The sequence below is a fragment of the Chitinophaga agrisoli genome, assembly GCF_008386695.1.
GTDB lineage: Bacteria > Bacteroidota > Bacteroidia > Chitinophagales > Chitinophagaceae > Chitinophaga > Chitinophaga agrisoli.
Map to the genome: position 1 here is coordinate 2,750,715 of NZ_VUOC01000004.1, position 230,686 is coordinate 2,981,400.

General features: G+C 50.1%; 178 protein-coding genes (2 of these 178 only partly in view). 79 read left to right on the forward strand and 99 right to left on the reverse strand.

Translation table 11 applies throughout. The features are described 5' to 3' along the window. The 5 genes in view from F0L74_RS29975 to F0L74_RS29995 are tightly spaced (at most 29 nt apart) and all read right to left on the reverse strand, a layout consistent with a single transcriptional unit that may run on beyond the window. Positions 1-1,074, reverse strand: partial view of a PKD-like family lipoprotein gene (locus F0L74_RS29975; protein WP_149841563.1) — the 5' portion only. It extends 351 nt beyond the left edge of the window; 1,074 of the gene's 1,425 nt are visible here — the first part of the coding sequence; it begins with the start codon at positions 1,072-1,074; its stop codon lies beyond the left edge, outside the window. 17 nt (positions 1,075-1,091) lie between these two features. Then, positions 1,092-1,919 carry a DUF4843 domain-containing protein gene (locus F0L74_RS29980; RefSeq protein ID WP_188316226.1) on the reverse strand — a complete coding sequence of 276 codons (828 nt, stop codon included), beginning with the start codon at positions 1,917-1,919 and terminating at the stop codon, positions 1,092-1,094. Between the two features lie 10 nt (positions 1,920-1,929). Further along, the gene (locus F0L74_RS29985) at positions 1,930-3,387 is read right to left on the reverse strand and encodes a RagB/SusD family nutrient uptake outer membrane protein (protein WP_149841565.1); all 1,458 of its coding nucleotides are present in this window, start codon (positions 3,385-3,387) and stop codon (positions 1,930-1,932) included. Between the two features lie 12 nt (positions 3,388-3,399). Next, positions 3,400-6,906 (reverse strand): SusC/RagA family TonB-linked outer membrane protein, encoded by a 3,507-nt coding sequence (locus tag F0L74_RS29990; protein ID WP_149841566.1) that lies wholly within the window; start codon positions 6,904-6,906, stop codon positions 3,400-3,402. 29 nt (positions 6,907-6,935) lie between these two features. Further along, on the reverse strand, positions 6,936-7,985 hold the full coding sequence (locus F0L74_RS29995) for a FecR domain-containing protein (protein ID WP_149841567.1): 1,050 nt from the start codon (positions 7,983-7,985) through the stop codon (positions 6,936-6,938). A 208-nt stretch (positions 7,986-8,193) separates the two neighbouring features. Between F0L74_RS29995 and F0L74_RS30000 the strand changes: the two genes are divergently transcribed. Next, a complete protein-coding gene (locus F0L74_RS30000; RefSeq protein ID WP_149841568.1) occupies positions 8,194-8,427 on the forward strand; it encodes a DUF433 domain-containing protein in 234 nt (77 codons plus the stop codon). A 71-nt stretch (positions 8,428-8,498) separates the two neighbouring features. Here F0L74_RS30000 and F0L74_RS30005 read toward each other — a convergent pair whose 3' ends face one another. The 5 genes from F0L74_RS30005 to F0L74_RS30025 all read right to left on the reverse strand — a co-directional run bounded on the left by F0L74_RS30005 (position 8,499) and on the right by F0L74_RS30025 (position 13,849). Beyond that, positions 8,499-9,104, reverse strand: a complete 606-nt coding sequence (locus F0L74_RS30005) for an RNA polymerase sigma factor (protein ID WP_149841569.1) — start codon at positions 9,102-9,104, stop codon at positions 8,499-8,501. A gap of 99 nt (positions 9,105-9,203) precedes the next feature. After that, positions 9,204-10,184 (reverse strand): glycoside hydrolase family 43 protein, encoded by a 981-nt coding sequence (locus tag F0L74_RS30010; RefSeq protein ID WP_149841570.1) that lies wholly within the window; start codon positions 10,182-10,184, stop codon positions 9,204-9,206. A 55-nt stretch (positions 10,185-10,239) separates the two neighbouring features. Then, positions 10,240-11,862 (reverse strand): Na+/H+ antiporter, encoded by a 1,623-nt coding sequence (locus F0L74_RS30015; RefSeq protein ID WP_149841571.1) that lies wholly within the window; start codon positions 11,860-11,862, stop codon positions 10,240-10,242. 43 nt (positions 11,863-11,905) lie between these two features. Further along, positions 11,906-12,565, reverse strand: a complete 660-nt coding sequence (locus tag F0L74_RS30020; RefSeq protein WP_149841572.1) for a class I SAM-dependent methyltransferase — start codon at positions 12,563-12,565, stop codon at positions 11,906-11,908. Between the two features lie 24 nt (positions 12,566-12,589). Next, positions 12,590-13,849, reverse strand: a complete 1,260-nt coding sequence (locus F0L74_RS30025; RefSeq protein ID WP_149841573.1) for an NAD(P)/FAD-dependent oxidoreductase — start codon at positions 13,847-13,849, stop codon at positions 12,590-12,592. Between the two features lie 125 nt (positions 13,850-13,974). Here F0L74_RS30025 and F0L74_RS30030 point away from each other — a divergent pair, with 125 nt between their 5' ends. Further along, a complete protein-coding gene (locus F0L74_RS30030; RefSeq protein ID WP_149841574.1) occupies positions 13,975-14,838 on the forward strand; it encodes a dienelactone hydrolase family protein in 864 nt (287 codons plus the stop codon). Between the two features lie 78 nt (positions 14,839-14,916). Here the strand turns inward: F0L74_RS30030 and F0L74_RS30035 are convergent, their stop codons facing one another. Continuing rightward, entirely contained in the window at positions 14,917-16,590 is a 1,674-nt protein-coding gene (locus tag F0L74_RS30035; RefSeq protein ID WP_149841575.1) for an FAD-dependent monooxygenase, read from the reverse strand. 161 nt (positions 16,591-16,751) lie between these two features. On the opposite strand from F0L74_RS30035, the gene F0L74_RS30040 reads away from it, so the two are divergent. From F0L74_RS30040 to F0L74_RS30050, 3 genes are all read left to right on the forward strand, one after another. Beyond that, positions 16,752-17,720: a helix-turn-helix transcriptional regulator gene (locus F0L74_RS30040; protein ID WP_149841576.1), complete on the forward strand. Its 969-nt coding sequence runs from the start codon at positions 16,752-16,754 to the stop codon at positions 17,718-17,720. A 441-nt stretch (positions 17,721-18,161) separates the two neighbouring features. Beyond that, positions 18,162-20,939 (forward strand): outer membrane beta-barrel family protein, encoded by a 2,778-nt coding sequence (locus F0L74_RS30045; protein ID WP_149841577.1) that lies wholly within the window; start codon positions 18,162-18,164, stop codon positions 20,937-20,939. A gap of 20 nt (positions 20,940-20,959) precedes the next feature. Then, on the forward strand, positions 20,960-21,709 hold the full coding sequence (locus F0L74_RS30050; RefSeq protein ID WP_149841578.1) for a GLPGLI family protein: 750 nt from the start codon (positions 20,960-20,962) through the stop codon (positions 21,707-21,709). 21 nt (positions 21,710-21,730) lie between these two features. Here F0L74_RS30050 and F0L74_RS30055 read toward each other — a convergent pair whose 3' ends face one another. The 3 genes from F0L74_RS30055 to F0L74_RS30065 are packed head-to-tail and all read right to left on the reverse strand — an operon-like array spanning position 21,731 to position 26,113. After that, positions 21,731-22,981 (reverse strand): glutamate-5-semialdehyde dehydrogenase, encoded by a 1,251-nt coding sequence (locus F0L74_RS30055; RefSeq protein ID WP_149841579.1) that lies wholly within the window; start codon positions 22,979-22,981, stop codon positions 21,731-21,733. 28 nt (positions 22,982-23,009) lie between these two features. Continuing rightward, positions 23,010-24,044 carry a glutamate 5-kinase gene (gene proB, locus F0L74_RS30060; RefSeq protein ID WP_149841580.1) on the reverse strand — a complete coding sequence of 345 codons (1,035 nt, stop codon included), beginning with the start codon at positions 24,042-24,044 and terminating at the stop codon, positions 23,010-23,012. Beyond that, positions 24,041-26,113: an aceric acid hydrolase gene (locus F0L74_RS30065; RefSeq protein ID WP_246197859.1), complete on the reverse strand. Its 2,073-nt coding sequence runs from the start codon at positions 26,111-26,113 to the stop codon at positions 24,041-24,043. Before F0L74_RS30065 ends, proB begins: the two co-directional genes overlap by 4 nt. A gap of 209 nt (positions 26,114-26,322) precedes the next feature. Here F0L74_RS30065 and F0L74_RS30070 point away from each other — a divergent pair, with 209 nt between their 5' ends. From F0L74_RS30070 to F0L74_RS30090, 5 genes are all read left to right on the forward strand, one after another. Next, on the forward strand, positions 26,323-28,629 hold the full coding sequence (locus F0L74_RS30070) for a GH92 family glycosyl hydrolase (RefSeq protein ID WP_149841581.1): 2,307 nt from the start codon (positions 26,323-26,325) through the stop codon (positions 28,627-28,629). 995 nt (positions 28,630-29,624) lie between these two features. After that, positions 29,625-30,083: a hypothetical protein gene (locus tag F0L74_RS30075; RefSeq protein WP_149841582.1), complete on the forward strand. Its 459-nt coding sequence runs from the start codon at positions 29,625-29,627 to the stop codon at positions 30,081-30,083. Between the two features lie 122 nt (positions 30,084-30,205). Then, complete coding sequence (locus tag F0L74_RS30080) at positions 30,206-30,883, forward strand: hypothetical protein (protein WP_149841583.1); 678 nt, start codon at positions 30,206-30,208, stop codon at positions 30,881-30,883. Continuing rightward, positions 30,850-31,683 carry a sensor histidine kinase gene (locus F0L74_RS30085; protein ID WP_149841584.1) on the forward strand — a complete coding sequence of 278 codons (834 nt, stop codon included), beginning with the start codon at positions 30,850-30,852 and terminating at the stop codon, positions 31,681-31,683. The genes F0L74_RS30080 and F0L74_RS30085 overlap by 34 nt, the downstream gene beginning before the upstream one ends. Next, on the forward strand, positions 31,655-32,329 hold the full coding sequence (locus F0L74_RS30090; protein ID WP_149841585.1) for a response regulator transcription factor: 675 nt from the start codon (positions 31,655-31,657) through the stop codon (positions 32,327-32,329). The genes F0L74_RS30085 and F0L74_RS30090 overlap by 29 nt, the downstream gene beginning before the upstream one ends. Before the next feature lie 59 nt (positions 32,330-32,388). On the opposite strand, the gene F0L74_RS30095 is transcribed toward F0L74_RS30090, so the two are convergent. From F0L74_RS30095 to kduI, 4 genes are all read right to left on the reverse strand, one after another. Continuing rightward, positions 32,389-33,585, reverse strand: a complete 1,197-nt coding sequence (locus F0L74_RS30095; RefSeq protein ID WP_149841586.1) for a glycoside hydrolase family 88 protein — start codon at positions 33,583-33,585, stop codon at positions 32,389-32,391. Positions 33,586-33,608: 23 nt separating this feature from the next. After that, complete coding sequence (locus F0L74_RS30100) at positions 33,609-34,685, reverse strand: LacI family DNA-binding transcriptional regulator (RefSeq protein WP_149841587.1); 1,077 nt, start codon at positions 34,683-34,685, stop codon at positions 33,609-33,611. Positions 34,686-34,749: 64 nt separating this feature from the next. Next, positions 34,750-35,514 carry an SDR family oxidoreductase gene (locus tag F0L74_RS30105; protein WP_188316271.1) on the reverse strand — a complete coding sequence of 255 codons (765 nt, stop codon included), beginning with the start codon at positions 35,512-35,514 and terminating at the stop codon, positions 34,750-34,752. 75 nt (positions 35,515-35,589) lie between these two features. Beyond that, on the reverse strand, positions 35,590-36,432 hold the full coding sequence (gene kduI / locus F0L74_RS30110) for a 5-dehydro-4-deoxy-D-glucuronate isomerase (RefSeq protein WP_149841589.1): 843 nt from the start codon (positions 36,430-36,432) through the stop codon (positions 35,590-35,592). Between the two features lie 174 nt (positions 36,433-36,606). Here kduI and F0L74_RS30115 point away from each other — a divergent pair, with 174 nt between their 5' ends. Further along, positions 36,607-38,253 (forward strand): UxaA family hydrolase, encoded by a 1,647-nt coding sequence (locus F0L74_RS30115; RefSeq protein ID WP_149841590.1) that lies wholly within the window; start codon positions 36,607-36,609, stop codon positions 38,251-38,253. A gap of 88 nt (positions 38,254-38,341) precedes the next feature. Here the strand turns inward: F0L74_RS30115 and F0L74_RS30120 are convergent, their stop codons facing one another. The 5 genes from F0L74_RS30120 to F0L74_RS30140 are packed head-to-tail and all read right to left on the reverse strand — an operon-like array spanning position 38,342 to position 44,355. Then, positions 38,342-39,640 carry an MFS transporter gene (locus F0L74_RS30120; protein ID WP_149841591.1) on the reverse strand — a complete coding sequence of 433 codons (1,299 nt, stop codon included), beginning with the start codon at positions 39,638-39,640 and terminating at the stop codon, positions 38,342-38,344. Between the two features lie 44 nt (positions 39,641-39,684). After that, a complete protein-coding gene (locus F0L74_RS30125) occupies positions 39,685-40,347 on the reverse strand; it encodes a beta/alpha barrel domain-containing protein (RefSeq protein ID WP_149841592.1) in 663 nt (220 codons plus the stop codon). 11 nt (positions 40,348-40,358) lie between these two features. Beyond that, complete coding sequence (locus F0L74_RS30130; RefSeq protein WP_149841593.1) at positions 40,359-41,354, reverse strand: sugar kinase; 996 nt, start codon at positions 41,352-41,354, stop codon at positions 40,359-40,361. Positions 41,355-41,407: 53 nt separating this feature from the next. Continuing rightward, the gene (gene uxaC / locus F0L74_RS30135) at positions 41,408-42,802 is read right to left on the reverse strand and encodes a glucuronate isomerase (protein ID WP_149841594.1); all 1,395 of its coding nucleotides are present in this window, start codon (positions 42,800-42,802) and stop codon (positions 41,408-41,410) included. Between the two features lie 38 nt (positions 42,803-42,840). After that, a complete protein-coding gene (locus F0L74_RS30140) occupies positions 42,841-44,355 on the reverse strand; it encodes a tagaturonate reductase (RefSeq protein ID WP_149841595.1) in 1,515 nt (504 codons plus the stop codon). A 252-nt stretch (positions 44,356-44,607) separates the two neighbouring features. Here F0L74_RS30140 and mnmA point away from each other — a divergent pair, with 252 nt between their 5' ends. From mnmA to F0L74_RS30165, 4 genes are all read left to right on the forward strand, one after another. Continuing rightward, positions 44,608-45,702, forward strand: a complete 1,095-nt coding sequence (mnmA, locus tag F0L74_RS30145) for a tRNA 2-thiouridine(34) synthase MnmA (RefSeq protein WP_149841596.1) — start codon at positions 44,608-44,610, stop codon at positions 45,700-45,702. A gap of 174 nt (positions 45,703-45,876) precedes the next feature. Then, positions 45,877-49,239: a glycosyl hydrolase family 18 protein gene (locus tag F0L74_RS33420; protein ID WP_188316227.1), complete on the forward strand. Its 3,363-nt coding sequence runs from the start codon at positions 45,877-45,879 to the stop codon at positions 49,237-49,239. A 262-nt stretch (positions 49,240-49,501) separates the two neighbouring features. Further along, positions 49,502-51,154: a glycosyl hydrolase family 18 protein gene (locus F0L74_RS30160; RefSeq protein ID WP_149841597.1), complete on the forward strand. Its 1,653-nt coding sequence runs from the start codon at positions 49,502-49,504 to the stop codon at positions 51,152-51,154. 164 nt (positions 51,155-51,318) lie between these two features. Beyond that, positions 51,319-53,016 carry a S8 family serine peptidase gene (locus tag F0L74_RS30165; RefSeq protein ID WP_149841598.1) on the forward strand — a complete coding sequence of 566 codons (1,698 nt, stop codon included), beginning with the start codon at positions 51,319-51,321 and terminating at the stop codon, positions 53,014-53,016. Positions 53,017-53,054: 38 nt separating this feature from the next. Here the strand turns inward: F0L74_RS30165 and F0L74_RS30170 are convergent, their stop codons facing one another. The 3 genes from F0L74_RS30170 to F0L74_RS30180 all read right to left on the reverse strand — a co-directional run bounded on the left by F0L74_RS30170 (position 53,055) and on the right by F0L74_RS30180 (position 58,714). After that, a complete protein-coding gene (locus F0L74_RS30170) occupies positions 53,055-54,224 on the reverse strand; it encodes an RsmB/NOP family class I SAM-dependent RNA methyltransferase (protein WP_149841599.1) in 1,170 nt (389 codons plus the stop codon). Between the two features lie 93 nt (positions 54,225-54,317). Beyond that, a complete protein-coding gene (odhB, locus tag F0L74_RS30175) occupies positions 54,318-55,880 on the reverse strand; it encodes a 2-oxoglutarate dehydrogenase complex dihydrolipoyllysine-residue succinyltransferase (RefSeq protein WP_149841600.1) in 1,563 nt (520 codons plus the stop codon). Positions 55,881-55,957: 77 nt separating this feature from the next. Continuing rightward, positions 55,958-58,714 (reverse strand): 2-oxoglutarate dehydrogenase E1 component, encoded by a 2,757-nt coding sequence (locus tag F0L74_RS30180; RefSeq protein WP_149841601.1) that lies wholly within the window; start codon positions 58,712-58,714, stop codon positions 55,958-55,960. 314 nt (positions 58,715-59,028) lie between these two features. Here F0L74_RS30180 and rpsT point away from each other — a divergent pair, with 314 nt between their 5' ends. The 3 genes from rpsT (at position 59,029) to F0L74_RS30195 (ending at position 62,587) form a co-directional block, all read left to right on the forward strand. Then, positions 59,029-59,283, forward strand: a complete 255-nt coding sequence (gene rpsT / locus F0L74_RS30185) for a 30S ribosomal protein S20 (RefSeq protein ID WP_149841602.1) — start codon at positions 59,029-59,031, stop codon at positions 59,281-59,283. A gap of 245 nt (positions 59,284-59,528) precedes the next feature. After that, positions 59,529-61,259 (forward strand): M14 family metallopeptidase, encoded by a 1,731-nt coding sequence (locus F0L74_RS30190; protein WP_149841603.1) that lies wholly within the window; start codon positions 59,529-59,531, stop codon positions 61,257-61,259. A gap of 197 nt (positions 61,260-61,456) precedes the next feature. Continuing rightward, on the forward strand, positions 61,457-62,587 hold the full coding sequence (locus F0L74_RS30195) for a PDDEXK nuclease domain-containing protein (protein WP_149841604.1): 1,131 nt from the start codon (positions 61,457-61,459) through the stop codon (positions 62,585-62,587). On the opposite strand, the gene F0L74_RS30200 is transcribed toward F0L74_RS30195, so the two are convergent. The 10 genes from F0L74_RS30200 to F0L74_RS30245 all read right to left on the reverse strand — a co-directional run bounded on the left by F0L74_RS30200 (position 62,550) and on the right by F0L74_RS30245 (position 72,295). Continuing rightward, a complete protein-coding gene (locus F0L74_RS30200; RefSeq protein WP_149841605.1) occupies positions 62,550-63,629 on the reverse strand; it encodes a beta-ketoacyl synthase chain length factor in 1,080 nt (359 codons plus the stop codon). The two genes, F0L74_RS30195 and F0L74_RS30200, sit on opposite strands and share 38 nt — an antisense overlap. Beyond that, positions 63,619-64,836, reverse strand: a complete 1,218-nt coding sequence (locus tag F0L74_RS30205; protein WP_149841606.1) for a beta-ketoacyl-[acyl-carrier-protein] synthase family protein — start codon at positions 64,834-64,836, stop codon at positions 63,619-63,621. The genes F0L74_RS30200 and F0L74_RS30205 overlap by 11 nt, the downstream gene beginning before the upstream one ends. A gap of 14 nt (positions 64,837-64,850) precedes the next feature. Further along, entirely contained in the window at positions 64,851-65,147 is a 297-nt protein-coding gene (locus F0L74_RS30210; protein WP_306462958.1) for a phosphopantetheine-binding protein, read from the reverse strand. A gap of 102 nt (positions 65,148-65,249) precedes the next feature. Further along, positions 65,250-66,536, reverse strand: coding sequence for an ABC transporter permease (locus tag F0L74_RS30215; protein WP_149841608.1), 1,287 nt, complete (start codon positions 66,534-66,536; stop codon positions 65,250-65,252). An 81-nt stretch (positions 66,537-66,617) separates the two neighbouring features. After that, the gene (locus tag F0L74_RS30220) at positions 66,618-67,367 is read right to left on the reverse strand and encodes an ABC transporter ATP-binding protein (protein ID WP_188316228.1); all 750 of its coding nucleotides are present in this window, start codon (positions 67,365-67,367) and stop codon (positions 66,618-66,620) included. Positions 67,368-67,442: 75 nt separating this feature from the next. Beyond that, positions 67,443-68,447: a BtrH-related acyltransferase DarH gene (darH, locus tag F0L74_RS30225; RefSeq protein ID WP_149841609.1), complete on the reverse strand. Its 1,005-nt coding sequence runs from the start codon at positions 68,445-68,447 to the stop codon at positions 67,443-67,445. Positions 68,448-68,522: 75 nt separating this feature from the next. Continuing rightward, positions 68,523-68,921, reverse strand: coding sequence for a flexirubin biosynthesis protein DarG (gene DarG, locus F0L74_RS30230; protein ID WP_149841610.1), 399 nt, complete (start codon positions 68,919-68,921; stop codon positions 68,523-68,525). A 52-nt stretch (positions 68,922-68,973) separates the two neighbouring features. After that, positions 68,974-70,110 carry a dialkylresorcinol biosynthesis protein DarB gene (gene darB, locus F0L74_RS30235; protein WP_149841611.1) on the reverse strand — a complete coding sequence of 379 codons (1,137 nt, stop codon included), beginning with the start codon at positions 70,108-70,110 and terminating at the stop codon, positions 68,974-68,976. A 172-nt stretch (positions 70,111-70,282) separates the two neighbouring features. Then, entirely contained in the window at positions 70,283-71,200 is a 918-nt protein-coding gene (locus tag F0L74_RS30240) for a dialkylrecorsinol condensing enzyme (protein WP_149841612.1), read from the reverse strand. Between the two features lie 369 nt (positions 71,201-71,569). Next, entirely contained in the window at positions 71,570-72,295 is a 726-nt protein-coding gene (locus F0L74_RS30245) for a head GIN domain-containing protein (RefSeq protein ID WP_149841613.1), read from the reverse strand. Between the two features lie 137 nt (positions 72,296-72,432). On the opposite strand from F0L74_RS30245, the gene guaA reads away from it, so the two are divergent. From guaA to F0L74_RS30295, 10 genes are all read left to right on the forward strand, one after another. After that, positions 72,433-73,971 (forward strand): glutamine-hydrolyzing GMP synthase, encoded by a 1,539-nt coding sequence (guaA, locus tag F0L74_RS30250; RefSeq protein ID WP_149841614.1) that lies wholly within the window; start codon positions 72,433-72,435, stop codon positions 73,969-73,971. A 133-nt stretch (positions 73,972-74,104) separates the two neighbouring features. Continuing rightward, positions 74,105-75,436, forward strand: a complete 1,332-nt coding sequence (locus tag F0L74_RS30255) for an ABC transporter substrate-binding protein (protein WP_149841615.1) — start codon at positions 74,105-74,107, stop codon at positions 75,434-75,436. 166 nt (positions 75,437-75,602) lie between these two features. After that, the gene (locus F0L74_RS30260) at positions 75,603-76,652 is read left to right on the forward strand and encodes a ligase-associated DNA damage response exonuclease (protein WP_149841616.1); all 1,050 of its coding nucleotides are present in this window, start codon (positions 75,603-75,605) and stop codon (positions 76,650-76,652) included. Between the two features lie 29 nt (positions 76,653-76,681). After that, positions 76,682-78,277 (forward strand): ATP-dependent DNA ligase, encoded by a 1,596-nt coding sequence (locus F0L74_RS30265; RefSeq protein ID WP_149841617.1) that lies wholly within the window; start codon positions 76,682-76,684, stop codon positions 78,275-78,277. A 58-nt stretch (positions 78,278-78,335) separates the two neighbouring features. After that, a complete protein-coding gene (locus tag F0L74_RS30270; RefSeq protein ID WP_149841618.1) occupies positions 78,336-78,932 on the forward strand; it encodes a hypothetical protein in 597 nt (198 codons plus the stop codon). 71 nt (positions 78,933-79,003) lie between these two features. Then, on the forward strand, positions 79,004-79,474 hold the full coding sequence (locus tag F0L74_RS30275; RefSeq protein ID WP_149841619.1) for an Lrp/AsnC family transcriptional regulator: 471 nt from the start codon (positions 79,004-79,006) through the stop codon (positions 79,472-79,474). A 64-nt stretch (positions 79,475-79,538) separates the two neighbouring features. Beyond that, the gene (locus tag F0L74_RS30280) at positions 79,539-80,357 is read left to right on the forward strand and encodes an AraC family transcriptional regulator (protein ID WP_188316229.1); all 819 of its coding nucleotides are present in this window, start codon (positions 79,539-79,541) and stop codon (positions 80,355-80,357) included. A 120-nt stretch (positions 80,358-80,477) separates the two neighbouring features. Next, positions 80,478-81,329 (forward strand): NHL repeat-containing protein, encoded by an 852-nt coding sequence (locus F0L74_RS30285; RefSeq protein ID WP_149841621.1) that lies wholly within the window; start codon positions 80,478-80,480, stop codon positions 81,327-81,329. A gap of 5 nt (positions 81,330-81,334) precedes the next feature. After that, positions 81,335-81,730 (forward strand): ester cyclase, encoded by a 396-nt coding sequence (locus F0L74_RS30290; RefSeq protein WP_149841622.1) that lies wholly within the window; start codon positions 81,335-81,337, stop codon positions 81,728-81,730. A 76-nt stretch (positions 81,731-81,806) separates the two neighbouring features. Then, positions 81,807-82,841, forward strand: coding sequence for a S66 peptidase family protein (locus F0L74_RS30295; RefSeq protein WP_149841623.1), 1,035 nt, complete (start codon positions 81,807-81,809; stop codon positions 82,839-82,841). A 6-nt stretch (positions 82,842-82,847) separates the two neighbouring features. On the opposite strand, the gene F0L74_RS30300 is transcribed toward F0L74_RS30295, so the two are convergent. Then, positions 82,848-84,173, reverse strand: a complete 1,326-nt coding sequence (locus F0L74_RS30300; RefSeq protein WP_149841624.1) for an NCS2 family permease — start codon at positions 84,171-84,173, stop codon at positions 82,848-82,850. Between the two features lie 52 nt (positions 84,174-84,225). Here F0L74_RS30300 and F0L74_RS30305 point away from each other — a divergent pair, with 52 nt between their 5' ends. The 3 genes from F0L74_RS30305 to F0L74_RS30315 all read left to right on the forward strand — a co-directional run bounded on the left by F0L74_RS30305 (position 84,226) and on the right by F0L74_RS30315 (position 88,348). Further along, entirely contained in the window at positions 84,226-86,676 is a 2,451-nt protein-coding gene (locus tag F0L74_RS30305) for a ligase-associated DNA damage response DEXH box helicase (protein WP_149841625.1), read from the forward strand. A 106-nt stretch (positions 86,677-86,782) separates the two neighbouring features. After that, positions 86,783-87,433: a ligase-associated DNA damage response endonuclease PdeM gene (gene pdeM / locus F0L74_RS30310; protein WP_149841626.1), complete on the forward strand. Its 651-nt coding sequence runs from the start codon at positions 86,783-86,785 to the stop codon at positions 87,431-87,433. Between the two features lie 15 nt (positions 87,434-87,448). Beyond that, a complete protein-coding gene (locus F0L74_RS30315; protein ID WP_149841627.1) occupies positions 87,449-88,348 on the forward strand; it encodes a histone deacetylase family protein in 900 nt (299 codons plus the stop codon). A 526-nt stretch (positions 88,349-88,874) separates the two neighbouring features. On the opposite strand, the gene F0L74_RS30320 is transcribed toward F0L74_RS30315, so the two are convergent. Further along, positions 88,875-89,627, reverse strand: a complete 753-nt coding sequence (locus F0L74_RS30320; RefSeq protein WP_149841628.1) for an XRE family transcriptional regulator — start codon at positions 89,625-89,627, stop codon at positions 88,875-88,877. 139 nt (positions 89,628-89,766) lie between these two features. Here F0L74_RS30320 and F0L74_RS30325 point away from each other — a divergent pair, with 139 nt between their 5' ends. Further along, positions 89,767-90,225: a hypothetical protein gene (locus F0L74_RS30325; protein WP_149841629.1), complete on the forward strand. Its 459-nt coding sequence runs from the start codon at positions 89,767-89,769 to the stop codon at positions 90,223-90,225. Positions 90,226-90,626: 401 nt separating this feature from the next. Here the strand turns inward: F0L74_RS30325 and F0L74_RS30330 are convergent, their stop codons facing one another. Further along, the gene (locus F0L74_RS30330) at positions 90,627-91,304 is read right to left on the reverse strand and encodes an SdpI family protein (RefSeq protein WP_149841630.1); all 678 of its coding nucleotides are present in this window, start codon (positions 91,302-91,304) and stop codon (positions 90,627-90,629) included. Between the two features lie 144 nt (positions 91,305-91,448). On the opposite strand from F0L74_RS30330, the gene dinB reads away from it, so the two are divergent. The 4 genes from dinB (at position 91,449) to F0L74_RS30350 (ending at position 96,720) form a co-directional block, all read left to right on the forward strand. Continuing rightward, positions 91,449-92,600 (forward strand): DNA polymerase IV, encoded by a 1,152-nt coding sequence (dinB, locus tag F0L74_RS30335; protein WP_149841631.1) that lies wholly within the window; start codon positions 91,449-91,451, stop codon positions 92,598-92,600. A 176-nt stretch (positions 92,601-92,776) separates the two neighbouring features. Further along, the gene (locus tag F0L74_RS30340) at positions 92,777-95,758 is read left to right on the forward strand and encodes a DNA polymerase III subunit alpha (protein WP_149841632.1); all 2,982 of its coding nucleotides are present in this window, start codon (positions 92,777-92,779) and stop codon (positions 95,756-95,758) included. A gap of 15 nt (positions 95,759-95,773) precedes the next feature. Next, positions 95,774-96,235 (forward strand): Xre family toxin-antitoxin system antitoxin, encoded by a 462-nt coding sequence (locus tag F0L74_RS30345; protein WP_188316230.1) that lies wholly within the window; start codon positions 95,774-95,776, stop codon positions 96,233-96,235. Positions 96,236-96,252: 17 nt separating this feature from the next. Continuing rightward, entirely contained in the window at positions 96,253-96,720 is a 468-nt protein-coding gene (locus F0L74_RS30350; protein ID WP_149841634.1) for an RES family NAD+ phosphorylase, read from the forward strand. Between the two features lie 139 nt (positions 96,721-96,859). Here F0L74_RS30350 and F0L74_RS30355 read toward each other — a convergent pair whose 3' ends face one another. The 9 genes from F0L74_RS30355 to trpS form a co-directional block, all read right to left on the reverse strand. Further along, entirely contained in the window at positions 96,860-98,182 is a 1,323-nt protein-coding gene (locus tag F0L74_RS30355; protein ID WP_149841635.1) for an aspartate kinase, read from the reverse strand. Between the two features lie 214 nt (positions 98,183-98,396). Further along, complete coding sequence (locus F0L74_RS30360) at positions 98,397-99,473, reverse strand: Ldh family oxidoreductase (RefSeq protein ID WP_149841636.1); 1,077 nt, start codon at positions 99,471-99,473, stop codon at positions 98,397-98,399. A gap of 22 nt (positions 99,474-99,495) precedes the next feature. Beyond that, positions 99,496-99,810 (reverse strand): DUF3467 domain-containing protein, encoded by a 315-nt coding sequence (locus F0L74_RS30365; protein ID WP_149841637.1) that lies wholly within the window; start codon positions 99,808-99,810, stop codon positions 99,496-99,498. 161 nt (positions 99,811-99,971) lie between these two features. Further along, entirely contained in the window at positions 99,972-101,423 is a 1,452-nt protein-coding gene (locus tag F0L74_RS30370; protein ID WP_149841638.1) for a SusD/RagB family nutrient-binding outer membrane lipoprotein, read from the reverse strand. A 48-nt stretch (positions 101,424-101,471) separates the two neighbouring features. Then, positions 101,472-104,801 carry a SusC/RagA family TonB-linked outer membrane protein gene (locus F0L74_RS30375; protein WP_149841639.1) on the reverse strand — a complete coding sequence of 1,110 codons (3,330 nt, stop codon included), beginning with the start codon at positions 104,799-104,801 and terminating at the stop codon, positions 101,472-101,474. Positions 104,802-104,996: 195 nt separating this feature from the next. Beyond that, complete coding sequence (locus F0L74_RS30380; protein ID WP_149841640.1) at positions 104,997-107,048, reverse strand: ComEA family DNA-binding protein; 2,052 nt, start codon at positions 107,046-107,048, stop codon at positions 104,997-104,999. Continuing rightward, entirely contained in the window at positions 107,045-107,860 is an 816-nt protein-coding gene (locus tag F0L74_RS30385) for a hypothetical protein (RefSeq protein ID WP_149841641.1), read from the reverse strand. The genes F0L74_RS30380 and F0L74_RS30385 overlap by 4 nt, the downstream gene beginning before the upstream one ends. A gap of 132 nt (positions 107,861-107,992) precedes the next feature. After that, the gene (locus tag F0L74_RS30390) at positions 107,993-108,628 is read right to left on the reverse strand and encodes a deoxynucleoside kinase (protein ID WP_149841642.1); all 636 of its coding nucleotides are present in this window, start codon (positions 108,626-108,628) and stop codon (positions 107,993-107,995) included. Positions 108,629-108,979: 351 nt separating this feature from the next. After that, positions 108,980-109,990, reverse strand: a complete 1,011-nt coding sequence (gene trpS, locus F0L74_RS30395) for a tryptophan--tRNA ligase (RefSeq protein ID WP_149841643.1) — start codon at positions 109,988-109,990, stop codon at positions 108,980-108,982. Between the two features lie 115 nt (positions 109,991-110,105). On the opposite strand from trpS, the gene gatC reads away from it, so the two are divergent. The 3 genes from gatC to F0L74_RS30410 are packed head-to-tail and all read left to right on the forward strand — an operon-like array spanning position 110,106 to position 111,732. Further along, positions 110,106-110,378, forward strand: a complete 273-nt coding sequence (gatC, locus tag F0L74_RS30400; protein ID WP_246197861.1) for an Asp-tRNA(Asn)/Glu-tRNA(Gln) amidotransferase subunit GatC — start codon at positions 110,106-110,108, stop codon at positions 110,376-110,378. 8 nt (positions 110,379-110,386) lie between these two features. Then, entirely contained in the window at positions 110,387-111,106 is a 720-nt protein-coding gene (locus tag F0L74_RS30405) for an ABC transporter ATP-binding protein (protein ID WP_149841645.1), read from the forward strand. Between the two features lie 23 nt (positions 111,107-111,129). Beyond that, positions 111,130-111,732 carry a cob(I)yrinic acid a,c-diamide adenosyltransferase gene (locus F0L74_RS30410; protein ID WP_149841646.1) on the forward strand — a complete coding sequence of 201 codons (603 nt, stop codon included), beginning with the start codon at positions 111,130-111,132 and terminating at the stop codon, positions 111,730-111,732. Between the two features lie 158 nt (positions 111,733-111,890). On the opposite strand, the gene F0L74_RS30415 is transcribed toward F0L74_RS30410, so the two are convergent. Continuing rightward, positions 111,891-112,544: an ABC transporter ATP-binding protein gene (locus tag F0L74_RS30415; RefSeq protein WP_149841647.1), complete on the reverse strand. Its 654-nt coding sequence runs from the start codon at positions 112,542-112,544 to the stop codon at positions 111,891-111,893. Between the two features lie 101 nt (positions 112,545-112,645). On the opposite strand from F0L74_RS30415, the gene F0L74_RS30420 reads away from it, so the two are divergent. Continuing rightward, positions 112,646-112,867 carry a DUF2795 domain-containing protein gene (locus F0L74_RS30420; protein WP_012794455.1) on the forward strand — a complete coding sequence of 74 codons (222 nt, stop codon included), beginning with the start codon at positions 112,646-112,648 and terminating at the stop codon, positions 112,865-112,867. Positions 112,868-112,993: 126 nt separating this feature from the next. Here the strand turns inward: F0L74_RS30420 and F0L74_RS30425 are convergent, their stop codons facing one another. From F0L74_RS30425 to F0L74_RS30445, 5 genes are all read right to left on the reverse strand, one after another. Next, the gene (locus F0L74_RS30425) at positions 112,994-113,806 is read right to left on the reverse strand and encodes an enoyl-ACP reductase FabI (protein WP_149841648.1); all 813 of its coding nucleotides are present in this window, start codon (positions 113,804-113,806) and stop codon (positions 112,994-112,996) included. Between the two features lie 134 nt (positions 113,807-113,940). After that, positions 113,941-115,593, reverse strand: coding sequence for a DNA repair protein RecN (recN, locus tag F0L74_RS30430; RefSeq protein ID WP_149841649.1), 1,653 nt, complete (start codon positions 115,591-115,593; stop codon positions 113,941-113,943). Positions 115,594-115,893: 300 nt separating this feature from the next. Next, positions 115,894-117,372, reverse strand: a complete 1,479-nt coding sequence (locus tag F0L74_RS30435) for a tetratricopeptide repeat protein (RefSeq protein WP_188316232.1) — start codon at positions 117,370-117,372, stop codon at positions 115,894-115,896. A 145-nt stretch (positions 117,373-117,517) separates the two neighbouring features. Beyond that, positions 117,518-118,270: a zinc ribbon domain-containing protein gene (locus F0L74_RS30440; RefSeq protein WP_149841651.1), complete on the reverse strand. Its 753-nt coding sequence runs from the start codon at positions 118,268-118,270 to the stop codon at positions 117,518-117,520. Between the two features lie 7 nt (positions 118,271-118,277). Beyond that, the gene (locus tag F0L74_RS30445) at positions 118,278-119,372 is read right to left on the reverse strand and encodes a Nif3-like dinuclear metal center hexameric protein (RefSeq protein WP_149841652.1); all 1,095 of its coding nucleotides are present in this window, start codon (positions 119,370-119,372) and stop codon (positions 118,278-118,280) included. 345 nt (positions 119,373-119,717) lie between these two features. Between F0L74_RS30445 and F0L74_RS30450 the strand changes: the two genes are divergently transcribed. Continuing rightward, the gene (locus tag F0L74_RS30450) at positions 119,718-121,229 is read left to right on the forward strand and encodes a carboxypeptidase M32 (protein WP_149841653.1); all 1,512 of its coding nucleotides are present in this window, start codon (positions 119,718-119,720) and stop codon (positions 121,227-121,229) included. Between the two features lie 155 nt (positions 121,230-121,384). Here the strand turns inward: F0L74_RS30450 and F0L74_RS30455 are convergent, their stop codons facing one another. Further along, complete coding sequence (locus tag F0L74_RS30455) at positions 121,385-122,074, reverse strand: rhodanese-like domain-containing protein (protein WP_149841654.1); 690 nt, start codon at positions 122,072-122,074, stop codon at positions 121,385-121,387. Positions 122,075-122,327: 253 nt separating this feature from the next. Between F0L74_RS30455 and F0L74_RS33945 the strand changes: the two genes are divergently transcribed. The 5 genes from F0L74_RS33945 to F0L74_RS30480 all read left to right on the forward strand — a co-directional run bounded on the left by F0L74_RS33945 (position 122,328) and on the right by F0L74_RS30480 (position 132,550). Beyond that, a complete protein-coding gene (locus tag F0L74_RS33945; protein ID WP_306462955.1) occupies positions 122,328-127,115 on the forward strand; it encodes a PKD domain-containing protein in 4,788 nt (1,595 codons plus the stop codon). Positions 127,116-127,433: 318 nt separating this feature from the next. After that, on the forward strand, positions 127,434-130,289 hold the full coding sequence (locus F0L74_RS30465) for a PKD domain-containing protein (protein WP_149841656.1): 2,856 nt from the start codon (positions 127,434-127,436) through the stop codon (positions 130,287-130,289). Between the two features lie 19 nt (positions 130,290-130,308). Beyond that, a complete protein-coding gene (locus F0L74_RS30470; protein ID WP_149841657.1) occupies positions 130,309-131,352 on the forward strand; it encodes a PorP/SprF family type IX secretion system membrane protein in 1,044 nt (347 codons plus the stop codon). A 226-nt stretch (positions 131,353-131,578) separates the two neighbouring features. Further along, the gene (locus F0L74_RS30475) at positions 131,579-132,049 is read left to right on the forward strand and encodes a redoxin domain-containing protein (protein WP_149841658.1); all 471 of its coding nucleotides are present in this window, start codon (positions 131,579-131,581) and stop codon (positions 132,047-132,049) included. A gap of 201 nt (positions 132,050-132,250) precedes the next feature. Next, positions 132,251-132,550, forward strand: a complete 300-nt coding sequence (locus F0L74_RS30480) for a T9SS type A sorting domain-containing protein (RefSeq protein ID WP_188316233.1) — start codon at positions 132,251-132,253, stop codon at positions 132,548-132,550. A gap of 89 nt (positions 132,551-132,639) precedes the next feature. On the opposite strand, the gene F0L74_RS30485 is transcribed toward F0L74_RS30480, so the two are convergent. Next, the gene (locus tag F0L74_RS30485) at positions 132,640-133,812 is read right to left on the reverse strand and encodes a class I SAM-dependent rRNA methyltransferase (protein WP_149841660.1); all 1,173 of its coding nucleotides are present in this window, start codon (positions 133,810-133,812) and stop codon (positions 132,640-132,642) included. A gap of 209 nt (positions 133,813-134,021) precedes the next feature. Between F0L74_RS30485 and F0L74_RS30490 the strand changes: the two genes are divergently transcribed. The 5 genes from F0L74_RS30490 to F0L74_RS30510 all read left to right on the forward strand — a co-directional run bounded on the left by F0L74_RS30490 (position 134,022) and on the right by F0L74_RS30510 (position 138,100). Next, positions 134,022-134,588 carry a nucleotide exchange factor GrpE gene (locus tag F0L74_RS30490; RefSeq protein WP_149841661.1) on the forward strand — a complete coding sequence of 189 codons (567 nt, stop codon included), beginning with the start codon at positions 134,022-134,024 and terminating at the stop codon, positions 134,586-134,588. Between the two features lie 99 nt (positions 134,589-134,687). Further along, a complete protein-coding gene (gene dnaJ, locus F0L74_RS30495; protein WP_149841662.1) occupies positions 134,688-135,845 on the forward strand; it encodes a molecular chaperone DnaJ in 1,158 nt (385 codons plus the stop codon). Positions 135,846-136,212: 367 nt separating this feature from the next. Further along, positions 136,213-137,160 (forward strand): class I SAM-dependent methyltransferase, encoded by a 948-nt coding sequence (locus tag F0L74_RS30500; RefSeq protein ID WP_149841663.1) that lies wholly within the window; start codon positions 136,213-136,215, stop codon positions 137,158-137,160. Between the two features lie 169 nt (positions 137,161-137,329). After that, on the forward strand, positions 137,330-137,521 hold the full coding sequence (locus F0L74_RS34195; RefSeq protein WP_149841664.1) for a type II toxin-antitoxin system HicA family toxin: 192 nt from the start codon (positions 137,330-137,332) through the stop codon (positions 137,519-137,521). A 189-nt stretch (positions 137,522-137,710) separates the two neighbouring features. Further along, positions 137,711-138,100: a helix-turn-helix domain-containing protein gene (locus F0L74_RS30510; protein ID WP_149841665.1), complete on the forward strand. Its 390-nt coding sequence runs from the start codon at positions 137,711-137,713 to the stop codon at positions 138,098-138,100. 117 nt (positions 138,101-138,217) lie between these two features. Here F0L74_RS30510 and F0L74_RS30515 read toward each other — a convergent pair whose 3' ends face one another. The 5 genes from F0L74_RS30515 to F0L74_RS30535 all read right to left on the reverse strand — a co-directional run bounded on the left by F0L74_RS30515 (position 138,218) and on the right by F0L74_RS30535 (position 143,716). Next, the gene (locus F0L74_RS30515; RefSeq protein ID WP_188316234.1) at positions 138,218-139,918 is read right to left on the reverse strand and encodes a YfbK domain-containing protein; all 1,701 of its coding nucleotides are present in this window, start codon (positions 139,916-139,918) and stop codon (positions 138,218-138,220) included. 130 nt (positions 139,919-140,048) lie between these two features. Beyond that, entirely contained in the window at positions 140,049-140,591 is a 543-nt protein-coding gene (gene hpt, locus F0L74_RS30520) for a hypoxanthine phosphoribosyltransferase (RefSeq protein WP_149841667.1), read from the reverse strand. Between the two features lie 27 nt (positions 140,592-140,618). Continuing rightward, positions 140,619-142,121 carry a glucosaminidase domain-containing protein gene (locus F0L74_RS30525; RefSeq protein WP_149841668.1) on the reverse strand — a complete coding sequence of 501 codons (1,503 nt, stop codon included), beginning with the start codon at positions 142,119-142,121 and terminating at the stop codon, positions 140,619-140,621. 120 nt (positions 142,122-142,241) lie between these two features. Beyond that, positions 142,242-142,886 carry an O-methyltransferase gene (locus F0L74_RS30530; RefSeq protein ID WP_149841669.1) on the reverse strand — a complete coding sequence of 215 codons (645 nt, stop codon included), beginning with the start codon at positions 142,884-142,886 and terminating at the stop codon, positions 142,242-142,244. 152 nt (positions 142,887-143,038) lie between these two features. Continuing rightward, complete coding sequence (locus F0L74_RS30535; protein WP_246197863.1) at positions 143,039-143,716, reverse strand: LOG family protein; 678 nt, start codon at positions 143,714-143,716, stop codon at positions 143,039-143,041. 180 nt (positions 143,717-143,896) lie between these two features. Between F0L74_RS30535 and F0L74_RS30540 the strand changes: the two genes are divergently transcribed. Then, complete coding sequence (locus F0L74_RS30540) at positions 143,897-145,381, forward strand: sodium:solute symporter (protein WP_149841671.1); 1,485 nt, start codon at positions 143,897-143,899, stop codon at positions 145,379-145,381. 504 nt (positions 145,382-145,885) lie between these two features. Here the strand turns inward: F0L74_RS30540 and F0L74_RS30545 are convergent. From F0L74_RS30545 to tgt, 12 genes are all read right to left on the reverse strand, one after another. Beyond that, a complete protein-coding gene (locus F0L74_RS30545) occupies positions 145,886-148,237 on the reverse strand; it encodes an alpha-L-rhamnosidase-related protein (RefSeq protein ID WP_213087110.1) in 2,352 nt (783 codons plus the stop codon). 187 nt (positions 148,238-148,424) lie between these two features. Then, the gene (locus F0L74_RS30550; RefSeq protein ID WP_149841673.1) at positions 148,425-149,552 is read right to left on the reverse strand and encodes a TIGR03364 family FAD-dependent oxidoreductase; all 1,128 of its coding nucleotides are present in this window, start codon (positions 149,550-149,552) and stop codon (positions 148,425-148,427) included. Positions 149,553-149,687: 135 nt separating this feature from the next. Beyond that, positions 149,688-150,368 (reverse strand): HAD hydrolase-like protein, encoded by a 681-nt coding sequence (locus tag F0L74_RS30555; protein ID WP_149841674.1) that lies wholly within the window; start codon positions 150,366-150,368, stop codon positions 149,688-149,690. Positions 150,369-150,584: 216 nt separating this feature from the next. Beyond that, entirely contained in the window at positions 150,585-151,169 is a 585-nt protein-coding gene (locus F0L74_RS30560) for a hypothetical protein (protein WP_149841675.1), read from the reverse strand. Positions 151,170-151,303: 134 nt separating this feature from the next. Then, entirely contained in the window at positions 151,304-152,710 is a 1,407-nt protein-coding gene (locus F0L74_RS30565; RefSeq protein WP_149841676.1) for an FAD-binding oxidoreductase, read from the reverse strand. A gap of 343 nt (positions 152,711-153,053) precedes the next feature. Next, complete coding sequence (locus F0L74_RS30570) at positions 153,054-154,076, reverse strand: PorP/SprF family type IX secretion system membrane protein (protein WP_149841677.1); 1,023 nt, start codon at positions 154,074-154,076, stop codon at positions 153,054-153,056. Between the two features lie 7 nt (positions 154,077-154,083). Then, on the reverse strand, positions 154,084-157,752 hold the full coding sequence (locus F0L74_RS30575; RefSeq protein WP_149841678.1) for a T9SS type B sorting domain-containing protein: 3,669 nt from the start codon (positions 157,750-157,752) through the stop codon (positions 154,084-154,086). A gap of 333 nt (positions 157,753-158,085) precedes the next feature. Next, positions 158,086-161,784 (reverse strand): T9SS type B sorting domain-containing protein, encoded by a 3,699-nt coding sequence (locus F0L74_RS30580; RefSeq protein ID WP_188316235.1) that lies wholly within the window; start codon positions 161,782-161,784, stop codon positions 158,086-158,088. 106 nt (positions 161,785-161,890) lie between these two features. Continuing rightward, positions 161,891-164,011: an ATP-dependent DNA helicase RecG gene (gene recG, locus F0L74_RS30585; protein ID WP_149841680.1), complete on the reverse strand. Its 2,121-nt coding sequence runs from the start codon at positions 164,009-164,011 to the stop codon at positions 161,891-161,893. A gap of 78 nt (positions 164,012-164,089) precedes the next feature. Next, positions 164,090-165,415: a citrate (Si)-synthase, eukaryotic gene (locus F0L74_RS30590; RefSeq protein ID WP_149841681.1), complete on the reverse strand. Its 1,326-nt coding sequence runs from the start codon at positions 165,413-165,415 to the stop codon at positions 164,090-164,092. Between the two features lie 277 nt (positions 165,416-165,692). After that, positions 165,693-166,772 (reverse strand): LptF/LptG family permease, encoded by a 1,080-nt coding sequence (locus F0L74_RS30595; RefSeq protein ID WP_149841682.1) that lies wholly within the window; start codon positions 166,770-166,772, stop codon positions 165,693-165,695. Between the two features lie 56 nt (positions 166,773-166,828). Next, entirely contained in the window at positions 166,829-167,953 is a 1,125-nt protein-coding gene (tgt, locus tag F0L74_RS30600) for a tRNA guanosine(34) transglycosylase Tgt (protein ID WP_149841683.1), read from the reverse strand. A 400-nt stretch (positions 167,954-168,353) separates the two neighbouring features. Here tgt and F0L74_RS30605 point away from each other — a divergent pair, with 400 nt between their 5' ends. Then, entirely contained in the window at positions 168,354-169,493 is a 1,140-nt protein-coding gene (locus F0L74_RS30605) for a glycosyltransferase (RefSeq protein ID WP_149841684.1), read from the forward strand. 124 nt (positions 169,494-169,617) lie between these two features. Then, the gene (gene rsmG / locus F0L74_RS30610) at positions 169,618-170,256 is read left to right on the forward strand and encodes a 16S rRNA (guanine(527)-N(7))-methyltransferase RsmG (RefSeq protein ID WP_149841685.1); all 639 of its coding nucleotides are present in this window, start codon (positions 169,618-169,620) and stop codon (positions 170,254-170,256) included. 6 nt (positions 170,257-170,262) lie between these two features. Here the strand turns inward: rsmG and F0L74_RS30615 are convergent, their stop codons facing one another. After that, positions 170,263-171,144 (reverse strand): cation diffusion facilitator family transporter, encoded by an 882-nt coding sequence (locus tag F0L74_RS30615; protein ID WP_149841686.1) that lies wholly within the window; start codon positions 171,142-171,144, stop codon positions 170,263-170,265. Between the two features lie 326 nt (positions 171,145-171,470). Between F0L74_RS30615 and F0L74_RS30620 the strand changes: the two genes are divergently transcribed. The 5 genes from F0L74_RS30620 to F0L74_RS30640 all read left to right on the forward strand — a co-directional run bounded on the left by F0L74_RS30620 (position 171,471) and on the right by F0L74_RS30640 (position 174,607). Then, positions 171,471-172,061 (forward strand): RNA polymerase sigma factor, encoded by a 591-nt coding sequence (locus F0L74_RS30620; RefSeq protein WP_246197865.1) that lies wholly within the window; start codon positions 171,471-171,473, stop codon positions 172,059-172,061. A gap of 13 nt (positions 172,062-172,074) precedes the next feature. After that, positions 172,075-172,428, forward strand: a complete 354-nt coding sequence (locus F0L74_RS30625; protein WP_149841688.1) for a hypothetical protein — start codon at positions 172,075-172,077, stop codon at positions 172,426-172,428. Positions 172,429-172,546: 118 nt separating this feature from the next. Further along, positions 172,547-172,795, forward strand: a complete 249-nt coding sequence (locus tag F0L74_RS30630; RefSeq protein ID WP_246197867.1) for a hypothetical protein — start codon at positions 172,547-172,549, stop codon at positions 172,793-172,795. Between the two features lie 40 nt (positions 172,796-172,835). Next, positions 172,836-173,375 (forward strand): hypothetical protein, encoded by a 540-nt coding sequence (locus F0L74_RS30635; RefSeq protein WP_149841689.1) that lies wholly within the window; start codon positions 172,836-172,838, stop codon positions 173,373-173,375. Between the two features lie 230 nt (positions 173,376-173,605). Beyond that, the gene (locus F0L74_RS30640; RefSeq protein WP_149841690.1) at positions 173,606-174,607 is read left to right on the forward strand and encodes a patatin-like phospholipase family protein; all 1,002 of its coding nucleotides are present in this window, start codon (positions 173,606-173,608) and stop codon (positions 174,605-174,607) included. Positions 174,608-174,654: 47 nt separating this feature from the next. Here F0L74_RS30640 and F0L74_RS30645 read toward each other — a convergent pair whose 3' ends face one another. From F0L74_RS30645 to F0L74_RS30655, 3 genes are all read right to left on the reverse strand, one after another. Further along, on the reverse strand, positions 174,655-175,047 hold the full coding sequence (locus tag F0L74_RS30645; protein WP_149841691.1) for a response regulator: 393 nt from the start codon (positions 175,045-175,047) through the stop codon (positions 174,655-174,657). Between the two features lies 1 nt (position 175,048). Next, positions 175,049-175,618 carry a hypothetical protein gene (locus tag F0L74_RS30650; RefSeq protein ID WP_149841692.1) on the reverse strand — a complete coding sequence of 190 codons (570 nt, stop codon included), beginning with the start codon at positions 175,616-175,618 and terminating at the stop codon, positions 175,049-175,051. A 168-nt stretch (positions 175,619-175,786) separates the two neighbouring features. Further along, positions 175,787-177,652 carry a M1 family metallopeptidase gene (locus tag F0L74_RS30655; RefSeq protein WP_149841693.1) on the reverse strand — a complete coding sequence of 622 codons (1,866 nt, stop codon included), beginning with the start codon at positions 177,650-177,652 and terminating at the stop codon, positions 175,787-175,789. A 325-nt stretch (positions 177,653-177,977) separates the two neighbouring features. Between F0L74_RS30655 and F0L74_RS30660 the strand changes: the two genes are divergently transcribed. Beyond that, on the forward strand, positions 177,978-178,214 hold the full coding sequence (locus F0L74_RS30660; RefSeq protein WP_149841694.1) for a hypothetical protein: 237 nt from the start codon (positions 177,978-177,980) through the stop codon (positions 178,212-178,214). A gap of 50 nt (positions 178,215-178,264) precedes the next feature. Continuing rightward, on the forward strand, positions 178,265-178,852 hold the full coding sequence (locus F0L74_RS33700; RefSeq protein ID WP_213087148.1) for an SEC-C metal-binding domain-containing protein: 588 nt from the start codon (positions 178,265-178,267) through the stop codon (positions 178,850-178,852). Between the two features lie 21 nt (positions 178,853-178,873). Here the strand turns inward: F0L74_RS33700 and rsmI are convergent, their stop codons facing one another. The 4 genes from rsmI to F0L74_RS30685 all read right to left on the reverse strand — a co-directional run bounded on the left by rsmI (position 178,874) and on the right by F0L74_RS30685 (position 182,146). After that, on the reverse strand, positions 178,874-179,536 hold the full coding sequence (gene rsmI / locus F0L74_RS30670) for a 16S rRNA (cytidine(1402)-2'-O)-methyltransferase (protein WP_149841695.1): 663 nt from the start codon (positions 179,534-179,536) through the stop codon (positions 178,874-178,876). Positions 179,537-179,620: 84 nt separating this feature from the next. Beyond that, positions 179,621-179,866, reverse strand: coding sequence for a phosphoribosylformylglycinamidine synthase subunit PurS (purS, locus tag F0L74_RS30675; protein ID WP_149841696.1), 246 nt, complete (start codon positions 179,864-179,866; stop codon positions 179,621-179,623). Positions 179,867-179,924: 58 nt separating this feature from the next. Then, on the reverse strand, positions 179,925-180,689 hold the full coding sequence (locus F0L74_RS30680; RefSeq protein WP_149841697.1) for a CDP-alcohol phosphatidyltransferase family protein: 765 nt from the start codon (positions 180,687-180,689) through the stop codon (positions 179,925-179,927). Positions 180,690-180,847: 158 nt separating this feature from the next. After that, positions 180,848-182,146: an aminopeptidase P N-terminal domain-containing protein gene (locus F0L74_RS30685; RefSeq protein WP_149841698.1), complete on the reverse strand. Its 1,299-nt coding sequence runs from the start codon at positions 182,144-182,146 to the stop codon at positions 180,848-180,850. 500 nt (positions 182,147-182,646) lie between these two features. Here F0L74_RS30685 and pckA point away from each other — a divergent pair, with 500 nt between their 5' ends. The 13 genes from pckA to F0L74_RS30745 all read left to right on the forward strand — a co-directional run bounded on the left by pckA (position 182,647) and on the right by F0L74_RS30745 (position 201,829). After that, the gene (gene pckA / locus F0L74_RS30690; protein ID WP_149841699.1) at positions 182,647-184,251 is read left to right on the forward strand and encodes a phosphoenolpyruvate carboxykinase (ATP); all 1,605 of its coding nucleotides are present in this window, start codon (positions 182,647-182,649) and stop codon (positions 184,249-184,251) included. A 664-nt stretch (positions 184,252-184,915) separates the two neighbouring features. Next, positions 184,916-185,803, forward strand: a complete 888-nt coding sequence (gene folD / locus F0L74_RS30695) for a bifunctional methylenetetrahydrofolate dehydrogenase/methenyltetrahydrofolate cyclohydrolase FolD (RefSeq protein WP_149841700.1) — start codon at positions 184,916-184,918, stop codon at positions 185,801-185,803. 140 nt (positions 185,804-185,943) lie between these two features. Next, entirely contained in the window at positions 185,944-186,576 is a 633-nt protein-coding gene (locus F0L74_RS30700) for a 7-carboxy-7-deazaguanine synthase QueE (protein ID WP_149841701.1), read from the forward strand. 143 nt (positions 186,577-186,719) lie between these two features. Beyond that, complete coding sequence (locus F0L74_RS30705; protein ID WP_149841702.1) at positions 186,720-188,600, forward strand: OmpA family protein; 1,881 nt, start codon at positions 186,720-186,722, stop codon at positions 188,598-188,600. Positions 188,601-188,794: 194 nt separating this feature from the next. Continuing rightward, complete coding sequence (gene dprA / locus F0L74_RS30710) at positions 188,795-189,904, forward strand: DNA-processing protein DprA (protein ID WP_149841703.1); 1,110 nt, start codon at positions 188,795-188,797, stop codon at positions 189,902-189,904. A 158-nt stretch (positions 189,905-190,062) separates the two neighbouring features. Next, positions 190,063-191,535 (forward strand): IMP dehydrogenase, encoded by a 1,473-nt coding sequence (guaB, locus tag F0L74_RS30715; protein WP_149841704.1) that lies wholly within the window; start codon positions 190,063-190,065, stop codon positions 191,533-191,535. A 182-nt stretch (positions 191,536-191,717) separates the two neighbouring features. Then, positions 191,718-193,355 (forward strand): apolipoprotein N-acyltransferase, encoded by a 1,638-nt coding sequence (gene lnt, locus F0L74_RS30720; RefSeq protein WP_149841705.1) that lies wholly within the window; start codon positions 191,718-191,720, stop codon positions 193,353-193,355. Beyond that, the gene (locus tag F0L74_RS30725; protein ID WP_149841706.1) at positions 193,339-194,136 is read left to right on the forward strand and encodes an alpha/beta fold hydrolase; all 798 of its coding nucleotides are present in this window, start codon (positions 193,339-193,341) and stop codon (positions 194,134-194,136) included. Before lnt ends, F0L74_RS30725 begins: the two co-directional genes overlap by 17 nt. Positions 194,137-194,249: 113 nt before the next feature. Next, the gene (locus F0L74_RS30730) at positions 194,250-196,817 is read left to right on the forward strand and encodes a PKD domain-containing protein (RefSeq protein WP_188316236.1); all 2,568 of its coding nucleotides are present in this window, start codon (positions 194,250-194,252) and stop codon (positions 196,815-196,817) included. Positions 196,818-196,981: 164 nt separating this feature from the next. Beyond that, the gene (locus F0L74_RS30735; RefSeq protein WP_188316237.1) at positions 196,982-198,820 is read left to right on the forward strand and encodes a PKD domain-containing protein; all 1,839 of its coding nucleotides are present in this window, start codon (positions 196,982-196,984) and stop codon (positions 198,818-198,820) included. A 70-nt stretch (positions 198,821-198,890) separates the two neighbouring features. Further along, positions 198,891-199,646: an SDR family NAD(P)-dependent oxidoreductase gene (locus tag F0L74_RS30740; RefSeq protein WP_149841709.1), complete on the forward strand. Its 756-nt coding sequence runs from the start codon at positions 198,891-198,893 to the stop codon at positions 199,644-199,646. 338 nt (positions 199,647-199,984) lie between these two features. Further along, complete coding sequence (locus F0L74_RS33460) at positions 199,985-200,146, forward strand: hypothetical protein (protein ID WP_188316238.1); 162 nt, start codon at positions 199,985-199,987, stop codon at positions 200,144-200,146. A 165-nt stretch (positions 200,147-200,311) separates the two neighbouring features. After that, positions 200,312-201,829, forward strand: coding sequence for a malate:quinone oxidoreductase (locus tag F0L74_RS30745; protein ID WP_149841710.1), 1,518 nt, complete (start codon positions 200,312-200,314; stop codon positions 201,827-201,829). A gap of 61 nt (positions 201,830-201,890) precedes the next feature. On the opposite strand, the gene sov is transcribed toward F0L74_RS30745, so the two are convergent. Beyond that, a complete protein-coding gene (gene sov / locus F0L74_RS30750; protein ID WP_149841711.1) occupies positions 201,891-209,162 on the reverse strand; it encodes a T9SS outer membrane translocon Sov/SprA in 7,272 nt (2,423 codons plus the stop codon). 36 nt (positions 209,163-209,198) lie between these two features. After that, on the reverse strand, positions 209,199-209,786 hold the full coding sequence (gene ruvA, locus F0L74_RS30755; protein ID WP_149841712.1) for a Holliday junction branch migration protein RuvA: 588 nt from the start codon (positions 209,784-209,786) through the stop codon (positions 209,199-209,201). 150 nt (positions 209,787-209,936) lie between these two features. Between ruvA and F0L74_RS30760 the strand changes: the two genes are divergently transcribed. Then, positions 209,937-210,935: a beta-ketoacyl-ACP synthase III gene (locus F0L74_RS30760; protein ID WP_149841713.1), complete on the forward strand. Its 999-nt coding sequence runs from the start codon at positions 209,937-209,939 to the stop codon at positions 210,933-210,935. Between the two features lie 85 nt (positions 210,936-211,020). Here F0L74_RS30760 and F0L74_RS30765 read toward each other — a convergent pair whose 3' ends face one another. From F0L74_RS30765 to F0L74_RS30775, 3 genes are all read right to left on the reverse strand, one after another. Beyond that, on the reverse strand, positions 211,021-212,943 hold the full coding sequence (locus tag F0L74_RS30765; protein ID WP_149841714.1) for an ATP-binding protein: 1,923 nt from the start codon (positions 212,941-212,943) through the stop codon (positions 211,021-211,023). 13 nt (positions 212,944-212,956) lie between these two features. After that, the gene (locus F0L74_RS30770; protein WP_149841715.1) at positions 212,957-214,819 is read right to left on the reverse strand and encodes an ATP-binding protein; all 1,863 of its coding nucleotides are present in this window, start codon (positions 214,817-214,819) and stop codon (positions 212,957-212,959) included. Between the two features lie 193 nt (positions 214,820-215,012). Next, on the reverse strand, positions 215,013-215,711 hold the full coding sequence (locus tag F0L74_RS30775) for an NUDIX hydrolase (RefSeq protein WP_149841716.1): 699 nt from the start codon (positions 215,709-215,711) through the stop codon (positions 215,013-215,015). Positions 215,712-215,803: 92 nt separating this feature from the next. On the opposite strand from F0L74_RS30775, the gene F0L74_RS30780 reads away from it, so the two are divergent. Both F0L74_RS30780 and F0L74_RS30785 read left to right on the forward strand, forming a co-directional pair. After that, positions 215,804-216,271, forward strand: a complete 468-nt coding sequence (locus F0L74_RS30780; RefSeq protein WP_149841717.1) for a GNAT family N-acetyltransferase — start codon at positions 215,804-215,806, stop codon at positions 216,269-216,271. 78 nt (positions 216,272-216,349) lie between these two features. After that, on the forward strand, positions 216,350-217,192 hold the full coding sequence (locus F0L74_RS30785) for a GNAT family N-acetyltransferase (protein WP_188316239.1): 843 nt from the start codon (positions 216,350-216,352) through the stop codon (positions 217,190-217,192). A gap of 184 nt (positions 217,193-217,376) precedes the next feature. On the opposite strand, the gene fabD is transcribed toward F0L74_RS30785, so the two are convergent. From fabD to F0L74_RS30800, 3 genes are all read right to left on the reverse strand, one after another. Further along, a complete protein-coding gene (gene fabD, locus F0L74_RS30790) occupies positions 217,377-218,267 on the reverse strand; it encodes an ACP S-malonyltransferase (RefSeq protein WP_149841719.1) in 891 nt (296 codons plus the stop codon). Between the two features lie 120 nt (positions 218,268-218,387). Then, the gene (folE, locus tag F0L74_RS30795) at positions 218,388-218,975 is read right to left on the reverse strand and encodes a GTP cyclohydrolase I FolE (protein WP_149841720.1); all 588 of its coding nucleotides are present in this window, start codon (positions 218,973-218,975) and stop codon (positions 218,388-218,390) included. Between the two features lie 65 nt (positions 218,976-219,040). Then, complete coding sequence (locus F0L74_RS30800; protein WP_149841721.1) at positions 219,041-219,454, reverse strand: 6-pyruvoyl trahydropterin synthase family protein; 414 nt, start codon at positions 219,452-219,454, stop codon at positions 219,041-219,043. Positions 219,455-219,516: 62 nt separating this feature from the next. Here F0L74_RS30800 and mqnB point away from each other — a divergent pair, with 62 nt between their 5' ends. Together mqnB and F0L74_RS30810 are read left to right on the forward strand one after the other, a co-directional pair. Continuing rightward, positions 219,517-220,179, forward strand: coding sequence for a futalosine hydrolase (gene mqnB, locus F0L74_RS30805; protein WP_149841722.1), 663 nt, complete (start codon positions 219,517-219,519; stop codon positions 220,177-220,179). Positions 220,180-220,224: 45 nt separating this feature from the next. After that, a complete protein-coding gene (locus F0L74_RS30810) occupies positions 220,225-221,016 on the forward strand; it encodes a 1,4-dihydroxy-6-naphtoate synthase (protein WP_149841723.1) in 792 nt (263 codons plus the stop codon). 81 nt (positions 221,017-221,097) lie between these two features. Here the strand turns inward: F0L74_RS30810 and F0L74_RS30815 are convergent, their stop codons facing one another. From F0L74_RS30815 to F0L74_RS30860, 10 genes are all read right to left on the reverse strand, one after another. Next, positions 221,098-221,946 carry an aminotransferase class IV gene (locus F0L74_RS30815; protein ID WP_149841724.1) on the reverse strand — a complete coding sequence of 283 codons (849 nt, stop codon included), beginning with the start codon at positions 221,944-221,946 and terminating at the stop codon, positions 221,098-221,100. 105 nt (positions 221,947-222,051) lie between these two features. Next, the gene (locus tag F0L74_RS30820; RefSeq protein WP_149841725.1) at positions 222,052-224,502 is read right to left on the reverse strand and encodes an FtsX-like permease family protein; all 2,451 of its coding nucleotides are present in this window, start codon (positions 224,500-224,502) and stop codon (positions 222,052-222,054) included. Between the two features lie 257 nt (positions 224,503-224,759). Continuing rightward, positions 224,760-225,269, reverse strand: a complete 510-nt coding sequence (locus F0L74_RS30825; protein ID WP_149841726.1) for a hypothetical protein — start codon at positions 225,267-225,269, stop codon at positions 224,760-224,762. 253 nt (positions 225,270-225,522) lie between these two features. Next, entirely contained in the window at positions 225,523-226,179 is a 657-nt protein-coding gene (locus F0L74_RS30830) for a 3-oxoacid CoA-transferase subunit B (RefSeq protein ID WP_149841727.1), read from the reverse strand. Between the two features lie 136 nt (positions 226,180-226,315). After that, complete coding sequence (locus F0L74_RS30835; RefSeq protein ID WP_149841728.1) at positions 226,316-227,011, reverse strand: CoA transferase subunit A; 696 nt, start codon at positions 227,009-227,011, stop codon at positions 226,316-226,318. Continuing rightward, a complete protein-coding gene (locus F0L74_RS30840; protein WP_149841729.1) occupies positions 227,004-227,600 on the reverse strand; it encodes a DUF4296 domain-containing protein in 597 nt (198 codons plus the stop codon). Before F0L74_RS30840 ends, F0L74_RS30835 begins: the two co-directional genes overlap by 8 nt. A gap of 82 nt (positions 227,601-227,682) precedes the next feature. After that, positions 227,683-228,633 (reverse strand): type IX secretion system protein PorD, encoded by a 951-nt coding sequence (gene porD, locus F0L74_RS30845; RefSeq protein ID WP_149841730.1) that lies wholly within the window; start codon positions 228,631-228,633, stop codon positions 227,683-227,685. Further along, positions 228,623-229,843, reverse strand: coding sequence for a bifunctional phosphopantothenoylcysteine decarboxylase/phosphopantothenate--cysteine ligase CoaBC (coaBC, locus tag F0L74_RS30850; protein ID WP_149841731.1), 1,221 nt, complete (start codon positions 229,841-229,843; stop codon positions 228,623-228,625). The genes porD and coaBC overlap by 11 nt, the downstream gene beginning before the upstream one ends. 181 nt (positions 229,844-230,024) lie before the next feature. Further along, positions 230,025-230,366 (reverse strand): DNA-directed RNA polymerase subunit omega, encoded by a 342-nt coding sequence (locus F0L74_RS30855; RefSeq protein ID WP_149841732.1) that lies wholly within the window; start codon positions 230,364-230,366, stop codon positions 230,025-230,027. After that, positions 230,335-230,686: the final stretch of an outer membrane protein assembly factor BamD gene (locus F0L74_RS30860; RefSeq protein WP_149841733.1), read on the reverse strand. Its footprint extends 605 nt past the window's final position; 352 of the gene's 957 nt are visible here — the last part of the coding sequence; its start codon lies beyond the right edge, outside the window; its stop codon occupies positions 230,335-230,337. Before F0L74_RS30860 ends, F0L74_RS30855 begins: the two co-directional genes overlap by 32 nt.

A 230,686-nucleotide genomic window follows, 5' to 3' on the forward strand; every position in this document is an offset into this window, starting at 1 on the left:
ACTGAAGGCCAGCCTGAACCGGAGCTCTACTTTTTTGCCAATACTATCACAGATGGCGTAGATCTCGTTATCGTTAAAGCGGGCCAGATAGGTCATATTCATCTTAATGTTGGTAGGGTCAAAAGCATTGCCCTGCACCTCATAGTCCGTACCGTAAAAGGTGTTGGAGAAAAAGCGCAGGAAGGCCTTTTTATCCGGATCAAAGCCCAGGTAATAACCACTTTTACCCCTTAACCGGGCTTCAGAAATATTGTTCAGCACCGGCGACGCCAGGTTATATACCCCCGTAACAGGCACGCCAAAATAGCCGTAATAAGGCCAGAAAGGCGCTGTTTCATCAGACCCTATAAATAACTTGCCGTTTATTACCGCATTGGTAATGCCGTTGATCATATTCATAAAATACCCGGGCTTTAAATCGCCCGGCGGCTCAAAGAAATTATCCGGCAGGTATTTGAGACGTTTAAGGGTACCGGCATCCAGCAATACGCCGCCTTTCTGATCACCTCCATGCGTGATCCAGAAGGAGCTAAGCGTATTCAGGTAGAACTGGTTCTGTATGGGCACCAGCTGCAGGGCAGGGCCAGGCAATGCTTCGTTGTTAATGGCCTGGTACAGGTCCGGTTTTACGGAACCATCCGGCTTGATCATAGACAGTACGGCATTGTTGTTATCAGTGCTCAGCACCACCAGGCCTTGTGAAAACTCCGTTTGCCCCAGGATGAAGAAGTTATAGAAATACTTCATGCCGGTATTATTATCCGTTACCGTAAGCCGGGTGGCATAACGGGAGGCGGGCAATCCAAATACTATGCGCAGCACCTGGCCATCATGGTCTTCTCCACGGCCCTCCGCGGGTATGTTAATGTTCCAGTGGCAGCTATAATCGTTCTTGCCGGTATGCAGGGTGATCTTAGGGTCAATGATCAGGCTATCGCCGGTAACGGCTTTATACAGCGTATCCAACCCTATCTCCGGGTCCGGCAGCGCCGTATAGTCATAATTGCCTTTATCACGCGTACATGCCGCCATTAAGAGCAGCAGGGCCGGTATATATAAGAGGTAATGTTTCATTTGTTACTTGTTGATGATTACACAATAAAATCCCCGTTCTCATCCCGGAAAAAGTATTTATTCACGGCAGCACTGTACTCCAGCAGGTATTTCTTATCCGGGTTGGTGATGCTGTAGAAATAGTAGTTACCGTTGGTGGTGGGGATGATGGTATACCCTGCGGAAGGGTTATCCGTTATCCATTGAATAGGATCCGCCAGGAAGGCCTTAAAACGGCGGGTATAAAACAGCACCCGGGGCGTGGTAGTAGCATCGCTGTTAGTAGGCGGCAGCTCTGTAGTACCGGATACGCGGATAAAAAGCTCATGTTTTACACGGGAGTACTGTCCCAGTTCGCCAATCCAGGCATCCCACCAGATGGGTTTTTCCAGCCGGTTAGAGAAAAGGATCTTCATCGTATCCAGCTTCTTATAAAGCGCCCCCAGTTCAGAGGTGCTTTCCAGCTGCAGTTTTATCTGTACTGTTTTACTGGTAAGGGCAGGATCTGTACCAAATAGCACCAGCGGCAGCCAGCCATAGCCGGTATTGCCCGGCAAGGTGTAGGCCGTCTCCAGCTTTTTATAGTGCAGGCCCGCTACCGCGGTGGTAGCGCTGTCTATTATACTGGCGGCAAATTTACGGTCGGCAGCCACGCGGTTGCCGGAAAGGGCTACCGGCAGCCAGATGGTATCTGTGGCCAGTTCCGGGTATAGAGCAAAGGAATAGATCACACTGTCTACCCGTTCATTTTTACTGTTGCGGTAATCAAAATATACGTTATCCGGGGAGGCGTAGGTAAGCTCTGTGGCCTTTTTACAGGCAACGCAGGCCCAGCATAATAACCCGGCTATGATCATGTTCTTCATCTGATTATTTTTAGCGGTGACCATATGCAATTTCATCATTGGGGAATGGCAGCACGAATATGGAATTGCCGGCGGCAATAGGGTTACCGGCAAGGCCGATGATCGGCTGGTTTAAGCGTTTGTACATATAGAAGATCTGTCCTTCTGCAAAGAACTCCTTCCGGGCTTCTTTCAGCAGCTCCTGTATCAGTACTGTTTTAGAAGCGTCGTTCCGCTTAGTGCCAATACCCCTGTTCTGGCGCACGGTGTTAAAATAGTCCCAGGCCTTTGCAGGGTTGCTGTCAAACGTACATTCCGCCGCTATATAATACATCTCGCTCAGGCGGATGGCAGGCGCCATTTGCGGGTGCAGGTTCGCGTCCGGATCGCGGGCGTATTTATCTATACGCAGGTAAGTACCGTTGCCGGAGGTTTGTTCTGTAACCCATTGTTTAAACCGGAAATCATCGCCGCCAACACCGCCTGTTTCGTAGATATTACGGCCGCCGGCGGTGGTCGTATACAAACCCTGATCTGCGTTGCGCAGGAGGGTCCTCAACTGGTCCGATGTGTTGGGAATGTAAAACCCGAATACCAGCTCCTTATATAGGATACGGTCTTTGGTCTGCTCGTTCGGGTTCATAAAATCCGCCTGTTTGGTAAAGGGGAATTTATTGGCATTGATCACCTCCAGCGCATTCGCTAATGCATTGGCATTATCACCCTTATACAGGTAAACCCGGGCCAGCTCGCCGCATACGGCATAATAATTCAACCGGTGACGGCGGTTCTGCATAAACAGTTCGCCATCGTTTTCTGTAGAGGAATCTGTTTGGTTATACCCCACCTTATAAGCGGGAGACCGGATGGGGTCTGCGGCCAGCAGCTCTTTAGCGGCCAGCAGGTCCTTGATCATCAGGTCCAGCGCTTCGCTGGTCTTATACATCTTAGGTACATCCTTGCTAAAGGCGGTCACGTAAGGAATACCGCTGCCATTGGGCGCCAGCAGGTAGGAAACCGCAAACATACGCAGCGCATCGAAATGGCAATAGGCGCGCATGGCCAGGGCCTCCCCTTTTATGATGGCATAGATGGCCGGCGTTAAAACGGCCTTTTGTTTATCTATATTATCCAGGATCTGGTTGCTGTTGGCAATTACATTATACAATCCCTGCCAGGCGCTGTCCTTTTTGATCAGGAAATAGTCATCCTTATAGTTAAACAAGGCGGTTTGCTGATAATGGAACACATCCAGGGTACCCAGGGCATAGTTCTGTGCCAGTACTTCCGGCAAACCTACCGTGAGCTCCACACCGTAGAGGTCTGTTTGCGCGCAGCGGCTGTACAAGCCGTTCAGCGCTTCCTTAAACCCGTCTTCTGTGCTGAACAGCGCATCCTGCGACACCTGCGATTTAGGCGTTACATCCAGCCATTTACTGCAGGAACTGAGCGCCGCTATTGTTATGATTAATATCAAATACTTTTTCATCTGCATGATCTTTTAGAACCGGGTGGATAATGAGAATGTGAAGTTGCGGGCAAAAGGATACTCAATACCCCTTTCTATCTTAACGGAAGACCAATACGCCAGGTCGTTCATCGTTAAGGCGCAACGGAGGCCTTTCATCCGCAGGCGTTTACAGAAAGCCGCCGGCGCTTCGTAAGACAGGTATACGGACTTCAGCTCCAGCCGGTTCTCTTCCTGTACAAAACGGGAAGTGGTGAGCGTTTTTCCCTGTTCAGAGATATTTTTGAAGAACACAATATCCCCCGGCTTTTGCCAACGGCCGGCCAATGCACGGCTATCCACATTATACCAGGGATTGGCATTCTCTACACGATCCACCAGCGTTTGGTTATAGATATCGCCGCCCAGGCGGGTGTAGAAGCTGAATTGCAGCATCCAGCTTTTGTAGATCAGGTTACCGCCAAAATAGCCTTCCAGCTTAGGAGTTTGATCGCCTACCGGTACCACATCCCTTACATCGTAATCGTAGGTAAGGGTACCATCCGCTTTTTCGTAGATCTCGCGCCCGTTCTCCGGGTCAATACCGTGGGATTTTACGGCGTAGATCGTGTTCAGCGACTGGCCTTCTTTATAACGCAGCAACGGCACGCCTTTAAGGCTATCATTGTTCTGCTGCTGTTTATCCACCTGTTCGTTATACCCCTTCAACGCGTCTGAGATCTTGGTGATCACGTTGGTATTATGTACCAGGCTCACATTCACATTGGCTGCCCAGTTGCGGTTATGCCATACGTTGGCGCGCAGGTAGATCTCAAAGCCTTTGTTCACCATCTCGCCCAGGTTTTCCTTGTAGCTTTTAAAGCCGGTGGAAGTAGGCACGTTAATATCTGTAAGCAGGTCTTTGGTTAGCTTGTAATAATAGCGGGGAGAGATATAGAGGCGATCGTTGAACATGCCCAGCTCTGTGCTCAGGTCATAGTTGCTGGTACGCTGCCATTTGAGGTTGGGATTGCCATAAGCGGCAAACACCGCGCCCACGCCGGTAGAATACCAGTTGCCGGTATAGTATTGATAAGTAGTATTAGACAGGTAGGCCGGAAAGGACACATCCCCCGTTAAACCGGTGGTAGCCTTGATCCGCAGCTGGCTGATCTTCGTATGCTGCAGGAAAGCCTCTTTATGCAGGTTCCATCCCAGACCGTAGGACCAGAAAGGGGCCATGCGGGAATTAGTACCAAACTTGGAAGAGCCATCCACCCGCACGGTACCATCCATCAGGAAACGGTTCTGGAAAGAGTAGTTAAAAGACAGGAAACCGCCTATCAGCCTTTGCTCTTCTATACTGCCGGTGGGAGCGCCATCTTTCAGATAGACGCGGGCAAAGGAGATATCCGTAAACCGGTCGTTGGTAAAGCCCTGGGCCTGCACCTGTTTAACGGTATTTTTAGCAGCCTGTATATTGGTACCCAGTGAAAAATTGAGGAAATGGGACTGTTGCAGCACCTTGTTATAGTTCACCGTCAAAGACCCATCCACCTGCCAGTTATCCTGGGTATTATAGGTATACTTACCGCGGTCTTTGAGCAGATCGCCCGTATAGGTAAAGAATTCATTGCTGAGCGGGGACGCAAAGATATCCTCAGAGGCTTTGCGTTTGGTCAGGGCCACATTGGCATTTACTTTCAGCGCCTGGGAAGGATTGTACTCGATAGCGAAATTGTCCACAAACTCCAGGTACTCAGATTTATCGAAGCTGCCGGTAGAGGCATCCCACAGCGGGTTTAGCACATTCTGCGAAGCAGCCTGCACCGCGCCGGTGGCCGCATTCCTGGACAGGAAATTCCATTTATCCACCTGCTGTATGAGCCTGCCGGCAGAGTCACGCATGGGATAATAGGGGTTCATGAGCACATACTTATCAAAACTGCCATAGGGCGACTCTGTTCCGTTTACCTGTGAAATGGTGAACATATTACGGAACAGCAGTTTCTGGTTTTTAGGCTGATAAGATAAAGTAGTGCTAAGACTGTAACGGTCACGGCCAGAGCCTTTCATTACCCCGTTATTGGTCTGGTAGCGGGCATCCACCCCATAACGCATAGACGAAGAACCGCCCTGCAGGGAAAGTGAATGTTTATGCCCCAGATCTGTAGACAGCGGTTGGGATAACCAGTAAGAATTAACGCCGCTGGCCACATTCCGGTATTTGGAATAATACAGCTCTTCCAGCTGGTTGGGATTGTTTACGCCATTAGCGGTATACAGCCCTGCCAGCCGCTCGTACTCCAGCTTATCTTTTGCATTTAATACGCTGTAAGGCGCCAGGTCCGGCGCATTTACATTCAACTCATAGTTATAGTACAGCTCCAGCTCCCCCTCTTTAGGCGCACGGGTCTGTATGATCACCACGCCGTTGGAAGCGCGGGAACCATAGATAGCGGTAGCCGCGGCGTCTTTAAGCAGGGTCACCATTTCCACCCGGTTAAAGTCCAGGTCAAAAATGGTTTCTATACTTACCTGGTAACCATCCAGCATAAACAGCGGCAGATTGGTTACGCTGGCCAGCTGGGTGCGGCTTAACTGCCCGGCGCTGGCGCCTGCAGGTAATGCCGTAGTACCGCGCACATTGATATTAGGCAACTGGTTAGGGTTGGAGCCCGCCAGGTTATTTTCCACCAGGCGGAAAGAGGGATCAGAAGCCTGGATACTCTGCAGGATATTCTGCGGGTTAAACCGCTTCAGCTCCTCCCCGGTGATGGTGATAGCGGAGCCGGTATAACTTTCTTTCTTTAAACGCTGGTAACCGTTCACTACAAAGTCCTTCATGGACTGTACTTCCGTTAACAGCTTTATATCGATGGAGGAACGGTTCTGCACCTTTACCTCCTGTGCTTTATAGCCTATATAACTGAATACGATGGTACCATTAGGCGGTACGTTATTGAGGCGGTAACGGCCATTCTCATCCGTTTTGGTACCGTTGGAGGTACCTTTTGCCACCACCGTTACGCCGGGCAGGGCCAGGCCGGATTCCTCCGTTACCTGTCCGCTAACGGAAAACTGCTGTTGCAGCGTATTGTCCGGCTGTACATTGGTTTGTGTGGGAATAGTGGCCATGTTGATGGCGTCCATTTTGATCACCGGTTGTGCGGCAGGCTGGTAGACCGTTTGTTTGTGCTCTTTCCGGTACAGTACGTACTGGTTATCCGTTACCTGTTCCGCCTCCAGGCCCAGGGGGGCCAGGAACTTGTTCAGGTAATCGATAAATTTCATGGAAGGATCCTTTGCCGGCGGAGCGTCTGCATAAATACCATTGACCGTATTGCCTACGTAGTTGATACGGATCTTATAACGGTGCTCCAGGTGCGCTAAATGATCTTTCAGCGGTTCGTCCTCTTTCTTGTGATTTTGTACCGTGTTGGCTGCGAATATAACACTTGACCGCTGTGACGTACCTGCGGCAGCGGGCAAGCTGCCGGTTTGTAATAGTAACGCCAAAGCAAGGCCACCACCGGTAATTCCGGCGTAAAATTTCACCATAGCATTAGATTAAGGTTGGTTATATATTGTTACCCCTGTATACTGCTGATTACATACGTGTTCTCTCCTGTCTGTTCGATATGGATATTGAACGACCGTTCAAGGGTTTTAAAGAACACCTTGATATCATCTATAGAAATATTGCCTGTAAATGTTTGCCTGCCTATGCTCTCGTCTTCCAGCTGTATGATGATACCCAGGTTATCCTGCAGGGATTTAATGACCTCCGTTACTGGCGCATCGTTAAAGATGAGCACCCGCCTGCGCCAGGAAGCATACTCATCCGGGTTTACCCGTTTATTGGTCAGGGATGCGGTAGCGGCGGAATAGGTGACCATATCACCCGGTTTCATGGTAATAGCGGCTTCGCTTTTAGACTCTTTAAGCGTAAGCTGCACCACTCCATTATTCAGCACCACCTGTGTTTGAACCCGGCGGGTATTTACATTAAACTCCGTGCCTACCACCTGGATGTTAACATCGTTGGTATGCACAATAAACCGGCGGTTATCCCGCTCATGGCGTACGGTAAAATAGGCCTCCCCGCGCAGCCATACCTCACGGGGACCTTTTTTGTTCCAGTCTTTGGCAAAATGTAACGTGGAATTTACGTTTAGCTTCACTACCGAATGATCCGGCAGCTCAATAGTTTTTTGTTCACCCATTACCGTGGCATAGCGCACGGTGCCTGCCCCGTAAAATAAAAAAATCGCATAGGCCGCAATCAATACACCGGTGAGAATGGCGGCATAGGGCATCCACCGGCGCAGGCGGCTTTTTTTACTACGGGGCAAGCCCGGCATGGGTACCAGTCTGCCGCTGACTGGCATATGTTGGTTTGCGATGGAAATACTTTCCTGTATCTTTTCCCAGGTTTGCTGCTGATCCTGCGGGGCGGGCGCATGGCCGCCTATCAGCAGGAGCAGGTCCCGGGCTTTGAACAAATCCTGTCGTTTTTCCGGATACGCCTGCATCCACTGTTCCCAGAAACGGGCAGCATCCGGATCCTGTTCCAGTACCCATTGACGGAAAACAGGATGTTGCAAAAATTCTTCTGTTGTATAGTCCCTGAATGTCATCTATAGATATTAATCAGATAAAGCGTGGAATGATTGAAATCTTAGCGTGTTTTGAAGGATTTTTTTGGAGAAAATTTAAATGAATGATAATCAATGTATCTATGTGGTTAAATAGTTCTTCATATTGTGGTTTGCGTTTATATAAGTGAAACTTCCACTTGATTATAACGTATTTTTGCAGCGTATCCAATAATATTAGTTTTAATAAATGGAAAATCTGTTATCACGCATTACAATTAACCCGGAAGTAGGGCATGGTAAACCTACCATAAAAAATACCCGCTATACTGTGGAGTCCATGCTGGAATATCTTGCTGGTGGGGACACCATTGAGGATATCTTAAGCGAGTTTAAGGACTTGCAGCGGGAGGATATACTTGCCTGTATAGCCTATGCAACCGCATCCATGAAGTTGAAAGATATTGAAATCCCCGCTGCGTGAAGTTTATCCTGGACGCACATTTGAACGCAATGCGAGTAAAATCGCATTGCTGCTTGAAGAGCACTCTTTCCTTATACTTGAACAAGACAAGATAAGGATATTGGAATAATCCCCCACCCCAGCACCAATACCAGCTTATCGCTATGCTTTTTCAGATAACTCATTGCCTTAGCCAGTAACACATACGTGGAATTTACGCTCAGCGCCATGATATCTGCCGTTTGCTGCGTATCCAGCCCTTCATAGTACCGCAGGTATAGGATCTCCTGCTGGCGGCGGGGCATGCTGCGGATCACTTTTTCCAGTTTTGCCTTACGCTCCTGGTCTGCCTGCTGCCCTATCAGCACCTCCTCATGGGACCGGGTAAAGGACAACGAATCCTCCCGGTCGTCAAAAAGACGTTGCATAATGCCCTGCTGCTGGCGGCCAATCTTCCTTTTAAGGCTGGCCAGCAGGTAAAAACGGATAGAGCTGGTCACAGACAGCCGCTCCCGGCTGTGCCAGATACCCACAAACAGGTCGTGGATACAGTCCTTTACCAGGTTATCATCCTGGTTTAACTTAAGGCCGTACCGGTAAAGTGAAGTGAAATAGGTATTGTAAATGAATGCCAGGGCGTCCTGATCGCCTTCAATTACTTTGGTCCAAAGCGCGCTATCATTCAGACTGCCGTACAAATCGTCCCTGGTTTAAGAATTTTTTATGCTATTTGGTATAGTGTTTAGCTGGTGGCGGGCTAAAGATATAAACCGGAACGATAGGATACAACACAACGATCAGCGTATTTTCACCGGAGTTACCCCCTCGTTGGTGATCTTTACGGGCACGATGAGCCCATTTTCGTCAAACCGCATCTCATCAATACAGGTTACCCGGTGATTGGCGGCCGTTTCCGTAAGCGGGCGGCGGTGGTAAACGATATAAAAGCGGTCAGTGCCCGGCACGTTGATCACGGAGTGATGGCCGGCGCCGGTAGCCACGGTGGTATCCTGTTGCAGTATTTTGCCAATACGTTTAAAGGGGCCTGCCGGGGAGTCTGCTATGGCATAAGCTACGGAGTAATTGGGCCCGGTCCAGCCGCCTTCTGACCACATGAAATAGTATTTGCCGTTATGGATAAACATAAAAGGGCCTTCCACGTAGCCGGAAGGGGTGATCTCCTTAAACTCAGTACCGTCTGCAAAAGGCTCAAAACCGGTAAAATCCGGTTTTAGCCGGGCAATATTACAATGCCGCCAGCCGCCATAGATCATATAGTACTGGCCATCCTTATCATGAAACACAAATTGGTCAATGGGTTGCGCGCCGTTATGGAACTTATCGATCAGGGGTTTGCCCAGGTAATCCTTATAGGGGCCGCCTGGTTTATTGGACACCGCTACGCCTATACCACCCTGCTCCTGGTCGTTCTGGATATCGTTAGCGGCAAAAAAGAAATAATATTTACCGCCTTTTTCTACAATAGCGGGCGCCCACATGGCTTTTTTAGCCCATTTAACGGCGGCGGTATCCAGTATATGCGGGTGTTTGGTCCAGCGGCCCAGATCCGGGGAGGAAAAGGCGTCAAAGAACACCTGCTTTTCATATTTGTCAGAAAAAGTGGGAAATATCCAATAGGTCTTGCCAAAGATGGCGGCTTCCGGATCGGCATACCAGCCATTGATTACCGGGTTGCCGGCTTTTGCGGGAGCGCTTTGCTGCGCCATAGCGGGTATACTCATAGCCACTGCGGTCAGTAGCGCCAATGTCTTTCTCATATCGTTACGCAAACTTGGGTGAGGAAAACGCCAATATACAAATTTTTAGATGGCGTTATTCATCATCACCGGTGATCATTAGCCGGATCTTTTCCTCCTCCAGGTCCAGCAGGGTAATATATTTGCGGATAAGATCCTCATCCACTTCCTGTTTTTTGTTTAGCTGTTGCAGCAGCCTGCGTTGTTCCCCTATCACAGCAGTGGCTACGCTATGATACTGCCCGTTGGCAATGATCGTTTGCTCGTGCGCATGGTCTTTTTCCGGTCCCAGCAGGCGCTCCAGCTGCCGCAGATCGCTTTCGTACCGTACCCGCAGGCTTTGCAGCTGTTCGCTGGCTGCCACCTGGTCTTTATACAGCTCGTCCAGTAAACGCAGGCCGGCATGGGACAGTTTCTTCCGCACTACTTTTTCCTGCTCTTCAATGGACATAACAGCATCCTGGTCCTCCATATTTACCCAGCGCACCACCCATGGCAGCGTAAGGCCCTGGAATACCAATGTGACCAGGATCACCATAAAGGTGATGAACAAGATCAGGTTACGTTGCGGAAAAGGCTGGCCATGCAATGTTAAGGGAATAGATAATGCCGCCGCCAGGGATACCACACCCCGCATACCGGCCCAGCCAAATATGAACGGGCCTTTCCAGCCAGGGTTACTATCCGCCGTAGTAATGAATTTACTGGCAAACACCGTGAATATGGAAGCCCCCATGGTGCTGAGCAGGCGGATCACAATAAGCGCGGCAGAGATGATCAGTCCGTAGCGGATAGCGGCGCCCAGGCTTATATCGCCCATCTGCTGTACAATATAAGGCAGCTCCAGCCCTATCAGCATAAATATGATACCATTCATGGCAAAGCCAATGGTAGCCCATACATTCTCGCCCCGGAAACGGCTGCGGTAATCCAGTATCACGTTACTGCGGGTATTAAGGAAAAGGCCGCCGCTTACAACGGCCAGCACGCCGGAAAAATGGAATTGCTCCGCTACAATATACATGATGTAGGGAGCTATGAAGGTGAGCACAATATCGATATTGGGCGTAGTGGGCAGCCAACGGTGAATGGCGTAAAACACCAGCGCCACGGCCAGCCCGATCACGATACCCATAATGATGACCAGGAAAAAACTGAGCACCGCATCCTGAAAGATAAACTTGCCGGAGTCAATAGTGGCCAGGGCAAAACGGAATACGATCAAACTGGCGGCGTCATTCAGCAGGCTCTCCCCCTCTACAATGGTGACCATCCTTTTGGGCACATTGATATGCCGGAGGATAGAGGTGGCAGAAACTGCATCCGGCGGGGAGATGATACCCCCCAACAGAAAACCCAGCGCCAGCGTAAAAGCGGGTATAAGGTTGGAAGAGATCACCGCAATAGCGGAGGAGGTAAGGATCACGATCAGGAAGGCAAAACTGGCTATTACGCGCCGCCATTTCCAGAAATCCTTCCAGGAGGTTTGCCAGGCGGCTTCAAAGAGCAGGGGCGGCAAAAAGATCACAAAGATCAGTTCCGGATCAATCTCTATCTGCGGCAGCCGTGGCACAAAGCTCAGGCAAAGGCCGCCCAGCACCAGCACTATCGGGTACGATATCTTAAGGCGCTGCGCCAGCATCACCAGGAACAGAATGATCAGTAACAGTAACAGGTAGATGCCCAAGGTAGTGTGCATAAGCTCATGCGTTTTGCCGTTGCATTAAGATAATACAAATCCCCTACATCCACTCTAACACGCAGCCTTTAAGTATCCTTTTCTTTTCAAAGGCCCCGGTTTCTTTAAAGCCTGCTTCCAGCCACAGGTCCTTAAACTGGGGATTAGCATACAGTACTTTTATGGGGCGGTTATGGCGTTGCAGGCTTTCCTGCACTTTGGTGATGAAGGGCGCCATTACCGTGCCATCAAAGGGATTAAAGAGGAAGATAACGCCCGTGCGCTCTGGTATATCATAGTAACGTGCATCTGCACAAATGATCTGGAAATTGATATCCGGGTGACGGTCCTGCACGCCTTCGCATACCTCCAGGGCACGCTCGCAAAGCTCTTCGGAAAAGTCAATACCGATCATATCTTTAAAGCCGTATACCGCGCCCATAGCCAGTACGCGGCCCCGGCCGCAGCCTACATCCAGCAGCGTGGTTTGCAGGTCTGCCGGCTGTAGCTGGTCCAGCAACCAGGTGGCGGAATAGTAGTTGACCGGCTCATAGATGCTGAAGTGTTTACGCTCCTGGTCCGGCAAATGGTCCGGCAAACTGTCCAGGCCAATGGTGCGGATGCCGTATTTCTTTTCACCCCGGATCTCCTCCCTCGTAACAAAAAAGGCCAGCTCCAGTCCCCAATGCCAGCTCAGATAAATAAAGTATAGCAGGTATCGCATGCAATAATGTTTAACCGGTGGCGGCTATTTTTCGTTGTCTGGGCGGATGATCATACGCAGCGACTGGTCTTTGCTGAAATAGGCCACCGTCCAGTTATACAAGGTCTTTAAGCGGTTGCGGTAATTGATCAGCGACATCACGTGCACAAACAACCACAGGAAAAAAGCGATCACCCCTCTGAAATGTAAGGTTGGCGGCAGGTCTGCTACCGCTTTATTACGGCCAATGATAGCCATGGATCCTTTATCATGATAATGGAACAGCGTGGGCGTTTTACCGGTTTCCATGGCCTTAAAGTTCTTTGCCATATGCTTACCCTGCTGAATAGCTACCTGCGCCACCTGCGGGTGGCCATTAGGGAATTTCTCATCTGCCGTTTGCAGGCAGGTATCGCCAATGGCATAGATATTTTCCGTGCCCTGTACTTTGTTAAACCCGTCTACGATCATGCGTTTGCCGCGGCCATAACTGGTGGCCGGTATGCCTTCAAATATTCTGGCGGTAACCCCGGCGGCCCATATCAGTGTTTTAGCTTCAATGGTATCGCCATCATCCAGTATCACTGTATCATTCACATAATCCTTTACGTGCACATTCAGCCGTATCCGCACACCCATCCGCCTGAGCGCATTGTGCGTATCTTTTTGCGATTGTTTGCTCATGGGGGACAGCAGCGCCTCGCTGCCGTCTACCAGGTAAATTTCGCCCCGTTTACCATGCAGTTCCGGGTAATCCTTTAGCACGATGGTACGGCCCATTTCTGCCAGCATGCCGGATATTTCCACACCGGTAGGCCCGCCGCCGGCTATTACAAATGTGAGCAGTTTTTTACGCTCTGCTTCATCCTGGGTGATGATAGCCTGTTCCATTTGCTGCAACATACGGTTACGCATGGCAATAGCATCGTGCAGGGTTTTCATGGGGATGGCATGCTGCTTTACGTTCAGCATGCCAAAATAATTGGTCTCTGCCCCGGTGGCAAATACCAGGTAATCATATTGCAGATCCCCATTGGAAAGTATGATCCTGTTTTCTGCCGGCACTACTTGCTTCAGCTCGCCTAAACGAAAACGCAGGTTCTTCTTTTTACGGAATAATTTCCTGAACGGATAGCTGATGCTGGAGGGTTCCAGGAAAGCGGTGGCCACCTGGTAAATAAGCGGCGGAAAGAAATTGTAATTGTTCTTGTCTACAAGCGTTACCTCAAAATTATTATTGCCTGCCAGTGCGCGCGCCAGGTTGATACCGGCAAACCCACCACCTATGATCACGATATGCTTCATGTGAACCGAAATTTGCATTACATTGAAAAACAGGAAATTAAATTGCTGACATTGTTTCCCAAAATCATTAAATTTAGTACTACTTTCTCATGATATAAAACTTTGCTTACATCAAACCCTTATTTATGGACCAACGCATCATCAACCTCTTTGACGAATATACCCATAAGCCGCTGCGGCGCGATGAATTCATCAGCCGCCTGATAAAACTTACCGGCAGTCTGGCCGCGGCCACCGCCATATTGCCCATGCTGGAAATGAACTATGCCCATGCCGCCACCGTACCGGAAAATGCGGCCGGCATAGAAGGTGAAGATATTACCTATCCCGGCGATGGTATTACCATGAAAGGGTACCTGGTAAAACCAGCCGGGCAGGATAGCGCCAAAAAAGGCACAGTGATCGTGATCCACGAAAACCGCGGCCTGAACCCGCATATCCGGGATGTAACACGGCGGGTGGCGCAAGCCGGTTTTATAGCCCTGGCGCCGGATGCGCTTTCCGGCACGGGCGGCACTCCCCAGAACGAAGACGAGGCCCGTGACCTGATAGGTAAACTGGATGCGCAAAAGAACCTGCAGAATTTCCTGAAAGCGATCGATTACCTGAGCGGCCTGCCCAACAGCAATGGCAAAACAGGCTGTGTGGGCTTTTGTTGGGGCGGCGCCATGGCCAACCAGATGGCTGTAAATGCCCCATCGCTCAAAGCGGCAGTAGCCTATTATGGCCGCCAGCCGGATGCGGCGGATGTGCCTAAGATCAAGGCGGCTGTACAGCTGCATTATGGCGGGCTGGATGAACGCGTAAACGCCGGCATTCCTGCTTATGAAGCAGCGCTCAAGGCTGCGAGCGTAAAGTATGAGCTATATATTTACGAAGGCGCGCAACATGCATTTAATAACGATACCGCCCCTACGCGGTATAACAAGGAGGCAGCAGAACAGGCATGGGGAAGAACGCTGCGGCTGTTTAATGATACATTGAAATAGGATTATCCGGATAATGAAAGTCCCTGGCTGTAAAGCAGTCAGGGACTTTTTTATAGGTAGTGGTCTGTACCGTGTGTATTATCTGAAAGTCTGTAACGCCGCTGCCAGTGCTGACGCAGGCTGTGCAGGCATGGTCTTGCAACGCCAGGCCACAAACCCATCCGGTCTTATCAGCACCGCGCCGGAGGCAGCTATACCCAATAATTCCTTTACCGGTTTTTCATCATATACCAAAGTACCCGTGGCTCCTATACTATACACCGGAATATCCATTAACGCAGCGGCCTGCAACCAGGGAGCGTTATCCACCCCAGTGAACAATACAAAGCTTTTTCCCAACACGTCCAATGTAGATACCCGTTGCTCCCGGTACTGCACCCAGGCATGCGGCGCCCTGGTACCCGGGCTGCCATCCAGCGCCGCAGCTTGTTGATAGCTGTTAGCAGACATATCCGCCGCCGCTGCGCTATACAGGTAATCCGGCAGGCCCACCAAACCGGCTATAGACCGCATATACAGGCGCTGGCTCCACCGGCTCCAGCCTAGCCACCCGGCAACCTTTGCCCGCATTACCTTCCACATAAGCCCTATGATGTTGGCAAAATCCTTTTGCAGCAAGCCATCGTTATCGGAATATCTGCCGGATTTAACAGCATTGTACAGCCCTATTGGTTGCCGCTCCGGGCTATAGGTATGCAGCAATGCAGGCGATGCCGTTCCCTTTAGTACGGCCGCCAGTTTCCAGGCAAGATTATGCGCATCCTGTATACCGGTATTGGCGCCTTTGCCGCCATAGGGCGTCATTACATGGGCCGCATCCCCGGCCAGGAAAATACGCCCATGTTGCATTTGCTCCACTACCTTTACGGTAGGCTGCCAGGGCAGCACGCTGATAATGCGGATATGGATATCCGGCAGGCCGATCACCTCCCGCAATATGGCTACCAGCTTCTCAGTAGTATAATCCTCCGGCGCGGCTACCGCAGGATCATAGTGTAAATGAAACACCCAGCGGTTACTGTTGTTGATGGCCGCCACGAAGCCTTTACATGTAGCTGTTCTGATGATCGTAAGGCTAAACTCCCTGCCCCGCACAAAAGCGGCCAGATCCGCCTCAAAATAGATATTCAGCAGGCTGGCAATAGCGCCCCGGCCGGTGGTAGCCGCCTGCAGCGTCTCGCGTACCGGGCTTTTAGCCCCATCTGCTGCGATCATATAGGCTGCCTGCACGGTTCTTATATCCCCGGTATTGCGGCAGCGCAGGCGGGCGGTGACCCCTTCATCACCCTGTGTAAAATCCACCAGTTCTGTGTAGAACTCCAGCTGTGCGCCCCTTTCCCTGGCAGCCGCCACCAGCACCGGCTCTGACAGATCCTGGGTGCAGCGGGCGCCGGTTTCCGGGCTCAGGGTGGTGATAATATCCATGCCAGGGAGCTTTGCCAGCCCTTTCTTTTTACCTGGCTTTGCTTTTTCCAGCGCCTGGGCTATAGAGGTACTGTGGTGAATACCCCAGGCCGGCGCCAGCGCCTTACCGGCCTCGCGGATGGTATCGCTGAGCTGTAAACTCCGGTACAGCTCCATAGTGCGCACATCAAATCCCCTGGCGCGCGGGTGGATAGAAGTGCCCTGGTGTCTTTCTACCAATAAAGGGGTAATGCCCTGCTGTAACAGGAACAAGGCGGCCGATAGCCCCACTACGCCGCCGCCTACGATCAATACGGGCGTTTGTATGTTTGTTGTTTGCTGATCCATTGTTTGATTGAATTGTATGCTTGCGCTTTGTTAATCCGCTACCCAGCCTGTTCTTATCAAGGCTGTTAAAACTGTGCAAAAATGCCTTATCTGCCGCCCCACGCTTAGCATAAAATGGATTATTTTGTACCTTAAACGGATAACTATTATACAGGAATACCATGCGTGAGGAACCGCCGGAAAAACAACCTGATTTCCCGGGTTTTGATCATTTAAGAGGCCTGCCGGACAGTGCAACGCCGTACAATTTCTTCGTTTCCCTGCCGGAAGTGACAGGGCATTACCGCCTGCTGAAAATGAATGGCTTAGCCGTTTCTGATGGCTATATGGAGCTGAAGAGCCAGCGCCTGAGCGTGCATATGGAGCACATCAACGACCTGCCCCTGATAGAGATGAACTTTTCACTGGAAGGTAATATCCGCCAAAAGCTGGGCTTCGTGCAGGATGATGTAATGTATACCAAAGGGTACCATAACATTATGTATAACCAGGGAGAATGGGAACGTAACCAGTTCCTGCATTGCGGTATCCATAACACCTTCACGATTAACATCCATGCAGAGCGGTTCCTGCAGCTGTTCTATGGCCACTCCTTCCCTATGGATGAGCTGGTGGAGAAAGTAGTCAAAGGCACCCCCTTCCTGGTGCAAAGGCCCGGCATCACCTTTACTCCCCAGATGGGCGCCATTATCCAGTCATTCTGGAATACCCCGCTTACCGGCGGGTTGAAAAGCCTTTTCATGGAAACAAAAATGATGGAGCTGTTATTGCTGCAGTGGGAGCTGTTCCTGCAGCCAACGCCCTGTAAAGCGCAATATGACCTGGAAAAGCTGGAACTGGCTAAAGAAATATTGCTCAAAGACATGCAGCATCCGCCTTCCCTCACACAGCTGGCCCGCTTATGCGGCCTTAATGAATTTAAGCTGAAGAAAGGCTTTAAGGAGGTATACCATAACACGGTTTTTGGGTATTTTGCCTCCGTCCGTTTAGAGCAGGCCAGGCAGCTGGTATTACATACCGGCAAAACCCTTTCTGAAATAGCCTATGAAACGGGTTTTAGCCATCCCCAGCACTTTCAGCGGGCCTTTAAGCAGCAGTTTGGGATGGCGCCCGGCCAGCTCAGGAAGTAACCTCCAGGTAACCGCTTTATCACCCAATAATCCGTAATAAGTACAACAGAATCCGTCATATAGGCATTCTTTACCAGCTTTTTAAGTTGCACCTTTGTTTTACGATTTTCTCAAACAAGAAAACATCCACATAAAGTGGTTTAGATATTAACAGTGTAACAGTTGTAGGTTTAGGTAAAGGCCGGGATATTCTTATTCCGGTTTTCTTTTTTATGGGGCCAGATGATAAATTCCACCGGTATTATTTTAACTAAACGCCACCCTTATTCCTTGTTTTATAAGCTATACATCGCCGGTTAATATAATATCATCCCACACCTGATATCTATCTAATTAACATATTTTTCACTATGGCATAAAATAAACAGTGAGAGTTTTTGTTATTCTTTGTGGAAATAAACAACAAACACATCTATAAAGTCTAACCCTTCAACCCTGCGAATGAAGACACTACCTGTTTTGATTGTCAGCCTGGCCGTCCCTTGCCTGTGCTATAGTCAACAAGCATCTGTTAAAGGCAGTATTCTCGACACGCTGAACCATCAGCAGCTTTCCAACACCGTTATAGCAGTTTTACAGGCAAAGGATTCTATGCTGTACACCTTTACCCGTACAGATGCCGCAGGCAAATTTGAACTGTCGCACCTGCAACAGGGCAAGTACCTGCTGCTGGCCACTGCCCCGGGGTATGCGGATTATGTGGAACCTGTTACGCTGGCGGATAGCGCTGCTGCCGCACATGTGAAGATCATCCTTTCCCTTAAAAGCCGGTTGCTGCAGGAGGTAGTCATCAACCAGCAGATTGCTGCCATCAAGCTAAAAGGAGACACCACAGAATACAATGCAGATAGCTTTAAGATGCAACCCAATGCTACCGTAGAAGACCTGCTGAAAAAGCTGCCCGGTATACAGGTGGATAAGAACGGACAGATCACTGCGCAGGGTGAAAAGATCCAGAAAGTACTGGTAGACGGTGAAGAATTCTTTGGCGACGACCCTACCCTGGCCACCCAGAACCTGCGGGCGGATATGGTAGACAAAGTACAGGTGTTTGATAAAAAAAGCGACCAGGCCGCCTTTACCGGTATAGATGATGGCGAAAAGACCAAAACGCTGAACCTGAAACTGAAAGACAGTAAAAAGAACGGCTACTTTGGTAAGGCTGCCGCCGGCGCAGGTAATGATGGCTTTCACGACAGCCAGCTGATGCTGAACCTCTTCAAACAAAAACTAAAACTCTCCGGTTACGGCATCGTCTCCAACACCGGAAAAACCGGGTTAAACTGGAATGAAAGACGTAATTACGGCGGATCTGGAGATGATGTAAGTTATAACGAAGGAACGGACGACTACACCTTCAACTTTGCTGGTGATGACCTGGAAAACTGGGACGGACGATACAGTGGCGAAGGCTATCCGCTGGTACAAACAGGCGGGCTGCATTTCAATAACAAATGGAACGAAGACCATCAGTCCCTGAACGGAAACTATAAGATCCTGCAGCTATACATGGATGGTGGTAGCGATACCCGCTCCCAGTACCTGCTGCCGGATACCCTGTACTATACCAACTCCAGCGAACGCTTTGCCAACAGCATATTACGCAACCGGGCAGACGCCAGCTACGAGCTGCAACTGGATTCTTCCTCTTCCATCAAGATCAATATAGATGGCGGCCTGGATCATAAGAACACGCATAGCGCTTATACTACACAATCCCTGGCGCAGGATAGCACGCTGGTAAACCAGAACGAGCGCAACATCACCAACACCGGCGATATGCGTACCCTGAACAGTAACATCCTATGGCGGAAAAAGCTGCGCAAAAAAGGCCGCACGCTCTCCTTCAATCTACAGGAAAGATACCGCGAGAACACCTCAGATGGCTATCTGGATGCGATCACTGAATTCTATAAAGATGGCGGTATAGAAAACACACAACGCATAGATCAATACAAGACCAATAATACGAAGAACACTACGTTCGATACAAAGCTTACTTATACGGAGCCGTTATCCGTCGCATCATCCCTGATATTTAACTATGGCGTCATAGTTAATAACAGCAATTCCGAAAGGAATTCCTTTAACCAGGATAACAATGGCAAATACAATAACCTGGACTCCGTATACAGCAGTGATTACGTATTCAACACCTTCACCCACCGTGGCGGGCTTAACTACAACCTGGTAAAGAAAAAACTGCGCGCCAATGTAGGCGGCTCAGTAGGCCTCACCAGTTTTGACCAGCAGGATATGCACATCGGCATAAGTCATAAACGTGATTTTGTGAACTGGTATCCCGCAGCTTTCATTAGCTATATGCTCAACACACAACGGCGCCTTGGGCTCAATTATAACGGTAACACGCGCCAGCCGGGCATTGAGCAGCTGCAACCGCTGCGCACCAATGACGACCCGCTGAACGTCAATATTGGTAACCCAGATCTGAAGCCCTCTTTTTCCAATAACCTGCGGCTTTCCTTTTCCGATTTTAAGATGCTTACAGAACGCAATATTTGGGTAAGTATAAACTACACATTTACCGATAACGCCATTACCAGCAAAAGCACGATCGATGATCAGGGTAAAAGGACCAACCAATCTGTGAACGTGGACGGCAACAAAACTGCGTTCCTGTATTTCAACTACGGTATGAAACTGAAAAAGGCAGATATGCGCCTGGGCTACTTCCTCAACGCCAATTACAGCAGATATGCCAACTATGTGAACGGCGCCTTGAACACCACCAACAGCGGCGGCTACACCAACGGTATCTACCTGTCTAAATCCAGGGAGAAGCGGTATGATATAAACCTGGAGGCATCCGCCACTTATACTACCAGCCGCTCCTCCGTACAACAGAACATCCAGACCAACTACTGGACCGCCGCCATAGGCCCCAATGTTGATCTGTTCCTGCCCTGGAAGCTGCAGCTGCATACAGACTTGAACATTAACCTGCGGCAAAAGACAGCGGTGTTTGTGAGCAATAACAATGTATTCATATGGAATGCCTGGATAGGGAAAAAGCTATTCAAGAATGACGCGCTGTTGATAAAAGCATCCGTAAATGACCTGCTGAATGAGAACATTGGATTTAACAGGCAGGTGAACAGCAACTTTATATCTGAACGTACTTACAGCACCATTGCCCGTTACGTGCTGTTTTCCGTTAACTGGAACTTCAACAAGAACGGTGGCGTTAAACAACCCTGATCAAAATTAAAATCAACAGTATGAGATCATTACTGCTTTGTATACTGCTACTGACCAGCGCGGCCAATGCCCTGGCCCAAAGTCCGGTGTACCTTACCACAGGCCGTATTGAGTTTGAAAAACGTTTAAATGTATACGCCCGGCTGGATGAGATGTTCACAGACAATAACAGCCCCTGGAAAGAGATGGAGAAGAAACGGCAGCCACGGTTTAAGATCACCTATTTTGACCTGCTATTCCGCGGCAATAATACCTTATATACACCCGGCAGGGACAACCCGGATAACATACGCCTACAGCCGGAGCCTGGCGATGAAAACGTGATCTACGATAAGTTGGATACCCATGAGACCATTGCCCAGAAAAAAGCTTTTGAACAGGTATTCCTTATAAAAGACAGCACCCGTGCTATTAAATGGAAGATCACGGATGAAAAGCGCAACATTGCCGGGTTTGACTGCCGCCGGGCCAATGCCGTGATCATGGATTCCATTTACGTAGTAGCATTCTATACAGACGCCATTGTTACACCCGGCGGGCCGGAATCCTTTACCGGGCTGCCTGGTATGATACTGGGCGTAGCGCTGCCCTATGAGCACATTACCTGGTTTGCCACCAAAGTGCTGTCGGAAGATGTGCAGGAAACGGCACTTAAAGTGCCGGTAAAAGGCAAAAAAATGGACAATAAAGGATTTAGGGAAACGATAAACGGAAGCCTGAAAGACTGGGGACCGTATGGCAAAACATACATGAAGGTGCTGCAACTATAACAGCACCTCTTATCCCTTTACTTATACCCGCACCTGCCCATTGCCATACACGTACCACTTTTCGGTGACCAGTTTTTCAAGGGCAAAAGGTCCGCGGGCATGCAGCTTCTGCGTAGAGATACCTATCTCCGCGCCTAAGCCAAACACGCCTCCATCTGTAAAACGGGTGGAGGCATTTATATATACGGCCGCTGCATCCACTTCATTCATAAAACGCTCGCTGATGGCAGCATCCGTACTCACAATAGCTTCGGAATGTTTGGAGGAATAATTGCGTATATGTGCCAGCGCTTCATCTGCACTGTCTACTATCTTAATGGAACATTTGAAATCAAGGAACTCCCGGCCAAAATCTTCCGGGGTGGCATGCTGTAGCTGCGGGTAACCCAGCTGCTCCAGTATGGGGTAGGCCGTATCATCCGCAAAGATCTCTACCTGGTAAGCCTGCAGCGCGGGCGCTAACAGTTGCAGCAGATCCCTGGCCACCGGCCCGTCTACCAGCACGGTATCCAGCGCATTACAAACAGAAGGACGGGATACCTTGGCATTGGTCACAATAGCGCTGGCCTGCAGCAGGTCTGCCGTACGCTCCACATAGGTGTGGCAAACGCCTGCGCCGGTCTCTATTACCGGCACACGGGCATTGGCCCGTACAAAATCGATCAGCTGCTGGGAGCCGCGGGGTATGATGATATCTACATATTTCACAGCGGTCAGCAGCTCCATTACCAGCTCACGATCCACCGGCAGCAACTGTACAATAGCGGCCGGCAGCTTAAACTCCTCCAGCACCTGTTGTATCAGACCTACTACGCAGGTATTGGTATAAAACGCGTCTGATCCGCCACGCAGCACACATACATTGCCGGAGCGTATACAAAGGGCCGCTACATCTACCGTTACATTGGGACGGGATTCATAGATCACGCCCACTACGCCCAGGGGTGCGGTGCGTTTCTGCACCAGCAGGCCGTTATCCAGCTTGCGCTCCATCAATAACTGGTTGGCAGGGTCCGGCAGCGCGGCTATATCCAGCAGGCTGTCTGACAATTGCTGGATCCGTTTTTCATCCAGCAGCAGCCGGTCCTTCTTAGGGTCCGTATCCGCCATGCGCGCCAGATCTTGTTGATTAGCCGCAACAATGGCTGCGCTATGTTCCTGCAGGCGCATGGCCAGCTTTTGCAACAGCTGTTGCTTTTGCTGATCCGGCAGCGTTTTTACCGCGGTGGTAGCCTGCTGTGCTTTTTCCAGTATTGATATGATAGATGTCATTAGTAGTAAGTAAAGATCAGATAATTATTTACAGCAGCACGATATCATCGGCATGGGCAATCTCCAGGTTCTGTACCTTTTCCGTGCCGGCCAATACATCAGAAGATAATTTGGCGCGCGCTACGGCAATGGCTTCCTGCGCCTCATTCACGATCTCCACCACCTCGCCGCGGTCAAACTTTTCCAGGATGGCCTGTACCCCTACTGCCAATAGGCTATGCCGCTGCTCCAGCGCCTTTTGAGCGCCGGCGTCCACCTGTATACGGCCGGTTACCAGGCTGCCACTGGCCAGCCATTTTTTACGGGCCGGCATGCTGCAGGGCTGTGGCAGGCATAACGTGCCTGTGGCGCCGGCCATTGCATTCAGGATGCCATCTGTAGTATGTATACCAAAGATCACCACGCGGATACCCATGCGGGTGGCCAAACGGGCAAAAGTAAGTTTGGATACCATGCCACCCAGTCCCAGGCTGGATTTGCTCGTATCTGCCAGCGCAAACACGCTTTCATCGATCACATCTATCTGCGGCACTACCTTATTTTCCTTATCCAGTACGCCGCCTACAGAGGTGCTGAACAACAGCCCGGAAGCGCCAAAGCCTACGGCTATCAACGTGGCCAGTTCGTCGTTATCGGAGAACTTGAGCTCCAGGTCACTCACCACATCATTCTCATTAGCCACGGGGATAATGTTACTGGCCCACAGCTCCTCGTAAGTTTTCTTTAATTGCAGGAACTGGCCGCGGTTGCTGAAATGCCGCCGCTCGCACAAGCTTTGCGCAATGGCAATGCCATAGGGCTCAAAATATTGCGAGTACTTGCTTAATAATAAAGGATTACCAATAGCCGCTGCTGCTTTACGCTCACTGATAGTGCCGTTGTATTCCCGCAGGAATTTCTTGCCGGCAGCTACCGCCCCGGAAGATACCAGCACCATATTATACTCCGCATGCAGCGCCGCTACCTGCCTGGCTATTGCCGCTATTACAGATTCATCCAGCTCCCCGTTGGCACGGGTGATGGATGCTGTTCCAAACTTGATCACTAAAATAGGCTTGCTCACTGCGATTGAATTTGGCCCCCAAAATATTGAAAATATTTTGGAACCCATACCGTCATATCCGCATTGCCGCGGTTTCCCCAGGCATAGTAAGGGATAAGGGTCACTTTTACGGGATGTGTATCGTTCAGGGCAGCTTCGCGGTATAAAGTGCGTTGCCAGCCGGTATCCTGCCGCAGTAGGGCATGGCCGGTCAGGGCCATGATATGGCTTTTGTCTATTTCCATGGGTGTAGGCTGCAGGTCCGTTTTACCTGGCATCACCACATCAAACAGGCTGGCGCCTTTAGGCAGATCCACAGACTCCATGCAATAGACAATTGGTCCGCGTTTTACGGCCACCTGGTTGCGGGTCTCTTCTACCAGCGGGTTGCTTTCCATCAGCGTTACGGGCATAGGCAGCTGCAGCGTGATCACATCCCCCGCTTTCCATTGGCGGTGAATGGCGGCATACTGGCCGGGTGTAGCCGTTACGCCAGTTGCCGGCTTACCATTTACCAGCAGCGCAGCCTGCCGGCTCCAACCGGGGATGCGCATAAAAACGGTAAAGGCGCCCGTTGGGGCGGTTTGCACGGTAAGTTTGATATTGCCATCCCAGGGGTAATTGGTAACCTGGGCTATTTTCAGCGCTGCCCCATCTTTCAGATGAGTGGACAACGTACTGCTGCCATACAGGTGCACCCACAGCCCTTTGGCAGAAACGCCGTAAGCGTAATTACCAGCTTCCGCAATGGTGCGCACCACATTGGGCGGGCAGCAGTTGGATAGCGCAATATAATTTACCCGGCCACCGGACCAGCGCAGCTTATATGGGAACTGCGCGGAAACAGCCAGGGGATTGGTATAGCAAAAACGGTCGCCATCCAGGCTGATGCCGGATAATACGCTGTTGTACAACGCCAGCTCCAGCACATCTGTATACCTGGCATTACCGGTGATCTGCAGCATGCGCCAGTTCCATAATACATTGCCAATATTGGCGCAGGTCTCATTATGGGCCGTCATGTTAGGCAGCTGGTAATCCCGGCCATAGGCCTGGTGGGTCTTTTGGATCTCTACGGGATTATAGGAAGTGCCGTTGGGCGATGTGCCATCATACAGCGCGCCACAAGCGCCGGTGATATACATTTTCCGGTAGGCCACATCTTCCCAGATGCTGTTCAGACAAGCCATCAGGGAATCATCGCCGGTTTCCGCATACACATCCGCCACCCCGGCATACAGGTAATTGGCCCGTACGGCATGGCCCATAGCCGTGGTTTGCTGGCGGAACGGTACCCGGTCCTGGTTATCATCCGTACCGCCATCCACATATCCGCGTATGTTGATCAGGTTCCTGGCCAGCTGCAGGTATTCCGGGTTTTTAGTAGTGCGGTACAGCTCTATTACCCCCATATAATGAGAAGGGCAGATGGCATTCCTGGCCAGCTCCGGTGAGGCGCGTTTATAAAAGCGGTCCAGGTAGTCCGCCGCTTTTATGGCAATATCCAGCAGGGTCCTTTTGCCGGTAGCGCGATAATGGACGCAGGCGGCCGTCATCAGGTGCCCCATATTATAGGTCTCGAAGTTCAGGCGGTCCTCAAATTCTTTGGCCCCTCCTTTACTATGGCGCTCCGCGATCCTTACCGGCGTATGGATATAGCCATCTTCCCGCTGGGAGCGGGCTATAACGGGTATTACCCTATCCATCAGGCTATCCAGCTGTTTGTCTTTTGTTACCGCATACAGGCTGGCCACGGCTTCCAGCAGCTTGTAAAAATCGCCGTCGTGGAAAGGCGGGCCCACATGGGAACCCGTGTCCAGGCCGGCGGCAATTTCAAAGTTCTTGAAAGAATGGCTGATATTGGCGTCCGTATAGGTTTTCCAGAGGTCCGGCACCATCGCATTGCGGCACACAGCAAAACGCTCTGCCCAGAATCCGCTGGTCCATACCACATCCCCCATATCCACGCTGCTTAACGGCGCAAACTGGCTGTTACCGGTAGACACCAGGCCATGGGACTGTGACCAGGAAAGCGCGGGCCAAAGGGTAAGCCATACAAGCAGGCGGAGCGTATTCATTAACCGTTTCATAAGTGGAAAGCTGTTTTACTCACGCCAATATAATAGATATAGCCCTCCCCACTATACCACACTATCCCATTGCCCCGGAATACGGCAGAATGCCAGCCACTCCTCACCTATTGCGTAAATTCCTAATACCACCCAAATAATTCCCTCCCATAGCTAAAACGGTTTATCTTTAATGGCACTTTTTATAATATAATAGCGTTTTATTGAACATGAAGAAACTGTTATTCCACGTCCTTTGCTGTACTCAGTTGCCGCTGTTTGCGCAAACCGCACCGGACGTAAATCTCACGCAATATGTAAAGCCCATCATAGGCACACAAAAAATGGGGCATACTTATCCCGGCGCCACCGTACCTTTTGGCATGGTGCAGCTAAGCCCGGAAACAGATACCATTCCCTATGAAATGAATGGCAAGTACAATCCGGATGTGTATAAATACTGCGCCGGATACCAATATGATGATAAGACCATCACCGGTTTTAGTCATACACATTTCAGCGGCACCGGCCATTCTGACCTGGGCGATTTCCTGATCATGCCCACTACCGGCGCCCTGCAGCTCAACCCCGGCACCGCCACGCAACCGGAAAGCGGCTACCGCTCTACTTTCTCCCACGCAACAGAAGTAGCAGAGCCGGATTACTATAAGGTAAAGCTGGATGAGTATAATATACAGGCGGAGCTGACGGCCAGCAACCGGGTGGGCTTTCATCAATATACTTTTCCGCAAACGGACCAGGCGCATATTATACTGGACCTGATGGCCGGTATCTATAATTATGAGAACAAGAACGTATGGACCTTTGTGCGGGTAGAGAATGATACACTGGTGACCGGTTTCCGCCAGACCAATGGTTGGGGCCGTACCCGTATCGTGTATTTTGCCATGAGCTTTTCCAAACCATTCTACCGTTACGGTCATAAGAACTATGCACATGATGTGTACCGCGGCTTTTACGGCAAATTTGACCAGGCGCATAATTTCCCGGAAATGGGCGGCCGGCAGATAAGGGCCTATTTTGATTTCAAGACCACCGCCGGGGAAAAGATCAAGATCAAGTTTGCGCTCTCGCCGGTAAGCACAGCAGGCGCGCTGAATAACCTGCGCACTGAGATACCGCATTGGGACTTTGATAAAGTAAAACAGGACGGCCAGGCCCTCTGGAACAAAGAACTGCAGAAGATTGCCATCAAAGCCACCAGCCCCGATGAGATGCTGAACTTTTACACCGCCATGTACCATGCTTTCCTGAGCCCCACTACTTATATGGATGCAGATGGCGGTTACCGCGGCCTGGACCAGAACAACCATGTAGCCAAAGGATTTACGAACTATACCACTTTTTCACTGTGGGATACCTACCGCGCATTACACCCGCTGTTCAATATCATTCAGCCAAAACGTAATGCCGATATGATCCAATCCATGCTGGCCCACTATGACCAAAGCGTGCATAAAATGCTGCCGGTGTGGTCACATTACGCCAATGAGAACTGGTGTATGACAGGTTATCACAGCGTATCTGTGATCGCAGACGCCGTAATAAAGGGCAACGCGCCTTTTGACGTGGATCACGCGCTGGAAGCCTGCGTAAATACCGCCCGCTATAAGTTATATGACGGCATTGAGTACTACATGCAGTACGGTTATGTACCGGAAGACAAGAATTCTTCCTCCGTATCCAAAACGCTGGAGTATGCCTATGACGACTGGTGTATAGCACAGATGGCAAAAAAGCTAAACAGGACAGATATCTACAATGAATTCATACAAAGGGCCGCTAATTTCAAACATGTATATGATGCCGGTACCGGCTTTATGCGGCCCAAAATGAGCGATGGCAGTTTCCGTAAACAGTTTGATGCGTTAACCACCATCAACCAGGGCTTTATTGAAGGCAATGCCTGGAACTATAGCCTGTACGTACCCCAGGCCCCGGCAGAAATGATCCAGATGATGGGCGGACAGGAAAGATTTGTACAGCACCTGGATTCCCTTTTCACCATGCACCTGCCGGATGAGTTCTTTGCAGAAACAGAGGATATAACCCGGGATGGCATCATTGGCAACTATGTGCACGGTAACGAGCCCTCGCACCATGTGGCCTACCTGTATAACTGGACCCATGCTCCCTGGAAAACCCAGGAACGGGTACGCATGATCCTGAAAAAAATGTACAAACCCGCGCCGGATGGCCTGGGCGGCAATGATGATTGTGGGCAGATGAGCGCCTGGTACATCTTTACCACCCTTGGTTTTTACCCCGTATGCCCCGGCAGCGATCAGTATGCACTGGGCAGCCCTGCTATGGAACACGCCAGCCTTCAGTTGGAAAATGGCAAAACTTTTATTATAGATACCAAAGGCCAGAGCGATACCAATGTATATGTACAAAAAGTGGTGCTGAACGGGCGCACGCTTACGCAACCGTTTATTACCCACCAGGATATCATGAATGGCGGCCAGCTTACTTTTTACATGGGCGCCAAACCAGCCAAGAAGAACTACCAATAGACCTCATATAAAAGCGGGCGGCGAACCGTTGCGTTCGCTGCCTGCTTCTCCCCCTCCTCGCCTCCCCCGCAGATACAGCCCATAAGTTGATTAGTTTTATACCAGGAACGGCTACCCGTTTCCTTTATGTGCAGGCGTGCCTTAGCGGGTAGTCCGGCATTATTTACGATCCCGTTAAAGCACTGATATTCAAATTGGGATATATTGTTACGGCAGGTAATAAAAAAAGAAAAGGCCTGCTAAACAACAGGCCAATTATGGTACTTTGGGGGGGACAATACAATTGGGTTTTCACAAGAGTACAAAAAGTTATCGGGGGTAATCTTTACAACAGATGTATGTCTCAATTGCAAGTTCAAATTATCGAAATGAATTCAATAAAAAAGTGCTGAAGGCTTAAACGCAAAGTTTACCTGCAGCAAAAGTCCTATCTTAGAGTTGACGAGGCAGGGATCCGGGGCCCAGGCTTAAAAGAGTGAAACCTTTAACCAGCCGCCATTAGCCGGAATTTGGGGTGGACAATACTAACGGTGACGAACATATATTTGCGTGCAAACTGTGGCCAAAAACCCGTTAATAAACTAACCTTAAAATGTGTTTTTATGAAGTAATGGACTGCGTGAATCACGGTACTAACATCCCCGTAATTTGACGGTCTTTACAACGTACTTTTATATGTACGGAAACCAGGAATGCAGATTTTCAGCTTTCCCTCATTGAAAATCACCCTTTGCATAAGTGCACAAAATGGGCACCGGTAAATCCCCAAGGGATCGTACCGTGATTTACGCAATTTAACATGCGTATTTATCTGCATTTTGTGCGGTAAAAACCGGTTTTTATATTAGCTATTTTTCAATATGATGTGATTATAGTTATATTATGAATCTAGCTAATTTAATATCTAATGAAAATAAATAATTTATAAATCTCTTTATATCACATTTGATACTAGCTTTAGGATATTATTTGATCACTAACTAAAACTTCCGATTATGTCCTCTACTAAACAAATCAATAAAGCGGGCAAATTCGTGGACGCTCGTCATGTAAATGAACTCCGTGAGAATTACCGTACTGAAAGATGGGTTGAGAATTCAAATCATCTTGGTAAACCGGACTCATTAAGTGTTTGGTACAGCTTGGATGAATTGAAAGAATATTTGGAAACTGCCGCTGCCGCCGGAGCAGATGGCGTACGCGTCTACTTCGGAGCCTATCCTTCCACATATCCAGAAAACATCCTGCTCGAAGGCCGTCAAACCGTTGTGTTTGTTGCTACCCAGCAGAAACAAAGCGACACGGGTAAAACCGAAAACAAGGATCTGTATGTCTCTACCCGCAAAGGGCCAGAGGTAATAGCCTTCAATTTTGGCAGTATCTGCCCGCCCAATTGCGGCAGCAACGGAGGTAAGGAAAAGAACATCTTTTTCCTTGCCAAACAATCTTCCTGACTGCGACCTATTTTCTTTACTAAAAAAGCTGCCAGACAATCGGATTGTCTGGCAGCTTTTTGTCTACATGCCTGTAATTCATTGGAGTTTCCTATTTTGATACCGTATTTTTAACCTTTATTATGAATGATGCTAATCTGACAGAACTGCTTTATACGATACCGCCCCATATAATTGTCATCATTATCTGTCTGATAATAAGCCTGGCCTCCCTATTGAAAAAAGATCCCCCCCGTTACCTGCCGTTATTTACCTGTTATATACTTGTAACACTTATTGTAGAATGTAGTGGCTGGTGGTGGAGCAGACATGGCAAAAGTAATTTTGAGCTGTACAATTTCTACCTGGTACTGCATATCACTTACGCCATTTACCTGCTGCGCTCCTTTTTACTGGAAGGAAAGGCCAGAAGGATCTTTAGCTGGATATTACTCTTGTATCCCATTACGGCCATGCTGAACATTTATTTCATACAGGGCCCCCACCATTTCGGCACTTATAGCTATATTGTAGGCGCCGTGATCGTTGTTATCTGCAGCATCTTTTATTTTTATCAGCGCATCAAGTTCCCGGGCCGGCAAAACCTGCTACGGGAGCCATCGTTCTGGATTGCCACCGGTTTATTGTTCTTTAATACGATCACCGTACCTTACCTGGGCCTTTTAAACTTTATTGGTAATCTTCCTCAGTATGCATTCAAGACTTTCGCCAACATCAACACCATTACAAGTATCATTCTTTATTTACTGTATTGTATATCGTCCTTATGCAGTCTGAATTTCCGGAAGTTGCCATCGTAATCATTACAACCACGATCCTGTTGTTGTTCCTGGTAGGTTTCATCATTATTATGCTGATCCTGAACCAGAAGAGCCGCCTTGCCCAGGTACAGGAGCTGCGTTTAATGAAAGAGAAGTATGAGCAGGAGCTCCTGCGCACCCAGCTGGAGATCCAGGAAAACATCTTTGGCAACCTTTCCCAGGAAATTCATGACAATATTGGTCAATCCCTCACCTTTGTGTCCCTTTCACTGTTAACCGTACCGGTAGAGAACGGTAGTGAGGCGCATCTTTATATAGAGGAGAGCCGTAAAATGCTGCAGAAAGCCATAACGGAGCTGCGCGACCTGTCCAAAGGGCTGCAGACAGAACGGATAATGGAAATAGGGCTCGTAAAATCCATTGAATTTGAGCTACAAAGGCTGGAAAGAACGAATTTGTACAAAACTTCCTTTATTTTTACGGATGTCCGTAACCTGATGGATCACCAGACAGAGATCATTCTCTTCAGAATCGTACAGGAGATGCTGAACAACTTCGTAAAGCATGCAAGGGCCAGTGAACTGGAAATATACCTGACCCATGAAAACGACATCATTAATCTTGAAATACGGGATAATGGTGTGGGATTTGACCCCGGGTCGCTGTTCATAAAAGAAAACCCAAAGGGCCTTGGACTGCGGAATATCCGGAAAAGAGCCACCCTTATCGGTGGTCACTGTAACATCGATAGCATAAAGAACGGAGGAACAACTATTCGCATAACCATACCCGTAAATAAACAACCTTTCCATGAGCACCACGAAGAAAGCCAAGTATAGTGTGGCGATTGCCGATGACCATGTGCTGGTACGCAAAGCGCTGGGCAGGCTTATTAATACCTTTAACGATTACTTCATGCTGTTTGAAGCCAGCAACGGTGAAGAAGTTATTAAGATCATTAACAGCCGCGAAATACAATTACCTGATATCCTGATACTGGACGTGAACATGCCAGGCATGAACGGTTACGAGACCGCTACCTGGATCAACAACCATTTCCCTCAGATCAAAGTACTGGCCCTGTCTATGCTGAACGATGAATCTGTGATCATCAAAATGCTGAAATCCGGCGCCAAAGGCTACATCATGAAAAATGTAGAACCAGACGACCTGAAAGACGCATTTGATTCCATTATCAAAAAAGATTTTTACCTGCCGGATTATATATCCGGTAAAGTGATCTCCGGCCTGCAGAAAGACGTGCTGTCCGTAAGTGAGAAAATAGACCTTACGCCAAAGGAAAAATACTTCCTGCAATTATTATGCACAGAGTTATCCTACAAAGAGATCGCACAAAAAATGTATGTAAGCCCGCGTACGATCGATGATTATAAAAGCAGCCTGTGTGAGAAACTGAAAGTGAAGACAAGGGTAGGACTGGTGATTTTTGGGATCAAATACGGCCTGATAGATATCAGTAATTAATATGTTGATATGCTAATGTGCTGATGAATGAACATTATCATCAGCACATTAGCATCATTTTATTTTCCCCACTGTTTATACCGTAGCAGCGCTTCTACAAAATAGTAATCCGCGTAACTAAGCGGCACATCCACTTCTGAATTATGCGGGAAAGAGCCCGTGCTATGCATTAGTATAAAATTGTTATTCTCACCTTCTTTTGCCAGGTAGGCTGGGCTGGTCAGGCTGGTCAGCATTTTCTCTGCCGCCGTCCAGTATCTCGCAGCATCCTTACCACCGGCATAACGGCTTAACTCCAGCAATGCGGAAGCAGCTACCGCTGCAGCAGAGGCGTCCCGCGGTACATTGGGTATGCCCGGCGCATCAAAATCCCAATAAGGGACCATATCTGCCGGCAACTGTGGATTATTCAAGATAAAATCAGCAATATGTTTCGCCTGGTTCAGGTACACCTTGTTTTTAGTCTCACGGTACATCATCGTATAACCATATAGCCCCCAGGCCTGTCCGCGTGACCAGGCAGAGCTGTCTGCCGCTCCCTGATGCGTTTTCTTCTGCAGCACCGCCCCTGTAGCCGGGTCATAGTCTATCACGTGATAGGAACTGTAGTCCTCGCGGAAATGGTTTTTGATAGTAGTATTGGCGTGCGTATTGGCTATCTTGGCAAAGGAAGGATCGCCGCTGGTACGGCTGGCCCAGGTAAGCAGCTCCAGGTTCATCATATTATCAATGATCACCGGGAAAGTGAATGCGCCATGATCCCAGGATTTAATGCAACCCACCGTAGGGTTAAAACGGGTGGACAAAGATCTGGCGCTGGTCAGCAGCACATCCTTATAGGCCGGGTCTTTTAACAGGCGGTATGCATTGCCAAAACTGCAGTACATCATAAAACCCAGATCGTGTGTGCCTTTATTGTTCTTCTCCTGCTCGATCACCTGCAGGCGTTTCAGTGCTTCCGCTTTCAGGGCATCGTCTTTTGTATATTCATACAGGTACAATAAGGTGCCGGGAAAAAAACCACTGCACCACCAGCGGGAATTAGAGGTCATTAAGCTGCCATCCTTATTTGTGGAACGTGGTAGCAGTGTATCTGGCACATGCTGCGCCATTAATTTATACTGTCTGGCTGCCAGGTCAAGCGCCTGGTTGGCATGTTGGATCAACTCTTTTTTTGCAGACTGTCCTGATGCCGGTACAATATAGGCCCATGTGGCCAGGAGTAAACCGGCCGTAAGAAATTTGAGTTTTCGCATCCGTGAGTATTTATTTGTGGAATCTATTTTTCAACTTTTGCTTTCTTCGCTTTGGCCTTAGGTTTTACGATCGTGTCACCGCCGGTAGAGGCCCTTTCTACCACCTGTATGGGAATGATCTCCTGCGAGTAGCGGTGCGTACCGGATGACGGTGTTGTTAACAGTTCTATTAATGCTGCCACTACCCGCTCTCCCATCATTTCAGGATACTGGTCTACGGAAGTGATAGCAGGCGTAACGATCTCGCTGCGCGGATCATTGGAATAGCCTATGATCTTAATATCCTCCGGCACCCGCAGGTTCAGCTCCCGGCAATATTGCAGTATGGCAATTGCGCTGGTATCATTAGCCGCAAAAATGCCATCCGGGTAAGGCTGCTGGGCAAAGATCTGTGCGCAGGCCTTCAGCGCATTCTCGCGCGTAAGCTCCTGGTAGAACATCCGCGACTTTTTGAATGGCAGCTTATATTGCTGGAAGGCAGCCTTCACCCCTGCTACCCGCTCTACATACAGACTACAGCTTAGCGGGCCGGAGATATGCACAATATCCTTACAGCCTTTCTGGATCAGGTGCTCAATAGCCGCAAAACCGCCCCGGTAATCATCTCCCTTTATCACTTTTACATTACGGTTCAGCGGCACACGGTCAAAGAACACCAGCGGAATATGCTGTTCCTTGAATATATCGAAATGCGAAAAATCCGTTGTATGCAGCGTGGTAGATACCGCTAACCCATCCACCCGGGCGGAGTACAGCGTATTTACCAGGGCTACTTCCTGTTCATAAGAGTCGTTAGACTGGCAGATGATCAGGTGGTAGCCATACTCCTGCAGCTTGTTCTGTATAATGGTACTGATAGCTGCGGGGAAAAACATTGAAATGCGCGGTATGATAAGCCCGATGGTCTTGCTCTTATTATTGCGCAAACCTGCTGCCAGTGCATTTGGACGATACCCCAGCTTGCGCGCCATCTTCTTCACCTTTTCTTTGGTCCCAACACTGATGTTAGGATGATCGTTCAGGGCGCGGGATACCGTTGAAACGGACAGGTTCAGCTCTTCCGCTATATCTACGATGGTCTTTTCTGATCTTTTGCTCATAATGGTAGTAAATTACAAATGTTGTCATATACTGCCAACTACTACCGGCAAGCTGTTATCATTCTCAGCGTCCCATCCAGCCGCCGTCCACCGTCAGGATAGTACCATGTACATAATCCGATGCGGCGGATGCCAGGAAAACCACCGGCCCTTTAAAGTCCTCCGGTTCGCCCCAGCGCTGGGCTGGTATGCGTGACAGGATAGCGCTGCTGCGCTGCTCATCCGCCCGCAGGGCTGCCGTATTATCGGTAGCAATATATCCCGGGGCAATAGCATTTACATTTACGCCGGAAGATGCCCACTCGTTGGCAAAAGCCTTTACCAGCGAGCCTACAGCCCCTTTGCTGGCGGCGTAGCCCGGTACGGTGATGCCGCCCTGGAACGTGAGCAGGGAAGCCGTAAAGATCACCTTTCCCTGCTTCCTGGCGAGCATATCCTTACCTATCTCGCGCGTCAGGATAAACTGGGCATTCAGGTTTGTGTTGATCACCGTATCCCAATATTCATCCGGGTGCTCCGCAGCCGGTTTGCGCAGGATAGTACCGGCGTTGTTTACCAGTATATCTATTACCGGGAAGTCCTGCTTTACCTTATGTATGAAATCATATAATGCATTACGGTCTGCAAAATCACACTGGTAGGCGCTAAACTTACGCCCCAGCGCCGTTACGGCCTTTTCTGCCTGGCTGCCGCTTGTTTCCAGTGAGGCGGAAACGCCGATAATGTCTGCTCCTGCCTCTGCCAGGGCTATTGCCATGGCCATACCTATACCTCTTTTGCAGCCTGTTACCAGCGCGGTCTTCCCTTTCAGGTTAAATTGTTCAAGCACCATCCTTACAAGTTTTAAGATCAGGTTTATCGACAACAGGCCTCGCCAGCTGTCATAATATCAATTAAACGGCCATTAGCGCAGTTCCGTGATAGGACAGCCATCCATATCCCCATAGTCCAGGTTCTCCCCTGCCATGCCCCAGATAAAGGTATAATTGCTGGTGCCTGCGCCGGAGTGAATGCTCCAGGACGGGGAAATAACCGCCTGATCGTTCTGCATCCATATATGACGGGTTTCCTGCGGCTGGCCCCAGAAATGGCATACAGACTGGCCCTGTGGCACTTCAAAATAGAAATACACCTCCATTCTGCGGTCATGGGTATGCGCCGGCATGGTGTTCCATACGCTGCCGGGTTTCAGTTCCGTCATACCCATCTGCAGCTGGCAGGTGGGCAGCACGCTGTTTACGATCAGCTTATTAATGGTGCGGTGGTTAGCCGTTTCCAAAGCGCCCAGCGTTACTACTTCCGCGTCCTGTTTCGTGATGCGGCGGGTAGGATACGTGGTATGCGCGGGTGTGGAATTCAGATAGAATTTGGCCGGGGTACCCGCATTTTTGCTGCTGAAGATCACCTCTTTTTTACCCCTACCTATATATAATGCTTCCTTAAAGTCAATATCGAACACTTCGCCGTCTACCGTTACCATACCGGCGCCGCCCACGTTAATAATACCCAGCTCCCGGCGCTCAAGGAAGTACTGCGCCTTCAGCTGGTCTACCGGCTCCAGTGTTACCGGCTTGTTAACGGGCATAATGCCGCCCGTAATAAAGCGGTCATAATGGCTATACACCAGCCGCACGCCATCCTGTTCAAACAATTGTTCTATCAGCAATGCTGCGCGGGTCTGTTCCGTATTCCAGCCCCTGGCTTCCTGGGGGCTGCTTGCATACCTTGTTTCTGCCTGTATACTCATGCCTTGTTATTTAAATGTAAGGGTAAGATAGCGCGAAAACATGAATCTTGCAAACGTTTGCATAGATAAGCGCAGCTGTTTGCCTGATTATTAGTTTCTTTGCCGGTCAAAATCTCATCAAGGATTAACATTTTAGTATTAAAAACAAAAACACTTATTCGCTACTTTAGTATTATGAACACGTATTTGCAAATACATCCTGATGATAACGTATTGGTAGCGCTGCAGGACCTGCCTGCAGGCACTCCCATACAATTTAACGGTACATCCCTGGAACTGACTAAAGACGTTCCCGCCAAGCATAAATTCCTGCTCACTGATCTTAAAGCAGACGAGGCGATCACTATGTATGGCGTATTGGTTGGCAAAGCGAATGAGCCGCTTCACAAAGGCGATTTGATCACCACCGGCAACATCCGCCATGATACCAGTGCCTTTCATGAAAAAGATGACAGCATACAATGGCAGGCGCCTGACGTTAGCAGCTGGAAGAACCGCACTTTTAACGGTTACCCGCGTAAGGATGGCCAGGTAGGCACCCGTAACTACTGGCTGGTAATACCCATGGTTTTCTGTGAGAACAGGAATGTGGGCGTTATTAAAACTGCCTTTGAAAAGGGACTGGGCTTTGCACCGCCGGAAATGTACAATGAGCAGGTGAATGACCTGGTAAACCTGTACAAGAACGGTAACCTGGATGCGATCAAGACCTACGAGCCGGCATCTGTAACAGCGGCCGCTAAAAAGAACAACGTATTCTCTAATATAGATGGTATTAAATTCCTGATACACGAAGGCGGTTGCGGCGGTACCAAGCAGGATGCAGAGGCCCTCTGCGCACTGCTGGCCGGCTATATCCACCACTCCAACGTAGCAGGCGCCACCATCCTGAGCCTGGGATGCCAGCATGCACAGGTATCTATCTTACAGACCGCGCTAAAGAAGCTGAACCCTTCTTTTGACAAGCCTGTACTGGTATTTGAACAGCAGAAAAGCAAGTCTGAGTTCGATATGCTCTCTACCGCTATTAAGGAAACCTTCCTGGCGCTGGTAGAGGCTAATAAGATCGAACGCCAGCCCGCTCCCTTATCCAAACTGGTGATAGGCCTGGAATGCGGCGGCTCTGACGGTTTCTCCGGCATCTCCGCCAACCCGGCTGTAGGGCATACGTCCGATCTGCTGGTAGCGCTGGGCGGCACCTCCATCCTCTCTGAGTTCCCTGAGCTCTGCGGGGTGGAACAGGAGCTGATCAACCGTTGTGTAACAGAGAACGCTTCCGACAAATTCATCCGCATCATGCGGGCGTATGAAAGCCAGGCAGAATCTGTAGGCTCCGGGTTTTACCAGAACCCCTCTCCCGGTAATATCAAGGACGGCCTCATCACTGATGCCATCAAATCCGCCGGGGCAGCCAAAAAAGGTGGTACCTCCCCTGTAGTAGATGTGCTGGATTATACAGAATATGTAACCAAACCAGGCCTGAACCTGCTGTGTACACCGGGTAACGACGTAGAGTCCACCTCTGCGGAAGTAGGTTCCGGCGCCAACGTGGTACTGTTCACCACCGGCTTAGGCACCCCTACCGGCAATCCCATCGCCCCGGTTGTAAAACTGGCTACTAATACCAAGCTGGCACAGCGTATGCCGGATATCATCGATATTAATACCGGCGGTATCATCAGCGGTGAAAAAAGCATTGCAGCAATGGGCGAAGAGATCCTGGAATATGTGATCAAAACTGCCAGCGGTGAAGCCACCACTAAGGCAGAACAGCTGCACCAGGATGATTTCATCCCCTGGAAACGCGGTGTGAGCCTGTAAGCACGCAATAAATAATTGGCTATAAAAACAAGAAGGTCCTGACGATAAGCCAGGACCTTCTTGTTTTTATAAGAGATTGTCTTAGTAATTATTTCTTGATGGTCACCTGCTCCATACGAGGGGCAAAGAAGTGCATGATCACCCAGGCCAGCAGATAAGCAAACCCGCAGATCACAAACAGGATATTGTAACCTACGTTCACATCGCCCAGCAGCTTATAATGGTCCAGCATAGAGCCCACCAGTAAGGGGAACAGCATACCGCCAATAGAGCCCGCCATACCGCCGATACCTACTACGGAGCTTACGGCATATTTAGGGAACATATCAGACACCGTAGTAAAGATATTGGCAGACCAGGCCTGATGCGCCGCTGCGGCCACACCTACCAGGCTTACCGCCACCCACATATCGTGTGTAAACTGAATGGTCATTACCGGCAGCACACAGATCGCAAATATGAGCATAGATGTTTTACGCGCTTTGAATACCGGCCAGCCTTTCTTGATCAGGAAGGAGGACAACCACCCACCGCCTACGCTGCCAACGCTCACCATGGTATAGATAATAATGATGGGTAAACCATAGCTGGCCTGCAGGTCTACACCAAATGCAGAAGACAGGTAAGAAGGCAACCAGAACAGGAAGAACCACCAAACCGGATCAGTAAGCAGTTTACCAAATACAAACGCCCATGTTTGGCGGATCCCAAATAATTTGAACCAGCCTATCTTTTCTGTTTGTTGAACAGGCACCTGCTCTTCCGCGTCGCTATGGATGTATGCGTATTCCTCTTTGGATAAGCGTTTGCTTTTAGACGGCACATCATAAAAAATGAACCAGAATATAAGCCAGATAAAGCCAATAGCGCCTGTCCAGATAAAGGCGCTTTGCCATCCCTGCGTTTTTGCGATCCAGTAAACCAGCGCCGGCGCTATTACCGGTCCCAGGTTGGCGCCTGCGTTAAAGATACCAGTGGCAAATGCCCTTTCCTTTTTAGGAAACCATTCCGCCACTGCTTTAATAGCAGCAGGGAAATTACCGGATTCTCCCAGGCCCAGCGAAGCTCGGGCAATACCAAAACCCAGGGTGGATTTAGCCAGTGCATGCGCCATGGCCGCCACACTCCAGATAATAAGAGAAAGAGAATAGCCCATTTTGGTGCCGATCTTGTCCACAAAGCGGCCAAAAGCCAGCAAACCCAATGCATAGGCGGCGGAGAAAGCGATAACGATATAACTGTAATCTGATTCTGACCAGTTGAACTGCACTTCCAGATCATGCTTCAGCAAACCGATCACCTGCCTGTCAATGTAGTTGATAGTGGTGGCAAAAAAAAGCAGCGCACAAATGGCCCAACGATAGTTTCCGGTCTTAGTGGAATTCATTATAATAATTTTGGAATTTATATTGCTAAGCTTCAGCTCTCAATTTAGTGCAATGCTTTCACAAATGCAAACGTTTGCATCACTTTGGCCTTTAGCGCGGCCCAATCCTTGCTGTCGATCAGCTGTTTAGGGATCAGATTGGAGCCCATACCCACGCAAACAACACCGGCATCGAACCAGGATTTTACGCTTTCCTGGGTAGGTTCTACCCCGCCGGTTGGCATAAATTTGAGATTGGGGAACAAGGGTTTGATAGCTTTTACAAAACCAGGGCCCAGCACATTACCAGGGAACAGCTTTACCAGCGGCGCTTCCTGCTTTTCTGCTACCGCTATTTCTGAAGGCGTCATACAACCAGGTATCCAAAGGATATTGGCTTTGCGGCAATAGGCGGCGGTGCCTTCATCTGTAATAGGGCTTACAATAAAATCCGCGCCCTGGCCGGTATAGGATTCCGCATCCGCGGCGCTTTTAATAGTGCCAATACCCAGATACATATCCGGCATATCTACCAGCTTCTTATCGCGCATGGCGGCAAAGTTCCGGCGGGCATTCTCTCCCCTGTTGGTGAATTCAAATACCCGTATGCCTGCCTCATAACAGGCTTTCATCACCTCAATACAAGTGGCTTCATCATCATGATAGAACACTGGTATAATACCGCTACGCTCAAAAGCTGCTATAATAGTTGCTGGTTGTGGTGCCATAATTATATATACTAAATAAGTTTTAAGATTGCTGCTTTATCGGTCTTGTTAAAATCTCCTTTTACAAACAGCTTTGAATAAGCGGATGCTGCTGCAAAAGCAATTACCTGCTGCGCATCATACCCTTCCAGCAGCGCGTGTATCAGACCCGCCATAAAGCTGTCGCCGCTGCCTACGCGGTCTACGACGTCGTTGGTCTCGTATTGTTTGGAAACGGTTTGTTTCCCGTTGTTATAATACGTGGCGTAATACAGGTTATGCGTAGGCGCATCAGAGAAACGGAAAGTAAATGCCACATGTTTACAACGCGCATATTTCTCCGTTATTTCCTGGGCTACCTTTATCGCCTGCTCCAGGTATATGTCTTTACTGTTCTGCTCCAGCGCTACCGTATCCAGCGCGGTATCCAGCATATTATGCGCGGCCCAGATATTGCCCATTACCACATCGCAATACTGCACCAGCTCCGGCATTACCTGGAATGGTTTGGCGTATTGCCATAGCTTACTGCGGTAATTAAGATCGGTGGAGATAGTTAAGCCTTTACGGGAGGCTGCTTCCAGCGCCTCTTTACAAACGGTGGCAGCCTGCTGGCTCAACGCCGGTGTAATGGCGCTCCAGTGGAACCAGCTGGCATTTTCCAGCAATTGGTCCCAGTCAACCGTACCTGGCTGTATTTCGCTGAAAGCGGAATATTTACGGTCATATACAACTTCGGCATGCTTCAGATCGCTGCCCTGTGCTAAATAGTAAGCGCCTATACGGTCGCCGCCCCATAACATGCGGTCTGTAACAATACCGGCCTTTTCCAGCTCCTGCATTACTTGGCGCGACAGACCGTTTTCCGGCGCCTTGCTCAGGTAAGCTACAGGCGTGCCCCAGCGCGCCAAAGAGGCGGCCATATTGGCTTCCGCGCCGCCAATATAGAGTGCGGACAGGTTTTGGTCCCACTCCGGTGAAAAACGAAACAATATCTCTCCGTATGAAATAACTTTTACCGGTTTCATCAAATACTTATGTTGATTCTTAGAACTACTACAGGTGATACCATCACACGTTATCAGAAAGTAAAATAGCCTTTGGCGTTATGATAGCAGATATTCTGCACCATTTTGCCCAGCCAGGGAATGTCTGCGGGCAATTCCCCGTTCTCTACATCATTCCCTAAAAGGTTACACAAAATACGCCTAAAATACTCATGACGGGAGTACGAAAGAAAACTTCTTGAATCTGTTAACATCCCTACAAAGCGGCTTAACAGTCCCATATTGCTGAGGGTGTTCATCTGCTTTTCCATCCCATCCTTCTGATCCAGGAACCACCAGCCGGAGCCAAACTGTATTTTGCCCGGTACGGTACCATCCTGGAAATTGCCCGCCATGGTGGCAAATACCTCGTTATAGGCGGGGTTCAGGTTATAGACAATGGTCTTAGCCAGCTTGCCTTTTTTATCCAGCCCGTCCAGGAAGGCAGACATACTTTCCGCTACCTGCCAGTCGCCAATAGAGTCCACGCCGGCGTCTGCGCCTACCTGTTGTAACAAACGGCTGTTATTGTTACGGATGGCGCCCACATGGAATTGCTGGGCCCAGCCTTTTTCAAAGTTCCATTCACAAATAAAATGCAGGGTGGCCGCTTTAAATTGCAAGGCCTCCTGCGGTGTAGCATTACCGCCGGCCTTTACTTTGGCAAACGTCTTTTCCAGCTCTGCCGCCGTAAAAGGGGCTGCATAGAAAGTGCTGATGCCGTGATCGGATAACCGGCCGCCCATCGCATGAAAATGATCGTGACGGCTACGCAGGGCCTCCAGCAGGGTTTCATAGCTGCTGATCTCCATATTGGCGGCAGCGCCCAGTTTGTTCACATACGCGTTAAAACCAGTTGTATCATCCACCGCCACGGCCTTATCCGGCCGGAATGTAGGCAATACCTTGGTGTTTAGATTACGCTGTTGTATGGCTTTATGATGCTCCAGCGTATCGCAGGGATCGTCCGTGGTACATAACGCATCCACCTTAAAATGCGCCAGCAGGGCTTGCGTGGTCCATTGCGGCAGCTGTGCATTACATTGGTCATAGATGGCCGCTGCACTGTCTGCATTCAGTAATTGCTTAACGCCAAAGGGGTTCAGCAACTCCATATGCGTCCAGTGATACAACGGGTTGCGCATCGTATAGGGCACCGTAGCGGCCCAATGTTTGAATTTGGTAAGATGGTCTGCGTTGCCGGTAATAAACTCCTCCGCGATCCCATTGGCCCGCATAGCGCGCCATTTATAATGATCGCCCTGCAGCCACATAGCGGTCAGATGCTCAAACTGCCGGTTTGCGGCAATTTCATCCGGTGGCAGGTGGTTATGATAGTCGATGATGGGCATGCCTTTCGCATACTCATGGTATAAACGTTTAGCTGTTTCTGTTTGCAACAAAAAATCATCTGATAAGAACTGCTTCATAGCTGTTTCATATAACGTGAACCAAATAGTATTAGTAATTACTGATTAGCAATTACTTTTCTGCCGGCGGCATAGGTAATTGTGCCTTCCTGCAGCATGCCCAGCAGGTGGCCGGTTACAGCGGCGGCAAAGCCTTCCAGCTGCGTAAGGTCCGTCTCCCAAAGACGGCTGTCGGCACATATTTGCTGCACCATCGCCGCTACGGCGCTGCCATCTGCAGCTGTTATGCCTTGCCAGTGTGCGGCAAAAACAGCGGCATTATCGTCTGTAATTAGATATTCTTCTGCTCCCCGGGCGCCATAATATTTACCACTTTCTTCCTTCACAGGGCGCAGGAACAGCAGCATGGCTGCAAAACCCAGGCACATGGCCGGCGGCAGGGCCTGTTGCCGCTCATAATAGCGTACCAGGGTACGCACATTGCGGGCGTTCATCTTGGAGCTTTCCTGGAAAGTGATGCTGATAAGCTTATGCGCAATATAAGGATTGGCAAAACGGTCCAGCACGTCCTGTGCAAAACTATCTGCCTGCGGACAAATATCCTGTATAGTAGGCAATATCTCCTCCATGACTACCGTATGGAAGAAACTGCGCATATAGGGGTGCTCCATACATTCATATACGGTATTTAAGCCGCCCAGGAAGGCCAGAGGCACAGAGATGGTATGGCTACCGTTGAGGATCCGGAGCTTTTGCTCGCGGTAAGGCGTAATACTGGAGGCGATGAGCATGCGTGCATCGGCCTGTTGAAAGGATAATACCTGGCGAACGTATTCGTCCCCCTCCACTGCCCAAAGCAGGAAAGGCTCTACATCTATCCACAACCCGTCCGTATACCCTGCTTTCTCCTGCAGCGCGTCCAGGTCACGAGGTTTGCCGGGGACAATACGGTCTACCAGCGAGTTACAGAAATGATTATCGGTTTTGATCCACTGTTTAAAGCTTTCCGGCAACTCGTTAAAAGCGGCCAGCTTAAGTACTATTTCCTGTAACAGCCGGCCGTTATCCACCACCAGCTCCGTAGGCACTATCACAAAACCGGTGTGAGAGCTGCCTTTAAAATACTGGTACCGCTCCCAGAGTACGGCCAGCAGTTTGGCCGGAAAAGAGGCAGGTACGCCGGCGCTGATCTTCTCTTCCACATATTGGATCCCTACTTCCGTAGTATTGGAGATAATCACCTGTAATTCAGGCTGATGGACGGTCTTTAACACGTCTGCCCATTCTGCATTCGATTGCAGAACACGGCTAATAGAAGCATTTACAAGGGATTTGTTGATCAGCTCTCCCTGAGATACGCCTTTAATATGAGTAGTGTACAGGTTGTCCTGTGCGGTAAATTCTGTGGTGGGGCCGTCTGTGGATTTCACCACTACTACCCTTCCCTTGAAGATCCCTTGTTTGTTGGCTTTATCTATAAGATAGTCAACCAGCCCTCTCAACAGCACGCCGGTACCGAATTGCAGCACTTTTTCAGGGTAGGTGAAATAATTGGCAGGAATTTCAAGATCGGGCCGTTGCAGCGCGAGATCCTTATTTAATACAGGCAACATGGAACTAATTTATAATATTTAATACTTTACCCAATAAATATAAGCCTAGCTTTTAGAATTTTTACAATAAAAATGACGGAAAGACAAAGAAAGCGCAAATAAAAGCAAGAAAGTATGCATATTCTATAGTAGTGATATGTGACAAACCTTACCTATAATCCATCTCAATACGCCCATTGGCAGTATCGATAACCTGCCGGCAGGCAATGGCAGGATTTTCACTAACTTTGCACCCTTATAAAGGACCAAACTATGAGCAGAAATGGCAAAGTGCTGGTGGCAATGAGCGGTGGTATTGACAGTACCGTTACCGCGCTGATGTTACACGAGCAAGGATATGAAGTGGTGGGCATCACCATGAAGACCTGGGATTATGCATCCGCCGGTTCCAGTAAAAAGGAGACCGGTTGCTGTAACCTGGATTCTTTTAACGACGCCCGCGCCGCTGCCGTACATCATGGTTTTCCGCATTTTGTGCTGGATATACGCGACGAGTTTGGCGATTTTGTGATCAATAACTTTGTAGAAGAATACCTGGCAGGCCGCACCCCCAACCCCTGCGTGCTTTGCAATACCCATATTAAATGGCGCGCGCTCTTGAAAAGGGCAGACGCTATGGATTGTGCCTTCATCGCTACCGGCCACTACGGTCAGATCCGCGAGCTGAATGGCCGTCACGTCATCAGCAAAGGTATTGACGACCTGAAGGACCAGAGTTATGTACTCTGGGGCCTGCAACAGGATGTACTGGCCCGTACCCTGCTGCCCCTGGGCAAATACCGCAAAACAGAGATCCGCCAGATGGCCTTTGACTTTGGCTATCCGGAACTGGCTAAAAAAGCGGAAAGCTATGAGATCTGTTTCGTACCGGACAATGACTACCGTGGTTTCCTGAAGCGCCGGGTAACAGGCCTGGAAGAGCAGGTGAACGGCGGCAACTTCGTATCAAAGGACGGCGCCGTCCTGGGTCAGCATAAAGGTTACCCATTTTATACCGTAGGGCAGCGTAAAGGCCTGGATATTGCCCTGGGCCGGCCCGTATACGTTACCGGCATTATCCCCGAAACAAATACCGTGGTGCTGGGCGAAGAAGAAGACCTGCAGCAGCACGAAATGAAGGTAGCCGGTATTAACATGATCAAATACGATCACATCCCCGAAGGGCTGGAAGCCACCACCAAGATCCGTTATAAGGATAAAGGCGCCCTTAGCAACCTGTATCACGATGAGAACGGGCAGATCCGCGTACGCTTTTACGAACAGGTAAAAGGTATCGCACCCGGACAGTCGGCCGTATTCTACGACGGAGACGACGTAATAGGCGGTGGTATCATCCAACGGATGTAATACCATATCATCATCTGGTTCCTGGGTTTTTATTTTGTCAATTTTGGCAACTCTCACATTTATTTTGCTTGACAAGATGGTACCTGTTGCACACTCATGCGACTAGTAGCGTCCCCGCAATTATGCGTGGAGTTCTATGACCATTATTGTAAACTAAAAACCTAAGAACCGTCTATGAGAAACCGTTCTACTATCCTGCACGGCAGGCGAAGCCGTGCGCCCTATCTCTACCTGTATTGTATTCCCTTTCTTTTGCTGACCTTATGCCTGGGTATTAACAGGGCCAGCGCCCAGTTGACAAGGCTGCGTGCCGAAGGGACACGCGTTGTAAATGCCAACAACCAGGAAGTGATCCTGAAAGGTGTAGGCCTTGGCGGCTGGGTGCTGCAGGAAGGCTACATGATCAACCCTGGCACTGGCGGCACGCAAGGCTCTTTTAAAAGAATGCTGTATAACCAGGGCCAGACGGAAGCCCAGGTAGAAGCATTCTACCAGGGCTGGCGCGATAATTTCGTTACGAAATCAGACATCGATTTTATTGCTTCAAAAGGCTTTAACGTGGTGCGCCTGCCCATGCACTATGAGCTGTTCCTCACCACCGCACAGCGCTCCGTACGTAACAGCGCTATCCGTAACCAAAGCAACTATACCAACTATGTGAACTCTCTCACTACCTGGTATAACAGCAACCAGCTGTTTAATGACGCCAACCTGGAAGGGTTCCGCGTTATTGACAATCTGTTAAGCTGGGCGGCTGCCAACAACATCTACGTGGTGTTGGACCTGCACGCCGCACCCGGCTCACAGGGCACGGATGCCAATATCTCCGATGCGCTGGTTGGGAACGATCTGTGGAACAAACAGATCTATAAAGACATCACTGTTCGTCTTTGGGAACGCCTGGCTGCCCGCTACAAGAACAACGACGTGGTAGCTTTTTATGACCTGATCAACGAGCCTAACAATGTGCCGGACAACCGCTGGATACATGACCTGTTTGAGCGCCTGATCAACGCCGTGCGCGCCCAGGGCGACAACCACATGCTGATGATAGAAGGCAACGGTTGGGGTAACAACTACAACTGGATGGAACCTTTCACATTCAGCAACAGGGGCAACCTGATTTACAATGCGCACCGTTACGGCAGCACTACTTCAGCTACCGCTGTCAACACAGGCGATAAAAACCAGATTGACCTCATCGGTACCATGGTGAACTTCCGTAACACCAATAACGTACCGGTATGGGTAGGTGAAACCGGCGAAAACAACAACACCTGGCTGAGCGACAACATCAGATCCATGAACTCCATGGGTATTGGCTGGTGTCATTGGACCTATAAACGTTTTGATACCCAGGAGAATGCTGCGCTGATGCACATCAATCCTCCGTACTTAACGAATGGCGCCAGTGCTATGAGCGCTATCCTGAACAACATTAAGTTTGCCAACTGTGTGCCTAACAACGGTACCATCGCCGCTGTAGCGCCTGGCATCCAGCCACCTGCATCACAGGGCCCGATCGGTAAGACCATCTGGCTTAAAGGCTTTAATGGCCAGTACGTAACTTCTGCCAATGGCGTAGGCCCCATGACCTGCGACAGGCCTGATGTTCAGGGCTGGGAACAGTTCCTGGTATCAGACGCCGGCAACGGTAAGATCACCCTGAGCAACCAGGGCAAATTTGTATCCTCTGAGAATGGCGAACAGGCTATTACCTGCAACAGGCCTGCTCCACAGGATTGGGAAAAATTTGAGTGGATCAAAAATGCAGATAACACTATCTCCCTGCGTGCAAGCAATGGCCTGTATATCTCTTCTGAGAATGGTACACAGCCTATGACCTGTACCCGTCAGAACATCCAGGGTTGGGAAGCCTTCACCTGGGGCGAAGTAGGTGGTACTACGCCTCCGGATCAACCGGGTGACGATACCACTACCACACCGCCGCCCACCGGAACCAGCGACTTTAAAGTAATTGGTTACATACCTTCCTGGGGCGATGTAGATCTGAATGCCGTACAGTACAACAAATTAACGCATATCAACTATGCCTTTATCCTGCCTAACAGCAATGGCACCCTGCAAGGTATGCCTGATCCCGGAAGGCTGCAGACCATCGTAAGCAAAGGCCATGCGGCCGGCGTTAAAGTAATGCTCTCCGTAGGTGGATGGAATAACGGCGATGACAGCGGTTTCCATGGCATGGCTTCCAACAGCGGCGCACGTACTACTTTTGTAAACGCGCTGATAAACCTGGTTGCACAATACAACCTGGACGGTGTGGATATTGACTGGGAATACCCGGATCCTAACACACAATCCGCCAACGACTACGTAACGCTGATGACCCAACTGTCTACCGCTATGCACAGCCGTGGCAAGTTGCTTACTGCTGCCATCGTAGCGCAGGGCGGTACCGGCGGTGGTATCCTCTCCAGCGTATTCCCGGTAGTGGACTTCCTGAACATCATGGCTTATGATGCAGATGGTCCCAACCACTCGACTTATAACTATGCACAAACCTCTCTGAGCTATTGGATAAACCGTGGCTTACCTAAAGAAAAAGCAGTACTGGGCGTGCCTTTCTATTCAAGGCCTAACTGGTATCCTTACTGGCAGCTGCTGCAGATGGGAGCCAGCCCCAACTCAGACTCCTTTAACGGCGAAGGTTACAACGGTATCCCTACCATTAAGAACAAAACCAACCTGGCATTTGACAATGGCGGTGGTATCATGATCTGGGAACTGTCTAACGACGTAAGCGGCGTTAACTCCCTGCTGAGCGCTATCCATGACGTAGTGTTACAGAGAGGCGGTAATGGCGGCCCCGTGGATCCTCCCACTACAGGCGCGCCTATCGGCCAGACTATCTGGCTGCAGGGCTTTAATGGTCAGTATGTAAGCTCCAAGAACGGCGTAGGCCCCATGTGGTGTAACGCTACCGTGGTAGCTGGCTGGAACCAGTTCCTGGTGGTAGACGCCGGCGACGGTAAGATCGCACTGAGCAACATGGGTAAATATGTTACCTCTGGCAACGGTACACAGGATATGACCTGTGCCGCTACCATCATCCAGGATTGGGAAAGATTTGACTGGATCGTTAACGCAGACAATACCATCTCCCTGAGAGGCAGCAATGGCCTGTACGTTTCTTCTGAAGACGCTACACTGCCTATGACCTGTAACAGACCTGCTCCGCAAGGCTGGGAAGCCTTTAACTGGGGCGTTGTAGGCGCTGCCGCCAGAACTACTTTTGCGGCTGCTGCAATAGCGCCTGAAACTAAGCTGACCACTGCATCTGTTTATCCTAACCCTATCGTAAAAGGCGGTAATGTTACCGTAAGGGTAGAAAAATATGATGCCAGCCAGCCCGTACAGGTAATGCTGATGGATGTTAACAAGAAAGTAATATCCTACCAGAAAACCACCGGCGGTGTGCTGAGTGTACCCACCAGCAATATAGCCGCTGGGTTATACATCATGACCATCACCAATGGCGCCAACACTTACACGAAGAAGATCGTGGTGCAATAAACCTATAACCTGCAAAAGCACTGCCTGGTACTAACCGGCAGTGCTTTTCCGCTGTTACCTGTTTTTCCTTATGCGACTAACGCTATCTTATGAAAAGATCTTTTCTGAGCAAGTCTGTCCTGTTGCATATGCCGCTAAGGCACGTTATCAATGGCCTATTGATCTATACTGAATACCATCATACCACAAACAATCAAAGCACTGCCGGCGACCTGCTGGCAGTGCTTTCTTGTTTTTACTCTTTAACCTTAAACATTCTATTATGAAGCACACCTTATTAAAAAGATCCCTATTGTTGCTGCTATTGCTGCTGGGCGTTTCCTGGCAGGGCTTTAGCCAGTTCAAGGTAATAGGTTACATCCCTTCCTGGGGCAATGTAGACCTGAATGCCGTACAGTACACCAAATTAACGCATATCAATTATGCGTTTATCCTGCCTAATACCAACGGTACCCTGCAGGGCTTACCTGATCCCGGAAGACTGCAGACCATCGTGAGCAGGGGACATGCAGCCGGCGTTAAAGTAATGATCTCCGTAGGCGGCTGGAACAATGGTAACGATGGAGGCTTCCATGGTCTGGCTGCTAATAGCGGCTCACGTACCACCTTTGTGAACGCGCTGGTAAACCTCGTGAACCAGTACAACCTGGATGGCGTGGATATCGACTGGGAATACCCGGATCCTAACACACAATCCGCCAACGATTATGTAACGCTGATGACCCAACTGTCTACCGCTATGCATAGCCGCAGCAAACTGCTTACGGCTGCCATCGTAGCCCAGGGCGGTACCGGCGGCGGTATCTTAAGCAGCGTATTCCCGGTAGTGGATTTCCTGAACATCATGGCATATGATGCAGATGGTCCCAACCACTCTACCTATAACTATGCACAAACTTCCCTGAGCTATTGGAGGAACCGCGGTTTATCCAAAGAAAAAGCGGTACTGGGTGTGCCTTTTTATTCAAGGCCTAACTGGTATCCTTACTGGCAGTTGCTGCAGATGGGCGCCAGTCCTAACTCAGACTCCTTTAATGGCGAAGGTTACAACGGTATCCCTACCATGAAGAACAAAACCAACCTGGCATTTGACAATGGCGGTGGTGTTATGATCTGGGAACTGTCTAACGACGTAAGCGGCGCTAACTCCCTGCTGAGCGCTATCCACGATGTTGTAGTACAACGTGGCGGTGGCGGCAATCCGCCTACACAACCCGGTAATGCGCCTATCGGCCAGACTATCTGGTTGCAGGGCTTCAACGGCCAGTACGTAACGTCTGAAAATGGAGTAGCCCCCATGATGTGCGATAGGCCAACCGTACAGGGCTGGGAACAGTTCCTGGTAGTAGACGCCGGCGGCGGCAAGATCGCGCTGAGCAACCAGGGTAAATATGTTTCTTCTGAAGATGGCCTGCAACCTATGACGTGCAACAGGCCTTCAGTACAGGGCTGGGAAGCGTTCGACTGGATCGTTAACCAGGATGGTACCATCTCCCTGCGCGGCAATAACGGCATGTACGTTTCTTCTGAGAACGGTACACAGGCCATGAATTGCAACCGGGCTACCATACAGGGCTGGGAAGCCTTCCGGTGGGGCGCAGTAGGCGCTGCCGCCAGAACTACCGTTGCAGCAGCAACCGTAGCGCCTGAAGTGGAAAATGCCAAAGCAGGTACCGCTACCGTTTACCCTAACCCCATCGTAAAAGGTGGTACGGCAACGGTTAAAATGGAGAAATATGATGCTACACAACCGGTACAGGTAACTATCCTGGACGTAAATAAAAAAGTGGTGTCCCATCAAAAAGCTAATAGTGGTGTGTTGAATATATCTACCAGCAATATTGCCAGTGGTTTATATATCATGACCATTACCAATGGCGCACACACGTTCACCAAAAAGATCATCATACAATAACAAGCACAACAAGAAAGCAACACGGGCCGGATATTATTATCCGGCCCTTTTTATTTTGAAGGGATGGTTGCCATCATGGAAATTTCACCGGGATAGACTAATTTACAGAAGCACCTTACTGCAAAGCCGGAAACCTTAAGATCTAAATCTAATAAAGCACCAGTGTGAAAATATTTGTATTGTCCTTTTACCTTATCACGACCCTACTGGCCACCGGCTTACAGGTTGCGGCACAGGCGCCGCGCTATGTGATCGCCTTTACCGATAAACACAATTCTCCTTACCAGCTGGATAACCCTGCCGGCTACTTATCGCCCAGGGCCCTGCAACGGCGCGCCCGCCAGCATATAAGCATAGACAGTACAGACCTGCCGGTGAACCCGGCCTATGTTGACAGCATACTCCAGGTTGGCAATGTACAGCTGCTGTATACTTTACGCTGGTCTAACCAGGCCGTGATCCGCACCAATGACCGGGCGGCCCTGGAAAAGATAGCCGCATTTCCGTTTGTACGGATGTTAGACCGGAGCTCGGAGCGTATGTCCCCCTACATCGCTATGCCTGGCGGCGGTATGCAGCAAGGAAACCGGGTAACTGCTCCTGCGCGCACTACCGGCGCTACCGGTATTGACTATGGCAGCGCATATGAGCAGATACACCTGCACGAAGGCGAATACCTGCATGACAAAAACCTGCGGGGCGATGGTATGCTGATAGCTGTACTGGATGGCGGTTTCCCTTCCGTAAACAGCAACCGCGCCTTTGAATGGCTGCGCAGCCACCAAAAAATAGTGGCCACCCGCAACTTTACCAATGGGGATACAGATGTATATAACTATGATGATCATGGGGCCCACTGCCTCTCTATATTGGCCGCCAACCTGCCCGGCGAAATGACCGGCGCAGCGCCGGAAGCCAGCTATGTATTGTTACGCACTGAGGAAGAAGGCACAGAACAGCCCATAGAAGAAACCAATTGGGCGGGCGGCGCGGAGCTCGCAGATAGCCTGGGGGTAGATGTGATCTCCTCTTCCCTGGGTTACAATACGTTCGATGAAGCGGAAAACGACCATACCTACGCGCAGTTAGATGGTCACACGCTGCCTGTTACCCGTGCAGCTGATATGGCGGCCCGCAAAGGGATGATCGTGGTAAACTCCGCCGGTAATGAAGGTAATCTGGGTTGGAAATACCTGCTCGCGCCCGCAGATGCAGATAGTATATTAACCGTAGGCGCCGTGAACAGCCAGCGGCAGGTAGCCGCCTTCAGCAGCTTTGGCCCTACCGCCGATGGGCGTATTAAACCAGAGGTAGCCGGACTGGGCGTAGGTACCATACTGGTAGATACAGATGGCTCTATCGGCAGCGGCAACGGTACCTCCTTTGCCTGCCCCACCATTGCAGGCCTTGTTAGCTGCCTGTGGCAGGCGTTTCCCCGCCGCAGCAATATGGAGATACTGCAGGCCGTAAAAGCCTCCTCCAGTCAATATACAAGCCCGGATAACCGCATTGGCTATGGCATACCGGATTTCAGGGCCGCCTATGATACGTTGTTGAAAAAGGAAATGCAGGACACCGCCTATATCCGCCAGCAACTGGGTTCCCGCCCCATCAAGGTATTTCCTAATCCCTTCCGCAACCAGTTTAACGTATACTATAGTTCCTCAACAAGCCAGGACCCGGTACATATGCAGCTGATAGACGCTGGCGGCAGGGTTACCAAAAACTGGTTGCTATCATCTTATGGCGCATACGGTTACTTTAGCTCACAAACGGGGCTGCAGCAGCTGCCCACGGGAATGTATTATTTACGGATGGTACAGGGAGCAAAGCGGGAGGTAGTGAAACTAATGAAGTACTGATGCGCGGATAATCGTCTTTGCTGCATTTCATCTGCACATCATTTCACCAGCCTCGCTGCAAACATAGTATCCGCGCCATTCTCATACCCGGCAATAAGCCCGCCCTCCTGCCATTGCAGGCCGGTTTGTTCGCAGATATATTTCACCACTTCTTCATTCTCCTGCTTAAAAACAGAGCAGGTAATATAGATCAGTGCGCCGCCTGGCTTCAATAGCGGTGCTACATTGGTGGCGATCCGTTGTTGTAATGATTGGAAAGTAGCAATACGTCTTTGCTCAAAGAAATACAGGTTCTCCGGCGTACGGCCCCAGGTACCGGAACCACTGCAGGGCGCATCCAGGATAATGCCGTCAAACCCGCTATGGGAAAAGGTACCTTTGGGTACCGGTTGTGTAAGATCAAGTACTTTACGCTCGTCAAATTGTACCCCCGCTGCATAAAAACGGTTGGCCAGGTTTTCCAGGATGGAAGAACGTACATCACTTACCGTAAGCCGCACAGCCGGCGCGGTATCCAGCAGCAACAACGATTTTCCGCCACTGGCGGCACAGCAGTCCCACCATTGCTGCTTAGCCGCTGGTTTAAACAGCCGGCCCGTTTCCCGGGACGAAGCATCCTGTATCTCATACCAATCCTTACGGGGAATAAGGGTCTCTATTTTGGTACCATTAGGCAATGCCAGCAGATCATCTGTACGCCATTCATAAGTAATACCGGCTTCCTGTAACAACGCTGTAACAGCCTGTTGCTGTTGTTTGCGCACGCGGATAAAAAGATAGGGCTGTACAAAATACGCATTGGCAAAAGCCGCCGCGTCTATCCCGGCAGATAGTTCATCCGCAAAAGGAAAAATGGCAGCAGGTGTAACCGTTTCGCCATTAAAGCTTACTATAGCCAGCTTTTCCGGCAGGGTCAGGCTCACCTGCTCATTCCACTCCGGGCGGAAAGCAGCCAATATCTCATTACCTTGGGTCTCGCACAGGAACAGGCCTGACAGTATCCTGTCCTGCACCGGCATAATGCCCTTCCACAGGTGCCCCATACGGTAAAATGCATAAACCAGCTGTGATATCCAGCGCCGGTCGCGCCCGCCCATCTGGGGGTTTTGCTTAAAGAATTGCTTCAGGAAATGGTGCAGGGGCAACGTGCCATCATAACCATCTATTACGCGTGTCGCGGATACGAGATAACTTTCCCATCGGGTCATAGTACAAAGGTAATTGGAATGTGATTGTACATAAAATGAAAAGAGGCTGTATCAATGATCTGACACAGCCCCTCCTATTTTAAAGTTGGCTTGTTACAGTTTCAGCAATGCCTTCAGCGGATCTTTTCCGAACAGCAGCTGCTCCGGATTCTCCAGCATTTCCTTCACCCTTACCAGGAAGCTTACAGACTCACGGCCGTCAATGATGCGGTGATCATAGCTCAGCGCTAAGTACATCATCGGGCGGATCACCACCTGGCCATTGATAGCCATGGGGCGCTCCTGGATCTTGTGCATGCCTAAGATAGCAGACTGCGGTATGTTGATGATGGGCGTGCTCATTAAGGAACCAAATACGCCGCCATTAGTGATGGTGAAGGTGCCGCCGGTCATCTCATCCATGGTGAGTTTGTTCTCACGGGCTTTGGTAGCCAGTTCCACCACTTTCTTCTCAATTTCTGCCATACCCAGGCTTTCCGCGTTGCGGATCACCGGTACTACCAGGCCTTTGGGCGCAGATACCGCAATGGATACATCACAGTAATCATGGAATACCAGCTCTTCGCCGTCAATATATGCATTTACAGAAGGGAACTCCTGCAGTGCAAAACAAACCGCTTTGGTGAAGAAGCTCATAAAGCCCAGGTTCACCTCATGCTGTTTTTTGAACAATTCTTTATACTGCGCACGCAGTTCCATGATACGGGTCATGTCTACCTCGTTAAAGGTGGTAAGCATGGCCGTAGTATTCTTGGCTTCTACCAGGCGGCGGGATACCGTCTTACGCAGGTTGCTCATCTTCTCCCTGCGCTCTGCACGGCCAAACAGTTCTTTGCCGATGGCTACGCCAGGGTTCTGAAGAGCAGCATATACATCGTCCTTCATGATCTTGCCATGGGCGCCGCTGCCTTTGATGGAAGACGCGTCCACATGTTTATCTGCGATCAGGGCGGCCGCTACCGGGGTAGTTTTGATATTATCCGGGATGGCTGTTACCGGCGCCTGTTGCACCTGCGGGGTGGCCTTAGGCGCTTCTGCCTTGGCGGCAGCAGGAGCTGCTTTGCCGGCCGGGCGGGCGGCGTTCGTATCTATCTGGCAGGCCAGATCACCTATCTTCAGTACGTCACCTTCTTTTGCTACGCGTTTTAAGATCCCGCCTTCTTCCGCATTCAGCTCAAAAGTGGCTTTTTCAGATTCCATTTCGCAAAGTACCTCATCACGCTCCACGTAGTCGCCATCCTGTTTTAACCATTTCACTAAAGTCACTTCACTGATGGACTCTCCTACGGTGGGCACTTTCATATCAATAGTTCCCTTATTGGCCGGGGGAGGACCTGCAGGCGCTGCCGTTTCAACAGGCGCTGCTGCGGGCGCCGCAGTAGCCGCTTTTGCAGCAGGTGCTGCGGATGCGGGGGCTGCTGCATCGGTATCAATAGTACAGGCTACATCACCGATCTTTAATGTAGCGCCTTCCGGGGCCGCGATCTTCAATACCCCTGCTTTCTCTGCATTCAGTTCAAAGGTGGCCTTTTCCGATTCCATTTCACATAACACCTCATCCTGCTGCACATAATCCCCGTCTTTCTTCAACCACTTCGCAATTGTTACCTCGCTTATAGATTCTCCTACCGTAGGAACTTTGATTTCGACAACCATATTTCAGTTTTCTGTTTGCAATTATATATGTAGGGCAAAAACCGGTACATGACCATTTTTGCGGCCCATCTTTTACGTTAGATATTGAATGCTGTATCAATGATCTCCTGTTGCTCACGGTTGTGCACTTTGGCATAACCGGTAGCGGTGGCGGCGCTGGGGTTACGGCTGATAACGCCATAATTCAGCTGCTTAAGGTTCATCTGCAGATAAGACGCGGCGCCCATGTTCAGCGGCTCTTCCTGTACCCAGAACCAGGTAGCGCCCTTATAACGCTGGTTAATGGCTTCCAGCTGGGCTACCGGTAACGGATACAGCTGCTCCAGGCGAACAATGGCTACATCCTTACGGCCTTCTTTTACCTGCTTTTCGCTCAGGTCAAAATAGATCTTACCGGTACAGAACAGCACTTTCTTCACCTGTGACGCGTCTTCAATAAACGGATCATCCAGCACTTCCTTAAAGCCGCCGGTAGTGAAATCCGCCATGGTAGAATAAGCGCCGGCATGACGCAAGTTTGCCTTGGGCGAGAAGTTCACCAGCGGTTTGCGGAACTGCCAGGTAAGCTGGCGGCGCAGCGCATGGAAGAAGTTAGCCGCGGTGGTGATATTCGTAACTACAATGTTATACTCTGCACAGGATTGTAAGAAGCGCTCCGGACGGGCATTGGAGTGATCCGGTCCGCCGCCTTCGTAACCGTGAGGCAGTAACAGCACCAGGCCGTTCTGCGTGGTCCATTTCTGCTCTGCGCTGGTCAGGTATTGATCTATTACCGTTTGTGCACCGTTCACAAAATCGCCATACTGTGCTTCCCACAATACCAGGGTATTGGGGTTGGCCATAGCATAACCATATTCAAAGCCCATTACGGCAAATTCGCTCAGCAGGGAATTATAGATCCGGAACTGGCCTTGCTTTTCCTGCAAGTGGCCCAGGCGGTTATAAGTAGCGTTCGTATTTTCATCAAACAGGATGGCATGCCTGTGGGAGAAAGTGCCGCGCTGTACGTCTTCACCGCTCATGCGCACGTCCTTTCCTTCCATCAGCAGGCTGGCGTAGGCCAGCAGTTCGCCTGTAGCCCAATCTACCTTACCTTCTGTCTCATACAGTTTGATCTTATCTTTCAGCAGCTTGTCCACCTTACGCAAAGGCACAAACTCCTTGGGCCATTGCATCAGGCTATTGAACAGGCGGGTAAAATCTTCTTGTTTGATAGCAGTTACCGGCGACTGGTCAAAATCCTGCGGAGTGGCTTTGCGCAGCGCGGCCCACCATTCCTCCGGTTTCTGATAGCTGTAAGGCAGCGGATGCTGTTTTACTTCATCCAGTCTTTCCTGCAGGTCTGCCCAGAATACTTTCTGCATTTCTTTTGCCAGGTCCTGCGCGTCATTCTCGCCATTCTTCAGCAGGTACTGGGTATATACTTCGCGGGGATCCGCATGTTTATCGATCAGCGCATACAGGCTGGGCTGGGTAAACTTAGGCTCGTCGCCCTCGTTATGGCCATGCCTGCGATAGCAAAGCAGGTCAATAAAAATATCACAGTTAAACTCCTGGCGGAAACGGGTGGCTATCTCAGACACTTTTACCACGGCTTCGGCGTCATCGCCGTTCACGTGAAATACCGGCGCCTGCACAATGGCTGCAACGCTGGTACAGTAGTCGGATGAGCGCGCATCATCAAAATCTGTCGTAAACCCTATCTGGTTATTGATCACAAAGTGCATGGTACCGCCGGTATAGTAACCTTTCAGGTTGCTCATCTGCACCAGCTCATATACTACGCCCTGACCTGCAACAGCGGCATCGCCATGGATCAGGATAGGCAGTATGCGGTCGTAATCGCTGTTATAGATCACATCTGCCTTACTGCGGGCAAAACCTGTCACCAGCGGGTCTACCACTTCCAGGTGCGAAGGGTTAGGCAGCAGCTGCAGGTTTACCTTTTTGCCGGCAGGGGTATCTATTATAGAGTGAAATCCAAGATGGTACTTTACGTCGCCGCTGCCCATGGTGATATCCGGGGTAGCCAGGCCTTCAAACTCATTGAAGATCTGCTCATAGGTCTTGCCCAGGATATTGGCCAGCACGTTCAGACGGCCGCGGTGAGCCATACCAATTACGGCTTCCTGTACGCCCAGCTCAGATGCGGCATTGATCATGGCGTCCAGGGCAGTAATGGTGTTTTCGCCGCCTTCCAGCGAAAAGCGTTTTTGCCCGATATATTTGGTATGCAGGAATTTTTCGAAGATAACGCCCTGGTTCAGCTTCTGGAGAATGCGTTTACGCTTTTCCAGCGGAACGGGCTGGGTCAGCGTATTTTCCATTTCGCGCTGCAGCCACTCTATCTTTTTGGCGTCGTTGATATAAGTGAATTCCAACCCAACGGGGCCGGCATATACCTGTTTTAACCGGTTTACGATGTTTTCCAGGGTGGTTTTACCCAGGCCCAGTACCTGACCAGCAAAGAATTCTGTTTTCAGGTCCGCGTCGCTAAAGCCAAAGAAAGTGATATCCAGGTTGGCCTGGCGGTTTTTCCTTTCGCGGATAGGATTGGTTTTGGAGATAAGATGGCCTTTTTTACGGTAGGCCTGTATCAGCCTGTAAACGTTCAATTCCCGGGTAAGCTGGTCGCTGGATACCGGTAAAGCACTGCTACCTGCCGCCACCGCCGAACCTGCTGCTTTTCCATTCTGATTAGATACCGCAAAATCAAATCCCTCAAAAAATTTCGCCCATTCAGGATCAACAGATTGAGGATCTTTCCGGTAATCCTGGTATAACGATTCAATGTAAGCAGGGTGCGAGTTAGTGACAAATGAGAAGTCCTTCATTTACAACGAGTTTTGCTTAGTCTTCGGTTCAAATTACGCTGTCTGGTGAAATTTGATACCCATTATAATATTGGATTGCAAATATCGCGTGTTTTTTGTTAAAGCGCTAGTAAAATCTTAGTTGTCTTTATGGGTAAAAACAGCCATATCGGTTGTGATGGAGCAGACCTGAGACACAAATACATTTGAAATATATTATATAGATGTGGTAACCCGGACGATATCTTTACCTTCCATTCGGCACACAGGATATAATTTTTGTTTTCTAAAAAACTAATCTTTACCTTTGCCCTCCTGAAACTGAAAATTGAAAAATGGCAAACCATAAAGCAACGAAAAAAGACGTACGTCAGAGCAGAAAGCGTAATGAGCGTAACCGTTACTACGGTAAAACAACCCGTAATGCCATCCGTGATTTGAAGACGCTGACTGACAAAGCCGCCGCTGAGAAAGATCTTTCAAGCGTGGTAGCTATGATCGACAAGCTGGCTAAACGTAATGTGATCCATAAAAATAAGGCTGCTAACCTGAAGAGCAAACTGGCTAAGAAGGTGAACACCCTGGCTTAATCGCCGCCTTATTATAAAGATATGCACTCCAGCTCTTCCTGTAAACCAGGAAGGGCTTTTTTGTTTCCCCTACTCTCCCCTATCTACAGACCCCGGTTTCCGTCTATCCCTAAAAGCATATCAACCATATGATATATGAACGCCTTTGAGTATTTTAACCCTCCGGACGGAGCTCACCCGCGCTTACCATACAACAAGATCTGCTGCCCCGAGCTCCCGGACTAACAAAAGATAAACTTGAACGGATGAAAAAACTATTGATCGCTACCGTATGCGGCATGCTATACCTGCAGGCGTCCGCACAGGACCTGCTTACCCGCTTTGAACGTACCCAGGGCCTGGAAACGGCCACTTACACGGAATGTATCAGCTATTACGAGCAGCTGGATAAACGCTTTCCGCAGATAAAGATGCAGGAAATGGGGCCCACAGACGCTGGCTACCCGCTGCACCTGGTCATTTATTCCCCCCAGGGCGATTTTGACTTTAACAGCCTGCACAAAAAGAACAAACGTATTATCCTCATTAACAATGGAATACACCCCGGTGAGCCGGACGGTATTGACGCCAGCATGATGCTGTTACGCGACCTGGCCCAGGGCAAAAAGCACCTGCCAGACAATGTGGTGCTGGCCGTAATACCCGTTTACAATATAGGCGGCAGTCTGAACCGCAGCCGGGACTTCCGGGTTAACCAGAACGGCCCGGAGGCCTTTGGCTCCCGCGGTAACGGACAAAACCTGGACCTTAACCGGGACTTTATTAAATGCGACTCCAAAAATGCCCGCTCCTTTCAGCAGATCTACCAGCTTACGGACCCAGACGTATTTGTGGACAACCATGTCAGCAATGGCGCAGACTACCAGCATGTAATGACCCTGCTCAGCACCCAGCACGACAAACTGGGCGGCCCCATGGGCGAATTCCTGAATAAGGAGTTCGAGCCGGGCCTGTATAAATTAATGAAGGCAAGAGGATATGACCTGATCCCCTACGTAAACCATTTTGGCGAAACGCCAGACAGCGGCTGGACGGAATATGCTGACGGTCCCCGCTATTCCAGCGGATACACCACCCTGTTCCACACCTTTGGTTTTGTACCGGAAACACATATGCTCAAGCCCTATCCGCAGCGCGTAAAGGCTACCTATGAACTGATGGAATGTTTTATCCAGTTTGTAAGCGAACATAGCGATGCTATTAAAAACCTGCGTGAACAGACCAAGCTGGCAGTAAAAACCCAGTCAACCTTTCCCCTGGAATGGAAAACAGATATGAGCCGGCACAGCACCCTTACCTTTAAAGGCTTTACCGCCGGCCATAAGACCAGCGATATTTCCGGACAGCCACGCCTCTATTATGATCGCAGCCAGCCTTACGAACGGCAGATCCCTTTCTATAACTATGCTACAGCCGGCAACTTCGTACAGAAGCCAGAGGCCTACATCATCCCGCAAGGCTGGTGGACCGTGACCGATCTCCTAAAGAACAGCCATGTAACCATGCGGCGCCTGGCAAACGATACCACCATAGAAGTAGAGGTATATCATATTGACGATTATAAAACCGCTGCGCGGCCCTTTGAAAAACATTACCTGCATAACCAGGTAAAGCTCACAGTTACACGCGAACGCATCGCATTCCGTAAAGGCGATTATTATATCCCTATGGATCAAACAGCCAACCGTTACCTTATGGAAACACTGGAACCCACCGGCGGCGATTCCTTCTTTGCCTGGAATTTCTTCGACGCTATCCTTACACAAAAGGAAGGCTACTCCAGTTACGTATTTGAAGATACCGGCGCAGAATACTTACAACACCATCCGGAAGTAAAAGCCGAACTGGAAAAACGCAGGGCAACAGATACCGCCTTTGCGAATAATGGCGCTGCTCAATTGGATTTTGTATACCGCCATTCACAGTATGCGGAGCCCGGATTTCTGCGATATCCGGTATTCAGAATTGTAAAATGATACACAGCTTATCAATGTGAAAGTGGCGGCCAATATCCGCCACTTTTTTTTGGGCTGCATACTAAAACCCCATACATTTGAAACACGGTTACTAACGAATAGGTTTGTTACACCCTTGTTGTACGCCTTCCCCAGAGCTTCTCCTTGTCATATGAATCTTGTTATGTGAATATTGTTAAACCAAAAAGCATATCCTTATGAATTTTAACCTGCTATTACAAAGCATTGAAAACACGCACCAAAATTTACATGAAGCAGCGGCTAAGGCTGTAAACCGGTTATTGACTGTCAGAAATTGGCTGATAGGGTATCACATTGTAGAATATGAGCAAAAAGGAGAAGATAGGGCAAAGTATGGCGAACAGTTGTTGTTTAAGCTTGCTGAAAAGTTAAACAAGGATAGCTTCTCACATCGCAATCTTCGCCTCTACCGTCAATTCTACTCTAGTTATCCACAAATAGGACCAATCATTCAAGCATCCGTACCTGCACCAATTTGGCAATCGCTGATCGCCAAATTACAACCATCTAATAATCAATCGTCTACAATTTGGCAATCACCGATTGCCAAATCTGATGAATTGTTTACGCCACCACAACAACTGCTTGACAAGCTCTCTTATACTCATATTGTACAGCTGCTGTCCATCTCAGATCCCCTCAAACGCGCCTTCTACGAGCTCGAAACCATCAAAGGCAACTGGAGCGTACGCGAACTAAAAAGACAGATCAACAGCCTCTACTTCGAACGCATGGGCCTTTCCACCGATAAAGAAAAACTGCACCGTATGATCCACGAAACCCATGCAGATACCCCCATGCGGCCGGCAGACCTCATCAAGAACATGTATGCCTTCGAGTTCCTGGGCCTGCCACAAAAAGCACTGGTAACAGAAAACAACCTGGAACAGGCATTAGTAGAACACTTTCAGGATTTTCTCCTCGAAATGGGCCACGGCTTTTGCCTGGAAGGAAGACAGAAACGCATCCTCATCGGCGATGAATACTTCTTCATCGACCTGGTATTCTACCACCGCGTATTAAAATGCCATGTATTGGTAGAGCTAAAAGTCGCCGCTTTCAGTCATATTAACGCCGGACAATTAAACACCTACCTTAACTTTTACAGATCAGAGATCATGCAGCCGGATGATAACCCACCCATTGGTATCTTAATGGTCACTGATAAAAATGAAACGCTGGTGCAGTACGCCACCGCCGGCATGGATCAGGCCCTGTTCGTATCCCAATATGAAGTAAAGCTACCTTCTAAAGAAACGCTGGAACACTTCATGCGCCAGGAATTACAGCATGCTCCAGCAGAATAAACACATGCTGATCGCCAAAGAAATGATTGTATAACAAGATCCGGTTGATCCGGCCGGGAAAGGAGTGTTGAAAAGGATACCATTGCTGCGGTACCTGTTGCGCCCTGATGATATGTGCCCCCAGCCACAAGGCAAAAGCCCCGGCTGTTTCATACTCGCCACAAAGATGTTTGAAAGGTAATTGCGGTACAGAGGGCCAGCTGGCGTCCATATGCGTATAGTAATGTTCAAAATTACTATCGCCGTTACGGCCGCTTAACACCAGGTCTATATCGTCTACCGTCAGCTGCTGCTCTGCTAAAAAAGCAGATAGCGCCGCTGTTAGCGTAGCCGGTGACGGTTTGTATAACATTTTCAAACCCGCAATACAGGCATAGCTGTTAACAGTAGGCGCCGCAGCCAGCACAAAAAAGCTGGCGCCTTCGCCGGAGATAGTGCCGGGAGAAAGATGGTGATACAACTCCGCATTGTTAACAGTCGCTGTTTTCCAATGCCCAATGCGGGATTTTATATAAAAATGTTCTGCGGATATTTCATCAAAAGCCCCGGTAAGTGTGTGGGACACGCCTTCTGCCAGCAGTAGCAAACTATCCTGCAAAGCGCTCTCAAAAGAAAAACCACGGTGTACAAAAGTGTTGTTATACGTGGTTACCTGTTGTTGTACCGCTATCATCCCATTCACCGCATTGTAAGTACTCTGGATAAAAGGCGTTGGGTTCAGTGCCTTTTCCTCATACTGGCGTATATCTTTTATAAAACGCTCCGTGTCCTGCAGGCTGCCTTTACCAGTACCGGTAACAATAGCGCCCGGTGTACTTAGCTGGCTATCCTGTATAGCTTTGAGTGCAGTGGTAAGGCCCATTTTCAGCAAACGGGTCATACGTCGCAGGCTGTTAGCGGGGATAAAAGCTTTATAATCCGGTTCCACAATGGATAACATATTACCCGCCCCGCTCACCAGCGGACTGGAAAGCAGGTCGCCCTCAAATGTATGCTGGGGCGTTATCGCTGCTGCGCCCTGTATGTAACACTTACCCTTCATATTTGCTGATCACCAGGGAGGCATTATTGCCGCCAAAGCCAAATGAATTTGAAATAACTGTTTGTACCGGATATTGTTCCAGCAACCGGGTTTCCGGCATAATGGACAATTCCTCCATTTTCTCAGAAAAGTTCAGGTTGGGGAAAACCACCTGGTGCTGTATCGCCAGCACAGAATAGATGGCCTCTATAGCGCCCGCCGCCGCCAGGGTATGCCCGGTAAACGGTTTAGTGGAGCTGAATGGCGGTACCTGGTCGCCAAATAAACGCTCCAGCGCTTTGCCTTCGGATAGGTCATTGCTCCAGGTAGCGGTACCATGTACATTTACGTACTGCACATCTTGCAGGGAGCGGCCGCTCATGGCTAATGCCTGGCTCATAGCCGCATAAGCCCCATCGCCTTCCGGAGAAGGCGCCGTAGGATGAAAAGCCTCATTACTATTACAATACCCGCTAAGCTCCGCCAGTACCTGGCTGCCGTTTTCCCGTACCAGCGATTCACTTTCCAGTACCAGGTAAGCTGCTCCCTCCCCCAGGTTTAAACCATTACGCTGATGGTCAAACGGGCGGCAGGGCTGTTTATCCACGTTCTTTAGAGAATTGAATCCGTTAAGGGTAAAGCGGGTAAGGGCTTCTGTGCCACCGCAGATAACGCGGCGTAAAACGCCCTGTTTAATGAGGCGCGCCCCGTACATAAGGGCGTTGGCAGAAGAGGAACAGGCCGTGCTGATGGTGGTGACCGCTTCGGTTATACCCACCTTATCAGCGATACGTTGTGTGCAGTCCGCACAGTCCAGCGTATCAATATATTTCAGGAAATCCCCGTGTTTCTCCGGGTCAATGATATCAAAGTATACTTTCTCCGTATCACACATTCCCCCTACGGTAGAGGAATTCACAAAACCAGTAGGCGTTGTATGTAACTGTTGTGTGATACCCGCCTGCTGCAGCGCCTCTTGTATGGCTATCAGCCCAAGAAGCGTGGTGCGTGTATATTCCGGTTGGTGCGGCACGCCCGCCATTTCACTCAGCGCTTCACTGCTGTGTTTTACTTCTGCTACCGGCAGCACGCCCTGATACATGGTATCCAGGTACTGGGTAAACCCAAGGCCGCTTTGCTGTTGCCGCAGGCTATTGTAGTTGGCTGTTACCGTATCACCAATGGCGGTGATCATTCCCATACCTGTTATAAACACACGTTCCGCCATGCTGCTGATGCTACTTAAGCCGGTTGTTTAGATTGTATGAACTCCGCCATGGATTGCACAGACTGCAGTATTTTGCGGCCTTCCCGCGGATCTTCCACTTTGATCTGGTAATGTCTTTCCAGCAGTACCATGAGCTCCAGGGAATCAATGCTGTCAAGCCCCAGACCTTCGCCAAACAAAGGCGCGTTGTCATCAATATCTTCAGGCTTGGTATCCTGCAGGTTCAATGCTTCGATGATCTGTACTTTCAGTTTCTTTTTTAACTCTTCCATATTCAGTGTTGTAGGTTTATGACCCGGTCCGTAGTGAATCCCCCGCGAAACCTGGGCTAAGCCCTCCCTTTTATTACAGGGACGGCGGTAAAAATACAGTTTTACAATTGATTAGAAAATATTTCCATCCGTGGCACACGCTTAACCCATCCGCTTCTTCTCCACCCTGGCGGCTATAAACAGCATAACGCCGCACAAAGCCATCAGTTTGGCGGCATTTGCCCACACCTGCTGCAGGCCGCCATTACGCAGGTAAATATCGTTGATCGCCTCCAGCCCCCAGTTAAGCGGCGTTAAATGCCCAATGAACTGCATGGTGGGCGGCATTACCTCCAGGGGCACCCATATACCGCCAATAGCAGACAGGATCACAATAGAGATAGCTCCAAAACTCAGCGCCTGGTTAGGGGTCTTAAATACGGTGCCAACAAGTATGCCATAAGCCGTGGCTGCCAGCCCTATACACAGGGCTACCACAAATGCTGGCAGATAGGTATGGCCCAGGCTAAGCCGGGGCAGATGCAGCAGCGGCAGTAAATAAATGCCCACCAGTATCATCAGGTAGAATTGTACCACACAGATGCTCATAAAGAACAGCATCTTACCGGTTAGCATAGCCAGGTAAGAACCGGGTATAAGTTTGATGCGTAACAGGCTGCCATCCTCCCGCTCCCGGATCATGTTGCCCGCAATGGGGATCACGATAAAGAACATGGCAAATATGCTCCAGGCAGGCACATTATGTTGTACGGAGTTATAGATGATATCGATCTGTTTGGTGGGACCGGTAGCCTGTTCCCGGAGCCCTACGGCTTTTAGCTGTATGGCAAAGGTGTCCGCGGCTTCCGCTTCACGGCTGCGTAGCTGTTGTTTGATACGCTCCAGCAGCAGATCCGTTTCTACCTGTGTAAGGAAATTATCCAGGGCCTGATGTATAGAGCTCTTAAAAGCCTTTTTGGCGGCGGGGTCAAAATAGATCGTTACATCCAGGGAGTCGTTCCGGCTTTTTACCGGCGCTACAGCCGGCAGCCCCATACGTTTGGAGAGATCATTTACAATGCGGTTCGCATTACTCACAATAGCAGCCGTAGCGCCCCGGGGTATCACAATACAGATCTTGTAATCGCCTTCATTCACCAGCTTTTTGGCAGCTGCTTCTGTTACTGCTTGTCCCGCTAGCGTGTCCACCAGGTTAAACTGACCGCTGTGCTCCAGGCCTTCTTTAATATAACGGGCCAAACGGCCGTGATCATTATCAACCGTCAGCACGTCAAACTTCAGCTCCTGGTAATCACGGAACGGTGCATCTTCTATCAGCGCCATCACGGTTATCAATACCAGCGGCATCAGGAACAGCAAAGCCAATCCGCCCCTATCCCTTATCAACAATAGCCATTCTTTACGTATTGTAGCCAGTAATCTTAACATAATTCCCTTTTAATCACCAATTACAGATCATACCGCTCCGATCATCATTAGTAATTCGTAATTAGTAATTTGTAATTAAACTCAGTCTCTTACCGCCAGCCCCGTGTAATGCAGAAATACATCTTCCAGGTTGCGGCATTCCGGATGTTGTTGTATCAGCTGTGATGGTTGCCCCTGCAACACCAGCCGCCCTACATCAATAACGGCCACTTCGTGGCACAGCGACTGTGCCTCTTCCAGCAGATGCGAGGTATATAGTATGCTTACGCCTTGTTGCTGGTTATAGTCCTTCAGGAATTGCAGGATCAGGTTGCGGGATTGTACATCTACGCCAGCCGTAGGCTCATCCAGTATAAGCAGCTGCGGGTCATGCAGCAGCGCTGCAATGATATTGGTACGGCGTTTCATACCGCCGGAGAATTTATATACTTCCTTATGCCCGTTCTTCTCCAGGCCAAAGCGCAGCAGGAACTCGTCTATCTTATCGCGCAGTGGTTTCCCTTTAAGACCGTACAGGTTGCCAAAATATACCAGGTTTTCTACCGCCGTCAGCTGTGGGAACAGCGCTATCTGCTGAGGCACAATACCAATCAGCCGTTTAATGGCCTCGCGGTGGGCAACATCCTGGGCCAAGTCAAACACCTGCACCTTTCCGCTATCAGCCCTTACCAGCCCGCAAAGGATGGAAATGGTAGTGGTTTTACCTGCGCCATTTGGTCCCAGCAAACCAGCAATAATACCCCTGGGGAAACTGAAAGATAACCCGCTCACAGAGGGCTCCAACGCACCCGGGTAGGTTTTATGCAGATCTTGTACGGAGATACTAAACATGTTGCTAAATTACGATGGTCAAATGCGGAGCGCCCTTGCCCCACTCCTTTCATTATCCTCAGCCACGGTGGCCGGTCATAGCTGCACCTTCGACAGCTTCTTAAAGAACACTTCTTCCGCTGCGGCACATTGTATCAGCATGTCACCCAGCTCATTGTAGGAGATATTATCCGCGGCACGGCTTTTACAAACACGGCCGGCATGAAAAGCAAAATTGCGCCAAAGATCGCCGATACCCGTAAGCTCCAGGGAAAGCTTGCTCAGTTCCGGCTGCTGTAACACGCCCGCGGCTTCCTGCAGGAAGGCCGCATACATAAACCGGAAACCTGCGCCGCCAGTACCTATCTCCTCCTGCATACGTATCACATTGCCCAGGTAAAGCGTGGCCCTGCGGTCGCCTACCTTCTCCGGGTAATGTTTTAAACGTTTTGCCAGGAAACGCATCCCTTTTACCCCAAACATAGGCACGGGTATCTTCAGCATATAATGGCACGCTTGTTCTATGCCTTGTTTAATGGGTTTCTGGAGGGAGATGTCCGCGGGCATGGTTACCGGGTAATACATCTTTCCTTTAGGCTCCGGGAAACCTTTGGCAAAACGGGCCTCAGACAGGCTGGCAGGATCAATTTCCGTAACAGTATCCATAATAGGATCGCTCACACGGTAATTTTCCCCGTTCTTACCATAGATCACCAGGTTATGCGCATTAAAATGAAAACGGTAGGATGGCGGAAAATAAGGCAGATAGTATACGCTGGATAGTACGCCCACCGGGATACCCTGCGCTATTACGCGGTCCAGCTCCTGCTGTGCCTTTTCCGGGCTGGAGAATTTCTGCGACTGCATCTTTACGCCCAGGCGCTCGCATACCCGCTGAAAAATAGCGCCGGGCCATATGCGGTAAGTAGTGCCCGGCACGCCGTTCACTTTTACAAAAGGCAGGTGGCCAAAAAAAATACCGGCCCCTATGCCAAAAGCCATAGGTTCGCTGATGGACAGTCCGTAATGCCTGAACAGGTTGGATATAACCCCGCTCTCGCAATGTGCCGTTTGTACGTGGCTGAAAGAAATCTCGCTCATAATGCCTGAATGGTCCGCGGCCCGCAAACCACCGCCAATAGCGTGGCTTGCGGACCGCAGACTATGAACAAATAACTATTTTATATGCTTTAGATCCTGAATGGTTATTTTGAAAGCGGCTGCGTACTTATGCAGCATGTTGTCGCTTAAGCGGTTAAAGACCCTGGGGTTCATATGACGCTTTACCTGCCATTGGAATTTGCCAACATAACTGGCCAGCAGGGTAAGGTCCATCAGGTTTTTCTCCATGTAATAGCCAACGGGGCTCAGTTCTCCGGCCAGTACTCGTTGACGGGCTTTCTCCACCCTGGCATGCACCTCTTCCCAGGCCTGTTCCATCGCTACGTTCTCCGGCTCCCATCCAACGCTGGATACCGGGGTGTATTTCCCGGCGTCGTCCACAGCGTAGAACAACTGTTTAAAAGTGCCATCATGCAGGTTATTACCATCCTGCGGTACTTCGTTCTGTTTCATTGGGATGTTGACATTTTTGTCTTTTTCTGGAACAACCGGCCCGCTCCCGGAATCACACCACGGTAAGGTGGGCGTATGCGTAGGAGAAACGTGCGCTCTCCGGCACCATCATCACTATCTTTTGGCCTTTCTTAAGCATACCGGTATTCATAAGCTCCTCCAGCATAAAATACGGAGAAGCGGTGCCCACATTACCCACACGGGTAAGATTGGTGAACCATTTCTCCTGGGGGATATGCACGCCCAGTTTGGAGATCTCCTCATCTATCCTGAAGCGGAAATACTCTGAAGACAGGTGCGGCAGGAAATAATCCAGCTCATCTATATTGATCTGGTAGCGTTCTACCAGCTCTTTCCACATTTTTGCGCCAGATGGTACAATGTTCTTGCCCAGCAGACGGGTATCCTGTTTAAAGGAGAATACGCTGTGCTGTGCCCACTCCTCCGGCGTCATATCTATCCAGCCAACAGTACCGCCATTGCCATCCTTGATGGCGCCGGCATACATGCAGGTTTCCAGTTCATGCGCGTAAGAGGCTATCTCTACCCAGTCTACCCGCAGGGACAGACCCGTTTCATTTGGTTTATCCTGGAACAGGGCCGCACTGGCGCCGTCTGACAGCATCCAGCGCAGGAAGTCCTTCTCAAAGGCTATGATTGGATTTTCGCTCAGGCTCTTCAGGTTCTCCGTTTCCGGTTCAAACTTCTGGGACAGCATCCAGCTGGAGAACTTTTCAGATCCGGTACTTACCCCATTGGAACTATTACCGCATTTTACGGACATCCAGGCATATTTAAATGCCTGCATGCCTGCCGCACACGCGCCGGTAGCAGATATGAGCTCTACGGGCTGACATTTCAGCAAACCATGCACCATAGCGGCGTGGTTGGGTAATAATTGATCCGGGGAAGTAGTGCCACAGGCCAGCAGCTGCAGTTTGCTGATAGGAAAGCCCTCGTCAAACAGGCTCCCCACCGCAGCCGCAGTCATCTCTGCATTGGTATGGGTACTGCGACCATTTTTATCCAAAGCATAGTAACGCGTCTTGATCTTGTTATTGCCCAATATCATGGTCCTGGCACGGGATGGCTTTCCGTCTACCATACCCAGTATACTTTCCATTTCATCATTTCCAACAGGCTCGTTGGGTAAAAACTTGGATAGCCTTGTAATATAAACGTCCTTCATCTGAAATAAATACTCTTTTAATACCCGCCCATGCGGAACTACACGGTGTTATCCCATAACCATGCCGTTTTCAGCGCGTAAATATATAATTATAAGTGGATATACCAGAATTTCCCCCCTCTTGCGGGTGCATTTACAAAACTACATGACTATATCGGGAAAATCTATTTTTCTAACGCAGCCCAATCCCCTTAAAGTATGTCACTTCCTTCATCAATTGCTGCCGTTTCAGCCACAGCGTGAGCATAGCCGATATTTTGGTGATAGGCGTTAACACAAATATCCCCAGCAACAACAATCCCCGATACATGCTTACGCGTCCCTGGCGCTCCGGCGCTCCCGGCCCGCCCTTGGCGCTGATGAATTTAGACCAGTAGCGGAATGCCCGTATACCGCGGTCTTCCAGCACCACTAGATTAGGCTTCAGGGTAACTGCCTCCAGTTCCAGTAGCTGCGGGTGCAACTGCTCCCAGCTACCCTGCTGCAAGGCGCGGGCAATAGGCGCGGCAAAACGGGGCGACGCCTGTATCTCCTTCTCCTGTACGCCAGCCGGCGGCAGGTACCGGGTGGCCTCTTTCAGGCCCTTGAACTGCCACCGCAACACTGTCATTACAGATATCAGGTTGGAAGAGGTGTCCACCAGCGCAATATTCCCTACCAGCGTAGCGCCAATATCCCGCAGATGTGTTTTCACCCGCTCCTGCGCATTCAGCCACATATTACGGGCGCCGATCAGCGTCAGCACCTTCTTGCCCTTCAGCAAACGGGCTGCGCCCTCGCTTTGCAGGAACGCTGCCGTAGGCTGGGAAGGCGACAGGAACCAGGGCTGATAAGCCAGTATGACCAGGTCAAAATGCTCATCCGGGCTCACTTTCAGTGGTTGAATAGCGCGCGGCCGGCCCAGCACCGTTTCCGGCATGGTGTCATAAAACTGCTGCTTGTCCCAGGGAAAGGTAAAGGGCTGTACAGGTACGATCTCCTCGAACACAATGTCCGCCTCCTGCTGGAGCGGGGTGGTTACCATGTCTATGATCCTTTTCAACTGCCCGGTCTGGGTGTAGTAGATGACCAGTATCTTCTTTTTCGCCATAATATTATGAACAGTGTTCAGTCGTTCAAACTGTAAACATACAAATAAACAGCCATAGTAGGAGGCGAATTTTTCATATATGTTAGGATGCTGTAATGTAGCGGATTGCCTGTAAATAGTGGGGGAATGGGGCTTGTGCCTTAGCCAGGTACTGGAGTAACACGCGATCGTTTACAACAGTACCTAAGCTAAAGGACTTTAAAAAGTTTTTTAGTTATCACAGGTTGTTCGCCTGCAGTTTAAATTCCAGACTAACAGCCTGCGACGCTAAACTAACTTCGAAATTGAATAAATCTGATAAATGAAATGTTAAATCTACTTTAACAAGATAGTAGATCAGTAGGCGCGTTTATACTAATACGTTAGGGATCAGTTCTTTACCACTGAGCCGGAGCCCATTACCTTTGAAGATATTTGAGGACTGCCTTTATAACGCACATTGCCGGAGCCCATGATACTGGCATCCAGTTTTACGCTGGCATGTACGTTGGCGTTACCGCTGCCGGCAATGCTTACATCTACATTCTCAGACATAAGGTCTGCACCCCGGAAATCACCGCTGCCGGCTATACTGATATCCAGGTTCTTGGTTTCTCCAGCCAGTTTAACGTTACCGGAACCCGCAATGCTGGCTTTAATGTCCGGCGAATTCAGCTCGCCTTCCATATCCCCGCTGCCGGTCAGGCTTATACGCATATCGCTGTTGTTGCTGATCTTGTTCTCCAGCTTTACATTGCCGGAGCCAGACAGGTTAACGCCGGCTATTTCCGGAGAGGTAAGGTATACCTTCATTTCCCGGCGGGTGTTTACATTAACGCCCCTTTTAAGACGCACCACCAGCTCATCGCCCCGGTTTTCCAGCTCAATAAGGGGGGCAATATTATCTTCTGCTTCAATAACTGCTGCTTTGGCAGGTCCCTGGGTAATGTATACATCCATGCTGCCCTTGGCAGATACGGTTTTAAAAGCGCCTACGTTACGCTCTTCTTTGGTCATATTACCACTGCCTTTTACATGGTTTTGGCCGGTAACATCACAGCTGTTGGCAAGGCATGCGATGGAAAACAGTAACAGAAATTGGGAGATAGATTTCATAATGGAGGAATATTTATGCTATGAAGATACTGATTTTGGCATTTTGGCAGTCAGAATATTCAGTTTTCACGGCCTGGATAAACATCTAATAAGTTATCAATTGTTCATTAGGATTTGGACTTTATCTTTGCACCACCATGACAGAAAAGATTCTTATTCTCGATTTCGGTTCCCAGTACACCCAGTTAATTGCGCGTAGCATCCGGGAACTGAATGTTTACTGTGAGATAAAACCTTGCTTACAGCCCATTGACTGGGATCCTTCCATTAAAGGTATCATCCTTTCCGGCAGCCCGTTCTCTGTGAACGACCAGGGCGCCCCAATAGTAGATATTGCCGCTATGGCCAATAAGGTGCCGGTACTGGGCATCTGCTATGGAGCGCAGATGATGGCTAAAGTATTTGGCGGCGAAGTGGCCAAAAGCAATATCCGCGAATACGGCCGCGCCTTTATGGAACATGAGAATAAAGAAGAATCATTGGTCTATGATATATCTGCCAAAAGTCAGGTGTGGATGAGCCACTCCGATACCATTGTGCGGATGCCGGAAGGTTTTGAGATCATTGCCCGTACTGAAAATATACCGGTAGCGGCCTTTAAAAGCCACAACCAAACTGCCCACCCCATGCTGGGCCTGCAGTTCCACCCGGAAGTGACCCACTCCCTCGAAGGTAAACTGCTCCTGCGTAACTTCCTGGTACACATCTGCGACTGTAAACAGGACTGGACGCCGGCCGCCTTTGTACAGGAGACCGTTGCTAAGATCACGGCACAGGTAGGCGATAAGAAAGTGGTAATGGCCCTGAGCGGCGGAGTGGACTCTACCGTAGCGGCAGAGCTGATACACAAAGCTATTGGCCAGAATCTCTATTGCGTATTCGTGGATAACGGCCTGCTCCGTAAAGATGAGTTCGAGACCGTACTGGACTCCTATAAGCACATGGGCCTGAATGTAAAAGGCGTAAATGCCCGTGAGCTCTTTTACCGTGAATTGACCGGCGTATCAGACCCGGAAAAGAAACGTAAGATCATCGGCCGCCTGTTCATAGAGGTATTCCAGCAGGAATCCACCCTGTTAAAAGATATTTCTTTCCTGGGCCAGGGCACTATTTACCCGGACGTAATTGAGTCCGTATCTGTAAATGGTCCCTCCGTAACTATTAAATCCCACCACAATGTGGGTGGCTTGCCGGAAAAAATGAATATGTCGCTGGTAGAGCCGCTGCGTTTCCTTTTTAAGGACGAGGTACGCCGCGTGGGCCGCGAAATAGGCATCAGTGAGCTGTTCCTGGGCAGGCATCCGTTCCCCGGACCCGGCCTCGCAATCAGGATCCTGGGAGAGATCACCCCTGATAAGGTAGCCATGCTGCAGGAAGCAGACGCTATTTATATAGAAGGCCTGCGGGAAGCCGGATTGTATGATAAAGTTTGGCAGGCCGGTACCATCTTACTGCCCGTACAGAGCGTAGGCGTTATGGGCGATGAAAGGACCTATGAATTTACCGTGGCCCTGCGGGCCGTTACCTCTACCGATGGTATGACCGCAGACTGGGCACATCTTCCCTACGAATTCCTGGCAAAAATGTCCAACGATATCATTAACAGGGTGAAAGGTATCAACCGTGTTGTGTACGATATCAGTTCCAAACCGCCTGCTACGATAGAATGGGAGTAAAACAGCGCGCTTAGCTTTTAGTGCTTAGCCTTTAGCGCCTGGCCTTTACAAACATCTGTGCCAATGCTAACAGCTAACCGCTAAAAGCTTACAGCTGCCAGTCAGGAATGATTTTTGTAATTCAAAGAACGCTATGAGCCTACCCACCATTACCAGACAACTGTTGACAGCTGCCGCGATAGCAATTTTGTTATCGGCCTGTTCGCTGTTCAAGAAAAGCACCAGTAGCCCGGAACTGCCGCCGCCGGTAACGTCCAAACCTGCCACTGAAGAGAAGAAAAAAGACGAGGAAAAGAAACCGGACGCAAAAGCGCCCTTTAATGTGCCCGCTTTTGGCCGTGAAGTGAAGAGAGCATCTTATAATATCGCATTATTTGCTCCTTTATACCTGGATTCTGTATTCTCCAGCTCTATGGATATACAAGGCCGCACCATGCCACGCTATGTGCTGCCAGGCCTCGATTTTTACGAAGGTGCGCAGCTGGCGCTGGATACCTTGCGTATGCAAGGCCTCAACCTGAACGTGATCGTATACGACAGCAAATCCCGGGCAAACAGCGTTCCTGCCCTGGTACGCAACCGTACCCTGGATGCGGTGGACCTGATCATTGGCGCTGTAAGCAACCCGGAACTGAAAGAACTGAGCGATTTTGCCAAAAGCAAGGAAGTGAACCTGGTATCTGCTACCTATCCAAACGATGGCGGCATCAATAGCAACCCTTTCCTGCTCATTACCAACAGCACGCTTAAAACACACTGCGAAGCATTGCAGAACTATGTACAGGAGGCTTTTGCCACTAAGAACGTAGTACTGCTGCGCCGCAACACGCCTGTTGAAACACGTATTGCCAATGATATAAAAGCGGCCTACGATAAGCAGAAAAGCGAGCGCAAATCCCGCATACGGGAAGTAGTGTGGAGTGATGCCACCACCGATGCAGAACTGTCTCAAAGCCTGCTTACAGACCGCCCCAACATCTGCATCGTGACCGCGCTGGACGAAGCTGGCGCAAAAGCCATCCTCACCAAGCTGAGCGTACAGGCTGCCACCTATCCCCTGCATATCTTTGGGATGCCTACATGGGATGTAATGAAGTTTAAGGAGCCGGAACTGAAAGCCCTGCAGCTCTACTACTCTTCTCCCTATTTCAACGACAAAACAGACGTTTACAGCCGGTATATCTCTGACTACTTTAAGCGTACCTATAAGGCGCGCCCCTCTGATATGGCGTTTAAAGGATTTGAGCTTACCTACTACTTCATTAAGCTGTTAAATGATAAAGGCGTGTACTTTAATACGGATGTAAACGATCCTAACAAAAAAGTGTTCACCAACTTCAACTACCAGCCGGTATACCTGAAAGATGGAGAGCAAACGCCTGACTACTTCGAGAACAAGAATATTTACATCATACAGAAAAACGATAGCAGCGACGTTAAAATGAACATGACCGCCAGCTACTAGCCGTTAGCTTTTAGCCATTAGCTGCAGTCTGCTGCTAAAAGCCATCAACTAAAGAAAATGCCGGAAGACCAACATCTTCCGGCATTTTTTTTGCCGCCTCCTATTCGTAGCTTAGCTTATGGCCTACGGCTAAAAGCTAACCGCAAAAAGCCAAAAGCTGTTTCTCATGTCTGTTCTCCAGTTTACCGATAAAGGCATTTACTGCGCCGCCGGCGATTTTTACATAGATCCCTGGCAGCCGGTGGAGCGTGCAGTGATTACCCACGCGCACTCAGACCATGCCCGTTGGGGTAACCGTCATTACCTTTGTCACCACGATAGCGTGCCTTTGTTACGCTTGCGTTTGGGCGCCGATATCAGCGTACAGGGCCTGCCTTATGGGGAAACAATAAATTACAACGGCGTTACCATCTCTCTCCACCCTGCTGGCCATATCATTGGCAGCGCGCAGGTACGGGTACAGCAAGGCAATGAGACCTGGGTAGTAAGCGGCGATTATAAAGTAGAGAATGACGGCCTTTCCGGACAGTTTGAACCGGTTCCCTGCCAGGTATTTATCACAGAAAGCACTTTTGGGCTGCCCATCTACAATTGGCAACCGCAAGCCATCATATTTAGCGAAATACGGGAATGGATAACGGAGAACCAGCGGGCCGGCAAAAACAGCGTACTGTTGGCTTACAGCTTAGGCAAGGCGCAGCGTTTACTCTACAATCTAAAAGATGCCGGTATACGTTTCCTGGCCCATGGCGCCATTGCAATACCACATGAAGTATTGCTGGCGCAGGGGTATCCGTTACCGCCTGTGCAACGTATTACACCGGATACGCCCAAAGCAGATCTGAAGGATAGCCTGATCATCGCGCCCCCCTCTGCTGCAGGCACCCCCTGGATGCGCAGGTTCAACCCATATGCCCTGGGCATTTGCAGCGGATGGATGCAGGTACGCGGCCATATGCGCCGGCGTAATGCAGACGCCGGGTTTGCATTGTCAGACCATGCAGACTGGTCAGGATTATTACAATCAGTAAAAGCTACCGGCGCAGAAAAAGTCTTCACCACACACGGTTTCAGCAGTGCATTTGCCCGGTATTTGACGGAGAATGGCATACCTGCCACAGAAGTAAAAACAGAGTTCGGGAATGAGGATGAGGAAAGCACTATCAATGAAACAGGAGATGCAGCTAATACAGAAACGCCGCAACAGGACAGTTAAGACCAGCAGTACCATCAACACTTAAAACTATGCAACGCTTCACCCAACTGGTAAAAATATTAAGCAACAGCACCAAGACCAACGAAAAGCTGGAGGCGCTGCGGCATTACTTTACCACGGCCGATACCCTGGATAAACCATGGGTACTGGCCTTGTTTAGCGGACGCAGGCCCAAACGAACCGTTAACAGCTCGCAACTGAAACAATGGTGTATAAAAACCGCCAACTTACCGGAATGGCTGTTTGAAGAATGTTATCACACCGTAGGTGATCTGGGAGAGACCATTGCCCTCCTGCTGCCGGATAGTGGACAGCAATTGTCCACGCATCCTCTCCACTACTGGCTGGAGCAGCTCATGCGGCTGGAAAAAGCGCCAGAGGCGGATAAACAACAATTCATCCTGCAAGCCTGGCAGGAACTGGATACCGGTGAGCGGTTTGTGTTCAATAAACTCATTACCGGCGGCTTCCGTATTGGCGTATCGCAACAGATGATGGTAAACGCCCTCTCCCTGGCCTACGATATACCACCCGCTACCCTCTCCCACATGATCAGCGGCAACTGGGATCCGCGCCAGACCACCCTGGAAACCCTATTACACGCAGACAATACCAATGCAGACGACTCCAAGCCTTACCCTTTTTACCTGGCCTATGCCCTGGAAGACGGTCCCACGGCACTGGGTCAACCGGAAGACTGGGTAGCAGAATGGAAATGGGATGGCATCCGCGGACAGATCATTAAACGTAACGGACAGCTGTTCGTATGGTCGCGGGGAGAGGAGCTGATCACAGAAAAGTTCCCGGAATACGCGCCCCTCCAGGATGCGCTGCCGGAAGGCACCGTGATCGACGGCGAGATCCTGACCTACGCCAACGACTTCCCCCTCCCCTTTCAAAGCCTGCAAACGCGTATAGGCCGCAAAAACGTTACCCGCAAACAATTGCAGGAAGCGCCGGTGGCTTTCCTCTCCTATGACCTGCTGGAGTGGCAGGGGCAGGATATACGGGACAAACCGCTGCAGGAGCGACGGCAGCTGCTGGAGCAGGTGGTGGAGTTTACCAACCACCCCGCCTTACGTCTCTCGCCGGTGATCACCTTTGACAGCTGGGAACGGCTCACAGAACTACGCCAGCAATCCCGCGATCAGGGCAGCGAAGGACTGATGTTAAAACGCCGTAGCGCGCCCTACCAGGTAGGCCGCAAACGCGGCGACTGGTGGAAATGGAAGATAGACCCCTTTACCATAGATGCGGTGATGATCTACGCCCAAAAAGGCCATGGCCGGCGCGCAGACTTGTATACGGATTACACCTTCGCCGTAAAGGATGGCGATAAGCTGGTGCCCTTTACAAAAGCCTATTCCGGCCTTACAGATAAAGAGATCAACGAAGTGGATAACTGGGTAAAAAGACATTCGCTGGAAAAATTCGGGCCGGTACGCACCGTACAACCGGAACTGGTATTTGAGATCGCCTTCGAAGGCATTGCCGCCAGCAACCGCCACAAATCAGGCGTAGCGCTGCGTTTTCCCCGCATACACCGCTGGCGCAAGGATAAAACCCCGGAAGAGATCAATACCCTGTTAGACCTCCAGCAGCTATTACAGCAGTATAAAGGTTAACATTGCGCCACAACGCAAACCCCTATCTTTGTGCCCATCACAACCTGTACGCCCTATTATGCGAAAATTCATTGTATTCCTTTCCCTGGCATGTCAGCTATGCTATCTCCCTGCCCTTGCACAAAAAACCTTTTTTGCCCATTCTGCCGGCGTGGCATTTTATGGCGCAACAGATTATCTTTCCGGCGGCCTTATGTACTCCCCGCGTATGAACGTAGCAGTGTTATCTGAAAGATCTACTTTTTCAATAGGTACCCATCTGGGATTAGGCGGTAGCTTTGATTATGATTACAATACCTATGATGGCGGCGCTTCTAATAGCGTATCCGTTTTTATTGATGTTCCGTTGATGGTGGAATATAATTTCGGCAACGCCGCTACCCGTGTCGCTAACACCAAATTTGGCGGCTTTGTAGGCGCCGGTTATGGATGGCACAAATTAATACAGAGCGTAGATACAGAGTTTGGCTCATTCTCTTCAAATACCACCTCACGTGGACCCGTTGTAAATGCCGGTTTCCGTTTTCCTATCGGCCACGCTTCCTTCGGCGTCAGATGTGCTTACCTGATCAATACGGATGAGATATCGGTGCTGGATGGAGTGGGCAGTGTAGCTTTTGTGTATAACATCGGCGCCTGGATCAACAGAAGATAATCCTTCCTTCCTTTATTCGCAATTTAGTATATTGTACAGGCAACAAATTATCAAACCAGTACAATATTCTAATGGACTACCCGGAAATAGTGTTAGATGAAAAGGACCTCGGTATCCTTAAACTACTGCAGGAAGATGCGAAAATGACCATCCGCGACATTGCCTCGCGTATGAACCTCAGCACCACGCCTGTATATGAGCGCATCCGCAAAATGGAACAGGCAGGCGTAATACGCCAGTACGCCGCTATTATAGATCCCCGCAAGATCAACAAAGGCCTTACAGTACTTTGTTATATTTCCCTGAAAGAGCACGGCAAAAAAGCCGGCGGCAAGTTCATCCGGGAGGTGACAGGCTTTACAGAAGTAACAGAGTGCCTGAACATCTCCGGCCAGTTTGATTTTATGCTAAAAGTGCAGGTGAAGGATATGAACGCCTACTATGAATTTAATGTCAACAAATTGGGTGAGCTCGATAACATTGGCCATATGGAAAGCGTGTTCGTAATGTCCGTAATAAAGGCCACACATAAAATTGTGTAAGAATCTGTTACTTTGCAGTATGCTTTCAAGGTACCCCATAGTAGTACGAGGTGGCGACAAAGATATGCTACAGTCAGATAGCAATGCCTTTGCCCGTTACAAGCTGGCTAACACAGCCCAGCAGCACACCAACTTTATTACAGAACATACATTGCTGTTTGTGCTGCAGGGACATAAACGCCTGCATATTGATGAAAGTACCTACACCGCGGAAGCCGGCCACCTCATGCTCATGAAACGCGGCATTTATACCATGTCGGAATTCATTGAGGAAGGCCTTAATTATGAAGCCTTGTTATTATTCTTTAACGATGAATTTGTAAAGAAATTCCTGCACCACTACCAGCTTACCACTACACAGGCTGCTCCTGCGCCCTCACATCTGGTCATCCCCTCCAATGAGCTGCTGGACAATTTTAAGTCCCAATACATGAGCTATTTTGGGAAAACCATGGATAACCTGGAAATGATCCTGAAGCTTAAACTGCAGGAAGTATTGCTGCTGCTACTGGCAGGCCCGCAAAGGAAAAACATCCTGGAGTTCCTGCAGAGCATCACCTTTGGACAGCCACTGGATATAGACTATATAGTACGCAAACACCTCTTTCAGCCACTTACCCTGGAAGAGCTGGCCAAACTCTCCGGCCGGAGCCTGGCCTCCTTTAAACGCGATTTCCAGCAACGTTACCAGTCCGCGCCTAAAAAATGGATCAATGAGCAGCGGCTGGCCCACGCCCATATGCTGCTGCAGCATTCAGATAAACAGGTGTCAGAAGTAGCCATGGGCTGTGGTTTTGAGAATATTCCCCATTTTATCCGCATCTTTAAGCAGGAGTATGGCGTTACACCCAATCACGCCAGAGCCAAAAACGCAATTGTTTGAGCTTTTAACGTTACCACCAGGCCCCCCTTTCAAAATACCTTTACATTGAACATTTACAGGAATACAGCTGCCACGCGGTAGCAGGCAGTTTGTTGCTGTATCTCAAAACAAATTATTCCCATGAAAAAAGTATGCGCATTCGTGGCTGGCATTATGCTGGCCTGCAACGCCTTTGCCCAAAACGGCCTGGCCCACCCGGAAAGCCTCAATAGTGACGGGCATTTCCTGTACGCCACCAATATCGGAAAAGAAATGAACCCGGCGGATAAAGATGGCGACGGCTTTATCAGCAAACTCTCCCTCCAGGGCAAAATGATCACCCCCAGCATCACTACAGAAAAACTCAACGCGCCCAAAGGCACCGCCATTATTAATGGCGTGTTGTATGTAACAGATGTAGACCGCATTGTAGGTATTGCGCTCAGCACCGGCAAAAAAACAAAGGAGATCAGCCTCGCTGCCTTCAACACCAGCTTTGCCAATGATCTGGCGGTAAAGGATGATCACACGCTGTTCGTCTCCCTGTCAGACATAGGCAAGGTGCTGGAAGTAGATCTCAACAGTGCACAGATCCGGGAAGTAGCCGATCTGAAAGGCGCTAACGGTATCTGTTACGACAGATCTGATCAACACCTCTACACCTGCAACTTTCTTTTTGAGAACATACAGGGCGGTGAAATAGGTATGATCACCTGGCAGCAGGGCAAACCGGTATATGAGCGCATAGGCGATGTACACGGCGGCTTTGACGGACTGGAACTGATAAACAGTCATACCCTGCTGGTCTCTGACTGGGGCGCGCTGGACCATCCGGCCGGCTTCCTGGAGAAGATCGACCTCGATAACAAAACAGCCACCAAACTGGATCTGCCGGTAATAGGCGGCCCGGCAGATATTCACCTGGATGCTAAACAACAACGCATCTACATCCCCGTGATGCTGGAATCCAAAGTACAAACAGTTAAATTATAATCACCATGCTTACATCATTAGAACAGAACAAGGCCATCGTACGCCGCTTTAACGAAGCGTTTATTGCACAGGGAAACCAGCAGGCATTTGAAGAGATCGTGGCGGCAGATTTCATTAATCACACGGCCGCCAGCATAAACCTGCCCGGCGACCGCGAAGCGGTAAGTCATTTTATTGTGAATGTATTACGCCAGGCAGTAAAGGACATTACCGTAGAGATCTATGACCAGGTGGCAGAAGGCGATACCGTAGTGACCCGCAAGGCCATCCGCGGCATTCAGACCGGCGGATTTATGGGTATCCCTGGCAACGGGCAACCTTTCACGATGCACATCATCGACATTGTAAGGCTCCGGAACGGACAGTACACAGAGCATTGGTCTTTGCGCAGCATAGCGTAAGATAAATATATGCCGCCCTGCCAGCCGGGGCGGCATGTATATATGTTATCTTGCAAATAATGCCTACATTAATCCCATGAACCGCAAGCATTTCCTGTCCTCCCTGATAAGTACCGGTATAGGTATCCCTGCATTCAGCCGTTTTGCACAAGCGGCCAGCCGCTTCTCTGATAAACCCGTGCCTTCCGTTCCCCCCTATCTTAAACCGGGCGATACCATTGGCATCACCTGCCCCGCTGGTTACATCACCGCAGAAGAGATCCAGCCTGCCGTACGCATCCTGGAAAGCTGGGGTTTTAAGATCCGTACCGGCGCCACCGTAGGCAAACGCTCCTACACCTTTGGCGGCACAGATGCGGAGCGCCTGGCAGATCTGCAGGCCATGCTGGATGACAGCACTATACAAGCCATTATGTGCGGCCGTGGTGGTTATGGCTGCGCCAGGATAGTGGACCAGCTGGACTTTACAAAATTCCAGAACAAACCCAAATGGATAATAGGCTTTAGTGATATCACCGTACTGCATTGCCATATTAACCGCCACTACGGGATAGCCACACTGCACTCCAAAATGTGCAACAGCTTTCCGGATGATCTGAGCCTGGCAGAGCCCGAAGTAAAAAATACCATCCTTTCCATCCGCCAGGCCTTAACCGGACTGGAAATGCAATATACCGCCACGCCGGATACCAACAACCGTACAGGCGCTGCCAGCGGTATATTGGTAGGCGGCAATCTTTCCATGCTGCAAAGCGTAGCCGCTACAAACTCAGAGCTGGATACCATCGGTAAGATCTTATTCCTCGAAGACGCCGGCGAATACCTTTACAGCCTGGATCGTATGCTGGGCAACCTGCAACGTTCCCACAAGCTGGATAACCTGGCAGGCCTGATCTTAGGCGGTTTTAACCGCATCAAACCCGATGATCCGGGCGAAGAATTTGGCAAAACCCTGTACGATATGGTATTGGAAAAGATCCGGGGCCTCTCTTATCCCGTATGCTTTAATTTCCCGGTAGGTCATCAGAAAAATAACTATGCGCTTAAATGCGGCGTAATGCACCGCCTCAGCGTACAAAACGATAAAGTGGAGTTAACAGAACTGAGGTAACAAACATCAACTCATTACCAGCGCAACCACAAACAACGCAGCCAGCACATACATAACCGGGCTTATAACTCTATACTGCCCTGTCAACACTTTTAACAACACATAAGACAGCATACCAAACACGATCCCTTCTGCAATGCTGTAACTGTAAGGCATCATCACAATAGCCAGGAAAGCGGGAATGGCTTCCGTTACATCATTAAAATCAATTTTCGTTACAGCGCCCATCATCAGCATACCCACTATGATCAAAGCCGGCGCCGTAGCAGCCTGCGGTATCATGGCAAATACCGGCGCAAAGAATAGCGCCAGCAGGAACATCACAGCTACCGTAAGCGATGTTAAACCGGTGCGGCCACCGGCAGCTATACCGCTGGCGCTTTCCACATAAGCGGTTACTACACTGGTCCCTAACAGACCGGCAGCCGTAGTGCCCACCGCATCTGCCAGTAGCGCCTGTTTGGCGCGGGGTAAACGGCCCTGGCTATCCAGCAGGCCGGCTTTATTACACAGCCCAACCAGGGTGCCCACCGTATCAAACAGGTTCACCATCAGCAGCGTAAACAGGATCAGCACCATATCCATCGTAAATATCTTATCAAACTGCAGCTTAAAGGCAATAGGCGCCAGGGTGGGCGGCAGGCTTACCAGGCGTCCGCCCGCAGGCAGGTGCGTAAGCCCAAAAGGAATACCCGCTATAGTGGCGGCTAATATCCCTATCAACAGCGCGGCATTAACACGGCGGTACAGTAGCACGGCGCTTACGATCAGCCCCGTTAAGGCGATCAGCGGCCCTGCGCTGGTAATATTCCCCATCTTCAGCACCACGCCTTCCAGGTGGCCATTGCCGGCATGCCGCATCCCCGTTTCAATAATGCCGGCATTGGCCATCCCTATCAATGCGATCAGCAGCCCAATGCCCACAGATATGGCGTGTTTCAGATTTTCCGGTATACTGTTGATGATAGCCTCGCGGATCCGGAATAGCGACAACGCAATAAAAATGATCCCTACCAGGAACACGGCCGTAAGCGCAAACTGCCAGCTATAGCCCATGCCCGCTACGACCGTATAGGCAAAAAACGCATTTAGGCCCATACCTGGGGCTACGCCAATAGGCAACCGCGCATACAGCGCCATGACCAGGGTGCCAATGGCAGCAGCCAGCGCCGTAGCGGTAATAAGCGCCTGAAAATCCATACCGGTACTGGAAAGTATCCCCGGGTTAACGGCCAGTATATAGGCCATAGTCGAGAAAGTGGTAAGCCCCGCCAGTATTTCTTTCTTTACGGTGGTCTGGTGTTCGTGCAAACGGAAGAATGAAGACAGCATGTACAAAAATAGCGACTATTCACTTTTCATTGAATTGTTCTAATTTCATAAAATGACCGCAGGATGGAAAGTGATAAAAGATTGGCTGGCTGCCAAAGATCTGCAGCCTTTTGCCTTCCAGGAACAAGCCTGGGAAGCCTATCAGCAGGGAAGATCAGGATTGGTGAATGCCCCTACCGGTTACGGTAAAACCTTTTCCCTGTTCCTGGGCGTAGTGATTGACTGGATAGACCGTCACCCAAAAACATTCCGCCAGCAACAAAAGAATGGCGTACAGATGCTCTGGATCACACCCTTACGGGCGCTGGCCAAGGATATTGGCCGCGCCATGGAAGAAGTGTTGCAGGAGCTGGATATCCCCTGGCAGGTAGGTATCCGCAATGGCGATACCCCTACCGCTACACGCGCGCAGCAAAAGAAACAGATGCCGGAGGTGCTTATCATCACCCCGGAAAGTATCCATGTGCTCATGGCACAGAAAGAATACGCCCGCTTATTTACCACCCTCCACACCGTAGTAGTGGATGAATGGCATGAGCTGCTGGGCAGCAAAAGGGGCGTGCTGGTAGAACTGGGATTAAGCCGCCTCAAAGGCCTGGCCCGCAAAGCAGGCCGCCCTCCGCTGAAGATCTGGGGCATATCCGCCACCATTGGCAATTTAACTGAAGCAATGGATGTGCTGCTGGGCCGGCCAGACCCCGATGCGGTGATCATACGCGCGCAGCTTAAAAAAGAAATTGCCCTGGAAAGTGTGCTGCCGGATGAGATCGAAAAATATCCCTGGGCCGGCCACCTGGGCCTCCGTATGCTGCCCAAGGCCCTGCCCATTATACTGAAAAGCCGCACCACGCTGCTCTTTACCAATACCCGTTCCCAATCCGAAATATGGTACCAGGAAATACTGCGGCAATGCCCGGATCTGGCAGGCGCCATTGCCCTGCACCACGGGTCTATTGATATGGAGCTGCGCACCTGGGTCGAAGAGTCACTGCATAGTGGCGTACTCAAAGCCGTGGTATGTACGGCCAGCCTGGATCTGGGCGTAGACTTCCGCCCGGTGGATACCGTAATACAGGTAGGCAGCCCTAAAGGCGTGGCGCGTTTCCTCCAGAGGGCCGGCCGTAGCGGTCACCAGCCGGGCGCCATCAGCCGTATCTATTTTTTGCCCACCCATGCCCTCGAGCTGGTGGAGGCGGCTGCCCTTAAAGCTGCCATACAGGAAGAACTGGTAGAAAGCCGTATGCCCGTACTATTGGCTTATGATGTGCTCCTGCAATACCTGATGACCCTGGGCGTATCTGACGGTTTTAATGCGGATGAGATCTGGGAAGAGGTAACAGGCACCTTCTGTTACAGCGAGATCACCACCGAAGACTGGCAATGGATCCTTTCCTTCCTCACCACCGGCGGTGATGCCCTGCAAAGTTATGACGAGTTCCGCAAGCTGGAGCGCGAAGGCGATCGCTATATCTGCCGCAGCCGTATGATCGCCATGCGCCACCGCCTGCACATAGGCGTGATTGTAAGCGATGCTATGCTGAAAATAAGGTTCATGACCGGCGGCTATATTGGCATGATAGAAGAATGGTTCGTGGCGCGCCTGCAACCGGGCGACACTTTCAGCACTGCCGGTTACATACTGGAATTTGTGATGATCAAGGATATGACAGTACTGGTGCGTAAATCCAAAGCTAAACGGGGTATTGTGCCCAGTTGGGGCGGTGGGCGTATGCCCCTTTCTGCCAACCTTGGCCGCATATTGCGCCGCACATTTAATGAAGCGCTTTCCGGTACATCTACAGAGCCGGAGCTGATGATCCTTCAGCCCTTGTTCGACCTGCAGGAACAACTATCTCACATTCCTTCAGACAGGGAACTGCTGATAGAAAAGATCCAGACGGAAGACGGCTATCATCTCTTTGTATACCCGTTCGAAGGCCGCCTGGTGCATGAGGTAATGGCCGCGCTGCTGGCCTACCGCCTCAGCCAGCTGATCCCCATCACATTTTCCATCGCCATGACGGACTACGGTTTTGAGCTGCTCAGCGATCAACCCATCCCCCTGGACGAAGGCAATGTACACTACCTCTTCTCACCGGATAACCTCAGCACAGACTTGCCTTCCAGCGTAAACTCCACGGAGATGGCCCGCCGCAAATTCCGCGACATCGCGGTGATTGCCGGCCTGGTATTCCAGGGGTATCCTGGCAAACACAAAGCCAGCAGGCATTTGCAATCGTCTTCCTCCTTACTGTTTAATGTATTCAAAGACTATGATGCCCATAACCTGCTGCTGCGCCAGGCATTTAATGAAGCTTTCTTTTACCAGATGGAAGAAGCCCGTTTGCGCGAGGCCATGGAGCGCATCTATAACAGCCATATCGTGATCACAGAGCCTACACGGCTCACGCCCTTCTGTTTCCCCATTAAGGTAGACAGCCTGCGGGAACAGCTCACCAGCGAAAAGCTGGAAGACCGTATCAAGAGAATGATCAAATTTTAAAGGACATGTATAGCTGGGTCGCGTACTGCTTAAGCGATTTTCATGTACGATGGCCTGCTCACTATCAATTAGTAATTCGTAATTAGTAATTTGTAATTATATTGCCGTGGTGGAGGAAGTGGTATTTAATTTTCAAGAACAAACATGGCGTTTATCTGCAGGCAAAACCCTTTTCTGGGAAGAAGAAAAAGCGCTGATCTTATCTGACCTGCACCTGGGTAAATCCGCCCATTTCAGAAAAGCCGGCATTGCCGTGCCTGCAGGCATTATACAGGAAGACCTGTTCCGCTTACAACAGCTCATCACCTGGTATCATCCCGCAAAACTGATCATAGTAGGCGATCTGTTCCACAGCAGCGTCAATAACGATGTAATGTATTTCCGCCTCTGGCGCCAGCAATTCCCGAATATTCAATTCGAGCTGGTAAAAGGCAATCATGATATATTGGCCAGCGATCTGTATGACTCTTTACAGATCACTGTACACGACACGCTCACGCTGCGTAACATACATTTCATGCACGAGCCCTGCGACGCAGAGGAAAACGGCCCCTATGTTTTCTCCGGCCACCTGCATCCCGGCGTGGCTATTGCCGGCAGCGGGCGGCAGCATGTGCGGCTCCCCTGCTTCTACTTTGGCAAAAGCTGCGGCATACTGCCGGCCTTTGGGCGCTTCACCGGCCTGGCTATGTTAAAGCCGGAAGAAGATGGCAGCGTATTCGCCATTGCCAACCAGAGTATCTTTCAAATACAATGAACCGGAAACCGCGTCATGAAGATAGCTTTTGATCCTGTATACATACATCCTTTACCCGCCGGGCACCGCTTTCCCATGGAAAAGTATGAGCTCATACCCTTACAGCTGCTCCGCGAAGGCGTGATCACACCGGCACAGCTATTCGCCCCCACACCCCTGGAAGAAGCCATCATCCTCTATACCCACGATGTGGATTACTGGCACAAACTCAAACACCAAACCCTCAGCGACCGGGAACAACGCCGCATTGGCTTTACCCAATCTCCCGCCCTTACACTGCGTGAGATCACCATTTGTCAGGGTACCATTGATTGTGCGCTGCATGCCCTGCAGCATGGCGTAGCCCTCAATGTGGCTGGCGGCACACATCACGCTTACGCAGACCGTGGAGAAGGCTTTTGCCTGTTAAACGATTTTGCCGTGGCAGCCAACTACCTGTTACGGCAGCTACTGGTAAAACAGATCCTGATCATAGACCTGGATGTACACCAGGGAAACGGCACCGCAGCCCTGTTCCAGGGCAATGACCAGGTATTCACCTTCAGTATGCACGGCGCTAACAACTACCCTTTCCACAAGGAAACCTCCGATCTGGACATTCCCCTCACAGACGGCACTGACAACAGTACTTATCTTACACTACTGGAAGATACCCTCCCCACGCTCATTAACCGCGTACAACCAGACCTCGTCTTTTACCTTTCCGGCGTAGACATATTGGAAACAGATAAATTCGGCAAACTTAAACTAACACAGGCAGGCTGCCGTCAGCGCGATGAGATGGTATTCTCCCTGCTCCACCAGCACGGCATTCCTTGTGCCGTAGCCATGGGTGGCGGATACTCCGTGAACATAAAAGATATTGTAAATGCCCATTGCAATACGTTTAAGGCGGCAGCGGAGATTTTTAATTAAGGGAGAGTTGTATCGCAAAACATTAGCGGCTAACAAATAATCTTCTCTTGCAACAGCAACATGTGCAATAAATGCACATCATCACCACCACAAGAATTGAATAAAAAATCTATACCATCAATCTATACAAGGATCTCTACATGCTCCATATAGCACCAACACATACAAACACGTCCATCCCTCATATATATCGCACATAAAAGGGATCTACGAACAACGAGCAAACACCGCCATCCCTGATATGCATCGCATATACAAGTGATTTACAAACAACGAGCAAAAACGCCCGCCCCTTATATGCATCGCATATACATACGCGTACATGCCACAGCCTACAAAACAACCTACAGCAACAAATACATATTATAACTACACACGAGAACACCAAACCCTCTTCCCCATCCCCCCAACTCCCCCCAACAAAGAATGCCGCTCCGCTAGACAACGGACGGCATCATGGATCTGGTTTTAGAATAGTGGGGCTAACAACCTTGGGAATTGGAATTATTAATCAGCATTTTTAATATTAATCTTTGATCTTCTTCTTAAGCAAACTCACCTGGTCCTGCAAATGGCTCACCATATCCGCCAGATGATTCACGCTTAAACGGCTCTGTTGCCCGGTCTTGCTGATCACCGCATCTGATTGCCACAACTCCAGCACCTCTTCCATACCTACGGAATAAGGTTCAAACTGCGGATTATCAGATACCAGCGTTAGCTTACCCTTAGAACGGTTACTCTTCAGCAAACGTTTATACACAATACCTTCCCGGTTCGTAACAACAATATAGGTTTCATTGTTACGGATCTCTTCCCAACCATCCACCTTGTGACATACGATCACAGACCCGGACGGCGTAGGCAACATAGAATCCCCCGCTATTTCAAAAGCGCGGTAGCTACCTGCGCCCAGCATTGGCAAAGTGAACGTATTGAGCTCCTCTATGAACTCATCGTCATTATAACCTGCCAGGTAGCCAGCGGCCGCTTTTACCGGCACAAACTCTACCTGCTGCCGGTTATTGCCCAGCTTTTGCTGACGGCGCTTTTCCAGGAAGTTCTCTTTCTGGGAACCTAAGTCCCTCCGTAAGAGATCGTCAATGGACACCCGGAACATATCGCTGACCAATTCCAGTACTTCCGTGCGCGGCTCCGCGCGCTCCTCTTCATACGCTCCCAACAAGGAACGTTTGATACCTAATTTGTCAGCAAACTCCTGCTGGGTCCATCCCTTTTGTTTACGCAGGAACTTTAGATTTTGACATGCTATGGACATACCCCTAAAGAATTTAGTACATTACTAACAAATTTAGCAATTAATTTTTATAATTACCAAATATATTTCCCATTATATTTCTAATGGCGGCTTATTTTTGCCCCAGACAAAAATCCAACTTAAAAAAACTGAACGCATTATGCATAACACGCTGCTGATCATTCACTCCATACTTAGATGGGCTATCCTTTTAACCGGTATCTGGGCTTTTATCCGTGCATGTAAAGGCGTTAGTGGCAAAACACCTTTCACAGCCGCTGATAACAAAGCCAGCCTCTTTTTCTCCATCAGCATGGACGTACAGTTCCTGATAGGCCTGCTGATGTATTTCATCACCAGCCCCCTGATCAAATCCGCCCTGTCTGATATGGGAGCCGCTATGAAAGACAGCACATTGCGCTTCTTTGCGGTAGAACATACCACCATGGCCCTGCTGGCGCTTATACTGGTGCACATAGGCCGCTCCAAAGTAAAAAAAGCAGCAACCGATGCTAAAAAACATAAGACCGCGCTTATCTTCTACGGTATCGCTTTGCTCCTCATCCTCCTGCTCATCCCCTGGCCGTTCCGCACAGCACTGGGCAGAGGCTGGATCTAATCGCCGCCACCTTAGGTAAAAACTCGCTCAGATAAAAAATGTGCAAATGGATATACGCGTAAATACGTTATTCATTTGCACATTTACATTTTATACCATTTTGGCCCCGTAGGCACGGCTACTTTAAAACGGAAATAGTTCGACGATACTTCGATGATACTTCGACAATAGTTCGACGATAGTTCGATAATAGTCCAGCGATAGTTCGACAATACCCCTTCCGGCCGCCTCAACTGCCTCCGCTCTTATTCCCCCTTCCTTCTCCTGCATCCGATCCCCCTTCGCCAATCCCCGGTACCCTATCAACTTCCTTACACCGTATATACCATTCCTTTACTGCAACTGCTTGTCAACGTTACTGCAACTGCATCGCAACGTTACTCCCTACCACCAAATGCCCCCTACCCCTTATCCTCATTAGACAACCTGAACGAATAAATATAAGGCAAGGCCGCCAGTATAGCCCCAATAAAGATCAACAGGAACACCCCCGTGATCAGCGGCAGGAAAAAACCCGCCACGATCGTTATGATCCCCGTCCACAACCAAAGACTACCCGCCATACTATGCGTTTTCTTCCAGTTATCCACGCTCCTCAGTGTCCAGGGCGTTCGCACCCCTACAAAATGATTGGGCTGCAGCTTCCGCAGGTAAGCGCCCAGCAAGGCTATCAGCAAGCCCACCCCGGCAAACGTCCAGCGTTCCATAAAAAATGGCAGCCCTCGGCTTATCATAAATATCACGAGGCAGGCAAAGATCGCCAGGTAAATATGGATCATAAAACGGATCCGGTAATATTCCCGGCGGTGGGCCGCCGTAGCCGGCGGTAATACCGTTTCTTCCTCCTCCGTATTAGGCAGGTACCTGAACAAAAAGTACAACGCCAAATTGGTCAGGAACAGGAAGATCATCAGTAACAGGAAATCGCTTTTATTGCCCATCCGCTGCGGCTGCCCGTTCAGGTTAAAATTAGTAGGTATTACAGATGGCAGCCAATTCCATATAATAGCCAGATAAGCTATCGGAACCAGTAGTAACAGCAGCATCAGCAGTTCTTTAGGAAGATCCGGCTTTTGCATGAGAGTGGATTTAGGTGTCTATAATACTACATACAACCACCCTATTATGTTTAGTTAATAATTTACTAACAGAATTAGTATTACTAATTTTATTAGTACATTTGGATAGGGGGAATATGGCTTTCCACCATTAAGCACAGCACTATGCTCACATTACAACAACGGTCTATTGCGCACTTCGATCTGGATTGCTTCTTCGTATCCGTAGAGTGCCTGAAGGACAGCCGGCTAAAAGGCAAGCCCCTGCTGGTGGGCGGCCACAGTGACCGCGCCGTGGTAGCGGCCTGTAGTTATGAAGCAAGACGGTATGGCATCCACTCCGCCATGCCCATGAAAACCGCCCTGCGGTTGTGCCCCCATGCCGTTGTCCGCGGCGGCGACTATGACGCCTACAGCGAAAAATCGCGCGAAGTGACAGAGATCATTGCCGACAGCGCTCCCCTGTACGAAAAGTCCTCCATCGACGAGTTCTACCTAGACCTTACCGGTATGGATAAATACTTTGGCTCCCGCCAATGGACCACCGAGCTGCGCACCCGCATCATCAAACAGTCCGGCCTCCCTATCTCCCTGGGGCTCGCCTCTAATAAATTGGTATCCAAAGTGGCCACCAACGAGGCCAAACCCAACGGGCAGATGTCCGTAGCCTTTGGCGGGGAAAAAAGCTTCCTGGCGCCCATGCCCGTCGAAAAGCTGCCCATGGTAGGCAAGGAAACCGCCGCCCAGCTCCACCGCCGCGGCGTAGAAGATGTAAAGACCCTCAGCGAGATCCCCTTGAACCTCCTCGAAGCCTGGCTGGGCAAACACGGTATCTCCCTCTGGAATAAAGCCAACGGCATTGACGAATCGCCCGTGGTCCCCTATCATGAACAAAAATCCATTTCTACAGAAAGCACCTTCCCCGCAGATACCATCGATATGCGCTTCCTCCATGCAGAACTGGTGCGCATGACAGAAAAGATAGCCTTTGAGCTCCGCCAGCAGGACAAACTCACCGGCTGCGTGACCCTCAAGATCCGCTACTCAGATTTTGAGACCGTCACCAAACAGATGAGCATTGCCTACACCTGCAGCGATCATATACTGTTGGAAAAAGTAAAGGAGCTGTTCCAGCGCCTCTACGACCGCCGGCAGCTGGTCCGCCTTATCGGCATCCGCTTCAGCCACCTGGTACAGGGCAACTACCAGATCAGCCTCTTTGACGATACACAGGAGATGATCGCCTTATACCAGGCCATTGACCACATAAAGAACCGCTTTGGATGGCAAGCCCTGATGAAAGCCACCAATGTTTGATGTGCCAATGTGCTGATGTGCTAATCTGCTAATCTATCGCCACAAAGAACCATCTGCCAGGAAAATCAACACATGAAAACATCAGTATATCAACACATTCAAGCATCAACTCATCCAAACATCAACGCATTAACTCATCAGCACATCAGCACATTAGCACATTAGCACATCAACTCATGTATCTCAACTGCAAAACATACTTCAGCCTCCGCTACGGCACCATCACCACCCGGGAACTCGTGGATACCGCCCTGGAAATGGGCATCACCAGCCTGGCGCTCACCAATATCAACATGACGGCAGACGTTTGGACCTTTATCCAGCTCTGTCATGAAAAAGGTATCAAACCGATCATCGGGCTGGAATGCCGGAACGGTCACGCATTCAAATACATCCTGCTGGCACGTAACATGGAAGGCTGGTATGCCATCAACCACTTCCTTTCTAACCACCTGCAAACCGGAGAACCGTTCCCGGACCGCGCCCCTGCTTTACCCGGCATATTTGCCATTTATGCCTGGGGCAGCTGCCCGCTGCCACAACTGGCAGCACATGAGCTGGTAGGCGTACGCCCTCGCGAAGTCAATAAATTATTTCGCATAGATACCCTCGCTTATAAGGATAAACTGGTCATCCTGCACCCAGTTACCTTCCAGGATGCAAAGTATTATGAGCTGCACCAGGTGCTCCGCGCTGTAGATCAGAATATCCTCATCAGCCAGCTGCCACCGGCTACCACCGCCTGGAAGGATGAGAGCTGGCTCAGTCCCGGCGATCTGCTGCAGCACTACGAACAATACCCGCATATTGTACAGAACACGCTGCGGATCATGGAAACCTGCGAGCTGCGTTTCGATTTTAAAGCGCAGCGCAATAAAAAATACCTGCTGGGCAGCGCCGCGGCAGACCGCGAACGCCTGCGGGAACTGGCCTACCAGGGAATGGAATACCGCTATGGCCCCGATAATGCAGAAGCCAGGTACCGCATAGAGAAAGAGCTGAAGATCATAGAAGACCAGAACTTCAATGCCTACTTCCTCATTACGCACGATATCATCCGGTTTGCGCTGGATAGAGGCTTCTTCTACGTAGGCCGGGGCAGCGGCGCCAACTCTATCATCGCATACTGCCTGCGTATTACAGATGTAGATCCCATTGCGCTGAACCTCTATTTTGAGCGCTTCTTGAATCCTTACCGCAGCTCCCCGCCTGATTTTGACATCGATTTTTCCTGGCGTGACCGTGATGAGGTGATCCGCTATGTATTCGAAAAACATGGTACAGCGTATACCGCCCTATTAGGCACCGTAGCCACTTTCCAGGAAAACGCCATCGTACGGGAGCTGGGTAAGGTATACGGCCTGCCCAAGAAAGAGATAGACCGCATACTGGAAAACCCTTTTGACCTGAACCTCGAAAAAGAAGGCATACACCAGCGTATACTGGATTTTAGCAGGTTGATGACAGCAAACAATAAAGCCTTCCCCAATCACCTGAGCATACATGCCGGCGGTATCCTCATCAGTGAAGCGCCCATCCATCAATACTGCGCTACCCACCTGCCGCCAAAAGGTTTTTACACCGCCCAGCTGGATATGCACCAGGCAGAAGCCATAGGCCTGCATAAGTTCGATATCCTCAGCCAGCGCGGCCTGGGACACATCCGCGATTCCCTGGAGATCATCAGGGCCAACAAGGGCGTAAACATCGATATACACACAGTAAAAGCCTTTACAGAAGACAAACAGGTAAAACGCCAGCTTAAGACAGTGAACACCATCGGCTGCTTTTATATAGAATCCCCCGCTATGCGGCAGCTGCTCAAAAAACTGGAGTGTGATGATTACCTTACCCTGGTTGCCGCCAGTTCCATCATACGCCCCGGCGTAGCGCAATCCGGTATGATGCGGCAGTATGTGGAGCATTTCCGGAACCCCGGTAAGGTCACCTACCTGCACCCCATCATAGAAAAAGTGCTGGGTGAAACTTTTGGCGTGATGGTATACCAGGAGGATGTGATCAAGGTGATCCACGAGTATGCCGATATGGACCTCGCAGACGCTGATATCCTGCGCCGCAGCATGGCTGGTAAATACCGCGGCCCCGGCGCTTTCCTGCAACTGCAGGAACAATTCTTTGCCAACTGCGCCCGCCTCAACCGCCCGGAAGAAGTAACAAAAGAGTTATGGCGGCAGATAGCCAGCTTTACCAGCTTCTCTTTTTCCAAGGCCCATTCCGCCACCTATGCTGTGGAAAGCTACCAGAGCCTGTACCTCAAGACCTACTTCCCCGCAGAATTTATGGTAGCGGTCATCAATAATTTTGGAGGCTTCTATAACCGGGAGCTCTATTTCCGGGAACTGCAGCGGACCGGCGCTACCGTGCACCCGCCCTGTATCAATAACAGCCGTTATCCCACCACCATCCAGGGTAAGGATGTATATACAGGCTTCATTCATATAGAAGGACTGGAAGAAGCCTGGATCTGCCGCATGTTGGAAGAACGGGCTAAATATGGTCCCTACGCCAGCCTGGAGGATTTTACAACACGCATGCAGCCACCGCCGGAACAACTGGATCTCCTCATACGGATAGGTGCCTTCAACTTTACCGGTCATACCAAAAAGCAGCTGTTATGGAAAAGCAGTCCCCTGCTCCGGGGCAAAGATGCCCAGGCAGATCATGTACTGCCCCTCTTCCGCGAGCCGGTTACAGATCACCAGCTACCACACCTGGCCTACCATGCCCACGAAGACGCCTTCGACGAAATAGACCTCCTGGGTTTCCCCATAAATTCTCCCTTTGAGGTGCTGGAGCATGACCAGCGCCCTTATACCACGGTAAAAGAGCTGGAAAATAAGATAGGAGAAACCGTGCGCTGCCTGGGATACCTGGTGTGCACCAAATTTATCCGCACCGCACAGGGCGCGCCTATGTGTTTTGGCACTTTTTTAGACCGGGAAGGAGAGTTCCTGGATACCGTGCATTTCCCGGAAAGTTTCCGCTTATACCCCCTCCAGAAGAACGGCTTCTATGCCCTGGAAGGAAAAGTATCCGCAGAATACAGCGTTATTACATTGGATGTCAGCCACTTGCGGAAAATAGGGTATTTTGAAGATAAAACTTTCACACCCAGACAAAAAGCCGTATATTTGTGACAAATGTCGCAAGGTATGAAACCGCAAAAGAACAGCGAGTACCGCGTGCAGGAACATGCCCTGATGGTCGTTCAGGAGTCCGGCGGCGCGTCTTATGTAGTAGGTAGAGGCTACTTTGAGTTCATACAGCTTTCCAGGGATGGCATTATTAAAAAAGCGCTCATGAACCTCAGTCAGCAATTATCATTTTCACTTACAGAAATAGCACGGGTATTGCACGTCTCCGAAAGAACGCTGCAACGTTACGCAGACGATGAGAAACTCTCTGCGGATACCTCCGAAAGAGCCATATTATTGTCACAGCTCTACCAGCATGGCACGCTGGTGTTTGGGGATCTCGAGAATTTTAAGGAATGGATGCGCACGCCATTGCCTGCCTTTAACTATCAACCTCCTATTTCTTTATTAGATACCACCTTCGGTTTTCAACTGATCGAAGACGAACTTGGCAAAATAGCCCACGGCATTTTTGCATAACCCACTACCCTATTTGAATGGAAGTATACCGTATCAGCAAATGCATGTACATTACTGATCTCAATGGTGTTGGCGCCCGTTTATACGGCGGTCGCTGGAACAGCAAGGGGCATCCTGTAGTGTATACAGCCGGCAGCCGGGCCCTGTCCGCCCTGGAAGTGCTGGTGCATGTACCATTGAAAAACATCGTGCAGGACTTCTGCATTGCCACCATCATCATCCCGGACAAACTCCCGGTCAAGACCCTCCAGCGCAAGGATCTGCCCTCCGGCTGGCAATCCCTCGCTCCCTTCCCGGAGCTGCAAAAAGTAGGCGACGCCTGGCTGGAAGAAGGCAAATATCCGATCCTTAAGATCCCTTCCGTAGTAATACCAGAGGAGTTCAACTATCTTATTAACCCCCTGCACCCGGAAACAGAAGGGGTCTTAGTGGCCGATCAGCAACCCTTTGTTTTTGACCAGCGCCTGAAAGAATCAAAAACCTAATGTGCTGATGTGCTAATATGCTAATGTGCTAATGAATTTAAGCGAAGATTGTGTTTACACATTAAATCGCAGTTCAGTCATTAATACATTAGCGCATCAGCATACCAGCACATTAGCATATTAGCACATCAGCACATTATTATTCCAGGTTAAACAACCCTTTATTCAGCAGCTGTAAGGTCTTCTCCTTATATTGTCCGCCCACCAGTATGGAAATGTTATGCCGGCTGCCTCCATAGGAGATCATGCGTAAAGGCACATCATTCAGGGCTTCGAACAGTTTCTTGATGATAGAAGGCGTAGCCGCTACTTCATTACCTACAATGGAAACGATCGTTTGATGATGATCCAGCTCCACGGTGCCAAACGGCTGCAGCTCTTTCAATATCAGGTCAATGTTCTGCGTATTATCAATAGTGAGCGATACGGCCACTTCAGAAGTAGTGATCATATCAATAGGCGTGCGGTACTTTTCAAATATCTCAAATATCTTCCGCAGGAACCCATACGCCAGCAGCATACGGCTGGATTTGATCTTGATGGCAATGATACCGTCCTTCGCAGCAATCGCCTTTGCGCCATCGCCATTAGGCATTTCTGTGATGATCGTGCCTTTGGCCTCCGGCTGCATGGTGTTCAGCAGCTTCACCGGTATATTAAAATGCTGCGCCGGCCATATGGAAGCAGGGTGCAGGATCTTAGCGCCAAAATAGGCCAGCTCCGCAGCCTCATCAAAAGAAAGCTGCTCAATGGGGAAGGTCTTTTTCACAACCCGTGGGTCATTATTGTGCATCCCGTCAATATCCGTCCATATTTGTACCTCGTGGGCCTTGATGGCGGCGCCTATCAGCGATGCAGAGTAATCGCTGCCACCGCGTTTCAGGTTGTCCACCTCGCCTTTGGCATTACGGCATATATATCCCTGGGTGATAAAGATGTACTGGTCCTTATGCTTTTCCAACATATTACCCAGCCTTATCTTGATCTTCGGTATTTCCGGCTCTTCAAATTCATCTATGCTCATAAACTCCAGGGCAGGTACCAGCACAGCAGGTACGCCGGCTTCCTCCAGGTGTACCGCAAACAAACGGGTACTCAGCAGCTCACCCTGCGCCAGGATATCCTTATTCAACGCTTCGTTAAAAGATATCTTGAGGATGATGTTAAGGAATTCGAAATGCTCATCTACTATAGCTTTAGCTTTGGCGCGCGTTCCCTCCTGCTTCACCAGCTCTTCGCAAAAGGTACGGTAATGGCTCTCCAGCTTGTCTATCTGCTGTTTAGCCTGTGCCTTGTTCCCATCCGCCAGAGATTGTCCTATTTCTACCAATGCATTGGTAGTACCAGACAAGGCAGATAACACCACAATCTTGGGATCGTTGTCTGCCGTTATCAGCTTAGCTACGGCATGCATACGTTCCGGTTTACCTACTGAGGTGCCGCCAAATTTTAAAACTTTCATTATTTGGTTAAGTGTTTTATATGTTAATCGAAAGCTGTTAGTGATTAGTCATCAGCTGCCAGCCCTTATTTTAGTAACTATCAAAAGCCTCCACCAGAATCCCAAAGCTCCACCAGTAAGCTAATTTCCAACCCCCAATCCCCATCAATCAGCTCATCAAAAACATCCCGGACATCAACGCATTAACTCATCTGCACATCAGCACATTAGCACATCAGCTAAGACTCAGCTTAAACTTCTCCCCTACTTCCCGCAGATCCTTTATCACCGGCTCCAGCAAAGGAATCCCCTGCTCTCTTCTCTCTTTCTCCATTTCCCGCTCCGGGTCGCCGGGTATCAATACCTGCTGGCCATCCACTGGCGTAGCCCGCCGGAAACGGTTTATCCAGTTGTCCATATGGGCCTTAAACTCATCTGCCGGCCGGAAAGCATCCACCCGCATAGCGCCAAAGAAATGCCCCAGGCCCTCTCCCACCGGATCCGGCGGTAATGGCAGGAAACTCACAAATGGCGGCGCCCAGGGGCCATAATTGGCGCCTGAAAGAACGGCCGAAAATATGTCAACAATTGCACCCAAACAATACCCCTTATGACTCCCATGCTCGCGGTCGCCGCCCAGGGGCAGCAATGCGCCGCCGCTCCGGAGCTCATGCGGGTTCGTGCTTGAAGCGCCATCCTTATCCTGTATCCATCCTTCCGGAGCTTCCTGGCTTTTACGTTGCAGTATCTCCAGCTTGCCATTGGCAGCCGTAGTGGTGGCAAAATCCGCCACAAATGCCGGCTGTTCTCTAGCGGGAATGGCTACGGCAATGGGATTCGTGCCCAGCATACGCTCTTTGGCAAAAGTAGGCGCTACCAGCGGACTGGCATTGGTCATGGCCATGCCGATCATATCCCGCTCCAATGCCATCATAGCATGGTAGCCGGCAATGCCAAAATGATTGGAATGTTTTACGCTCACCCAGCCGGTGCCTGCTACGGCAGCCTTCTGTAAGGCCACTTCCATGGCAAAAGGCGCCACTACCAGCCCCAGACCGCCATCCCCATCCACCACCGCCGTACTGGGCGTTTCATGCACAATACGTATGTCTGGCGTGGCATTTATACGCCCGGCTTCCCATAAACGCACATAACCCGTTAACCGGGCTACGCCATGGGAATCCACTCCCCGCAGATCTGCTGACAACAATACCTCGCTGGCCTTATCCGCATGCTCCAACGAGCAGCCCATACGGATAAATACCTCCCTGGTAAACTCCCTTAAATGTTGATAGGAAAAAATATGGTCCATGCTTTTGTATCAGTGCTATTGATCAGGCTTGTGCAGTAGGTCCCCCAAAATTCATGGGCAGGGATACGGGATCCTGGTCCTGTATAGCCCCGTGTACAGATTCATATTTCTTGATATTATCCACCAGCGCCTTCATAAAACGCTTGGCATGCTGCGGGGTTAAGATAATGCGGGACTTAACCTTTGCTTTGGGCAATCCAGGCATTACATTGATGAAATCCACTACAAACTCTGCGTTGGAGTGCGTGATAATAGCCAGGTTGGCGTATACCCCCTCTGCAATTTCCTCGCTCAGTTCGATGTTTAACTGGTTCTGCTCTTCATGCTGATTGTCCATGTTTCTGTAGGTTTGAGGTACAAAAGTAAAAAAGAGACACCAAAACCAAACCGATTTTTGCCGTTCGGCGCCCCTCCTCCCTAAAAAGAGACAACCCAGGCAAGTAAAAACCTGCCTGGGTTGTCGTAAATCAATCAGTATAATACAAACTAAACTGGTGCTTATTGGACACCGGCTCTTGTATCCCAATACATTTTCTTACCCCAGAAATTGTCAGTCACTTCTTTTACAAATGAGCCACTGTTACCACCGTTTAAGGTAGTTTCGTTTTGAGGATAAGGATAACGGAACGGCGCCCTGTTATGACCAGCGAAGGGGGAACCTGCCGCTGCCGGTAAATTGGGAACATCCGTTCTTCTCGTCTCTGCCCATGCCTCGTGACCATTCTTAAACAGCGAGATCCATTTTTGTGTGTATAACCGGGTAACATCGCCAGTCCAGGCTACAGGAGCGCTGGCCAGGTAAGTAGTAGCAGCTGCGCCGGTAATACCATTTTCTGCCAGAGAGGCCAGTACGCCCAGATCATAGGCGTCTTTAGCGGTAGTACCTGTTGTCCACCCATTATTGGCCGCTTCTGCTATGATGAACTCCACTTCAGAATAACGCATAAAAGGAGTAAAGCCTGCATCAGTATAACGGAAACGGTCGCCGATCCTGGAGAAGTTTGCGATGGGCACATTACCGGCAGGGCCGATAGCTACGCCACGGAAAACATTATCTGCTGTTGCGGGTATAGCATATACAGGTAGCCTGGGATCATTTAAGGTTTGCAGGGTGGTAACCATTGGTGCGCTCACAGCATGGTCATCACGGCCCTGTGCATCACTGGCCCATGGCTCTATATATGGAGTGGAGCCAGTCCATTCCAGGAAGGCATTGTCTTCATTGCCTTCGAACACAGGGTATTTAGCCGGATTACCCAAGACTTCTTCAATATTGGTTTTGGCCAGCTGTGCATTCACTTTGGAAATACGGATAGCTACACGCAACCGCAGTGAGTTACAGAACTTGCGCCATTTGCTAACATCGCCACCGTACAGCAGGTCGCCCTCACCTAGTTTGCCATCGCCTTCCTGGGCAAACATATCGCCGGCTGCTTTCAGTCTTGTCAACAGTGCAGGATAGATATCTTCCTGTTTATCATATTTCGGTGTCAGCACGCCAGAGTCGCCAGCCAATGCGTCGGAGAACGGAATATCACGCCAGGTATCTGTGGCAATCTGCCATAAGAATGTCTGGAAAGTCATGGCGGCAGCCTCCAGGTTCACATTACCCTGTGCCTGCGCAGCCTTCATTACCAACTGGGCATTCTCCAGGTTCACGTAAGTATAACGCCATGTATTCTGTACGGTGACAGGGCGGAATACATAACGGGCTTCATCAATGTATTGGATCTTGCCAAGGTGGCCGCCGTAAGTTTCCGGCTCGTTCATATCACCCCAAACATCAAACAGCGTGGATCCGCTGTTCTGGATCACGTAAGCCAGGATGTTCGTGGCATTTACGTTCCGCGGGTTGTTCGGGTCAATATTAATTTCTTCGAACTTCTTGGTACAGGACTGACCCGCGAAGATCAGGCTGCCTGCTATGATGGTATATAATAACTTTTTCATTTTTGTGCGGTGTTTTAAATCCGTTAATCAGCTTATTCCTTTACAGTATTAGAAACCCACGTTCAGCTTAAAGCCAATGCTACGGTTGGACGGGATCTGGTACTGCTCAATGCCCAAACCATCTTCCAGAGAACCCATGCTGGTTTCCGGATCGATGTGAGCGCGGTTGCTCTTATCAGTATGCAGCAGCGCTACGTTACGTGCAAAGAAGGAGATACCTGCGCTCTTCACAAAATTGATACGGTTAAGCATTTTAGCAGGTACGGTGTAACCCAGCTCTATCTGGCGCAGTTTGATGTAAGAACCATCAATGATGGAGCTCTCACGGCCGCCATACAGGCTGTGGAAATAATCCTGCGCACCTACGCGGATATCATTTTCCTTACCGTCGGCTTTTACTACCCTTTCATTCTGCAGTACATCCTTACCTACGATCAGGCCATTGGAGCGGATATTACCTTCAGCAGTGTACTCCAGCACGCCGCTGTAAGCGCCAAACCAATCCGTTACGCTAAACAGATCGCCACCTTTACGCATGTCGATCAGGAAGCTGAAACGCACGTTGCGGAAAGTGAGGGTGTTCATAACGCCACCAATCCAGTCTGGAGTGATATTACCCAGTTCCTTTATAGGACCAAAAGTGGGCAGCCCATCATCGCCTACGATGATTGCGCCGGAAGCATCCCTTGCAAAACCTACCCCCCTGATCACACCGAAAGGTTGGCCAGGTATAGCGTCTACAGTAGTAGACCATGCAGTGGAGATGTTGTAAGACTGTAACTTCTGACCAGTTCTGGGATCAGTATACAGGCTAACTACCTTGCTGTTGTTCTTAGCCCAGTTAATGGTCATATCCCAGTTCAGGCCCTTGTCAGAACGGAGGATACCCAGGTTCAGCTGCAGTTCCACACCTTTATTGGAGATCTCGCCGGCATTGATATACTGACCGCGGTAACCAGTGGCGGGAGAGATATCTACAGCCATGATCTGGTCTTTGGTAGTTTTAGTATAGTAGGTCGCATCCAGACCCAGCCTGTTGTTCAGGAACTGCAATTCAGCGCCTATTTCAGAACTGGTGGTACGCTCAGGTTTCAGATCAACCGGAGGCAGGATAGTCTGGATATGATACATGGTCACGCCGTTGAAAGGAGGCAGCGGACGTACCGGGTTCTGATTATCCTGTGTATTGTAAGTGGCATAGATCTGGTAAGGATTAGTGGCATTACCCACCTGTGCCCAGCTGGCCCTGATCTTACCATAGTTAAGTATGGAAGTGTTCATCTTCAGCGCCTCTGTGAATATCCAGCTTAAGCTGGCAGAGGGATAGAAATAAGACCAGTTGTTGGAAGGTAAGGTAGAACTCCAGTCATTACGTGCAGTCACGTCTAAATATAACCAGCTCTTATAACCAAATGATGCTTGTCCAAACACGCTGTTGGAACGCAGACCGGTAGACTGCATATCAGTAACGGCCTGGCCTTTGGTGTTGGAGATAGTGAACAGGTTAGGCACCGTCAGCTGATCAGCACCCAGCAATGTCATCTTGGTGCGGTACTCGCGGAAGTTAGCGCCTGCAGTATAAGACAGGGAGAAATCGTTGCTTAATTTACCAGCGCCGGTTAAGATCAGGTCAGCATTCAGCTCGTTCAGGTTATACTGAGTCTGCCTGAAATAACCGCCACCCCACTCTTTATCTTTGGCGCTGATAAGTGTGAAGTTGGATTTGTTCCAGTATTGTTCTTTACGCGTTTCTGAAGACCAGTCATTACCTATCCTGCCGGTTAATGTTAACCAGTCATGGAATTTGTAGCTGGCGCTGGCATAACCAAAGATCCTGTCTTTAGCACGGCCATGCAGGTTTTTATACACGTTAAAGTACGGGTTATCATGGTAGTTGCTGTTCCAGTTGTAAGGGAACCCGTTGGCAAATTCATCATTATAATGCGCTTTCAGGTCCTGTACATCAACCTGGCGGCCAAACCAGCCCCCCAGTGATTGCAGCGGATTAAAGGTGTTATAACCTTGTCCGGTCAGGTTGTCGTTATTGATACGTACGTAGTTGGCCAGCACGTCCACCTTTAAACGGTCAGTTACCTGCTGGGTAGTGCTTAATGCAACGCTGTATTTGGTCTGGTCAGTATTGGGAATGGTACCCATCTGGCGTTGGCTGCTTAAACCCAGTCGGGTAGCGCCTTTGTCAGAATTAGATGCAACAGCTACAGAGTTGTCAATGGTAAATCCTGTAACAAAGAAGCTTTTCGTATTATCAGGATGAGATACCCAGGGAGTAGCCTGGCGGTTACCGTTGGCATCTATGGGACTGTTGAACTGAGGCAGGTTTAAACCCGCATCAAGGCGGGGGCCCCAGCTTTCATCCACGCCATCTGTTACACCACCACCTAAACCGTCTTTATAGGCAAAACCGATCTGCTGTGCCCATTCCTGGTAGGACTGGGGGTTCAGCGTGGTATCAGCGCCAATATCTTTCAGCGCCAGCTGGCCTGTTTTGAACAGGTTGTAGTAGTATTCATCACCATAGCCACCCTGGCCATACTTGTTCTGGTACTTAGGCAGAATATACATCTTCTCGAAAGAAGCGCCACCAGAGTAGGTTACGCCAATGCCATTGGTTTTGCCGGTATTCTTGCCATTTTTGGTGGTGATCAGGATCACACCGTTGGCAGCGCGGTAACCGTACAACGCGGCAGCGTTAGCGCCTTTCAGTACAGAGATGGAGGCAATGTTGTTTGGATCCAGATCTCCAACACCGTTACCATAGTCCACAGAACCATTACCGGTTGCTGCTGTAGAGAAGTTGTTGATGGGCACACCGTCAATTACATACAACGGATCGTTGTTCTTGAAGGAGTTGTTACCCCTTAATACCACACGGGTAGAAGCGCCTACTGCGCCACTGGCGCCAGTCACTTGCATACCGGATACTTTACCGGAAAGTGAGTTAAGGAAGTTCTGCTCATTGGACTTAGTCAGCTGGTCGCCGCCTACTTCCTGTATGGCATAACCTAATGCCTTCTTTTCCCTCTTGATGCCCAAAGCAGTTACCACTACTTCCTGCAGGCTTTCATTGCTTACCTGCAATGTAATATTCATAACCCCGGAGGCGCCCACCGTCACATCCTGTGTGGCGTAACCTACGCTTCTAACGGTTAATACTACATTGTCTCCGGAAACATTTAATTTGAAACTGCCGTCTTGTCCAGTGGCGGAGCCTGTGTTTGTCCCTTTAATTTGTACTGTTGCAAACGGTATAGGAGCGCCATCGCTTCCTGTTACCTTACCTGTAACCTGGCGCTGTTGGGCAAAGGCCAGCGTTACAATCACCATAAGCATGGTGAAAAAGAGTAACGTCTTTTTCATTTAGTAACGATTTAGATTTTGGTTGACACGGCCCACAAGTTGAGAAAAATTTCGGTTCGACCCAAGAAAAAATTAACAATTGATTAAGAATATTTTAATTTCTAATTCATTTAGATGTTTAGAATCATTCAATTAAGCACTAAAAATTAACATTGCGTATTTTTTACATTTTAACAAACTAGACAAGTTTTTGTCTTAAAATAGATGTTGTAACTGCAATTGAACAGCAGTTTTTTGCCCGCCATCAACAGTATCCCACCCGCTTCCAACCGCCACTGCATTGGCATAAATGGCCTGGCTCCATCTCATCCCCAATACCAGCCGGCGGGTAATATTCCACCGCAGGTTTATGGCATACTGCCACCCCTCCCCGCTTAGCTGTGATACACTGTAATTACTTAACATACTGCTCTCTATCGCATACATCGTGGCGCCCGCCCCGCCTGCCCCAAACCAGGTAATACGGCCAGAGGCCCTTAGCGGCAACGACGTAAAACGGTATTGCAGCTCCTGGTAACATAACCATCCCTGTTGTTTAGCAAACGCCTTACTGTAATAAGTCCACTCCAGGCGGCTGCGCAGCTGCAATTGTGCGCTGAGCGGCAAACTCACCTGGCAGCGCCAGCTATTGGTAATTACCCGCACTGGCGCGGCTATATAACGGCTCCCGCCTGTCTCATTCTCCATACCCGCCTGGTGCCGGTAGCGGATAAACGCTTCCGTGTGTTTATCCGGTGTATAGGTAAGCGCAGCTAATAGTTCATTCCCTGCAGAAGGTGCATTGGTACGGTATTTCAGCCAGGGAAAACAGAACAGATCAGCATACCCCTCACATCTTAGCTGTGGCGTTAAACGCAGGGTAATAGCCGTATACCAGCCGCTTTCATTCACCGGCCGGTAATTATTCCCAAAAGCATTACTATATAAGGATTGATAACGTTTATCATAATAACGGTATACCAGCGCCACATCTGCCGCCGGCGCTACACTGGTCAGTAAGCCATTCACCGTAGCAATATGGCCATGCGCATCCGTAGCCAGCTCGCCAAAAAAATGTACTTGTTTCCAGTTGCCGCTGTAATCAAAACTGGTATTGAACAGCTGCTTCCCTTCCGGCGCAAACAGATTGTAGGGTGCATCATTCTTTAGTATAGGTGTTGAAAAATGATGTTGTATCACGTTAACCCCCATACGCCAGTTGCCATTATCATAAACGGCATTACCGCCTGCGGAAAGCTGTTGCACCGCACCGCGTTTGGCCGCTTCTACAGCGGTACGGTGATAACCATTAGTAACAAAAGAACTGATATAAGGCGCAGCCTCCAGCGTGTCCAATTCACCCGTATTCCCATCCAGCCGGCGCAATGATACAAAACCTGTCGCCTGCCAATGGCCCTGCTGTAGCGTAACACCCGCACCCCGGAAAAAATAATGCTCCCCGCTGGATACATACGGGCGCAACACCTCCCCTTCCCGCTTTACCTGCATCACGATCGCGCTTTTACCAAATGCCAGCGAGTGCCATTGCAACAGCCCCTGTCCCATATTCACAGTAAAATCACCTAAGGCCAGCGCTTTGATGTTTTTATAATTACGGATGAATAAATGCATGCTATAAAAATCAAAGCCCTGTTGCTGCGCCCCCTTGAAGAACTGTTCCCCGGCGTCTTTTTCCATCGTAATACCCCAACTGGCATATCGCGGAAAATTGTAACGGTAACGCACCAACAATTGATCCGGAGTGCCGGCATAATGAGGTGGTACAGTATCCGCGCGTTTATAACCACGGGCGGTTTCCAGTTGCCGGCCATATCGCAGCAATAAACTATGCTGTCCTTTACGCAGATAATCCCGGAAACTATACTGCGGCGCCAAACCATCACCGGTAGAAACATATGGCAATAACCGCCGTATCAACGCCTCATCAAAACCAGGCACAGCTTGCAGCTCATAGATGCTGACAAATGCACCCAGTAAACGGCGGTAGCTAAGCAGGTTATTTACCTGCAGCGGCGTTAACATGCCCAATGACTGTAAAGTAGCCGCATCCGCGCTGTTCAGCGATACTTTATGCCGGGCATATGCCTGCAGCTGCTGCCAACGCGTATCATCCTCCGGGTTGACGGTATTATGCTCCAGCTGTTCTTCCGCCGCTGCGGATAATATCTCTGCCGGCTGTTGCCCATAGCAGTAATTGCAGGAGCACAATATCAGCGCCCCTGCTAAAACAATACAGATGCAATTCATGGCAGTTGATTTTTAGTCTTTACCTGCCATACAATTGCCGTAGCCGGAGAAATACCCAATTGCGGATGATAGCTGCCTGAAATGAATATACGCAAGGCCTGCCAGCTAAAGGAGATGCCGCCGCCACTCTGCTGCGGGTCCGTAGCAATGCCCAGCTGAAATGATAACTGCGGCATTACCCGGTACGCGCACATCAGCCGGGTAGTAAGGCCGCGATCACTTTCCCGTATCAGGGAGGCGCTTAACAGGAAGTCCGGAGACACTTCATATCCCGCGCCTGCACTGTATACCACCGGTATCGCCTCTTGTGCGTCTTTATATAGCTGTTGCCCTGCCGGATTAAAAGCATGTATACCGGCATGCAGCTGCGGCGTAATATGCAGTAAACATCCCGCTTCAAAACTAACCGTCGCAGCACGCCCATACTGCTGCATAGACATAGCCAGGTAATCCGCCTGCACGCCTATACTTACTTTACTGCCCAGCGTTCTGCCATAAGCAAAACCCAGCTTCTGCTGTTGAAAAGCGCTGTAACCAAAATGCTGTACAGATAAACCAAACGTGCCGGATGCCGTAGGCAACGCCACAGCCGCCGTATACAGGTTCAGTGCCTGCAGCATAAAGCGCCGTTCCGTATACACGCCTGCGGTAAAATGATCAAGATGGGCCAGGCCGGCCTGGTTATGCTGTGCGGTAAGCACATGCTGAAATTGCACGCTGTACGCGCCAACGGCCTGTTGCGGGCCTGCGGGTAACCAAACGGATTGGGCATATAGCAACAACGTGCCCAAGGTGCAAACAACGGTACACATGAGGGTCCTCATTTATAAAATGGTTGGTTGGTGACACTATTTTCTGAGGGAACGTTGCAACAAAGAGTGGGGCGTATGTATTGATAAAACTAATGAGAACAATTCAGATAACTAATATACAGAGAAAACCGGTCAGAACAATCCATATAATTGCGAATCTATCCTGGAGATGATCTCACCAAGATCTTCCTCGCTATCAGGAAACTTGTTCTTATCAATATCTATTACCAGCAGGGGGCCTTCCTGGTACTTTTCAATCCAGTTGTTATAATATTCGTTTAATCGTTTCAGATAATCCAGCCGGATATTCTCTTCATACTCCCTGCCGCGTTTCTGTATCTGGGCTACCAGCGTAGGCACAGAAGCATGCAGGTAAATAAGCAGGTCCGGCGGCTTTACCATCGACTTCAGGGTCTCAAAGAAATTGAAGTAATTGTCAAAATCCCTTTTGGTCATAAGGCCCATCTCATACAGGTTAGGCGCAAAGATGTGCGCATCCTCGTAAATGGTACGGTCCTGTATAACAGTATCCTTGCCGTTCTGTATCTCCAGCAGCTGCTTTAAACGGCCGTGCAGGAAATATACCTGCAGGTTAAAGGACCAGCGGGGCATGTCTTCATAAAAATCGTTCAGGTAGGGATTATGCTCTACATCTTCAAACTGGGGCGCCCATTTGTAATGCCTGGCCAGCAATTCCGTCAGGGTGGTCTTGCCGGCGCCTATGTTGCCCGCAATTGCAATGTGCTTGATCTTGTTTGGTTTTGCCATGCGTTAATTGTGGTAAGTCTTATAAGCTGTAAACTGCCGTAAATGCAATAGAAAATATAATTTACATAAAACTGGTTGATTTGCTAACAAATCACCACATAAATAAATGCTTTTTTATGTAAAATTATTGTGCTATCTACCGTTAGTGGGCACTGTACCATTAGTAATCAGTAGTTATTCTGCTGATAGTAACCAGTAGTTATCTTGCCGATAGCAACCACTAGCTACCCTCCCAATAGTCACCAGTAGTTATCCTGTTGATAGTAACCAATAGTTACCTACCGATAACAACCAATAGTTACCTACCAATAGCAACCAATGGTTACCTACTGATAGTAGCTGACGGTAACCCTACTGGTAATAGTTGATCCCTATCAGGGCCCTTGCTGCTTGCAAAGTTTGTGCCGCACTTGCACGCGCTTTTTCTGCCCCATCCTTCAGGATACGACGGAGATATGGTACATCCTGCTGCAATGCCTGCGCCTTTTCACGGATAGGCGCTATAAAGGCCACCATATCTTCTGCCAGCTGCTTTTTCATATCACCGTAACGGATAGACTGATTTTCATACGCCAGTCTGAAATTATCCACCGCATCAGGGGCAGATACTGATTGCATTAACAGGAAAAGGTTCGAAATGGTTTCAGGCATGGGGGCGCCTGGTTCTGCCGGCCCGCTATCAGTTTTTGCCTTCATTACCTTCTTCCGGATCAGCTCATCTGTATCATTGAGATACAGGGTGGCCATTTCATTTTCACTTTTACTCATTTTGCCGGTACCATCCAGGCTGGGGATCCTTACCAGGTTATCGCCAAAATTAAAGGCTATCGGCTCAGGGAATAGTTCTTCCCCGTAACGGGTATTAAAACGCTGCGCAAAATTACGCGCCATCTCCAGGTGCTGCTCCTGATCTTTGCCCACCGGCACTTTTATAGCCCGGTGCACCAGAATATCAGCGCTCATCAGCACGGGGTAGGTAAGCAGCCCTGCGTTTACATTCTGGGGCTGTAAACGTACTTTATCTTTAAACGTAGGTACCTTCTCCAACTCGCCTTTATAGGCCAGCATGTTCAGCAACAGGTACAATTCCGCAATTTCCGGCACATCGCTCTGCGCATATAATGCCACTTTTTCAGGGTCCAGGCCGGAGGCAATATTTTCTGCCAGCAGGCGGAACACATTGCCACGCAGGTCTTTAGGATCCGGATGGGTGGTCAGCGAATGCCAGTCTGCCACAAAAAAGTAGCAGTTATAGTCCTCCTGCATCCGGATATAATTACGGATCGCGCCAAAATAATTCCCTAAATGTAAAAATCCTGTAGAGCGTATCCCGCTTACTACTATTTCTTTTCCTGTTGCCATAACGGGGTGCAAGATAATAAATCCCCATTTATCCCTAATTTTGAGGAGCTGTCATATTTATCATTAATATTTCAATATCTTTTCATTTAATTTGATCATGGAAGTAAATGATGTTTTGGTACAACAACTAGCAGACCTGGCAAGGCTGGAATTCAACGAGCAGGAAAGGGCTGGTATTCAGCATGACCTGCAGCGTATGATCACCTTTGTAGAAAAACTGAATGAGCTGGATACCACACATGTTAAACCCCTGCTTTTCTTAACGGAGAATTACAACATGTTCCGGGAAGATAAGGTAGTGCCTTCCATCACCCGCGAAGAAGGGCTGCAGAACGCCCCTGCCGCCAGTGATCAGTACTTTAAAGTACCCAAAGTCATTAAAAAATAACCTGTACTATGCGCCCGGAGTCCGTCATCCATTTGGAACATATCCGTAAAAGCTATTTTATCGGCCGTAATGAGCTGCCGGTGCTGAAAGGCATATCCCTGGATATTAATAAGAACGAATATGTAGCCCTCATGGGCCCTTCCGGCTCCGGTAAAAGCACCCTCATGAATATGCTGGGCTGCCTCGACTCTCCCACCAGCGGTAAATATATCCTCAGCGGACATGATGTAAGCAAAATGGAGGATAATGAGCTGGCCCGCGTGCGTAACCAGGAAATAGGCTTTGTATTCCAGCAGTTTAACCTCATGCCCCGCCTCTCCGCCCTGGAGAACGTAGCCGTACCCCTGATCTATGCAGGCATCAGCAAAAAAGAAAGGGAAGAGAGAGCCATGGAGGTGATCAAGAAAGTAGGCCTGGGCGACCGTTACAAACATAAGCCCAATGAGCTGTCTGGTGGCCAGTGCCAGCGTGTGGCCATAGCCCGGGCATTGGTGAACACGCCCTCCCTGATCCTGGCAGACGAACCTACCGGTAACCTGGATACCAAAACTTCCGTGGAGATCATGGAGATCTTTGGGCAGATCCACTCCTCCGGTAATACCGTAGTGCTGGTTACCCATGAAGAAGACATTGCCGATCATGCCCGCCGCATCGTACGCTTACGCGACGGCCTGATCGAAACCGATAAACTGAACGAGAAATACCTGCAGGCAGCGGCTTCCAAATAACGCTGGCCGCCAATCCTTCTAAAATGGCATCCAAGATCTACACCAAAACAGGCGATAAGGGCAAGACCTCCCTTATTGGCGGCACCAAGGTTCCTAAAAGTCACATCCGTATAGATACATATGGCACTATAGATGAGCTCAACTCCTATATAGGCCTGGTAAATGACCATATTACCGCCAACGCCGGCAATATGACAGCTGCTAATGCCGCTACTACCCCAGCCACTACCAACGCGCTTTTAAAGGAAATACAGGACCGCCTCTTCACCATAGGCGCCGCCCTGGCCTGCGATCCCGAAAAGGAAACCAAAATGAGCATACCGGACCTTAAACCGGAAGACGTGCTGCTGCTGGAAAAAAGCATGGACCAGCTAAACGAAGAGTTACCGGAAATGAAAGCTTTTGTACTGCCAGGCGGCCATATAGCTGTATCTACCTGCCATGTGGCGCGCTGTGTATGCCGCCGCGTAGAACGCCTCTGTGTAGGCATGCAGGAGCTGGAACTGTTCATCGATCCCCTGATCCTGCAATACATCAATCGTTTGAGCGATTACCTGTTTGTACTGGCCCGCTGGATAGGCCACCGGCTGCAAGTGGAAGAAGTGAAATGGCAACCCAGGGTGTAAAGGGGGCTATACCGGCAGGAAATTGCTGTACCATGCCCGCACCCCATATATACTGCAATGAAGCTGCAAATAGCTTGTAAAACGTTCTCCATTGGATATCGCAGTGTCCCAACGAAGACATAAATCCTTATCACTTATTTATAGACCGCCAATCATCCTCAATTAATGATCTTCCCGTCTTTCATCACTAATTGTCTATCGCTCAACGGCGCCAATTCCTCATTATGCGTCACAATAATAAAAGTCTGCTTGAACTGATCCCGTAACTCCAGGAAAAGCTGGTGCAATTCCCTTGCGTTCTTAGAATCCAGGTTACCCGTAGGCTCATCTGCCATCACAATGGCGGGGCTATTGATCAGGGCCCTGGCTACGGCTACCCGTTGCTGTTCGCCACCGGAAAGCTCATTAGGCTTATGATCTACACGGCTTTCCAGCCCCAGGGTGGATAACAGGAAACGGGCCCTTTCCCTTACTTCTTTTTTAGGTGTTCCCGCAATAAAACCAGGGATACAAACATTTTCCAGGGCGGAAAACTCCGGCAACAAGTGATGGAACTGGAAAATAAAGCCAATATTCTTATTACGGAAATCCGCCAGGGCATTGCCTCTGAGGGTGGTCAGGTTTACATCCTCCAGCCACACCTCCCCCGAAGAGGGGATATCCAGGGTACCCAGCAAATGCAGCAAAGTGCTTTTACCCGCCCCGGAGGAGCCAACGATGGTAACAATTTCTCCCCTACCCACTGTAACGTCTACCCCTTTCAACACCTGTAAGTTGGAATAATTTTTGGTAAGATTGCGAGCAACTAACATACTCAAAGAAAAGTAATTAACCGTTAAAATAGTAATAGTTGTTTATTTCAAATTAAATAATACTTTTGCGAAAATTTAAAGACAGTAAAAATTTTAATAACATGTACTGGACATTAGAATTAGCTTCATACCTGGAGGACGCTCCATGGCCAGCTACGAAAGACGAACTAATAGACTATGCCATCCGTTCCGGTGCACCGATAGAAGTTATTGAGAATTTGCAGGAACTGGAGGACGAGGGTGAAATTTACGAAGGGATAGAGGATATATGGTCTGATTATCCGTCCCAAGACGACTTCTTCTTTAATGAGGACGAGTATTAGATAACGGAAATTATCCAGCTGTTAACCCTCTCGCATCCGCCCTCCTTTCAAAAAAAGAATTAAGCCGCCCCGGCAATTTGAACGGGACGGCTTATTTTTTTATCCTTATTAGGAATATACTACTGCTTATTTTTCCATTTGTGCTACAATGCCAGCTGATACCCCGGTAAAGGAGAAGCCGCCATCGTGGAACAGGTTCTGCATGGTTACCATACGGGTCAGGTCAGAGAACAGCGTTACTACATAGTTGGCGCACTGGTCAGCCGTAGCATTACCCAGCGGGCTCATTTTCTCTGCATAGGACATAAAGCCGTCAAAACCCTTTACGCCGCTGCCTGCCGTAGTTTTGGTGGGCGATTGGGAAACGGTGTTGATACGTACCTTATTACGAATGCCATAATGGTAGCCAAAGCTGCGGGAAATAGACTCCAGCAGGGCTTTTGCGTCCGCCATCTCGCTATAGTCAGGGAATACGCGCTGTGCGGCAATATAAGTAAGCGCTACCACAGAAGCCCAGTCATTCAGGGCGTCCATCTGGTAAGCGGTTTGCAGCACGCGATGCAGGGACATGGCAGATATGTCAAAGGTCTTGTGATTGAAATCATAATCCAGATCGGTATAGGAACGGCCTTTACGCACGTTCATACCCATACCTACTGAGTGGAGCACAAAATCTATCTTACCGCCAAAGTGTTCCATGGATTTGGTAAAAAGATTCTTGAGATCGTCCATATTGGTAACATCGGCCGGGATAACCGGCGCGTTGCAGGTTTCAGCCAGTTTTTTGATCTCCCCCATACGCAGCGCAATGGGAGCGTTGGTAAGCACAATCTGAGCGCCCTCTTCCACACAACGTAAAGCGGTTCTCCAGGCCAGAGAATGCTCGTCCAGCGCGCCGAATATGATACCTTTCTTTCCTTGTAATAAGTTATGAGCCATTGGGTCAAAAATTAATTTGCGGCAAAAATAGTTGTTTTTAGTTATAAGTTGCTAGTGTATACCCACTCTTGGTGGTCACCGGAGCGTACCTTTAATAGCCAGTGGCTGAATGCCAGCCGCTGGTTCTCTTTCCTTCAGTTCATCACCATTTCCCGGGCATTTTCCAGCGCGGCGGCGGTTGGCTTCTCCCCGCTCAGCATCTGGGCAATAGCAGTAATACGCTCTTCCTGCGTAAGCAGGCGCACGCCCGTGGTTACTTTACCCTCCCGGTTCTCCTTGTACACAAAGTAATGGGCGTCAGCTTTACCGGCTATCTGCGGCTGGTGGGTGATACAGATCACCTGGTGGGCGTTCGCCAGATCCTTCAGGATCACGCCTACCTGGCGGGCGGCTTCACCGGAAATACCAGTGTCTATTTCGTCAAATATAAGCGTAGGCAGCGCTACGGACTGGGCCACCAGTGATTTGATACACAGCATCAGACGGCTTAATTCCCCACCGGACGCTACTTTGCGTATAGGCGCAAACTGTCCGCTCTTATTGGCGTCGAACAGGAACTCTATCTGGTCCTGTCCCCAGGGCTGTAAGGTACCGGCCGTAATACTCACTTTCAGTACCGCATTGGGCATCCCTACCTGTTTCAGCAGGGCGTTCACATGTTCCTCAAAAGGTACCACTTCCTGGGTGCGCAGGGTGGTAATATCGTCTGCCATCTCCTGCAGGGATTGTTGCAGCGTATTTTGCTCTATTTCCAGCTGAGCCAGCTGCTCATCCATATTCAGGGCGCTTTCTACCTTTACCTGCAGGCTGGCTTTTATAGCCAATAGCTCTGCGGTGGTTTGCACGCCGTGTTTCTTGAGAAGTTTATAACCGGTGGCCAGGCGTTCGTTCGCCTGTTCTATACGGTTCGCATCGTGCTGGATGCCGTCGTTGATGCGCTCCAGTTCATCGGCAATATCCTGCAGTTCCAGGTAGGAAGATTGCAGCCTTTCCGCTATCGCAGGCAGCTCCTGCTGAAAACCCGCCAGGCCTTGCAGGGCGGATTGCAGCTGTTTGATCTGCTGTACGATCGGCTGTTCGTCTTCTTTTAACTGAAAACAGGCCCTGTTAAGGGTATTTTTGATCTCTTCCGCATGCGTGAGGGTTTTCAGCTCCGCATCCAGGTCTTCGATCTCATTTTCACCAAAAGCGGCATCTGTCAGCTCATCCAGCAGGAATTTGTTATAGTCCAGCTCCTTATTGGCGCTGTCCCGTTGGTCCTGCAGCTGTTTCAGCTGACGGGTCACATGGCTGTAGCGCTGCCAGGCCAGCTGGTATTGCTGCATTTGCTCCGGTTCATTCACCAGGGCGTCCACTACCCTGCGCTGGAAATCGCTTTTTTCCAGTTCCAGCGTATCAAACTGTTGGTGCAGGTCTACCAGGTAGCCGCTTAATTCTATCAGCTGGGTAAGATTTACAGGCGTGTCGTTTACAAACGCGCGGGATTTGCCATTGGCGCTTACTTCCCGGCGGATGATCAGCGTGTCTTCCAGGTCCAGCTCATGCTGCTGGAAAAAGTCTGCCACCTGGGCGTTCTTTACCCGGAATATGCCTTCCACCACACATTTGCCTTCTTTATCAAACAGCACGCCCGGGTCGGCCCTTTCCCCTAATACTAAAGATAAAGCCCCCATCAGGATGGATTTGCCGGCGCCCGTTTCACCTGTGATAATGTTCAGGTTACCGGAAAAATCTACTTCCAGATGATCAATGATCGCGTAATTCTTAACAATTAGTCTTTGTAACATATAGGGAGTTTGTGTTACTGGTGGTACGAATTAAAATTAAAAGCCTGAATTTTTACATAGAAGTTATGCACAATCTCCGATTCACGTATGCCCCATACCGGCCGGTAGATGGCGCTGCGCAAAGTAACCGGGCGGCAACGAGATGTATTTGCGTACTGCTTCCCAGCGGAATAGCTGCCCAACCACATATCTGCACAGTCGCTTCATCTACACATCGTTACGCCTGCAAATTCGTATATCTATTTATTTCACATCCTGCATCCTGTCATTCCTACATCTGCGCATTTGCACATCCACACATCATCCCACCCGCTGCAGCCCCGCCTTTGCCTTCTGATCCAGCGAATTCTTATAATCATGCCCCTCCATATTCAGACAGTTCTGATAACATTCACGGGCTTTGGCCTTATCATTACGTTTTTCGTAGATATACCCCATCTGCAGGGCAGCCCTGGCGGCAAAATACTCCGGGCGGTTGGCGCCTACCTTTATCGTAGCCTCATACATAGGAATAGCTTTATCATCCTGGCCCATTTCATCATAGATCCGGCCCATCCGGTAGGCATATTCTACTTTTTCTTCTATAGGCTGGAAATCTGCCGCCTTTTTGGCCTGCAGCTGTTTCAGCGCTTCGGTCAGGAAACCGCCATCGCTCAGCAGGCGTACTTTCAGCAGCAGCACATTCGGCCATTTACCGCTTTTAGCCTCTTTCAGGGCCTGCTTATCGGCGTCCATCTCTGTATTACCGCGGGTTAAGATCATGTTGCGGTACTTATTGGCCGCCTCCATATTGCCATGCAGGTAATAATACCAGCTAAGGCGCTGCAGGGCTTCCTTTACATTGAATTTACCTTTAAAATTAGTAACGAACCGCTCCAGGTACACATGCGCATCATCATCCTGCCGGGCCAGTTTCAATAATCCCATTAGATAGTCCTGGAATACGAGGTTCTCATAATGCCCGGAAGTATTCCGGTCTGAAAGCACTTTAATACCCAGATCGGCCTTTTGCTTGGTTACAGCGAGATTGGCCACCATAATGGCAAACAGGTAGTTATTATGGGTATCCAGCTGTTTACGCTGGATGAACTGCCACAGCTCATCCGCATTATTTTCCGTGATCAGCTTCAGATAACAGTAATAATAATATCCCTCAGGCCTGAACAGCTGCGCCAGCGGGTCATTGCTGTCAATAAAGGCTTGCAGCGTCTGCATCCCCTGCGTAACGCTGCCCTTCATACCTAATATATTGCTCACCCATTTATAGCCTTCCGGAACAGTACCAAACACCGTCTGCATGGCGCTTATAAGCATATTATTCGGCAGGAACTGCGGAAACTTACGCTGGTTATCCTTCAGCGTCATATAGGCTTTCCGGATCTCCCAGGCAGCATCCCATCGCTCTCCGAATTTGATCCGCACCATGGCCCATTGGAACTTGATAGCAGCCTGTGTATACAGATAGTAAGGCGAGGTTTCCGGCCCCTGCGCCATCATATCCAGCCGGGCATTCCGCTGGTCTTTCTTAGCGGCATACTGCGCCGGGTCTTCATTAAAATATAAAGGGAAAAAATCCGCATAGTTATCCAGGAAATAAGGGATCAGGTTATCCGGATGCTCCCGCTTTTCCGCTTCCAGTAAAGCTTTGCCATCATCAATACGTAGCTGCATAATAGCCTCGTAGGCTTGTTGGCAACGGGCATTGAAATCATATCCCTTTTGACGGGCGGTAACGGTAAAAGATATACTAAGTAAAAGCAGTGATAGGAAAAAGCGCATGCGCAAAAGTATTTCAAATTCCATTCCAATAACGCAGTCAGCAGCACGGTCGTATATATAAAAAAGTAAAAGCCCCGTTCCCGGTATTACCGGGACGGGACTTTACTATAAATTGACAGTCTGCAAAGACTGATAAAAGCAGCAATTAAGCGGTTACGGTAGCATCCAGGTCATTATCCACGAGGATACGGCCGCAGTGCTCACATACGATGATCTTCTTACGCTGACGGATCTCTGCCTGGCGTTGCGGGGGGATGGCGTTAAAACATCCGCCGCAGGAGTCGCGTTCAACTGATACCACTGCCAGACCGTTACGGTAGTTCTTGCGGATCTTTTCGTAGGCAGACAACAGGCGGGGCTCCACTTTAGTGCGGGCTTCCTCTGTTTGCTTGCGGATCGCGCGTTCTTCCTTATCTGTTTCTGCAATGATCTTCTCCAGCTCGCCCTTTTTGTGTTTCAGGTTGCCTTCTTTATCAGTGATGGCCTTTTTTGCCACTTCCACTGCACGGGTCTTCTCCTTTATTTCGTCATTGGCGTCCTTGATATGCTTCTCAGCCAGCTTGATCTCCAGCGTCTGCATCTCAATTTCTTTGGTGATCGCTTCAAACTCGCGATTGTTCTTTACGTTGTCCTGCTGCTTCTCGTACTTCTTCACCAACGCTTCTGACTCCTTGATAGCTGCTTTTTTGTTAGCAATGAAGTCCTGGATACCTCTAAGTTCGTCTTCCACATGAGAAAGACGGGTGTTCAGCCCCTCCACCTCATCTTCCAGGTCCTTTACTTCTATCGGCAACTCCCCTTTCAATACCTGTATCTCGTCAAGCTTGGAATCTATCTTCTGCAGTTTGAGTACAGAGGATAATTTTTCTTCTACGGAGTATTCTTTTACGGTAGCCATATAATTTTTATAAATAATTTACCGGATTTGTTTGAATAGTAGATTTAAGAGGCGCGAAATTACGAAAATTCTCTGTCAAAATATTGTAAAATAAGTCAACCGTGAACTGTTCACTCTCAAAATGACCCACATCCGCTACAATTAATTGATTTTCAGCATCAAAAAATTCATGATATTTGAAATCAGCAGAGATATAGGCGTCTGCCCCGGCGCTTACAGCCCGCTTCAACAAAAAGCTGCCGGCGCCCCCACACAGGGCCACCCGCTGTACCGGTTTGCCCCGGAGGGGCGTATACCGCACACAACCGGTCTGGAACCGTTCTTTTACCAGCTGCAGGAACGCTTTTTCCTCCATGGCCTCCGGCAAAACGCCAATGAGACCGGAGCCAACCTGATCATAAGCATTGTCCAGCCGGATAATATCATAGGCCGCCTCCTCATAGGGATGGTTTTGCAACAGGGCCTGTATCACCTGCCCTTCCCGGTAAGCGGGAAATATGACCTCCAGTTTGGTTTCCGCCTCCGTATGGCGCTGATCCTGCTGCCCCACATACGGGTGAGTGCCGGCGCCGGCCTTAAAAGTGCCATTGCCATCCGCATTAAAGCTGCATTCGCTATAGTTGCCAATATGGCCCGCCCCGGCGGTAAACAGGGCCGCCCGCACCTTTTCAGCATCCGCATGGGGCACAAAAGTGTAAAGTTTCTTGAGCAGCTCCTTTTTGGGGACCAGCACCCGGCATTGCTGCAGCCCCAATCGCTGGCCCATCATATCACAAACGCCATTACGCACATTATCCAGGTTGGTATGAGCGGCGTATACAGCAATATCGTGTTTGATAGCCTTGATGGCCACCCGTTCCACATAGTTGCTGCCATTGATCTTTTTAAGCCCGCCAAATACAATGGGGTGATGGGCCACCACCAGGTTACAGTTACGGGCCAGGGCCTCATCTATCACCGCTTCCGTCGCGTCCAGCGTAAGCAGTACATTGGTAACCTCCCATTGCGGGTGGCCAAATAACAAACCCGCATTATCATAATTTTCCTGATATTGCAGAGGAGCAAATGCCTCAATAGCGTTTATGACGTCTTTGATCTTCATCCGGGGCAAATTAATGATTCGCCAGCAATTTTCAGGGCGTGAACCTAACACTTCCGCTACACAATGACTATCTTACTGTAAACTTCTTCCCGGATAAGAAATCAGCTCTTTAAGCGCTTTAATTACTCCTCGCTGTCAAGTTTTTTCCGGTACAAGAGGACATTAACTCCTGCATTAATACAATTTTACCCCACATCAACTCCATATCAAGTCCACCTTAAGTCCACCTTTTCTCCACGTAGACTTGCACGTGCTTGCACTTTGCTTGCTGTATGCTCCGTAGATAATATAACATCACCCTGCTGACTTCACTGATCCTCCCCACATTTTTATAACTTGCCGTTTATGATCGCTAATAAATCCACCCAAGAACTTTATTCCTCCTTTACGGAAAAAATGGAGCAGATCGCCGATGTACGCAATGCCATGGCCGTATTAGGATGGGATCAGGAAACCTATTTGCCGGAAAAAGGGGCCCCGCTAAGGGGACAACAGCTCACTACCCTTTCTACCATCGCCCATGAGCTGTTCACGGCCACAGAACTGGGCGATACCCTGCAGGAGCTCCGCTCCCGGGCAGACCTCACCCCTACGCAGCGCAAGAACGTGGAACTGTCGCAGGAGGATTACGAGAAAAACAAGAAATACCCGGCCAGCTTCGTGGCAGACCTGTCACAGACTACCAACCTCTGTTACCATACCTGGTTAAAGGCCCGTAGGGCAAACGACTATGCGGAATTTGAGCCCATGCTGGCCAGGATGATCCAGCTCAAGAAACAGGAAACACATATACTGGGTTTTGAAGGCCACCCCTATAACGCCCTGTTGAACGAATTTGAAAAAGGCGCCACCACCACCATGCTGGACACCGTGTTTGATGCCGTGAAAACCGCCCTTACCCCCCTGCTGCGCCAGATAGAAGAACGCCCCCAGGTAAACAAGGACTTCCTGCACCTGCACTATGAGCGCAATAAGCAATGGGAACTGGGCATAGCCCTGCTAAAGGAGATGGGTTACGATATGGAAGCCGGCCGCCAGGACGTTTCAGAACATCCCTTCACCACCAGCTTTAACCCCCAGGACGTACGCGTAACCACCCGTATCGATGAAAAGGACTTTGGAAATATGACGTGGAGCTGCATTCACGAAGGCGGCCACGCTTTATATGAGCAGGGCCTGCCCATGGGGCAATACGGTCTTCCCTGCGGAGAAGCCGCCAGCCTGGGCATTCACGAATCTCAATCACGCCTGTGGGAGAACAACGTAGGCCGCAGCCTGGACTTCTGGCAGCACCACTATCCACGCGTGCAACAGATCTTCCCGGATAACCTGCAACAGGTACCGTTGGATAGCTTCTACAAAGGCATTAACCAGGTACAGCCCTCCCTGATACGTACAGAGGCGGATGAGCTCACCTATCATTTCCATGTAATGATCCGGTATGAGATAGAAAAGGGATTACTGGAAGGCACTTACACCACCAAAGACCTGCAGCAGGTATGGAACCGCTATTACCTGGACTACCTGCACGTGCACGTACCCAATGACACGCAGGGCATCCTCCAGGATATACACTGGTCACACGGCAGCTTTGGATATTTCCCCACCTACTCCCTGGGCAGCTTCTACGCGGCACAGTTCTTTACGGCCGCACAACAGCAATTGCCCGGCCTTAGCCAACAGATAGCCGGTGGACAATACACTGCCCTGCTGGCCTGGCTGCGTGAGCAGATCCACCAGTACGGCAGGTTTTACACCTCCAATGAGTTATGTGAAAAGGTAACAGGCAATAAACTGGATTTCCAGTACTTTTTGCGGTATGCCACAGAGAAGTATAAGGGTATTTACGGATTCTAAATGTGCTGATGTGCTAATGTGCTAATGTGCTAATGTGCTAATGTAATGCAGCGGATAAACCATGCCGGTTCGCAAGGCTCAGGCATTGACTTTCACCCGCCTTTATAAATTGTGCCAGACCCGTGAGCACATCTGCACATTAGCACATCTGCACATTATTCCACCAGGCGCTCCAACTCCTTCAGCGTCGCCACGCCTTCCTTACGGCCTGTTTCTTTACCATCCTTGTACGCAATAAAAGTAGGCAACGTACCTGCTTTTTCAACCTTCATCACCTCCTGGTCACGGCCGCCATCTACCTTTACCAGCCGCACCTGCGGATGCTGCTCCAGGAACTGTTTTATCACCGGCTCCATCGTACGGCAGGGCGGGCACCATTCAGCGCCAACATCCACCAATACCAGCCCCTGGCTAATGGACTGCCGATAGTCCGCTACTTCCAGCTGTTTTACGGCTGTAATACCCGTAAGGGGCTTACCTGCCAGCTTCCACGCGTTGATACCGCCCTCCATCTCCACTACTTCCTTAAAACCGTTTTCCCGCATCCATTTGGCCGCGGCGCTGCTACGGCCGCCGCTAAGACAGTAGATATATACGGGTTTTTGCTTATCCAGGTACTGCACCCGGTGGGCAAATTCCGGCTTGTTGGTATAATCAGCCTGTAAGGCATCGGATAAATGACCGGTATTGAACTCCTGCGCCGTTCTTACATCAAACACCTGTACAGATGGCTGCTGCAATCCTTTTTCAAAGGTGTTTACATCCACCTGTTGCGCCCTGGCTAACAAACCTGCGGTCAACGCTAATACCGTGGTCAGCAATTGCTTATAAAATGGTTTCCTCATAACCTGCTTTTCTTTCACAAAATTGATGAACAAAATAGGGATTTACAAGTTTATACAATGGATTCATGTGGATGAGCGACTTACCATATCCTGGATATAATTAACAATGAATTCTACAAATTATAGTATTTTTAATTCGATTTTTGAATTCATCCAATCCCGAAGGGACCGGGTTCCTTATCCAATGAAATACCAAATACACCTATGCCGCCATTGGTTGCGCCAATGGTCTATCATGCGACTATTTACCTGCATGATGTTTTTCTATTTGTACCCAACACTTTCCACCAATGCTCAGACACACCATGTTGATTTTGACGCCAGTAAATGGAGCGGTTGCGAGCCCCTGGCTGTACAGTTCACCAACCATGCAGAATCCGGCTGGACCTCTCTTAACTGGAGCTTTGGCGTAGGAGCCGATGTGGCAGACCCAGACCCCGGCAGGATCTTTAACACACCTGGCGTATATACGGTAACGTTAACCGCTACCTACCCGGATGGCGTAGTAAAAGTAGATAAAACAGTGACCGTATACAAAAAGCCCACGCCGGTCTTTACTACATCCGCCACCAGCGGTTGCGCGCCGCTCCCCGTCACCTTTACAGACAAGAGCACCCCGGGCGATGGCGCCATTGCCAGCGTTACCTGGGACTTTGGCGATGGCATTAACGGTACCGGCAGCCCCGCTACCCATACCTATACGCTGGGAGGTAACCAGGTGGCCTCCATCATTGTCATCAACAGCTTTGGCTGTAGCGCAGGCACTACCCAGCAGATAACCGTAAATGATGCGCCCAGGGTAGGCTTCACCGCAGATAAACGCAGCAGCTGCAGCCCTCCTTTAACGGTTAATTTCTCCAATACCAGCACCATCATAAGTAACGCCGCCATGACTTACCTGTGGGATTTTGGTGATGGTACTACCAGTACCACCGCCAGTCCGCAACATGTGTATACCAAACAAGGCACTTTTAATGTTACCCTTACCGCTACTGCGCCCGGCGGCTGTAAGCAAACGCTGAGCGCCCCCACCTACATACAGGTGATGAAGATGGTGCCTGATTTTGCGCTGGATGGTAAAGCCTGTGCGAAAACAGAGGTCAACCTGGTAAATAATACCAAACCAGCGCCCGTATCGGCCCTTTGGGAATTTCCCGACGGCAGCGTACATAACGGCGTAAATACCTCCTTCACTTTTGATCAGCCGGGTGACTACACCATCCGGATGACGGCCATAGGCACAGACTGCCAGGAAACCGTCACCAAAACGATCCACATTAATCCTTTACCACCGGTAAAATTTACAGTATCGCCTAACCCGGATTGCCATGTACCATCCAAAACGCAGTTCACGGCACAGACAACAGATGCTACCACCTGGGCATGGACCTTTGGAGACGGCAGCACCTCTACCGGTAAAAACCCGCTGCATAGCTATACTACAGAAGGATATTTCCCGGTAAAACTACAGGCCACCAACTCCTTCGGATGTTCCGATACCGCCACAGGTTTAGTGCAGATCCAGGTGCCAACCGTGAACTTTACCATGAGTACCAATGGCGGTTGTATCCCTTTTACTGTGAATTTCGTTCCCTATGTAACCAGTGTGGACCCCGTAGTGAAATATAGCTGGGACTTTGGCGATGGTACTACCTCTAACCTGATGACGCCCAGCCACGAGTACACCAAAGAAGGTGACTATATTGTAACACTGGAGGTCGAAACACAGGCCGGATGTAAAGTATCCGCCACACAGCGCATAGAAGCAGGCACCAAAGTAGTAGTGGATTTTGATGTGGATCATTACAAAGGCTGCCAGACAGATATCTTCCATTTCACTAATAAATCTGTGCCAAGAGGCACCGAGTGGCTCTGGATCTTCCCGCAGGATAACAGTTCTGAATCCGCAGAAAATCCCAACCACCAGTTTAACCAGATAGGCACGCATGATGTAACGCTGACAGTGATCAACCACGGTTGTTACAATACGCTTACCAAACCGCTCCTGATCGAGATCTATCCACCGGTAGCGCGTTTTAATGTAATGCCGGACTGCGTGAATAAATATGACCGGCAGTTTAATGACGCGTCTGATTTTGGCGCCAGCACCGGCCCTAAATCCTGGTTATGGGAGTTTGGCGATGGTACTACATCAACCGAACAGAATCCCAAACATACTTACCTTAAAACGGGCATCTACTGGGTAAAGCTAACCGTAGACAACGGCAGTTGTACGTCCAATCTAACCCAGCAGGTACGCATCATTGATGAGCGCCCCGTAATAACTGCGGATACTACTAACATATGCCCCGGCGATTCCGTAAAATTCAGTCTCGCCGGCCCGCTGGATCCGGACCTGATCATCAGCTATCTATGGACGTTCGCCGATGGCAGCGTGTCTACCGATCGTGAACCAGGCTTTCATACTTTCCTGTCGCCCGGCGCCTATCCGGTCACATTGACTATCATGGATCTTAACCGCTGTGTGACAACCTCCGCTCCTTTTACTATTACAGTGAACGGTATTACGCCGGATTTCACCGTTACGGGCGATTGTAAGGATAAACCTTTCACCTTCACCGATGCTACCACTACCAAATTCCCCACCCGGTTAGTCTCCTGGACCTGGGATTTTGGCGATGGCAGCTCCCCCGACACAGTTACGCAGAAACCAAACAACTACGTACACACCTTCCCGGACATGCTTACATATGGCGTTAAATTAACCGTAAAGGATAGTCTGGGCTGTGTAGCCAGCGTCGTAAAACCGGCTATTGTAAACAAGGTGGCCGTGAACATTGTAGTGCCGGGGCAGGAAGCCTGCCAGGATAAGACCTTCAATTTCTCCAATAACTCCACTGGCAAAAGCCTTACCTATGCCTGGAGTTTCGGGGATGGTGGTACCAGCACAGACGCCACGCCACAGCATACCTATACTGCCGTTGGACAATATACCATCAAGCTCACAGTAACCGATATAGACGGCTGTACCGCCAGCCAGGATGCGCCCAACCTTATTACCGTGCGCAACCCCAAAGCAGCATTCAACTTCCCTACAGACCTGGCGCCTTGTCCGCCGGTATTGGTGCCCTTTACCAACAGCTCTTCTGATTATGATAATGTGGCCTGGCAGTTTGGCGATGGCAGTACCTCTCCGGAGCTTACCCCCGGCCACGCCTATAGCCGCCCTGGCAGCTATACTGTATCGCTGCGGGTAATGACAGATGGCGGCTGCGTGGACACCGCCACCAGATCACTCACCATACAAGGCCCGGACGGTACCCAGAAAGCCACGCCCACAGAGGGCTGCTGGCCGCTGAAAGTATCCATGACCGCCCAAAGCAGCAACGCCGTAAAATACCTGTGGGATTTTGATGATGGGCATATCGTGATCACTACCACACCTACTACAGACTATCAATATCCAAAAGAAGGCATTTACCGCCCCCGCGTGATCCTGGAAGACGCCAAAGGCTGTCAGGTACCGGCTTTGGGTGATGATAAGATCGTGGCAGACCGGGTAACCGCCCGCTTTACCATAGATCCTAAACAGGCCTGCGACGGCGGATATGTGTACTTCACCGACAAAAGCATCAGCATCACCCAGGACTCCCTGGGTCTGCCAATGACTTACAAATGGGACTTCGGTATTCCTGACAGAACGGACGACACCGCCAACGTGCCCACGCCCCGTTTCCTGTATGACCAGGTGGGCACTTACCCGGTAAAGCTATTCGTGACCAGCTCCTACGGCTGTACCAACGAGATCACTATACCAACCGTAGTACCACCCACACCGGAGGCCGCTATCACGCCCATACCGCCACTATGCGCCGGCGGTACCGTAAAGCTGCAGGGTTTTGATACCAAACAGCTGCCGGGCACCAAATGGCAGTGGAAAATAGACCCAAACCGTGTATATGAGACCGTTGAGCCGCCTATCCTGAATTTCGACACGCCGGGCCTCACCAACGTAATACTCACCATCACTAATGGCGATGGCACCTGTCCGGATACTGCCAGCACCGTTATACGGGTGGCGGAAATACCAGCCCTGGCGCCCCGGCCGGCGCAGGCTAACATCTGCCTGGGCCAGTCGCTGGAGCTGCAGGCCAACGTGGCAGCCGGTACAGAAGTGACCTGGACGGACTACGCAATCTCCGATCCCCGCAGTCCTAACCCGCGGATAACCCCCAGCCGTGATACTACCTATCACGTACTGGCGGAGAACGAGGCCGGCTGTACCCGCGAAGCGGATGTAGCGGTCACCGTTACGCAGCCGCATGTAGTAAACGCCTCAGACGTATCTATCTGCGCCGGTAAAAAAGTACAGCTCCATGCCAGCGGGGCTACCCGTTATAAATGGATCCCGGAAACCGGCCTTAACCGCGCGGACATTGCCGATCCTATGGCCAGTCCCACCGCTACCACCACTTACCAGGTGATAGGCTTTGGCGATAATACCTGCTTTACCGATACCACCGCAGTGAACGTAACGGTAAACCCATCCCCGGTCATCAATGCCGGCCCGGACCAGGTAGTCGCCACCGGCTCAGAGGTACACCTGCAGCTCGAAAGCAGCCCGGATGTGACCAGCGTACAATGGCAGCCCGCCACTTACCTGAGCTGTACGGATTGCCTCACGCCACTGGTCCTGCCAAAAGAAACCATGACCTACCATGTAACCGCTACCAATCAATATAGCTGCGTAAGCATAGACGATGTGAATATCAAGCTGGTATGTCTTTCCAGCTCCGTATTCCTGCCAAATACCTTTAGCCCCAACGGCGATGGCCAGAATGATATATTCTACATCCGGGGCCGTGGCGTGAAGAACGTGAAGGTGTTCCGCATCTTTAACCGCTGGGGCGAGCTGGTGTTTGAACGCAATGATATCAATACGGAAGATATCTCCACCGGCTGGGATGGCCGCTACAAAGGCGTGCTCCTGAACCCGGATGTGTTTATTTATTATGCGGAAATGATGTGCGATACCAATGAGACCTATACACTGAAGGGGAATGTGACCTTACTGAGGTAACCGCTTTTATACCAGATGATCAGCCTTTGGTTGTAGCAGTAATTGCTGGTAACCAAAGGCTGATTGCTTTTAAGACCGCCTTTTACACAGGCCGCGGCATTTGCCACTGATACTATTTAACCATTATTTTCACCAGCTTAGCTTCGCTTCTCCTTCGGTTGAGGTTCGCTTAAGGTTCGATTAAGGTATATCCACGCCCTGAATGTTAAAATAGTATCAGGAACCATCCCTTCCCACACCCTGCTTCCGGACATAGGATTTAAAATATATTTATTTTTGCGTTAATTTGTGCTATATTATAAGGCCATAACTATACCTATGAAAAGCCCAGTGCCTACATTTTTGCCGGCATTATTGCCATTTACACTGCTAATCGCAGGGCTACTGTACAGCATCCGCGCCAATGGTCAGCAGGCCAATTTTACCTACACCGCATCCCCTGCCAGCCTTTGCGCCCCCACCACCATTTCATTACAGAACACCAGCTCCGGCTTTGCCCTTGCCTATAACTGGGACCTGGGCGATGGCACCACCTCGCATATAGCCAATCCGCAGGTGAGCTATACCCAGCCAGGTACCTACCGCATTACCCTGTCTGTGGATTATGCCAATGGCACCAGCCAGGTCTGGAAGGAGGTGACGGTGAACGCCTCCCCCACCGGGGCAGACTTTAGCGTAAACACCGCCAACAGCTGTAAGCCGTTTACTGCCATTTTTACTGACCATACACTAAATGCCACATCCCGCACGTGGGACTTTGGCGATGGTACGCCGTCCCAGACCACCAGCAGCGGCGCCGTATCGCACGCCTATACACGCACCGGCAATTTTACAGTAACATTGGTCGCCAGCAACGCTTTTGGCTGCTCGCAAACGGTCGTAAAACCTTCGCTGGTGAATATAGCCGTACCCATTATTGATATCAGCGGGACTAACCTGAACGGTTGTGCGCCGGTAACAGCCTCCCTGATGGCTAATGTTACCACCAACAATAACGACCCGGCCGCCCAATATGTATGGGCCTTTGGCGATGGTACCACCCAAACCACTACCACCGGCAATGTAAACCACACCTATAATGGCCTGGGGAACTTTAGCGTTACTGTTACCGCTACTACCCAGCAGGGCTGCGCCGCCTCCCTTACCACCGGTCAGATGGTGCGTACCGGTACCCGGCCATCTAACGTAAGCTTTACCGCCACCCCGGGCACCGCCTGCGCCGGCGATCCTATACGCCTGCTGGCCAATGCCAGCAATGCAGATACGTACAGCTGGGATTTTGGCGATGGTACTACGCAGGAAGGCCCTCAGAACGATATTACCCATGGATTCCGGAGCAACGGCAGTATTATGGTGCAGATGAAAGCCGGGCAGAATGGCTGTTTCACCGGCAGCGCTCCGGTAACGGTACAGATTACCGGGCCAGCGGCGCACTTCACGTATAGCCGCTCCTGCGCCAACCGCAACACTTTTTCCTTTACCAATACCACCAGCGCTGCCAACCCGGTTACTTATGAGTGGGATTTTGGTGATGGCAGCCCGCTGGAATACACCCGGGACGCTACCCATACCTATAGCCGTACCGGCAACTACACCGTACGTATGACAGTGAGGGAAACTACCGGTACCTGTACCAGCAGTGATTTCCAGACAGTGGCTTATTTCCGGCCGGATTTTAGTACCGGCATCAGCACCATCTGCCGGGGCAGCAATATCAGCTATGGGGTACTGAATGTGCCCCAGCAGCTGGCAGACCATTACAGCTGGCGGTTTGGAGACAACAGTCAGCAAAACTCCACCAGCCCGGATATTACCAAAGCCTACCAGCAAAGCGGCACTTTTACAGATACACTGATCATTTTCTATAAAGACCCGGCTGTATACTGCAACGATACCGTAGTAAAGGTTAACTATCTCACTATCATGGCCCCGGTGGCGTCCTTCACTATCGGGCAAGCCTGCGTGGAGCAACCGGTTATTTTCACTGATAAGTCCCAGACCTGGCCTAACATACCCCTTACCAACTGGACCTGGAACCTGGGGGGCGGCGTGGTTATCAGCACGCAAAACCCACCGCCTACCAAATACAGAGGGCCAGGCACCTTTCCTGTAACGCTGGTGATAACAGATGCCCGTAACTGCCGCGATTCCATTACCCAGCACATTACCGTACATCCAACGCCTTTTGTTACCATTGCCGCGCCCAGCTACAAGATCTGCGAGGGCAACAGCATTACGCTCAATACACAAACAGACGGTAACGTTATCTGGAGCCCAAACACCCAGCTAAGCTGCGTGAACTGCGTAAGCCCGGTAGCGAGCCCTGTTACTAATACCCAATACGTAGCTACCGCCAGCAATGCCTTTGGCTGCAGTGTAACCGACACCGTGAATGTTACCGTAGTGCCAGTGGTACAACTGGCCACCCGCCCGGATACTACCCTCTGTGTGGGCGGTTCCGTACAACTCACCGCCAGCGGCGCTGCCAGCTATACCTGGACGCCCGCCACCTACCTCACCGCTGCCAACATCAACAACCCGGTGAGCACCCCGGTACAGGATATCACCTACACCGTTACTGGCGTTAACGACGCCAGCTGTCCCAGCGCTAACCAACAGGTAACATTACACGTAAAGCCCCTGCCTACCGTAAATGCCGGACCGGACCAGACAGTGACCGCCGGTACCCGCGTACAGCTGGAAGCCAGCGGCAGCCCGGATATCACACAGTGGGAATGGATGCCCGGCAATGGCATAGACTGTCCTCACTGCCCCTTTACCCAGGCAGATGTACGTCAGCCAGGCAGCTACACTATAAAGGTTACCAATGTGGATGGCTGTACCAACAGCGATCTGGTGGATATTCACCTGGTATGCGACCGGAACGAAGTATACATTCCAAACGCCTTCAGCCCCAATGGGGACGGCCAAAACGATATTTTTTATCCTCGCGGAAAAGGAGTTAACTTTATCAAATCCTTCCGCATATTTAACCGTTGGGGACTGGAAGTATTTAAACGGGAAAACATTAACATAGAAGATATTAGTGCCGGATGGAACGGCGCCTATAAAAACCAGCCGCAACCGGCCGAAGTTTACATCTACGTAATAGAGGCCAGATGCGACAGTAATGAGATGTTCGAGCTGAAGGGAAATGTGACTTTATTAAGATAATTTTTTAAACCCATACCCTATGAAAAGACTGTTACGCAGCCTGCTGCTAATGGTTATTACAGGAACCTGTGCCCTGACGCCGGCCCGTGTAGCCGCGCAGGATATACATTTATCCCAGTTCTATGAAACGCCCATCTTACGTAACCCGGCTCTCATCGGCATCTTCAATGGCGATGTGCGCGTACAGGCGGTATACCGCAACCAGTGGAACAGCGTTACCGTTCCTTACCAGACAGGCAGTATCAGTGGGGAAATGAAGTTCCCGGTAGGTATGAGCAATAACTTCGTTACCGCTGGCCTCCAGATGACATACGACCGCGCTGGCACCTCCCGCCTGCAGTCTGTACAGGTATTACCAGCATTCAACTTCCATAAATCGCTGAGCGAGGATAAAAGCAGCTTCCTTTCCCTGGGTGTTATGGGCGGCATTGTACAACGCCAGTTTGATCCCACCCACCTGACTTTCAACAACCAATATACCAATGGCCGTTTTGATCCCTATGCGCCTACCGGCGAAGATGGCCGGCTGGCCCTGCGGGGATATGCCTACCTGGATGCAGGCATAGGTCTTAGCTACAACGGCACCCTGGGCGAAAACACCAACTTCTTCCTGGGCGCCGCAGCATTTCACCTCAATAGGGCCAAGGTTTCCTTTTATAAAGACGACGGTATAGAGCTGGATATGAAATTCACTATCAATGCTGGTATTACCGTACCGGTATCTGAAAATGTAAAGGTGATAGCCCAGTATAACGAACTGCACCAGGGCGCCTACAGTGAGTTTATCGGCGGCGCGCTCGTGGGTTACGGCCTCCTGGACCAGGGCCTGGAGTCTGACCGGGGCATCTACGGCGGCCTTTTCCTCCGCTGGAACGATGCCGTAGTGCCCACCATCAAGCTGGATATGGGCAGCTGGGAAGTTGCCACCAGCTACGACGCTAACATCTCCGCCCTGCGCACCGCCAGCCAGAGCTTTGGCGGTTTTGAGATCTCCCTGGTATTCAAAAGCTTCCTGAACAGCCGGAACAGTACCCTGGAAAGCACCAACTGCCCGCGGTTCTGAGAAAGGCCGCAGGGGCCGGCCAAATGGGACAGCCGTGGAAAGCATGCTTAGGAAACCGCGAAGGACTTGCCAGCCTGCAGTCCGTAACAGCCCCGCCAGCTTGCCGTTCGCGAAAGACCTGCCGGCTCGTAGCCTTTAACCGGTAAGGCTAAAAAAGCTACCCGCAATAGCTTATTTTTGCACCTCAACACCGTTTTACTATTCACACCTGGAAAATTATTAAACTATGAGTCTGACAGTAGGAACCAAAGCACCGGAATTTGCTTTATTCAATACAGAAAAGCAAAAAGTATCCCTGGGCGACTATCAAGGCAAGAACCTGGTGATCCTGTTCTTCCCGATGGCATTCACCAGCACCTGCACCGCAGAGCTGTGCTCCATCCGTGACAGCATCAGCGTCTACAACGACCTGAATACGGACGTAGTAGGTATTTCTGTAGATTCCCCCTTTACCCTGGGCAAGTTCAAGGCAGAACAGCAACTGAACTTCCCCCTGTTATCAGACTTTAACAAGGAGGCCTCCCAGGCATACGGCGCTTTCTATGACACCTTTGTGCTGGAACTGAAGGGCGTATCCAAAAGGGCCGCCTTTGTGGCTGATAAAGACGGGAACCTCCGTTATGCGGAAGTGCTGGAGAAGGCTTCTGATCTGCCTGATTTTGAAGCTATTAAGCAAACCTTAGCCGGCCTGCAATAAAATGGATGGCAAACCGTTAAAATTTTTCTAAAAAACGGCGGCAGGCCATCATTTTGGCCTGCCGTTTGTTACTTTTATAGTGTAATTCTATCGGAAATTAAATCGAGTAATATTTGAAAAAATCTTTATCTTTATAATACTATGTGGAAAACCTCTACCCTACTATTTATTTGCTTACTAAGCCTTTTATCCCTGGGAGGTATGGCACAAAGCGCCAAGACGCTGCCTGCTACTGACTCAGAGGGTAACAGCAAGATCGTGAAACTATATCCCAACCCCGCTACCAGCCGCATTAATTTTCAAATTCAACAGCATAATAACGACAAGGTTTACGATATTATTGTTTACAACTTCCTTGGTAAAAAGATAGACCAGCTGAAGAACGTGATCGGGACTACCTATATGGACCTGGGCTCTTACTACAGCGGGGTATACATCTTCCAGCTCCGGGACCGCGATGGCAACCTGGTAGAATCTGGCAAGTTCAATGTAGTGAAGTAATATAGCTGCCTTACAGCAACAAAAATATCAGTAAAGCATATACGCTTTACTTTTTTTGTGCCCATACGTTTCCTCCTCCTTCCCCTCTATTACGATACTTCTACGATCAGAAATTTCAGGTACGTAGTGTTCTCAATATTCCACAAAATGGGATGGTCCTGTGCCTGCGTTTGAAAGGTTACCTGGCGCAGCTTCTTCTTGGCGTCTTTGGCAGCCATGTCAATGATCTCCAGGAACAGGGAAGGCGGTACCAGGTTGGTACAGGACGCCGTTACCAGGAACCCGCCCGGTTTCAGCAGCTTCATACCCCGGAGGTTGATCTCTTTGTACCCGGTAATGGCCTTCTGGATGTTCTCCCGGCTTTTGGTAAAGGCCGGCGGATCCAGGATCACCACATCGAATTGTTTATCTTCCTTGCTCCACTGCTTCAGCACATCAAAAGCATTCACCGCCTGGAACTTGCAGATATCCTCCAGGTTATTCAGCTGGGCGTTACGGCGGGCCGTATTCACAGCGTGTTCGGAGATGTCCAGGCCCAGTACGCTCTTAGCGCCATAGCGCCCCGCGTGGCAGGAGAAGGTGCCGGTATAACAGAAGGCTTCCAGCACATCTGCCCCGTTTACGATATGCTGTATGGCCCGGCGGTTATCCTGCTGATCCAAGAAATAGCCCGTTTTCTGGCCATTCTCAATATCTACATGGAACTGCAGGCCGTTTTCCTTGAGGATGATATTGGTATCGAAAGGCTCGCCAAGGAACCCTTTCTGTTGGGACAGGCCCTCCAGCTCGCGTACCGGCACATCATTACGCTCATAAATGCCTTTAGGCTTAAAAATGCTGTTCAGCGCATCTACGATAGCGCCTTTCCAGCGGTCCATACCCAGGGCCAGCGTCTGCAGTACAAAATAGTCGTTGAATTTATCGATGATGAGGGCCGGCATTTCATCTGCCTCGCCAAAGATGAGGCGGCAGTTTTCTACATAACCCAGCTTTTTACGGTATTCCCAGGCTTTCAGGAGGCGGCGGTGAAAGAAAGCCGCATCTATGGTCTCCTCTTTATCGCGGGTAAGCAGGCGCACCAGTATCTGGGATTGGGGGTTTATATACCCCCTGCCTACAAAAAAGCCCTGATGGGTAAAGACGTCTACGATATCCCCTGCATTTACAGGTCCTTCTATCTGTCCTACTTCATTGCCAAACACCCAGGGATGCCCCTGTAATACACGGTTCTGTATCTTTTTTTTTAAAAATACCTTGGTCATTGTCGTTTATAAAGAGGTGCAAAGGTAGGGATTAGCTGTTAGCTTTTAGCATTTAGCCTTTAGCTGTTAGCAGGCGGCCCGATAGCGGTAAACTGCTAAATGCTAAAAGCTAACCGCCAAAAGCTAATGTCAAATTGTCCGCTGGAAGCACGTTGGCAAAATAATTGTCCGTTGTAAATTTGCAGTTTAAGCAAAACCATTTTACCATCATGACAGAAAAAGAAAAAGATATTCGGACAGACAGTCAGGACGCTCAAAACGGTCAACAGGCTCAACAAGAGCAGGTAGATACAGCAAATGCGGGCGCAGACAAGCTGCCGGAAGAGGATGCGCTGGACAAGAAGCAGCGTGAACTGGATGAAATGCGGGACAAGTATCTGCGTTTGGTGGCAGAATTCGACAATTTCAAGAAACGTAACGCCAAGGAACGTATAGAACTGATGCAGACCGCCAACAAGGAAGTGATCATTTCGCTGCTGGATGTGCTGGATGATAGCGACCGTGCCTCCAAACAGCTGGAAACCTCCACAGATATCAACATTATCAAGGACGGCGTAACGCTGGTATTCAATAAATTGAAGTCTACTTTGCAAGCCAAGGGCCTGAAACCTATGGAAAGTCTGCAAACGCCATTTGACGCGGACCTGCATGAGGCCATTACCGAGATACCCGCTCCCACAGAAGCATTGAAAGGAAAAGTACTGGACGAATTACAGAAAGGCTATTACCTGAATGACAAGTTGATCCGTCATGCCAAGGTAGTAGTAGGCAAATAAGCGTGACGTAATGACATACCTATACCGTATGTTTTCCCGTCATTTGCGCATCACCACAACTGATCACGCCGGGTTATGCCCGGCTTTAAGCGATAAAGCATGTCTACCAAGCGAGATTATTACGAAATACTGGCCGTTGCCAAAACCGCTTCCCAGGATGAGATAAAAAAAGCCTACCGTAAGGTGGCAATGCAATATCACCCTGACCGGAATCCCAACAACAAGGAGGCGGAGGAGAAATTCAAGGAGGCTGCGGAAGCCTACGAGATCCTCAGCGATCCTGACAAACGCGCGCAGTATGACCGCTTTGGTCATTCCATGGGCGGCAACCGTGGCGGCTATGGCGGCGGTGGCATGAACATGGATGATATCTTCTCCAACTTCGGTGATATCTTCGGAGAGGATATCTTTGGCAGCTTCTTTGGCGGCCAGCGCAGTGGCGGCGGCGGACGCCGTGGCAGAGGTACCCGGGGCTCCAACCTGCGGGTGAAGATCCGCCTCACCTATGAGGAGATCGCCAAAGGCGCTAACAAAAAGATCAAAGTAAAGAAATATGTGCCCTGCGCCACCTGTAACGGCCTGGGCGCAAAGGATAAGAACGCTTTCCAGACCTGTAATACCTGCGGCGGCTCCGGCCAGGTACGGAAGGTAACACAAACCTTCCTGGGCCAGATGCAAACCGTAACCACCTGTCCTACCTGCGCGGGCGAAGGCCAGATCATCACCAGCAAATGCGGCCACTGTAAAGGTGAAGGCCGTGTTTATGGCGAAGAAATGGTAAGCATAGACATCCCGGCAGGCGTACAGGAAGGCATGCAGCTGAGCATGAGCGGCAAGGGTAATGCCGGCGAAAGAGGCGGCGCCCCCGGCGATCTGCTCATCCTGATAGAGGAAGAACCACATCCGGAACTGCACAGGGATGGGCTTAACATCGCCTATGACCTGCACATCTCCTTCCCGGACGCTGTGTTTGGCACCCAGGTAGAAGTACCCACCATCGATGGTAAGGCCAAGATCAAGATCCCGGCCGGTACCCAGAGCGGTAAGATCTTCCGCCTCAAAGGCAAAGGTTTCCCCTCCGTAAACTCTTACGAAAAAGGCGACCAGCTGATCCATGTAAACGTATGGACGCCGCAACACGTCACCCCGGAGGAAAAAACCATGCTGGAAAAAATGCAAACGGCGGAGAGCTTTCAACCTAACCCGGAGAAATCTGAGAAAGGTTTCTTTGATAAAGTAAGGGATATTTTTAGCTGATAATAAGCGCCAGGTAACTGGCCACAGAACATATGCAAAGGGGCTGGCCACTATTATGGTCAGCCCCTTTTTCAACTCCCTGTACCCGCCGCTTTTAATGCCCGATACCTGTCGCTTTCAATTCCCCGTATCTGCTTTTAATGCTCTATAGCTGCCGCGTACCCCCGCTTCAATCAAGTCCATACAGCCGCCGGTCACCGAACCTGTTTATTTCCCCTTGTACACGCGCCAACTGTAACCGCCGGTTGTCAAAACAACGCCATGCAGCCACCACAACGGCGCCGCGCAGCCCGCCCCACTCCCCTGTCCGCGCATTTCATGCCGCCGCATTTCTGCCTTTTACCCGGAATGTTTAATTTGCGCCCCTATGACGGATGCTTCCAAGTTCACCATGTTCGAAAACCGGCTGACAAAGGTGTTCCGCCATCTGCACAAAACGGCAAGGCGGCAAAATATTACCTGTTACCGGGTGTATGATGATGATATACCGGAATTCCCCTTCAGCATTGAAATATATGAGCAATATGTTTACCTGGCTGAGTACCAGCGCCGCCACCACATGGAGGAGGAAGCGCATGAGGCCTGGCTGGAGGAATGTATAGCCGTAGTATCCAAAGTGCTGGAAATACCTATGGAGAACATCTTCATCAAACAGCGGCAGCGCAAGGAAAACCGGCAAAGCCAGTATGAGAAGCTGTCTTTTGAAAAACACGAGATCGTAGTACAGGAAGCCGGCCTTAAATTTAAAGTGAACCTGAGCGATTACCTGGACACCGGCCTGTTCCTGGATCACCGGACTACCCGGGGGATGGTACGCAGCGAGGCAGCAGGCAAACGGGTACTGAACCTGTTCTGCTACACCGGCTCCTTTTCCGTGTATGCAGCAGCAGGCGGCGCCAGCAACGTTACCTCTGTAGATCTCTCCAAAACCTACCTGGCCTGGGCGGAAGAGAATATGCACCTGAATGGTTTTACCGGCGATGCCCATCAGTTCGTACATGCGGATGTGCTGCAGTACCTGGATACCTTAGCACCTGGCTCCTTTGACCTGGTGGTAGTAGACCCTCCTACTTTTTCCAACAGCAAGCGTATGAAGGATTTCCTGGATATACAACGGGACCATGTAAGCCTGCTGAATAAGGTGCTGGCAGCTACCAGCCCGGGCGGCCTTATCTATTTTAGCAATAACTACCGGCGTTTTGTGCTGGAGGAGGATCAGATCAAAGCCAGTTCCATTAAGGATATCACTTCACAAACATTACCTTTTGATTTTCAGCAGAAGATGATCCGCAAGTGTTACCGGATCATAAAGTAGTTGCTGTTAACCAATGATTATCACTTTTCTGCTGGATAAATTGCTAGTATCGCGCCCGTCTGTGCATTAAGTACAGGTTTGTTTAATCTTTAACCAAAAAGGTAAATTATTATTTACTTAATTTGGTTAACCTAGTAAATAAAAGTTTACCTTTGCAATAAGACGGGCGATGAAATGTTCGGAACTGCTAAGATATCTGCAAAGACAAGGCTGGATAGTACACAGGGTTGGCAAAGGAAGCCATAAAATACTGTTGCATCCTGATAAAAAAGACATTGAGATCGTTTTCCCGGATCACGGCTCACATGAAATAGCAAAAGGGCTGGCTTGTAAAATATTAAAACAGGCCGGTTTGCAGTAAATGCAATGCCGGTGTTTTAACTGCCCATGAATAGTTGATCATCCGCCAGGTGTACGGGGTTAGCTATGCAGATAATCGGCTATGCGTATGATTGGCCGTACAGATGGCTGATCGTGCAGGTAGTTAATCGCGCAGATAGCTAGTTGTACGGATCGTTAGCTCTAACACTCAATTATAATAATAATCAGCATGAAAAAGATCTCATTCATAGTAGAAAAAACAACCACCGGATTTTCTGCGTATGCCGCAGATTTTGAGAAAACGCCCGTTGGCACAACAGGAAAGGATATGCCTTCCTTAAAACGTAATATCATTGATGCGCTCAATTTGTATCGCCAGCACAAAGGGTTAAAACCAGCCACCAATAAAGATGTTACTGTTATACTGGATCTTCAGCAATTCTTTGAGTATTACCAGGAAATTAACGCCAAATCCCTTTCCCAGCGCATTGGTATGAACCAAACATTGTTATCCCAATACATCAACGGCATCAAAAAACCTTCTGCCAAACAGATAAATAAAATACTGGCTGGTGTAAGAGCGCTGGGGCAGGAGCTTATACAGTTAGAATTTGCCTAAGCATACATCTTTACATGATATCAACATGTGTTTATGCCATATCTGCACGTGCAAAAGCACTGGCGTAAACGCTTTTAGAACCAGCGTTGGCCTGAACAAGCGCCTCGTTCCGGCATTCTACTTCACATTCCCGGATTTCTTGAGCTCCTTCACCAGCTTCAGGAACTCCCTCCGGTAACCTTCCCTATCAACCCCCAGGGACTTTTTTGCGATGTTTAGCACCATGTTCGCATTGCCAGCCCCTTTGTAGCTGGACTTACGCAATAGCATACCCAGCAGGGCCACGGAACTGGCAAACCGGAAATCAGTAGGCGCATCCTCAAAGGAGGCAGCTTTATTGGGTATATCCAGGTGCAGGTTATGTTCTTCTGTATCTGACGGCTCCCGGTACCAGAGTTTTACCTGTCCCAGCAGGGTATCTGCTACTACGGTATCCTCGCGGGGGATGATCTCGTAGAGGGCTACGGCGCTGTGACCGGCCCCTATGATGCCGCCATCCAGCTTATCGCCGTTGGTATTATCTTCCTTGAGCACTTTATTCTCGTATCCTATCAGGCGGTAGGACTTCACCACAGCGGGGTTGAACCATACCTGCGCCCGGGCGTCCTTGGCTACCGTAAACAGGGTACTGCCAAATTCACGGGCAAAGATCTTGTTGGCCTCTTCCAGGTTATCGATATAGGCAAAATTACCATTGCCTTTGCTGGAGAGGGCTTCCAGCTTTGAGTCCTTATAGTCGCCCATACCAAACCCCAGGCAGGTAAGCAGCACCCCGCTCTCCTTCTTCTGCATGATCAGCTCTTCCATTTCATGATCGCTGGTTTGTCCTACGTTAAAATCGCCGTCAGTAGCCATGATCACCCGGTTATTACCGTCCGGTATAAAGTTCTCTACGGCAATCTGGTAGGCCAGTTTGATGGCTGCCTCGCCGGCGGTAGCCCCGCCTGCGCTCAGGTAGTCAATGGAGTTCAGGATCTTCTCTTTCTGGTCGCCGGAGGTAGCGGGCAGTATTACGCCAGGAGTACCGGCATAGGCCACAATGGCCACTTTATCCTTGGGGCGCAGGTTGTTTACCAGCACCCGGAAGGCAGCCTGCAGCAAGGGCAGCTTATTTTGCGTGCCCATGGAACCGGATACATCTATCAGGAATACCAGGTTACTGGCGGGCAGGCTGTTGATATCCACCTGTTTGGCCCGTACGGCTATCTGCAGCAGTTTATGCGCAGGTTCCCAGGGGCAGGCGGCGTACCGGCTATGAACGGCCAGCAGCTGGTCATCTTCCGGCAGGGGGTAATTGTAGTGGAAGTAGTTCACCATTTCCTCTATACGCACCGCATCCGGGGGCACTGGCTCTTTCAGGTGAATGAAACGGCGGATATTACTATAGGCGGCGCGGTCCACATCCAGGGCAAAATTGGAAATGGCGCTTTTCATCGTCTCTACATATTTATTCTCGTAGATGGTACCGTAGGTCTCATCAAACACCGTGCGGATGCCCATACCTACATTGCCGTAATTGGGATTGGAGCTGTGTGCAAAGCGGGCTTTGGCCTTTGCTTTGGCCATGGCAATATCGGTTTCTGCGGCGCCTTTATCCTTTGGGATCATGGCCACCAGCATACGGGTATAATTTTCTATGGCAACGGTACGGCTGAGGTATTTGGGGTGTTCAAATAAAAGATGGGTACCGTTGGGCGGTATTACGATCCGGAAGAGGCCATAGTTGTTGGTGGTTACCCTTACCGTATCATTTATAACGCTCACGGTTACCCCGGGCAGGGGATTATGGGTGATACTGTCTTCTACCGCTCCCGACACCCATTTTGTTTGCGCGCCCGCAGGTACAGTGGATAATATGCAAAAAAGCAGAACGAGGAGCACCCGCATGCTCTAAAAGTAGTAATTAAGGACGAATAACCTGTATTATTCCCCCTTAATTATATTCATGCTAGGCATTTTCTATGAGCTGGTAGATCTCCGGCAGGTTACGCCCCAGGCCATCGTAATCGAGGCCATATCCCAGGAGGAACTTATTGGGCACGGAAAAACCCAGGTAATCGATCTTAATGGGGTATACAAGGGCTTCCGGTTTGGTGAGCAGGGCCGCTATCAGCAGCTTTTTAGGCTGCTGGTGCTCCAGCTGGGGCAGGAACTGGTTCAGCGTTTTGCCGGTATCCACAATATCTTCCAGGATCACTACCGTACGGCCGTACAGGTCCTCGTCCAGGCCAATGGCCGTTACCACATTGCCCGTGGATTTGGTGCCTTTGTAAGACACCAGCTTAATGAACGATATTTCCGCGTCTATGGTCAGGTATTTGAACAGGTCTGCCGCAAAACAGAAAGACCCATTGAGGATGGCGATAAAGAGGGGTCTCTCCCCCGCCAGGTCTTTATTGATCTGCGCAGCCAGTTCCTGTATACGCAGCTGCAGCTCCGTGGCGCCAATATATGGCTGAAACTCTTTATCATGCACCTTAACAACGGACATAGCAAATGGTGGATTTATACGTTAACGTTATTTACCTACCAGCAAACGCTGGCCGATCTTAATATCTGTATTCTGCAGGTTATTCCATTCCTGCAGCTGGGTAATGCTGATGTTATAGCGTTTGGCAATACCATAAGCGGTTTCCTTGGGCTGCACCTCGTGATACTGCGGACCACGGGCAGGCGCTGGCGCGGGGCGTTGTACAACAGGGGGGGCCGTTTGTGCGGGAGGCGGCGTGGGCCGCTGCACTACGGGCGGCGCTGGCACTGGAGCAGCAGGTACGGGGCTCACAGGCGTAGTATTGGCAGGCGCCTGGGACTGTCCGCCGCCATTGCCATTCTTACCCATATTCTTCAGGTCCTCGATCATGCCGGCCGGTATGCCTCCCTGGCTCTGTGTGCCGGTAGTGGCCGGCGGAGGAGCAACAGGCGTTGGATTGCGGGTGGGCTGGGGCTGCTCTTTGGGAACACCCTGGCCTTCATCGCTTAATGAATAATTTTCCGCATCCGGATCTGCCGTAGGCGTGCTTTTAGCCAGTTTGGGCATTACATTGGCATAACCATCCAGGGCTAGTTTTTCGCCTACAGCGGGCTCCTGGCCTTCTTTCATCTTATTACGGCGGCGCAGCCATTTAAGCTGTACGCCTTCTATTTGTGATACGGCATACATGGTTTCTCCGGCTTCTACCACGTGGTAATCGTCCTTGCCTTTTTTGCCTTTCTTTTCCAGGTAGATGAACATGTCTGTAGACAGCGGGCCATCATCCTTCAGGTCATTATAGCCCAGCAGCCTGCTAAGACGTTTACCGTATTTATCTGCTATCTGGATCAGCGAGGTACCCGCCGGTACATATAATACCTTGCGGTTATTGATCTCAAAAACGCCTTTGGGATAGCTGATCGGTTTAGATGGTTTGCTGGCCGTGGTAGCTGGTTTACCGCCGGCTTGGCTGACAGGGCGGCTGCTATACGGCGGCGCCTGGTTAGCGCTGCCGGCGCCGGATTTTACCAGCCCCTCTCCTTCCAGCGTGTATTGCTGCAGGTTATTATCTTCTATGATCTTGATGAGCTGCTGCGGATAAGTGGTGCTGGTAGCGTACCCCGCCTGTTTAAGGCCATAGGCCCAGGATTTATAATCCTCCTGGTTAAACTGGAACAGGAATGCGTAGCGGGGGTTATTCTTCAGGAATTCAGAGTGATCATGATAGGACGCTGCCACGGTAGTATACTTACGGAAACACTCCTGCGCGGCGTCATCATCATAATGCACGGTTTCGCCTACCCAATTGTTCTTACACTTGATACCAAAATGGTTGTTGGAATTAAGACACAGCCAGCCATTACCGCTCTGGGTTTCCAGGATGCCCTGGGCCAGCTTAATGGAGGCGGGAATACCGGACTGGCGCATTTCATCCACAGCAATATCCTTGTACTTGGCAATATATTGCTGTGTTGTCATGGTTTGCGCTTTCAACACAGACATGCAGCCAATAAGAAAACTGACCACTACACAAAATTTCCTTACTTGCATGAATTCGAATTTAACGGACAAAATATAATGTGCTAATGTGCTGATATGCTAATGTGCTAATGATGGTGAAAATCATCGCTTCAATGCATTAGCATATTAGCACATTAGCATATCAGCACATTAGCTGATCTTTCTAATCATCAGCAGGCCATCCCTAATGGTAAGCAACAGCTGTTCTGCGCGGCCATCTGCCTGCACTTTTTCACAGAACTGTATCATGGCTTTGGCATTGGTGCTCTGCAGGGAAGCGTCTTCCATAACTTCGCCATGGTACAGCACATTATCTGCCAGGATATAACCGCCGGGGCGCAGCTTATCCCATACGAGATCATAATACTGCGCATAACCCTGTTTATCTGCATCGATAAAAACCAGGTCAAATGTTTCCTGTAATTGCGGGATAATCTCGGCGGCCTTGCCTATATGCAGCTGTATCTTGTGTGCCAGTCCTGCTTCACGGAAATAGCGTTGGCATATCTCTTCCCGTTCTTCATTAATGTCCAGTGTGTATAGCAGTCCGTCATCTGTTAAACCCTGTGCCAGGCATATAGCAGAGTAACCGGTATAAGTGCCTATCTCCAATATCCGGCGGGGCCGTATCATATGGCTGACCATGGACAGGTATTGCCCCTGCAGGTGCCCGCTTAACATATGCGGTTGTTCCACCTTCAGGTAAGTTTCACGGTTCAGACGACGCAGCACCTCCGTTTCCGGGCTGGTGTATTTTTCTGCAAATGCATTCACTGCTACAGGAATAACGTCCATATGCAAGAAAAAATTTCTGCAAACATATGAAAATTAGTCGTTAGTTGACAGCCGGCAGCCCTCCGTAATGCCTGCGGTCCATCATAAAACCGCATTATTACCAGGGGTTGCCGCTGCACTAACGACTATTGTATCCTGACAAATAAATTCTTTTAGAAATTGGGCCGGAGCTTATTGGTGGTATAGAATACACGGAAATATTCCACCACTTCATCCGCGGTATCGAACAGCTGCAGCAGGCCAAGATCTTCCGGGTTGATGTTGCTTTCTTTTTCCATCATCACCGTGCGGATCCACTCCAGCAGGCCGCTCCAGTATTCTTTGCCTACCAGTACCATGGGGGTTTCCGTCATCTTTTTGGTCTGTATGAGGGTGGCTACTTCAAAGAACTCGTCCATGGTGCCAAAGCCGCCGGGCATCATCACAAAGCCCTGCGCATATTTGGTGAACATCACCTTGCGCACAAAGAAGTAATCGAAATGGATGTTCTTGTCGTGATCAATAAAGGTGTTGGGGTATTGTTCATGCGGCAGTGTGATATTCACCCCTACTGACTTGCCTTTAGCCATCTGCGCGCCTTTATTGGCCGCTTCCATTACGCCGGGGCCACCGCCGGAAATGATTCCGAAGCCGTCTTCTGCCAGGCGGCGGGCTATCTCTACCGTAAGATCGTAATATTTATGTCCGGGTTTAGTACGTGCGGACCCGAATACTGAGATACAGGGGCCCAGTTTAGAAAGGGACTCAAAGCCTTCTACAAACTCGGCCATGATCTTAAAGATCTGCCAGCTGGAATGCGCGCGGGTTTCTGTCCAATCCCTCTCTTTCAAGTTTTTTAAAGTACCATTATGCATTGTTCAATTATATTGATTACTACCAGGCAATTTAGCCATTTCAGCGCTGGTTTTGGCCTCAAAAGGCAAAAAATATTGACAAACGCCCCTGCTTTATTGGTGTAGGCAGACTCCAAACTTTTGTTATTTTTGATACTTATCACTTAAACCATCCGCATGTCAGCCACCTTATTATTCACGTTAGTCATCGCCTATTTCTTAGTACTATTAGCTGTGGCCTGGGTTACCAGCCGCAATTCCAATAATGATTCCTTCTTCATTGGCAACCGTAACAGTAATTGGATGCTGGTAGCCTTTGGTATGATAGGCACCTCGCTGAGCGGGGTAACCTTTGTAAGCGTACCCGGTACGGTAGGCAGTGATGGCTTTAATTATCTGCAGGTGGTGATCGGTTATTTTATTGGCTATTTTATTGTGGCGTTTATACTGCTGCCGCTCTATTACCGGCTGAACCTGACTTCCATCTATCACTATCTGGCGCAGCGTTTTGGGCTGGTGGCCTATAAAACGGGGGCCTTGTTCTTTATACTCTCCCGTACGGTGGGCGCCACGGCCAGGTTGTACCTGGTGATCAACGTGCTGCAGCTGTTCATACTGGATAACCTGCACGTGCCTTTCTGGCTAACCACTTTTGTGATCCTGCTGATGATATTGCTGTATACTTTTGAAGGCGGCGTAAAGACCATTGTATTTACAGATACCCTGCAAACCACTTTTATGCTGTTAGGACTGGTGGTATGCATTCTCTATATCACGCACCAGCTGGGCTTTTCTTTCAGCCACGCGCTGGAAGTATTAAATGCGAAAGGGTATACCCATGTATTCAATACAGATGTAAATAGCAGGAACTTCTGGCTTAAACAAATATTGGGCGGGGCTTTCATTACCGTGGGTATGACGGGGCTGGACCAGGAGATGATGCAGAAGAACATCAGCGTAAAAACACTGGGCGGCTCGCAGAAGAACATGATCACTTTCTCTGTTATACTGGTGGTGGTGAACCTGCTGTTCCTGCTACTGGGCGGCTTGCTGTATGTATTTGCAGAAAACGGAGGCATTGGTATTAAAGGGGATGATCTTTTCCCCACTGTTGCGCTTACCCACCTGCCACCGGTGATCTCCTTTGTATTCATCATTGGTTTGATCTCTGCCCTGTTCCCCAGTGCGGATGGCGCTTTAACGGCGCTTACCTCCTCTTTCTGTATTGATATCCTGGGCCTCAGGAAAAGGGATGACCTGGATGAAAAAGGCAAGAAGAAAACACGGCGCGTTGTACATCTTAGTTTTACGGTGATCTTTTTCCTCTGTGTGATGATCTTTAAATGGATCGATAGTAAATCCATCATTGGTTTTATCCTGCAGATAGCCGGGTATACCTATGGCCCCCTGCTGGGTTTGTTTGCTTTTGGCATATTCACCCGCAGGCCGGTACGGCAGGGTTATGGCGTGCTGGTTGTTTGCCTGGCGGCGCCCGTGATTTGTTATATCATCAGTGAGAATGCGGCCCGCTGGTTTGGCGGTTTCAAGATAGGGATTGAGCTGCTGATCCTGAATGCCATGATCACGTATGCCGGGTTATTAATTATTTCGGAGGAAAGGCAATTTGTAAAGAAAAAGAAGAAGAGACCGTTGCAGCAGTAATAAAGAGACTGTTAATTTGACTGTTTAACGCGCCGTATTCGATAAACATACAAAGGTCAAAGTTTAAATTACAATGCTGTTCGCCAAAACATTAATAAGCTGTAAGAGAAGGCTGATCGCGCATGCATATGGTGGCGCTGCATAATAAAAATAATTGAGGTGAAGCATGAAGGGACAGGCCTTTGGTGCTTCACCTTTCTTACATAAAAAGAGCAGGTAACTTGACAGAAACCTGCTTTACATTTAACACGTTATGAACGTGCAGCCGCTTATCAGATAAGCAACTGCATTATCTTCTTTCTAAAGTCAGCAAATATTTTTAATGTTTACGGGCGGAACTGTTATAACAACCGTTTATTATACACAATGTCTTTTTACCTCTCTGTACAGAAATGCTTTGGTGCCTTCGCAGAATTAAAACGGGTTAGTGGCAAATGGTATCTGATCTGCCTGGTGCATAATAACGTGGTTTGTACAAAAATTACCAATAATGTAGCTTAAAACCTAATTTTTTATTAAAAAGTTTTGTTTCCCTCCCTTCAGCGGCATAGTAATATGGCCCCATATAAACTGCCCTGCAAGCCCCTCCGGCAAGGTTATTTCCGCTGATACGCCTTTACCGTCTGTACCCGTTCGTTTAAGACTCACTGTTATATTTCCCAGCGGGTGCGGCATGGTGCCGCTCACCTCCTGCAGCGCTCCCATTGCCGGCTGGATCTTCACGGCTGCAAAGCCCGGTTTAGCGGGCATGATACCGCAAATGGTGGCCAGGAAATCATAATTGGGGCTGGCGCTCCAGGCATGACAGTCTGAACGGGTAGGCTCCGGGTTCTCTGCAAAAGTGGTAAGGCCCATATCCAGCATATCACGCCAGGGCTTAAGCTGGGCGTAATACAGGTTAGCCATGCCTGCTTTCTTTAATGCCAGGTTCAGGTAAAAGCGATAATAGAAAGTCGCCTGGCTCAGGCTGGTATCTTCCAATACCCGTTGCAACACTACCTTTTCCTGGTTAACAGGCACCGCGCCGGACAGCACCGCCATAATACTGGCGTGCTGGCTGAATGTATTGCGTTTCGGCGTATTGGCCATTTCGTTACGCGCCTTATCAAAACACAGATCATATGTGCCTTTGTTAAGCGTAGCAGCCAGCTGCCGGTAATGCTCCGCATCCTGTTGTTTGCCGTAATGTGCAAACAGGGCGGCGGCCTGCTGCAGCGTATAGGTGTACTGTAAGGTGATCACGGAAGAGTTGCCATCTGTAGCGCCATCCGGCGTACCGCCGGGGAAAGCGTGGTTCCAGTCTGTAAAGCCCCACCAGTCCATAGGCCCCAGGATATGTTTTTGCTGGTCGATATGGCGCTCGTACCAATCCAGCACACCGCGCACCGCGGTAAAGTATTGTTGTATAAAGGCATCATCTTTACGGTGCATCCAGTAGTCGTAGATCATGGATACCCAGTACAGGGAGAAAGGCGGTATCACCTGCAGGCGGTTACTGGGATAACGGCCCTGGGTAAGTCCTTCCGGCACGCGGGAGCAGTAGAAATCGTGGATAGCCTTCCGCATCAGCCGGTCATCGCCGGTTACATACAGGGAGATGAGGGACTGTATACGGGTATCGCCTTCATACTGCAGCTGCTCATAGTAAGGACAGTCGAAATAGGTTTCGCCGGCGCAAAGACGGGCGGTACGCCAGCCTACATCCCAGATCTGCTTAAGGGAAGCATCGTTGCTGGTAAAGCTGGCTTTTTGCACAAAAGGGTAACCGGTATAACTGCCCTGCAGGTCGTTAATGACCAGGGGCTGGCTGCCGGTGGTGATATCCAGTTGCAGGTAGCGGTAGGTACGTACCCATAATGGGCGGAAGTGCCGCTGTTCCCCGCCATCCGGTTCAAAGATGTCATAGTTGCCCAGTATCTCGCGGCCTTCGATCTCGTTGCGGTTGCCTTTTTTATGATCGTGGAAAAGGGCTTCCGCATAGGTCATCTTTACGGTGCTGCCGGCGCCCTGGCTCACTACCAGCTCCGGGTAGGCTACGGTGTTAAAGGTCTGATCCAGCAGTATACTTACTGTTTTATTGGCGGGGATGGTAAGCGCGGCCTTGCCGGTCAGGAAATCATCTGCCGCCGTAATGCCGGTGGCCCGGCGTACCTTTTGCAGGCGCTGGGGCGTTTCTTCCATAAGGGGGATAGTGCGCGGCGCCAGGCTCCAGAAATTATCTGAGCCCTGGCCTACGGGCGATGGGCTGGTAACATGCACAGCCGCCGGCCAGCTGCTATCGTCATAGGCAGGCTGCTCCCAGTTCCAGGGATAGTCCGCCGCCTTTACATGATCGCCGGGGCCGGTGACCATATAGGTGTGCAGTCGCTGCCCGTTATCAATAGAGCAGGGCGTATAAGCCTTATCGCTGAACACCTTCCAGGTTTTATCAGTATTGGCGGCTTTTTCGTTCTCCGTATCGCCCTGCAATACAAACCCTGTTTGATTGGTTACCTGGGCCACCGGGGCATATACGCCCATATTCCAGACCAATGCGGCCAGCGTGTTAGCGCCTGCCTGCAGGTAAGGGGCCAGATCCACCGTTTCAAAGTTCCAGTTGTAAAGATCACCGCGGGCGGGGCCGCTGCATACCGGATGGCCGTTCACAAATAAACGGTAACGGTTGTCTGCGGATACATGCACAATGTAGCGCCCTGGTTTAGCCGCCAATGTGAGGGCCTTGCGGAAATGATATACCCCATATTCGCGCTGTGCTGCGCCAGGGGCGGAGACCCAGGAAGCTTTCCAATGATCTTTTAATAAGGAGGGGTTTACCGGCAGATCCTGGGCGGATACCTGCATAGATAAAAAAGACAAGAATAACAGAGTTATTAGTCGCTGCATACCGTGGAATTTGAACCTTGAAATAGCAATTTGTTGTTGCTAAAGTTAAGGCGTTGGATGGGTTTATTGTCCCATAGTGTCCTAGTGGTAGCTATTAGTTTTTAGCGGTTAGTGGTCAGCTTTCAGCGGTCAGTAATTAACTGTAGTAGTTAGCGCTTAGCTACAACCTGCCGGCTATTTCTTCTGTCAGGCCAAAGGCCAGCGTCATACCTGCGCCGCCAAAGCCGTTGATGATCATCACATTCTTTTCCGGCTCCAGCTGCAGATTAGTATGGCCATTGGTTAGCTTGGGATAGATGCCATGCCAGCGCTCATCGATAGAGAGATCCGGCGCCTGCAGAAAGGTATGCATATAATCCAGGATCAGCTGGTTGATGAATTCCTTATCAAAGGGCGGAAAATCCGGGCCATACTCATGAGAATCTCCCAAGGTAAGCTCTCCTTCCCCATTCTGTGATACCAGTACGTGCACGCCCCATTGCAGGTATTCCGGCATACTGGCCTGCATACGTTGTTTAAGGGCAGGTAAGGTAGAGCAGGTATTAAAAGCAGCATAGTGCAGCAAGGTAAGCCCGGCACAAAGAGCGGGCCCCAGGGCCCATTTATCGGGTTGAGGGGCGGTACGCATCATCTGCAGCTTGCACTTTATGATAGCTGTTTGTGCAAACTCCCGGGGGTAAAGGGTCTCAAAGTCTGCGCCACTACATACAAATACCTGGTCTGCTTTCCATTGCTCGCTAACAGTTTCGATATACGGCATACTGATACTGTTAACGGCAGTACTGAAACGTATGGTTACGCCATATTTTCCCTGTAGATGCGCTGCTATAGCGGCGCTGGCCTCGCGGGGATTCACGGTCATCTCCGTAGGGCTGTACATAGCACCCAGCAGGCCGGTAGTTTTAACGGCCTCACTGCGGGCCGCTACCTGGGCTGCCGTAAGAAGGGTACAATCATAACCATTGGCAGGCGCGGCTTGTGTAAACTCTTCCAGCACGGCCAGTTCATCGGGGGCATAGGCCAGGTGCAGGGAGCCTGTTTCCTGGCACTGGAGACCGGTAGCGGCAGCCATCTCTTTCCAGATACGGCGGCTGGCCATGGCACGCTGGTAATGGACGCCAGCCTGCTGACCAATGGGCCATATAAGGCCAAAATTGCGGATAGACGCGCCCAGGGCGCGGCTATTGCGCTCAAATATCACTACCTGTTTACCTTGTTTCGCCATTTGGTAAGCGATGGCCAAACCGGCTATCCCCGCGCCAATAACGGCTACGTCTGCGTGCTTCATAATAATGTGCTGATGTGCTAATGTGCTAATGTGCTAATGTACCGATGTGCAAATGTGCAGATGTTGCTATGCTGGAATTGGTGATAGACTGATACTGCATTAGCATATCAGCACATTAGCACATCAGCACATTAACTAAATTATTTCCAGTATTTCATCCAGGTGCGCTACCAGGTGGGTATGCGGGCCTTTCTCCAAAGCATCCTTTGTATAAGCGCCGGTGGTAACGCCTATTACGAACGGACAGCCTGCATTGGCGCCTTCCTCCAGGTCAGAAATAGTATCCCCTATCTTGGCCACCTGCCGGATGCTTCGGATACCCAGCTGCTCCATGGCGCGGTAGATCATGTATGGATAGGGACGGCCCCTGGGCACTTCATCACTGGTAACAACGGCATCTATGATGCCCTGCTGCGACCAGCCTACCCGGCGCAGGATAATGTTGGTAATGGCGCGGTCAAAACCGGTGTCCAGCGCTACTTTAACGCCACGCTGTTTCAATGCCTGCAACACGTTGCCTACGCCAGTCTTCTCCCGTACAGAGCTGTGCTGCTCGTAGTGAGCGCTCATCTGCTGTACAAACTGGCTGTGCACAGCGTTTACAAAGGCTGCATCCTGGTGGCGGCTGTCCTGGTATTGTTGCAGGAGGTAACGGATGGCATAGGGTTTTGCATATCCCATCACTTCGTTTACTTCCGGCAGGGTTACGGGCAGGCCGGCCTGCTCCCGGATCACTTGCTGTAATACCAGGCCCACATTGGATTCATCGTGCAGGGTGGTGCCGGCAATATCAAATACGGCTAACTGTATACTCATTGGTGCGGTCCCTTTAGGTGCATGCAAAGGTACAGCAGAACGTTCAATAATGTTTAGTATATATAAACACTTAACAATAGATTAAACAAACAAGGCGGGAGAAGCGCCTTCTGGTTATACAGAAGGATGCTCTCCCGCCTTGCTATATTTTTAATCTGGCTGAACCTTCAGCCTTGATTTGCCCGTTTGTTTAGCGCGATGTATAGCGCTTTATTCTTACAACCCTACGTTAAAGCCCACCCGGAACAGCGGCCGGTTCTGATAGGGAGACCACTGATCCTGGATCACATCATACAGGATCATGATGTAAAACGCAGAACCGCCATTCTCGCCCAGCGGCTGAGAATAACCACCGCCCAGCAGCAGGCTGGGTACTGCATGACTTTCCTTGAGAGATGTTTTAGGATCCTCGTAGAAAGTGCTTTTAACCGCCACATAGTTCAATTCCGGTTGTGCATGCACAAAGATCATATCCAGCGGGTAGAACCGGCCCCACAGCCCGCCGCCCAATACCGTGTACTGATCTTTCTGATAAGTACGGCCAGAGAAGTCTTCATACTTTTCTGAGGCATACTGTGCGTTGATGCTAACACCTGCTGCAAACATGTCTGAAAAGCGGTAACCCAGCAACGGCGATACGTTAATGTTGGTATAGTCGCCAAAGATGAGGCCTACGGAGCCTCCTATCATAAGACGGGAGGGATCTAACCCTTTGCGTGAGGTGGTATCTGTTTTGTAGTACTGTGCATGGGCCAGCTGTATACCACCCAGCAATAATACGCATAAGAGTAAACGTTTCATCTGAAATTGATTTTGTTATTGTTTGTTGCTATATATCCTTCTTTAATGTCCGTTACCTGTTGGGGTATTGGACATTTGTTGTGCCCTGAAGATTAACGCTCCACACACATTTAAAGATGTGTTATGCGTTACCGTTAGTCAAAGATCTTTCCCCTGTTCAGTATGTTGTTTGGATCAAATACCTGTTTGATCTGTTTCATCAGTTGCATATGCTGGTCATCAAAGATCACATCCATATAGGATTTCTGTACCAGGCCAATGCCATGCTCACCGGAGATGGTGCCGCCCAGTTGTTTTACCAGGAGGAAGATCTCGCGGATGCCATCCTTTAAAGTACCGTTCCACTGCTCTTCTGAGAGCTGGCCGCGGATAATGTTCACATGCAGGTTACCATCGCCGGCATGCCCATAACATACGGAATGGAAACCGTATTTACGGCCTATGTCCTTTACGCCTTTCAGCAGCAGGGGCAGTTCTGCCCGGGGTACTACGGTGTCTTCTTCCTTGTATACGGAGTTGGCTTTAACGGCTTCTGCCACCCGGCGCCTGAGTTTCCAGAGCTCTTCTTTTTGCTGATGGTCTTCTGCAAAAAGGATGTCCCCGCAATCAAAGGCGGTCACTACTTCTGCAATACCTTCCATCTCCTGCATCAGCACTTCCGGGTAATTGCCATCCACTTCTATGAGCAGGTGGGCCTGTATATCGTCTGCTATGGTGATGGTACTGCTGTCTACAAAGCGGCTTACCCATTCCAGGGCGTCGCGTTCCATGAACTCCAGGGCGGAAGGGGTATACCCTGCCCGGAAAATGGCGCTTACCGCAGCGCAGGCATTCTCCGCAGAGCGGAAGGGCACCAGCATCAGCAGGTCATGTTTAGGCAGCGGGATAAGGCGTAATACTACTTTGGTAACAATGCCTAAAGTGCCTTCGCTGCCTACCAGCAGTTGTGTTAAGTTGTAGCCGGTAGCATTCTTGAGCACATTGGCGCCTGTCCAGATAACGGCGCCGGAGGGCAGCACTACTTCCAGGTTCAGCACATAGTCCTTTACCACACCGTATTTTACCGCCTTGGGACCGCCGGAGTTCTCCGCAATATTGCCGCCTATGAGGCAGGAGCCGCGGCTGCTGGGGTCTGGCGGGTAAAACAAGCCCTTCTCTTTTACGGCGTTCTGCAATACTTCCGTAATAACGCCTGGTTCTACGGTTACCTGCAGGTTACGCTCGTCTATCTGTACAATCCTGTTAAATCTTTCCATGGAAAGCACTACGCCGCCCCATTGAGGCAGGGCGCCGCCGCTTAAGCCGGTACCGCCGCCACGGGGCGTTACGGGCAGGTGCTCCGCCTGGCAAAGCTGCATAATGCTGCTTACCTGTTGGGTGGTATCGGGCCTTAGGATCACTTCCGGTAAATAGTGGAGGTCTTCCGTTTCGTCATGGGCGTATCTGTTCAGCGATTCTTCGTCTGTTAACACATTGGCCGCTCCTACCATAACCCGGAACAAGGCCAGGTGCCGGGGCTGTAGTTGGGAGAAGTTTGTCATGAGGCAAAGATAGAATATAATGTGCTGATATGCTGATGTGCTAATGTGCTAATGGATGGACGGGTTGTCCTGAAATGGGATAATGGTATAATGGAAGATATTATCATGTTTGGCGAATTGGGTTTGTAATCAGACGATTGTCTTACAATGGGATAACAGGTTAAAAAAGAGACATTATCATGTAAGACGAAACGCATCTGTACATGGATGAATTGTTTAGAACGGGATAATAGCGATGCATGAAGATGTTATCATGTGGCGAAATCATATGGCCCCAGATACCGGTATGCTGATGAACTGGTGATTTCCATCATCAGCACATCAGCATATTGGCACATCATCATCAGAAGCTTGGGCACAAAGTAGCGCGGCGGGCGCTGTTGAAACTGCGGTTGGGATACAGGCCGGTGAACACCAGGCCCAGCTCGTAGGCGCCCTGGCGGCCGTTGGAGGCGGACAGCTGGGAGGCCGTTACATCATAGCTGAACATGAGCCTCACCTTGGCGATCTCGTAACCTACCAGGAAAATATAGGCGTCGTTAAGACGGTAGTAAATACCGCCGTACACCTGTTTGGTACCGTCGCCGGAGAGGTTATAGGCCGCATTGGCGCCGGCTACCAGCTCGCGGGAGCCTGCCTGGCGGGTATAATAGGCGGCCGGGTTCAGGATCACATTATCGCTGACCTTGAAGATACCGTTCAGGAAGCCGATATACCGACGGGCTATCTGGTTATTGCCTTCATAGAAGGTTTCCCGGGGCACGTTTACGTGCTGTACGGAAAAACCGCCATTGATGTAGATATTGTCTGTTGGGAAGTAAGCATAGTTCATACCCACCTGCATATCAAAATAGCTGGCCTTTGACTGGGTAATGGGCTCTGCGGTGGGGATCTGGGAGTCGAAGAATTTCCCGTTCCACTGGTCGCCAAAAGTAAGCTTGGCCAGGTCTACCCGTTTACTGGCCGATCCTACGTTGAAACCCAGCGACAGCAGGCTGGAATTGCCCAACAGCTGGTGATAGGCCACCGAGCCGTATACCTTGGTAGAGGTCAGGTTGCCCGCGCCCGCCACATCGCGGAGGATAACGCCGCCTACGCCTACCCAGCCATATTCCAGGCGGTCCCGGAACAGCTGGAAATCGCCAAAGGCAGACATTGTTTTGTATGGCACCGGAATGCTGGCCCACTGGTTCCGGTAGTTAAGGCCTACGCGGTAGTTGCCATCCGGTATAAACCCGGTATTAGCGGGGTTGGTGGTAAGTGGTGAGTTAAAGAACTGCGAAAAGTGCAGATCCTGTGCTGCTACCTGGAGGGTGGTAAACAACAACACTACGCCGGTTATGTAAAATTTAATTTGCTGCTTCATGGTTTCGTCATCTTAACAAAGTAATGTTTCCTGTCTTATTGGTTTTTGTCCCGTCGCTGAACTCTACGGTTACTGCATAAGCGTATGCGTCCATGGGTTGAATGGCGCCTTTGAACTTACCGTCCCACCCAATGGATGGATCGTTGGTTTCAAATACCAGCTGGCCCCAGCGGTTAAATATCTTGAAATTGAATCTTGCTATACCAAAGCCCCTTGCATACAGTACGTCATTCTGGCCATCGCCATTGGGCGAGAAGGCATTGGGAATATCGAACAGGGGTATTACAATGGCGGCTACCTGCTCGCATACGGTATCCACACAGCCGGCGGCATTGGTGGCCAGCAGGCATACATCGTAGGTACCTGTTTTATTGTACTGGTGCACGGGATTTGTCTGATCAGATACCGCGCCATCTCCAAACTCCCACAGGTAGCTAATGGCCCCTATAGAATGGTTTACGAAGCTGGTGGGCGTATTCTCCTGCGGCTTGTTGGGCGAGAACGTGAATGCAGCCGTAGGCGGACCAAACACCGTAATGCTAATGGTGGTATCGTCCTGTATGTTACAGGTGTTGTTATCTACCGCATGCAGGTGCACATGATAAGTGCCCGGGTTCTGATAAATATGGGTGGGATAGATCTCGTTGGAGAGGGGGCTGCCATCGCCAAAGTCCCAGGTAAAGGTTTCGCCACCCTCGGTGGTATTATCAAATGTGATGGTAGACGGCGCACAGGAGCTATCCGGCGCTACAAAACTGGCCACTACATTGGCGGCCACGCGCAGCGGCACGGTATCCGCATGCGGGGCATTACAGTAGTTGGTATCTACCAGGGTCAGCACGGCGTTATAGATACCCGGATCCTGGTAGGCGTGCTGCACGCTGTTGGCAGTACCTGTCTGCAACGGCACTATGGGGGCGCCATCGCCATAATCCAGGGTAAAGGAATTAGGCTGGAAGGGTTTGCCTGCCGGGGCCTGCGAGTTATTGGTGAACTGGTAGTTCAGGGATTCGCAGGGCGGAAGGCGGCTGATCACCAGGTCTACCGATGCGCTGTCTGCCCGGACACGCACCTGTGTATAGGCGGTATCGCAGCCATTACAGGTAGTGGGATCGCATTTAATAAGCCGCACGGTATAATCCCCTATGGCATTGTAGCGGTGGCTCACCGTATCCAGGTTGCCGGTTACATCCGGGGAGCCGTCGCCAAAGTTCCAGGTACGGGACTGGGCGGGCGAGTTGGTGGTATCTACAAAGGTGATATCTGCGGGTACGCAGTAGTTCCTTTTACGGTCCAGTGTTTTAACGCCGGCCTTTACCCCATCCAGGTTGAACGCGATCTTAAGGGCGCCCAGGTTACAGAAGGGCGGCGCGGCGGTGGCGTATGCGCCGGGGGTAGTGGGATACCGCGGTTTAGTTTGCGTAGTGGCAGACACATTACACCAGGCGCAGATGCCCTGGTAAATAACACCGTTACGGTCAAAGCGGCTGGTACCGCCATCCACATGCTCATACAGGCCGTTGCCGCCAAAGAAGCTGGCAAACAGCACGTCTGTAGCATCGCGCTGCAGCACAAAGAAGTAGAAGTCCTGGTCGTCTGTAGTGCGTTGCAGCGGATTCTTCACCACCAGGTTGGCGGTGCCGGAGTTGGGGTAGCGCAGGTTCTTATTGATACCGCCGCCCCAGCCGGATACATATACATTCTCGCACCTGTCCACCAGGAAGGCAGTGGGGGAGATACTGGGATCGCCACCGCTTTTACCAAAGGAGGTGGAATATACAAATGAGGAGAGGTTGGGTTGCAGTTTGGAGATGAACTGGCGGGAGTTGGTATTGTAGAAGGTAGCGGTACCGGCGGGCTGCTGGCTGGGCCAACGGCCTTCTGTGGTACCCATCACATATACAAACCCCCGGGTATCCAGCTGTATGCCGTATACCTGGTCAGCCGCTGCATTATCGGCCCCCATAAAGGTACTTTGCAGCAGGTTGGTTCCATCAACGCTGATATGGGCAATAAAGCCATCGCAGGCGCCACCACGGTAGCCGCCATAGATAACGCCTCCGGTGGTCCTGAAATTAGTACTGGCGGTACCGCCGGCCACATACAGGGAGCCGCCGTTCAGCGCCAGCACATACGCGGCATCCTCCTTGGAGCCGCCAATATAACTGGCCCATACGAGGTTATTACAATTGGGATCTAAACGCATTACTACGCCATCCTGCGCGCCGCCAAAACCGCCCTGGAAAACGCCGGCGGTAACCGGGAAGTCAGAAGAGCGGGTACAGCTGGCTACAAACACATTACCGGCGGCGTCCAGCACCACTTCGCTGCGGGCGTCATCGCCATAGTTACGCAGCAGTACGGAGGGGCCGGCCTGGCGGTTCTCCCGCATATTCACCGCATCATCGGCACTGCCGGCAATGCGCAGGGAGCCTATGATGGCGGTACCGGCGGCATTGATCTTGGTAATGGCAATATCCCAGCCGCCACGGGTGCCTACCTCGTTACGGAAGGGGTAGTTGCCGGAGGTGGTACGGCCGCTGATGACCAGGTTGCCCGCGCCATCTGCAAAAAGGCTGTGGGGCTGCTCATCGCCATTGCCGCCAATATAGGTGGCATAGATCAGGTTACGGCCGTTGGACGTGAACTTGCTGATGCCTATATCAAACTGGCCGCCCTGGAAAGCATTCCCTACCACGCCGTTGGTAACGGGATATCCCTGCGCCCATACTATACCGCCACCGTAAAAGTTGCCCTGGTCGTCATAAGTGGCGGTAAAGCCCCAGTTATCTGCCCGGGAACCGGATACGGAAGAGAATATATAGGTAGGATCAATTACCAGCGGGTATTGCGGATCATATTTACCGGATACTTTAAAGCCCAGCCGCTTGCCATTGAGGCGGTAGCTTACTTTTACGGGCACACGTTGTTGATTGATGAACTGGTAGGCGTAGGGCATGAGCTCCGTAGCGGTACCCACAGAGGTGGTGATCTCCAGCTGTTCTTTCTTTAACGCCAGCTTATCCACCCCATCGTACTGCAATTCTATCTGTGAGGGGTCTGCACCGGGATGTACAATGAGATCATATTTCAGCAGGGAAGCCTCTGAATACACCTGCATATCGATACCGGGGTACAGTCCTTTATACATAACGCTCTGGTAAGACTTAACATTGGAGCGCCATTTGGTGGAGTCGTTTCCCAGGAAATAGTTCCCATAGGATTCCGCCGCTTTATCCGGCACTATCTGCAGTTTAGGCGCAGCATTCACGAAGGTAACCTCGTAGGCATGGGCCCTGACCACCGGTTTGGGATTCTTGAAATCACCGGCTACCTCGCGGGCATTTGTATTAGGATTATCAGCGGGCGGGGCCGCATTGGGATCGTTGTGGATATAAGGGGGCTGGTTGGGCTCCGCGTGGCCATGCATGTATTCCGTTAGCTTGGAATAATCATCCTTATTAAGCAGGGAGAACCGGAAACCGGTCCTTTTGAGAAAGATGGCGCCACCGCCCAGGTCTGTTTTATATAAAAAATCTCCGTCCCACTGTCCTTTGTTCTCTATGAACTGTAAGGGGGTGAAATTACTGTTTTCCCTGGCCTGACCATGTGCTGGCAAAACTGCCAACAGCCCAAGCGCTACACTTAATAAACCGGCGAGGAAAGTAAATTTCAACGGAATAGATTTTACGTTTTGTTCCTTAAACTAATATACGATAAAAACGGCTAAAGGGGCTGAATTGTTACCGCTAAAGCGGTACTTAGTTATAAGTTGTTAGTAGTTAGTGATTGGCGTGCTTTTTATTCATTGTTTCTATCCCTAACGACCCAGCACCTTCAAGGTATTTATACGGGGAATGCGTGTAAAGAGGTTGCCTGATACATGGTAGCGTAGTTTAATATTGTCCCTGTCCTGTCTCTTCATGATCACTGCACAATAAATAAACGCTCCCGCCGTTGCAAAAATTGCGGGGCGGGAGCGTCTTATTTTCAGAAAACGGCGCCGCCCCTATTTTAGCAGGGTAACGCTTCCGTTCTTATTGGTCTTTGTTCCGTCGCTGAATTCCACATATACCGTATATGCGTAGGCATCTATGGGCTGTATGGCCCCTCTGAACTTACCGTCCCAGCCTATGGTTGGGTCGTTGGATTCGAATACCAGCTGCCCCCAGCGGTTAAAGATCTTCATGCTGAACTTAGAGATCCCAAAACCCCTTACCAGCATCACATCATTCATCCCGTCGCCATTGGGCGAGAAGGCATTGGGCACATCAAACAGGGGGATCACGATGGCGGACACGTCGTGGCAAACGGTATCCTTACAACCGGATGTATTGGTAACGGTGAGGCACACGGTATAAGTACCGGTTTTGTTATACTGATGAACCGGGTTAGTTTCTGTAGAGATAATGCCATCGCCAAAATCCCATGCATAGGTACTGCCGCCTATGGACTGGTTGGTAAAGCTAAGCGGTACATTCTCCTGCGGTTTATCCGGCGAGGAGGTAAATTCCGCGGTAGGCGGCCCCTGTACGGTAATGGTCTTCTCAAAATCGTCCTGTATGTTACAGGTATTGTTATCCACCGCATGCAGCTTTACTGTGTAGGTACCTACATTCTGGAAAACATGCGTGGGGTAGGCCTCATTGGAGGTGGGGCTGCCATCGCCAAAATCCCAGGTAAAGGTTTCTCCGCCCTCTGTGGTATTGTTAAAAGTAACGGTGGCCGGCGCACAAACCACATCCGGGGCTTCAAACTTAGCCACCACGTTGGCGGCCACACGTAAGGGCACCGTATCCGCGTGGGGCGCGTTACAGTAATTGGTATCCACCAGGGTAAGCACTGCGTTGTAAATACCGGCATCCGCGTAGGCATGCTGGAGGGTAGCAGGCGCGCCCAGTGTTACCGCCGGGGTACCATCGCCATAATCCAGGGTAAAGGAATTAGCCTGGAAAGGTTTTATCGCAGGCGCCACAGAGTTATTGCTAAACTCATAGGCCAGGGATTGGCAGGGTGGAATACGGGTCACGGCCAGGTCTACATGCGCGCTATCTGCCCGGATGCGCACATCCGTATATGCGGTATCGCAGCCGTTACAGCTGGCGGGATCGCATTTGACCAGGCGCACATGGAAATCGCCCAGGCTTTTGAAAGTATGGGTAACCGTATCGAGATTGCCGGTCACTTCCGCGGTGCCATCGCCAAAGTTCCACGTACGGGTGGTGGCCTTGGAGCCGATGGTATCCACAAAGGTTACATCAGCGGGTATACAATAGTTCTTTTTACGGTCCAGTGTTTTGATGCCTGCTCTTACCCCATCCAGGTTAAAGGCGATCTTTAAGGCCCCCAGGTTACAATCTGTAAACGGCGGGGTATTGGAATAGGCCCCCGGCGTAATGGGATAGGCGGGTTGCTGAGGGGCGTCTATCTTACACCAGGCGCAGATGCCCTGGTAAATAACGCCGTTGCGGTCAAAGCGGCTGGTACCGCCATCTACGTGCTCGAAGAGCTTAACGCCTCCAAAAAAGCTGGCAAACAGCACATCGGTAGCATCACGCTGCATTACGAAGAAATAAAAGTCCTCATCGTCTGATTTGCCCAGCAGCGGGTTCTTTACCGGCAGGCCCTGGGTGCCTGAGTTGGGATACTTATAGCTGATATTTAAACCGCCGCCCCAGCCGGAGATATATACGTTCTCGCATTTATCCACCAGGAAAGCCACCGGCGATATACTGGGCGTAGAAGCCTGCTTACCAAAGGTGGTGGAGTAAATAAACGCAGACAGGTTAGGCTGCAGTTTGGCGATGAACTGTTTGGAATTATCATTATAAAAAGTGGCAGTGCCAATGGGGCGCTTAATGGGCCAGTTACCTTCTGTGGTGCCCATTATGTATACGTTCCCCCCGGCGTCCAGCTGTATGCCGTATACCTGGTCTGCCGCAGCGTTATCCGCCCCTATATAGGTGCTTTGCACCACGGTGGTCCCATCTGCCGTAAGATGGGTAATAAACCCATCGCATGCGCCTCCCCGGTAGCCGGGATATATTACCCCGCCGGTGGTGCGGAAGTTGGTACTGGCGGTACCGCCCGCCACATACAGGTCGTTACCGTTAACAGCCAGCACATAAGCCGCATCTTCTTTAGCGCCTCCCAGGTAGCTGGCCCATACCAGGGCTGTACAGGAAGGGTTTATCCGCATCACTACCGCATCCTGGGCGCCGCCAAAACCTTGCTGAAAGGCGCCTGCCGTTTTCGGGAAATTGGTGGAGCGGGTGCTGCTGGCCACATAGATATTATCCTGCGCATCCAGCACTACTTCGCTACGGGCGTCATCGCCATAGTTGCGCAGCAGTACCAGTGGACCGTCATCCTTAGAGTCACGTATGTTTACGCCATCATCCGCACTGCCGGCCACACACAGGGCGCCCGTGATGGCGGTGCCGGTGGGATTCAGCTTTACCACCGCAATATCCCAGCCGCCGCGGGTACCGGCAACATTGGTAAACGGAAAATCGCCGGAGTTGGTACGGCCGCTGATAACCAGGCTACCCTGGGAATCCGCGAACAGGCTATGCGGCTGCTCCACGCCATTGCCGCCTATATAGGTAGCATACAGCAGGCGGCGGCCCGTAGGATCGAACTTACTGATGGCAATATCAAACTGGCCACCCTGGTAATCACTTTGCGCAGCGCCCGGCGTGATGGGGTAGCCCCCCGGATCAAACAGGATGCCGCCGCCGTAAAAATTGCCCTGGGCGTCATAAGTGGCCGTATAGCCCCAGTTATCTGCCCGGGCGCCGGTTACGGTGGAAAATATGTAGGTAGGATCAATTACCAGCGTGTATTGCGGATCGTATTTGCCGGATACTTTAAAACCCAGCTTCGTACCCTTTAACTGGTAGCTTACTTTTACGGGTATACGTTGGTTATTAATGAATTGATAGGCATATGGCTCCAACTCCGTAGCGGTACCAACAGAGGTGGTGATCTGCAGCTGTCCCTTCTGAATGGCCAGCTTATCCACCCCGGTGTACTGGAGCTGGATCACGGAAGGGTCTGCGCCGGGGTATACCACCAGGTCATACTTAAGCTGGGAAGCCTCTGAATACACCTGCATATCAATGCCTTTATACAGGCCTTTATACCGGATGGTCTGGTATGACTTCACATTGGACCGCCATTTGGAGGGATCGTTACCTTTTAAATAATTGCTGTATGATTCCAGGGCTTTATCCGGTACTATCTGCGGGTTAAGGGAAGCGTTCAGGAAGCTGACCTGGTAGGAATGGCTCCTTAACACGGCAGGCGGTTTAACGTGCTGGCCATTATCAGCCGGCGGCTGTGCTGGCAGGGCGGCAGCAGATGACCGGGCCGCCGCATTGGTTTTATTGGCGTCATAGATCACGGTAGGCGGCTGGCTGCCACCACCATTGGTATCCACATGACGGCCATGTAAAGATTCCCTGATCTGTTCCATGTCCTGCTGATTCAGGAGGTTGAACGTAAAGCCGTTCTTTGTCAGGTAGATGGCACTACCGCCCAGGTCTGTCCGGTACAGGAAATCGCCTGTCCACTGGCCTTTGTTCTCCACAAATTCCAGGGGTACAAAATTGCTGGGTGCAGGCGTTTGCGTTTGCGCAAGTACAGGCCTGGTTGCCAGCAAGCCCATTACAATACCTGAAAAAGCGGCAAGGGAAGTGATTCTCAAGGGAATAGCGGGTTTAGATGAGTGCATGTTCCTGTTTAATTGTCAATTATATCCAGTCTACTGGCCGGTACGTTTGACAATATTAATATTAAGAACGTTTAACCGCTCAGGAAATTTTACTCCATTGAGATTTTCCCCGGTGAGCGGCCAAATATTCCTGTAAGGGATGATTTTCCGGCAGAGACAGATCGGGGTCTTCCGTCAGGATCTTTTCCGCGCAGGCGCGGGCAGCGTCGAGAATGGCGCGGTCCTGGAGGATATCTGCCAGCTTAAAATCCAGCACGCCGCTCTGGCGGGTACCTTCCATATCGCCGGGACCGCGGAGCTCCATATCCTTTTCGGAGATAATGAAGCCGTTGTTGGTCTGTACCATTACGTTTATACGTTCCTTTGAGTCTACCCCCAGTTTAATGCCGGTCATAAGGATACAGAAGGACTGTTCCGCCCCCCTCCCTACCCTGCCGCGCAGCTGGTGCAGCTGCGACAGGCCAAAACGTTCGGTGCTTTCTATGACCATCACGGAGGCATTGGGCACGTTTACGCCTACTTCTATTACGGTGGTGGCTACCATGATCTGGGTCTCGCCGCGGACAAAACGCTGCATATTGGTCTCCCGCTGGTCTGCCGGCTGGCGGCCATGCACCATGCTGATGTAATACTGCGGTTCCGGGAAAAAGGCCTTTACCTCTTCATACCCTTTCATGAGGTTTTCGTAATCCATTTTCTCGGATTCTTCTATCAGGGGGTATACAATGTATGCCTGACGGCCTTTCCTTATCTCTTCGCGGATAAAGTCCATTACCTGGGGACGCTGGAACTCCGTACGGTGCACCGTGGTGATGGGTTTACGGCCGGGGGGCATTTCGTCAATGACAGAAACATCCAGATCGCCGTACACGGTCATGGCCAGGGTACGGGGAATAGGCGTGGCCGTCATGACCAGTATATGCGGGGGAATGGTATTCTTTTGCCAGAGGCGGGCACGCTGGGCCACGCCAAACCGGTGCTGCTCATCCACAATGGCCATACCCAGGTTCTTGAACTGTACTTCATCTTCCAGCAGGGCATGGGTGCCAATGAGGATGTGCATATCTCCCGCAGCAGTAGCCGCCAGCACTTCTTTACGGGCTTTGCCTTTTTTGCTGCCGGTAAGCAGGGCCACGTTTACGGGCATATGCTCCAGCAGTTCTGAGATGCCTTTGTAATGCTGCTGGGATAGGATCTCCGTGGGCGCCATCAGGCAGGCCTGGAAACCATTGTCCAGCGCCAGCAGCATGGTCAGCAGGGCTACCATGGTCTTGCCACTGCCTACATCGCCCTGGAGGAGGCGGTTCATCTGGCGGCCGTTCATGGTATCCAGCCGGATCTCTTTCAGCACCCGTTTTTGCGCGCCGGTCAGGGCAAAAGGCAGGTGGTTGTTATAGAAGTCATTAAAATGATCGCCTACCGCGCTAAAAATATAGCCATGTGATTGCTGGTGCCGCCGGATCTTGATACGGCAGATGCGGATCTGGGCCATAAACAGCTCCTCGAATTTGAGGCGGCGGCGGGCCTGCTGGGCCTCCTCTTCCGTAGCCGGCAGATGGATCTTAAAGAAAGACATGGGCCGCGGTAGGAGGCGGAATTGCTGTAACACCGGTTCCGGGATGTTTTCCGGTATTTCCAGGGGCGATAGCTGCTCCAGCAGGTTGAAAGTGAGCTTTCCGATAGCCTTGGCCGTTAGCCCGCGGGCTTTGAGCTTTTCTGTGGTGTAATAGACCGGCTCCAGGAATTGTTTGCCGGTGGCGATGTTCTCCGTCAGCAGGTCCATTTCCGGGTGGGCGATCTGCATAACGCCGTTGAATACGGATACGCGGCCAAATACCAGGTAAGCGGTTTGCTGCTGCAGGGATTTCTGCATCCATTGCCAGCCCTGGAACCATACCAGGTCTATTTCCCCGGTCTCGTCACGCAGGGTGGCCATCAGTCTTTTACCGCGTTTTTCGCCAATCACTTCCAGGGAAGTGATACGGCCGCGGATCTGCACATAATCCGCCTGGCCCATCTGGTTATGCAGCTGGCCTATCTTTTCCACTTTGGTACGGTCTACATAACGGAACGGGAAATAGTTGAGCAGGTCGCCAAAGGTGAAGATATTCAGCTCTTTGCGCAGCAGCTCTCCCCGCTGAGGACCTACGCCCTTCAGGTATTCTATGGGACTGGATAATATGGCGGTATGCGTAGCGATGTGTCTATTGACTTTACTGCAAAAATAAAAGGCAAACGGTAATACACCATTTGCCTTTTACAAAAATCAAAAATAAGATTAATCTGCTATTGCTTCTACCTTACCTTCTACGAAAAGCTTCATCCATTCTGTTGTAACGGATTTGGGGCGTTCGAGAGAAAGGCCGAGGGCACGGTCCCAGCACAGGGATGCCAGTACGCCCAGCGCGCGGGATACGCCAAACAGCACGGTGTAGAATTCATATTCTACCATGCCGTAGTGTACCAGCAGGGCGCCGGAATGTGCATCCACATTGGGCCATGGGTTCTTTACCTTGCCCAGCTCCTGTAAGATGGGGGGCACGGTTTCGTATACCATCCAAACGATGTTCACCAGCTCATCGTTTGGCAGATGTTTCTTTGCAAATTCCATTTGCGCGGTGAAACGGGGATCGGTTTTGCGCAGTACGGCATGGCCATAACCAGGTACTACCTTACCATCTGCCAGGGTCTTGCGCACATATTGCTCGATCTGGCTTTTGGTGGGTTTACCGCCACCCAGCTCCTGCTGCATATTCATGATCCATTTGATCACTTCCTGGTTAGCCAGGCCATGCAGGGGACCTGCCAGGCCGTTCATACCGGCAGCAAAGGACAGGTATGCATCGCTTAATGCGGAGCCTACCAGGTGTGTAGTATGCGCGCTTACGTTACCACCTTCGTGATCTGAGTGGATGGTCATGTACACGCGCATCAGTTCCTTAAAGCCTTCATCCTGGTAACCCAGCATATGGGCAAAGTTGCCGGCCCAATCCAGCATACCATTGGGCTGGATATGTTGTCCGTCTTTATATTTACGGCGATACACGTACGCTGCAATGCGCGGCAGGCGGGCAATGAGGTTCATGGTATCTTCGTACATGTGGCTCCAGTAGTCTTTTTTGTTGATGCCTTCAGAATAGGCCTTCGCAAAGGCAGATTCTGTTTGCAGGGCCATGATACCTACGGTGAACATGGTCATGGGATGGGTAGTGATAGGCAGCGCTTCTATCGCATCAAATACGTAGTTTGGTACGTGAGAGCGGCGGGCCCACATGCCGGAGAGATATTGTACATCTGCTTCGGTGGGTAATTCGCCTATCAGCATGAGGTAGAACAAACCTTCAGGTAAAGGCTCCGCACCGCCGGGGGCTTTTGGCAGGTGTTCCCGCAGCTCAGGGATGGAATATCCCCGGAAACGGATACCTTCATTCGCATCCAGCAATGATGTTTCTGTAACCAGGCCGGTGATGCCGCGCATACCCTGATAAACCTGGGCGATGGTTACTTCGTCTATTTTCCTGCTTCCATGGTTCTTTACCAGGTCCTTCACTTCTGTATTCAGCTCATCGGCCTTTACCTTGAATTTTTCTTTTATATACCCCATTTTAATACTAGAGTTTGATAGTTAAAACACAATCGATCAATTGTCAAAAGTAATGATTTGTTAACGAAGTTACACCTGTTTTTTTCATTAGCCGGTTGACGTTAGAGGGTGGTTGCGGATGCTTGTAACGTACTGATATATAGTTGATTAAATAAATTATGATGTAAAATAGGTATATTAAAGAAATGTGAAATTTTCGAAAAAGGGGGTTCTAATGGGTTTTTAATGGGTGAAGTTATGAATTAGAGAATGTGTTAATGGGTGGACATACTCTCCCCTACTTGGGCGCCCGCATGTATAACCAAAATGCTAATCCCCCGAAAAGAAAGTTAGGAATCCAAACTGCTAGTAAAGGGTTCAGGTTGGCTTTGGTGGAGAACACTGTGGAGAACTGCAGGAAAATGATATAGCTGGCGCTGATCACAATACCCAGGGCCAGGTGCAGGCCGCTGCCGCCCCTTACCTTACGGGAGGCGATAATGGCGCCAATGAGGCTGAGTATGATCACTGCGGCAGCAGCGGACGTACGGCGGTACCGTTCTACATAATAGGTATTGAGGCCTTCTGCGCCGCGCAGCTCTTCCCTGTTGATAAAGGCATTAAGCTGGGGCGTGGTCATGGCTTCCTGGATATTCTTTTCTTCTACCATCTCTTTAGGGTTGAGGGCCAGCTTGAGGGAGGTATCCTGTTTGCTCCACCAGGTTTCTTTTAGGCCTTTGATACGGCGCAGGGAAACATAGTTGAGGTTCCATACATTTTTTACAGAGTCCCAGGTGATCCTGTCTGCCCGTACCTTAAGAGTCATATCCATACCTTCTACCCTTTCCAGCACGAAATTGCCGCCGCTTTTATACGTGGGATCGTAGGAACCAAAGGTCACGTAGGTAAAACTATCTATACGGGTAGTTTTATCATACATGGTGTGGTTATCGCTGTGGGAATTGACGTATTTATTCTCGAATGTAGTGCGGATACGGTTTGCATTGGGTACTGTCCACCGGTTGCCCAGCCAGAGCAGGCCGCCAAACAGGAAAGCGCCTATCCAGTAGGGCCGCAGCATACGGCGGAAGCTGACGCCGGCGGCCAGGATAGCGATGATCTCTGAACGGTAGGCCATCTTGGAGGTGAAAAAGATCACCGAAATAAAGATGAACAGCGGGAACAGCAAAGCGGCAATGTGCGGGATAAAGCCGAAATAGTAATCTACGATAATGGTCCTGAGCGACAGGTTATTGCCCATGAAGTCGTCCACCTTTTCCGTTACGTCTATCACCACTGAGATCACCAGCAGGATGATGATGGAATAAATGAAAGTGCCTATGAACTTACGTAGTATATACCAATCGATCTTTGTCATGTACAACTTTTGCGGCAGCAATATAATGATTTAACCATATACCATAGGAGCGCCTCCTATAATCTTGTTTTCAGCTGTTCTACCATCCTGGTTTTCCAGGCGGTATAGGTACCGGCCAGGATCTGTTCCCGGCAGGCTTTTACCAGCTGCAGGTAGAAGGCCAGGTTGTGTATGCTGGCCAGGGTAAGGCCCAGGTACTCGCCGGCGGCAAACAGGTGGCGCAGGTAGGCCCTGCTGTAGTTATTGCTGGCAAAACAATCCGTTTCCGGATCTATGGGAGAAAAATCCGTTGCCCATTTCTTGTTCTTGATGTTGATAACGCCCTGCCAGGTGAACAGCATACCGTTCCGGCCATTGCGGGTGGGCATTACACAATCGAACATATCGATGCCTAAGGCAATGTTTTCCAGGAGGTTCCAGGGCGTGCCCACGCCCATCAGGTAGCGGGGTTTGTGCACAGGCAGTATTTCGCATACCAGGCCGCACATGTCGTACATCTCCGCTTCCGGCTCCCCTACGCTGAGGCCTCCGATGGCATTACCCGCGCAGTCGCGGGCGGCTATCTCCGTAGCGGAAATGGTACGCAATTCCTTATAGGTGCTGCCTTGTACGATGGGGAACAGTGTTTGCTCGTGCCCATAGGCAGGCTGCGTTTCCGCCAGGCGTTTAATGCAACGGTCAAGCCACCGGTGCGTGAGCTCCATGGATTTACGCGCATAATGGAATTCTGACGGGTAAGGCGGGCATTCGTCAAAAGCCATAATGATATCTGCCCCAATGGTGCGCTGGATGTCCATCACACTTTCTGGGGTGAAGAGGTGGCGGCTGCCATCGATATGCGATTGGAAAACAACGCCTTCTTCCTTTATTTTGCGGTTGGCGGCCAGGGAAAATACCTGGTAGCCGCCACTGTCTGTTAAAATGGGTTTCTCCCAGCCATTGAAGCGGTGCAGGCCGCCGGCGGCGGAAAGCACTTCGAGCCCGGGACGGAGGTAGAGGTGATAGGTATTGCCGAGGATGATCTGGGCCTTTACATCGGCCCGGAGCTGCTCCTGGGTAACGGCTTTTACGCTGCCTACTGTGCCTACAGGCATAAAGATGGGCGTTTCTATAGCGCCATGGGCGGTGGTGAGCACGCCGGCACGGGCGGAATTATCTGTTTTTAGTAACTGAAAGTCCATAATTGAAGGGGCAAAGGTAAGGGTTAATGTGCGGATGTGCAGGTGTGCGGATGTGCTGATAATGTTAATATGTGAATGGAGGAAGCGGATATGAGCCAACCGTGACCGCTGATGTAATACGGAAGGGGCAGATCCACAGGGTTAAAAGGTCTCCAGAAAGACAAGCCGGCATCCGGGCAGGAAAGCGGCGCGTTCATATAACCGGGAAGATGCGGATAAACGAAGATCCGGAGCCAGAGAAAATGCGGAATTTAGGGGTGGATTTCGTGGCTTGGAAAGGCCGGAAAATAACACGTCAATGTTAATTTTTGCGGAAGAGCTGGAACAGGCGGGAGTGGTCGTAACTTTTTTATCCCCAAAGGGGGACAGATAATCGAAAACATATATATTTGTCCTCAATATGTCGGAAAGCCTGGGTTTAATTGTCTTTTACATTTTTGCTACCGTGGCCGGTATACAAGTGCTGTATTACCTGATCTTCTTTTCCCGCGTAGCCTTCTACAAGCGTAGATTCGATAACGATGAAGCGCCTGCTGATCCCTTCTCCATCATCATCTGCGCCAAGAACGAGGAGCTGAACCTGGAGAAGAACCTGCCAAGTGTGCTGCAACAGCGTTATGGCCGGAACGACGCCCCGGAATACGAGGTGATCGTGGTGAACGATAACTCTGAGGATGATACGAAATACTACCTGCGCTCCATAGAGCCAGGTTATCCCCACTACCGCCATATAGAGCTGAAACAAGCCGCCAAATTCATTCCCGGTAAAAAATACCCGCTATCCATGGGCCTGCGGCACGCACAGCATGAGCATGTGCTGCTGACAGACGCGGATTGCCGCCCTTCCAGCGTTAGCTGGCTGTCTATCATGAGCCAGGGGTTCCGGGAAGATAAAGAGATCGTGCTGGGGTATGGCGCTTATTACAAAAAGCCGGGTTTCCTAAATAAGATCATCCGGTATGAGACTTTTTTCAGCGCCCTGCAATTCCTGTCTTTCGCCATGGCCGGTGTTCCCTATATGGGAGTGGGCCGCAACCTGGCCTATAAAAAGGACCTGTTCTTCCGTCATAAAGGATTTGTAAACCATCAACACCTGGCATCCGGGGATGATGATCTGTTTGTGAACAGCGCCGCTACCAGCAAAAACGTGGCAGTGGTGATAGACAAACAGGCGTTTACGTATTCTGAGCCCAAGGATAACTGGGGCCGCTGGTTCCGGCAGAAAACCAGGCATATGTCCACCGGTAAACATTACCGTTTTGGGCACAAGCTGTTGCTGGGACTGTTCTCCTTAACGCATTTCCTCTTCTACCCTGCTTTTATTGTAGCGCTGTTCTACTGGCCTATGATGGAGTATGTACTGGCGATCTTTGGCGCCAAGCTGCTGATACAGTCCATTATCTTCTTCTCCAGCATGCGTAAGCTGGATGAGGCAGACCTGTTCAAGCTGTCCTGGTTCATGGACATCTTTATGTGCCTGTATTACATTATCTTCACACCCGCTTTGCTCTTTAAATCCAAGACAAAGAACAGGTGGTAGGAACTAGCTGTTAGTGGTTTACCGGGGTTAACGTTTCTAAACAAACATCAATATAATAGCTGTTAACTATTAGTAATTAGCGAACGCTAAAGGCTAATAGCTAACAGCTAATAGCTTTTTATACATGGACATCATCCTTAAATATTTTGGCGACTTTACACCGCTGCAGCTGGAGCAACTGACGGCATTGGACGCCGCTTACCGGGAGTGGAACGAGCAGATAAATGTAATATCCCGCAAGGATATAGACAGCCTTTATGAGAAACATGTGCTGCATTCCCTGAGCATTGCCGCGGTAGCGGACTTTACGGAGAACAGCCAGGTGCTGGACCTGGGTACAGGCGGCGGTTTCCCCGGCATTCCGCTGGCGATCTTCTTCCCGGACGTGCAGTTTCACCTGGTAGATTCCATCGGCAAAAAGATAAAAGTGGTGCAGGCCGTAGCGGAGGCCCTGGAGCTCAAGAATGTGACCACCGCGCATATGCGGGCGGAAGAGATCAAAAACCGGCAGTTTGATGTAGTGGTATCCCGGGCGGTAGCGCCGCTGGCGGATCTTTGGAAATGGAGCCGGCCACTGCTGCGCAAGACCAATAAACTAAGCCCGGAAGGCGAGCCCGCCCCCAATGGGCTGATCTGCCTCAAAGGCGGCGATCTGACACAGGAGATCTCTGAGAGTGGCGTGCGGCCATCCCTGGTAGAGATCAAATCCCTGTTTGAAGAGGAATATTTTGCGGAGAAGTTTGTGGTGACAGTGAGGCGGTAAGAACGATTACTCCTGCATATTTGTTTCCAATGTAACATGTTGTATACCCAGGTGCTCCAGCTCATGGCGGAGGGCCTTTTTGAGCTCAAATACCTGCGGGTTGTCCAGATCCGGGTTTACCACCAACTGGGCCGTAAGGGCGTTCTCTGTGGTGCTCATCGCCCATACATGGATATGATACATGTCCTTTACGCCGGGAACCTGTAAAGCCGCCTGGCGGATCTTACCGATATCAATACCCGGCGGCACCCCATCCATAGAAAGACGCAGGCTACTGCGCAGCAGGTCCCAGGTGCTGTATACCACTACTACAATGATCAATAAACTTACGGCCGGATCTACCCAATACCAGCCGGTCCCTATAATTATAAAGCCCGCTACTACCGTGCCCAGGGATACCAGGGCGTCTGACAACAGGTGCAGGTAAGCGCCTTTTACATTCAGATCGTGCTCCTTATCTTTAAAGAAGAGGAAGGCAGACAGGGCATTGATCACAATGCCAATGCCGGCTACTATGGCCATGGTGCTGCCAGGCACCGGCGCCGGCTGTGAAAAGCGGCGGATGGCCTCATACCCGATAGCCCCTACCGCCACGAGCAGGATAAGGGCGTTCAATAATGAAATGAGGATAGTACTTTTACGGTAACCATAGGTGTACCGCTGGCTGGACTTTACCCGGGCCAGGCGGAATGCAAGGAGCGAGAGGGCGAGGCTGGCCACATCGCTGAGGTTGTGGCCGGCGTCTGATACCAGGGCCAGGGAATTGGTGAGGAAACCCACGCTGAACTCTATTACCACAAAAGCCAGGTTCATGGCAATTCCCCAGAGGAAGGCGCGGTTAAGATGACCATTGCCGGAGGGAAGCGGATGTACATGATCGTGCGACATAGCGTAAATTTAAAATAATGTGTTGATGTGCAGATGTGCAAATTTGCAGATTGGGGGATGAAGGATTATAAATTTTTAATGCAGGTTGTCCATTTGGCGGATGGATAGTTGTTAAAGAGATGGCACCGGCGACAGATGGTGACCTTAGCTGGTCCCCGGGGCGCCCACAACGGGCAGGGAAAGATAAGGCCTAAGCGGCCGGCGTAAGGAGAACAGCCCGCTAACATACTGATAACCTGACAGTTTAGGGTATTTTGGGAAGCGGGGGTATAAAAATTATTCAGGGCGTAAAATATCCGGAGCGCGGCGTCGTCTTCCTAATTAAGATGAAAGAGTTGCTCCTTACAAAAACATCTATGGCCATAGAACAGAATGAGCGTATACAGCAGACCGTTCAGAAGGAGCGCAAGCGTTTGCTTCATTTTATCCGGCAACGGGTGAATAATGTGGCGGATGCGGAGGATATCTTACAGGATGTATTTTACCAATTCACCGAATATTTACGATTAGGCAGCCAGATAGACTCGATCACAGGCTGGCTGTTTGCGGTAACGCGGAATAAGATCACGGACTGGTTCCGGAAAAAACGTGAACGGAACTTCTCTGACAATACCGTAGAATATGAGGGAGAGGAAACATTGTTCCTGTCTGAGATACTACCAGACCACTCCTCGAAGGCGGATATGCCCATGCTCCGTAAAATGCTGGCAGAAACCATTATGGAGGCAATAGAAGAGCTGCCTGCCGAACAACGCAATGTTTTCCTGCAACATGAAGTAGAGGGCAAATCATTCAAAGAAATGGCGGAAGAAACCGGGCTTTCCATTAACACTTTATTGTCCAGAAAACGCTATGCGGTGCTATACCTGCGCGAGCGGCTGGCGGAACTGTACCGGGAATTATTAAACAACGATTAAACGCATTGATATTATGAGACGTAAACCTGGATTGGGCGTACTAAAGTTCATTCTTTTAGGCATATTGTTCGTGACCGTACTGGGCTTTGTGGTAATGACATTATGGAACTGCCTGATACCCGATCTTTTCCATGGGCCGGTGATCACCTTCTGGCAGGCATTGGGATTATTACTGCTGGGCAAGCTTTTGTTTGGCTGGCATGGCCATCAGCATGGCGCCGCATGGAAAGCTAACTGGAAGGAGAAAATGCGCCGCCGCATGGAGTCTATGACGCCGGAAGAAAAAGAAAGACTGCGCGACCGTTGCCGGTTTGGCTCAGGCAAATTCTTCAGGGATGAGGAAGAACAGAAACAGACACAGGAATAATGTGCTGATGGATTGGAGCGGATAGATGGATGAATGATGACGCAGAGATATAACATTGAAGGAAAAAGAATTATTAATATTTGTTTTGATTGTAGCATAACCCTTTAAAAACCATTCTATGCTATACGCCATTGCTAATTATTATAAAATGGATACTATGATCGGTATCTTCAAAACTAACATCGCCACGCCCGAAGAACGTCAGTTGATGATACGGGCCATACATGCGCATTTTGATGTAAGCAGCGCCTACGTGGATATTGAAGACTGCGATAGGGTGCTGCGTGTTGCAGATATGAAAGTAGATGAATATACGATGATGGATTTTGTACGGCAGCAGGGATTCCTGTGCGAAGTACTGGAATAAGTATGGTGTAAAAGCGAAAATTTTTCGCTAACTTATATCCATGAACCCGTCCCCCAAAAAGAGGTTACTATTCCAACTCTATGCACTGTCATGGTGCCTGTTTCTATTCTCCAATACTGCTACCGCCCAGGAGTTTCCCAAAGGATGGGTGTTTCCGCTAAACCTGGGACAAGGCGCAGTTACCGCTTTCAATCATACGCCAGACCTTTATTTAGGCACGCTTTCATTCAGCCCGCAGTACACGCTTGTACCAGGCCGGTTGCGCGCGGGTATTACCGCCGGCGGCGCTTATACCAATAAAAGGATCTATGGCATTGGCGGGCCGCAACTGGCGCTGCTGCTAACGGATAAACCGAAGATACTTTCCAGTACAGTGTTGAATGTTCAGCTGGTAGCGGAGCAGCTCTGGGGCACAAAAGAGCAGCGGTTGGCCGGTGGCGGACTGGCGGTGGAAGTGGGTCAGCTGGCGGTATTTTCGATAAAGGCTTTGCGGGATTATCATTTGAATGCGTGGTGGATAGCAGGAAGCGTGGGCGTAAATTTGTTTGGCAAGAAACCAAAGGAGAACCCGTTTGAGTGATGAGAATGGTGAAGTAGTTAGTTGAAATACTAAGTGGCTGGAGTAGATAATGATGAGATATCAGGAAGAGTAGGACGCATTGAAGAACTAAACGGCTGGCTGAAGTATACTGGAATACTATGATGATGGAAGGTTAGCTGAGAGCGGAATCAATATCTGATTGTAAGAATAACAGGCTGGCTTAACAGGAACTATATAGTGAACATTGAACAATGTAAACGTAAAGAGTTATGGCGAAGACAGCTTTAGTAGTGAGCGGCGGCGGTTCCAAGGGCGCATTTGCCGTGGGCGTGATCAAATATCTTACGGAAAACCGGCCGGATATACAGTTTGATACACTGTGCGGCACCAGCACCGGCTCCTTAATTGTACCCCTGGTAGCGCTGGGCGAAACCAATCTCCTGGAAATCCTGTATACCACCCAAACCACCGCCGATGTAGTGCTTACCGGCAATATCCTGAACCGTTTTCTGCGTGCCAACTCCCTGTATGACGCCACTCCCCTGGCGCGGCAAATAACCAATATCATTACGGAAGAGCGCTTTGAACGGCTGGCGGCATTACGTAAAGAACTATTCCTGACCGGCGTATGCCTGCAAACCGGGCGCATCACCTATTTCAGCACAACGGGCATGCCCATGCTGAATAATAGTTATGATGTGGTAAAATTGACCACCGCGCAGGCCATGCGGGAAGCCGTGCTGGCCTCTGCATGCCAGCCGGTGTTTATGCCGCCAATAGAGGTATCTGCCGTTACGGAAAAACCCCGGCAGTTTGTAGATGGCGGCCTGCGGGAATATGCACCTATACAGCTGGCCATTGATAACGGGGCTACGGAGATCTATGCGATCCTCTTAACGCCGGAAACACCGCCTATCAGCAGTGAGCGTTTCAGCAGCGCGTTTGATATACTGGAGCAAACGATCGATTGGTTCACCACGGATGTGGCGGTAAATGATGTGCAGATACCGTTATTGTATAACCGGGCGCTGGAATACCTGGCCGCCGTGAAACAAAAGATGCAGGATGGCGGTATACCGGCAGCGGATATTGATAAGTATTTTGATATACCCGGCGCTAATCCATTCCTGGGAAAACGATCACTGACCATCCATCTTATCCGGCCGGATGCGCCATTAGGCGGTGGCCCTGGTGGGTTGGAGTTTGATCCCACGGAGATGAAAGGTATGCTGGCTAAAGGGATGGAGGTAGCGGAGCGGTTGTTTAGCTGAAGATGATGATGTGCAGCATGTTTGTGATGTAGACCTGTGCGGCTTTCTTAAAGGGAAATGTACGGCCTGCGGATCACAGCATCGATGAATTTATTTATCTCGCTTGGATCTATCGGTTTCCTGAAATAAGTAATATCCATATTTAAGTGGGCATACTCTTCTTCCTGTATGTCAGCGCCGGACTCAAGGATGATTTTATTTTTATAGCCATTTTCTTTAAGTGCGGTAATAAATGTGAGCCCATCCATGACCGGCATGCTCCAATCTGTTATGATGATATCATAACTAAGAACATCCTTTGTTAATAAAACTGTAGCCGGTTCATGGGCAATGTCAATTATACATTGGTATGGGGCATTTGTTTTGAGCCATTGTTGCAGACTCTTTTGAGAAACGAGTAAGGATTGTACATTGTCATCTACTATTAAGATCTTTTTCATTTTAAGACGCTATCCTGGTTATAATATTGTACTTGATGTCCCGTAATACCTCTTGCTGTTCTGTAAGCCGGCTTCTTTTATGGGCTAAGGTATTTTTTTGCTCGTCAGATAAGCTAACATATGTTGCGTTGTTCAAATAGCTTTTTAATAAAAAAAGAGCATCTGCCGAAAATGTTTTTATATCATGAACAGATTGTTTTGTAACTGATTTCAGCATAGAGAAATCGTCTTCGTAAAGCGTAACCAGTTTTTCGATATCAAGTTTTAACGCTGCGATGATCACTTCTGTTGATACGGTATCCGGGAGGCAGGTTATCGCGAGATAAAGCGTTTCCTTTAATCGCTGTATGCAGCTGATGGCGCGGTCAATGGCGTCGATCTCCTTTTCCGCCTGTTTAACGGCGAATAAACGTGCCTGTTTTTTTCTGTCCAGTTCATCTTTCAATCGCTCCAGTTCCAACACAGTGGCTTTATTGTGCCTGAGCGTAATTCTGGCGGAAATAAAATTGGCAATACCAATTAAGATCGCTGCAAAGGATGAGATGAGGGCTACTATGATCGTTGCATTCATTCGGAACAGGGTTGATCCATGAATGTACTAATTATTAACCAAATCCATCGCCCCTACCCTACTTCATACCAGCCACGGCGTGCTTATCAAATATATGTAAAAGCAGGGGGGAAAAGAAAGGGGAACGCTGTGCGGCGCCCCCTGGGTATGTTAAATTTCTGTGTCCTCTTAAGGTTTGTACACGTTATTCTTCCGGTCGATATCTGCCATACGCTGGCTGGGATCAATTTCCAGGCTGGAGATCTCGCTAACCGGGATATCCAGCTGTATTTCGTAGGTAGGATGCGTCCATGCCCACCATTCGTGGGTGATACGTTTCATGGAATCGTCTTCCTGCGGTTTTTCGCCAAACATGAGGGACAGCGGAATATAGTGCATCACCTGTACACCGTTGGTGGCGGTTAATACCAGGTCAATAGGCATGGGCATCTCCCCTATCCTGCGCAGGCGCACCACGGCTTTGCCGTCTTTATCGTATACGCTGTCAATACTGTAATCCACATGTTTAAGGGTGTTTACGAAGAACATCCGGTACCAGTCCAGCTGGAGGCCGCTTGCTTTCTCCATAACCCGCATAAAGTCATTTACATTGGGATGTTTGAAGCGCCAGTCCGCATAATAGTTCAGCAGTCCTTTATCCCGGGCCTTTGCGCCGATCACATATCCCAGCTGCTCCAGGAAAACGGCGCCTTTAGGATAAGCGTTAAGGCTATAGGCGTAGTTGGTGCTGAAATAGTCTGAGGGAGTGCTCATCGGCTCTTCCAGGCCGCTGCGCACCAGGGCGAAATAACCGTTGTAAGTGCCGGCATGCGCGCCTTCCCCTTTCAGGGAGTCGATGGTATTGAACGTTACATTATCTTCCGCAAAAGTGGTAAACCCTTCATCCATCCAGGGATACAGGCTTTCGTTGGTGCCCATCATACCCTGGTACCAGCTGTGCATCCATTCATGCATGGCAACGCCATACAGGCCGTTCAGCTTGCCATTGCCCATAATGAGCGTAGCCATGGGATACTCCATGCCGCCATCGCCACCCTGGATAAAGGAATACTGTTTATACGGATAAGCGCCATAGTGGGCTTTGATAAATGCATATGCCGCCGGCACCATCTTCGCAAATTGCGGCCAGGTATCCTGGGTAGCCTCGTTCTCTATATAGAAGAAGTGGGCGGTAAAACCATCCACACGCTGCGTGATATGTTTATAGTCCGGATCAGCCGCCCATACAAAATCGTGCACATTGGGCGCTACGAAATGCCATACCAGGTTACTACCAGCCGGACGGGTTACCTGCGCGCCGGGTGTTTCATAGCCATGGCCTACCTGGTTAGGATTCTGCAGGTAGCCGGTGCCGCCTATTACAAAACGTTTATCGATAGTGATGGTTACGTCATAATCGCCCCAAACGCCGTAGAACTCGCGGGCAACGTAGAAAGTGGGATGCCAGCCTTCGTAGTCATACTCGCACATTTTAGGATACCACTGGGACATGGAGTAATCCACGCCCTCCGCATTATTACGGCCGCTGCGGCGGATCTGCACCGGCACCTGCGCTTCAAAGTCCATGTCGAACACGGTGGTGGCATGCGGGAGGATGGGTTTATCCAGCGTTACTTCGAGGATGGTTTCCACTACTTTGTATTGCAGTGCGCGGCCATCACGTTTGAGGGAGAGTACTTTCTGGTAGCCGATCTCGTCTGGTTTAAGATTGGCGATACGGTCGCGTACGCGGCCATCCCAGTCTGCACGGCCGTTTGGCAGCACGGTTTTGCCCAGCTCACGGCTGCGCATATCCATCATGCTGTTGGGTTGAAAGGCATTCCAGTAGAGATGGTAGAATACTTTGTACAGCGTGTCGGGTGAGTTATTGGTGTATTCCAGGCGTTGTTTGCCGGTGAAACGATGGTTTTCGACGTTCATTTTCACGTCCATGGTGTATTTCACCCGTTGCTGCCAACGGTCTGGCTGTGCCTTTAGTGAGAGTCCTGTAAATAGGAAGGCGAGCAGGGTTGCTCCTGCGATCATTTGCTTCATCCAGCGTTTAGATTTTAGAGTGCTAATTTAGGGCTATTTGGGGTTTATGTGGCTCCTACTATCACTACAATTTCCCAGTTGACAATTTTTTGTGGGGAATGTTTTTGGGGGATTAGATAAGTTTAGCAGCTGGTTTTGGGGTCAAAAACGGGCAAATAATAAGGGGACTTAAATGATAAAAAAAGGAGTAAAAGCGTGATCCAAATCCTCTCTAATTGATTGAAAGTTAATCACCTATTTTCATTGCCGGGAAATTGGAACGGGTTAATTTTACAGCGTTGAATGAATGAAACGTTTCAATTATCAAACTTAAAAATTTTTGCACATGCTTGAGAAAGAGTTACAATATTACATCGACAACCAGGAACAGCTGGTGAATCTTTACAACGGCAAACATCTTATTATAAAGGATGAGCAGGTCCAGGGCGCTTATGATACATTCGAAAAGGCGTATGCGACTGGTTTTGGAGAGTATGAGCCGGGTACTTTTATAATTCAGCATTGTTTCCCCGGAAAGGCGTCTTACAGCGCTGCTATCTGGTCTCCCAGAGTACTTTTTTAGTTAACCACCTTAAATTTTCACTCCTTAGTTAACCTTTAAACTTTAAAACATTGAGTCAACCATTTAAGGCCTTTACAGCCAGGCCAGCAGCAGGCTTATTGCAGGAAATTGTTGTGAATGTCGGCGTTTCAGCTCCTTTCCCTGTAAACCTCGGTGATTGGATCAGCAACGATGATTCACGGGTCTTACAAATTGGAGCATTGTGGGATACCGGCGCCACCAATAGTGTGATAACCAAATCAACGGCAAGACAGTTGGGGCTTGAACCATTTGGCATGATTGAAAGTTATCATGCCGGGGGTAAAACGAAGGCGCCCAGATACGCTGTTCACATCTTCCTGCCTACCGGAGACATGTTAATGAATGTTAAGGTATCAGAATGTGCAGATGCAACAGGCAGTTTTGGTGTGGTCATAGGCATGGACATTATTACAAAAGGAGATTTTGTGATCACAAATGTGCAAAACACCACTACCTTTTCTTTTAGAATGCCCTCCATTGAAACAATTGACTATACCCGAAGTAAGTATAATCAAGGGCCGATGACGCATGTTTCCCCCTCCACACCGCGCAACATGCTTTGCCCATGTAACAGTGGAAAAAAGTATAAACATTGTCATGGGAAGGAGGAGGCTTAGCATGTAATGCTATCAGGTTTGTTATACCCCTGCCACTATCACTACAATTTCCCCTTTAACCCCTTTTTCTTTAAAGTAGTCATGTACTTCCTGCAGGCTGCCATGTTTATTTTCTTCAAACATTTTGGTTAACTCACGGCATACGCAGCATATACGATCCGGCCCAAAGTACTTGATCAGTTCTTCGAGGGTCTTTACCAGGCGTTGGGGGGATTCGTAGAAAACGATGGTGCGCTCATCCTGTGATAGTTGGGTGAACAGGGTATGACGGCCTTTTTTAAGAGGTAAAAAGCCTTCGAAACTAAAGCGGTTCATGGGGATACCACTATTAACGAGGGCGGGTACAAAGGCGGTAGCGCCGGGCAAACATTCCACCCGTATGCCTTCGCGTATACATTCCCTTACCAGCAGAAAGCCGGGATCTGATACGCCGGGCGTACCGGCATCTGTGATCAGGGCCATGGTTTTGCCAGCCTGCAGCTGTTGCGCAAGGTGCTGCAGTACCTTATGTTCATTATGCTGATGGTAAGGCGTTACCGGCTTTTGTATGTTATAGTGCTTGAGGAGCACGCCGGAAGTGCGGGTATCTTCTGCCAGTATCAGGTCTACCTCTCCCAGTACCTTTACGGCCCTGTAGGTGATATCGGCCAGATTGCCTATAGGGGAAGGAACGATGTAGAGCATGAGGCCGGCTTTTAGCGCTTAGCTGTTAGCCGTTAGCGCTATGCCTTGCGGCTAACAGCTAACGGCTATGGCTAACAGCTTATTTTATTGAATATTTACTTCGTAGAATTCCATTACCTGGTTGGCCAGTAATTTCTGGCAGGCGTTCTCTGCCAGCTGTTGAGCTTCTTCTTTGGAAGCGGCATCTATTTGCAGGGTAATGTGTTTGCCTATCCTTACATCGTTTACCTGGCCAATGCCCAGGTTCTTTAATCCGCTCATAACCGCTTTACCCTGGGGATCCAGCAATTCTTTCAGTGGCATCACATTAATGTGCGCAGTAAATGTCATTGTGCTAAAAATTTTGAAGTGCAAACCTAGCGAAAATTGTTGATAGTTAAGAGGACTATCACGCTGCTTTTCCGGGCGGCACTATCAATGACAGGACTACGTAGCAAACAAATATAAAGGGAGCAGCCGCATAATGGAGTATGGGAATAGCGGCCAGCAGCAGTACTATCAGCAACAGGCGCGGCCAGTTCTGGGCCATGTTAAAGCTCTTGAATTTAAGGCTGATCATGGGTATTTCCGCTACCATCAGGTAACACAGCAGGGCTATGATCACATACAGGACCCAGATATTCTGTAAAAAATGCGCCAGGTTGAAGTTATTGAACAACATGATCAGCGGGAAAGAAGCCACCAGCAGGCCAACGGCCGGCGTAGGCACCCCGATGAAGAATTCTGCCTGCCGGGTATCGAGGTTGAACCTGGCCAGGCGGTAAGCGGCAAAACAGGGCACCAGCAAGGCCGGGGCCAGGTTAAAATAAGATACGTCAAATACGTCCGGCTGCTGCATATACGCGCTGCGTAACAGGCGGAACAGGATCATACCGGGTACTACGCCAAAACTCACCACATCTGCCAGGGAGTCGAGCTCCTTACCCATGGGGGACTGGATACCCAGCCAGCGGGCCACCAGGCCATCGAAGAAGTCCAGCACGCCTGCGATCACTACAAGGGCGGAAGCCCAGTACACCGGCTCCGGATTGGTGATAGTATATTCTATCCCGTTAAACTCCGCTATATACTGCGGAGCGTGCAATATGAAGATGATGGCGATAGCGCCACAAAAAAGATTCCCTAAGGTTAGGACGTTAGAAAGTTGTCTCATGACGGTCGTCGGTCCACAGTACACGGCGGCCACAGTAGTGGGCGGCGGCGGTTACACATGCCTGCCCAATGTTCATCCGTTACTGCGGTGATTTTTGTACATAGATAATAAATTATTTCAAACTATTACGTAATGTTTGAAATTTATTCGTGATATGATCATCCGGCTGCTTTCATCAGGGCTTCTATCTCATCTGCCGTGATGGGTATATTCTTCATCAGATCTATGTTGCCATTGGCAGTGACCCAGATGTTGTTCTCTATACGGATACCAATCTGTTCTTCCGCTATATAGATACCTGGTTCTACGGTGAGCACGGCGCCTTCTTCCAGGGGCCGTTGGAAGGATGGGGCCAGATCGTGTACATCTACACCCAGGTGATGGGAAATACCATGGTAAAGATATTTGCGGTATGCCGGACTTTCGGGGTCCTGGTTTTTGATATCCGCTTCGGTGAGCAAACCTATCTGTACGAATTGTTTGCCGGCTTCCTGCCCTACCATCTCATGATATTTAGCGATGTTGATACCAGGTTTGAGGATGGACTTAGCGTACATATGCAGGTGCAGGCAGGCATCGTAGACCTCGCGCTGGCGGGCCGTGAATTTGCCGCTTACCGGTACGGTACGGGTTAGGTCTGCATTGTAACCGCCGTAGGCAGCGCCAAAATCCATCAGGATCAGCTCCCCTTCCTTACACTCCTGGTTATTGGCGATATAATGCAGGGTACGAGCACGGTCACCGCTGGCTATAATAGAGCTATAGGCTTCGCCGGTAGCGCGGTTGCGGAGGAACTCATGCAGGATCTCTGCATGGATCTCATGCTCCCATACCCCCGGACGGATGAATTGCAACAGGCGGCGGAAGGTTTTTTCCGTGATATCAATAGCCTGCTGGATCACCTTGATCTCCTCCGGCGTTTTTACCGCGCGCAGCGCCTTTAATATAGGAGCCGTACGGAGGTAGTTATGCAGGGGGTAGCGCATTCTGAGCTCCTGTGCATAACGGTAATCCCTAACAGGTACCAGGCTGGCCTTGCGGTTATTTTCGTTGGTGTTAAGGTAAATGTGTTGAGCCTCGTGGATCCACTGCTGGAGCAGGGCGTCCAGGGTATCCAACCATACGATGGTAGAGATGCCGGAGATTTGCTGGGCTTCTTCTTTGCGGTGGCGGCGGCCATCCCATTTCTCTTTTTGCTCATTAGGGCGCACCAGTACCAGGACTTCGCGGTATTTAGGATCGGGATTGTCCGGGTAAAGGATCACCATGGTATCTTCCTGTTCTATGCCGGTAAGCCAGTAGAGGTCTGAGTTCTGTTTGAAGGCGTAGAGGGCGTCGCCGTTGGAAGGCAGCTCATCGTTAGAGTTAAAGATGGCAATGGACTGCGGTTGCATTTTTGCCGTAAAGCGCTGACGGTTCTTAATAAAGAGCTGCTGATCCAAAGGCAGATACTTCATGGTGATTTGAGTTTAAGGGCTCAAAGCTAAGAAATATGTTGATGTGCGGATGTGTGGATGTGATCGCGGACTTAAGTGGGACGGGTTTGGCGGGCAGAAAAGGTAGATAGATGTAGGGCGAGGACGGGGGTTATGATGGATGAACGTCCGGAGGAGCCGGGCATCGGAGCTGGGATAAGCAGTAAGGCGAAAGCCGTGTGGAGGATGCAGCATGGCAGATGGGCAGTGGCGTGGATGAAAGATATGGGTGTACGAAGATCGGCAGGTTGATAAAAGTGCTGACAACGATAGCAACATCATCAGTAACAGCCGGAATTTCAGCCTTTTAGCGGACGGAGGCTTAAAATTTAACTACTTTGTAATCGAATCCATTTGAAAATCTTCAACAAGAACGCCAGAAAGGCTACACAATTTCTAAATTTACATCTAATAACACCTGTTAAATTTGATAATATCAAAAATTCGCTAGTTTTGCTATTACACCAAAACAATCTTGCTGTATGCAAATTAGCAGCGTTAGAAATCCCGTGGCCGAACTGCGGGAGATAGGAATAGCGGATACAGCCGATGTACACTACCAGTTAACTCCTGAAGTACTGGTTACACAAACTCTCAGCCGCCAACAAGGTATCCTCGCTGACAATGGCGCACTGGCTGTAAATACCGGTGAATTTACCGGCAGATCCCCCAAAGATAAATTTATTGTAAAGGACGAGCTTACTGCTACGACCGTTAACTGGAACGACTTTAACCAACCACTTGCCCCTGCGGTCTTTGACAATTTATACGCAAAGATCACGCAGTACTTTGCCGGTAAAGAGGTGTGGATGCGGGATTGTTATGCCTGCGCCCACCCTGAGTACCGGACAAACATACGGGTGATCACAGAAACGCCCTGGGCTAATCTTTTTGCCTACAACATGTTCCTTCGGCCTGCAGAGGAAGAGCTGGAATTCCAGGACCCGGAGTGGACTGTGATACAAGCTCCGGGCTGCCTGGCCGATGGTGCAGCAGACGGCGTACGCCAGCATAATTTCTCCGTGGTGAACTTTACAAAGAAAGTGATCCTGATAGGCGGTTCTGCCTATACCGGGGAGATCAAAAAAGGCATTTTCACCATCCTGAACTATCAGCTGCCACATTTTAAAAATGTGCTGAGCATGCACTGTTCCGCCAACCAGGGCAAGGACGGCGATACCGCTATCTTCTTTGGCTTAAGCGGCACAGGTAAAACCACTTTAAGCGCTGATCCGGAGCGTAAGCTGATCGGGGATGATGAGCATGGATGGAATGCGCACAGTGTATTTAACTTTGAAGGGGGCTGTTATGCTAAGACCATAGATCTGAGTGAGGCCAAAGAGCCGCAGATCTATCAGGCCATCCGCGAAGGCGCACTGCTGGAGAACATTGGCTTTGTTCCCGGTACCCGGCAGGTGAACTATGCGGACAGGGCCATTACGGAAAATACCCGTGTATCTTACCCTCTCCATTATATTGATAATGCAATGGAACCATCCATTGGCGGTATCCCCAAACATATCTTCTTCCTGACTTGCGACGCTTATGGCGTGCTGCCTCCCATCAGCAGGCTCACGCCGGAGCAGGCGATGTACCAGTTCATTTCCGGCTACACGGCCAGGGTGGCAGGTACAGAAACCGGCATCACGGAGCCCAAGTCCACCTTTAGCGCCTGTTTTGGCGCCCCCTTCCTGCCGCTGCATCCAGCAAAGTATGCGCAGATGCTGGGCGATAAGATGCGGGAGAACCAGGTGAGCGTATGGCTGGTAAATACAGGCTGGACCGGCGGCGCCTATGGCGCGGGGCAGCGTATACAGCTCAGCTATACCCGCGCTATGATCTGTGCTGCCTTAAAAGGCGAGCTGGACCGGCTGGCGTATATGGAACACGCCATCTTTGGTTTTGCAGTGCCGGAAATGTGCCCGGGGGTGCCGGCAGATATCCTGGATCCGCGCAACACCTGGGTTGATAAAGCTGCTTATGACCGGCAGGCAAAAGACCTGGCTAAGCAGTTCACAGACAACTTTAAGAAGTACGCATCACAGACGCCAGCAGAGATTTTAGCGGCAGCGCCAAAGATGTTGTAACAAGTAAAAATTATTTAAATAAAATTTAACTTTTAAGAAAATATACCTATATTGAGGTCCCTTGTGCTTTTATAATTTCCACTATTAATCAACAGCAAGTTCCAACTTATAGTGCGCGTAAGCGCCGCCAACGCAAAACAAGTTCCCCGGTTATTGTTCATGAATATGCAATCAGGGGTACTTGTTTTGCGGAACTTGCGGCGGAGCCCCAACTTCACTGAGATTTCTTTCCCTTCTTTTTTGTTTTGTTCATTGCTAACATGTGATTTTCTGATTTGTTGTGCCTTGTTGGTGCGTTTCGCGTATTCCTTCGTCTCGAATCGTTATATGATCGTGATTAATATGTGTTGGCAGCGGATATATAGTAATGCATAGGCTGATTGGTAGTCTTGTTCCTATAGACGTTTTCTGATCTTTGTTCCTATAGACGTTTCTGTTATGTGATAATGCGTTCTCTATTGGATGACGACGGTGCCTTCCAGGGCCAGCTTGAGGCGCCGCCGGGCTAAGTGTGATCAAAATACATCCAGATGTCGTCCTAATTGGAGAAATTTATGACAGCCCCTCGCCTGGATCAGCGAGCTATCAAAATTCAGAAATCACCAGCGGCCCCCTCCCCCTCTCAATTATTCCCGCTGAATTATAATTAATCTTACCTTTGCGCATGCAAATTTTAGACGGTAAACTGGTTTCCGCGGCCATCAAGGCGCAATTGGCCGAAAAAGTGACTGAGCTAAAGCTCACCAACAAAAAAACCCCTCACCTGGCAGCCATCCTGGTTGGCAATGATCCTGCGAGTGAAACATATGTGGCCTCCAAAGTGAAATCCTGCGCCGAAATAGGCTACAACAGCACCCTGCTGCGCTTTGACGCCCAGATCTCTGAAAAGCACCTGCTGGACAATATCACCCTCCTGAATGAGAATGCGGATATTGACGGCATCCTGGTACAACTGCCTTTACCTAAACATATCAACGAGGAGCTGGTGATCAACACCATTGATCCCAGCAAGGACGTGGACGGGTTTCACCCGGTGAACGTAGGAAAAATGGTGAGCGGACTGCCCACCTTTATCCCCGCCACACCCTACGGCATTATGCTCATGCTGGAGCACTATAACATTGCCACCAAGGGTAAACATGCGGTGGTAATAGGCCGTAGCCATATTGTGGGCACGCCTGTAAGCATACTGCTGAGCCGTAACGCCTATCCGGGCAACTGTACCGTTACCCTTTGTCATTCCAATACCGCTAATCTGGCTGAGATCTGCCGTCAGGCGGATATCGTGGTAGCCGCCATTGGCCGTCCGAACTTTGTAACAGGCGATATGGTAAAACCAGGCGCCGTGGTAATTGACGTAGGTATTAACCGGGTAGCAGACGCCAGCAAAAAGAGCGGTTTCCGCTTGATAGGCGACGTTAATTTTGACGAAGTAGCGCCAAAAGCCAGCTATATCACTCCCGTACCGGGTGGCGTAGGCCCTATGACCATAGCGGCCCTGCTGAAAAATACCTATCACGCTTCCATCGGGCAGAAGGTGAATATGAATTAATAAGCCATTAGCTTTTAGCAGTTAATGGCCTGCAAATATGATTAATAAGTGAGCATTTAGCGGCCTTTGAGCTGCTAAGACTGCGGTTAAATAAAATGTGCGAACTTTGTGCCTGCAAAGTTCATGAGGAAGATTGTATAATGTCATTAGTAGTTACCAATACCAACATTCAAACGACCACACTGCCAGTGATGGAGCGCTTTTACACCATCCAGGGGGAAGGCTACCATCAGGGGCGGGCTGCTTATTTTATACGCCTGGGTGGTTGCGATGTAGGTTGCCACTGGTGCGATGTGAAAGACAGCTGGGATGCAGCTAAACACCCTAAGCTGGCTATTTCCGATATTGTCCGTGAAGCAGCGCAACATCCCGGCCGTATTGCCGTGATCACAGGCGGCGAGCCCCTGATGCACAACCTGGATGCGCTTTGCGATACCCTCCATGAGCAGGGATTCCGTACCCATATTGAAACTTCCGGCTCCTCCCCGTTGAGCGGACAGTGGGACTGGATCACCCTCTCCCCTAAAAAATTCAAAGCGCCCCTGCCGGAGATCTGCCAACAGGCCCATGAGCTAAAGGTGGTGATCTTTAATAAAACAGATTTTGCCTGGGCAGAAAAGTACGCCGCCCTGGCTGGCGGGCACTGCCGCCTATACCTGCAGCCCGAATGGGAAAAAGCAGCAGAGATGACCCCGCTTATCATTGATTATATCAAGGAACACCCGGAATGGGAGTTATCATTGCAGATCCACAAGTATATTAACGTGCCGTGATAACGGGCGCTTCTTTAATCTACAATATGGCCCCCTCATCCATACATCGGGTACGCCCCGCCACATGGCCAATCATCTGCCATGATTGAAAATATTAATGTATATATTCGCGTTAATCCAATAGCATATCAGCACATTCGCACATGAGATCATTTATCACCGGTTGCTTACTTTGCTGCAGCCTGTACGTACAGGCGCAGGTAGTCACCTACGAAACCGCCAAAAAAAAGGCCCAATCCAATTTTGACAATGCGGTTGCCGCCATCCGGGAATACCGGGATGATGAGGCCATCCATTTTCTGCAGGAGGCCATCCGCATAGAACCTAATTTTTCAGACGCATATGGGCAGATGGGTATCTCCTATGTAACGCTGAAGAAATATACAGCCGCCATTGCCAGCTTTGAGAAGCTCAAACAGCTGGACAGCGCCGGTTTACGGCCTGCTATGCTCGCGTACTCCCGCGCGTTGGCAGGTAACGGCCGCTTTGCAGATGCGTTGCAAATGATCGATCAATACCTGCAGTCCGGCAAAAGCAAAAGCCCCAAAGCAGCGAAGCTAAAAGAGAACTATGAATTTGCCCTGAAAGCAGCTACCCAGGTGCCTTTTGAACCGCATAACCTGGGCGACGGCATCAATACCAAAGATCCGGAATACTTTCCCAGCCTGACCATAGACGATAAAACACTGATCTTTACCCGGCGGGTGAACGGTAAGAATGAAGACTTCTTCATCTCTCAAAAAGACAGCGTGCACTGGCAAGCCGCCAAAGATATGGGAGAACCGGTGAACACCGCCTTTAATGAAGGCGCACAACAGATCTCCCAGGATGGCGAGATGCTGGTATTTACCGGCTGCGAGTTCCCGGATGGCAAGGGCAGCTGCGATATTTACTTCTCCATGAAAACAAAGAACGGCTGGGAAGCACCCCAGAATATGGGCATGCCCATCAATACCCGGGACTGGGAATCGCAGCCCTGTTTATCCGTAGATAAACAAACGCTGTACTTTGTACGGGAAACAGCCGGCAATGGGGCAGATATCTTTATGAGCAGGCGCCTGCCCAACGGCCGCTGGGGCGTACCGGAAAGGCTAGGGCCTAACATTAACACCCCCGGCCGGGAAACCACGCCATTCATCCATGCGGATAACCAAACGCTTTTCTTTGCCTCTAACGGGCACCCCGGCTATGGCGGTATGGACCTGTTCTATTCCCGGCGGCAGCCGGATGGCAGCTGGGGGCCAGCCATCAACCTGGGCTACCCGATCAACACCATCGATGAAGACGCCAGCCTGATCGTAGCGGCAGACGGCAGAACAGCATACTTTGCCTCTGACCGTACCGATAGCCATGGCACGCTGGATATCTACAGTTTTGAACTGTATCCCGCGGCACGGCCGCTGCCTACCCTGTACGTAAAAGGGTATGTGTACGACGCCAAAACACAGCAGCGGTTAACAGCAGACCTGGAGCTCACGGACCTGGAAAGTGGTTTTACCCTTGCAAAAGTAAAATGTAATGATAGCGGCCAATACCTGGTGCCATTACCGGTTGGCAAGTCATATGCGTTTAATGTGAACAAACGCGGATACCTCTTTTACTCTGATAATTTTACGCTGCCCACAGCGCAAACAGGCACGCCGCCAGAGAAGAATATACCACTGCAGCCCATTGAAGCCAATGCGACCATTGTACTGCATAATATCTTCTTTGAAAGCAAACAGATTACGTTGCAACCTGCTTCGCAGATAGAGTTGGATAAACTGGTGCAGCTGCTGCAGGATAACCCGGGGCTGGTAACAGAGATCAGCGGGCATACGGATAATGTGGGCTCTGACCAGGATAACCTGTTATTGTCTGCCAATCGCGCGAAAGCCGTGGTGGCATATCTTACACAGAAAGGCATAGCGGCGGAACGCCTGCGTGCAAAGGGGTACGGAGAAACGCAGCCTGTTGCGGATAATAATACAGAAGATGGAAGAGCACAGAATAGAAGAACAGAGTTTAAGGTGATCAGTTTGTAAAGATGAGTAGTTAAACGCGGATATTATTTAGAAGGCGCTTGCTGTAAAGGCAGGCGCCTTTGCTTTTAATTACTTTGTTATAGTGATTGTGAGCGTGTAAAAATGAGGGTACGGGAATTTAGTTGATTGAGTTTGTGTAAAAATTTCGAAGACCGGAGGGAAAGATGTAAATTGGTGTAAATTGAAACCATCCTATGTTTGTGCCTAATGAACTATTCCACCAGATAGCCCTTACACAGATCTCACAGGTAGGGGATGTTACCGCAAAAAAATTAATCGATCATCTTGGCAGCGCCAGCGCTGTTTTCAAAGCAAAACAACAAACACTGGAGCGTATACCGGAAATAGGCACGGTGCGCGCAGCAGCCATTAAACGATTTAAAGGCTTTAAGCGCATAGAAGAAGAGCTCTGTTTTATAGAACGGTATAAGATCCAGCCTGTTTTCTATACAGATACCGCCTATCCGCGCAGGCTGCGCGATTGTTACGATAGCCCCCTGCTATTGTATTTTAAAGGAACAGCAGACCTGAATGCCACGCATTTCGTTAACATTATCGGTACCCGTAATCCCAGCCGTTACGGGCGGGAGATCTGCGAGCGGCTGGTGGCAGAGCTGGCAGCCCATAACATCACCATTGTGAGCGGGCTGGCCTATGGCATAGATATACTGGCGCACAAAGCCGCGCTGCAACAGGAGCTGCCAACCATTGGCGTATTAGCGCATGGCCTGGATCGTATCTACCCCGCGGTGCACAAACATACGGCGGCAGCCATGCTGGAAAACGGCGGGCTGCTTACGGATTTTATCAGCCAAACCAACCCAGATAAACAAAACTTTCCTAAACGTAACCGTATTGTAGCCGGCATGTGCGATGCCACTATCGTTATTGAAACCGGCTTGTATGGCGGCTCGCTGATCACCGCAGATATAGCCAACAGCTATAATCGTGATGTCTTCGCCATCCCCGGCCGGATAGGTGATGATACCTCTGCCGGTTGCCACCACCTGATCAAAACACATCGTGCCCAGCTGGTCACCAATGCAGCAGATATCCTGGAGTTAATGGGCTGGCAGCCTGTAAAAAAGCCGGCAGCCGTGCAGCAACGGGCCCTGTTTGTGTCCCTGAGCCAGGAAGAGCAATTGGTAATGGCCGCCTTTCATGAGCAGCCGGAACAGCATATTGATGATATAGCCCGCTCCTGCCGGCTGCCTGGCAGCCTCCTGAACAACGTGCTCATGCAGCTGGAAATACACTGTATGGTCAAAAGCATGCCCGGCCAAAAATACCAGTATATGGGGTAAAACTGCTATAAGGTGGCTCAAACGCATCCCCACCCACACCAAAAATACCGATTGGTATAGATTATCTCTATGTCAATATAGAAAACGCGTTTTTCTAATTCCGCAAATAAGCGTACATTTGCGTGCAATTATTTTTAAACAGCTCAAATAATTGCAACATGCCTGCGGGAAAATCCAAACCGAAATTTGTAGATGACGGCCTTACATTTGACGATGTACTCCTGGTCCCGGCCTATTCTGAAGTATTACCGAAAGAAGTAAACATCTCCACCCAACTTACCAAGCAATTAAAGCTCAACATACCTATGGTATCTGCTGCCATGGATACGGTTACAGAAGCCAACCTGGCTATTGCATTGGCAAGGGAAGGCGGCATAGGTATACTGCACAAGAATATGTCCATAGAGAAACAGGCGGAGCTGGTGCGCCGGGTGAAACGTAGTGACAACGGCCTGATACTGGATCCCATTACCCTGCAAGCCAACGCTACTATAGGCCAGGCATTGCAGCTGATGAAGGAGAACAGTATTGGTGGTATTCCCATTGTAGATGAGAACAAGAACCTGGCAGGCATCCTGACAAACCGCGATCTTCGCTTTGAAAAGAACATGAAACGCCTGGTGAGCGAAGTAATGACCAGGGACAACCTGGTTACCGCTCCGGAAGGCACTGATCTGAGGAAAGCAGAGAAGATACTCCAAAACAATAAGATCGAGAAACTGCCCGTAGTAAGCAAACAGGGCAAACTGGTGGGCCTCATCACTTACCGTGATATCCTGCAGCTGACAAGCTATCCCAACGCTATAAAAGACGAATACGGCCGCCTGCTGGTTGGCGCCGCACTGGGTATCACCCCGGACGTGCTGGACAGGGCACAGGCGCTGATAAACGTTGGCGTAGACGTAGTTTGCCTGGACAGCTCCCATGGACATTCCATAGCGGTGCTGAACAGCCTGAAGAAATTGAAGAAAGCCTTCCCGAAATTGCAGGTAATTGCTGGTAACGTAGCTACCGGCGATGGCGCCAAAGCCCTGGTAGAAGCTGGCGCAGACGCGGTGAAAGTAGGCGTAGGACCTGGTTCCATCTGTACTACCCGTGTAGTAACAGGCGCAGGTTTTCCGCAGCTGTCCGCCATCCTGAATGCCGCTGAGGCAATTAAGAAATCTGGCGTACCGGTGATCGCAGACGGTGGTATCCGCTACACGGGCGATATGGTAAAAGCCCTTGCAGCAGGCGCTTCCTGCATCATGGCTGGTTCTATATTTGCCGGCGTAGAAGAAAGCCCCGGAGAAACGATCATCTACGAAGGACGTAAATTCAAATCCTACCGCGGTATGGGCTCTGTTGAGGCCATGGTGGAAGGCAGCAAGGACCGTTACTTCCAGGATGAAGACGATATCAAGAAACTGGTACCGGAAGGTATCGTAGGCCGGGTACCTTACAAAGGCACACTCACAGAAGTGATTGCGCAGTTTGTAGGCGGTTTACGCGCTGGTATGGGACTTACAGGTTCCAAAGATATGAAGGCGTTGCAGGCAGCACAGTTCATCAAGATCTCTCCTGCTACTGTAAAAGAAAATCACCCGCATGATGTGGTGATCACCAAAGAGGCGCCAAATTATAGCCGCTAGCTTTTAACCGTTAGCACATGCAATTATTGAGATATCTATATGATATATAAAAGGGCCGGGATTATTCCCGGCCTTTTTTTATGCCCCACAGCGGCCGCGGACAATGTTCTCCCCTCCATCGATTTTTCATGTGCCGTTAACATCAATAGCTTATTTTTGGACACTATAGCATTACATATTTTATGGCTAAACGTAGTATCCATCGGCTCCTTCCTTCGCTGCTGGCCATTTCCAGCGGCTTATTGCTGTGGGCGGCATGGCCCACTTCACCGCTTACCCTGCTTGTTTTTATTGCTTTTATACCGCTGCTGTATTTAACAGATCTGGTGCAAAACCGCTGGGTCTATTTTGGTTGCGTATACCTGGCAATGGTGATATGGAACGTTGCCACCACCTGGTGGGTGGGCAATACGCCGTTACCGGCCAGCGGTATTGCGGCCAATACCATCAATGCGCTGATCATGTGTGTGCCCTGGCTGGGCTTTAAAAATAGCCGCAAACGTTTTGGCGTTACCGGCAGCTATGTAGCCCTGATCGTATACTGGTTAACGTTTGAATATATTCATCTGAACTGGGAGCTGAGCTGGCCCTGGCTAACCCTGGGTAATATCTTTGCCATGCACCCCAACTGGGTACAATGGTATGAATACACCGGCGCCAGCGGCGGCACATTGTGGATCCTGGTGGCCAATATAGCGCTGTACAGCTTTTGGCGGCAGCGGAAAACACTGCAGGCAGTGCCCCTGGGCGCCTATATATGGAAATCAGGCGGGAAACCTATAGCAGTCATCATTGTGCCGTTTTTATTCAGCCTGATGGTCGGGTTTAAAAGCAGTGCGGATACATCACGGGGAAAACCGCTTTCTATAGTGATCGTGCAGCCCAATATCGACCCTTATGATAAATTTGCCGATGGGGCGGAAAACCTGCAGCTGGAGAAATTCCTGTCGCTTACCCGGCAGCAGGTAGACAGCAATACCGCTTATATCGTATGGCCGGAGACCGCGCTGTTCCCGCATGGCGCCTGGGAACATCAGCTCAACGAGCAACCTGCCGTGCAGGCTATCCGTCAGCTGCTGCGCCAATATCCCAAAGCAAAACTGATCACGGGGGCCACTACCCTCAAACGTTATATGAGCAAGGACGAAGCCCCCTACTCTGCCCGGCCGCTGGAAGGCGGCGTTTATTTTGACGCCTTTAATACCGGCCTGCAGATAGATACTTCCAGTGCCATACAGATCTATCATAAATCCAAACTGGTGCCGGGCGTAGAGCTGGTCCCCTATTCCCGTTACCTCACCTTTATGGAGAGCTGGGCATTGGATATGGGTGGCATCACCGGCAGCTACGGACGTACACCCGGTGTGGAAGTACTGGAAAACACAAACGAACACATTAAGGCATTTCCCACTATATGTTATGAGTCCATTTACGGGGAGTTCATTGCGGAACATGTGCGCCTGGGCGCTAACCTGTTATTCATTATCACTAACGACGGCTGGTGGGGTAATACAGAAGGCCACCGCCAGCACCTGCAATACGCCCGGCTGCGGGCTATTGAAACGCGGCGCTGGATCGCGCGCAGCGCCAATACAGGCGTTTCCTGCTTTGTGGACCCCATGGGCAACATAAAGCTGGCCCAGCCGTACTGGGAAGAAGCGGTTATAAAAAGCACTGTAACACCGGGCAATACTTTTACGTTCTATGTGCAATACGGCGATCTCCTGTCAAAGGGAGCGGTGATATTTTGTATCTTGTTAATAGTTTACTCCATTATTCTACGATTTACGAACAGGAAACCATATGTGGAAGGAAATTAACAGTCAAAATGCTATCGGCGCTTACCAGGTAACAGGCGAAGGCGTGCCCCTCGTGCTGATACACGGATTCCCGGAGAACAGCACAGTATGGGCACGGCAGCAAAGCAACCTCCGGGAACATTACTGCGTAATCATTCCGGACCTGCCGGGCAGCGGCAATTCACCGCTTACCTACCCGCTGAGTATAGACAGCATGGCAGATTTCGTACACGCCATCCTGTTAGCAGAAGGGATAGATAAGGCGGTGATCGCAGGACACTCAATGGGCGGATATGTAGCCCTTGCCTTTGCGGAAAAATATCCTGACCAGGTGCTGGGCCTGGGCCTCGTACACTCCACCGCCGCAGCGGATACAGAAGAGAAAAAAGAAGCGCGCCGTAAATCCATTAAACTGATGGAGCAATACGGCAGCGAAGCATTTATAAGGCAAACAGTCCCTAACATGTTCAGCCCTGTTACTAAAACTAAGCAACCGGCGCTGATAGAGGAATTGGTACAAATGGGCATGTTATGCCGCGTGGAAGCCCTGATAGCCTATTATGAAGCCATGATACACCGGCCGGACCGTAAAGCGGTGCTGCAAAAGGCAAATACGCCGGTGCTGTTTGTAATGGGGAAAGATGATAATGCCGTACCTATGGACAGCGTGCTGCCGCAGGTAACCCTCCCTACCCGGAGCAGTATCCATATCCTGGAAAATACTGGTCATATGGGCATGTGGGAAAAGGCGGAAGTGATCACCCTGGTGCTGCGGCAGTTTGTGGAGTTTTGCCAGCTTTGAGATTAACGTTCACCAAATAAATATTAACCCGCTACGTGAAACATCTTTCGTTGCTGATGATATGCCTTGCCTGCGTGTGCATAACACGGGCGTCCCATATTATAGGGGGAGAGATGTACTATCGTTACCTCGGTTCCGGCGGTGCAGGGCAAAGCCGGTACCATATCACCCTGAAGCTTTTCCGGGTATGCGGCCAGAGCGATCCCACCGTAGCATTGATGCCACCCAGCGTTTACTTCGCCATTTTCAGCAAGGATAACGGCAGCCGCATTAACACGCCGCTGGTAGCCCGGAACAAGGCGCTGGATAAGACCGTTACCTCTGCCCTGGTAGACCCCTGTATTGTAAACCCTCCCAGCGTATGTTTTGAGATCGGCATTTTTGAAACGGATGTTACCGTGCCGGATAATGACGGGGGCTATACAGTATCCTTCCAGAGCTGCTGCCGCGATAATTTCATTGAGAATGTAGTGGATACCCGCGTGCCGGGTGATAATAACCGCCCTGGTAACGGCGCTACCTATTATGCCGAGCTGCCCGGCCGTAACAGCGGTATCATCGGCAGCTCCAGCCCGGTGTTTGCCAAAGACCAGGCGGTAGTAATATGCGCCGGTAAGAAATTCAGTTATGATTTTTCTGCCATGGACCCGGACGGCGACCGGCTGGAATATAGCTTCTGCGACGCCTATGGCGGGGGACAAACCACCAATCAAAGCGGCATACCGCCTATTGCCGCAGGCCCTCCTTACGGCAGTTTGCCTTACAAGAATCCTTATTCCGGTGGTAACCCTTTAGGCGCCAGCGCTTTCATCGACCCTAATACCGGCATTATCTCCGGCGTAGCGCCGCCGCCAGGCAAATATGTGATCACCGTATGCGTACGTGAATTCCGGAACAACCAGTTGATAGGCGTGCACCGCAAGGATTTTCACGTAACAGTGACCACCTGTACCCGCCTGGTAACAGCGGCCATGCCGGATAAATATGCGGACTGTAATGGGTATACGATCAACTTCCTTAATAACAGTACCCCGGGCAAGACCTATTTCTGGGATTTTGGCGATGGCGATACCCTCACCACTACCAGCACAGGCGCCTTACAACATACTTACCGCGCGGATGGCGTATATACCGTAAAACTGATCGTGGACCGCCATAGCAGCTGCGGCGACAGCGCCCTGGCCACAGTGTACGTGTACCCGCAGCTGCGGCCGGATTTTAGCTTTAGCGGCCTGTGTACCAATACAAATACGCGTTTCCAGAACACCTCCACCACCACCGGCCGTACAGATGTTATCAACTATTACCGCTGGGATTTTGGAGATGGCAATGCCACTAATGATACCTCCCTGCTAAGCAATCCTGCTTATCAATACCCGGCGGCCGGCAAATACAATGTGCAGCTATTTATACGCACCCGTAATGGCTGCGAGCGTACCATATTTGATACCGTCTCCATCTACGACAAACCACCGCTGTTCACCACCAGCGATACGCCTATATGCCGCAATGATGCCCTGCAATTAAGGGCCTCCAGCATTACGCCCGGCTCTTTTACATGGACGCCCAATAACTACTATATAACCGGCGCCAATACCGCCACTCCCACCGTGAGCCCGCAGCTGGATACGGCCTATACCGTTACCTTCAGCGATGGCACAGGCTGCGTGAACAGTCAGCGGGTGGCGATTGATGTAAAGGATTTCCTGCTGGTGCGCGCCATGCCTGACAGCACCGTTTGCACCGGCGATACCATCAAACTGCAATCAATGGCGGACGGGCCTTACCAGTTTACCTGGTGGGATCTGAATACCAATACCATCGTGGGCGACAAACTTATTTCGCCGGTAGTGCCGCTACCGCCCAGTTCCTCCTATGGTATACAGGTAACGCTGGGCTCCTGTACCGCATGGGATTCTCTGAACCTGAAAGTAGTAGACCCGCCAAAGGCTTTTGCCGGTAATGATACTACCATCTGTTATGGCGACCAGATCACCTTAAGGGCCACTGGCGGCAGCATTTACCAGTGGACGCCAACCAACCTGGTAAACAGTCCCACGCGGTCCATAACCACTACCCGGCCTACCGCCACTACCGATTTTATTGTAACGGTGAGGGATGTACTGGGCTGTCCCAAACCGGTGAACGATACCGTACAGATAACCGTAATACCGCCAGTGCCGGCTTTTGCGGGCAACGATACCATCCTGATAAAGGATCTGCCTTTCCGGCTGCATGCCACTGGCGGCGTACGGTATGTATGGACGCCGGTAGACGGGTTGGATAACCCTGCCATTGACTCCCCACTGACCAATATTAACCGCGATTTTGTCTATACCGTTACGGTGTATACTCCCGAAGGCTGTCATGGTACAGACGATATACGCCTCCGTTTTATCGTGGGCCCGGATATTTATATCCCCACCGGTTTCTCGCCTAACGGGGATGGCCTGAACGATGTTTTCCGTCCGCTGCCGGTAGGCATTGTGCACATGGACTTCTTCCGGGTGTTTGACCGCTGGGGTAAACTGATGTATACCAACGTGGAATATATGAAAGGTTGGGATGGTACGTTTGGCGGACAACCTGCTGCAATTGGCACTTATGTTTGGGTAGTACAAGGCCAGGATATACATGGAAACACCGTTTTGCGCAAAGGCACTGTAACCCTTGTACGGTAAGGCATTGATAACTTCCCGTTAACAAAAAAATCATTTCATGGATTGGCTGAATTTTAGTAAATTCAGAGAGGCCTGTGCCCCCATACATGAGCAAAATTTTCCTCCTCGTTCTTGGCTGCATGATCCACGTTGAAGCAGTTGCATACCATATAATTGGCGGGGAGATGTATTATCAAACCGTAGGCTATAACGCCGCTACCGGACAATACCGGTACGCCATCACCCTCAAGCTCTACCGCGATGCAGATTTTACCTGCGGCGACCGGCAAGGTTGCCTGGACCGTTTTGAGAATCCCGTTACCATCAACATCTACAATGCTGCCGGCCAGCGCGTAACATCCCCCGTACAGCTGTATATCCAATCCACCAAACCCATGTTCGATACGCTGAAGAATCCCTGCCTGTCGCCGCAAACGCAGCACCTGGAAGCAGCGTTCTACCGGGATACCATCAATCTTACGCCCACTTACGGAGGATATTATATTGCCTATCAGCGTTGCTGCCGCGGTGAGCACCTGGCTAATATCTACAGCTCTGAACAGGAAGGCAGCACCTATTACACGACCATCCCCGGTACCGAAAGCCGGCCCAATAATAACAGCGCTTATTTTAATAAGGATGAGGCGATCGTGATCTGCGGCAGCTTCTCTTTTGAATACGATTACGCCGCCTATGATGAAGATGGCGACAGCCTTACTTACAACCTTTGCGGCGCCTTAACCGGCGGCTCTTCCCGGAACGAGGCCAACGCCACCAACCCGCCGCCCTATAATGACCTCGTGAACTATATTCCACCCTATTCGGGCGCTAATCCCATGGGCGGTAATCCCCGCATCTCCATTGACAACAAGGGCATGCTCTCCGGCACGCCAGACCGGGTGGGCAAATATGTAGTATCCGTATGTGTAAATGAATATGACCGGGCTACCAGGCGGCTGATAGGCACCCATCATAAGGATATATTGCTCACGGTATTTAACTGCAGCTCCAACGTGCGGGCCAATCTGCAGCAGGTGCTGAATAACTGTATTGACTCCGCTGACCTGCGCGTGGCCATTCCCAATTTCAGCAATGCAGGTTATACCTCCAGCTTCTACTGGAATTTTGGCGATGGTACTGATACCACCACCTACACTAAAGACATCTTCTTCCACCAATACCCCGATACAGGCAGCTATAAGCTGAAACTGGTGGTAAACCGCGGCCTGCCCTGTGTAGACAGCAGTGAAGGACTCGTAAACAATTACCCGGGCTTACGTGCCGGCTACACCGTTATGGGCCAATGCGCCCGGAACCCGGTGCTTTTCCGGGATACCTCGTCGTATACTTACGGCAAAATCACCGCTTATAAATGGGATATGGGCATGCCTAATGGCGCTGCCAACGGCCGGCGCATTAACTGGACCTTCCCGGAAGGCGGCGTATATACCGTTACCCTGAACCTGGAAACGGACAAGGGTTGCAGCAAATCCTTCACGCAGAATGTCACCATGTATGAGGTAAGGCCTTTTGCCGGTAATGATACCATACTAGCCAGGGGGCAGCAATTGCCCCTGCACGGCAGCGGCGGGGAATTTTACGCCTGGCAGCCAGGTACAGGGCTTAGCGCCACCAATATCCCGGACCCGGTGGTAACCTGGGACGAAGACATACAATACCTGCTGAAAGTATCCAACCAACAGGGCTGTGTAGGGTATGACAGCATCAGCATAAAATACTTTGCAGGCCCCGATATCTATATCCCCAATGCTTTTACCCCTAATGGCGACGGGGTGAATGACCGCTTCCGGTTTATACCGGTAGGCATTATCGAATATGATTACTTCCGTATCTATAACCGCTGGGGACAGGAAATATTCAATTCCGTTGATTTCCGCAACGGCTGGGATGGGATGGTAGGCGGGCGGCCCGCCTCTTCAGATACGTATATCTGGATCCTGTCCGGCAAGGACCTGAACGGGCAGTCCGTAGAGAAAAAGGGAACCGTTACTTTAGTCCGGTAGCCCTAACCCCATACCACTTATGCACTGCAGGCAGTATCTTAGCAGCCTCATTTCAAAAATCATCTACCCAATGGCTATAATATTGATCACCGGCGCAACTGCCGGCTTTGGTAAGGCTTGTGCGGAAAAATTTGCACAGAATGGCAATGACCTCATTATTACAGGGCGCAGACAGGAGCGGCTAAACGATCTGCAGACAACACTGGAAAAGCAATACGGTATCAAGGTACTCCCCCTGGCTTTTGACGTACGGGACCAAAAAACCGTGAGCACCGTGCTGGGCGGCATACCGGAAAACTGGAAAAAGGTGAGCGTACTGGTGAATAATGCAGGCCTGGCCGCAGGGCTTAGCAGCATAGAGGAAGGCGATCTCAATGACTGGGAAGAAATGATAGACACCAATGTAAAGGGATTGCTCTACGTATCCCGTGCGGTGATACCCTGGCTCATAGATCAGCGGAAAGGCCATATCATCAACCTGGGCTCCATAGCCGGCAGCCAGGTATATGCCAAAGGCAATGTATACTGCGCCAGCAAGGCCGCGGTGGCCGCCCTTTCCAAAGGCATGCGGATAGACCTGTTGCCTTACGGCATTAAGGTAACGGATGTACAGCCGGGCGCTGCGGAAACGGAGTTTTCCCTGGTGCGTTTTAAGGGCAATGAAGACAAAGCCAAAGGCGTATACCAGGGTTTAAAGCCTTTAAGTGCTGAAGATGTGGCAGATGTGATCTATTACTGCGCCACCTTGCCGCCGCATGTGTGCATTAACGAGCTGGAAATTACGCCGCTGCAGCAGGCAAGCGCTTACTATTATCACCGTGTGTAACGGCTGATAGTAATTTGCTTTTTACAGATAGAATATTAGCGCGCTACTATACCTGTGACTGCATATTGACAGTAATTTGCTCTTACAGATGAGAAAATTAATATCTGTGTAAATGCAGGCCAATGCCGGTTTTTACCCGCTAAAGATTGATAGGAATTTGCCTTTTGCAGATGAAAAATTGATCTTTTCACGGAATTAATTTAACATTAAGGTGTGATTTTATAATTTATAATATTTGAATATATTTGAGAGAATTCATATATTTGAAACGACATTATTTTATCTGTTACAGTGTTTAAGGCTATGCTAACTATCCTATAATCTATAACCTAATCCCTATGCTTACATTCGTAACCGTTTTACTGCTACGCCTGTACTATCCCAGGTGGAAAGCAGAATGGCGCTACTACTACGAGAGATCAAGGCGGAATAACTATGGCCGCTGGGCCATGGGCAAAGACTGGGAAGATGCGAAAGGCTACTCCCTGAGCTACAGCTGAGTATGAAAATGTAGAGCAACTTTCTTAAAGGGCTGACCGGTAACTGGTCGGCCCTTTTTTATTACGGTTAGCTGACGTGTACCCCGGAAACTATCATATTTTAGGTTTTTGTTCTAGGCATTTAGTGCTAATTTTGCGGCGGAAAAATGAAAAAATTAGAAATATATGTCTTCAAAAGCTGCGCCTGATATTGTGTTAATTGGAGCAGGCATCATGAGCGCCACCCTGGGAGTACTTCTTAAGAAATTGCAACCGGAACTGACCATTGACATTTATGAACGGCTGGATGTGATTGCCGGTGAAAGCTCTGACGCCTGGAATAATGCCGGTACAGGCCACTCCGCCTTCTGTGAGCTGAATTACACGCCTGAACGCCCTGATAACAGCGTGGACATTTCCAAGGCCATTAAGATTGCGGAATCTTTTGAAATATCCAAAGAGTTCTGGGCATTCCTGCTCAACCAGGGATATCTTAAATCGCCGGAGTCCTTTATCCGCAGCGTGCCGCATATCAGCTTTGTATGGGGCGAGGATAATGTATCCTATTTACAGAAGCGGCAGCAGGGCCTGGAAGGCAGCCCCCTCTTTAAGGGCATGCAGTATTCTGAAGACCCGGCTGTGCTGGCAAAATGGATGCCGCTGGTAATGGAAGGCCGCGATCCTGCCCAGCAGGTAGCCGCCACCCGTATGGAGGCCGGTACAGATGTGAACTTTGGCGCCCTCACCCGCCAGCTGTGTAACTACCTGCGGGAGCAGAAAGGCGTTACCCTCTACACCGCCCACGAAGTAAAGGATATTGAGCAGCAGGAAGACGGGCGCTGGCATATTACCGTAAAAAATGCCACTACCAATAAGAAAAGGACCGTTAAGACCAAATTCGTATTTATAGGCGCCGGCGGCGGCTCCCTGCCCCTGCTGGAAAAATCCGGCATACCGGAAGGCAAAGGCTTTGGCGGTTTCCCCGTAAGCGGCCAGTGGCTGATCTGTAATAACCCGGAAGTGATTGACAAACATGCCGCCAAGGTATATGGTAAGGCTGCCGTAGGCGCGCCTCCCATGTCTGTACCGCACCTGGATACCCGGGTAATTGACGGTAAAAAGGCGCTGCTGTTTGGCCCTTATGCCGGTTTCTCCACCAAGTTCCTGAAACACGGTTCCTACCTGGACTTACCGCTTTCCATCAAATACTATAACATCCGCCCCATGCTGGCGGCTGGTTTTGATAATATTCCCCTGACCAAATACCTGATAGAGCAAGTACGCCAATCACCGGAAGACCGTTTGGAAGCGCTGCGGGCTTTTGTACCGGACGCCAAAATGGAAGACTGGGACCTGGAAACTGCCGGTCAGCGTGTACAGGTGATCAAAAAAGACCCCAAACACGGCGGCGTACTGGAGTTTGGTACAGAAGTGGTGAGCGCGGCAGACGGTACGATTGCCGCTTTACTGGGCGCATCTCCCGGCGCATCTACCGCCGTATCCATTATGCTGGACCTGCTGGGCCGTTGCTTTAAAAGCCAGCTGGCTACCCCGGAATGGCAGGCTAAACTGAAAGAGATGATCCCCTCCTACGGTCAGAAGCTGGCGGATAACCCGGCATTCTGCGAGGAGATCCGGAACCATACCAGCAAGGTGCTGAAGCTGAAAGGCGTGAGAGAAGAAGCGCTGGCAGAGACTTACTAAGTAAGATTAGTATATAAAAAAGAAAGGGGCNNGCCCCTTTCTTTTTTATATACTGTATATCTTATTGCGCCAGCATAAACCGTAGCGTTATCCCGCCCCTGGTATTGGTAATGGGATATGCAGTGGATATTACCGGTATCGTCTGTCGTCGGTCATAGAAGAAGCGCAGGTTCAACCGGTTATTGACCACATAGTCTATGGATGGCGCTATGCCTATCACCTTCTGACCGCTGGTGGGTATGACAAGATCGGCATCCAGCCGGTTATTGACCGTTTTATCATCCCGGTAACTCAGGTCCAGCCTAAAGTTCATATCATTTTCTAACTTCTTGCCGCCGTCCTTACCTATCTTAAACGGCAGCGGGAAACCACGCATACGGTAACCACCGCCTATCACGATCTCCGTAGAGCGCAGCTCTGTAAGCTGGTAATCGATCAGGCTTAAGCTAAGGGAGCGGCTTTTCCTGAATTCCACGCGGCAGTTAAGGCTATTGGTAAAGGTCATATCAAAGCCTATCAACGGCGCAAACTGCTCTGTCATGGTCAGGTTGGGCACCAGGAAATAAGGTATGTAGTTGCCGGACACGGTATCCACAAAACCAGGCACACCCAGTAAACGGGGATCCTCGAAAAGCAGGGCCGTATTATAGGAGTTCATGGCCAGCGTACCGGTATAGGCATGCGTAAGCACAAAGTTGGTGAATATATTACGGAACGGCTCCAGCTTGGTTAAACCGTTATAGGTAATGCGCCAGTTAGGCTTAGGTATAAAATTACTGAACGGGTTGCTGCGCACATTGGCATTGCCCTGTTTAAGCAGGCCTATCTTTTCCGGGTCTTTACCGGTATAGGCGGCCAGGAAGGCTGGTATCAGCACATCCTGCGCATAACGGCTGTAACCGTAGTAGTAGCCGGGATCCTTGGTGTTCTGGGTAGGCGTGCCCGGAACGCTGTTATACGGGTTGGCCGTAGCCAGCCTGCGGGAAATAGCCAGGCGGTAGTCTTCAAAGTTCTTGAACGTTTTTGACATGCCGCTTTCCGCATCAATCTTACCAAACAGCGTTTTAATGGCCACATAAGTGATCTCAAAACCACCTGCATCATAGGGGCTCAGGTGCTCAAACCCAAGCACATTCCCAAAGCTGTCGGTAGCGTTCTTGAACAGTTCTGTATGCGTTTTGGTAAATGATTTGGTGATATTCAGGTCAATACGCAGGTCCGGTACCGGTTCCAGCTGTGCCTGCGCATCCAGGCGCTGGGTGAACTGTTGCTGGAACTGTACGTTGAACAGGGTATCCGGCGTCACCAGCCCTTTCTTGGCAAAATTATCCAGCCAGGCTTTGTTGGGCTGTGCCCCCAGTACAAACCCGATACCAGGCGCCATGGAGGCCCAGTTCATACCCAGGACCTTAGTACTGTCTATATAACCTGGCAGGCGGGTACCGGCATTTTCTGTATAGTTGATGGCAATACGTTTCACGGACAGCAGCGGTCTGAGGGCAGCTTTCACCAGGGCAGGCAGCTCGTCATCATTATCATCTTTTTTCTGCGGTTGCTGCTGTTTATTCTGGTTGTTCTGCATATTCTGTCCCTGCTGGTTCCGGTTATTATTGTTACCGGAGGAGCCCGTGGTATTGACCTTCTTCAGGAATTTGGACTTATTATACAGTTCGGAGAACTTGAATTCTGCCGTTACTGTTTTGTTCTGCGTGTTCTCGATGGCGTTACCCAGTTCCAGGGCCAGGCGGGAGGCGCCCGTCCACCGGTATTCCGTATTATAACCCAGGGCGATATTGGTCCAGCTGAGCAGCGGGAACTTGCTGGTGGGCAGCGTATACGTTACGTTCAGGGAGTGGAAGTAGTTGGTGGTACGGCCAAACTTGAACAGGTTGCTGCGCACGCTGTCTTTCTTTTCTTTGGTATCAATACGGCCGGCCGGTTCATCGATACGGGCATTGTTCACCGCATTGAAATCGAAGGTAAGGCTGCGGCTCAGGTCCCATTTTAACCCGTAGTAACGGTCAAAAGTGAAGAACTTATTATAGGTTTCCGGCAGCTTATAAGTGCCATCACCGCCTACGTTACGGATCCGGGTAGCGCCAAACTGGCGGGTAATATCCGCGCGGAAGCTAACGATGGAAGGCACGTAGTTAAAGTTGAAGTCGCGGACCAGGTCCAGCCAGTGGCTCTTGCTCTTAAACAGCTTCTTGAACGGCGTTATGAACTTGCTTTGGCCGGCATAGTTATATCCCAGGCCACCGCGGTGTTTCGTGAGCACATCGCTTTCTATGAGCGGGTTATGGCTGTTGGTTTGCGAGTAGGAGTAACTGAGATCAATGTTCTCTATGCTCCAGGGTTTCAGCGTGCCGCCACCCTGGTTAAGCTTACGTACATTGGTAAAGTTCAGGCTCTTGATGGCGGTGAAGTCCTGCGCATCTCGTTTGATGGAATCCCGCTCCGCCGAGGTACGGGCCAGCCGCAATTTATCCTTTAGCTTAATATCCAGGTCGTAAGGGTCGTATTCCGGGTTGCTCACCGCCTGGGAGTAACCGGCGTATACCGGTACGGAGATAGACGCTTTCTTGGGCAGCAGTTTACCCAGGTCCAGGTTGGCCGCTACGTCATATTGCAGGTAGTCATCACGGAAGCGCTCATTTACCCGCTGGTCAATGGCGCCAAAACCGGCGGTGTGCATGTTGCCGGATACGCTTACCGTACCCAGGTCTGCCAGCTGCACGTCCATCCTGGCCATGGCGGCATAACCGCCTTTTTCATCAAAGTCCGTGAGACGCATTTCATTGAACCACACTTCTGTACATTTGGAAATACCGTCGTCCTTGGGATTGTACACGCCTATCATCACGCTCCTTACATCGCCCAGGTTGGGGTTACCCACCACGGTGATATAGTTGCCGCCGTCTGCCTCTGTATACGGCGTAAGCGGCGAACAGGAGTCGCACAGATTACGGCGCTGCTTCACATTGGCCAGTTTGGCCAGCTCCAGGTCCAGGTTATTAGCTTCCGGCCAGATGGAGTTCGGGTCTGTAGTATTCCATTGCGTTACCTTCAGCGGTATCTGGTATTCATAATAGTTGCTTACAAAATCACTACCCAAACGTATAATGGCCCTTATTTCGCCATCCTTCAGGGAGGCGGCGTTCTCTACCGCCTCTGCGTGAATGTACATCTGCAGCCTTTTATACTGGCGCATATCCAGACCCAGGTTCTTGTAGATGCCGCGGTTGTCATTATCCTTCAGGTTACACACCTGCATAGACAGTGCCTGCTCATTCAGCTGCAGGGTGGTATTGTTGGTGCTGATGGTATTCTGACGGGTTACGCCCGGCGGTATCACATACGGGATAGGTCTGCGGGAAGAGTTCTCTTCGATGTTCACCGCAGTGGTATTGAAACTGGTGGATGGATCGTTGGGCACCGGATCCCCGGGTTGCAGGCGGTACTGGTACTGGCGCCAGGTGTTACGCACCAGGTCCAGCTTGGCAAAACGCACCACTACAGAGTCAGAGAAGCCGGTAAGGAACATACGCATAAAACGGATGGACTTAAAGTCCGGTATGCTGCCCACACGGGAGTCATAACTGTTCACCGGTACTTTGAACTGGTACCAGATCTCCTGTTTCTTATTACCATCCGGCGGATTGTCTACATTGGCGGTGATCTTATCCACCACGTAGTTGGTACCGATATCCATATTGGGCTTCAGCTCCACACGGTACTGGAAGTATTCTTCCGTTTCGTTCATGGTATTATCCCGGTTCAGGTCTTCTGTTTCCGGTATGTTACTGGCGGCGGAAGAGTACTGCGAGTTGCCGGTAGATACGGGGGAGTTGCCTTCCGGGTTGCTGAATCTTTTATAACGCTGCAGGATGGAGAGGCGGTCACGATCATAATCATCGCCACGGTAATGATGGTAATCATCATTGGCGGGATCGGCCTCCGCCTGCTGGTAGATAGCGGAGCCACGGCCAAAGCTCGCTTCTAGCTGGGCCAGGTAGTTCTTGTAAAAATTCTTCTCATCATCCTCACCGCCGTTAGAGCGTACGCCATCATAACCTACGTCCTGGTAAGCGCGGATATTAGGATCGTTATCAAAGGCCTGGGTGAGCTGCTGCTGGTATTTAGGAATGCGGCCCCAGTGCGAAGAGTCCAGCTGGTTGGCATTGGTATTAGGATTCGGCAATCCGTTCTCAAAGAACTTGCGGGAGTCCTTCAGCACATCCTCAGAGATATTACCCAGGTTAAAATAAAGCTGGCCACCGGTGCTGTTAGGATTATTAATAAAAGGATCCTGGATCCAGAACTCGATGAACTCTACGTTAGCCGTTTCAAAGTCGCTGTTATCAATGGAGCGCATTACGCCGGCCCATTTCTGTTGCGGGCGCTGCAACTTACCGTTACGGTCAATATCAGACGGCAGGTGGGAGAAGTTATACGGGCCTCTCTCCGTTGGATAGTAGGCCAGGTCAAGGGTACTGAGCTGGCTTTGTCCAAAGTCCGTGGAGCGGTTAGGAAATACCTCTTTCTGGTATACCAGGCGCACACGGGAGTCGCTCTGCTCTGTAGGCGTAATATTATTAGGCAGCCCCGGTGATTTGGGGATCTGCAGCGTAGGCTCGATGATATACCAGGCCAGTTTAGCCCTGTTTTTACCATAGTCCAGGGAGTCGTTCAGATTAGCTTCCGGGAACATGATGTTACCATTGGCGTCTGTAGCGCCGCTCGGGGTAGAGGCCAGGATCCAGCTGGTGGCCGGGAATTTAAGGTCGTACCCGTTCTGGGAGCCCTCAAAATCATCGATGAACACCTGGCCGCTGCTGCTGCCGGCAGCATCTACCAGCTTACTATGGCCGGGGAACAGCCGCGCCACCTCACCGGTAAACAGGATGTTGGACGGCGTGGTGGTGCTATAGTTAGGCAGTTTATCCAGCAGGCGGGTCAGCCCTTTCCATTCTGAATTATAGTTTACGTCCAGGCCATACACGGTGTTACTGATGGGGTCTTCCCCGTAGTTCACTTTCTGATAGTAGGGCCGTTCGCTCATCTTCACCATGGTACCGCCCAGGCTTAACTTATCATTTACGATATAATCCAGGCGGGTGCCAAAATAGTTGCGTACCTGCTGGCCAAAAAGTGCGTTGTTCTCAAACTGCACATTGATGGGTACCCCGGCGGCCAGTACGCCACTGTTGATGATCTTCAGGCGGCCCAGGTTATAGTCAATAATATAATCCACATTCTCGCGCAGCTGTTGCCCGCCGGCGGTCACCTGTACGGAGCCGGGCGGAATGTTATACCCCAGCTGTATTTCTGAGGAGTTGGCAGATTTATAGGACCCTTTCAGCACATAGCGGTTCAGCTGCGGGAACTGTTGGGCCACTACTTTAATAGAGTCATACAGTACGTTGTAGAGGTATTGTTTTTCCAGCGTGGCATTGCCGCCAAAGGCTTTTCGCAGGCCGTCCGCAAAAGGCTCTAGTTGAGGGAACATCACCCGGCCATCCTGGGAATTGATGGTATAACCTTCCACATAATCAAATACCCCATCTGGCTGGGGATCGTTCTGGTTATTAAGGCGGTCCAGGTTCAGGATGGTGATAATGGGGGCCCCGGCAAATTCGCCCTGGGCATCCGGTATATAACGTTTATCACTGGGAGCGCGGTCCTGGGTGCCAGGGTCCTTATAGTACACATCCAGTTTAAAGTCCTGCCGGTTTAGCTGAAAGGCATCCGTAGAATAGATGTTCTTCATCATCAGGTCCCAGATAGGCAGGGCCGGACGGGCGGAGGTGGCTTTCAGCAATTTCAGGAACAGTATCTGCTGGTTGGCGCTATTGTTCTGGTCCGGCGGTACGTCCTGGGAGAACTCACCCACCTGGAATACGCGGCCGTTATAGGTGTATTGATAGGCTACGGCCAGCACTTCATCCGGCTGCAGCTGCGCTTTTAACGATATATACCCCAATTGCCGGTTCACGGTATAGTCCGTGGAATCCAGCTTACGGGCAAAGGTCTTTTCAAATTCCTGTACTGGTTTTAACCCCAGGCCCAATAAACGGCTCACGACCGTACCGGAAAAACGGGAGGCCGGGTCGTTGGCCAACTGGCTAAACAGGTTATTGGTAGCGTTGTTGGGCAGTTTGGAATTGGTCTGCACCGTCAGGGTGGTGTTATAAGGTTTGTACTCCGCCAGGTCCATCAAACCTACTACGTCGCGGGTTTGGGTGGTAGCCCCGGTTTTGTTGGTCACCCACACCTCTATACGGTTCACATAGGCCAGTGATTTGGTCACCGGCAGGTTAGACATGTTGTAGTTGAACGTATCGCGGAAGAACTGGGCCAGCAGGAAGTGCCGGTTATCCTCATACTGGTCTGCCCGGATGGTGAAATCCTGGGTTTGGGTACCGCCTTTGAGCATTACGTTCTGCTTCTGCGATTTCTGGTTAGACAGTACGCTGGTAACGGTCAGGCGGCCAAACTGCAGCTGGGTTTTAATACCAAAAAGGGACTGCACCCCGGAAATAAGCTGGCTGCGTAAGGGAAAACTTACGTTACCAGCCTCTATCTTCTTGATGATCTCATCGTCATAACCGGTATATTCCAGCTTGATCTGGTTCTCAAAATCAAAAGTAGACTGTGTATTGTAGTTGGTAATGAGTTTCAGCTTATCCCCTATCTTACCCGTCACGTTCATGTTGATGTTCATGTCGAAATCAAAGCCCCCGTTCTTACGCGCCTGTTCTACCAGCACGGGGTTCTTGATATTCTGACCCTGGTAACCAAAGGTGAGGTCCAGGCTACCTTGCGGGCGGATATCCACCTTGCTGCCGCCAAAAACACGGTCAAACAGGCTATTGCCGCTGTTCAGGAGCGGCCCGGAGCCAATCTGGTTAAGACTGCCCAGGGTAGACGCTCTTTTTTGCCAATAGCTCTGTTCGCTTTGCTGGTTCTGTAATTTATAGAACTCGTCAAAGCTCATATAGGTAGGATTACGGTAGTACTGGTCGCCTATTTTTTCCGTAACGGTATATTGCTTGGTAACCGGGTCATACACCACCTCCTTTTTGATGGCGGCGGGGTCCTTTAGATCAATGGCATTTTTTACGGGATCGGTAATAGTGGTACCGTACCGGTCTTTAAGCGGGTATTTGAGGGTGTCCTGTTTTTGGGTAGTATCCTTTGCGGTTGTATCTGATTTCCAGGTTACATTATGGTATTTAAAGCTTCCCGAACGATCCCTTGCGGCAGTGTCAAGAATAAAAAAAGATACGACGCCTATTACTGCAAAAGCACTTAAATATGTCTTTTTTGCCAAGCGAAATAGGTTTTTATAGAGGTCAGGGTAATAAAATTATAGACTTTTCAGGGCCTTTTTAATAAGTCCTTCCAAGTCTTGCAATAGTGGTTCTGTTTTCAGCACCTTTTGTATCGCCTGTTCTGCCACGTTACGGGCGATACCCAAGGTTACCAAAGCAATTAACGCATCTTCCTGCAATGTATTGTTTGCGGGAGCAGATATTTGCAGGCCTGTATCTTTATTCCTTTTTATCTTGTCTTTTAGCTCCAGGATTATACGTTTGGCCGTTTTAGCGCCTATGCCTTTGATGCTTTCCAGCATTTTCTCGTTCTCCATGGCAATGGCCCGCTGGATGTCTTCCGGCTGCAGGGAGGATAGCATTACCCGGGCAGTGGTGGCGCCTATGCCGGATACGCCAATAAGGAGCAGGAACATGGTCCGTTCCGGCTCGTCAAAAAAACCATAAAGGGTATGGGCGTCTTCTTTAATGTGCAGAAAGGTGAGCAGCTTGCAATTCTCTAACCCCTGGATACGGGAGTAAGTATTTAAACTGATCTGGACTTCGTAGCCTACTCCCTGCACTTCCACATGCACCATAGCCGGTGATTTGTGGGTTAATTTCCCATTTAGGTAAGCGATCATAAGGATTAATAAGTCAACAAACTTACGGAAAAACTCGTAAGTGGGGATTCATTTCCGGGCGGCCGGAGGCTAGTACTGATAAGTTAAGACTTTTGAAATTCTTTTAATATCGTATTTTTACGCCTTAGTTAAAAACAACTATTCACTAATATGGGTAAAATAACGGCCGCTATTACAGCGGTGGGTGGGTATGTTCCTGACTATATCCTTAGCAATAAGGAACTGGAAACACTGGTAGATACTACGGATGAATGGATCACCACCCGCACGGGGATCAAGGAAAGAAGGATTTTAAAGGGGGCGGACAAGGGCACTTCTGAGATATGTGTGCCGGTGGCCCAGGAGATATGCCGTAAAAGAGGCATCAGCCCGGAGGAGATAGATCTGCTGATCGTAGCTACCGTAACGCCGGACATGGTATTTCCGGCCACTGCCAACGTGGTAACTGATAAAATAGGCGCCAAAAATGCCTGGGGATTTGATATCAACGCCGCCTGTTCCGGCTTCCTGTATGCCCTGGACACCGGCGCACGCTTTATTGAAAGCGGACGTTACAAAAAGGTAATGGTCATTGGGGCGGATAAGATGAGCGCCATTATCGATTATTCTGACCGCAGCACCTGTATCATTTTTGGTGATGGCGGCGCAGGCGTACTGCTGGAGCCCGATACCGAGGGGTATGGCCTGGTAGACAGCATCCTGAGAAGCGATGGCCATGGCCGCGAATTCCTGCACATGAAAGCCGGTGGCTCTGCCCGTCCGGCCAGCATAGAAACCGTTACCAACAAGGAGCATTACGTGTACCAGGAAGGTAAGACGGTATTCAAATATGCCGTAGCAAATATGGCGGAAGCTGCGCATGATATCATGCAGCGCAACCAGCTCACCTCCGACTCCGTAAGATGGCTGGTGCCACACCAGGCCAACAAACGTATCATAGACGCCACTGCACAGCGTATGGGCCTGCCGGAAGAGAAAGTGATGATGAACATCCAGCGCTATGGCAACACGACAGGCGGTACTATTCCCCTGTGTCTGTGGGATTATGAGAAGCAACTGAAAAAAGGCGATAACCTGGTACTGGCAGCCTTTGGCGGCGGCTTTACCTGGGGCGCTAGTTATATTAAGTGGGCATACGATCCCAAGTAAGTAGCCGTTAGCTTTTAGCTGTTAGTGATTGGAGCGGATGTGTTTTCCGTTTTAAGCGCTAACAGCTAACGGCTAAAAATAGCTGTTAATGAAACGAGGGTAACTCATATATAAACGCAAACCCTTCCTGCTGACGGGCTGCGCTGATATGGCCGCCCATTTTGTCCATAAAGTCTTTACAGATCACCAGGGCCAGCTCCGCATCATGCTCCCGGTACTGCTGATAATAGGCGGTGCCCCGGTATTCGAACAGGTGGGGCAGCATGGCGGCGGTGATGCTTACCTCCAATACCTTTACCAGCACTTTTACAGCGCCTGCCTCTTCCCTGGCCTGTACCACTATCTGACCGCCCGGCATGGAAAATCCAACGGCGCTGTTCAACAAGGTACGGTGTACAAATTGCAGCATTTCCCGCTCTGCAGCTACATTAATATGAGGCGGCGCTTCCATCTCCACTTTTACCCCTTTTTCCTGTAGCGCCGGTTCTATCGTGTGCAGGGCTTCCATCATCATATCGCTCACATTGCAGGGAGCCGGGGCATATATAAAACCGGACAGCTGCGACTTGATCCAGCGCAGGATGTTGTCAAATACGGCCAGCGTTTTACCGGAGGAGGCCTCTACCTGCTCCACGGTACGCATCATCTCCTCCTTATCCATGGTTTGGTTCTGCAGCATGGCGGCTACGCGGATAATATTATTCAGCGGATCGCGGAAATCGTGCGCGATCACGGAGATTAGCTTATTCTTAAAATCATCATTGGCCCGGAGCAGGCGGTTCTTTTCAGAGATAGCGGCATTCATACCGGCCAGGCGGCGCTCGTACTGGCGGGAGGACCGGTAGTGGCGGTAATATACGGCCGTGATGCCAATCAGTAGCAACAACAAAGCGCCCAGCAACCATATAAGGGTACGCCGGGTGGCCCTGTGCAGGTTATTCTGCTCAATGGCCTGCCGCTGCACCTGATTACGCAGCTGCAGGGATTGCAGCTCCTGCTCCTTCAGGAAATACTCCAGGTAATTGATCTCCTGGCGGCTTTTACGCAGGGCCAGCTGGTGATTGGCCAGCGCCAGCGCGCCCTGGCCGTAGTAGGCGGTCTGGTTCACATCCTTTGCGGCCGCATAGTAGCGGTACAGGAAAGGCAGCATGGTCATCATCCGCTCATAATACCCCGCTTTCTGCGAGAGCGCAAAGATCTTTCCCATATAAGGGATACTGTCGGCCTTATAACCCAGGGGAATAAAATTGTCGATAATACGGGAGTAGGCCTCTATGGCCAGGTGCAGGTAGCCTTTTTGCAGCGCGGTATCCGCTATGCTGTTGATCAGCCGTTCTCCCTGCAGCCCCTGCCCTTGCCGGAGCAGGTTCACCGCTTCAAACATTTTTGCATATAACCATTCCCGGGAGTAAGGGTACCGGGCGGTAATGCCCTGTAGTTTACGATAGGCCCATGTAACGGAATCCTGTCTGGTACTGTCCTGCAGATACTCCAGGATAAAATTGCTGAGCACCAGGCTGTACATAGAGTCGTTGGTGAGGCGGTTACCCATAGCCATGGCCAGGTTCAGGTAATAACGTTCCATGGCGGTATCGCCGTCATCCTCATAGTCAATGCTCAGGTTATTCATCATATGGCATACGCTGGCGCTATCGCCCAGGGAACGGTACAGCTCCAGGGCAGAGAGCTCATAGGCAATGGCCTGGCGCAGGTTCAGCTGCTGGGAGTATACAATGCCCAGGTTACGGAGGGCGCCGGCCTGTCCTTTGCGGTATGCCAGGCGGGTGGCTACTTCGCGGGCATGGGTGGCAAACCAGAAACAGCTGTCGATATTATTGAGGTGGTAGTAAAAGCCCAGCTGGTTCAGCATATCTACATACGCCACACTATCGGTTACCTGGGCCAGGCTGTTACGCAGTGCAGCTATCTCCTTTAACTGCGCCGGGGCCCGCAAGCTGCCGGTCAGCAGCCAGAGGCTAAGTAAGAGGTATGTATAGCAGCGATGCATAATAGTTGTTAGTTTAGTTCCCCGCCGGCAGCGTATACGATAATGCCGCCCCCTTTTCCGGGTTATTGGCAGCGTATACGGTCCCGTTCATCATCTCCATAAAATCCTTACAGATGATCAGCGCCAGCCCGGCCCCCTGCTGTTTGGCGCGCCCTGGCCGGTCATTGGCGCGGTATTCAAACAGCTGCGGCAAAATATCTTCCGGTATCCCCACGCCTTCGTCCCTTACGGTAACGGTGATCTGACCCCCCGCTACTACCGCGGTAATATCCAGCGCGCCCTCCCTGGGCGAGAACTTGGCCGCATTATGTATGAAATTCCGGTGCACAAACTGCAGCATCTCCCTTTCTGCCAGTACCTGCAGCCCCTCCGGTATATTTACGGTCACACGCAGCTGCTTTTCACTGATCACATCCGCCAGGCTTTGCAGGGCGGCGCTCACCAGTTCCCGCAGGTCGCAGCGCTCCGGTGTATATACGAACCCGGAGAGCTGGGAGCTGATCCAGCGCAGGATGCTGTCAAAAGTATACAGGGTATCGCGGGAGCTGCGCTCTACGCGGGTAAGCAGGGCAGATGCTTCCTCCATGCTCAGCGCCTCATCTTTCAGGAAACCGGTGATCTCCTTGATATGCACCAGCGGCAGGCGGAAATCGTGCGCAATAAGGGAAATGAGTTTATTCTTAAAATCGTCGTGCGTGCGTAAGAGCGTGTTCTTCTCGCTGATCTCCCGGTATTTTTCCGCCAGGCGGGCGGCGTTTTGGCGGGAGCGTTTGTAGGAGTAGTAGAAGAAACCCAGTAATACCGCTATGCCTACTACAGACAACAGCAGCCCGCCTACCAGGTAACGGCGGCGGCGGTTCTCCAGGCGTTTGGTATCCAGCTGCTGTTGTTGCGAGCGGTGTTGCAGCTGCAGGGCGTTCAGCCGGCGGCCCTGCATGAAATAGGCCATATAATCCAGCTCGCCCTGGCTTTTATTGTTACTTTCCTTTTGGAGTATGTTCAGCATTAAGGCGCTGTAGCGCGCGGCTTCCTGCCGCTGGCCGTGTTGGGTATACCAGGTATACAGTTCCGTGGCGGTGGGCAGCAATAGTTCCCAGTAGCCGCCTGCTATGCCATATTTCACCATGGCGGCTTTATAGGTAGTGGAATCTGCCTGTTTTAACTGTATGCGGTAGGTGGCCATCTGGTCTGCGGCATAGAGGGCCAGGTAGGTATAACCGCCCTCCTCCGCATCCTGCATGATCTGCAGCAGCTGCGCCTGTGCGGGGGCGTATTGTTTTTTGCGGAACAGTTTATCCGCCTCGTACATGCGCAATCTTAACAGCATACGCTCGTCGTTATACCGGGAGGCAATGCTGTAGGCCTTTTCCAGCGCCCATTGGCAGGAGTCCCGCCGGGTGCTGTCCGTCCCATGTACGAAATGATAATTTACCAGCACCATGGCATACAGGGAGTCCTTGGGCAGGCGGCGGCCTATATCCATGGCCCGCGACATATAATACGTGGCGGAGGGCTGCCGCCCTTCGTAGCGGTAGTAAATAGCGATATTACTAAGCACCTGGCACATGCTGGCGCTATCCCCCAGCGTTTCAAAGGCCCGCAGGGCATCCAGGTAAAACCGGTATGACAGGTAGCTATTGGAGCGGAGCACGTAATAATTGCCCAGGTTATTCTGTACGGCGGCTTTGCCCCTGGCATAGTGCAGGCGGTCTGCCAGGTTCTGGGCGGTATTGATATACAGGAAACAGGTATCCAGGTTGTAGGGCAGGTATAGGGTAGACAGCCGGTTCAGTATGTCTACATAACGGGCGCTATCCTTTACCTGGTATAGCTCTTTCCTTAGCCTGCTGATCTCATGGCTTTGGGCGTGTAACAATTTTGCGCTGCAGAGCAGCCAAACACATAATGCTCCCCGGATTATGTATTTCCAATGTCGAATGCTATTCAATAAAGTGGGTTTTATTGTAATGGTGTACCCTCCTTCCGCATCGCGATTAAAATATACTAAAAAATATCTATGTAAAAAGATATATCATATGTGAAAATAGAGAAAAAAAGAACATAAATGATTATATCTCAAATACAAATCCCCGGCGGGTGAGCTGCTCATATTTCTGTTTATCAAAACGATACAGGTGTGCGCCTTTTTTTGAGGTGGTCTTATCCTTTTCTTCCAGCTTTTCCAGGATGTTCATGGCCAGCAGCTTTTTCCGGAAATTGCGCCGGTCCAGCTCGTGCTGGTAGATCTCTTCATACAAGCTGCGCAGCTGTGATAAGGTAAACTTTTCCGGTAACAGCTCAAAGCCGATGGGGTGAAAATGGGCATTATCCCGCAGTTTTTTGAGGGCGTCCGCTATCATGCGGCCGTGGTCAAAGATAAGGGGCGGTATCTGGTGCAACTCCAGCCAATGGGCGCCATGCTCTTCGGCCAGTATATGATCGTGCTCCTTTACGCGTATGAGGGCATAGTACGCGATAGAGATCACCCGGGCGCCGCTATCGCGCTCCACCTCTCCATAGCAGCCTAACTGGTCCATAAAGATGTTTTCCAGGCCGGTGGTCTGTTTAAGCACGCGGGCAGCAGCGGCATCGGTACTTTCGCCTTCCTGCACAAACCCACCTACCAGCGACCACTCCCCTTGTTTGGGATCTACCTTGCGCTGTATGACCAGCAATTTAAGCCTGCTGTCTTCAAAGCCGAATATGATACCGTCTACTGCTACTAAATGACGGGGAACGCCCGTATAAAAGGTTGATGCTGATTCCATAACGTAGCGGGTTATTACCAATTTACGATTTTAGTTAGATTTACACCCTATTCTGTACGTATAATAAGAGAATAAATCCAATAGCGAAAATAATGAATATAACTATCAGGGATGCACGCAGGGAAGATTGTGCGCGGCTGCTGGAGCTGATCCGTGAGCTGGCTATGTATGAGAAAGCGCCACAGGAAGTGACGGTTAGCCTGGAACATTTTATTGAGGCAGGGTTTGGCGAAAAGCCCGTATGGAAGGCTTTTGTAGCGGTAACAGAACAGGAGGACGGCGAGTTTATTGCCGGTTTTGCGCTGTATTATATCCGCTACTCTACCTGGAAAGGTAGCCGCATGTACCTGGAAGATATTGTGGTAACGGAAAGCTACCGGGGCAAAGGGATTGGCCACCAGCTGTTTCAGCGGCTGATCGCGGAAGCAAAGGAGAAAAAATTTAATGGCATTACCTGGCAGGTGCTGGAATGGAATGAGCCGGCTATTAATTTCTATAAGAAATATAATGCGCGTTTTGACCCTGAGTGGTGGAATGCGAGCATTGAGATCAGCGATTAGCTGTTAGCCATTAGCGTTTAGCGCTGGTGGGTTAACTGGCGGATAATGGTAAGGGGTAACTACGCTTCAACCTGTATCATGTTACACTTCAATACCCTCGAAAATACGCCGCTGCCTGTTATCTGTACTGTTTTTAATGAGGCATTCAGCGACTACATGGTGCCCATCCACCTCACGATGCCCTTGCTGGAGCAGAAGCTGCAGGGGGAGAACATCAGCCTGGCCCATAGCCTGGGCGCTTTTGACGGCGCTTCGCTGGTGGGGCTTATCCTGCATGGCACAGACGATTGGCGGCGCCCGCAGCTGCTTTACAATGGCGGTACGGGCGTGATACCCAGCCACCGGGGCCAACGTTTGGTACAACAGTTATACGGGCGTTATATACCGCAGTTTAAAACGCAGGGAGTAGCACAGCTGCTGCTGGAAGTGATCAGCACCAATACGCCCGCTATCAAAGCCTACCGGCATTGCGGCTTTACCCAAAGCCGTTTCTTTCACTGTTATAAGGGCCAACCTGCTCCGCAAAGGGTACGGGAAGATCTAACGCTGCGCCAGGATCTGTTGCCGGACTGGCCCCTGCTCAGCAGTTTTGGCAGCCAGCAGCCCAGCTGGGCCAACAGTATAGCCAGCATACAACGGGAGAGCACAGATACCGCCACCTGGCTGGCCTATCAACAGGATACCCTGGTGGGATTTATCAGCATTTACCGCGGTACCAAACGTATCCGGCAGCTGGGCGTACATCCGGATCACCGGCGGCAGGGCATTGCCAGCGCGCTGTTACAGCATGCGGTAAAGGAATACCACGGCCCGTTCTCTTTTGTGAATATAACAGATGACAATAAGGGATTACAGGCGTTTTTAGAGAAGAATGGGTTTACGCTTACGGTACAGCAGTATGAGATGAAGTTGATGTGCTAATGTGCTGATATGCTAATGTGCCAATGAGGGAATATTTCCCAAATGATCAGTAGCCTCCCATGAACAGATCGCGATATCAAATACAGATAATATAGCTCCCATCTGCCCAAAGCGCAATGTGCTGATGCGATTACAGATAATCTGTCATCACATCAGCACATTAGCATATCAGCACATCATCACATTAACTTACGCCATTCACAACGGCCTCTTTATATATCTTCGCGATCAGCCCCTGTAACACTTTACCCGGGCCTACTTCCGTAAAAGTAGTAGCGCCGTCTGCTACCATGGCCTGTACGGACTGTGTCCATTTTACAGCGCCGGTCAACTGATCAATAAGGTTCTGTTTGATCTCTGCGGGATCGCTTACCGCCTTTGCTACCACGTTCTGATATACCGGGCAGGAAGGCGTACTGAAAGTAGTGCTTTCAATGGCCTTTTGCAGCTCTTCCTTGGCAGGCGCCATTAACGGAGAGTGGAAAGCGCCGCCTACCGGCAGTACCAGGGCCCTTTTAGCGCCCGCAGCTTTCATCCGCTCACAGGCAATGTTAATGCCATTGATAGAGCCGGAGATCACCAGCTGGCCCGGACAGTTAAAGTTTGCCGGTACTACTACCTCGCCGGTTTCTGCGCTTACTGCGGCACAGATCTCTACTACCTTCGCATCGTCCAAAGCCAGTACAGCCGCCATAGTAGAAGGTTGTAACTCGCAGGCGCGCTGCATGGCCGTAGCGCGGATAAATACCAGGCGCAGGGCGTCTTCAAAGGTGAGGGCCTTGTTAGCCACCAGTGCGGAAAACTCGCCCAGGGAGTGGCCTGCCACCATATCCGGGCGCGCATCCTCAATACCCATAAAGGCAATAACGGAATGCAGGAAAACGGCCGGCTGTGTAACGTTGGTTTGTTTCAGGTCTTCTTCCGTACCGTTGAACATAGTATCTGATATACGGAAACCCAGGATGCTGTTAGCTTGCTCAAATAACTCTTTTGCTTTGGCGTTATTTTCGTACAGTTGTTTTCCCATACCCGGGAATTGTGATCCCTGGCCGGGAAATACGTAAGCGTGCTTCATTAAGGTTCTAGTTTAGTTGAAATAGCAGTGCAAAGGTAAATATTAATTAATATGATAATAAAGAACCTTCCGGGAATCAATGCTCCGGAAGGTTCACTTTAAATTAGACTTACTACCCACTTATTTCCCGATCAAACGCATAAATTCTGCCCGGGTGGTGCCATCTCCAAACTGCCCGGAGAATGCGGATGTAGTGGTAACAGAGTTCTGTTTCTGCACACCGCGCATCATCATACACAGGTGCTGCGCTTCTATTACTACGGCCACCCCTTGCGGCTGCAGCGTCTCCTGGATAGCGTCCAGGATCTGATGTGTTAAACGTTCCTGTACCTGCAGGCGGCGGGCAAATACATCTACCACGCGGGCCAGCTTGCTAAGGCCGGTAATATAACCGTTAGGGATGTATGCCACATGGGCCTTGCCAAAAAACGGCAGCATATGATGCTCGCACAGCGAGTACAGTTCAATATCCTTTACGATCACCATTTCACTGTACGCCTCTGTGAACTTAGCGCCCTGTAATATTGCCTTTGCATCCTGCTGATAGCCTTCTGTAAGGAATTGCATGGCCTTAGCCAGGCGTTCCGGTGTTTTCAGTAGTCCCTCCCGTTCTGCGTCTTCCCCTATCAGCTGCAAACATTCGTGGTAATTCTTTATTAGGCCATTAGTGACCTTTTCGTCGTAAGACTCGATCTTCTTATATGCCATTTATTGTACAGTTTCTGATTCCCAATCTATCTCTAAAGCCGGCATGATAAAACGTAGTATGTTATTTATTTGCCGCCATAATATTCTACGTAAATGCGGGGTGTTTCATATAGTTTAATACAGTGCAGCTGTACTTCTTCGGGCAGGTTTTTATCCAGCTCGTCCCATATGGCAATGGCAAGGTTTTCTGCAGAAGTGAATTTGCCCGCCATAAAGTCCACATCCAGGTTCAGGTTACGATGGTCCACCTTTTCTACGATCACATCCTTGATCACATCTCCCAGTGTTTTGGCATTGAATACAAAGCCGGTCTCTTTATCGGGCGTACCTTTTATTGTTACGTGCAGTTCGTAGTTATGACCATGCCAGTTATCATTGGCACATTTCCCGAACACCTCATCGTTCTTTTCTTTGCTCCAGGCGGGATTGGACAATTTGTGCGCAGCATTGAAATTCTCCACACGCGTTAAATAGATCATTACTTTATCAAAATTTTCCGCAAAAATACCATTAATCCGCGAGTCGGCCGTAAGTTTACAGGATGAATCTCCTGGTCACTGCTGCTACCGCCCTGGAAATCAAACCTTTCCAGGAATATTTAGCCCAATCCGGCCCTATTCCGGGCGTCCAAATTGATATATTGATCAGTGGCATCGGCCTCATGCACACGGCCTGGAACCTGGGCCGCCAATTGGCCCGCCAACGGCCGGACGTGGCCATACAAGCAGGTATAGCCGGCAGCTTTAACCACCAGTGGCCGTTGGGCCAGGTGGTAATGGTAGGCCGGGAGCAGCTGGGCGACCTGGGGGTGGATGACGCCGGCACCTTCCGGGACCTGTTTGAAATAGGCCTCTGGCAGCAGGGCCAGCCCCCTTTTGCCGGTACCGGGCTGGTAAATACCTTTACAGGGCTGCCTTATGTACCGGAATTACCCGTGGCCAGCAGCGTAAGCGTGCAAACCGTCAGCGGTAGCGCCGTATCCATAGAGCGGCTACAGCAATATACGCCGGATGTGGAAAGTATGGAAGGCGCGGCCTTTCATTATGGCTGCCTGGTGGAGCAGGTGCCTTTTCTGCAGTTGCGCTGTATCTCTAATTATGTAGAGGTACGGGATAAAAGCAAATGGAACATTCCACTGGCGGTAAAGGGGCTGAATGAAGCGCTGATCGACGTAATGAAAAAAATGGCGGACAACCGCCGCTAACATATACAGGATCAAAGAATTACAGAACAATTCAAACTCATAACCATGCACTTATCATTAGGTTTTTCACCTTGTCCGAATGACACGTTCATTTTTGACGCCATGGTGAACAACAAGATCGACACAGGAGGGCTGACATTTGACACAGCGCTGGAAGACGTTGAAACCCTTAACAAATGGGCTTTGGAAGGTAAACTGGCTATTACAAAACTCAGCTTTGCCCTGTACCTGAAAGTAAAGGAGCAGTACAACCTGCTCAACAGCGGCAGCGCCCTGGGCCGTGGCTGCGGACCTTTACTGATCGCTAAAAAAGCCATTGCGCCGGAGGATGTAAAGAACTGCCGGATCGCCATCCCCGGTGATAATACCACCGCCAACCTGCTGTTCTCCATCGCCTTTCCAGAGGCCAAAAATAAACAGGTAATGGTATTTTCAGAGATTGAGAGCGCCGTACTGGACGGCCGTGCAGATGTAGGCGTGATCATCCACGAAAACCGTTTCACCTATCAGCAGAAGGGCCTGGTAAAGATCATAGACCTGGGCGAGTTCTGGGAAAGCACCACCGGCAGCCCTATCCCCCTGGGCGGTATCTTTATCCGCAAGGATGTGCCGGAAGCCGTGCAGCAACAGGTAGATACGCTTATCCATGACAGCCTGCAGTATGCGTATAAAGGCTATCCCCAGTTATCAGATTATGTAAAACAGCATGCCCAGGAAATGGACGAGCAGGTAATGCGCCAGCATATTGATCTGTACGTAAATGATTTTAGCCTGGGACTGGGTGAAGAAGGCCATGCGGCAGTAGGAACGCTGATGGAGAAGGGCCTGAAGAGGTAGCTTTTAGCGGTTAGCTTCCAGCAATCCAGGCCTGGTTCCCACCGGCGCTTATCGCTAATAGCTAACCGCTAATAACTTATATCACAAACTTATCGGCAACATTTCATACAATACCTCATGCAGGATGCCCGCCGTGGCATTGGTATAGTTGCTGTTGCGGAAACTGCCTACCCAACGGATACCGTAGATGGCATTAGTAAGGAAGATCTCATCCGCATTTTCAAGGTCCGTGATGGATAACGGATATTCTTCTATTTTAAAGGGCAGCTCTGTTCTCAGTAAATATTTACGCATTACCCCACATACGCCGCCTTCTGATAAGGGCGGCGTGTAAATACGCCCATCACGCACTATGAACAGGTTGGCAACGGTAGTATCTGCTACCCGGCCATGATGATTCAGCAGAATGGCTTCATCCAGCTGGTGCTGGCGCGCATAGGTGGCCGCCATCACATAGGCCAGACAATTATTTGATTTGATGCTGGACAGTTTATCAATGCTTTTACGGGCATCAGGGAACACATCTATAGCCAGGCCTTTCTCATTCAGCTCAAAGATCTTACGGCTCAGCTCTGAGCACTGGATAATGAAGTGCGGCGTATTATCCACCGGATCATAAAAACCACCGCCCCCACGGAACACCGTAAGGCGCACCCTTGCAAGGCGCGACACGCCATTTTTGGCGCATAGATCAGTAATAAGACCGGAGAAATAATCCCTTGTGAAGTGGAGCGGCACATCAAAATGTAACCGGTTCATACTGGCTGCCAGCCGCTCAAAATGAAGGTCTGACAATAGTACCTGGCCCTGGTACACTTTCATGGTCTCAAAACAACCATCGCCGTAGCGGAAAGAACGGTTATCTGCCGTTAAAATAGGTTCTGATCCCGGAAGAAATCTTCCGTTGTAACAAATGAATCCAGCTTGCACTTTCGAACGCTTTTTAAGGTGACAGGATGCTTTTTTCTTGGGTTTGTTAAGTTAAGAAAATTTCATGGAAGAGAACCGTTAATTAACATTTAAAATCCGCTTTTTTTACTCCGACCGCAGGCTTTTTATAGGGTTGGTCAGGGCCGCTTTTATTGCCTTATAACCTACCGCTGCCCATGCCACTAAAATTGATAATATGATGGCCAGTACAAAAATGCCCCAACCCATATGGGTATGGTAATGGAAACCTTCCAGCCACTTTTGCATAAAATAATAACCTGCCGGCGCGGCAATAAGGAAAGCAATGCCTATCAGCACCGTAAACTCCTTTGAAAAAAGATATACGATATGCTGTACAGAAGCGCCCAGCACTTTACGTATACCCACTTCCTTGGTCTTTTGTACGGCCATGAATGATACCAGCCCATAAAGCCCCAGGCAGGAGATAAAGATGGCCAGGAAGGCGAAGATCTTGAACAGCTGCGCGGTCATTGCCTCAGCGGCGTAAAAATGGCTGATCCTGCTATCAAAGAAAGCACAGTCATAAATATAAGTGGGATATACTTCTGTAAAGACCTGCTGCACCTTAGCCAATGTAGCGTTTACATGGCCGGGATCAAGCCGCAGGGCCAGCGTGCTATACTCGGCGCCATCTGTCCCCATGACAATGGGCGCTATGGGCTCCGCCAGGGAGTTATCATTAAAATCACGCAACACGCCTGTTACAGGGCTTTGTTTACCGCTACGGTCAAAAGCGATCATCTTACCAATGATCTCATTATTTGATTTAAGACCCAGTTTCTTTACCAGGGTCTCATTCACCAGCAATTCCCTGGTGGTATCGCTGGCATAGGGCAAACGGCCGGCTGCCAGTTTCATACGGAAGGTATTCAGGTAGCCGGTATCGCCGCGCATTATCTTTACGCTGAAAGGTTGCCGCTCCGGGCTGTTGTTAAAATAAAGATCCCAATACTGCCCGCCCCTGGTAGAAGGCTCGCTGCCGCATAAGCTGGCTGCCATTACACCGGGTACTGCCGCCATACGTGTTCTCAGGTAAGTGTATTTAAGCTTCAGCGTGCTATCACTGGGCAGGTCCAGCAGAACAATCGCGTCTTTCTGAAAGCCCATGGACTGACTGCGGAAAAAATTCATTTGTTTCACCACTACCAGGGTACCTATCACCAGTAATTGCGCTATTACGAACTGACATACCACCAGCCCGCGCCGTAAGGAAATACCGCCTACTGTCTTAGCGCTGATCTTACTTTTAATAGCAGCTACCGGGTTAAAGCCGGACAGCACCATAGCCGGGTAAAATCCCGCCAGCAACGTTACCACAATAAAGGTTCCCACCAGAAATACCGGGATAGATGGGATATGCAGCAGGTCCATGGTCAACTGTTTGTTCATCAGGCTGCTCAGCGAAGGCAAGGCAATAGCGGCCAATATACAGCCGGTTATCAGCGCTATTAGCGTAATCAGGGCGGTTTCATACAGGAAATGCTGTACCAGCTGCCCACGGTCGCTGCCCAACACCTTGCGTACGCCTATTTCTTTAGACCGTGTAACGGATTGCGCAGTAGCCAGGTTAATGAAGTTGATGCAGGCTACCAGCAGCAGGAAGATCCCGATCAGCGCCAATGCCCATAGCTCGCGGGGAGAAAGGCTATCACCTCTGAGGGTACCAAAACGCGTATCCAGGTGCAGCTCCCGCAATGGCTGAAATGTAAGGGAAGATACCAGCGTGCTTTTATCCTCATCCTGCCGGTAATGCGTTTTTACAAAGGCCGGCATCCTCGCCTGCAGCGTTTGTATGTTTTGGTTGGCGGGCAACAGCACAAAACATTGGGAGTTGCCAGACAAACCGCGCCAGTCTTCATTATCCGGGCCATTTACATTGTTAAACCTGATCTTCATATAGGTGGCATAGGAAGCTCCTATTTTTACCGGCACATCCGTATTATCCGGCAGGTCTTTGTAAATGCCTACCACCCGCAGCGGTATACGATAAGACCACAGGAGGATAGTTTTGCCCATGGCATTGGCATAGCTGCCAAAATAATTATTGGCCAGACTTTGTGAAAGTACCACCGTATTAGGCGCTGTTATCCCCGTAGCGTTACCATCCAGCCATTTAAAATCGAATATATCATACAACAATGGGTCTGTAAAATAGATGCCATGACGCTCTTTAAACCGCTTTTCATCCGACAGGTTCTTGCCTGGCACATAGATCTGGGCTTCCCCTATATCCTGCATCGCAGAGACTTTTTCCAGAGAAGAGAAATCCTGGCGCAATGTCTTGGCCAGCGGTTCCGGTATCATGCTATGCTGCCACACCACTTCTCCATTGCTGCGGCTGCGGTCCGTAGTGACCATCCGGAAAATGCGGTCCCGTTTAGTCTGGTAGTCGTCATAGCTCATTTCGTAGCGGATCACCAGGAAGATGAGCAGGCTGGCGCCTATACCAATGGCCAAACCAAGTATATTAAGCAGGGAGAAGGATTTTTTTCTCCAAAGGGCGCGGAAGGAGAGTTTGAAATAGGTGTTGATCATGACGAGTGGATTGCCAGTTGGGTAGCAAAAAGCAGGTCAAAAATGCAGGTGGTTAATTATCAGTGAAATATACTTGATGATTGGGAGGGGGTTGTCCGGTTACGGGACAAAGGCGTTCAGTTCCGGACGGGGGTTATAGTGGGGTGGATGATCGTAATTATCGTTTTGTCATCCACCCCTCAAGTTTGTTTACTTCGTCGAATGCTGACCTTAGCGTCTCTAAAATCCGTAAGGGCGCATATCTTTGACTATTACTTTTAGTGAGTCCATTCGAGGCCGGCAATATCAAACTCCATCTGTCTCAACCCTTCATTATAAAACTCCGCCTCAATGATCATTTTATTCGCCGCCTTGGCGTTCTTCAGGAACTTCGACACATTAGTGATAAAAAGCACTTTTGAGTCTCCATCTGAGGATGTGGAGCAATTGTAAGTACCTGGTTGCTGGTCGTCAAACCGTACTCGTATGGCCTGGCCATCAATGCTATGGGCGAACTGACCCTTAGATACCATCAATATAATATCGGTCTTGCCATCCCGGTTTCTCAGGTAGACAGTAGCCACGGATCCGCCGTTATATGGGAATTCGAACTGCAGTTCCTCTTTGGCGTTAACATATGCGCCGTAAATTTTCTTTGAGGTCATTTTATCCTCTTCTTCCTTATATTGCCAGGAAGAGGTTGGCGTTTCTACTACTGAAGCGGCCATCGCTTTGGTACTATCAGGCGTCATAGAGGCAATCTGGGCAGAGTCAACCGCAACATTCATATTATTAATTTGCGGCCCACAACCGTAAAACATTCCTACGATCGCTAAAAGTGTTAGGGATAATCTTGTTTTCATCTAGGTGTATTTTGGTTATTTATTCTCTAGGGATATACGTTGCATTCCGGTCATCAACTTAGCGAAAAATAGAATACTAATATTAGCAACACAAACGTTTTGTTTTTTTAATGCCCCATCGGCTTTTCGATCAAATACTTATATCAGACTGTCCCTGTCTGTTCTCTGTGATGCTATGTTATAACCTCATCTCCGGGATCTCCCCCTCCACTACCAACCTCCCCGCCGTCTTCGCCTTGATCTCCTCCACACTAATCCCAGGTGCGCGTTCCACCAGCTTAAAACCCGCTGGCGTAACATCCAGTACAGCCAGCTCCGTTACGATCTTTTTCACACAATGCACGCCCGTAAGCGGCAACGTACATTGAGTCAGCAGCTTGCTTTCCCCTTTAGGATTCGTATGCATCATAGCCACGATGATATTCTGCGCAGAAGCCACCAGGTCCATAGCCCCGCCCATGCCTTTCACCATTTTGCCGGGTATCTTCCAATTGGCAATATCACCATTATCAGATACTTCCATCGCCCCCAGCACCGTCAGATCCACTTTACCGGCGCGGATCATACCAAAGCTTTCCGCAGAGTCAAAAAAGCAGCCACCAGGCAATACCGTTACCGTTTCTTTACCCGCATTGATCAGATCAGGATCTATATCTTCATCTGCCGGGTAAGGCCCCATGCCCAGCATGCCATTCTCTGACTGCAGCATAATGGAAATCCCGGCCGGCACAAAATTGGATACCAGCGTAGGAATACCGATCCCCAGGTTTACATACATACCGTCCTGTAATTCCTGTGCAATACGTTTTGCGATCCCGTATTTATCTAAAGGCATAAAAAACTAAGAATTTAACGTGAAACATTCGCCAGGCCTGGCAGCCGGCTCATTTACTTTAATATCCGCATATTCACATCATCCCCATCCGCTCCAATCCATCAGCACATCAGCACATCTGCACATCAGCACATCATCACCCCATCTTCACTGTTCTCCTTTCAATCCGTTTCTCATAATCCACTCCCTGGAAAATGCGGTGCACATAAATACCCGGTACATGTATCTGATCAGGGTCCAGCTCTCCGGGCGCTACCAGCTGCTCTACTTCCGCTATCGTGATACGGCCTGCTTTAGCCATAGAAGTACTGAAATTGCGCGTGGTTTTACGGAATACCAGGTTGCCCATGGTATCGCCTTTCCAGGCTTTTACAATAGCAAAATCCGCGTGCAGGGCAAGCTCCATCAGGTATTGCTTGCCATTGAACTCGCGGGTTTCCTTACCTTCTGCTATCTCTGTACCATAACCGGCTGGGGTAAAAAAAGCCGGTATGCCCATACCCGCCATCTGGATGCGGGTGGCCAGCGTGCCCTGGGGGATCAGGTCTACTTCCAGCTCGCCGCTTAACAGCTGCCGTTCAAACTCCGCGTTCTCTCCCACGTAAGAGGATAACATCTTTTTGATCTGACGGGTCTTTAACAACAGGCCCAATCCAAAATCATCTACGCCGGCGTTGTTGGAAATACAGGTGAGCCCTTTAACGCCCCGGCGGACAAGGCCATTTATACAATTCTCCGGAATACCGCTTAAGCCAAAACCGCCCAGCATCAATACCGCGCCATCGGGTACATCATGCAGGGCCTCATCGGCGTTAGCCACTACTTTATTCATGTTTTGGTGGTTTTACAGGGTTTAGTTTCCTTTTCAGCAAAGGCGAAATGGAATCTTGTTTTTTTGAATTTACGGTATTCTGCGGAATTGGGGTGCGTGTTTTTACTGCGTCTTGTTTCCTCTTGAGGAAAGGCAGGATAGTATCTTGTTTTTTTGAAAGTACCGTATTCTTGGGATATGGGAAAAACATACCGGGATCTACTCCATACTGTTTCATCCTTTCCAGACCATCCAATACAACGCGCTGCCGGGCTATTTCCGCCTGCATCATATCATACACTTCTTTGAGGCGGTTGGGATGCGCTTCGTAATATTTCCAGCTGGCCATGAATTCTTTTACGGAAAAATGGTGCAGGTCCAGGATCTGCCGGTAGTATTCCTTTACTTTCTGCTGGCGTACGGAGTCCGGTAAGGGTATGCCTCGCAGGGGGGATATATCATAACTGTAGGAGTCTGCCAGGTTCATGTCTATCAGCACATCGCGCATCTTCTCTTTTGATATCACATCGGCAGGCACCTTATCTGCCTGGCCACAGGCCAGGGCGCTCATCAGCAGGCAAACGATCGTTATGGTTCGTAAATTGGTCATTAGCTATTAGCTGTTAGCTGTTTGCGATTGCCCTTAACCAGCAGCTAACCGCTAATAGCTAAGAGCTAAGCGCTAACAGCTGTTATTTCATCTGTTGATACTTGTTGGCATTGGTGATATCCATCTGCGCCATCATCTGCGCGGCGCGGCTCTTATCCTGCGGCGGCGCTTTGGAGAAGACCTTCAGCAGCTCCTCTGATTTGGCGTTAAAGAACACCTGCAGCAGCATGGAGTTGGGAATATCCTGGTGGATGGCATACAGCATATTAAGGCTGTTCATAACAGCGGCGCGGCCTTTGTTCATATCCTCATACATCACATCCAGCCCCTGGCGGTGATACTGGTACATCACATCATGAAAACGGCTGAACTTGGAGTTCAGGATATTATCCTGCAGCCAGTAACGGTTGCGGTTACCTTCAAATGCCTTCCAGCCGGCGATCTCTTTGGCGTCCGGGGCATTGGTCACAATGTTGGCGGCTTTCTTAAAGAACTGATCGCCGCCCCGGGGAGAGAAGGAATCATAATCCAGGCCCAGGATGATATATACATAATACGCCAGTGTAGCCGTAAGGTTAGATACCAGCGGATCATTGGCCACCACACGGTTATCGCTGAACTCCAGCGGCTGGAACTCTACGTATTTAAAGGCCACATTCACATCCTGCGTATTCAGCAGGCTGCTAACGTAACTGGAGTTAAATACCGGCCGGGTGGCTTGTATGGTAAGGGTGGCATTATAAGTGTTGTTACCCACCTGCTGCTTAACATTCAGCATAAAATTGCACTCAATACGTTCGCTGGCCGTATAAGCGTCGTTAGACCAGCGCCGGTTATTCAGGAACTCCTTCATAGCCGTTTGCAGGGTGGTAAAGATCTTTTTGTCTACGCCGGTGATCTCATTGCTTACCACCGTTACATTGGCCCGTATTTCCTGGGCAAAGGCGGCAGCGGTGGTCAGTAACAGACAACAGGCAAGCATGCCGGCATAGCGCATGGTTTTTCTAAGGCGGGATATGGGACTATTTTTCATGTTGCAGTTCTATTATGGCCGAAACAATGTCTTTGGCCACTTCCTGCTTGGATTTGAGCGGAAGCGGGGTTTCCCTGCCGTCGCGGTCAAACAGGGTCACCTTATTGGTATCGTGGTTAAAGCCCGCGCCTTCATCCTTGAGGGAGTTGAGGACGATAAGGTCCAGGTGCTTTTCCCGCAGTTTCTTGAGCGCGTATTCCTTTTCGTTGTTGGTCTCCAGGGAAAAGCCTACCAGCAGCTGATCCTGGCCTTTATTATTACCCAGGGTACGCAGGATATCATGCGTTTTCTCCAGCTCCAGGGTCATGCCTTCATCGCCTTTCTTGATCTTTTTATCTTCCATGGTCTTGGGCCGGTAATCCGCTACGGCGGCGGCCATCACCACAATATCCGACATAGGGTAATTAGCAATACAGCTGCTGAACATCTCCGCGGCGGTACGTACATGTATGGTTTCTACCGCCGGATCCGAAGGAGTATACCGGGTAGGCCCCAGCACCAGTTTTACGGAGGCGCCGGCGGCTGCCAGCGCATCGGCAACGGCAATACCCATTTTGCCGCTGGAGTGGTTGCTGATAAAACGCACCGGGTCAATAGGCTCTACGGTAGGCCCTGCCGTTACCAGCGCCAGCTTGCCCTTTAAAGGCTGCGGTGCGGGCATTACATTCTGCTGACTGCCAAAGAACTGACGCAGGTAAGCCACAATATGCTCCGGCTCTGCCATACGCCCTTCGCCAAACAGGCCGCTGGCCAGCTCCCCGTTTTCAACAGGTATCTGGCGATGACCATATAACAATAGCTTTTCTATATTACTGCGGGTGGCGGGATGGTGCCACATATCTTCATCCATAGCAGGCGCAAATACCACCGGACAGGTTGCGGAGAGGTATACGGCCAGTAACAGGTTATCGCACTGACCATGGGCCATTTTAGCCAGGGTATTGGCGGATGCCGGCGCTACCAGCATCACATCGGCCCAGCGGCCCAGCATCACATGATTATTCCAGCTGTTTTGATCATTGATGGATATCAGTACTTGCTCTTTGGATAATGTAGAGAGGGTGAGGGGAGTGATAAAATCACAGGCGGCAGCGGTCATCACTACTTTTACCTGGGCGCCTTCCTTTATCAGCAGGCGGATAATGGTGGCCGCTTTGTAAGCAGCAATACTACCGGATACGCCTAATAGGATCTTTTTTCCTTGTAACATCTTTGTATGGTTTGCAAACTGCCAACGGGCCGGAACAGCAAGCTACAAAACAAAAGCGGCAGAAAAAAATTGTTCCTGCCGCTTTTCATATCGTTAACTGTTAACAGTCCGCAGGTTATACAACAGCCACCCGTTACCGGATTGCCTGCTGTTATTATGCTGCCAACTGCCAGTTATAAACTCAACTGTACAGATCATCATCATTCCTGCGGAAGTAGATCTTATCTTCCAGGAATTCTGCTGTAGCCTGGATAGCCGGATTAGCCATCCTCTCATAGAAGCGGGAGATCTCGATCTGCTCTTTGTTCTCGTGCACTTCTTCCAGATTATCCGTATGGCTGGCAAATTCTTCCAGTTTGGAATGCAACTCTTCCTTCACAGATATGTTGATCTGGTTGGCGCGCTTAGCAATAACGGCAATTGATTCATATAAATTGCCTGTTTTGCTTTTGATCTCTGTGGTACTTTTTGTTTCTACCCAGGGATTGAGACTACTGGTTAGACTTCTCTTTATTTTGCTCATTGGAAGGTTTGTTAGTGTTTTGAAAGCTATTATTGATCGTGCTGTTTGTATTCAGCATGTTATTTATGTCGTTCTTCTGCCTGGCGGCGCGGCGGGCGCGCTCTTTTTCGATCTTGGCAGTTTCGCTGTCCAGCGTTTTGATATTGGTCTGCGCCAGGGCATAATAATGCTCCGCGTCAGGCTTGATCTTACTGGAAGGATAGTGATCTGCAAAGTCCATATATTCTGTTACCACCTCTTCATAGCGCTCTTTCTGCCTTTCAATGATGCTGTTCTTGGCATAATTAAAATAGGCTTTGATGGCCATGAGCTTGTATTCG

Bases quoted from the DNA above. Each gene is read 5' to 3' on its own strand.
- F0L74_RS30615 (WP_149841686.1), bottom strand. From the start codon at position 171,144: ATGTCGCACGATCATGTACATCCGCTTCCCTCCGGCAATGGTCATCTT.
- F0L74_RS30055 (WP_149841579.1), bottom strand. From the start codon at position 22,981: ATGACATCTATCATATCAATACTGGAAAAAGCACAGCAGGCTACCACC.
- F0L74_RS34195 (WP_149841664.1), top strand. From the start codon at position 137,330: ATGAAATGTTCGGAACTGCTAAGATATCTGCAAAGACAAGGCTGGATA.
- F0L74_RS30320 (WP_149841628.1), bottom strand. From the start codon at position 89,627: ATGTCCATAGCATGTCAAAATCTAAAGTTCCTGCGTAAACAAAAGGGA.
- guaB (WP_149841704.1), top strand. From the start codon at position 190,063: ATGCCTGCGGGAAAATCCAAACCGAAATTTGTAGATGACGGCCTTACA.
- F0L74_RS30835 (WP_149841728.1), bottom strand. From the start codon at position 227,011: ATGAATAAAGTAGTGGCTAACGCCGATGAGGCCCTGCATGATGTACCC.
- F0L74_RS30215 (WP_149841608.1), bottom strand. From the start codon at position 66,536: ATGTTAAGATTACTGGCTACAATACGTAAAGAATGGCTATTGTTGATA.
- F0L74_RS30500 (WP_149841663.1), top strand. From the start codon at position 136,213: ATGACGGATGCTTCCAAGTTCACCATGTTCGAAAACCGGCTGACAAAG.
- F0L74_RS30255 (WP_149841615.1), top strand. From the start codon at position 74,105: ATGAGCCTACCCACCATTACCAGACAACTGTTGACAGCTGCCGCGATA.
- odhB (WP_149841600.1), bottom strand. From the start codon at position 55,880: ATGGTTGTCGAAATCAAAGTTCCTACGGTAGGAGAATCTATAAGCGAG.
- darH (WP_149841609.1), bottom strand. From the start codon at position 68,447: ATGAGCGAGATTTCTTTCAGCCACGTACAAACGGCACATTGCGAGAGC.
- F0L74_RS30810 (WP_149841723.1), top strand. From the start codon at position 220,225: ATGCACTTATCATTAGGTTTTTCACCTTGTCCGAATGACACGTTCATT.
- F0L74_RS30445 (WP_149841652.1), bottom strand. From the start codon at position 119,372: ATGAAGATCAAAGACGTCATAAACGCTATTGAGGCATTTGCTCCTCTG.
- F0L74_RS29980 (WP_188316226.1), bottom strand. From the start codon at position 1,919: ATGAAGAACATGATCATAGCCGGGTTATTATGCTGGGCCTGCGTTGCC.
- F0L74_RS30050 (WP_149841578.1), top strand. From the start codon at position 20,960: ATGAGATCATTACTGCTTTGTATACTGCTACTGACCAGCGCGGCCAAT.
- F0L74_RS30435 (WP_188316232.1), bottom strand. From the start codon at position 117,372: ATGCGCTTTTTCCTATCACTGCTTTTACTTAGTATATCTTTTACCGTT.
- F0L74_RS30570 (WP_149841677.1), bottom strand. From the start codon at position 154,076: ATGAAGCAGCAAATTAAATTTTACATAACCGGCGTAGTGTTGTTGTTT.
- F0L74_RS30270 (WP_149841618.1), top strand. From the start codon at position 78,336: ATGCGAAAATTCATTGTATTCCTTTCCCTGGCATGTCAGCTATGCTAT.
- F0L74_RS29985 (WP_149841565.1), bottom strand. From the start codon at position 3,387: ATGAAAAAGTATTTGATATTAATCATAACAATAGCGGCGCTCAGTTCC.
- F0L74_RS30280 (WP_188316229.1), top strand. From the start codon at position 79,539: ATGCTACAGTCAGATAGCAATGCCTTTGCCCGTTACAAGCTGGCTAAC.
- F0L74_RS30475 (WP_149841658.1), top strand. From the start codon at position 131,579: ATGAGTCTGACAGTAGGAACCAAAGCACCGGAATTTGCTTTATTCAAT.
- F0L74_RS30180 (WP_149841601.1), bottom strand. From the start codon at position 58,714: ATGAAGGACTTCTCATTTGTCACTAACTCGCACCCTGCTTACATTGAA.
- F0L74_RS30390 (WP_149841642.1), bottom strand. From the start codon at position 108,628: ATGGCAAAACCAAACAAGATCAAGCACATTGCAATTGCGGGCAACATA.
- F0L74_RS30125 (WP_149841592.1), bottom strand. From the start codon at position 40,347: ATGGCACCACAACCAGCAACTATTATAGCAGCTTTTGAGCGTAGCGGT.
- F0L74_RS30260 (WP_149841616.1), top strand. From the start codon at position 75,603: ATGTCTGTTCTCCAGTTTACCGATAAAGGCATTTACTGCGCCGCCGGC.
- F0L74_RS30840 (WP_149841729.1), bottom strand. From the start codon at position 227,600: ATGACCAATTTACGAACCATAACGATCGTTTGCCTGCTGATGAGCGCC.
- F0L74_RS30415 (WP_149841647.1), bottom strand. From the start codon at position 112,544: ATGTTAGTTGCTCGCAATCTTACCAAAAATTATTCCAACTTACAGGTG.
- F0L74_RS30455 (WP_149841654.1), bottom strand. From the start codon at position 122,074: ATGAGGAAACCATTTTATAAGCAATTGCTGACCACGGTATTAGCGTTG.
- F0L74_RS30700 (WP_149841701.1), top strand. From the start codon at position 185,944: ATGTCATTAGTAGTTACCAATACCAACATTCAAACGACCACACTGCCA.
- F0L74_RS30075 (WP_149841582.1), top strand. From the start codon at position 29,625: ATGTCCTCTACTAAACAAATCAATAAAGCGGGCAAATTCGTGGACGCT.
- F0L74_RS30120 (WP_149841591.1), bottom strand. From the start codon at position 39,640: ATGAATTCCACTAAGACCGGAAACTATCGTTGGGCCATTTGTGCGCTG.
- mnmA (WP_149841596.1), top strand. From the start codon at position 44,608: ATGAGCAGAAATGGCAAAGTGCTGGTGGCAATGAGCGGTGGTATTGAC.
- dnaJ (WP_149841662.1), top strand. From the start codon at position 134,688: ATGTCTACCAAGCGAGATTATTACGAAATACTGGCCGTTGCCAAAACC.
- F0L74_RS30140 (WP_149841595.1), bottom strand. From the start codon at position 44,355: ATGTTGCCTGTATTAAATAAGGATCTCGCGCTGCAACGGCCCGATCTT.
- F0L74_RS30730 (WP_188316236.1), top strand. From the start codon at position 194,250: ATGTACTATCGTTACCTCGGTTCCGGCGGTGCAGGGCAAAGCCGGTAC.
- recN (WP_149841649.1), bottom strand. From the start codon at position 115,593: ATGTTACAAAGACTAATTGTTAAGAATTACGCGATCATTGATCATCTG.
- F0L74_RS30370 (WP_149841638.1), bottom strand. From the start codon at position 101,423: ATGAAAAAGTTATTATATACCATCATAGCAGGCAGCCTGATCTTCGCG.
- F0L74_RS30510 (WP_149841665.1), top strand. From the start codon at position 137,711: ATGAAAAAGATCTCATTCATAGTAGAAAAAACAACCACCGGATTTTCT.
- F0L74_RS30160 (WP_149841597.1), top strand. From the start codon at position 49,502: ATGAAGCACACCTTATTAAAAAGATCCCTATTGTTGCTGCTATTGCTG.
- F0L74_RS30305 (WP_149841625.1), top strand. From the start codon at position 84,226: ATGACCGCAGGATGGAAAGTGATAAAAGATTGGCTGGCTGCCAAAGAT.
- F0L74_RS30115 (WP_149841590.1), top strand. From the start codon at position 36,607: ATGAACACGTATTTGCAAATACATCCTGATGATAACGTATTGGTAGCG.
- F0L74_RS30015 (WP_149841571.1), bottom strand. From the start codon at position 11,862: ATGCACACTACCTTGGGCATCTACCTGTTACTGTTACTGATCATTCTG.
- F0L74_RS30085 (WP_149841584.1), top strand. From the start codon at position 30,850: ATGCAGTCTGAATTTCCGGAAGTTGCCATCGTAATCATTACAACCACG.
- F0L74_RS30820 (WP_149841725.1), bottom strand. From the start codon at position 224,502: ATGATCAACACCTATTTCAAACTCTCCTTCCGCGCCCTTTGGAGAAAA.
- coaBC (WP_149841731.1), bottom strand. From the start codon at position 229,843: ATGTTACAAGGAAAAAAGATCCTATTAGGCGTATCCGGTAGTATTGCT.
- F0L74_RS30780 (WP_149841717.1), top strand. From the start codon at position 215,804: ATGAATATAACTATCAGGGATGCACGCAGGGAAGATTGTGCGCGGCTG.
- F0L74_RS30680 (WP_149841697.1), bottom strand. From the start codon at position 180,689: ATGAGACAACTTTCTAACGTCCTAACCTTAGGGAATCTTTTTTGTGGC.
- F0L74_RS30380 (WP_149841640.1), bottom strand. From the start codon at position 107,048: ATGAATTGCATCTGTATTGTTTTAGCAGGGGCGCTGATATTGTGCTCC.
- folD (WP_149841700.1), top strand. From the start codon at position 184,916: ATGCAAATTTTAGACGGTAAACTGGTTTCCGCGGCCATCAAGGCGCAA.
- darB (WP_149841611.1), bottom strand. From the start codon at position 70,110: ATGAAGGACGTTTATATTACAAGGCTATCCAAGTTTTTACCCAACGAG.
- F0L74_RS30170 (WP_149841599.1), bottom strand. From the start codon at position 54,224: ATGACCCGATGGGAAAGTTATCTCGTATCCGCGACACGCGTAATAGAT.
- F0L74_RS30855 (WP_149841732.1), bottom strand. From the start codon at position 230,366: ATGAGCAAAATAAAGAGAAGTCTAACCAGTAGTCTCAATCCCTGGGTA.
- F0L74_RS29990 (WP_149841566.1), bottom strand. From the start codon at position 6,906: ATGGTGAAATTTTACGCCGGAATTACCGGTGGTGGCCTTGCTTTGGCG.
- F0L74_RS30620 (WP_246197865.1), top strand. From the start codon at position 171,471: ATGAAAGAGTTGCTCCTTACAAAAACATCTATGGCCATAGAACAGAAT.
- uxaC (WP_149841594.1), bottom strand. From the start codon at position 42,802: ATGAAGCAGTTCTTATCAGATGATTTTTTGTTGCAAACAGAAACAGCT.
- F0L74_RS30425 (WP_149841648.1), bottom strand. From the start codon at position 113,806: ATGGCTCATAACTTATTACAAGGAAAGAAAGGTATCATATTCGGCGCG.
- F0L74_RS30330 (WP_149841630.1), bottom strand. From the start codon at position 91,304: ATGCAAAAGCCGGATCTTCCTAAAGAACTGCTGATGCTGCTGTTACTA.
- F0L74_RS29995 (WP_149841567.1), bottom strand. From the start codon at position 7,985: ATGACATTCAGGGACTATACAACAGAAGAATTTTTGCAACATCCTGTT.
- F0L74_RS30095 (WP_149841586.1), bottom strand. From the start codon at position 33,585: ATGCGAAAACTCAAATTTCTTACGGCCGGTTTACTCCTGGCCACATGG.
- ruvA (WP_149841712.1), bottom strand. From the start codon at position 209,786: ATGATCGCTTACCTAAATGGGAAATTAACCCACAAATCACCGGCTATG.
- F0L74_RS30630 (WP_246197867.1), top strand. From the start codon at position 172,547: ATGCTATACGCCATTGCTAATTATTATAAAATGGATACTATGATCGGT.
- F0L74_RS30800 (WP_149841721.1), bottom strand. From the start codon at position 219,454: ATGATCTATTTAACGCGTGTGGAGAATTTCAATGCTGCGCACAAATTG.
- DarG (WP_149841610.1), bottom strand. From the start codon at position 68,921: ATGAAACAGAACGAAGTACCGCAGGATGGTAATAACCTGCATGATGGC.
- F0L74_RS30265 (WP_149841617.1), top strand. From the start codon at position 76,682: ATGCAACGCTTCACCCAACTGGTAAAAATATTAAGCAACAGCACCAAG.
- F0L74_RS30345 (WP_188316230.1), top strand. From the start codon at position 95,774: ATGAAACCGCAAAAGAACAGCGAGTACCGCGTGCAGGAACATGCCCTG.
- F0L74_RS30360 (WP_149841636.1), bottom strand. From the start codon at position 99,473: ATGGACCATATTTTTTCCTATCAACATTTAAGGGAGTTTACCAGGGAG.
- hpt (WP_149841667.1), bottom strand. From the start codon at position 140,591: ATGTCCGTTGTTAAGGTGCATGATAAAGAGTTTCAGCCATATATTGGC.
- F0L74_RS30100 (WP_149841587.1), bottom strand. From the start codon at position 34,685: ATGAGCAAAAGATCAGAAAAGACCATCGTAGATATAGCGGAAGAGCTG.
- F0L74_RS30020 (WP_149841572.1), bottom strand. From the start codon at position 12,565: ATGCGATACCTGCTATACTTTATTTATCTGAGCTGGCATTGGGGACTG.
- F0L74_RS30340 (WP_149841632.1), top strand. From the start codon at position 92,777: ATGTATCTCAACTGCAAAACATACTTCAGCCTCCGCTACGGCACCATC.
- F0L74_RS30350 (WP_149841634.1), top strand. From the start codon at position 96,253: ATGGAAGTATACCGTATCAGCAAATGCATGTACATTACTGATCTCAAT.
- F0L74_RS30705 (WP_149841702.1), top strand. From the start codon at position 186,720: ATGAGATCATTTATCACCGGTTGCTTACTTTGCTGCAGCCTGTACGTA.
- F0L74_RS30480 (WP_188316233.1), top strand. From the start codon at position 132,251: ATGGCACAAAGCGCCAAGACGCTGCCTGCTACTGACTCAGAGGGTAAC.
- F0L74_RS30245 (WP_149841613.1), bottom strand. From the start codon at position 72,295: ATGAAATCTATCTCCCAATTTCTGTTACTGTTTTCCATCGCATGCCTT.
- F0L74_RS30190 (WP_149841603.1), top strand. From the start codon at position 59,529: ATGAAAAAACTATTGATCGCTACCGTATGCGGCATGCTATACCTGCAG.
- fabD (WP_149841719.1), bottom strand. From the start codon at position 218,267: ATGAAGCACGCTTACGTATTTCCCGGCCAGGGATCACAATTCCCGGGT.
- trpS (WP_149841643.1), bottom strand. From the start codon at position 109,990: ATGGCAACAGGAAAAGAAATAGTAGTAAGCGGGATACGCTCTACAGGA.
- F0L74_RS30365 (WP_149841637.1), bottom strand. From the start codon at position 99,810: ATGGACAATCAGCATGAAGAGCAGAACCAGTTAAACATCGAACTGAGC.
- F0L74_RS30300 (WP_149841624.1), bottom strand. From the start codon at position 84,173: ATGCTGTCTTCATTCTTCCGTTTGCACGAACACCAGACCACCGTAAAG.
- guaA (WP_149841614.1), top strand. From the start codon at position 72,433: ATGACAGAAAAGATTCTTATTCTCGATTTCGGTTCCCAGTACACCCAG.
- F0L74_RS30090 (WP_149841585.1), top strand. From the start codon at position 31,655: ATGAGCACCACGAAGAAAGCCAAGTATAGTGTGGCGATTGCCGATGAC.
- F0L74_RS30315 (WP_149841627.1), top strand. From the start codon at position 87,449: ATGAAGATAGCTTTTGATCCTGTATACATACATCCTTTACCCGCCGGG.
- lnt (WP_149841705.1), top strand. From the start codon at position 191,718: ATGGCTAAACGTAGTATCCATCGGCTCCTTCCTTCGCTGCTGGCCATT.
- tgt (WP_149841683.1), bottom strand. From the start codon at position 167,953: ATGGACTTTCAGTTACTAAAAACAGATAATTCCGCCCGTGCCGGCGTG.
- F0L74_RS30045 (WP_149841577.1), top strand. From the start codon at position 18,162: ATGAAGACACTACCTGTTTTGATTGTCAGCCTGGCCGTCCCTTGCCTG.
- mqnB (WP_149841722.1), top strand. From the start codon at position 219,517: ATGAATCTCCTGGTCACTGCTGCTACCGCCCTGGAAATCAAACCTTTC.
- F0L74_RS30550 (WP_149841673.1), bottom strand. From the start codon at position 149,552: ATGAAGCACGCAGACGTAGCCGTTATTGGCGCGGGGATAGCCGGTTTG.
- F0L74_RS30465 (WP_149841656.1), top strand. From the start codon at position 127,434: ATGAAAAGCCCAGTGCCTACATTTTTGCCGGCATTATTGCCATTTACA.
- F0L74_RS30645 (WP_149841691.1), bottom strand. From the start codon at position 175,047: ATGAAAAAGATCTTAATAGTAGATGACAATGTACAATCCTTACTCGTT.
- rsmG (WP_149841685.1), top strand. From the start codon at position 169,618: ATGGACATCATCCTTAAATATTTTGGCGACTTTACACCGCTGCAGCTG.
- F0L74_RS30025 (WP_149841573.1), bottom strand. From the start codon at position 13,849: ATGAAGCATATCGTGATCATAGGTGGTGGGTTTGCCGGTATCAACCTG.
- F0L74_RS30560 (WP_149841675.1), bottom strand. From the start codon at position 151,169: ATGAAACGTTTACTCTTATGCGTATTATTGCTGGGTGGTATACAGCTG.
- F0L74_RS30565 (WP_149841676.1), bottom strand. From the start codon at position 152,710: ATGACAAACTTCTCCCAACTACAGCCCCGGCACCTGGCCTTGTTCCGG.
- pckA (WP_149841699.1), top strand. From the start codon at position 182,647: ATGCAAATTAGCAGCGTTAGAAATCCCGTGGCCGAACTGCGGGAGATA.
- F0L74_RS30660 (WP_149841694.1), top strand. From the start codon at position 177,978: ATGCTTGAGAAAGAGTTACAATATTACATCGACAACCAGGAACAGCTG.
- F0L74_RS30030 (WP_149841574.1), top strand. From the start codon at position 13,975: ATGGACCAACGCATCATCAACCTCTTTGACGAATATACCCATAAGCCG.
- F0L74_RS30830 (WP_149841727.1), bottom strand. From the start codon at position 226,179: ATGCCTTTAGATAAATACGGGATCGCAAAACGTATTGCACAGGAATTA.
- F0L74_RS30635 (WP_149841689.1), top strand. From the start codon at position 172,836: ATGAACCCGTCCCCCAAAAAGAGGTTACTATTCCAACTCTATGCACTG.
- F0L74_RS30625 (WP_149841688.1), top strand. From the start codon at position 172,075: ATGAGACGTAAACCTGGATTGGGCGTACTAAAGTTCATTCTTTTAGGC.
- F0L74_RS30325 (WP_149841629.1), top strand. From the start codon at position 89,767: ATGCATAACACGCTGCTGATCATTCACTCCATACTTAGATGGGCTATC.
- F0L74_RS30745 (WP_149841710.1), top strand. From the start codon at position 200,312: ATGTCTTCAAAAGCTGCGCCTGATATTGTGTTAATTGGAGCAGGCATC.
- F0L74_RS30655 (WP_149841693.1), bottom strand. From the start codon at position 177,652: ATGAAGCAAATGATCGCAGGAGCAACCCTGCTCGCCTTCCTATTTACA.
- F0L74_RS30275 (WP_149841619.1), top strand. From the start codon at position 79,004: ATGGACTACCCGGAAATAGTGTTAGATGAAAAGGACCTCGGTATCCTT.
- F0L74_RS30080 (WP_149841583.1), top strand. From the start codon at position 30,206: ATGAATGATGCTAATCTGACAGAACTGCTTTATACGATACCGCCCCAT.
- F0L74_RS30555 (WP_149841674.1), bottom strand. From the start codon at position 150,368: ATGAGTATACAGTTAGCCGTATTTGATATTGCCGGCACCACCCTGCAC.
- F0L74_RS30530 (WP_149841669.1), bottom strand. From the start codon at position 142,886: ATGGACGTTATTCCTGTAGCAGTGAATGCATTTGCAGAAAAATACACC.
- F0L74_RS30590 (WP_149841681.1), bottom strand. From the start codon at position 165,415: ATGGGGTATATAAAAGAAAAATTCAAGGTAAAGGCCGATGAGCTGAAT.
- F0L74_RS30765 (WP_149841714.1), bottom strand. From the start codon at position 212,943: ATGCATCGCTGCTATACATACCTCTTACTTAGCCTCTGGCTGCTGACC.
- F0L74_RS30470 (WP_149841657.1), top strand. From the start codon at position 130,309: ATGAAAAGACTGTTACGCAGCCTGCTGCTAATGGTTATTACAGGAACC.
- kduI (WP_149841589.1), bottom strand. From the start codon at position 36,432: ATGAGTATACAGGCAGAAACAAGGTATGCAAGCAGCCCCCAGGAAGCC.
- folE (WP_149841720.1), bottom strand. From the start codon at position 218,975: ATGGCATATAAGAAGATCGAGTCTTACGACGAAAAGGTCACTAATGGC.
- F0L74_RS30040 (WP_149841576.1), top strand. From the start codon at position 16,752: ATGCGTGAGGAACCGCCGGAAAAACAACCTGATTTCCCGGGTTTTGAT.
- F0L74_RS30450 (WP_149841653.1), top strand. From the start codon at position 119,718: ATGATCGCTAATAAATCCACCCAAGAACTTTATTCCTCCTTTACGGAA.
- F0L74_RS30405 (WP_149841645.1), top strand. From the start codon at position 110,387: ATGCGCCCGGAGTCCGTCATCCATTTGGAACATATCCGTAAAAGCTAT.
- F0L74_RS30825 (WP_149841726.1), bottom strand. From the start codon at position 225,269: ATGAATGTTGCGGTTGACTCTGCCCAGATTGCCTCTATGACGCCTGAT.
- F0L74_RS30065 (WP_246197859.1), bottom strand. From the start codon at position 26,113: ATGAAACGGTTAATGAATACGCTCCGCCTGCTTGTATGGCTTACCCTT.
- F0L74_RS30290 (WP_149841622.1), top strand. From the start codon at position 81,335: ATGCTTACATCATTAGAACAGAACAAGGCCATCGTACGCCGCTTTAAC.
- F0L74_RS33420 (WP_188316227.1), top strand. From the start codon at position 45,877: ATGAGAAACCGTTCTACTATCCTGCACGGCAGGCGAAGCCGTGCGCCC.
- F0L74_RS30000 (WP_149841568.1), top strand. From the start codon at position 8,194: ATGGAAAATCTGTTATCACGCATTACAATTAACCCGGAAGTAGGGCAT.
- F0L74_RS30640 (WP_149841690.1), top strand. From the start codon at position 173,606: ATGGCGAAGACAGCTTTAGTAGTGAGCGGCGGCGGTTCCAAGGGCGCA.
- F0L74_RS30010 (WP_149841570.1), bottom strand. From the start codon at position 10,184: ATGAGAAAGACATTGGCGCTACTGACCGCAGTGGCTATGAGTATACCC.
- F0L74_RS30650 (WP_149841692.1), bottom strand. From the start codon at position 175,618: ATGAATGCAACGATCATAGTAGCCCTCATCTCATCCTTTGCAGCGATC.
- F0L74_RS30220 (WP_188316228.1), bottom strand. From the start codon at position 67,367: ATGTTTAGTATCTCCGTACAAGATCTGCATAAAACCTACCCGGGTGCG.
- F0L74_RS30685 (WP_149841698.1), bottom strand. From the start codon at position 182,146: ATGAAGTATCTGCCTTTGGATCAGCAGCTCTTTATTAAGAACCGTCAG.
- purS (WP_149841696.1), bottom strand. From the start codon at position 179,866: ATGACATTTACTGCGCACATTAATGTGATGCCACTGAAAGAATTGCTG.
- F0L74_RS30740 (WP_149841709.1), top strand. From the start codon at position 198,891: ATGGCTATAATATTGATCACCGGCGCAACTGCCGGCTTTGGTAAGGCT.
- F0L74_RS30540 (WP_149841671.1), top strand. From the start codon at position 143,897: ATGTCAGCCACCTTATTATTCACGTTAGTCATCGCCTATTTCTTAGTA.
- F0L74_RS30200 (WP_149841605.1), bottom strand. From the start codon at position 63,629: ATGAAGGGTAAGTGTTACATACAGGGCGCAGCAGCGATAACGCCCCAG.
- F0L74_RS30485 (WP_149841660.1), bottom strand. From the start codon at position 133,812: ATGACCAAGGTATTTTTAAAAAAAAAGATACAGAACCGTGTATTACAG.
- F0L74_RS30385 (WP_149841641.1), bottom strand. From the start codon at position 107,860: ATGTGTACCGTTGTTTGCACCTTGGGCACGTTGTTGCTATATGCCCAA.
- F0L74_RS30595 (WP_149841682.1), bottom strand. From the start codon at position 166,772: ATGACAAAGATCGATTGGTATATACTACGTAAGTTCATAGGCACTTTC.
- F0L74_RS30035 (WP_149841575.1), bottom strand. From the start codon at position 16,590: ATGGATCAGCAAACAACAAACATACAAACGCCCGTATTGATCGTAGGC.
- F0L74_RS33460 (WP_188316238.1), top strand. From the start codon at position 199,985: ATGCTTACATTCGTAACCGTTTTACTGCTACGCCTGTACTATCCCAGG.
- dinB (WP_149841631.1), top strand. From the start codon at position 91,449: ATGCTCACATTACAACAACGGTCTATTGCGCACTTCGATCTGGATTGC.
- F0L74_RS30785 (WP_188316239.1), top strand. From the start codon at position 216,350: ATGTTACACTTCAATACCCTCGAAAATACGCCGCTGCCTGTTATCTGT.
- F0L74_RS30605 (WP_149841684.1), top strand. From the start codon at position 168,354: ATGTCGGAAAGCCTGGGTTTAATTGTCTTTTACATTTTTGCTACCGTG.
- rpsT (WP_149841602.1), top strand. From the start codon at position 59,029: ATGGCAAACCATAAAGCAACGAAAAAAGACGTACGTCAGAGCAGAAAG.
- F0L74_RS30760 (WP_149841713.1), top strand. From the start codon at position 209,937: ATGGGTAAAATAACGGCCGCTATTACAGCGGTGGGTGGGTATGTTCCT.
- F0L74_RS30440 (WP_149841651.1), bottom strand. From the start codon at position 118,270: ATGGCTACCGTAAAAGAATACTCCGTAGAAGAAAAATTATCCTCTGTA.
- F0L74_RS30295 (WP_149841623.1), top strand. From the start codon at position 81,807: ATGAACCGCAAGCATTTCCTGTCCTCCCTGATAAGTACCGGTATAGGT.
- porD (WP_149841730.1), bottom strand. From the start codon at position 228,633: ATGAAAAATAGTCCCATATCCCGCCTTAGAAAAACCATGCGCTATGCC.
- F0L74_RS30420 (WP_012794455.1), top strand. From the start codon at position 112,646: ATGTACTGGACATTAGAATTAGCTTCATACCTGGAGGACGCTCCATGG.
- F0L74_RS30490 (WP_149841661.1), top strand. From the start codon at position 134,022: ATGACAGAAAAAGAAAAAGATATTCGGACAGACAGTCAGGACGCTCAA.
- F0L74_RS30775 (WP_149841716.1), bottom strand. From the start codon at position 215,711: ATGGAATCAGCATCAACCTTTTATACGGGCGTTCCCCGTCATTTAGTA.
- F0L74_RS30195 (WP_149841604.1), top strand. From the start codon at position 61,457: ATGAATTTTAACCTGCTATTACAAAGCATTGAAAACACGCACCAAAAT.
- F0L74_RS30205 (WP_149841606.1), bottom strand. From the start codon at position 64,836: ATGGCGGAACGTGTGTTTATAACAGGTATGGGAATGATCACCGCCATT.
- F0L74_RS30240 (WP_149841612.1), bottom strand. From the start codon at position 71,200: ATGGCGAAAAAGAAGATACTGGTCATCTACTACACCCAGACCGGGCAG.
- F0L74_RS30525 (WP_149841668.1), bottom strand. From the start codon at position 142,121: ATGCAAGTAAGGAAATTTTGTGTAGTGGTCAGTTTTCTTATTGGCTGC.
- F0L74_RS30070 (WP_149841581.1), top strand. From the start codon at position 26,323: ATGAAGAAACTGTTATTCCACGTCCTTTGCTGTACTCAGTTGCCGCTG.
- F0L74_RS30725 (WP_149841706.1), top strand. From the start codon at position 193,339: ATGTGGAAGGAAATTAACAGTCAAAATGCTATCGGCGCTTACCAGGTA.
- F0L74_RS30375 (WP_149841639.1), bottom strand. From the start codon at position 104,801: ATGAAAAAGACGTTACTCTTTTTCACCATGCTTATGGTGATTGTAACG.
- F0L74_RS30285 (WP_149841621.1), top strand. From the start codon at position 80,478: ATGAAAAAAGTATGCGCATTCGTGGCTGGCATTATGCTGGCCTGCAAC.
- dprA (WP_149841703.1), top strand. From the start codon at position 188,795: ATGTTTGTGCCTAATGAACTATTCCACCAGATAGCCCTTACACAGATC.
- F0L74_RS30410 (WP_149841646.1), top strand. From the start codon at position 111,130: ATGGCATCCAAGATCTACACCAAAACAGGCGATAAGGGCAAGACCTCC.
- F0L74_RS30130 (WP_149841593.1), bottom strand. From the start codon at position 41,354: ATGAAACCGGTAAAAGTTATTTCATACGGAGAGATATTGTTTCGTTTT.
- F0L74_RS30355 (WP_149841635.1), bottom strand. From the start codon at position 98,182: ATGAAAGTTTTAAAATTTGGCGGCACCTCAGTAGGTAAACCGGAACGT.
- F0L74_RS30735 (WP_188316237.1), top strand. From the start codon at position 196,982: ATGTATTATCAAACCGTAGGCTATAACGCCGCTACCGGACAATACCGG.
- F0L74_RS33945 (WP_306462955.1), top strand. From the start codon at position 122,328: ATGATGTTTTTCTATTTGTACCCAACACTTTCCACCAATGCTCAGACA.
- rsmI (WP_149841695.1), bottom strand. From the start codon at position 179,536: ATGCTCTACATCGTTCCTTCCCCTATAGGCAATCTGGCCGATATCACC.